Source organism: Cognatundibacterium squillarum (assembly GCF_014652435.1).
Classification (GTDB): Bacteria; Pseudomonadota; Gammaproteobacteria; order Burkholderiales; family Burkholderiaceae_D; genus Undibacterium; species Undibacterium squillarum.
On record NZ_BMYU01000008.1, the window covers coordinates 1 to 200,685 of the forward strand.

General features: G+C 50.2%; 190 protein-coding genes, 4 tRNA genes, 1 other RNA gene and 2 pseudogenes. 65 read left to right on the forward strand and 132 right to left on the reverse strand.

Features of this window, described 5'->3' with window-relative positions; all coding sequences use genetic code 11:
- Window positions 1–135: 135 nt before the first annotated feature.
- From IE092_RS14550 to IE092_RS14610, 13 genes are all read right to left on the reverse strand, one after another.
- Window positions 136–471: a hypothetical protein gene (locus IE092_RS14550; RefSeq protein ID WP_189357934.1), complete on the reverse strand. Its 336-nt coding sequence runs from the start codon at window positions 469–471 to the stop codon at window positions 136–138.
- Between the two features lie 60 nt (window positions 472–531).
- Complete coding sequence (gene zapE, locus IE092_RS14555) at window positions 532–1,629, reverse strand: cell division protein ZapE (protein WP_189358105.1); 1,098 nt, start codon at window positions 1,627–1,629, stop codon at window positions 532–534.
- Window positions 1,630–1,707: 78 nt separating this feature from the next.
- Entirely contained in the window at window positions 1,708–3,135 is a 1,428-nt protein-coding gene (gene lpdA / locus IE092_RS14560) for a dihydrolipoyl dehydrogenase (RefSeq protein ID WP_189357935.1), read from the reverse strand.
- Between the two features lie 12 nt (window positions 3,136–3,147).
- Entirely contained in the window at window positions 3,148–3,477 is a 330-nt protein-coding gene (locus tag IE092_RS14565) for a PspC domain-containing protein (RefSeq protein ID WP_189357936.1), read from the reverse strand.
- Between the two features lie 7 nt (window positions 3,478–3,484).
- Window positions 3,485–4,726: a 2-oxoglutarate dehydrogenase complex dihydrolipoyllysine-residue succinyltransferase gene (gene odhB, locus IE092_RS14570; RefSeq protein ID WP_189357937.1), complete on the reverse strand. Its 1,242-nt coding sequence runs from the start codon at window positions 4,724–4,726 to the stop codon at window positions 3,485–3,487.
- A gap of 61 nt (window positions 4,727–4,787) precedes the next feature.
- Window positions 4,788–7,643 (reverse strand): 2-oxoglutarate dehydrogenase E1 component, encoded by a 2,856-nt coding sequence (locus tag IE092_RS14575; protein WP_189357938.1) that lies wholly within the window; start codon window positions 7,641–7,643, stop codon window positions 4,788–4,790.
- Between the two features lie 289 nt (window positions 7,644–7,932).
- A complete protein-coding gene (gene gltA, locus IE092_RS14580; RefSeq protein ID WP_189357939.1) occupies window positions 7,933–9,237 on the reverse strand; it encodes a citrate synthase in 1,305 nt (434 codons plus the stop codon).
- Between the two features lie 68 nt (window positions 9,238–9,305).
- Entirely contained in the window at window positions 9,306–9,587 is a 282-nt protein-coding gene (locus IE092_RS14585) for an FAD assembly factor SdhE (RefSeq protein ID WP_189357940.1), read from the reverse strand.
- 93 nt (window positions 9,588–9,680) lie between these two features.
- Window positions 9,681–10,391, reverse strand: a complete 711-nt coding sequence (locus IE092_RS14590) for a succinate dehydrogenase iron-sulfur subunit (RefSeq protein WP_189357941.1) — start codon at window positions 10,389–10,391, stop codon at window positions 9,681–9,683.
- A gap of 12 nt (window positions 10,392–10,403) precedes the next feature.
- A complete protein-coding gene (gene sdhA / locus IE092_RS14595) occupies window positions 10,404–12,179 on the reverse strand; it encodes a succinate dehydrogenase flavoprotein subunit (protein WP_189357942.1) in 1,776 nt (591 codons plus the stop codon).
- A gap of 2 nt (window positions 12,180–12,181) precedes the next feature.
- Entirely contained in the window at window positions 12,182–12,550 is a 369-nt protein-coding gene (sdhD, locus tag IE092_RS14600) for a succinate dehydrogenase, hydrophobic membrane anchor protein (protein WP_189357943.1), read from the reverse strand.
- 1 nt (window position 12,551) lies between these two features.
- Window positions 12,552–12,959, reverse strand: a complete 408-nt coding sequence (gene sdhC, locus IE092_RS14605; protein ID WP_189357944.1) for a succinate dehydrogenase, cytochrome b556 subunit — start codon at window positions 12,957–12,959, stop codon at window positions 12,552–12,554.
- A 173-nt stretch (window positions 12,960–13,132) separates the two neighbouring features.
- Entirely contained in the window at window positions 13,133–13,933 is an 801-nt protein-coding gene (locus tag IE092_RS14610; RefSeq protein ID WP_189358106.1) for a GntR family transcriptional regulator, read from the reverse strand.
- Window positions 13,934–14,265: 332 nt separating this feature from the next.
- On the opposite strand from IE092_RS14610, the gene IE092_RS14615 reads away from it, so the two are divergent.
- The 5 genes from IE092_RS14615 (at window position 14,266) to IE092_RS14635 (ending at window position 20,205) form a co-directional block, all read left to right on the forward strand.
- Window positions 14,266–15,255, forward strand: a complete 990-nt coding sequence (locus IE092_RS14615; protein ID WP_189357945.1) for a malate dehydrogenase — start codon at window positions 14,266–14,268, stop codon at window positions 15,253–15,255.
- A gap of 60 nt (window positions 15,256–15,315) precedes the next feature.
- On the forward strand, window positions 15,316–16,278 hold the full coding sequence (locus IE092_RS14620) for an HpcH/HpaI aldolase/citrate lyase family protein (RefSeq protein WP_189357946.1): 963 nt from the start codon (window positions 15,316–15,318) through the stop codon (window positions 16,276–16,278).
- Between the two features lie 11 nt (window positions 16,279–16,289).
- Window positions 16,290–16,799, forward strand: coding sequence for a hypothetical protein (locus tag IE092_RS14625; protein ID WP_189357947.1), 510 nt, complete (start codon window positions 16,290–16,292; stop codon window positions 16,797–16,799).
- Between the two features lie 100 nt (window positions 16,800–16,899).
- On the forward strand, window positions 16,900–19,632 hold the full coding sequence (gene acnA / locus IE092_RS14630) for an aconitate hydratase AcnA (RefSeq protein WP_189357948.1): 2,733 nt from the start codon (window positions 16,900–16,902) through the stop codon (window positions 19,630–19,632).
- Window positions 19,633–19,995: 363 nt separating this feature from the next.
- Window positions 19,996–20,205, forward strand: coding sequence for a hypothetical protein (locus IE092_RS14635; protein ID WP_189357949.1), 210 nt, complete (start codon window positions 19,996–19,998; stop codon window positions 20,203–20,205).
- A 50-nt stretch (window positions 20,206–20,255) separates the two neighbouring features.
- On the opposite strand, the gene IE092_RS14640 is transcribed toward IE092_RS14635, so the two are convergent.
- Window positions 20,256–21,437, reverse strand: coding sequence for a cystathionine beta-lyase (locus tag IE092_RS14640; protein WP_189357950.1), 1,182 nt, complete (start codon window positions 21,435–21,437; stop codon window positions 20,256–20,258).
- A gap of 317 nt (window positions 21,438–21,754) precedes the next feature.
- Between IE092_RS14640 and IE092_RS14645 the strand changes: the two genes are divergently transcribed.
- On the forward strand, window positions 21,755–22,510 hold the full coding sequence (locus tag IE092_RS14645; RefSeq protein WP_189357951.1) for a type 2 periplasmic-binding domain-containing protein: 756 nt from the start codon (window positions 21,755–21,757) through the stop codon (window positions 22,508–22,510).
- 10 nt (window positions 22,511–22,520) lie between these two features.
- Here the strand turns inward: IE092_RS14645 and IE092_RS14650 are convergent, their stop codons facing one another.
- From IE092_RS14650 to phaC, 6 genes are all read right to left on the reverse strand, one after another.
- Window positions 22,521–23,603 carry a hypothetical protein gene (locus tag IE092_RS14650; RefSeq protein ID WP_189357952.1) on the reverse strand — a complete coding sequence of 361 codons (1,083 nt, stop codon included), beginning with the start codon at window positions 23,601–23,603 and terminating at the stop codon, window positions 22,521–22,523.
- Window positions 23,604–23,745: 142 nt separating this feature from the next.
- Complete coding sequence (locus IE092_RS14655) at window positions 23,746–24,183, reverse strand: hypothetical protein (RefSeq protein ID WP_189357953.1); 438 nt, start codon at window positions 24,181–24,183, stop codon at window positions 23,746–23,748.
- The gene (gene rimO, locus IE092_RS14660; protein WP_189357954.1) at window positions 24,183–25,565 is read right to left on the reverse strand and encodes a 30S ribosomal protein S12 methylthiotransferase RimO; all 1,383 of its coding nucleotides are present in this window, start codon (window positions 25,563–25,565) and stop codon (window positions 24,183–24,185) included. The genes IE092_RS14655 and rimO overlap by 1 nt, the downstream gene beginning before the upstream one ends.
- A gap of 137 nt (window positions 25,566–25,702) precedes the next feature.
- Window positions 25,703–26,260, reverse strand: a complete 558-nt coding sequence (gene phaR / locus IE092_RS14665; protein ID WP_189357955.1) for a polyhydroxyalkanoate synthesis repressor PhaR — start codon at window positions 26,258–26,260, stop codon at window positions 25,703–25,705.
- 253 nt (window positions 26,261–26,513) lie between these two features.
- Entirely contained in the window at window positions 26,514–27,254 is a 741-nt protein-coding gene (locus tag IE092_RS14670; protein ID WP_189357956.1) for a 3-ketoacyl-ACP reductase, read from the reverse strand.
- 51 nt (window positions 27,255–27,305) lie between these two features.
- On the reverse strand, window positions 27,306–29,024 hold the full coding sequence (gene phaC / locus IE092_RS14675) for a class I poly(R)-hydroxyalkanoic acid synthase (RefSeq protein ID WP_189357957.1): 1,719 nt from the start codon (window positions 29,022–29,024) through the stop codon (window positions 27,306–27,308).
- Window positions 29,025–29,089: 65 nt separating this feature from the next.
- On the opposite strand from phaC, the gene IE092_RS14680 reads away from it, so the two are divergent.
- Window positions 29,090–29,338 carry a hypothetical protein gene (locus IE092_RS14680; RefSeq protein WP_189357958.1) on the forward strand — a complete coding sequence of 83 codons (249 nt, stop codon included), beginning with the start codon at window positions 29,090–29,092 and terminating at the stop codon, window positions 29,336–29,338.
- On the opposite strand, the gene pgeF is transcribed toward IE092_RS14680, so the two are convergent.
- Window positions 29,313–30,095, reverse strand: coding sequence for a peptidoglycan editing factor PgeF (gene pgeF, locus IE092_RS14685; RefSeq protein ID WP_189357959.1), 783 nt, complete (start codon window positions 30,093–30,095; stop codon window positions 29,313–29,315). The genes IE092_RS14680 and pgeF overlap by 26 nt on opposite strands.
- On the reverse strand, window positions 30,095–31,135 hold the full coding sequence (locus tag IE092_RS14690; protein ID WP_189357960.1) for an RluA family pseudouridine synthase: 1,041 nt from the start codon (window positions 31,133–31,135) through the stop codon (window positions 30,095–30,097). The genes pgeF and IE092_RS14690 overlap by 1 nt, the downstream gene beginning before the upstream one ends.
- 43 nt (window positions 31,136–31,178) lie before the next feature.
- Between IE092_RS14690 and IE092_RS14695 the strand changes: the two genes are divergently transcribed.
- A complete protein-coding gene (locus IE092_RS14695; protein WP_189357961.1) occupies window positions 31,179–31,982 on the forward strand; it encodes an outer membrane protein assembly factor BamD in 804 nt (267 codons plus the stop codon).
- Between the two features lie 357 nt (window positions 31,983–32,339).
- Here the strand turns inward: IE092_RS14695 and yaaA are convergent, their stop codons facing one another.
- A complete protein-coding gene (gene yaaA / locus IE092_RS14700; RefSeq protein WP_189357962.1) occupies window positions 32,340–33,116 on the reverse strand; it encodes a peroxide stress protein YaaA in 777 nt (258 codons plus the stop codon).
- 21 nt (window positions 33,117–33,137) lie between these two features.
- Here yaaA and IE092_RS14705 point away from each other — a divergent pair, with 21 nt between their 5' ends.
- The 10 genes from IE092_RS14705 (at window position 33,138) to IE092_RS14750 (ending at window position 42,925) form a co-directional block, all read left to right on the forward strand.
- Window positions 33,138–33,596 carry a putative toxin-antitoxin system toxin component, PIN family gene (locus tag IE092_RS14705; RefSeq protein ID WP_229793196.1) on the forward strand — a complete coding sequence of 153 codons (459 nt, stop codon included), beginning with the start codon at window positions 33,138–33,140 and terminating at the stop codon, window positions 33,594–33,596.
- A 239-nt stretch (window positions 33,597–33,835) separates the two neighbouring features.
- Window positions 33,836–34,591 carry a protein phosphatase CheZ gene (locus tag IE092_RS14710; RefSeq protein WP_189357963.1) on the forward strand — a complete coding sequence of 252 codons (756 nt, stop codon included), beginning with the start codon at window positions 33,836–33,838 and terminating at the stop codon, window positions 34,589–34,591.
- Entirely contained in the window at window positions 34,591–36,477 is a 1,887-nt protein-coding gene (locus IE092_RS14715) for a chemotaxis protein CheA (RefSeq protein ID WP_189357964.1), read from the forward strand. Before IE092_RS14710 ends, IE092_RS14715 begins: the two co-directional genes overlap by 1 nt.
- Before the next feature lie 155 nt (window positions 36,478–36,632).
- On the forward strand, window positions 36,633–38,117 hold the full coding sequence (locus IE092_RS14720) for a protein adenylyltransferase SelO (RefSeq protein WP_189357965.1): 1,485 nt from the start codon (window positions 36,633–36,635) through the stop codon (window positions 38,115–38,117).
- Window positions 38,118–38,130: 13 nt separating this feature from the next.
- A complete protein-coding gene (gene msrB / locus IE092_RS14725) occupies window positions 38,131–38,523 on the forward strand; it encodes a peptide-methionine (R)-S-oxide reductase MsrB (protein WP_189357966.1) in 393 nt (130 codons plus the stop codon).
- Window positions 38,524–38,538: 15 nt separating this feature from the next.
- On the forward strand, window positions 38,539–39,171 hold the full coding sequence (locus IE092_RS14730) for a septation protein A (RefSeq protein WP_189357967.1): 633 nt from the start codon (window positions 38,539–38,541) through the stop codon (window positions 39,169–39,171).
- Window positions 39,158–39,430 carry a BolA family protein gene (locus tag IE092_RS14735; protein ID WP_229793197.1) on the forward strand — a complete coding sequence of 91 codons (273 nt, stop codon included), beginning with the start codon at window positions 39,158–39,160 and terminating at the stop codon, window positions 39,428–39,430. The genes IE092_RS14730 and IE092_RS14735 overlap by 14 nt, the downstream gene beginning before the upstream one ends.
- Before the next feature lie 41 nt (window positions 39,431–39,471).
- Window positions 39,472–40,254 (forward strand): peptidylprolyl isomerase, encoded by a 783-nt coding sequence (locus IE092_RS14740; RefSeq protein WP_189357969.1) that lies wholly within the window; start codon window positions 39,472–39,474, stop codon window positions 40,252–40,254.
- A 415-nt stretch (window positions 40,255–40,669) separates the two neighbouring features.
- A protein-coding gene (locus IE092_RS14745) for an IS3 family transposase (RefSeq protein ID WP_189357970.1) occupies window positions 40,670–41,763 on the forward strand; the annotation gives its coding sequence in 2 pieces (ribosomal slippage) (window positions 40,670–40,925 and window positions 40,925–41,763; 1,095 coding nt in all).
- Between the two features lie 50 nt (window positions 41,764–41,813).
- Window positions 41,814–42,925 (forward strand): IS3 family transposase gene (locus IE092_RS14750; protein ID WP_373295337.1). Its coding sequence is split into 2 segments (ribosomal slippage): window positions 41,814–42,075 and window positions 42,075–42,925, totalling 1,113 coding nucleotides; the frame shifts between segments, so codons are not numbered across the junction.
- A gap of 262 nt (window positions 42,926–43,187) precedes the next feature.
- Here IE092_RS14750 and purL read toward each other — a convergent pair.
- The 21 genes and pseudogenes from purL to IE092_RS14850 form a co-directional block, all read right to left on the reverse strand.
- Entirely contained in the window at window positions 43,188–47,177 is a 3,990-nt protein-coding gene (purL, locus tag IE092_RS14755; protein WP_189357972.1) for a phosphoribosylformylglycinamidine synthase, read from the reverse strand.
- Window positions 47,178–47,313: 136 nt separating this feature from the next.
- Window positions 47,314–48,336 carry a glycosyltransferase family protein gene (locus tag IE092_RS18880; RefSeq protein ID WP_229793198.1) on the reverse strand — a complete coding sequence of 341 codons (1,023 nt, stop codon included), beginning with the start codon at window positions 48,334–48,336 and terminating at the stop codon, window positions 47,314–47,316.
- 6 nt (window positions 48,337–48,342) lie between these two features.
- Window positions 48,343–48,837: pseudogene (locus tag IE092_RS19045) on the reverse strand (ArnT family glycosyltransferase); the annotation flags it as partial.
- Window positions 48,838–49,051: 214 nt separating this feature from the next.
- Window positions 49,052–50,326: an EAL and HDOD domain-containing protein gene (locus tag IE092_RS14765; protein WP_308427138.1), complete on the reverse strand. Its 1,275-nt coding sequence runs from the start codon at window positions 50,324–50,326 to the stop codon at window positions 49,052–49,054.
- A gap of 191 nt (window positions 50,327–50,517) precedes the next feature.
- Complete coding sequence (gene cheY, locus IE092_RS14770; RefSeq protein ID WP_189357974.1) at window positions 50,518–50,907, reverse strand: chemotaxis response regulator CheY; 390 nt, start codon at window positions 50,905–50,907, stop codon at window positions 50,518–50,520.
- Window positions 50,908–51,011: 104 nt separating this feature from the next.
- Entirely contained in the window at window positions 51,012–52,088 is a 1,077-nt protein-coding gene (locus IE092_RS14775) for a protein-glutamate methylesterase/protein-glutamine glutaminase (RefSeq protein WP_189357975.1), read from the reverse strand.
- A 26-nt stretch (window positions 52,089–52,114) separates the two neighbouring features.
- Window positions 52,115–52,723 carry a chemoreceptor glutamine deamidase CheD gene (gene cheD / locus IE092_RS14780; RefSeq protein ID WP_189357976.1) on the reverse strand — a complete coding sequence of 203 codons (609 nt, stop codon included), beginning with the start codon at window positions 52,721–52,723 and terminating at the stop codon, window positions 52,115–52,117.
- Window positions 52,720–53,607, reverse strand: coding sequence for a CheR family methyltransferase (locus tag IE092_RS14785; protein WP_189357977.1), 888 nt, complete (start codon window positions 53,605–53,607; stop codon window positions 52,720–52,722). Before IE092_RS14785 ends, cheD begins: the two co-directional genes overlap by 4 nt.
- Before the next feature lie 26 nt (window positions 53,608–53,633).
- Window positions 53,634–55,328 carry a methyl-accepting chemotaxis protein gene (locus IE092_RS14790; protein ID WP_189357978.1) on the reverse strand — a complete coding sequence of 565 codons (1,695 nt, stop codon included), beginning with the start codon at window positions 55,326–55,328 and terminating at the stop codon, window positions 53,634–53,636.
- A 31-nt stretch (window positions 55,329–55,359) separates the two neighbouring features.
- Window positions 55,360–55,836 carry a chemotaxis protein CheW gene (locus IE092_RS14795; protein WP_189358109.1) on the reverse strand — a complete coding sequence of 159 codons (477 nt, stop codon included), beginning with the start codon at window positions 55,834–55,836 and terminating at the stop codon, window positions 55,360–55,362.
- A gap of 44 nt (window positions 55,837–55,880) precedes the next feature.
- On the reverse strand, window positions 55,881–57,884 hold the full coding sequence (gene cheA, locus IE092_RS14800; protein ID WP_189357979.1) for a chemotaxis protein CheA: 2,004 nt from the start codon (window positions 57,882–57,884) through the stop codon (window positions 55,881–55,883).
- Window positions 57,885–57,927: 43 nt separating this feature from the next.
- Entirely contained in the window at window positions 57,928–58,293 is a 366-nt protein-coding gene (locus tag IE092_RS14805; protein WP_189357980.1) for a response regulator, read from the reverse strand.
- A gap of 44 nt (window positions 58,294–58,337) precedes the next feature.
- On the reverse strand, window positions 58,338–58,886 hold the full coding sequence (locus IE092_RS14810) for a chemotaxis protein (RefSeq protein ID WP_189357981.1): 549 nt from the start codon (window positions 58,884–58,886) through the stop codon (window positions 58,338–58,340).
- A 46-nt stretch (window positions 58,887–58,932) separates the two neighbouring features.
- Complete coding sequence (gene motB / locus IE092_RS14815) at window positions 58,933–59,862, reverse strand: flagellar motor protein MotB (RefSeq protein ID WP_189357982.1); 930 nt, start codon at window positions 59,860–59,862, stop codon at window positions 58,933–58,935.
- Window positions 59,863–59,885: 23 nt separating this feature from the next.
- A complete protein-coding gene (motA, locus tag IE092_RS14820) occupies window positions 59,886–60,746 on the reverse strand; it encodes a flagellar motor stator protein MotA (protein WP_189357983.1) in 861 nt (286 codons plus the stop codon).
- A 140-nt stretch (window positions 60,747–60,886) separates the two neighbouring features.
- Window positions 60,887–61,663: a class I SAM-dependent methyltransferase gene (locus IE092_RS14825; protein WP_189357984.1), complete on the reverse strand. Its 777-nt coding sequence runs from the start codon at window positions 61,661–61,663 to the stop codon at window positions 60,887–60,889.
- Between the two features lie 22 nt (window positions 61,664–61,685).
- The gene (gene flhC, locus IE092_RS14830; RefSeq protein WP_189357985.1) at window positions 61,686–62,234 is read right to left on the reverse strand and encodes a flagellar transcriptional regulator FlhC; all 549 of its coding nucleotides are present in this window, start codon (window positions 62,232–62,234) and stop codon (window positions 61,686–61,688) included.
- 44 nt (window positions 62,235–62,278) lie between these two features.
- Window positions 62,279–62,596 (reverse strand): flagellar transcriptional regulator FlhD, encoded by a 318-nt coding sequence (gene flhD, locus IE092_RS14835; protein ID WP_189357986.1) that lies wholly within the window; start codon window positions 62,594–62,596, stop codon window positions 62,279–62,281.
- 463 nt (window positions 62,597–63,059) lie between these two features.
- The gene (gene dnaQ / locus IE092_RS14840) at window positions 63,060–63,758 is read right to left on the reverse strand and encodes a DNA polymerase III subunit epsilon (protein ID WP_189358110.1); all 699 of its coding nucleotides are present in this window, start codon (window positions 63,756–63,758) and stop codon (window positions 63,060–63,062) included.
- 31 nt (window positions 63,759–63,789) lie between these two features.
- Window positions 63,790–65,193, reverse strand: a complete 1,404-nt coding sequence (gene tilS / locus IE092_RS14845; protein ID WP_189357987.1) for a tRNA lysidine(34) synthetase TilS — start codon at window positions 65,191–65,193, stop codon at window positions 63,790–63,792.
- On the reverse strand, window positions 65,190–66,164 hold the full coding sequence (locus IE092_RS14850; RefSeq protein WP_189357988.1) for an acetyl-CoA carboxylase carboxyltransferase subunit alpha: 975 nt from the start codon (window positions 66,162–66,164) through the stop codon (window positions 65,190–65,192). The genes tilS and IE092_RS14850 overlap by 4 nt, the downstream gene beginning before the upstream one ends.
- 462 nt (window positions 66,165–66,626) lie before the next feature.
- Between IE092_RS14850 and IE092_RS14855 the strand changes: the two genes are divergently transcribed.
- The 5 genes from IE092_RS14855 (at window position 66,627) to IE092_RS14875 (ending at window position 70,932) form a co-directional block, all read left to right on the forward strand.
- Window positions 66,627–67,625 (forward strand): nuclear transport factor 2 family protein, encoded by a 999-nt coding sequence (locus IE092_RS14855; protein WP_308427139.1) that lies wholly within the window; start codon window positions 66,627–66,629, stop codon window positions 67,623–67,625.
- A complete protein-coding gene (locus tag IE092_RS14860) occupies window positions 67,625–68,902 on the forward strand; it encodes a L,D-transpeptidase family protein (RefSeq protein WP_189357990.1) in 1,278 nt (425 codons plus the stop codon). The genes IE092_RS14855 and IE092_RS14860 overlap by 1 nt, the downstream gene beginning before the upstream one ends.
- 70 nt (window positions 68,903–68,972) lie before the next feature.
- Window positions 68,973–69,569: a peptidylprolyl isomerase gene (locus IE092_RS14865; RefSeq protein WP_229793208.1), complete on the forward strand. Its 597-nt coding sequence runs from the start codon at window positions 68,973–68,975 to the stop codon at window positions 69,567–69,569.
- Window positions 69,570–69,601: 32 nt separating this feature from the next.
- On the forward strand, window positions 69,602–70,090 hold the full coding sequence (locus IE092_RS14870; RefSeq protein ID WP_189357992.1) for a peptidylprolyl isomerase: 489 nt from the start codon (window positions 69,602–69,604) through the stop codon (window positions 70,088–70,090).
- Window positions 70,091–70,113: 23 nt separating this feature from the next.
- The gene (locus IE092_RS14875) at window positions 70,114–70,932 is read left to right on the forward strand and encodes a UDP-2,3-diacylglucosamine diphosphatase (protein ID WP_229793199.1); all 819 of its coding nucleotides are present in this window, start codon (window positions 70,114–70,116) and stop codon (window positions 70,930–70,932) included.
- Here the strand turns inward: IE092_RS14875 and IE092_RS14880 are convergent.
- Entirely contained in the window at window positions 70,929–71,624 is a 696-nt protein-coding gene (locus IE092_RS14880; RefSeq protein WP_189357993.1) for an ABC transporter ATP-binding protein, read from the reverse strand. The genes IE092_RS14875 and IE092_RS14880 overlap by 4 nt on opposite strands.
- Here IE092_RS14880 and IE092_RS14885 point away from each other — a divergent pair.
- Both IE092_RS14885 and mnmH read left to right on the forward strand, forming a co-directional pair.
- Window positions 71,623–72,276, forward strand: coding sequence for an arylesterase (locus IE092_RS14885; protein ID WP_189357994.1), 654 nt, complete (start codon window positions 71,623–71,625; stop codon window positions 72,274–72,276). The genes IE092_RS14880 and IE092_RS14885 overlap by 2 nt on opposite strands.
- Window positions 72,273–73,331 carry a tRNA 2-selenouridine(34) synthase MnmH gene (gene mnmH / locus IE092_RS14890; RefSeq protein WP_189357995.1) on the forward strand — a complete coding sequence of 353 codons (1,059 nt, stop codon included), beginning with the start codon at window positions 72,273–72,275 and terminating at the stop codon, window positions 73,329–73,331. The genes IE092_RS14885 and mnmH overlap by 4 nt, the downstream gene beginning before the upstream one ends.
- A 218-nt stretch (window positions 73,332–73,549) precedes the next feature.
- Here the strand turns inward: mnmH and ccoS are convergent, their stop codons facing one another.
- The 7 genes from ccoS to IE092_RS14925 form a co-directional block, all read right to left on the reverse strand.
- Window positions 73,550–73,693, reverse strand: coding sequence for a cbb3-type cytochrome oxidase assembly protein CcoS (gene ccoS / locus IE092_RS14895; RefSeq protein WP_189357996.1), 144 nt, complete (start codon window positions 73,691–73,693; stop codon window positions 73,550–73,552).
- A 3-nt stretch (window positions 73,694–73,696) separates the two neighbouring features.
- A complete protein-coding gene (locus tag IE092_RS14900; RefSeq protein WP_189357997.1) occupies window positions 73,697–75,958 on the reverse strand; it encodes a heavy metal translocating P-type ATPase in 2,262 nt (753 codons plus the stop codon).
- A gap of 8 nt (window positions 75,959–75,966) precedes the next feature.
- A complete protein-coding gene (locus IE092_RS14905) occupies window positions 75,967–76,203 on the reverse strand; it encodes a heavy metal translocating P-type ATPase metal-binding domain-containing protein (protein WP_229793200.1) in 237 nt (78 codons plus the stop codon).
- 541 nt (window positions 76,204–76,744) lie between these two features.
- Window positions 76,745–77,716: a S49 family peptidase gene (locus IE092_RS14910; RefSeq protein ID WP_189357999.1), complete on the reverse strand. Its 972-nt coding sequence runs from the start codon at window positions 77,714–77,716 to the stop codon at window positions 76,745–76,747.
- A 10-nt stretch (window positions 77,717–77,726) separates the two neighbouring features.
- On the reverse strand, window positions 77,727–78,092 hold the full coding sequence (locus tag IE092_RS14915) for a Rieske (2Fe-2S) protein (RefSeq protein ID WP_189358000.1): 366 nt from the start codon (window positions 78,090–78,092) through the stop codon (window positions 77,727–77,729).
- A gap of 33 nt (window positions 78,093–78,125) precedes the next feature.
- Window positions 78,126–78,785 (reverse strand): HAD-IIIA family hydrolase, encoded by a 660-nt coding sequence (locus IE092_RS14920; RefSeq protein ID WP_189358001.1) that lies wholly within the window; start codon window positions 78,783–78,785, stop codon window positions 78,126–78,128.
- Between the two features lie 92 nt (window positions 78,786–78,877).
- A complete protein-coding gene (locus tag IE092_RS14925; protein ID WP_189358002.1) occupies window positions 78,878–79,885 on the reverse strand; it encodes an RluA family pseudouridine synthase in 1,008 nt (335 codons plus the stop codon).
- Between the two features lie 630 nt (window positions 79,886–80,515).
- On the opposite strand from IE092_RS14925, the gene IE092_RS14930 reads away from it, so the two are divergent.
- A complete protein-coding gene (locus IE092_RS14930; protein WP_189358003.1) occupies window positions 80,516–83,356 on the forward strand; it encodes an Rne/Rng family ribonuclease in 2,841 nt (946 codons plus the stop codon).
- Window positions 83,357–83,544: 188 nt separating this feature from the next.
- Here IE092_RS14930 and IE092_RS14935 read toward each other — a convergent pair whose 3' ends face one another.
- Window positions 83,545–84,876, reverse strand: a complete 1,332-nt coding sequence (locus IE092_RS14935) for a DUF3422 family protein (protein ID WP_189358004.1) — start codon at window positions 84,874–84,876, stop codon at window positions 83,545–83,547.
- 6 nt (window positions 84,877–84,882) lie between these two features.
- Window positions 84,883–85,440 (reverse strand): transcription elongation factor GreB, encoded by a 558-nt coding sequence (gene greB / locus IE092_RS14940; protein WP_189358005.1) that lies wholly within the window; start codon window positions 85,438–85,440, stop codon window positions 84,883–84,885.
- A gap of 191 nt (window positions 85,441–85,631) precedes the next feature.
- Here greB and IE092_RS14945 point away from each other — a divergent pair, with 191 nt between their 5' ends.
- From IE092_RS14945 to IE092_RS14955, 3 genes are all read left to right on the forward strand, one after another.
- Entirely contained in the window at window positions 85,632–86,279 is a 648-nt protein-coding gene (locus IE092_RS14945; protein ID WP_189358006.1) for a response regulator, read from the forward strand.
- A gap of 103 nt (window positions 86,280–86,382) precedes the next feature.
- Window positions 86,383–88,011 carry a GGDEF domain-containing protein gene (locus IE092_RS14950; RefSeq protein WP_189358007.1) on the forward strand — a complete coding sequence of 543 codons (1,629 nt, stop codon included), beginning with the start codon at window positions 86,383–86,385 and terminating at the stop codon, window positions 88,009–88,011.
- A 440-nt stretch (window positions 88,012–88,451) separates the two neighbouring features.
- Window positions 88,452–88,904, forward strand: a complete 453-nt coding sequence (locus IE092_RS14955) for a nuclear transport factor 2 family protein (protein ID WP_189358008.1) — start codon at window positions 88,452–88,454, stop codon at window positions 88,902–88,904.
- Between the two features lie 233 nt (window positions 88,905–89,137).
- On the opposite strand, the gene IE092_RS14960 is transcribed toward IE092_RS14955, so the two are convergent.
- Genes IE092_RS14960 through IE092_RS15005 form a run of 10 tightly spaced genes read right to left on the reverse strand, consistent with a single transcriptional unit; the run spans window position 89,138 to window position 98,580 of the window.
- Entirely contained in the window at window positions 89,138–89,890 is a 753-nt protein-coding gene (locus IE092_RS14960) for a class I SAM-dependent methyltransferase (protein ID WP_189358009.1), read from the reverse strand.
- Window positions 89,880–90,677: a phytanoyl-CoA dioxygenase family protein gene (locus IE092_RS14965; RefSeq protein ID WP_189358010.1), complete on the reverse strand. Its 798-nt coding sequence runs from the start codon at window positions 90,675–90,677 to the stop codon at window positions 89,880–89,882. Before IE092_RS14965 ends, IE092_RS14960 begins: the two co-directional genes overlap by 11 nt.
- Before the next feature lie 11 nt (window positions 90,678–90,688).
- A complete protein-coding gene (locus IE092_RS14970) occupies window positions 90,689–91,438 on the reverse strand; it encodes a cephalosporin hydroxylase family protein (protein ID WP_189358011.1) in 750 nt (249 codons plus the stop codon).
- Complete coding sequence (locus IE092_RS14975; RefSeq protein ID WP_189358012.1) at window positions 91,435–92,241, reverse strand: NAD-dependent epimerase/dehydratase family protein; 807 nt, start codon at window positions 92,239–92,241, stop codon at window positions 91,435–91,437. The genes IE092_RS14970 and IE092_RS14975 overlap by 4 nt, the downstream gene beginning before the upstream one ends.
- Window positions 92,241–92,729, reverse strand: coding sequence for an acyltransferase (locus IE092_RS14980; RefSeq protein ID WP_189358013.1), 489 nt, complete (start codon window positions 92,727–92,729; stop codon window positions 92,241–92,243). Before IE092_RS14980 ends, IE092_RS14975 begins: the two co-directional genes overlap by 1 nt.
- A gap of 9 nt (window positions 92,730–92,738) precedes the next feature.
- On the reverse strand, window positions 92,739–93,965 hold the full coding sequence (locus IE092_RS14985) for a class I SAM-dependent methyltransferase (protein WP_189358014.1): 1,227 nt from the start codon (window positions 93,963–93,965) through the stop codon (window positions 92,739–92,741).
- Window positions 93,946–94,527 (reverse strand): dTDP-4-dehydrorhamnose 3,5-epimerase family protein, encoded by a 582-nt coding sequence (locus IE092_RS14990; RefSeq protein WP_189358015.1) that lies wholly within the window; start codon window positions 94,525–94,527, stop codon window positions 93,946–93,948. Before IE092_RS14990 ends, IE092_RS14985 begins: the two co-directional genes overlap by 20 nt.
- 2 nt (window positions 94,528–94,529) lie before the next feature.
- A complete protein-coding gene (rfbG, locus tag IE092_RS14995) occupies window positions 94,530–95,642 on the reverse strand; it encodes a CDP-glucose 4,6-dehydratase (protein ID WP_229793202.1) in 1,113 nt (370 codons plus the stop codon).
- Window positions 95,606–96,376, reverse strand: a complete 771-nt coding sequence (gene rfbF / locus IE092_RS15000; protein ID WP_189358016.1) for a glucose-1-phosphate cytidylyltransferase — start codon at window positions 96,374–96,376, stop codon at window positions 95,606–95,608. The genes rfbG and rfbF overlap by 37 nt, the downstream gene beginning before the upstream one ends.
- Complete coding sequence (locus tag IE092_RS15005) at window positions 96,373–98,580, reverse strand: O-linked N-acetylglucosamine transferase, SPINDLY family protein (protein WP_189358017.1); 2,208 nt, start codon at window positions 98,578–98,580, stop codon at window positions 96,373–96,375. Before IE092_RS15005 ends, rfbF begins: the two co-directional genes overlap by 4 nt.
- A 644-nt stretch (window positions 98,581–99,224) precedes the next feature.
- Between IE092_RS15005 and IE092_RS15010 the strand changes: the two are divergent.
- From IE092_RS15010 to IE092_RS15050, 9 genes and pseudogenes are all read left to right on the forward strand, one after another.
- A pseudogene (locus IE092_RS15010) lies at window positions 99,225–99,377 on the forward strand (flagellin N-terminal helical domain-containing protein); the annotation flags it as partial.
- 284 nt (window positions 99,378–99,661) lie between these two features.
- The gene (locus IE092_RS15015; RefSeq protein ID WP_189358018.1) at window positions 99,662–101,146 is read left to right on the forward strand and encodes a flagellin N-terminal helical domain-containing protein; all 1,485 of its coding nucleotides are present in this window, start codon (window positions 99,662–99,664) and stop codon (window positions 101,144–101,146) included.
- Between the two features lie 79 nt (window positions 101,147–101,225).
- The gene (locus tag IE092_RS15020; RefSeq protein WP_189358019.1) at window positions 101,226–101,603 is read left to right on the forward strand and encodes a flagellar protein FlaG; all 378 of its coding nucleotides are present in this window, start codon (window positions 101,226–101,228) and stop codon (window positions 101,601–101,603) included.
- Window positions 101,604–101,701: 98 nt separating this feature from the next.
- Complete coding sequence (fliD, locus tag IE092_RS15025; protein WP_189358020.1) at window positions 101,702–103,720, forward strand: flagellar filament capping protein FliD; 2,019 nt, start codon at window positions 101,702–101,704, stop codon at window positions 103,718–103,720.
- A 24-nt stretch (window positions 103,721–103,744) separates the two neighbouring features.
- Entirely contained in the window at window positions 103,745–104,194 is a 450-nt protein-coding gene (gene fliS / locus IE092_RS15030; RefSeq protein WP_189358021.1) for a flagellar export chaperone FliS, read from the forward strand.
- A gap of 2 nt (window positions 104,195–104,196) precedes the next feature.
- Window positions 104,197–104,523, forward strand: a complete 327-nt coding sequence (locus IE092_RS15035) for a flagellar protein FliT (RefSeq protein ID WP_189358022.1) — start codon at window positions 104,197–104,199, stop codon at window positions 104,521–104,523.
- Window position 104,524: 1 nt separating this feature from the next.
- Complete coding sequence (locus tag IE092_RS15040) at window positions 104,525–105,550, forward strand: flagellar hook-length control protein FliK (RefSeq protein ID WP_189358023.1); 1,026 nt, start codon at window positions 104,525–104,527, stop codon at window positions 105,548–105,550.
- Window positions 105,547–105,870 (forward strand): EscU/YscU/HrcU family type III secretion system export apparatus switch protein, encoded by a 324-nt coding sequence (locus IE092_RS15045; protein WP_189358024.1) that lies wholly within the window; start codon window positions 105,547–105,549, stop codon window positions 105,868–105,870. The genes IE092_RS15040 and IE092_RS15045 overlap by 4 nt, the downstream gene beginning before the upstream one ends.
- Window positions 105,871–105,887: 17 nt before the next feature.
- Entirely contained in the window at window positions 105,888–106,640 is a 753-nt protein-coding gene (locus tag IE092_RS15050; protein WP_229793203.1) for a flagellar brake protein, read from the forward strand.
- A 5-nt stretch (window positions 106,641–106,645) separates the two neighbouring features.
- Here IE092_RS15050 and fliE read toward each other — a convergent pair whose 3' ends face one another.
- A complete protein-coding gene (gene fliE, locus IE092_RS15055) occupies window positions 106,646–106,996 on the reverse strand; it encodes a flagellar hook-basal body complex protein FliE (RefSeq protein WP_189358113.1) in 351 nt (116 codons plus the stop codon).
- Between the two features lie 291 nt (window positions 106,997–107,287).
- Here fliE and fliF point away from each other — a divergent pair, with 291 nt between their 5' ends.
- The 14 genes from fliF to IE092_RS15125 all read left to right on the forward strand — a co-directional run bounded on the left by fliF (window position 107,288) and on the right by IE092_RS15125 (window position 120,379).
- A complete protein-coding gene (fliF, locus tag IE092_RS15060) occupies window positions 107,288–109,036 on the forward strand; it encodes a flagellar basal-body MS-ring/collar protein FliF (protein WP_373295338.1) in 1,749 nt (582 codons plus the stop codon).
- Window positions 109,029–110,024 (forward strand): flagellar motor switch protein FliG, encoded by a 996-nt coding sequence (fliG, locus tag IE092_RS15065; RefSeq protein WP_189358027.1) that lies wholly within the window; start codon window positions 109,029–109,031, stop codon window positions 110,022–110,024. The genes fliF and fliG overlap by 8 nt, the downstream gene beginning before the upstream one ends.
- The gene (locus IE092_RS15070) at window positions 110,017–110,751 is read left to right on the forward strand and encodes a FliH/SctL family protein (RefSeq protein ID WP_189358028.1); all 735 of its coding nucleotides are present in this window, start codon (window positions 110,017–110,019) and stop codon (window positions 110,749–110,751) included. The genes fliG and IE092_RS15070 overlap by 8 nt, the downstream gene beginning before the upstream one ends.
- Complete coding sequence (gene fliI / locus IE092_RS15075) at window positions 110,694–112,127, forward strand: flagellar protein export ATPase FliI (RefSeq protein WP_373295339.1); 1,434 nt, start codon at window positions 110,694–110,696, stop codon at window positions 112,125–112,127. The genes IE092_RS15070 and fliI overlap by 58 nt, the downstream gene beginning before the upstream one ends.
- Window positions 112,128–112,160: 33 nt before the next feature.
- Window positions 112,161–112,610, forward strand: coding sequence for a flagellar export protein FliJ (fliJ, locus tag IE092_RS15080; protein WP_189358030.1), 450 nt, complete (start codon window positions 112,161–112,163; stop codon window positions 112,608–112,610).
- A 4-nt stretch (window positions 112,611–112,614) separates the two neighbouring features.
- On the forward strand, window positions 112,615–114,393 hold the full coding sequence (locus IE092_RS15085; protein WP_189358031.1) for a flagellar hook-length control protein FliK: 1,779 nt from the start codon (window positions 112,615–112,617) through the stop codon (window positions 114,391–114,393).
- 199 nt (window positions 114,394–114,592) lie between these two features.
- Window positions 114,593–115,102 (forward strand): flagellar basal body-associated protein FliL, encoded by a 510-nt coding sequence (gene fliL / locus IE092_RS15090; RefSeq protein ID WP_189358032.1) that lies wholly within the window; start codon window positions 114,593–114,595, stop codon window positions 115,100–115,102.
- A gap of 3 nt (window positions 115,103–115,105) precedes the next feature.
- The gene (fliM, locus tag IE092_RS15095; RefSeq protein WP_189358033.1) at window positions 115,106–116,107 is read left to right on the forward strand and encodes a flagellar motor switch protein FliM; all 1,002 of its coding nucleotides are present in this window, start codon (window positions 115,106–115,108) and stop codon (window positions 116,105–116,107) included.
- Window positions 116,100–116,537: a flagellar motor switch protein FliN gene (fliN, locus tag IE092_RS15100; RefSeq protein WP_189358034.1), complete on the forward strand. Its 438-nt coding sequence runs from the start codon at window positions 116,100–116,102 to the stop codon at window positions 116,535–116,537. Before fliM ends, fliN begins: the two co-directional genes overlap by 8 nt.
- Entirely contained in the window at window positions 116,534–116,971 is a 438-nt protein-coding gene (fliO, locus tag IE092_RS15105) for a flagellar biosynthetic protein FliO (RefSeq protein ID WP_189358035.1), read from the forward strand. Before fliN ends, fliO begins: the two co-directional genes overlap by 4 nt.
- Before the next feature lie 56 nt (window positions 116,972–117,027).
- Complete coding sequence (gene fliP / locus IE092_RS15110; protein WP_229793210.1) at window positions 117,028–117,732, forward strand: flagellar type III secretion system pore protein FliP; 705 nt, start codon at window positions 117,028–117,030, stop codon at window positions 117,730–117,732.
- An 8-nt stretch (window positions 117,733–117,740) separates the two neighbouring features.
- The gene (gene fliQ, locus IE092_RS15115) at window positions 117,741–118,010 is read left to right on the forward strand and encodes a flagellar biosynthesis protein FliQ (protein ID WP_189358037.1); all 270 of its coding nucleotides are present in this window, start codon (window positions 117,741–117,743) and stop codon (window positions 118,008–118,010) included.
- Window positions 118,011–118,017: 7 nt separating this feature from the next.
- On the forward strand, window positions 118,018–118,830 hold the full coding sequence (gene fliR, locus IE092_RS15120) for a flagellar biosynthetic protein FliR (protein WP_189358038.1): 813 nt from the start codon (window positions 118,018–118,020) through the stop codon (window positions 118,828–118,830).
- Window positions 118,831–118,840: 10 nt separating this feature from the next.
- The gene (locus IE092_RS15125; protein WP_189358039.1) at window positions 118,841–120,379 is read left to right on the forward strand and encodes an NAD(P)H-hydrate dehydratase; all 1,539 of its coding nucleotides are present in this window, start codon (window positions 118,841–118,843) and stop codon (window positions 120,377–120,379) included.
- 239 nt (window positions 120,380–120,618) lie between these two features.
- Here IE092_RS15125 and cysE read toward each other — a convergent pair whose 3' ends face one another.
- The 3 genes from cysE to rnr form a co-directional block, all read right to left on the reverse strand.
- Window positions 120,619–121,365 carry a serine O-acetyltransferase gene (gene cysE / locus IE092_RS15130; RefSeq protein WP_189358114.1) on the reverse strand — a complete coding sequence of 249 codons (747 nt, stop codon included), beginning with the start codon at window positions 121,363–121,365 and terminating at the stop codon, window positions 120,619–120,621.
- An 82-nt stretch (window positions 121,366–121,447) separates the two neighbouring features.
- Window positions 121,448–122,179: a 23S rRNA (guanosine(2251)-2'-O)-methyltransferase RlmB gene (gene rlmB, locus IE092_RS15135; RefSeq protein WP_189358040.1), complete on the reverse strand. Its 732-nt coding sequence runs from the start codon at window positions 122,177–122,179 to the stop codon at window positions 121,448–121,450.
- Window positions 122,180–122,232: 53 nt separating this feature from the next.
- A complete protein-coding gene (gene rnr / locus IE092_RS15140; RefSeq protein ID WP_189358041.1) occupies window positions 122,233–124,704 on the reverse strand; it encodes a ribonuclease R in 2,472 nt (823 codons plus the stop codon).
- A gap of 290 nt (window positions 124,705–124,994) precedes the next feature.
- Between rnr and IE092_RS15145 the strand changes: the two genes are divergently transcribed.
- From IE092_RS15145 to IE092_RS15160, 4 genes are all read left to right on the forward strand, one after another.
- Window positions 124,995–125,079 (forward strand) — tRNA-Leu (locus tag IE092_RS15145).
- Window positions 125,080–125,274: 195 nt separating this feature from the next.
- Window positions 125,275–125,359: transfer RNA gene (locus IE092_RS15150), tRNA-Leu, on the forward strand.
- 187 nt (window positions 125,360–125,546) lie between these two features.
- Window positions 125,547–125,631 (forward strand) — tRNA-Leu (locus IE092_RS15155).
- 196 nt (window positions 125,632–125,827) lie between these two features.
- A tRNA-Leu gene (locus IE092_RS15160) sits at window positions 125,828–125,912 on the forward strand.
- Window positions 125,913–126,360: 448 nt separating this feature from the next.
- Here the strand turns inward: IE092_RS15160 and IE092_RS15165 are convergent.
- The 37 genes from IE092_RS15165 to IE092_RS15345 all read right to left on the reverse strand — a co-directional run bounded on the left by IE092_RS15165 (window position 126,361) and on the right by IE092_RS15345 (window position 163,454).
- Window positions 126,361–126,900, reverse strand: coding sequence for a phosphoribosyltransferase (locus IE092_RS15165; RefSeq protein ID WP_189358042.1), 540 nt, complete (start codon window positions 126,898–126,900; stop codon window positions 126,361–126,363).
- A 27-nt stretch (window positions 126,901–126,927) separates the two neighbouring features.
- Window positions 126,928–128,241 (reverse strand): adenylosuccinate synthase, encoded by a 1,314-nt coding sequence (locus IE092_RS15170; protein ID WP_189358043.1) that lies wholly within the window; start codon window positions 128,239–128,241, stop codon window positions 126,928–126,930.
- Window positions 128,242–128,244: 3 nt separating this feature from the next.
- Window positions 128,245–129,396 (reverse strand): ATP phosphoribosyltransferase regulatory subunit, encoded by a 1,152-nt coding sequence (locus IE092_RS15175; RefSeq protein ID WP_189358044.1) that lies wholly within the window; start codon window positions 129,394–129,396, stop codon window positions 128,245–128,247.
- Window positions 129,397–129,480: 84 nt separating this feature from the next.
- Complete coding sequence (gene hflC, locus IE092_RS15180) at window positions 129,481–130,371, reverse strand: protease modulator HflC (RefSeq protein ID WP_189358045.1); 891 nt, start codon at window positions 130,369–130,371, stop codon at window positions 129,481–129,483.
- Window positions 130,371–131,618, reverse strand: coding sequence for an FtsH protease activity modulator HflK (gene hflK, locus IE092_RS15185; protein WP_189358115.1), 1,248 nt, complete (start codon window positions 131,616–131,618; stop codon window positions 130,371–130,373). Before hflK ends, hflC begins: the two co-directional genes overlap by 1 nt.
- A gap of 22 nt (window positions 131,619–131,640) precedes the next feature.
- Entirely contained in the window at window positions 131,641–132,768 is a 1,128-nt protein-coding gene (hflX, locus tag IE092_RS15190) for a GTPase HflX (protein ID WP_189358046.1), read from the reverse strand.
- Window positions 132,769–132,804: 36 nt separating this feature from the next.
- On the reverse strand, window positions 132,805–133,041 hold the full coding sequence (hfq, locus tag IE092_RS15195; RefSeq protein WP_189358047.1) for an RNA chaperone Hfq: 237 nt from the start codon (window positions 133,039–133,041) through the stop codon (window positions 132,805–132,807).
- A gap of 99 nt (window positions 133,042–133,140) precedes the next feature.
- Window positions 133,141–134,490, reverse strand: coding sequence for a ribosome biogenesis GTPase Der (gene der / locus IE092_RS15200; protein WP_189358048.1), 1,350 nt, complete (start codon window positions 134,488–134,490; stop codon window positions 133,141–133,143).
- 18 nt (window positions 134,491–134,508) lie between these two features.
- Window positions 134,509–135,654 (reverse strand): outer membrane protein assembly factor BamB, encoded by a 1,146-nt coding sequence (bamB, locus tag IE092_RS15205; protein ID WP_189358049.1) that lies wholly within the window; start codon window positions 135,652–135,654, stop codon window positions 134,509–134,511.
- A gap of 13 nt (window positions 135,655–135,667) precedes the next feature.
- The gene (locus IE092_RS15210; RefSeq protein WP_189358050.1) at window positions 135,668–136,312 is read right to left on the reverse strand and encodes a YfgM family protein; all 645 of its coding nucleotides are present in this window, start codon (window positions 136,310–136,312) and stop codon (window positions 135,668–135,670) included.
- Window positions 136,313–136,323: 11 nt separating this feature from the next.
- Complete coding sequence (hisS, locus tag IE092_RS15215) at window positions 136,324–137,673, reverse strand: histidine--tRNA ligase (protein ID WP_189358051.1); 1,350 nt, start codon at window positions 137,671–137,673, stop codon at window positions 136,324–136,326.
- Between the two features lie 15 nt (window positions 137,674–137,688).
- Window positions 137,689–138,948, reverse strand: coding sequence for a flavodoxin-dependent (E)-4-hydroxy-3-methylbut-2-enyl-diphosphate synthase (gene ispG, locus IE092_RS15220; RefSeq protein WP_189358052.1), 1,260 nt, complete (start codon window positions 138,946–138,948; stop codon window positions 137,689–137,691).
- Complete coding sequence (locus IE092_RS15225) at window positions 138,945–139,868, reverse strand: helix-turn-helix domain-containing protein (protein WP_189358053.1); 924 nt, start codon at window positions 139,866–139,868, stop codon at window positions 138,945–138,947. The genes ispG and IE092_RS15225 overlap by 4 nt, the downstream gene beginning before the upstream one ends.
- Window positions 139,861–140,640 carry a type IV pilus biogenesis/stability protein PilW gene (gene pilW, locus IE092_RS15230; RefSeq protein WP_189358054.1) on the reverse strand — a complete coding sequence of 260 codons (780 nt, stop codon included), beginning with the start codon at window positions 140,638–140,640 and terminating at the stop codon, window positions 139,861–139,863. Before pilW ends, IE092_RS15225 begins: the two co-directional genes overlap by 8 nt.
- A 23-nt stretch (window positions 140,641–140,663) precedes the next feature.
- Window positions 140,664–141,821, reverse strand: a complete 1,158-nt coding sequence (gene rlmN, locus IE092_RS15235; protein WP_189358055.1) for a dual-specificity RNA methyltransferase RlmN — start codon at window positions 141,819–141,821, stop codon at window positions 140,664–140,666.
- A gap of 75 nt (window positions 141,822–141,896) precedes the next feature.
- Entirely contained in the window at window positions 141,897–142,322 is a 426-nt protein-coding gene (gene ndk, locus IE092_RS15240; protein WP_189358056.1) for a nucleoside-diphosphate kinase, read from the reverse strand.
- Between the two features lie 121 nt (window positions 142,323–142,443).
- Window positions 142,444–143,775 (reverse strand): 23S rRNA (uracil(1939)-C(5))-methyltransferase RlmD, encoded by a 1,332-nt coding sequence (rlmD, locus tag IE092_RS15245; protein ID WP_189358057.1) that lies wholly within the window; start codon window positions 143,773–143,775, stop codon window positions 142,444–142,446.
- Between the two features lie 94 nt (window positions 143,776–143,869).
- Entirely contained in the window at window positions 143,870–144,901 is a 1,032-nt protein-coding gene (rpoS, locus tag IE092_RS15250; RefSeq protein ID WP_189358058.1) for an RNA polymerase sigma factor RpoS, read from the reverse strand.
- A gap of 124 nt (window positions 144,902–145,025) precedes the next feature.
- Window positions 145,026–145,910: a peptidoglycan DD-metalloendopeptidase family protein gene (locus tag IE092_RS15255; protein WP_229793204.1), complete on the reverse strand. Its 885-nt coding sequence runs from the start codon at window positions 145,908–145,910 to the stop codon at window positions 145,026–145,028.
- A 141-nt stretch (window positions 145,911–146,051) separates the two neighbouring features.
- Window positions 146,052–146,870 carry a protein-L-isoaspartate(D-aspartate) O-methyltransferase gene (locus tag IE092_RS15260; protein WP_189358060.1) on the reverse strand — a complete coding sequence of 273 codons (819 nt, stop codon included), beginning with the start codon at window positions 146,868–146,870 and terminating at the stop codon, window positions 146,052–146,054.
- The gene (gene surE / locus IE092_RS15265) at window positions 146,867–147,604 is read right to left on the reverse strand and encodes a 5'/3'-nucleotidase SurE (protein ID WP_189358116.1); all 738 of its coding nucleotides are present in this window, start codon (window positions 147,602–147,604) and stop codon (window positions 146,867–146,869) included. Before surE ends, IE092_RS15260 begins: the two co-directional genes overlap by 4 nt.
- A 52-nt stretch (window positions 147,605–147,656) precedes the next feature.
- Window positions 147,657–148,889 carry an HD-GYP domain-containing protein gene (locus IE092_RS15270; RefSeq protein WP_189358061.1) on the reverse strand — a complete coding sequence of 411 codons (1,233 nt, stop codon included), beginning with the start codon at window positions 148,887–148,889 and terminating at the stop codon, window positions 147,657–147,659.
- 107 nt (window positions 148,890–148,996) lie between these two features.
- Window positions 148,997–149,785 (reverse strand): uracil-DNA glycosylase family protein, encoded by a 789-nt coding sequence (locus IE092_RS15275; RefSeq protein WP_189358062.1) that lies wholly within the window; start codon window positions 149,783–149,785, stop codon window positions 148,997–148,999.
- Window positions 149,786–150,364 (reverse strand): hypothetical protein, encoded by a 579-nt coding sequence (locus IE092_RS15280; RefSeq protein ID WP_189358063.1) that lies wholly within the window; start codon window positions 150,362–150,364, stop codon window positions 149,786–149,788.
- An 11-nt stretch (window positions 150,365–150,375) separates the two neighbouring features.
- Window positions 150,376–151,593, reverse strand: a complete 1,218-nt coding sequence (gspF, locus tag IE092_RS15285) for a type II secretion system inner membrane protein GspF (protein WP_189358064.1) — start codon at window positions 151,591–151,593, stop codon at window positions 150,376–150,378.
- A gap of 3 nt (window positions 151,594–151,596) precedes the next feature.
- Window positions 151,597–153,027, reverse strand: coding sequence for a type II secretion system ATPase GspE (gene gspE, locus IE092_RS15290; RefSeq protein ID WP_189358065.1), 1,431 nt, complete (start codon window positions 153,025–153,027; stop codon window positions 151,597–151,599).
- On the reverse strand, window positions 153,027–155,207 hold the full coding sequence (gspD, locus tag IE092_RS15295) for a type II secretion system secretin GspD (RefSeq protein ID WP_229793205.1): 2,181 nt from the start codon (window positions 155,205–155,207) through the stop codon (window positions 153,027–153,029). Before gspD ends, gspE begins: the two co-directional genes overlap by 1 nt.
- A 5-nt stretch (window positions 155,208–155,212) precedes the next feature.
- Window positions 155,213–155,995 carry a type II secretion system protein N gene (gspN, locus tag IE092_RS15300; protein ID WP_189358066.1) on the reverse strand — a complete coding sequence of 261 codons (783 nt, stop codon included), beginning with the start codon at window positions 155,993–155,995 and terminating at the stop codon, window positions 155,213–155,215.
- Window positions 155,995–156,498 carry a type II secretion system protein GspM gene (gene gspM, locus IE092_RS15305; RefSeq protein WP_189358067.1) on the reverse strand — a complete coding sequence of 168 codons (504 nt, stop codon included), beginning with the start codon at window positions 156,496–156,498 and terminating at the stop codon, window positions 155,995–155,997. The genes gspN and gspM overlap by 1 nt, the downstream gene beginning before the upstream one ends.
- Entirely contained in the window at window positions 156,495–157,754 is a 1,260-nt protein-coding gene (gene gspL / locus IE092_RS15310; protein WP_189358068.1) for a type II secretion system protein GspL, read from the reverse strand. The genes gspM and gspL overlap by 4 nt, the downstream gene beginning before the upstream one ends.
- Before the next feature lie 8 nt (window positions 157,755–157,762).
- Window positions 157,763–158,764, reverse strand: coding sequence for a type II secretion system minor pseudopilin GspK (gene gspK, locus IE092_RS15315; protein WP_189358069.1), 1,002 nt, complete (start codon window positions 158,762–158,764; stop codon window positions 157,763–157,765).
- Window positions 158,764–159,438 carry a PulJ/GspJ family protein gene (locus tag IE092_RS15320; protein ID WP_189358070.1) on the reverse strand — a complete coding sequence of 225 codons (675 nt, stop codon included), beginning with the start codon at window positions 159,436–159,438 and terminating at the stop codon, window positions 158,764–158,766. Before IE092_RS15320 ends, gspK begins: the two co-directional genes overlap by 1 nt.
- A complete protein-coding gene (gene gspI, locus IE092_RS15325) occupies window positions 159,428–159,820 on the reverse strand; it encodes a type II secretion system minor pseudopilin GspI (RefSeq protein WP_189358071.1) in 393 nt (130 codons plus the stop codon). The genes IE092_RS15320 and gspI overlap by 11 nt, the downstream gene beginning before the upstream one ends.
- Entirely contained in the window at window positions 159,807–160,274 is a 468-nt protein-coding gene (gene gspH / locus IE092_RS15330) for a type II secretion system minor pseudopilin GspH (RefSeq protein WP_308427141.1), read from the reverse strand. Before gspH ends, gspI begins: the two co-directional genes overlap by 14 nt.
- A gap of 22 nt (window positions 160,275–160,296) precedes the next feature.
- Window positions 160,297–160,746 carry a type II secretion system major pseudopilin GspG gene (gspG, locus tag IE092_RS15335; protein WP_189358072.1) on the reverse strand — a complete coding sequence of 150 codons (450 nt, stop codon included), beginning with the start codon at window positions 160,744–160,746 and terminating at the stop codon, window positions 160,297–160,299.
- Between the two features lie 178 nt (window positions 160,747–160,924).
- Window positions 160,925–163,189 (reverse strand): xanthine dehydrogenase family protein molybdopterin-binding subunit, encoded by a 2,265-nt coding sequence (locus IE092_RS15340; RefSeq protein WP_189358073.1) that lies wholly within the window; start codon window positions 163,187–163,189, stop codon window positions 160,925–160,927.
- Window positions 163,190–163,253: 64 nt separating this feature from the next.
- Window positions 163,254–163,454 (reverse strand): DUF1289 domain-containing protein, encoded by a 201-nt coding sequence (locus IE092_RS15345; protein WP_189358074.1) that lies wholly within the window; start codon window positions 163,452–163,454, stop codon window positions 163,254–163,256.
- Window positions 163,455–163,791: 337 nt separating this feature from the next.
- Between IE092_RS15345 and IE092_RS15350 the strand changes: the two genes are divergently transcribed.
- A complete protein-coding gene (locus IE092_RS15350) occupies window positions 163,792–164,394 on the forward strand; it encodes a MarC family protein (RefSeq protein WP_189358075.1) in 603 nt (200 codons plus the stop codon).
- 247 nt (window positions 164,395–164,641) lie between these two features.
- On the opposite strand, the gene IE092_RS15355 is transcribed toward IE092_RS15350, so the two are convergent.
- The 9 genes from IE092_RS15355 to ubiD form a co-directional block, all read right to left on the reverse strand.
- Complete coding sequence (locus IE092_RS15355) at window positions 164,642–165,868, reverse strand: CaiB/BaiF CoA transferase family protein (protein WP_189358076.1); 1,227 nt, start codon at window positions 165,866–165,868, stop codon at window positions 164,642–164,644.
- A gap of 6 nt (window positions 165,869–165,874) precedes the next feature.
- Complete coding sequence (locus tag IE092_RS15360; protein ID WP_189358077.1) at window positions 165,875–166,525, reverse strand: HD domain-containing protein; 651 nt, start codon at window positions 166,523–166,525, stop codon at window positions 165,875–165,877.
- 2 nt (window positions 166,526–166,527) lie between these two features.
- A complete protein-coding gene (gene recR, locus IE092_RS15365) occupies window positions 166,528–167,127 on the reverse strand; it encodes a recombination mediator RecR (protein WP_189358078.1) in 600 nt (199 codons plus the stop codon).
- Window positions 167,127–167,453, reverse strand: coding sequence for a YbaB/EbfC family nucleoid-associated protein (locus tag IE092_RS15370; protein WP_189358079.1), 327 nt, complete (start codon window positions 167,451–167,453; stop codon window positions 167,127–167,129). The genes recR and IE092_RS15370 overlap by 1 nt, the downstream gene beginning before the upstream one ends.
- Window positions 167,454–167,475: 22 nt before the next feature.
- Window positions 167,476–169,725 carry a DNA polymerase III subunit gamma/tau gene (locus IE092_RS15375; protein WP_189358080.1) on the reverse strand — a complete coding sequence of 750 codons (2,250 nt, stop codon included), beginning with the start codon at window positions 169,723–169,725 and terminating at the stop codon, window positions 167,476–167,478.
- 73 nt (window positions 169,726–169,798) lie between these two features.
- Window positions 169,799–170,644 carry a potassium channel family protein gene (locus IE092_RS18885; RefSeq protein ID WP_229793206.1) on the reverse strand — a complete coding sequence of 282 codons (846 nt, stop codon included), beginning with the start codon at window positions 170,642–170,644 and terminating at the stop codon, window positions 169,799–169,801.
- Between the two features lie 249 nt (window positions 170,645–170,893).
- Entirely contained in the window at window positions 170,894–171,355 is a 462-nt protein-coding gene (locus tag IE092_RS15385) for a cache domain-containing protein (protein ID WP_308427142.1), read from the reverse strand.
- A 187-nt stretch (window positions 171,356–171,542) separates the two neighbouring features.
- Window positions 171,543–171,641: signal recognition particle sRNA small type (gene ffs / locus IE092_RS15390), an RNA gene on the reverse strand.
- Window positions 171,642–171,693: 52 nt separating this feature from the next.
- Window positions 171,694–173,178 carry a 4-hydroxy-3-polyprenylbenzoate decarboxylase gene (gene ubiD, locus IE092_RS15395; protein WP_189358121.1) on the reverse strand — a complete coding sequence of 495 codons (1,485 nt, stop codon included), beginning with the start codon at window positions 173,176–173,178 and terminating at the stop codon, window positions 171,694–171,696.
- 482 nt (window positions 173,179–173,660) lie between these two features.
- Between ubiD and IE092_RS15400 the strand changes: the two genes are divergently transcribed.
- Window positions 173,661–174,596 (forward strand): transglycosylase SLT domain-containing protein, encoded by a 936-nt coding sequence (locus tag IE092_RS15400; RefSeq protein ID WP_229793207.1) that lies wholly within the window; start codon window positions 173,661–173,663, stop codon window positions 174,594–174,596.
- Window positions 174,597–174,690: 94 nt separating this feature from the next.
- Here IE092_RS15400 and IE092_RS15405 read toward each other — a convergent pair whose 3' ends face one another.
- From IE092_RS15405 to IE092_RS15440, 8 genes are all read right to left on the reverse strand, one after another.
- Complete coding sequence (locus tag IE092_RS15405) at window positions 174,691–175,521, reverse strand: substrate-binding periplasmic protein (RefSeq protein WP_189358081.1); 831 nt, start codon at window positions 175,519–175,521, stop codon at window positions 174,691–174,693.
- A 63-nt stretch (window positions 175,522–175,584) separates the two neighbouring features.
- The gene (locus IE092_RS15410; RefSeq protein ID WP_189358082.1) at window positions 175,585–176,346 is read right to left on the reverse strand and encodes a substrate-binding periplasmic protein; all 762 of its coding nucleotides are present in this window, start codon (window positions 176,344–176,346) and stop codon (window positions 175,585–175,587) included.
- Window positions 176,347–176,479: 133 nt separating this feature from the next.
- Window positions 176,480–177,646, reverse strand: a complete 1,167-nt coding sequence (locus IE092_RS15415; RefSeq protein WP_189358123.1) for a pyridoxal phosphate-dependent aminotransferase — start codon at window positions 177,644–177,646, stop codon at window positions 176,480–176,482.
- A 71-nt stretch (window positions 177,647–177,717) separates the two neighbouring features.
- Window positions 177,718–178,185 (reverse strand): transcription antitermination factor NusB, encoded by a 468-nt coding sequence (nusB, locus tag IE092_RS15420; protein ID WP_189358083.1) that lies wholly within the window; start codon window positions 178,183–178,185, stop codon window positions 177,718–177,720.
- Window positions 178,186–178,213: 28 nt separating this feature from the next.
- Entirely contained in the window at window positions 178,214–178,711 is a 498-nt protein-coding gene (gene ribH, locus IE092_RS15425; RefSeq protein ID WP_189358084.1) for a 6,7-dimethyl-8-ribityllumazine synthase, read from the reverse strand.
- Between the two features lie 87 nt (window positions 178,712–178,798).
- Window positions 178,799–179,914 (reverse strand): bifunctional 3,4-dihydroxy-2-butanone-4-phosphate synthase/GTP cyclohydrolase II, encoded by a 1,116-nt coding sequence (gene ribBA, locus IE092_RS15430; RefSeq protein ID WP_189358085.1) that lies wholly within the window; start codon window positions 179,912–179,914, stop codon window positions 178,799–178,801.
- Window positions 179,915–180,181: 267 nt separating this feature from the next.
- Window positions 180,182–181,003, reverse strand: a complete 822-nt coding sequence (locus IE092_RS15435; protein ID WP_189358086.1) for a PA3715 family protein — start codon at window positions 181,001–181,003, stop codon at window positions 180,182–180,184.
- Between the two features lie 339 nt (window positions 181,004–181,342).
- Window positions 181,343–182,191 carry a PhzF family phenazine biosynthesis protein gene (locus tag IE092_RS15440; protein ID WP_189358087.1) on the reverse strand — a complete coding sequence of 283 codons (849 nt, stop codon included), beginning with the start codon at window positions 182,189–182,191 and terminating at the stop codon, window positions 181,343–181,345.
- A 239-nt stretch (window positions 182,192–182,430) separates the two neighbouring features.
- Here IE092_RS15440 and IE092_RS15445 point away from each other — a divergent pair, with 239 nt between their 5' ends.
- Complete coding sequence (locus IE092_RS15445) at window positions 182,431–183,348, forward strand: EamA family transporter (RefSeq protein WP_189358088.1); 918 nt, start codon at window positions 182,431–182,433, stop codon at window positions 183,346–183,348.
- 189 nt (window positions 183,349–183,537) lie between these two features.
- Here the strand turns inward: IE092_RS15445 and IE092_RS15450 are convergent, their stop codons facing one another.
- The 8 genes from IE092_RS15450 to IE092_RS15485 form a co-directional block, all read right to left on the reverse strand.
- Window positions 183,538–183,939, reverse strand: a complete 402-nt coding sequence (locus IE092_RS15450; RefSeq protein ID WP_189358089.1) for a VOC family protein — start codon at window positions 183,937–183,939, stop codon at window positions 183,538–183,540.
- 379 nt (window positions 183,940–184,318) lie between these two features.
- Window positions 184,319–185,779, reverse strand: coding sequence for a threonine synthase (gene thrC, locus IE092_RS15455; RefSeq protein WP_189358090.1), 1,461 nt, complete (start codon window positions 185,777–185,779; stop codon window positions 184,319–184,321).
- A 189-nt stretch (window positions 185,780–185,968) separates the two neighbouring features.
- Window positions 185,969–186,652 (reverse strand): hypothetical protein, encoded by a 684-nt coding sequence (locus IE092_RS15460; protein ID WP_189358091.1) that lies wholly within the window; start codon window positions 186,650–186,652, stop codon window positions 185,969–185,971.
- A 191-nt stretch (window positions 186,653–186,843) separates the two neighbouring features.
- On the reverse strand, window positions 186,844–187,848 hold the full coding sequence (locus IE092_RS15465; protein ID WP_189358092.1) for a toll/interleukin-1 receptor domain-containing protein: 1,005 nt from the start codon (window positions 187,846–187,848) through the stop codon (window positions 186,844–186,846).
- Between the two features lie 272 nt (window positions 187,849–188,120).
- The gene (gene fdhD, locus IE092_RS15470; protein ID WP_189358093.1) at window positions 188,121–188,987 is read right to left on the reverse strand and encodes a formate dehydrogenase accessory sulfurtransferase FdhD; all 867 of its coding nucleotides are present in this window, start codon (window positions 188,985–188,987) and stop codon (window positions 188,121–188,123) included.
- The gene (locus IE092_RS15475) at window positions 188,984–189,262 is read right to left on the reverse strand and encodes a hypothetical protein (RefSeq protein ID WP_189358094.1); all 279 of its coding nucleotides are present in this window, start codon (window positions 189,260–189,262) and stop codon (window positions 188,984–188,986) included. The genes fdhD and IE092_RS15475 overlap by 4 nt, the downstream gene beginning before the upstream one ends.
- A gap of 4 nt (window positions 189,263–189,266) precedes the next feature.
- Window positions 189,267–191,573: an FdhF/YdeP family oxidoreductase gene (locus tag IE092_RS15480; protein ID WP_189358095.1), complete on the reverse strand. Its 2,307-nt coding sequence runs from the start codon at window positions 191,571–191,573 to the stop codon at window positions 189,267–189,269.
- Between the two features lie 25 nt (window positions 191,574–191,598).
- The gene (locus IE092_RS15485) at window positions 191,599–192,171 is read right to left on the reverse strand and encodes a helix-turn-helix domain-containing protein (RefSeq protein ID WP_189358096.1); all 573 of its coding nucleotides are present in this window, start codon (window positions 192,169–192,171) and stop codon (window positions 191,599–191,601) included.
- A 148-nt stretch (window positions 192,172–192,319) separates the two neighbouring features.
- Between IE092_RS15485 and kbl the strand changes: the two genes are divergently transcribed.
- From kbl to IE092_RS15500, 3 genes are read left to right on the forward strand one after another with little or no spacing between them, the layout of a single operon-like run.
- Window positions 192,320–193,525 carry a glycine C-acetyltransferase gene (kbl, locus tag IE092_RS15490; RefSeq protein WP_189358097.1) on the forward strand — a complete coding sequence of 402 codons (1,206 nt, stop codon included), beginning with the start codon at window positions 192,320–192,322 and terminating at the stop codon, window positions 193,523–193,525.
- Between the two features lie 42 nt (window positions 193,526–193,567).
- The gene (locus tag IE092_RS15495) at window positions 193,568–194,539 is read left to right on the forward strand and encodes an NAD-dependent epimerase/dehydratase family protein (protein ID WP_189358098.1); all 972 of its coding nucleotides are present in this window, start codon (window positions 193,568–193,570) and stop codon (window positions 194,537–194,539) included.
- Between the two features lie 44 nt (window positions 194,540–194,583).
- Window positions 194,584–195,963 carry an L-serine ammonia-lyase gene (locus IE092_RS15500; RefSeq protein ID WP_189358099.1) on the forward strand — a complete coding sequence of 460 codons (1,380 nt, stop codon included), beginning with the start codon at window positions 194,584–194,586 and terminating at the stop codon, window positions 195,961–195,963.
- Between the two features lie 23 nt (window positions 195,964–195,986).
- On the opposite strand, the gene IE092_RS15505 is transcribed toward IE092_RS15500, so the two are convergent.
- Window positions 195,987–197,774 carry a prolyl oligopeptidase family protein gene (locus IE092_RS15505; protein WP_189358100.1) on the reverse strand — a complete coding sequence of 596 codons (1,788 nt, stop codon included), beginning with the start codon at window positions 197,772–197,774 and terminating at the stop codon, window positions 195,987–195,989.
- A gap of 267 nt (window positions 197,775–198,041) precedes the next feature.
- Here IE092_RS15505 and IE092_RS15510 point away from each other — a divergent pair, with 267 nt between their 5' ends.
- Together IE092_RS15510 and IE092_RS15515 are read left to right on the forward strand one after the other, a co-directional pair.
- A complete protein-coding gene (locus tag IE092_RS15510) occupies window positions 198,042–198,326 on the forward strand; it encodes a hypothetical protein (RefSeq protein WP_189358101.1) in 285 nt (94 codons plus the stop codon).
- Window positions 198,327–198,526: 200 nt separating this feature from the next.
- Window positions 198,527–198,727, forward strand: coding sequence for a hypothetical protein (locus IE092_RS15515; RefSeq protein WP_189358102.1), 201 nt, complete (start codon window positions 198,527–198,529; stop codon window positions 198,725–198,727).
- A 39-nt stretch (window positions 198,728–198,766) separates the two neighbouring features.
- Here the strand turns inward: IE092_RS15515 and IE092_RS15520 are convergent, their stop codons facing one another.
- A complete protein-coding gene (locus tag IE092_RS15520; RefSeq protein WP_189358103.1) occupies window positions 198,767–199,213 on the reverse strand; it encodes an Lrp/AsnC family transcriptional regulator in 447 nt (148 codons plus the stop codon).
- A gap of 138 nt (window positions 199,214–199,351) precedes the next feature.
- On the opposite strand from IE092_RS15520, the gene IE092_RS15525 reads away from it, so the two are divergent.
- The gene (locus tag IE092_RS15525; protein WP_189358104.1) at window positions 199,352–200,443 is read left to right on the forward strand and encodes a saccharopine dehydrogenase family protein; all 1,092 of its coding nucleotides are present in this window, start codon (window positions 199,352–199,354) and stop codon (window positions 200,441–200,443) included.
- Window positions 200,444–200,685: the final 242 nt, after the last annotated feature.

Consider the following 200,685-nt stretch of genomic DNA (forward strand, 5'->3'; position numbering starts at 1 on the left):
CACATTTATTGGCTGTTGATTGTTAAAGAACTGTATTCTTTTCTGCTATCGCTGCGAAGCGTTGTGTTCGTCAGCAGCAGAGAAGCGAGATTATGAAGAAACGCGCGGATTTTGTCAACATCAACTGCAAACAATTTACTTCATTTGATCAAGCACAGATTTCTGATCACCAGAAAAAACTCTCGATTGTCGCTTAAAATCTTTTGCAGCAAATTCAATTTGCTTCAATTCTGGCAAAAGTTGTCTTCGCTTTGATTTTATGTCCTGTAAACACGAATTAACAAAAAACGCACCATAACAAGACGCCTCATTTTCAACAAACCATTGCGCCAATCTCCCCTGCAGTCTTACAGAATCATCTATCGCACCATCTGCGATTAGACTAGATACAAAAGATACTTCTGGATATTTCCGCTTAAGCTCTGATGTCGCCATCTTTAGGTCATCAAAAGAATCAGAAGACCATGCCACCGAGCAAGTCAGACACGCAATAAAAACTAAACTCCGAAAAAAAATCATGCCCACCTCCCGCTAACTCAATGAAGCCGCAATCCCCCTGCGTTCAGCCTCCATGTACTCCCGAGACTGCATTTCAACGATTCGAGACACCGTACGATGAAATTCACCAGAAAGAACACCATTTGTATAAAGCTCATCAGGCGACACTTCTGCAGAGATAATTAGTTTCACTTTATGATCATAAAAAACGTCAATTAACCAAGTGAACCTCCGAGCCTCAGATGACATTGCGGCCGACATTTTGGGGACGGATGAAAGAATCACAGAATGGAACTGGCTTGCGATTTCAAGGTAATCGTTTTGTGAGCGAGGTCCACCACAAAGTGTCCGGAAATCAAACCATATAACATCACCAGCACGCCTAAGGCAGGAAATCATTCGCCCCTCAATGCGCACGAAAGGCTCATCTTCGGACGCTCCTGCAAGCATCTGGAAAGCAGCGCGAAGCTTACTATCTGTTTCCGCACACAAGGGAGTGTGGTATGACCGAACCTGCTCCAAAGCCCGATGCCGATAATCGTTACCAGAGTCAACATTTAAGACATCTAGTCGTTCTTTTAACAACGCGATGGTGGGCAACATACGATCACGGTGCAAACCATCCGGATAAAGACTATCTGGATCATAGTTCGACGTCATCACAAAAGAGACTCCATTATCAAACAATGCTTTCAGCAAGTTGTATAGCAACATAGCATCAGCAACATCCGACACATGAAACTCATCAAAACAAATTAAGCGGTATTTTTTCGCAATCCGCCGAGCCACCTCTTTCAAGGGATCCTCCACCCCCTTCAGCTCATCAAGCTGACCATGAACATCGCGCATAAATTCGTGGAAATGAAGTCGGATTTTTCGAACAACTGGGACAACAGAAAAAAAACTGTCCATCAAGAACGATTTTCCACGCCCAACTCCGCCCCACATATAGACCCCTCTCGGAATCTCCGGTTTGGAGATTAAGCGGGTGAGACGATTTGCTCTCTTACCTTTATAAAACACCCACTCATCGTACGCTTGCTGCAACCTGGCAACAGCACGTTGCTGCGCGCCATCCAGTTTAAATCCGCGCCTATCGATTGCGTCTTGGTAGAACTCCTGAACATTCATTTCAAAACCGTATAAATAAAAAGAAATCCGCCACATGCCTAATCAGCAGCGGCGGACTCGTTTACGACAAAAACAGAATCAGAAATTCAGTGAGCGCTTATCTACCGCAAGTGCCGCTTCTTTTGTCGCTTCAGACAATGAAGGGTGAGCGTGGCAAATCCGAGCAATATCCTCAGCCGATGCGCGGAATTCCATTGCAACAACAGCCTCAGAAATCAGTTCAGAAGCCATTGGCCCAATAATGTGAACACCCAGAATCTCATCCGTTTTCGCATCCGCTAAAAATTTCACCATGCCGGATGTATCACCCAAAGCACGCGCACGTCCGTTTGCCATAAAAGGGAAAGTTCCCGCTTTGTACTCAACACCTTCAGCTTTGAGTTGCTGCTCTGTACGCCCAACCCATGCAATTTCAGGAGACGTGTAAATCACCCAAGGAATAGTTGAGAAGTTAACGTGACCATGTTGGCCGGCAATACGCTCAGCCACAGCAACACCCTCTTCTTCAGCCTTATGTGCGAGCATCGGACCACGGACAACATCGCCAACCGCCCAGACATTCGGCAAATTAGTTTTACAATCATCATCTACAACTACAAAACCACGTTCGTCCAGTGCCAATCCGACAGCTTCAGCATTTAAGCCGTTAGTGTTTGGCGTGCGCCCGATAGAAATAATCAATTTATCGAATTCAACTTCGTGCTCGCCGCCGTTAGCATCCGTGTACTTCACAGTAACTGATGTACCGTTATTAGCAATCTCACCAATCTTTACACCAAGGTTGATATTTAATCCCTGCTTGGTGAACAGCTTCAATGCCTCTTTCGCGATTTGCTCATCAACAGCAGCAAGGAAAGCTGGCATAGCTTCAAGAACTGTAACTTCCGCTCCAAGTCTGCGCCAGACGCTTCCCATCTCCAAGCCAATCACACCTGCACCAATAACGCCAAGCTTCTTAGGTGTATCAGCGATATTTAATGCACCTTCATTTGACAATACGACCTTTTCATCGAATGGCGTACCCGGCAATGCCCGCGCATTTGATCCTGTTGCAACAACAACATGTTTTGCCGTAAGAGTTTCCTCAGACTTACCGGAAACTTTGATTTGGTAAAGGCCTGCCTCCGCTTTCTCAAAGGCGCCAAGGCCGTGAAAAAAACTCACTTTGTTTTTCTTAAACAAATACAAAATACCATCATTATTTTGCTTCACAATCGTATTTTTGCGGCCAAGCATTTTAGAAACATCAATACTCAACCCCTCAACACCGATACCGTGGTCAGCAAACGCATGACCGGCATGCTCAAAATGTTCTGACGATTGCAACAAGGCTTTAGACGGAATACAACCGACATTTGTGCATGTACCACCGGGAGCTGGGCCACCTTTTTCATTTACCCAGGCATCGATACATGCTGTCGAAAAACCAAGCTGCGCTGCGCGGATTGCGGCAATATACCCGCCAGGACCACCACCAATAACAACTACATCAAATTGTTTGCTCATAAAAAACCTGTATTAATAAGAACCCTCTTCTGGAATAAATATCCAGGCAAGAAGATAAAAAATGAAACCTGTACCAAAAATACAAACAAAGCCGACAAATAGCAGGCGCCAAATCCAAGATTCTGAATTCGAATATCTGGCTAACCCACCACATACACCACCAAGCCACCGGTCACCTATTGAGCGACGTAATAATGGTTGACTTTGCGTGACCAATAAAGAAGAAGCTTCTGAACCCAAAGAGGACAGAAGCTTTTCTTTTGCGCGACTGAACTCTGCATCAGACAATTGCCCCGTCTGATGCAGATAACCCAACTTACTAAGTTCGTCAGCGAGGCTCACAATAACATTACAGATCCAGCAACAAGCGAGCCGGGTCTTCCAGAGCTTCCTTCATCGCTACCAGACCGAGCACTGCCTCACGGCCGTCAATAATACGATGATCATAAGACATTGCCAGATAATTCATCGGACGAACAACAATCTGCCCATTCTCGACAACTGCACGGTCTTTAGTGGCATGAACCCCCAGAATAGCGGATTGTGGTGGGTTAATGATTGGTGTCGACAGCATCGACCCGAAAGTACCACCATTGGAAATAGAGAAAGTACCACCGCTAAGATCATCCAGTGTCAACTTACCCTCTTTTGCTTTTACAGCAAATTCCGCAATCTTACGTTCAATATCAGCGATCGACATTTGATCAGCATTGCGCAGAATAGGGACAACCAGACCGCGAGGAGAGCCTACCGCAATACCGATATCGAAATAACCGTGATACACAATATCGTTGCCATCAACAGACGCGTTCAAAATCGGGTATTTTTTCAATGCAGCAACCGCCGCCTTTACAAAAAATGCCATGAAGCCGAGCTTGACGCCATGCTCTTTCTCAAATTTATCTTTGTACTTTGCACGCAACTCCATTACTGGCGCCATATTAACTTCGTTAAATGTCGTCAGAATAGCATTCGTAGATTGCGATTGAACCAGACGCTCTGCAATACGTGCACGCAAACGGCTCATCGGAACGCGCTCTTCAGGACGGTCACCCAGATTTACCGAAACTGGCGCAGCAACTGCCTGCAAAGCAGGTTTCGCTGCTGGAGCGGCAGCCACGACCGGGGCAGCTGGTTTTGCTGCCACTGCAGCGAGTGCATCACCTTTAGTAACACGCCCATCCTTGCCGGTGCCATCAACCTGCGCAGCGGACAAATTATTTTCAGCTAAAATTTTTGCTGCAGCTGGCATAGCCACGCCAGCAGAGGATTTTTGAGCAGCCGCTTCTACCGCAGCCACTGGAGCTGCTGCAGATGTTGTCGCTGCAACAGGAACCGCACCAGCGACCGCTGCAGTATCAATAATCGCGATAACCTCGCCAGCAACAACCGTACTGCCGTCACCTTTAATAACCTGTGTAATAACACCGTTGTCAGGTGCTGGCAGTTCCAGTACAACTTTATCTGTTTCAATATCGATCAGATTTTCATCGCGTGTAACTGCTTCACCAACTTTTTTATGCCAGCTCAGCAACGTTGCTTCAGCAACGGATTCAGATAACTGAGGAACTTTTACTTCGATAATAGCCATTATTTACTCTCCGTTTCGGGTAGCCAGATACCGGTTCAGCTTCTGAACCGGTATCGCGTCATTATTTAGTCAGAACAAAGCCCTTCAGCTTCGCGAATGCAGTGTCCAGCAACGCTTTTTGCTGCGCATAGTGCTTGTCGTAATAACCGACAGCTGGTGATGCGCTAGCCGGGCGACCGGCATACGCCAGTTTTTGCCCATCTTCCAGATTTTCAAAGATATTGTGCTGAATCTGGAACCAAGGTCCTTGATTCTGCGGTTCATCCTGCGCCCAAACCAATTCGACCATGTTCGGGAATTTTTTCAACTCTGCTGCAAATGCTTTATGCGGGAATGGATACAACTGCTCAACGCGAATGATTGCAACATCAGCAGCAGCGCGTTCTTTACGAGCATTAACCAAGTCGTAATAAACTTTACCGGAGCAAGCAATAACACGTTTTACTTTGGATGCATCAATTTTTTCATCCACTTCACCGATTACCGTATGGAAATGACCATGAGTCAAATCTTTCAATGGTGAGCCAGCATCTTTATTGCGCAGTAGAGATTTAGGCGTCATGATTACCAGCGGCTTGCGGAACTGACGAATCATCTGACGACGCAATAAGTGGAAAATCTGAGCACCAGTTGTCGGTTGAACAACTTGCATATTATTGTCAGCACACAGCTGCAAGAAACGCTCAAGACGAGCAGATGAATGCTCTGGCCCTTGTCCTTCATAGCCATGCGGAAGCATCATTACCAAACCATTAGCACGGCCCCATTTGACTTCGCCCGAGCTGATAAACTGATCAATAACTACCTGCGCACCATTCGCAAAATCACCGAATTGAGCCTCCCAAATTGTGAGAGTATTTGGCTCAGCAGAAGAATATCCATATTCAAAAGCCAGAACTGCTTCTTCAGAGAGAACGGAGTCAATTACGGTAAACGGCGCCTGTTTATCAGAAACATTTTGCAGCGGAATATACGTACCGGAATCCCAACGTTCGCGATTCTGATCGTGCAAAACAGCATGTCGATGTGTGAACGTACCACGCCCAGCATCCTGACCAGTAATACGAATGGCGTATCCAGCGGCAACCAAAGATGCAAACGCCAGATGCTCACCCATCCCCCAGTCAACATTCAACTCACCACGTCCCATTGCAGCACGGTCCCCGAGTACTTTTTCAACAAGACTATGCACTTTAAAGCCTTCTGGCACAACAGTAATACGCTCAGCCAGACGCTTGATTTCAGTAGCAGGAATCGCAGTATCAGCTGCATCCGTCCACTTGCGGTTCAGGAACGGAATCCAATCAACCGCATATTTATTTTTAAAGTTGGAAATCACCGGGTCACGGGAATGCTTTCCTGCATCCATAGCATCACGATAAGCTTTGACCATCTGATCGCCACCGTCTGCAGGAATAATTCCTTGAGCAGCCAGCTTGTCCGCGTAAAGCTTACGGGTGCCAGGGTGTGTACCGATTTTTTTGTACATCAATGGCTGCGTCAGTGCCGGTGTATCTTGTTCATTGTGCCCAAGCTTTCGGAAGCAAATGATGTCAACTACGATATCTTTCTTGAATTCTGTACGGTAATCGAGGGCGATTTGAGTCGCCAACACAACCGCTTCCGGATCGTCCGCGTTGACATGCAACACAGGAGCTTCGATCATTTTCACGACGTCAGAGCAATAGGTTGTCGAACGTGCATCACGAGGATCAGAAGTCGTAAAACCAATTTGATTATTAATGACAATATGAACAGTACCACCGGTACCATAACCGCGAGTCTGAGCCAGATTCAGCGTTTCCATAACAACGCCCTGACCGGCAAAGGCTGCATCGCCATGAACGAGAATTGGAAGAACCTGGGCGCCTTCTTTATCACCGCGGCGATCCATACGTGCCTTAACAGAGCCCTCAACAACCGGATTAACGATTTCCAGATGTGAAGGGTTAAAAGCGAGAGACAGATGCACTGGTCCGCCTGGCGTGGAAACATCAGACGAAAACCCCTGATGGTATTTCACATCACCGGCAGGCAGGTCGTCAGCATGCTTACCTTCAAATTCAGCAAACAGGTCCTGAGGCATTTTACCGAGCGTGTTCACCAGAACATTCAAACGCCCACGGTGCGCCATGCCAATAACAATTTCTTCAACACCACGTTCACCCGCACGCTGAATCGCCTCATCCATCGAAGCAATAAAACTTTCGCCACCTTCGAGAGAAAAACGCTTCTGACCAACGTAACGTGTATGTAAATAACGCTCCAAGCCTTCAGCAGCTGTCAATCGCTCGAGAATACTTTTCTTCTTCTCAGGCGTAAAATTCGGGGTTGAGCGAATCGATTCGAGACGTTGCTGCATCCAGCGCTTCTCCGCCGGATCGCTGATGTACATGTATTCAACGCCAACAGAACGGCAATATGTATCACGCAACGCATTCAGCAAATCGCGCAGCGAAGCGTTTTCAGTACCAAAATACGTGTTACTGATATTAAACTGCGTGTCCATATCAGCATCAGTAAATCCATAGAACGCAGGATCCAGCTCTGGAATCTGAGGACGCTCCTGGCGTTGCAGTGGATCAAGATTTGCCCAACGACTACCCAAAAAACGATATGCAGCGATTAACTGTTGTGCAGCGACACGCTTACGACCCATTTCAGCATCGGCAGCGGCATGAACTGTACGAATTGGGCCTTGTTTTGCACGCTCTGCAAACGATGCGATGACTGGAGCATGTGCCACGTCCGGACGACCGGAACCATCGACTGCCGGCACATTTTGCATTGCATCAAAGTATGCACGCCAGTTTTCCGGCACTGAACCTGGGTTGTTAAGATACGCTTCGTACAATTCTTCGACGTATGGCGCATTGCCACCGAATAAATACGAGCTAGCATTATATTGTTGCATCATCTTGCTCACCTTTCTTCGCGTTTCGCGAGATTAGCGGGTTAATCTAACCTTCCGCGACACGGCCTGACCGGTTAGCGGATCGCACATCAAGTTGTGGGGAAGGACTTTTTTCAATTTATTCTCGCACCGGGTTCAAAACACACGCAAAGAATACATACCTTTTGAATCTGAAACGAAAATCGTATAAACACATATATATGCGAGCCGAAGCATAGCACAAGTTATTCCGAAAAAAAAAGCGAGTCGTAGCGACTCGCTTTCTTTTTTAAATGCACACCATATCAGATAATTAACGCTTATCCATTGGTGGAACATCACGTTTTGGGGCGCCGATAAACAACTGACGCGGACGACCGATTTTTTGCTCAGGATCAGAAATCATTTCCTTCCATTGCGCAATCCAGCCGACAGTACGAGCCAGAGCAAAAATACCCGTAAACAGCGCTGTTGGGATACCCAGGGCACGTTGAACAATACCCGAATAGAAGTCTACGTTCGGATACAGTTTACGAGACACGAAATATTCGTCCGACAGAGCAATACGCTCCAGCTCCATTGCCAGCTTGAACAGAGGATCATCCTGCAAGCCCAGTTCATTCAGAACTTCGTAGCAAGTTTCACGCATCAACTTAGCGCGCGGATCGTAGTTTTTGTAAACACGATGACCAAAGCCCATCAGCTTAACGCCAGAGTTCTTATCTTTAACCTGCTCAATAAACGCAGGAATATTATCAACTGAGCCGATAGATTCCAACATATCCAGAGCCGCCTCATTGGCGCCACCGTGCGCCGGCCCCCACAAACATGCGATACCTGCAGCGATACATGCAAAAGGATTTGCGCCAGAAGAGCCCGCAAGACGCACTGTCGATGTAGAGGCATTCTGCTCGTGGTCAGCATGCAAGATCAAAATGCGATCCAGCGCACGAACCAAAACTTCATTTACTTTATACTCTTCGCACGGAGTCGAGAACATCATGTGCATAAAGTTTGCCGTGTAAGAGAGGTCATTACGCGGATAAACGAACGGCTGACCGATCGAATACTTATATGCCATTGCAACCAGGGTCGGCATTTTGGCGATCAAGCGAATCGCAGAAACTTCGCGATGATGCGGATCGTTGATGTCCAGCGAATCGTGGTAGAAGGACGACAAAGCACCGACAGTACCAACCAGTACGGACATTGGGTGCGCATCACGACGGAAGCCACGGAAGAAAAATTGCATTTGCTCATGAACCATGGTGTGACGCGTCACAGTATTCACAAACTTTGCCTTTTGCTCAGCATTTGGCAGTTCGCCGTTCAACAGCAGATAGCATGTTTCCAGGAAATCGCCGCCATTCACTGCCAATTGCTCAATCGGGTAACCACGATACAGCAACTCACCTTTATCGCCATCAATATAAGTGATGGAAGAGTTACAGGCAGCTGTGGACATAAAGCCCGGATCATAAGTAAATTTACCTGTCGCACCATAAAGCTTGCGAATATCAATGACATCCGGGCCGATAGTGCCTTTATAAACAGGCAATTCCAGTGCTGGAGAACCATCGGAGAACGAGAGGGTTGCTTTTGTATCAGAAGTTATCATGGCTCTTCCTTCAAAAAAGAGGTGAGTCTTTAGTTAATCAAAAAAACACAAAAAATCAGGTGACTCGCTCAGGCAATACGCAAACGATTCAGCAATTCATGCACATGAGGGAGATCTACCTCCCCTTCTGGCTCTTTTCGCGCCATTATCAGATCCATCAGCTCATTATCTGACAATTCCATCAAGCGACTAAAGGCATCCACTTCCCCATCCGTCAGTGTTTCCTCATGCGCATCCAGGAACCTTGTCAGAATCAGATCATTTTCCAGCAAACCACGACGCGCGCGCCAGCGCAGTCTTGCACGTTTAACCGGATCACTCTGATGAGAATTTGCAGCAGGCTCAGACATAGTCACTTTCTCTTTTGATGCTTTCTATTTCATGCTTATCTCAGAAGAAATAAGCATGAAATAGAAGCGGCACAAGCCGCTTCTATCAATCAGTTATACAGCACGACGAACCATCAGCTCTTTAATCTTACCAATAGCACGTGTCGGGTTCAGCCCTTTCGGACAGACATCAACGCAATTCATAATGGTATGGCAACGGAACAAACGGTACGGATCTTCCAGATTATCCAGACGCTCTCCGGTAGCCTGATCGCGCGAATCAGCGATAAAACGATACGCCTGCAGCAAACCAGCAGGGCCAACGAACTTGTCCGGATTCCACCAGAAAGACGGACAAGAAGTCGAACAGCATGCACAGAGAATACACTCGTACAAACCATCCAACTCTTCACGCTCTTCCGGCGACTGTAAACGCTCTTTTTCCGGAGGAATCGTGTCGTTAATCAAATATGGCTTGATCGAATGATATTGCTTGAAGAACTGAGTCATATCAACGATCAGATCGCGAATAACCGGCAGACCTGGCAACGGACGCAGCACGATGGGCTCTGTCAGCTCATTCAGATTTGTCGTGCAGGCGAGGCCGTTTTTACCGTTAATGTTCATTGCATCGGAACCGCATACACCTTCGCGGCAAGAGCGGCGCAACGCGAGAGAGTCATCAACATCGGACTTAATGCGCTGCAGAGCATCCAGCAACATTTTATCGGTATCCTGCAAGGTCACTGTCAGATCTTGCATATAAGGCTTCGCATCCTTGTCCGGATCGTAGCGGTAAATCTTAAATTTCAATGTACGTGCCATGGCAATTTCTCTTTAGAATGTACGAGCTTTTGGCTTGAAGGTTTCCACAGTCAGCGGCTTGGTTGTCACTGGTTTGTAATCCAGACGATTACCATCCGAATACCACATGGTATGCTTCATCCATACTTCATCATCGCGCTTCTCGTAATCGCGGTGCGCATGAGCACCACGCGACTCTTTACGAGCTGCTGCGGAGACAATAGTCGCTTTCGCTGTTTCAATCAGATTATCCAGCTCCAGTGCTTCAACACGGGCTGTATTGAATACCTTGGATTTATCTTTAAATGAAACATGCTTGCAACGCTCATTGAGTTCCATAATTTTCTGAACGCCTGTCTGCAGGAGTTCATCTGTACGGAATACGCCACAATATTGCTGCATTGCACTACGAATTGCATTTGCCACATCCTGAACACGTTCAGTACCGGTCGAGGTCTCAAGCTTAGCAAGGCGGGCCAGTGCACGATCTGCAGCATCAGCAGGTAATTGTTTGTGCTCTTTTTGCTTCAGACTCTGCGAAACGATGTGGTTACCAGCTGCGCGACCAAACACAACCAGATCCAGCAGAGAGTTCGTTCCAAGGCGGTTAGCACCGTGAACGGACACACAAGCACATTCACCGATTGCATACATACCATTAACGATTTTGCTTGAACCGTTGCTATAGTCCACAACCTGACCATTAATGTTAGTAGGAATACCACCCATCTGATAGTGAATTGTCGGAACAACAGGAATAGGCTCTTTTGTCGCATCGACGTTTGCAAATTTACGACCGATTTCGAGAATCGATGGCAGACGTTTGCGAATCGTATCAGCGCCAATGTGACGCAAATCCAGCAGAACGTGGTCTTTGTTTGGACCGCAGCCGCGACCTTCTTTGATCTCCTGATCCATAGAACGGGAAACAAAGTCACGCGGCGCCAGATCTTTCAGAGTCGGAGCATAGCGCTCCATGAAACGCTCACCCTGACTATTAATCAGAATACCACCTTCACCACGCACACCTTCGGTAATCAGCACACCGGCACCGGATACCCCGGTTGGGTGGAACTGCCAGAACTCCATATCTTGCAGCGGCAAGCCTGCGCGTGCAGCCATACCCATACCGTCACCGGTATTAATAAATGCGTTTGTAGAAGCAGCGAAAATGCGACCGGCGCCGCCTGTTGCGAAGACAGTGGTTTTTGCCTGCAACATCATCACTTCGCCGGTTTCCATTTCCAGCGCAACGACACCGAGGACATCGCCATCTTGATCACGAATCAGATCAATCGCCATCCATTCGACAAAGAAATGGGTACGTGCGCGAACGTTACGCTGATACAGCGTGTGCAACAACGCGTGTCCGGTACGATCCGCGGCAGCACAAGCTCGCTGCACAGGTTTTTCACCCATGTTTGCAGTATGACCACCAAACGGACGCTGATAAATAGTGCCATCAGGATTACGGTCAAATGGCATACCAAAATGCTCAAGCTCGTAAACAACTTTTGGCGCTTCACGACACATAAATTCAATTGCGTCCTGATCGCCCAGATAATCGCCACCTTTTACGGTGTCAAACATATGCCAGTACCAGTTATCTTCGGACATATTGCCAAGCGAAGCACCGATACCACCCTGCGCCGCAACAGTATGCGAACGGGTTGGGAATACTTTAGACAAGACAGCAACATTCAAACCAGCTTCGGCCAGTTGAAGAGATGCACGCATACCGGAGCCACCCGCTCCGACGATTACCGCGTCAAAACGACGGGTAGGAATTGTGGATTTAATTGCAGCCACGTTTAAACTCTCCACAGAATTTGTGCCGCATAGAAAGCACATGCAACCAGCCACAGAATGGTGGCAACCTGAAATACGATACGAACGAATACGTTTTTAGTGACGTAATCCATCCATACATCACGGATACCAACCCAAGCGTGGTAAAGCAGACTCAGGATGACAGCGAAAGTCGCTGCACGGAACCACTGGCAAGTGAATATCGCTTGCCAGCCTTCATAACTAAAATTACGGCCAGTCAGGAATAACACCAACAGAATTACGGTGTAAACCGCCATGACAACTGCAGTTGCACGCTGAGCAAGCCAATCGCGCAAGCCATAATGCGCACCAACCACAAGACGTTTCGGGCCAATATTTTTATTCGTCATTTCAGAACACTCCGAACAATTTCAAACCAACCAGAGCTGCCAGTGTCAGGCTGAATGCCAGAACAGAAGCTGCAGATTTACGCGCGGTGTGCTTATCCAGACCGTAATGCAAATCCATAATCAGATGGCGAATACCTGCGCAAAAATGGTGCAGATAAGCCCAGACCAACACCAGAATAACCAGCTTGGCAAAGACGCCGGATGTCAGATTACGAATTTTATAAAATCCCATATCTGATGCCAGACTGGTATCCAGCAGATACAGAATAAAAGGCAGCAGCACAAACATCAGCACGCCACTGATACGATGCAAAATGGACACCACACCTGCCAGCGGAAGCCGGTATCCGAGCGCATCGGTGAGCCCCATCACGCCGTGACGACGCCCATCTTTAACAACTTCAGACATAAATAATCTCCCCATTAACTAGTCTGTCATTTAAATCTTACAATTTTCGCCTATTTTGGTGCATTGCACCAAGCAAAATCTCATTTCAAGTGCGAAAACTTCATAATCTTAATCCGTTTTAACCCAAACCGTTCAGCAAACCCTCATCCGTTCAGATCTGAAATACTTTTCAATCAGTTCAGTTCGTTACGATAATGATGGTGACTAGTCAGATACAGGCCGCGACGCAACTCAACCGGTTTATCGCCAAAGGTAAATGAAACGCGCTCAACACTCAGCAAAGGTGTTCCGGCAGCAACCTGCAAAAGCTGCGCAACCTGCTCGTCTGCGCACACAGCGCGGATCTGCTCACTGGCACGAATCATGTGAGTTCCGAATTCAGTCTCAAACAAGCCGTACATTGGCCCCTTGTATTCATTGAGCCGCTCGGCAGTTAACCCTTTAAAGATCGCGCCAGGCAGCCAGAGATCATCGAGAATCGTTGGCACACCGGAAAAAGACTGCACGCGACGAATAAAAATCACAGAATCACCAGATTTAATATCGAGCATTCGCGCAACCTCGGCTGGCGCACGCAGGCGCTTCACCTCTACGATCTGATTCTCAGGGTAATGCGGCACACCCTCATCAGGAGCAAGCCGCAGAAAACGAAATTGGGAGCGCGCCTCATGGTGAGTCGCAACAAAAGTTCCCTTCCCCTGCCGGCGAACAACAAGATTCTCGGCAGCGAGTTCGTCGATGGCTTTGCGCACAGTTCCCTGGCTGACTTTAAAGCGTGATGCCAACTCAATTTCACTGGGAATCAACTCACCGGGCTTCCACTCACCCGACTGAAGACTCTGCGTGATCAGCGCTTTGATCTGCTGATACAGAGGACTAAATGTAGGTGACGCAACAGAAACAGCAGTGCCGGAGGATCCGCCTGAAGCGGCGCCGGACAAGGGGTTTTGCGTGTTAGAGGCGTTGGAATTCATAGTTCGTAATTTCATCACAAACACCCCCATAAGTCCAGTGCAACTTATAGGTGATATGTCTTATATAAGACATAAGATAGTGATTGACACAAAGGTACACAACACCTAAACTGCCGAACAACTCAGGCTGGCTTACCCTGAAACCGAATTTGCACTCCGAGCAATATAGTCTGATTACCAGCAATGTAAAGCCCGGATCTGTGATTTACCCTTTATGTTTACTGACTGTTTTCATTTTCAGCAGTATGATTCAGGGTTAGGCTTACCATTTATACAGAGCCACTTGGCTCGGTAAGCGTCTCAACGTTTTTTTATCACTTCGGAGAAGCATCATGGCGAAATCCCCAATGCGTGTGGCAGTGACTGGCGCAGCCGGTCAGATCGGTTATTCCCTCCTGTTCCGTATCGCTAACGGCGATATGCTGGGCAAAGACCAGCCGGTAATTCTGCAACTGCTGGAAATCCCTGACGAAAAAGCTCAAAAAGCGCTGAAAGGCGTAATGATGGAGATCGATGACTGCGCGTTCCCGCTGCTGGCTGGCATGACTGCACACAGCGATCCAATGACTGCATTCAAAGATGCTGACGTTGCTCTGCTGGTTGGCGCACGTCCACGTGGCCCGGGCATGGAACGTAAAGATCTGCTGGAAGCGAACGCACAGATTTTCACTGTTCAGGGCAAAGCACTGGACGCAGTTGCATCCCGCAACGTTAAAGTTCTGGTTGTTGGCAATCCGGCTAACACCAATGCTTACATCGCGATGAAATCCGCTCCAAGCCTGCCAGCGAAAAATTTCACTGCAATGCTGCGTCTGGATCACAACCGCGCTTTGTCTCAAATCGCTGCAAAAACTGGCAAACCGGTTTCCGCGATTGAAAAACTGTGCGTATGGGGTAACCACTCTCCAACAATGTATGCTGATTATCGCTTCGCGACAATCGACGGTCAGTCCGTAAAAGACATGATCAACGATCACGAATGGAACAAAGACGTGTTCCTGCCAACCGTTGGCAAACGTGGTGCAGCAATCATTGAAGCACGTGGCCTGTCTTCCGCAGCATCGGCAGCGAACGCAGCAATTGACCACGTTCGTGACTGGGTACTGGGTACAAACGGTAAATGGACAACCATGGGCATCCCTTCCGACGGTTCCTACGGCATTCCTGAAGGCACAATGTTCGGCTTCCCTGTGACAACTGAAAATGGTGAGTACACCATCGTTCAGGGTCTGGAAATTGATGAATTCTCTCAGGAACGTATCAACATCACGCTGAAAGAATTGCAAGAAGAGCGTGACGGTGTGAAACACCTGGTAGGCTGATAAGGCTACAGGCAGCGGACTTACGCAGTTCGCTGCCTTGCTCCATTACGCGAAGACTTGATGCACCCCTCCTCCGTATTATTTCAGGATCAGCCCGTTCCGGCATTGTTGCCGGTATGTGACCATTACGCCGGATCCGAAAAACTCATGCGCAAGTCGATGGCTTTACAAGCCGAACTTGGCGCCTGTTTTGATATTACCTTTGATTGCGAAGACGGCGCAGCAGCAGGCAGCGAAGCTGAGCATGCACGTCTGGTAGCGAGACTTATTCTGAGCGAAGAAAACCGTTTTCAGCGCATCGGCGTCCGCCTTCATGCGAGCGGGCACCCGTCATTTACTCAGGATCTGGCATTGATCGTCACGCCATGTGAAAGCAAACTGGCTTACGTGGTTTTGCCAAAAGTCAGGAATGCCGCAGAAGTATCACAGGCAATCCACCTAATCAGAGCTCATATCAAAGCAGAATTACCCCCGGTTCATGTTCTGATCGAAACCCATGAAGCACTGGCAGATGTGATGGCAATTGCCGCCATTCCTGAAGTGCAATGCCTGTCATTTGGCATTATGGATTTCGTTTCTTCGCATTTCGGTGCAATTCCGGCTGCCGCCATGCACAGTCCGCAACAGTTCCGGCATCCGCTGATCGTGCGGGCGAAGACAGAACTGGCCGCGGCATGTCATCGTTACGGCAAGATTGCCTCTCATAACGTCACCACCGACATCAGCAACCCTGATGCAGCTTATCAGGACGCATTGCTGGCTGGCAGCCAGTTTGGCTACCAGCGCATGTGGAGTATCCATCCCCAGCAGATCCGCGGAATCGTCGATGCATTTGCACCGGCAGACCACGAAATCACCACCGCAACCGCATTGCTTTTGCAAGCGCAGTCGGCTGACTGGGGACCGGTACGTTTTGAGGGGCGCTTACATGACCGTGCCAGTTACCGCTATTACTGGTTTGTATTACAACGTGCGAGGTTGTGCGCAAAGCCATTGCCACCCGAAGCACTTGAGTTACTCTGAAGGAGACACCCATGACTGAACTGTTGAAATCGTTTGCCGGACTGATGCTGGCTGGTAGTTTGCTGGCAGCACCTGCTGTGAATGCGGCAACGGCACCAGCGAAAAGTAAAGTCAGCAAGTCGCACAAAGCGGCCCCTGCCCCGGCAGCAACTGAATCTAAAGAAAAAGATGAAGACGATATCGTTCCGGATGTCACTGCGCATAAAAATCTGGAATACAAGTGCGAACTGGGCAACACACTGACTCTGTACACCAACACAGAAGATCCGCACCACGTGGCAATGCGCTGGAAAAAGCAACTGGTTCGTATGACCCGTGTTGATACCAGCACCGGGGCAAACCGCTTTGAAAACCGTAAGGCGGGCTTTGTATGGATTGGTATTCCTGCAAAGAGCATGCTGCTGGACTCCAAAAAAGGTCAGCAGTTAGCCAATGAATGCAAAACCACTGACCCTGTGATTGCGGAAACAACACCTGATGTCAGCGCAGCGCCAGCAGAAAACACCACACAGGTGAAATAAGTTTTAGCCCTGATCAATTGGAATATCAACGACAGGCTGCATCAGGGCGATTCACTAGTAAGCATGTTTGATCGTTGATTATCGTAAATAAGGAACAGCCATGAGCCAAAATGCGTACCAAGATGCATTCAAAACCCTGAAAGACTTTAAGATTTCAGAAACAAAAAAAGGCAAGTTCTTCTCTTTGCCTGCACTGGAAAAAAACCTGGGCGTGAAAATTTCCCGTCTGCCGGTTTCTATCCGTGTGGTTCTGGAATCTGTTCTGCGTAACTGCGACGGCAAAAAAGTTACAGAAGAACACGTTAAACAACTCGCGAACTGGGCACCAACTGCATCCCGCGTTGATGAAATCCCGTTCGTCGTTTCCCGTGTTGTTCTGCAAGACTTTACCGGTGTTCCGCTGCTGGCCGATCTGGCTGCAATGCGTAACGTCGCTTCTGCTCAGGGCAAAAATCCTAAGAAAATCGAACCACTGGTACCAGTAGATCTGGTTGTTGACCACTCCGTTCAGATCGATCACTTCCGTGAGAAAAAAGCGCTGGATCTGAACATGAAACTGGAATTCTCCCGTAACAATGAACGTTATCAGTTCATGAAATGGGGTATGCAGGCGTTTGACACCTTCGGCGTTGTGCCACCAGGCTTTGGTATCGTTCACCAGGTTAACCTGGAATACCTGGCGCGCGGCGTACATAAAGTCAAAGACGCTAAGAAAAACGAAGTTTACTATCCTGACACACTGGTCGGTACTGACTCCCACACCACCATGATCAATGGTATCGGTGTAGTTGGCTGGGGCGTTGGCGGTATCGAAGCGGAAGCTGGTATGCTGGGTCAGCCGGTTTACTTCCTGACACCGGACGTTGTTGGTGTGAACCTGACCGGCGTACTGCGTGACGGCGTCACCGCAACCGATCTGGTACTGACTATCACTGAAATGCTGCGTAAAGCCAAAGTTGTTGGCAAATTCGTTGAATTCTTCGGTGAAGGTACACGTTCCCTGTCCCTGACAGACCGCGCAACCATCGCTAACATGGCACCGGAATACGGCGCGACTATGGGCTTCTTCCCGGTTGACGAAGCAACCATCGATTACTTCAAAGGTACAGGTCGTACCAAAGCTGAAATCGACGCATTTGAAGCTTACTTCAAAGCGCAAAAAATGTTCGGCATCCCTAAACAAGGCGATATCGACTACACGACCGAACTGAGCCTGGATCTGAGCAGCGTTGCACCTTCTCTGGCTGGTCCTAAGCGTCCGCAAGACCGTATCGAAATCGGCAATGTGAAATCCACATTCTCCGACCTGTTCTCCAAACCTGTTGCAGAAAACGGCTTCAACAAAGCAGCTGAAGATCTGGAAAAAGAATTCACCACTTCCGATGGTATCAAGATCAAGAGCGGTGACGTTCTGATCGCTGCGATCACTTCCTGTACCAATACTTCTAACCCTAGCGTTCTGCTGGCAGCGGGTCTGGTAGCGAAGAAAGCGGTTGAAGCTGGTCTGAAAGTTGCTCCGCACATCAAAACATCGCTGGCGCCTGGCTCCCGCGTTGTGACTAAATACCTGGAAGCAGCCGGCCTGCTGCCATATCTGGAAAAACTGGGCTTCGGCGTAACTGCATACGGTTGTACAACCTGTATCGGTAATGCCGGTGACCTGACACCAAGCCTGAACGAAGCTATCACTTCCAACGACGTGGTTGCCGCTGCTGTTCTGTCTGGTAACCGTAACTTCGAAGCACGTATTCACCCGAATATCCGCGCTAACTTCCTGGCATCGCCACCACTGGTTGTTGCATACGCAATCGCCGGTAACGTGACACGTGACCTGATGACACAGCCAGTCGGCACCGTAAAAGGTAAAGACATCTATCTGGGCGACATCTGGCCAAGCACAGAAGAAGTAAACAAACTGATGAAGTTTGCGATGAACTCTAAACTGTTCAAAGACAACTACGCAGATGTCAAAGCAGCACCGGGCAAACTGTGGGAAAACATCAAAGGTGTGGCAACCGGCGAAGTATACAACTGGCCAGATTCCACTTACATCGCAGAACCACCGTTCTTCGCGAACTTTGAAATGGAACCACAAGCTGCATCCACATCCATCGTTGGCGCGCGCGCTCTGGGTCTGTTCGGTGACTCCATCACCACTGACCACATTTCTCCGGCTGGCTCGATCAAAGAATCCAGCCCTGCAGGTAAATGGCTGAAAGAAAACGGTGTTCTGAAAGCGGACTTCAACTCTTACGGTTCCCGTCGCGGTAACCACGAGATCATGATGCGCGGTACGTTTGCTAACGTCCGTATCAAAAACCTCATGATCCCTGCACGTGAAGACGGTTCCCGCGTTGAAGGCGGCGAAACCCTGTTCCAGCCAACCGGCGAACAAATGTCTATCTACGACGCAGCAATGAAATACGTCGCAGAAGGCACACCAACCATGATCTTCGGTGGTGAAGAGTACGGTACTGGTTCTTCCCGTGACTGGGCAGCAAAAGGTACGCAATTGCTGGGCGTGAAAGCGGTTGTAGCGAAATCTTTCGAACGTATCCACCGTTCCAACCTGGTTGGTATGGGCGTTCTGCCACTGCAATTCCTGAATGGCGATGGCATCGACTCTCTGGGTATCACAGGCAATGAAACATTCAGCCTGGAACTCGGCGACGATATCAAACCGCAACAGGAAGTCACTCTGGTGATAACCCGTGCAAACGGCGAACAGCAAAAAGTTCAGCTGTTGCTGCGTATTGATACTGCTATCGAAGTGGATTACTACAAACACGGCGGTATTCTGCCATTCGTTCTGCGTCAGCTGCTGTCTGCGTAATCGAAGTAGTCGTTCCGAAAAAGCCCTCCGCATTGCGGGGGGCTTTTTTATTTTCACAGCGCATTCTTCGCCTTACTGAAAAGACTGCACCGACAGACATCCGGTAAGGCATCAAATCCGGCCTTTTCAGACCCAAATGCGGTGTTCAGCACAGCGATCCGGCGGTCGTCGGCAGAAAGTCCGGGCCTCCGGAAATTCAAAATGACGATAGCTGCACAAATAACCTGAATATGACAGTAACAGCAGCCCGGAAATGCTCTGCCCTTTCACCGATGCAAGGCAGGCGTAAGGAAGTTCCGTTAGGCTGCAAAGCAACGAGGCAGGTTTGACGGCTTCGCGAATCTACAATTTAAGGAGATGACTATGTGGAAAATTCTGGTGGCGTTTATTGTGTTTGCCGGGGCGGCGCTGTTTTTGATTTTCAAAGCCGGCGATAAAGTGGATATGCAGGGTGAAGCCGGTGCGCATAACCCGACCGAAGTTCACGCAGCCCCTGCCAGCGAACCAGCAGCTGCGCCGGCACCGGTTGCTGCACCAGCGCCAGCCTCCGCACCGGACAGCGCCAGCAAGTAAGGTTTTCGGCGATGTGCGCCAGCATCGCCAAACCCCATCCATCGTCAGGCTTACAGTTGCTGTAATGCCTGACAAATATCCGTTTTCAGATCTTCTGTATTTTCCAGCCCGATATAAAAGCGCACCAATTGCCCTTTTTCAGTCCAGCTCTCACGCATTCCCTGCATGCGGTACGGCACACATAAACTATGCGATCCGCCCCAGCTGAAGCCGATACCAAACAGCGCCAGCGCATCGACAAAGTGATCGACCTGCTCTTCTGAATATTCTTCTTTAAAAATCACAGAAAACAGTCCGGCTGCACCAGTGAAATCACGCTGCCATATCGCGTGTCCGGGGCATTCCGGCAACGCAGGATGTAATACGGTTTGAATTTCCGCCTGTTCTGTCAGCCATGCTGCAATGTCACGGGCACTGCGATCATGTTCGGCAAAACGCAAAGCTAGCGTCGGCAAGCCGCGCAGCACCAGATACACATCATCCATACCAACACCCAGCCCAAGCCGCATATGGGTCAGCTGAAGGCGCTTATACAGTTCGGCATCATTCACCAGTACCGCTCCCATCAGCACATCCGATCCGCCACTCTGGAACTTGGTCAGCGCCTGCATAATGATGTCAGCCCCATGTTCAAAACCCGGGTACACAATCCCGGCAGACCATGTGTTATCCAGAGCTACCACGATTTGATGGCGGTGTGCGACTTCTGCAATCGCTGGCAGGTCCGGAATTTCCATTGACACTGATCCCGGTGCCTCTACCCAGATCAGACGGGTTTCCGGACGAATGTAATTTTCAATATCAGCCCCGCACATAGGCGGATAAATCGAAACAGCGATACCGAATTGGGTTTGCAGCCAGTGCGCCAGTTCTTTGTTCGGCGAATACGCATTATCCGGTATCAGCACATGATCACCGCTCTTCAGCAACGCCAGATCTACCAATGAAATGGCTGCCAGCCCACTCGGTGCCAGTATGCAGTGCTGCGCATTTTCAATTTCCGCCAGACGGCGCTCTAAGGTAAAACTGGTTGGTGTACCATGCAGGCCGTAAGTGTAAGACTGCTTATCCAGCCAGTTACGTGAGCGCATTGCAGCCACATTCTCAAACAACACCGTCGACGCATGATGTATTGCTGTCGGGTAGGCCGCAAATCCTGCGGGCGCCTGATATGCCGAATGATTCAGTCGGGTGGAAAGTTGTTTTTTCTCGTTTTGCGGTGAATTTTTCATCAGATTTTCATCATTAAATGTTATAACTGATTGCTGTCCGGTATACTGTTTTCACTTACAAGAAACCAGAACATCACCAGACGCCGCCTGCTTCGCTGGCAAGTGCCACAGCAGCATCATGACACAACACCAGATAAAACACTGCAGTGACCGGATTTTTCAGATTCAGATTCCCCACAAATCAGCGCCTTACCGCATGGCTGCGCTGTGTCACGCTGCCACTGTTACTTCTGTCTTCAACTGCAACTGCAAGTAATAAGGTCGTCTATCCTGCCGGCGAAATTGCCGGCGACACCCGTTACCGGGATGTCATTGAATTGCTGACGACGGCGCTGGAAAAAACCCGTCCGGCTTTCGGCGCATATACCTGCCAGCCAAGCCAGCGACAGGTGCCGAAAAAGCGGGTCATCGCTGAACTTGCAAGTGATGATCGCAGTATTAATGTACTGTGGAATCCGGGTTCTGCGAAACTCGAACAAGACTTTCTGACTATCAAAATACCGTTGCGTAAAGGCTTACTGGGTTACCGCGTCATGCTGATCAGAAAAGATAAGCAAGCGATGTTTGAGAATGTCCGCACCTTGCAGGACCTCAAAACCATACGCTTCGGTCAGGGCACGGGATGGATCGACAATACAATCTTTCAGCATCAGGATTTACCATTGGTCGAAGCGCCCTATCCGCAATTATTTGCGATGCTGGACGCTGACCGCTTCGATGCATTTCCGCGTGGCGTGGGCGAAATCCTGGATGAACTGGAAATGCAAAAAGAAAAATTCCCCAACCTGACCATAGAAAAGAATTTATTACTTTACTACCCGTTTCCGTACTATTTTTTCTTCAACAAGAAAGACGCTGCATTAAAACACCGCGTAGAAACCGGCCTGAAAATGATGCTGAAAGACGGCAGTTTTGACGCGATTTTTCTTAAATACCATCAACAAGCCATTCAGAAGCTGGATTTGCGCAACCGCCGCATGATCACGCTGACCAATCCGGATCTGGCGCCTGATACGCCACTGAACGACATTCGCCTTTGGTACAAACCACCAGGCATGAGCGTAACGCGCTGATCAGTGCCACTCAGACTTTTACATCGATATGCTGCAATGCTCTGGCAGTGCCGTTTTCACTGAGCCAGAATCCGCTGGCACCCAGCTTCGCAGCCTGCTTGCCATCCGGTGTACGCATATCCCAGGCAGTTGCGGCATTACCCAGAAATAATGCACCTACGCCGGCATCTTTCAGTGACACAAACTGATTGCCCTCCGCACCACCCGGCACCACGATACCAAGCTTACTAAAGACCGGATCATTCTCATCAATCCAGTGATTCGCATCGCTGTCATAACGTGCAAGTTCGGCGAAACCGTCTCCGCTCGCAGGTCCGAATAACTGACTGCCACGGTTAATCGCTTCACCCGTGTGGGATTGCAGCGCAAGATAGCCGCCATGCAGAATTGCCGGCAAAGCAACCTGATGACCGTTGTTATCCAGATCCAGCATCAGATGATCCTGACCGAGCTGCGCAGATCCTGCATCGAAATTCAACACCAGCGGATCGCGCATCGCCTGCGACTGGACGCGGACGCTGGTGCTTTGTCGCAATGTGATTTCCGACTGCATTTCAAATGAAAAAGCGACACTGATCTTCTGATTATCCGCCGTCGTAATTTCGCCCTGCGCCTCGAATTTCAGGGAATTCACCTGTTTAAAATACAGCGTGTCTGCCACCAGTGAGGTTTGAGCTGCACCGTATTGTGCGCTGGCAGCAGTCTGTTGCGCCTCCCCAGACTGACTGATTTCGCCAGGCAAAGACACCTCCATGCCGAACATTTCCCGCAGCAAATCCACCAGCGTCTGCAGATTTCCATCACTGATTCCACCACTGGCAAGCGCCCCGTCGCTTGCAGGTGAAGACGGAATACCCATACTGAGTTCGCCCCTGTTAGTTTCTGTCGGCGGAGAAGTGCGCTGCAAACGCTCAGCAAGATCACGGCTACTTTGCAGGCTGACTTTGTCCTGAGTCGGGGACGCCAGACTCGCCACTGAAGCTGCGGCAGTCTGCACGGATGATGAAACAGCCAGCGTTGTTTGCTGACGAAACTGTATTTGCTGTGAAGTCTGGCCAGATGCCAGGCCAACACTGGAACTCTGGATACGCATACGCCCCTCCCGTCAGAAGCATTAACAAGCGCCTAACCACGCTGGCTGGCATTCCTCCGGTAACGGCACTTCTTTTGAAATCTGCAATAAAAAAGCCCCGTTATTGATATCTAACGGGGCTTTTTTTTATTGATGAGCCGGATCAGCTTTTCCGCTTGCCGGTAACCGCTTGCTTTACCGGCTGAAGACGAAAATACAGTTTCAGTGTTTCATCTGCCGGCATCCAGTTTCCTGACAAACCTTCTTCCAGCCATTCCGCCTCCAGCGTACCCGAAACATCCGTACCATTTTCTGACTCTTCGAGACTGACTTGCGATCCCGACCATTCACCGGCAAGTAATACTTTTTTCTTCCAATCAGGGCCGATCAGATAATAGCCCTCCAGACTTTCCGGCTCTTCTTTTTTGGGCTGCAAATGCATTTCAATCAGCTTTCCACCCAACTGGCCTCTGAATACCTGTGGCTGAGAAAAGCTGCGCTGCTGCGCTACCGTTTTCGGTATTGAGGACGATTCTGCACCGGCAAACACCGATACAGGCATCAGTAATCCCAACAGAAAAAGCCCGGTAACGCGCAGCATTACAGCGCCTCGCCCCACATATCATGCGCATCTGCGGCTGTAATGCGAACATCGATGAATTCGCCCACCTTCAACTTACGATGCGGCTCAAACGGTGGTTTGACATACACAACGCCATCAATCTCTGGTGCATCAGCAGCGCTGCGGCCGATGCCACCACTGCGATCGAGTTCGTCGATCAGAACACGCACGGTTTTGCCGACTTTCGCCTGCAGACGCTCACGGGAAATTGATTCCTGCAATTCCATTACGCGACGACGACGGTCTTCACGTACTTCATCCGGCAACTGGTTCGCGATTTCATTGGCTGTCGCTCCCTCTACCGGTGAATATGCAAAACAACCGAGGCGATCGATTTTGGCTTCTTTCAGGAAATCCAGCAGGTATTGAAATTCTTCTTCTGTCTCACCGGGGAAACCGGCAATAAATGTGGAGCGAATGGTCAGATCAGGACACATCGCACGCCACGCTTTGATGCGCTCGATATTTTTCTCTCCGCTGGCCGGGCGTTTCATGCGCTTCAGCACATCCGGATGAGCATGCTGCAGCGGCACGTCCAGATACGGCAATACGTGCCCGTTATTCATCAGAGGAATGATTTCATCCACATGCGGATACGGGTAAACATAATGCAACCGTACCCAGGCATCGTATTGTTTTGCCAGTTCGCCCAGTGCCTCAGTCAGCTGCGTCATGTGGGTTTTTACAGGACGACCATTCCAGAATCCGGTACGGAACTTCACATCCACGCCATATGCACTGGTATCCTGAGAAATCACCAGCAACTCTTTCACGCCGGCTTTAAACAGGTTTTCCGCTTCCAGCATGACATCTGCAATCGGACGCGAGACCAGATCACCACGCATCGAAGGGATAATGCAGAAACTGCAACGATGGTTACAGCCCTCAGATATTTTCAGATAAGCATAGTGCTTCGGTGTCAGCTTTACTCCCTGAGCGGGGATCAGGTCGACAAACGGTTCATGTGGCTTCGGAAGATGCTTATGAACTGCGGCCATGACTTCACCAACCGCATGTGGCCCGGTGACTTCCAGCACTTTCGGATGCACACCCTGAATCAGATCATTCCCGTCAGCATCTTTTTTCGCACCCAGACAGCCGGTGACAATGACTTTCCCGTTTTCGGCCAGTGCTTCACCGATTGCATCCAGCGACTCCTGCACTGCGGCGTCAATAAATCCGCAGGTATTTACGATGACCAGATCGGCACCATCATACGATTTAGCAGTTTCATAACCTTCTGCGCGAAGCTGCGTCAGAATCTGCTCTGAATCGACCAGTGCTTTCGGGCAGCCGAGGGAAACAAATCCAACTTTCGGGGCATCGCCTGCAGGCTGGCGACGGATTTCAGAGATAGCCATAGTATAAATTCAACAAAAAAGGTACAAAAGCGAACCCGCTATTGTACCTTTTTTGGTGTCAGTATGATCTACCCGCTGCAAAAAACAGCGTCAGATCAAAGCCTTAGGCCTTACTACCCGAAAATTATGACAGTGGCTTATTTCTTTTCCTGACCATCAGGCGGGAATGGAAATACTGTGAACATGGACTTCGCCTGGCTTTGCATTTGTTCCTGCATTTGCATAAACAGGTTTTTACTTTGCTCTATGTAATTCCCCATCATGCCTTGCATCATTGGCCCCTGAACATTCATAAACTGGTTCCAGACTTCAGGACTGAACGGTTTACCGTCATACAATCCCTTGGAGCCTTCCGCCAGTTTGTTTTGAATCTCCATAAACGCCTGTACATTTTTCTCCAGATACGACCCCATCATGCCCTGCATTGCGTGGCCGTAAAACCGGATGATCTGAGAAAGCACTGCACTGGAAAACATCGGCGTACCGCCAGCTTCTTCTTCCAGAATGATTTGCAGCAGAATACTGCGGGTCAGGTCTTCGCCTGTTTTCGCATCAACAACAGCAAAGTCATCATTTTCCAGTACGAATTGCTTCACATCTGCCAGCGTAATGTAGCTACTGGTCTGCGTGTCGTACAAACGACGGTTTGGATACTTTTTAATCAGGTGTTGCGTTGTTTTTTTTGCGCTATTCATTGATGTCTCAATTGATAACTACGAACCCGGTGATGTCCGGGCATACTCAAGCAAACCGGCACCCAACTACTTGACTAAACGGTGCAGCAAGGTTTGTCCCCTCTTTTTTGTTTAACCTGCTTTTTTCTCAAAGCATATTAAAAAGCCCCCCAGTACATTTGCACTGGTGGGCTAATTCTACCGCATTGCGTCAAAAAACAGCACCGAAATCATGCACTGCAATACAAATGATGCGGCAGTGCAAAAAGCCGGTTTAACCCATATGCAGACCGCCATTCAGCGAGAAATCAGAACCTGTTGCATAAGCACCGTCATCAGACGCAATCCATGCAACGATAGAAGCGATTTCATCCGGCTCAGCAAGACGTTTTACAGGAATACCCGACACGATTTTCTCAAGTACATCCGGACGAATTGCACGCACCATATCTGTACCGACATAACCCGGAGAGACGGTATTGACGGTCACGCCTTTTGTCGCCACTTCCTGCGCCAGCGCCATGGTAAATCCATGAATACCAGCTTTTGCAGTGGAGTAATTTGTCTGTCCGAACTGACCTTTTTGTCCATTAACAGAAGAAATGTTAATGATACGTCCCCAGCCTCGATCGATCATGCCATCAATCACTTGCTTGGTGACATTGAACAGCGAATTCAGGTTAGTATCAATGACGGCATCCCAGTCCGCTTTTGTCATTTTGCGGAACTGACCATCGCGTGTAATACCTGCATTATTCACCAGTACATCGACTTCACCGATTTCAGCGCGCACTTTTTCAAACGCAGCCTTGGTGGACTCCCAGTCAGAAACATTACCTTCGGAAGCAAACACTTCAAAACCTTCTGCGCGCATGTCAGCCAGCCATTTGTCTTTACGGGCTGAATTCGGACCACAACCTGCAACGACTACATAACCTTCTTTGCACAGACGACGGCAAATCGAGGTCCCGATACCACCCATACCACCAGTTACATACGCAATACGTTTTGTCATTCCTGATCTCCTGTTTTGATCACTCACTGAAAACTACGCTATTAATGCAGATTAAGCTGCCCTTACCTTCACATACCGCCCTGGCCCCTGCTCGATTGGCGGAAAATCTTTACTTCCTGCGGATACCGGTGCTTTGGCTTTCTTTCCTGCGTGCTGCGCCAAAAACTCCGCCCAAACCGGCCACCAGCTACCTGTGTGCTCAGAAGCACCATCAAACCAGTCTTCCGCTTTTCTGACCTGATCTGTATTTATCCAGTAACTGCGCTTTTTCTTTGCCGGAGGGTTCACCACACCTGCAATATGACCAGATGCCCCCAGCACAAACACATTACGTTCCGGTTTGCCGGGGTTCAGCAAAGCCACCGAGGCAAAGGCTGCCTGCCATGGAACAATATGATCCTCACGCGAACCGTAGATGAACACCGGTGCGTCAATCAGACCAAGATCAACGGTTTCCCCGCAAACGGTTAAACCGTTAGGAATACACAACTTATTCTCAAGATAGGTATTGCGCAGATACCAGCAGAACATTGGCCCCGGCAAATTTGTACTGTCGGAATTCCAGTAAAGCAAATCGAATGGCGGTGGTGCTTCACCTTTCAGATAATTCGCCTGCACATAGTTCCAGACCAGATCGTTTGCACGTAGCGCTGAGAAGGTACTTGCCAGATCACGTCCGGGCAACAATCCTTTTTTGCCAATCGTTTTTTCGCGCAGCGTAACCTGCATCTCATCAACAAACACATCCAGTACACCCGTGTTTGAAAAATCGAGCAATGTCGTCAGCAATGTCACACTGGCCGCAGGATGCTCACCACGCGCAGCCAGCACAGCCAGCGCCGTCGATAAAATTGTCCCGCCGACACAGAATCCGAAGGTACTCAGTTGCTTCTGCCCCGAAATTGCCTTAACGGTATTGATTGCTGTAATGGCACCTTCTTCGATGTAATCATCCCAGGTAACCTGATCCATTGTCTGATCAGGATTCGCCCAGGAGACCAGGTAAACCGTATGTCCCTGCTCAACCAGATAGCGGACGACAGAATTTTCCGGCTGCAAATCTAAAATATAAAATTTATTTATGCATGGCGGAATCATCAGCAAAGGCCGCTGATGCACTGTTTCAGTCAATGGTTTGTATTGAATCAGCTGGAATAAGCGATTTTCAAATACCACCGTTCCTTCAGTGGTAGCCACATTCTGACCGACATGGAAAGCACTTTCATCGGTCTGCGAAATGCGGCCCTTCTGCATATCCGCCAGCATTTGCGTAATGCCTTTGGCGAGACTTTCGCCTTTTGTTTCAATCAGTTTTGCCTGCGCATCCGGATTAGTTGCCAGAAAATTCGCCGGCGACATCGCATCAATCATTTGCTGCACAGCAAAAATAATTTTCTGCCGAACTTTAGGACTGGCATCCACTGCTTCTGCCAGCGCCATCAAAAACCGCGCATTCAGCAAATAAGCCGCCGCACTGTAGGCAGACATCGGCTGATCTTTCCACGCACCGGAGGTAAACCGCCGGTCACTCAGGGCGGGAATTTTAGATGCAACAAAGTCTTGCCAGAGCTGCGCTGCTTCACGGGCGTAATCCTGCTGCAATGTCAGCAGGGTTTCCGGTGCAATTGTGCCGCCAGCTTCGCGCAGCACTTCCATCAATGGCGCGGCATTCAACTGCTGAGCGGACTTCATCCAGTCCTGCCATGCGTCCGGTTGATAAAATTTTCCCACCCATTCATTCATCATGGATTGCGGGTCAAAACTCTGCATGCGCGCCTCCTGAAAATCGCGTATCGTTGCGGGTCTGTTCGGAAAAAGCGGAAGGAAACGAAAGAATGCAATACATCGTTGCAATTGCGTGGATATATGTGACGCTGCTGATGTCGGCCACAGAGACTTCAGTTGTGGCCGGTGTAATGACGTTTACCATGTACTGTGTTTTTCCTTTAACAATTGTTTTATACCTGATGCGTTCAGGCAAGCGCAAGCGGGAAAAACGGCAGATTCAGGTTGCAATGCAGCAAAAACCACAACAAAACGCGGCGCAGTCCTTAAAAACTACAGCTCAGGACGGCGAAAAATGAAACTTGCCATGCGCCCGGTCTGATGATCGCGTCGGTAGGAGTAAAAATTTTGTGCATCACTGACGGTGCATAATCCGCCACCGGAAACCTGCCGGACACCACAAGCAGCAAGGCGGCGCTTCGCCAGTCCGAAGATATCAGCCAGATACTTGCCTTCTTTGCCATTTTGCATCTTAACAAAGCAATTCAGTGCAGCGTTATCGATATCCGTAAAGATCTGCACTACTTCTTGACCTACCTCAAAGCGATCCGGACCAATCGCGGGCCCCAACCATGCAACGATTTCACCCGCACCTTTCGCCCGCATCGCTTCTGCCGTTGCTTCGAGCACACCACCAGCCAGACCGCGCCAGCCCGCATGTGCTGCACCAACTACTTTGCCGTCTGCATCACTGAACAGCACAGGAAGACAATCTGCAGTCAGTACGGCGCAGACTTTACCCGGCTGATCAGAAATCACTGCATCTGCTTGCGTGTTGCCAATTAGCCTTGATGCATCAGCAACAAGTATGCCATGTACTTGTGATAAAAATATGACATCGTGGTGAATTGCAGCAAATAATTCGCGTCGATTCTGATCAACATGCGAGACATCATCCCCGACATGATCACCGAGATTGAGTCCGCCCCGACCGTTAGCAGCTGCAAACGGCCCCTGACTGTAGCCACCGGATCGTGTCGTAAATCCCGCGCAGACAGATGCCGGCTTAGCGTCCCAGTCTTCCGGGAACACGACCGGCGGCAGTGGCTGCGCCATTATTCAGCCCACTCCAGATTGGCCTGTTCGAGCAATTGCTGAAGGTCGTCGGCAAGATCAACTTCCCACAGGCATTCCTCGCCGGTATCAGGATGAATCAGACCCAGTCGTTTGGCGTGCAAAGCCTGACGCGGAAAGAAACGCGCCAGATGCGATTTACCGTATAAAGGGTCGCCAACCAGTGCGAATCCGTGATGCTGCATGTGTACGCGGATCTGATGAGTCCGTCCGGTTTCCAGCTTACACAGCACCAGACTGACAGGGAATTTCTCCAGCATACCGGTTGCAAGGCGGCGGAAGTGCGTCACAGCCGGTTTTGCAAACATACTGCGGGACACGCACATCTTCAGACGATCACGCGGATTGCGTGCAATTGGTGCATCAATCGTGCCACTCAGGTTCGGGGCGCCCCAAACCAGCGCATAGTATTCGCGGGAAACCGTGCGCTCCTGTAGCTGACGGACCAGATCGGTTTGCGCAGTCAGGGTTTTTGCCACTACCATCAGGCCGGATGTTTCTTTATCCAAACGATGCACAATACCGGCACGCGGTACGTTTTTCAGTGCAGGCCAGCGGTGCAGCAATCCGTTCAGCAATGTGCCGGTCCAGTTGCCGGCAGCAGGATGAACAACCATACCTGCCGGTTTATGAATCACAATCAGCGTGTCGTCTTCAAACACGACATTCAGCGGAATATATTCCGCTTCGAAAGCCAGATCCTGCACGCTGGTTTGAGGCTCGATGATCAGTACTTCATGCCCGAGTACCGCCTGCTTTCCCTTGCCCGGCTTACCATCGACAGTCACAAAACCATCATCAATCCATTGCTGAATGCGGCTGCGCGAATACTCAGGCATTAGGCGCGAGATCACTTTATCGAGGCGCTCGCCGCACATTTGCGGATTCAGTCTGAATTCAATACGCTCAGGCGCACTATCCTGCACTTCTGTAGTTTCATCCTCAAAAAACGCATCACTTTCCAGTTCGGCTTCAGTTTCTGCGAAAATCGGGGTTTTAGTTGGTTTCACATTGTTTGCCATCGGCTATAATCCGTAACTTATTTTTCTGCTCATGCACATATTTATGCACGGTAAATCTTTGAAATTGCTGGTTCTCGCTTGTGCCACTGTCGTTTCTTTAAGCGGCTGCGGTACGTTCGGTGAGAAAGGGGACGACACAAAAACCTGGTCAGCAGCGAGATTATACGCTGAAGCCAAGGACGAAATGGCAGCAGGCTCTTACGAAAAAGCGATCCAGTACTTTGAAAAACTGGAATCACGCTACCCGTTTGGCACCTATGCTCAGCAAGCTCAGATGGAAACCGCGTATTCTTATTACAAGCAGGGTGATCAGGCGCAGGCACTGGCCGCGGTTGAACGCTTCATCAAACTGCACCCGAATCACGATAATCTGGACTATATGTATTACCTGCGCGGTCTGATCACATTCAATGATCAGCTTGGCTTGCTGAACTTTATTGGCAATCAGGACATTACCGAACGCGACCCGAAAGCGTCACGCGATTCCTTCGATGCGTTCAAGCAACTGGCCACGCAATTTCCTAACAGCAAATACACACCGGATGCGATCTCACGCATGAAATATCTGGTGAATGCGCTGGCACAGTATGACGTTCACGTTGCCCGTTACTATTTCCGTCGCGGCGCTTATCTGGCAGCAGCAAATCGCGCAAAGACCGCCATCACTGAATATCCGGATGCCCCTGCAATTGAAGAAGCACTGTTTATCATGGTGAAGTCTTATGACGCCATGGGTATGACAGGATTACGTGACGACGCGCAGCGCGTATTCACCAAAACATTCCCGAACAGCGAGATTGCTTCAGGCAAGAAACAAGGCAAAAACTGGTGGCAGTTCTGGAAGTAATCAGCTTCTGCATCAGCATCTATTTCCGATGCTGAGTCATAAAAAAAACCGCATCCTGTAAGGCATGCGGTTTTTTTATACTTCGCCGGATTATCATTAACACGCCGACAATCTTCATCATCCGAGACAATTTCAAGCAATTTTAAGAATGGCGACGCAATCCCCTGTAGCACTCCAAAATGCCTGAAATGCGGTATTTCGCACAGCCGTATCGCTGTCGTCGGCAGAAAGTCCGGCTCTCCGAAAAGTGTCAGTGACGATATCTGCACAAATACACTTACTTACCGGTCACCGTCAGGCAAAATGACTGATCATCCGATATCGCAAAAAAGTGCCGGACGATCATGCTCTTTTCGCTTATTCAGCCAGTCTTCGCCTGAACACCCAGCGATCTGCATCGGAGGCATCCTGACAATACTGATAGCCGTCTGTATCAAACGCTTTCATTTGCTCAGGATCGGCAAGCCCTTGTTCAGCACAAAAACGTGCCATCAGGCCGCGCGCCCGTTTAGCGTAGAAAGAAATGATTTTGTACTGACCATTTTTCCAGTCATAGAATTGCGGTGTAATAACCCGCGCACCAAGCTCCCTGACTTTGACAGATTTAAAGTACTCATCAGAAGCCAGATTCACCAGCGTATCCGTGTTTAATGCTTCCATCTGGTTTCGCAACACATCCGTAATCTGCTGCCCCCAAAAGGTGTACAGATTTTTCCCGTGATCTGTAGCCAGTCGGGTCCCCATTTCCAGACGATATGCCTGCAACGCATCCAGCGGGCGCAACACGCCGTACAATCCAGACAAAATCCGCAGCCGTTTTTGAAGATAATTCAGCGCATCTGCAGACAACGAAGCCGCCGCCAGCCCTTCATACACATCACCATTAAACGCGAATATCGCCTGACGCACTGTTGCCGGATCCGGGTGGCGCTGCCAGGCACGGAAGCGCTGAACATTCAGTTGCCCCAGATCTTCAGAAATATCCATCAGTTCACGCACTTCCTGCACGGATTGATGTTTGAGAACATCAATCAGCAACTGCGCCTGATCCATCAGTAACGGCTCCGTCACCGCAGTATCAGGAACGGTACTTGTATAATCCAGGCTCTTTGCAGGCGAAACGACAATCAACATAACTAAACTCAAAAAACAAACATGGACGCCATCATACCGAAGCCTGTCGTTCTCGACACAAACGTCTGCCTGGATCTGTTTCTGTTCCGCAATCCTGCCGTCATGCCGATTCTGGACATACTGCGCAGCCAAAACCTGCAGGCAATTACCTCACGTCGCTGCCGCAATGAATGGCTGGCTGTTCTGAAATACCCGCATCTGAAGGCCTACCTCAGCGACACCGAGGCCGCAACCGCACAATTTGACGCGCTGATTCAGGTGGTTGAACCGGATGAAGCCACCGCAGATGCCATCCTGCCCCAGTGCAAAGACCGCGACGATCAGAAATTTGTCGTGGTCGCTGCAGGCACCAATGCCATAGCACTGGTTTCTAAAGACAAAGCTTTACTCAAGCTGAACAAACGCCTGCAAAAATCAGGACGATTCCCGGTTCTGACACCCGCCGATTTCATTAAACGCTTTAACGGCGCGGCTTCCTGACTGTGTCTATTGAGCAAAACATTGATAAATTTAATGCCTGACGGTTACTCTTCTACAAAGTCCTGCTACTATGACGTTGTCAGAGTCCGTCGCTGCAGCAGCGGGTTTGCTCAGCATCAGGTCTCCGCCTCAGATACGCGGTAAGATGGTCGTCGTACTTTTTTGCCGAAAAGAAACATAAACCATGGTACTTGTGGAACAATTGCACAAAAGTCACAGCGATATGGAGAACCAATAAGATGACCGATTCAGCAGATGATCTGGAAGCCCTGTTTGAAGAAATGGCCTCCCAGCGTCAGGATACACTGAGCGCTGCACCGTCAGCCAGCAACACCGAAAGTACCTCCGCATCAGAACCTGACGATTCTGATGAGGGAAAACTTGATCTTTCCGGCACAAGCGATGATGCCGGCCTCCCTATTTTTGACCGACTCGGCAATGTCGTCCGCATGCTCCACGATTCTATGCGCGCACTGGGTTATGACAGGTCTTTGTCAGATGTTGCCATTCAGGTTGCAGATGCGCAGGGGCGACTGGAATATGTCGCAACCCTGACCGAACAGGCTGCCAACAAGGTGCTGAATGCAACTGATCTCGGCATGCCTGAACAAGATAAGCTGGCACAGCAAGCAAAAGAAATCGATGTGCGATGGACAGATTTATTCGACGGAAAAATGTCGGTCGAAGAATTTAAAACGCTTGCCCGTGACTCAAAAGAATTTGCCAATACCGTAATGGCGGCAACAGAAGCTGAAAAAGCCCGTCTGCTGGACATCATGATGGCGCAAGATTTTCAGGATCTGACCGGGCAACTGATTAAGAAAGTTGTTGCTATCAACAAGCGCGTAGAACGGGAACTGGCACAAATCCTGATCGACAATGCTCCTGCCGATCTGCGTGATAAAGCAGTTGAACTGATGGAGGGCCCGTCTGTTCCGAAAGCTGCACTGGAACAGGACGATGTTGACAACCTTCTTGAGAGCTTAGGTTTCTAATGGATGAGATGCTGAGAGAGTTTGTTGTCGAGGCACTGGACCTTGCAACAAACGTAGAAGAGCACTTGTTATCCCTGGAACGCAATCCCGGGGATATGAATACACTGAACGCAGTGTTTCGCTCCTTCCACACCATCAAAGGCGGCGCAGGTTTTATGAACCTGACTGCGATGGTATCTGCCTGCCATCTGACCGAAAACTTGTTCGACGCACTGCGCACGGGCAAAGCAGCGGTCACTCCGGAAGCGATTGAGGCAGCACTTGAAGCTAGCGGATTCGTTGCAGATCAGCTGGCTGCGCTGAACAATGGCACGCCACCAGAGCAGTTATCGACTATGCCTGCCGCACTGGAACGCATGCTGACTGACGCTATCGAAGGTAGTTCTTCCTCCACGGCACCAGCATCTGCACCGGTTGCTGCCGTACCCGTGGCAGCCCCTGTTACTGCTACGGTAGCGCAAGTGGCGTCAGCCACAGCAACTACGGAAGCAAACAATAAAGACGGAGAAATCGACTGGACAGCATACTACCGTGCAGTGGTACCGCCTGGCACAATACCCGAACCTGTGGCCGATGTGCTTGCGACACCCATTGCTGATCTGCCTGCTGCGGCTCCTGCTCCAGCCAACATTCGTGAAGAAACCGAAGCTGTAAAAGCGACGCTGGCTACGCCGGACACTGCGATCAAACAAAATGCTCCTGCGAAAGAGGAAAGTATTCGTATTGATGCTGTCAAACTGAATACACTGCTGGAAGTTGCCGGTGAATCCGTGCAGGCAGCGAATCAGGCAGCTGTGCTACTGGAAAAACTCAGTCAGTTCAAATTCGACGGTCAGGCCGCGCCGATTATGTCTGCGCTGACAGAAACACTGACCCGCGCGTCGCGTTACTCAACTGAACTGCAACGTGCAACACTTGCAACACGTATGCAGCCGGTCGGCCGTTTGTTTCAGAAATTCCCGCGCCTGGTTCGTGAACTGGCGCGTGACCTAGGCAAAGACGTCGATCTGGTCATTTCCGGTGCGGAAACTGAAGTCGATCGTGTCGTTGTTGACAGTCTGTACGACCCGCTGGTTCACATGCTGCGCAATGCGCTTGATCACGGCATCGAATCTGCAGAAGACCGCGCTCAGGTCAACAAACCTGTTCGCGCTACGATTTCCCTGAAAGCCTGGCAGGAAGCCAGCAGCGTCATGATTGAAGTATCTGATGACGGCAAGGGAATGGATGCGCAGAAATTGCGTGACAAGGCTGTGTCGAAAGGCTTGATCAATCCGCACGATGCGCGCACAGATGATGAAGCATTCCAGCTCGTTTTCCTGCCGGGCTTCTCTACAAAAGAAGTGGCATCAAGTGTTTCCGGTCGCGGCGTCGGGATGGACGTTGTAAAAACAGCGGTTGAACGTCACCGCGGTGCAATTCGTATTGCTTCGGAGCTTGGCAAAGGCACGACTTTCCTGATTCGCCTGCCAATTGAATTATCCATCGTACCGACCATGGTTGTTCGTACCGATGGTGCATCGCTGGCATTGCCAATGGCAACAGTACAGCGCGTGGTTGAGCTCCCGGAAGAGTTCGAAAGTGTTGGCGGTCAGCCAGTACTGCGCGACCTCGGAAGACCGCTGCCAGTCAAATCACTTGGACGCATTCTTGGCTATTCTCCGGCGTCAGAACGGGTTGGTATCGTCATCGCCGCTCCCAGCCCTTATATTCTGTCCGTTGATTCCGTCGATGGCACTGCAGATCTGGTGATTAAGCCACTGACCTGTATCACCACACCGGGCGTTACAGGTACAGCCCGTTCCGCGGAAGGTGAACTGGTGCTGGTGATCAGCTTGTCGTTCCTGATTGATGGTTGTAAGGTCCGTGAAATGATGAGTGCCTGAGCGAATATCGTTTCATTGAGCATGAATGCATGTCCGTAAAAATAACCCGTCTTTGTACGGGTTATTTTCTTATCTGTTATCGCTATAAACGCTTCCGGCAGAAAACAATAAGCTCTGTCACAATACGCGGATTCTGAACATTCCGTCCGCTGACCATGACTGACATCCCAACGCACACACCTTCCCTGCCCCTGCAAAGCGCCCGCTTTCTGAAACTGGGAAAAACGTTTTACAGTGATGTCACACCGGTTGTGCTGACCAAACCTTACCGCATCGCACTGAACGAAGAGCTCGCACGATCATTGCATGTTCCGGACGCACTGATTTCATCATCCCACGCCATTCCGGAACTCACAGGAGAACAGATCAGTTCTGCACAAACGCCGGTCGCAACCGTATATTCCGGACATCAGTTTGGTGTATGGGCAGGACAACTGGGTGACGGGCGCGCGATGTTGCTCGGGGAAATGACAGACAGTGAACAACAACGCCAGGAAATACAATTAAAAGGTGCCGGAGAAACGCCGTATTCACGGCGTGCAGACGGACGCGCAGTATTACGCTCATCAGTCAGAGAATACCTGTGCTCTGAAGCGATGCACGGGCTAGGCATTCCGACTACGCGTGCACTGCACCTGTCCGGATCAAAGCAATATGCAATGCGCGAACAACCCGAAACCACAGCCATCGTGACGCGGGTTGCGCCAAGCTTTATCCGTTTCGGTCATTTTGAACATTTTTATTATCAGGGCCGGATCGATGAACTGAAACAACTGGCTGACTTTGTACTGCAACACTACTATCCGCAATGCCTGTCTGCAGAAAATCCTTACGCTGAGCTTTTAGGTGATGTAGCGATCCGGACAGCACGTCTGGTGGCGCAATGGCAGGCTTCCGGGTTTATGCATGGCGTTCTGAATACGGACAATATGTCGGTTCTTGGTCTGACGCTGGATTATGGTCCGTTTGGTTTTATGGAAGCATTTAACCACGATCACATCTGCAATCACAGTGATCATCAAGGACGCTACTCATACCGCAACCAGCCAGCCATCGGACAGTGGAATGTCTTCGCATTCGGGCAAACGCTGGTGCCGCTGATCAACAGCGTGGAAACGACAGAACAAGCGCTGGACAATTACAAATCCGCGTTTGAGCAGCACTGGCAGCAACTGTGCCAGGCCAAATTCGGTCTGGAAACCGTTCAGGAAAACGATGCGAACCTGTTCAACGAATTCTTCCAGCTGTTGCAGGACCATCGTGCTGACTTCACACTGAGTTTCCGTACCTTGTCGCACCTGAAAAACGAAACTACTACCTCCGACGACGAATTATTTGCCTTATTCGGCGGCGCGCAGGCGCTGCCTGACTGGCTGCAACGCTACCGCGAACGCTACCAGACTGAAAACCGGAACGATTCAGAACGCAACGCTGCCATGCTGGCTGCGAATCCTAAATATATACTGCGCAATTATCTGGCGCAGATAGCGATTGAAAAAGCCCAACAAGACGACTTTAGCGAAATTCAACGATTGCACCGTATTTTGCAAAACCCGTTTGCAGAACAGCCTGAAGCAGAAGCCTATGCAAGCTTACCTCCCGACTGGGCAGGCGATTTATGCGTCAGTTGCTCATCATAAACAGGAGAACAACATGGAAAAAGTAATCAAATCCGAGCAGGAATGGCAGGAACAACTGAGCACCCTAGCCTATCAGGTCACCCGCCATGCAGCGACCGAACGTGCATTTACCGGTGAATTCTGGGATCACCACGCAACAGGCATTTATCACTGCGTTTGCTGCGGAACCGCGCTGTTTGCTTCAGATGCAAAATTTGATTCAGGCTGTGGCTGGCCCAGCTATTTTCGTGCACTGAACCCAGCCAATGTGCGCGAACGTGCGGATTACACACATGGCATGACGCGCACTGAGATTTTGTGTAACATCTGCGACGCTCATTTAGGGCATGTATTTCCTGATGGTCCGCCACCGACTGGCCTGCGTTACTGCATCAATTCGGCGGCGATGACTTTTACTCCGATTTAATATTCAGACCACTGCATGAAAATTCTGTTTGACCTCTTCCCCGTTCTGCTCTTCTTTGCAGTTTTTAAATGGGGAGAGTCTCATCAAGACAGCGCCCAGCAATGGGTGACTGCTTTATTCGCCTCGGTTTCTGCTGCCGGTGCGATCACCGCCGAAGTTGCACCCGTGATGCTGGCGACCGGCGTTGCTGTGCTCGCATCCTGCCTGCAAATTCTGTACTTACTGGTGCGCCGGCAAAAAGTCGAGCCTGCACTGTGGGTATCGTTCATCATTATCCTGGTGTTCGGCGGCGCCACCATTTACTTTCATAGCGAAACTTTTATTAAGTGGAAACCGACGGTGCTGTACTGGACCTACGGTATTGGCTTGCTGGCAGGACAATGGCTGTTTAAAAAGAATCTGATCCGTTCCGCAATGGAAAGCCAGATTCAGCTGCCCGATCCGGTCTGGAATGCATTGCTTTACAGCTGGGTAGGTTTCTCTGTGGTAATGGGCATTGCCAATATTCTGGTCGCACAACATTTCAGCACCTCTGCATGGGCGAACTTCAAACTGATCTCCGTGATTGGTATCATGCCGGCGTTTCTGATCGCCCAGAGTTTTTACCTGTCGAAATACATAAAAGATGAACAACATGAACCGCACTGAAAAACTTCGTCACAAAATCGAAAGCACATTCGCGCCGGTTTCGTGTCAAATTGAGGATGAGTCAGCCCTGCACGCAGGTCATGCGGGGGCGGCCAGCGGTGGCGGGCATTACAAAATCCACATCGTTTCTGCGCAATTTGAGGGATTAAACCGTTTATCACGTCATCGTCTGGTGTATGATGCTGTCGGCGATATGATGCATGCGGAAATCCATGCACTGGCGATCACCGCAGTGGCTCCGTCAGAGATCCCACAATAATAATTTGATTAACCATCCGTTTTTGCCTTTAGGAACAGACAATGAATTTCAAACCTGCTCAATTGCTGGTAGTTCTTCTTGCAACAGCAGTACCTGCAATGGCTCAGAATGTCGCAACCGTCAACGGTAAAGCAATTCCTGCTGCCCGTATGGAAGCGATCGTTAAACAAGCAACTGCACAGGGCCAACAAGATTCGCCACAATTGCGTGAAATGATTAAACAAAATCTGATCGCTCAGGAAGTTGTGTTGCAGGAAGCCCTGAAGTCAGCACCAGCGCTGGAAAAACTCCCTGAAGTCAAATCCCAGCTGGAGCTGGCACGTCAGCAAGTCCTGATGGATGCGCTGATTTATGATTTCACAAAGAAAAATCCGGTCTCTGATGCAGAAATCAAGCAAGAATATGATCGTCTGAAGGCACAGGCGGGTGACAAAGAATATCATATCGCCCATATTCAAACCGACACTGAAGATGAAGCCAAAGCAATCATCGCAAAACTGAAAGCCGGTGCTAAGTTTGAAGAGCTGGCAAAACAATCCAAAGATACCGGTTCGGCAGCAAACGGCGGCGATCTGGACTGGGTCGTTCCGTCCGGTCTGCCACCTGCATTCGGCCAGGCATTCACTGCACTGCAAAAAGGTCAGTTCACAGAAACACCGGTGAAATCTGATCGCGGTTTCCACATCATCAAAGTAGATGATACCCGCCCAACTAAATTGCCAACACTGGAAGAAGCAAGAGACCAGCTGGGCCGTGGCTTGCAACAGCGTAAAGTAATGCAATACCAGGAAAGTCTGCGCAAAAAAGCGAAAATCGCTGGCTGATCGTAGTCTTCCTCAACAAAAACCCGGCTTGTGCCGGGTTTTTGCTTTTCAGTTATACGAACAATTCGCAACTGCATTGTGCTTGTTTCCGCATCGCCATTTTTTGAAAAGCCGGACTTTCTGCCGACGACAGACTGATTACTGTGCTGAACACCGCACTCAGCCTGTTTGCAGGCTCAGAATGCGCTGCAAATCGCTACATACTTACCCGCGCATTCTGTTTGGCTGAAAACTGCAGCGACAACGGAATACAGAAACTCGCTAAATCTGGCTGCTTAATCATTACCAATATTCGGAATAATTACCCAGCATTGCATCTGCCCCGGACAACAGTCGGTGTGTAACCCTCCCGTAAAATCGCACCATGCATAACCAGAGTTCTTGAGGCAAACTGAGATGCCAAAGGAGAGCACAAATGCGTAAGAGCCGATTTACCGAAACACAAATCATTGGAATTCTGAAGTCTGTCGAAGCGGGCCGTTTAGTGAAAGATGTTTGCCGTGAGCACAGCGTTTCCGAAGCTACGTACTATCAGTGGAAATCGAAATATGGTGGTATGGAGGCAGCAGATATCAAGCGCCTGAAAGACCTCGAAGAGGAAAACCGCAAACTCAAAATGATGGTTGCTGACCTGTCACTGGAGAATCATGCATTTAAAGAGGTGATCGGTTTAAAGCGCTGACCCCGGACCAGAAGCGGGACTACGTCAGGCAATTGCAGGAATCTGGTCTGAGTCAGCGCCAGGCGTGCAGAGCGATGGCACTCTCGCGCACAGTCCTGAATTACCAGCCAAAGCTGGCGACGGATGACGACATCATCGCTGCTTTACAAGAACTGGCCGAACGATTTCCGGAACGGGGATTCGGGAAGTACTTTCAGTTGCTAAGACGACGTGGTTATTGCTGGAATCATAAAAAGGTATATCGCGTGTATTGCCAGCTGAAAATGAATCTCCGGCGTATTGGGAAGAAACGATTACCCAGCCGGCACCCCCGGCCACTTGCCGTGCCAGTTGAAATAAATAAAAGCTGGTCGATTGATTTCATGAGCGATGCACTATGGTGCGGCAGACGCTTCCGTACGCTGAATGTGGTGGATAATTTTAATCGTGAAGTACTGGCGATTGAAATTGATCTGAATTTACCTGCATCGCGTGTGATTCGTGTGCTGGAGCGTATTGTGGCCTGGCGTGGATTTCCGGCGCAAATCCGAACGGATAACGGGCCGGAATTTATATCAGCAAGCCTTGCGGACTGGGCGCAAAAGCATGGGATTCATCTGGAATTTATTGAGCCGGGCAGGCCGATGCAAAATGGCTTCATTGAACGTTTTAACCGTAGTTACCGGCAAGGTGTGCTGGATATGTACGTGTTCAGGAGTTTACAGGAGGTGAAAGAGCGAACGGAACAATGGATGACCGATTACAACGAGCAATGCCCGCATGAATCACTCAACGGGATGACACCTGTTGAATACCGACTGTTCCATGGTAATCATCCCGGAAATTAACAGACGCTAAAAGTAGAATTTTCTCGTATGATCAACGCAGGAGATTCTTGATGAAAACATCAAAATTCAGTGACAGCCAGATACTGGCTATCTTAAAGCAGGCAGAAGCAGGAGCGCCTGTCCCCGAACTTTGCCGTGAACATGGCATGAGTTCAGCCACTTTTTACAAATGGCGCGCCAGATTTGGCGGAATGGATGCATCCATGATGGCCCGGCTGAAGGAGCTTGAATCAGAAAATGCCCGTCTGACAAAAATGTATGCCGAAGAGCGGCTCAAAGCGGACATTCTTAAAGAGGCCATTGAAAAAAAGTGGTGAAGCCGTCGCGCCGGCGGGAGCTGGCCCAAAAGGCGGTGCAGGAAAAATCCATTCCGGTCAGACTGGCCTGTACGATGTTTGGTATCAGCGAAACCTGCTACCGGTATCAACTCCGGCTGGCAGATGAAAACGCAGAAATTGCAGACTGGCTGCTGCAGTTGACCACAACCTACCGGAATTGGGGTTTTGGCATGTGCTTCTATTACCTGCGAAACGTCAAACGCTTTGACTGGAACCATAAGCGCGTGCGAAGGATTTATCGTGAACTGGAGCTGAATTTACGGATCAGGCCGAAGAAGCGGCTGAAACGCGAAAAGCCCGATGCACTGCTTGTGCCGGAATCCATTAATCATTGCTGGTCGATGGACTTCATGCATGATCAGCTAGAGGACGGCCGCAGCTTCAGATTGCTGAATATCATTGACGACTTTAACCGTGAAGGACTGGCGATAGAGGTAGACTTCTCGCTGCCGTCGGAACGGGTCATCCGCACGCTGAATCAGGTAATTGAGTGGCGTGGCAAGCCTAAACAGATCCGTAGTGATAATGGTCCGGAATACATCAGTGCTTTACTGGCTGAGTGGGCAGCGAGGCACGCGATTGAACTGAAGTTCATTCAGCCTGGCAATCCACAGCAGAATGCTTACGTCGAGCGGTATAACCGAACGGTTCGCGGAGAATGGTTGGATCAGTATCTATTCAGCAGTATTGAAGAAGTCCGGGAGCATGCGACAGAATGGCTATGGTTTTACAATAACGAACGTCCGAACAAAGCAGTTGGTGGCGTACCACCGAAATACAAAAAGACTTTAACAACCCCGTCTTCTACTTCTACCGTCCATTAAAAAGGGGATGATTACCGTGCTCACGTTTGCAGCAACGCCCTCAATCTTCCGAAAGCAAGCTCAGATGCGGAGTTGAGCATAGCAACCTGGCGGTCGTCGGCAGAAACGCTGGTTGTCTGAAAATACGAAATGCAGATATCTGCATAAGCGGATCAAAACCCGATCGGCCTTCACAGCCTTGCCCTGCGCTCAATCGGCCCCAAAGCAGCGCTACAGAAACGTAAAAAGGCGCCGAAGCGCCTTTTTACTGAGTGTAGCCGTATCAGCCAACCCACTTACGTGCGTTACGGAACATACGCATCCAAGGGGAATCTTCACCCCAGCCTTCCGGTGCCCATGAATGAATCACAGAGCGGAAAACGCGTTCCGGATGCGGCATCATCACGGTAAAGCGACCGTCATCATTGGTGATGGCGGTTATACCTGCCGGCGAACCGTTCGGATTGAACGGGTAAGCTTCGGTTGGCTGGCCATAGTTATCCACGAAACGGGCCGCCACCTGCACCGCACTTTGCTGACCAGTCAGAGAGAAGTCGGCAAAACCTTCGCCGTGCGCGACAGCGATCGCAGCGCGTGTGCCTTGCATGCCATCAAAGAATACCGAACGGGACTCCAGAATTTCCACCGTCGCAAAGCGGGCTTCAAACTGCTCCGATTTATTACGCGTGAATTTCGGCCATGCTTCTGCACCAGGGATGATGGATTTCAGATTACTCATCATCTGGCAACCGTTACAGATACCTAAACCGAAGGTGTCGTCACGGTGGAAGAAGCCGGAGAACTGTTCTGCCATCATCTGATTGAACAGAATCGTTTTCGCCCAGCCTTCGCCAGCGCCGAGTACGTCACCGTAAGAGAAACCACCGACCGCGATCAGGCCTTTGAAGTCTTCCAGACGGGCACGACCGGCAATCAGATCACTCATGTGAACGTCCACTGCTTCAAAACCGGACTTATGCATGACATATGCCGTTTCGATGTGGGAGTTCACACCCTGCTCACGCAGGATCGCAACACGCGGACGTGCGCCGGTTGCAATGAATGGTGCGGCGATATCTTCCTGCGGATCGAAGGTCAGATGCGGCGTGATACCCGGATCATTGACATCCAGAATACGCGCGTATTCAGCATCGGCACAGGCAGGATTATCACGCAGACGGGCGATTTGCCAGCTGGTGTTACTCCAGATGCGGTGCAGCGCAGAGCGCGCTTCACTGAAAATCACTTTCACGTCACGAGTGAACTCAATCTTGTCTGCTGCAACGACTTTACCAATGATATGGCTGCATGCGCCGAGGTTAAAGCTGCGCAGTACATCCATCACTTCAGAACGTTGTTCAGTGCGAACCTGCAGAACAGCTCCGAGCTCTTCATTGAACAGTGCGCGCAATGTCAGATCGTTACGGCGCTCAGCAACCTGCGTCGCCCAGTTTTTCGCATCACCCTGATCTGCCGCATGCTCGTTTTCCATTGTCAGGATATCGAGGTTAACCGACACACCTGCGCGGCCTGCAAATGCCATTTCGCACAGCGTGGTGAACAAGCCACCGTCAGAACGGTCATGGTAAGCCAGCAGTTTGCCATCCTGATTCAGTTGCTGAACAGCGGCGAAGAAGCCTTTCAGATCATCTGCAGAATCAACGTCCGGTGCAGTGTTACCAATGGTTTGCATTACCTGCGCAAATGCCGATGCGCCCATACGGTTTTTGCCGCGACCCAGATCAATCAGAATCAGGCTGGTATCGCCCTGATCCAGACGCAGTTGCGGCGTCAGGGAACGACGGATATCGGCCACCGGCGCAAATGCAGAAATGATCAGGGAAACAGGTGCGGTAACGGATTTATCGACGCCCTCTTCTTTCCATGTAGTGCGCATGGACAGAGAATCTTTGCCAACCGGAATGCTGATGCCCAGTGCAGGACATAATTCCATACCAACAGTCTTCACGGTATCAAACAATGCTGCATCCTGGCCAGGCTGACCGCAGGCAGCCATCCAGTTTGCGGACAATTTGATGTCGGAAATTTCTGAGATATTCGCTGCAACAATATTCGTAATTGCCTCACCGATCGCCATACGGCCGGATGCCGGTGCATTGATCACTGCCAGCGGCGTACGCTCACCCATGGACATGGCTTCGCCACGATAGCCTTCGAAGCTCATGGCGGTAACCGCGCAGTCTGCGACCGGCACCTGCCACGGACCAACCATCTGGTCACGCACTGTCGTACCACCAACGGTACGGTCACCAATGGTGATCAGGAAAGATTTATCTGCGACTGTCGGCAGGCTCAGCACGCGCTCTGCAGCTGTTTTCAGCTCAATGCCGGTCAGATCCATATCCGCCAGTTCCTGGCTTTCACGCTTCACATCGCGCAGCATTTTCGGCGGTTTGCCGAGCAGAACATCCATCGGCATATCTACAGGTGAATTGTCGTGCAGCGGGTCGATGACTTTCAGCTGACGTTCTTCCGTTGCTGTACCGACGACTGCAAACGGGCAGCGTTCGCGTTCACAGAACGACTGGAACAGTGGCAGACTTTCAGGAGCAATCGCCAGCACATAACGTTCCTGCGACTCATTACTCCAGATTTCTTTCGGTGCCAGACCGGATTCTTCCAGCGGAACTTTACGCAGATCGAAAATCGCTCCGCGTTTTGCGTCATTGGTGATTTCAGGGAATGCATTCGACAAACCACCTGCACCAACGTCATGAATAGACAGAACAGGATTGTCGTCACCCAGCTGCCAGCAGGAGTTAATCACTTCCTGCGCACGGCGTTCCATTTCCGGATTACCACGCTGCACGGAATCAAAATCCAGATCTGCTTTGTTAGTACCGGTTGCCATCGAAGACGCAGCACCGCCACCCATACCAATACGCATACCCGGACCGCCCAGCTGAATCAGCAGGGAACCGACAGGTAAATCATTTTTCTTGGTGTGCTTATCAGAAATATTGCCGACGCCACCGGCAATCATGATCGGCTTATGATAACCGTAGACTTTGCCGTTGACGTTTTGTTCGTAGGTACGGAAATAGCCAGTCAGATTGGGGCGACCAAATTCATTATTAAATGCCGCACCACCGATAGGACCATCAATCATGATCTGCAGCGCAGAGGCAATGCGGTCAGGCTTACCGTAGGTCGCTGTATTCTGCGCGCCGGTATTGGCATCACTGGCATTTTCCCAGGGCTGAACTGCACCCGGAATCTGCAGATTGGAAACGCTGAAACCTGACAAACCAGCTTTTGGCTTGGCACCGCGACCAGTAGCGCCCTCGTCGCGAATCTCGCCACCGTTACCGGTAGATGCACCGGGGAACGGAGAAATCGCCGTCGGATGGTTGTGGGTTTCCACTTTCATCAGGATGTGGGTCAGTTCCTGACTGCCCTGATACACCTGATTTTTCGGGTAGAAGCGTGTCACTTCCGCACCTTCGATAATCGAGGCGTTATCGGCATAAGCCACGATGGTGCCCTGCGGGTGCAACTGATGCGTGTTTTTGATCATCTGGAACAGGGATTTATCCTGCTGTTCGCCATCCACGATCCAGTCCGCATTAAAAATTTTGTGACGGCAATGCTCACTGTTTGCCTGTGCAAACATCATCAGCTCAACGTCGGTAGGATTACGGCCAGCTTTCGTAAACGCGTCGGTCAGATAATCGATTTCGTCATCCGACATTGCCAGACCAAGCGTAATATTCGCAGATACCAGTGCTTCGCGACCGCCGCCGAGGACATCAACGAATTCCAGTGGCTTTGCTTCCAGTTCGGCAAACAGCGCACCGGCTTCCTGCAAATCATTCAGTACCGTTTCAGTCATGCGGTCATGCAACAGTGCCGCAACCTGTACACGCACTGCCGCATCCAGTGGACGAGCTTTGCTGAACAGACCGGATTTCAGCTGCACAAAGAAACTGATACCACGCTCAACGCGGCGAATATGCTGCATACCACAGTTGTGAACGATATCCGTCGCTTTACTGGCCCACGGCGAAATCGTGCCGACACGTGGTGTGACAACGAATACTTCACCGCTGGATTCGCCGGAGAACGGCTCCCCATAAGTCAACAAAGCCCCGAGACGCGAAACGTCATCGGGGCTCAGTTCAGAAGCTGCATCAATAAAGTGCTGGTATCGCGCAGTTACGCCAACAATACTGGCATCAACCTGCTGGAGCCTGCTAAGGAGGCTGTTAGTACGAAAAGCGGATAAGGCATTAGAGCCAGGCAAAATCAACATGGCAGAGATGTCATAGAGGCGGTCACCCTCAACCTACAAAAGCGAGCCGCTGGTTGGATGGAAAAACGCCATTATACCGCGTTGAGCCCCCATCCCTCCAGAACCGAACTATGCAAATTACCTGAAATTTCCGAGTTTAGTTCGAAAATATGCTGGCCTTGCCAAGTCGCGCAATGCGTTTCATTTGCGTTGAATACGATTTTTGATCGAAATCTGCCTGGTCTTCTTCCAGTACAATCAATGCCAGTTTTTGACTTTTGAGCACATCAACAAACTTTTGATCATCAATAACAATGGCATTTTTGTGCAGCTTGTTTCCCCAGTACAAATCACTGCTGCGCGAGTCTACAACGCGCACCGGCCGCTTCAGATAAAACGGCAAAGACGATTGCTGTTCAAAAACACGATACAGTAACAGCTCACGATCGGCAAAGTGTTTTTTGCTGTACTCAACCAGATCCCGGGTTGATATTTCTGCACTTCTATTCTTTGCACCATCCACTAAAACCGGTGCTATCGCGATTGGCAAAATGATTAATGGCAGCATCGCCCATGCAGGTCTTCTGAACGCCATCCAGATAACTGTAATTGCAATCAAAACAAACACGGATGCAAAAAACTGCATCAGATTCGCTGTTGTTAATCCTAAGGCAAGCTGCCCCGGACTGTTCTGACGACCCGCACCGACAAATAGCAGCAATGCAAGTACGGCACATATTGCGCCGAGGATTAAGGCGCCGCTGCGCTTCACTCCTCCGGTCTCTTCCAGCCAGCACGCAATTTGCAGCGCTAGTAAAGGCATCACAGTAACCAAGTAGTAATTTGCTTTTGCGCTGGAAATCGAAAAAAACAATAATGGCATGATCCACCCGGCGGCCAAAAATGCATGCAATGCCGGAACAGTCGGCATCACACGCTTCAGTCGCAACAGCACAGGTAACATCAGCGTCCACGGAAACAAGAACAAAGCCATTCGCGGAAGGTAATACCACCAGGCCCCCGCATAATAGTCATGTGGTTCACGCTTTCCCATAAAGCGCAGAATGTGTTCATTAATGAAGTAAAACCAGGCAAAAATCGGTTCAGCAAACATAGCGGCGATATGCCAAGGCAACACAACGATCAAAAACAATAGCCACGGTTGCCAGCGAAACCACATACCCAGCGCCTTAAATGCATCTGACAGTGACCGTGTTTTGAACAGCAAATATCCGCCACCGATTGCGGTGAATAAAATTGTGGCAACGAATCCTTTTGCGAGTATTGCCAGCGCAAGGAATATCAGACTCCGGCAAGCGTAACGCAGTTCATGCCGCTCATGATAAAGCCAGGCATGCATCACACCACCGAGCAGACATGCTGTCAGCAACATATCGAACATTAGCGAGCGGCTCATCACCATGACACCGAGCCCGCTGATAAACATCAGTGAAGCTAATTTTGCCGCCGCTTCTCGATGAATCTGACGCCCGAACCACAACAACAATCCCACGCAAACCAATGCAGATGCTGCCGGCACCAGACGAATCACTGTTTCGGACTCTCCGAACAATGCCAAACATATTGCGGTCAGCCAGTACAGCAACGGAGGCTTTTCCATATATGCCAAACCGTTCAGATGCGGAATCACCCAACCCTGCCAATGACCGGATGCCAGCATCTCCCTGGGTATTTCGGCATATAAGCCTTCATTATTATTCAGCACCGGATATCCGCCCAACTGGAACGAGACGATCAGAATCGCACTTATCCAGACTACCCACTGCGGCAGGTCCGGCAAAAAACCGGGCTTGTCTTGCAAGATCACATCAACCTTCTATTCAAAAAAAACGGCAAGCACAAATGCTTGCCGTTCAGTTATTCAAAAATGGTACTTAGCCGGCAGTTACCACATTTTTCGACCAAACCAATGCAGATAAATGTGCTGCATTTAAGTCTTCAGCTGAGATTTTGAGTGTTTCAGCCAGCGAACCTACCAGCATACTATTGAGCTCACATGCCTCCGCAAGTGCAAGGAATGGGCCATAAACACCTGACCGGCTTAAAAGTGCTTCGGTCACAACATCGGGCAACTGAATTGAAGCAAGAATTTCATCCATTGGCAAGCCAATTAAACGGTCCAGCAAGGAAAACATTCCGGTAACAAACAAATTCTCTGCTTCCGCTTTGGACATTTTCATTTGACCAAGCAACTCAGCAAAGCGCCCCCGGATAATTGCCGTCTCCAGCAACACAGGCGAAAAACCGCTGGTACTCGCCGTCGCCAACAGTACCGTCAGCCAGCGATATAAAGGACTGTAACCAAGCATTTGTACGGCATGTTTAAGCGATTGCACCTCAGAGCGCAATCCGAAGCCCGCAGAATTAATGTAGCGCAGTAACTTATAAGCAAGCGTTGCATCCCGTTTCACAACCAGCTCCAACTGATTAACGTCCGCATTCTTCCGGACCATTTCCATCAGTTGCAGAATCGTCGTCTGCGCCGGATTAAGAGACTTAACGACACTGCCCGGACGCGGAGTCAAATGCAGCTTACCAACAAAGCTGTGCAGACCAAGTGCTGAACATGCTTCAAAGTCTTGCCAGGAACCGACCTGACGCGCCACCATACGTACCGGACTTTGCTTTAACGCGGCATATACTTTTGCCTGCGATGCAAAATTTGCTGCACTGAATTTGACTTCAATGTGAGATGCCAGTGAAAAAAATGTCCGCTCCAGCGTTGTAACTTCCGCTCCTCGAAGACAAATTCCGAAACCACGCGCACGCAACGCCTGTACTGCTTCGACAACGGCAGGATTTGCAAAATGCTTTTTATGCAAAATCAAAACAGTATTTTTTGCCGGAAATAAGTTCAGTGCATCAACCGATAGCAACTCCGGAACCGCTTCAAAAAATAACTGGCTTTCCCCCAAAAGAAAGCCTTTCTCATCATCATTCAGATGACCTGCAACGAATTGCAATAATGCGTCCAGCTCATCTTTGGTCGCATCTACTTGCTCATCAGCGCGTTGCCAAGAAAATTGAAAGCCTGAAACTTTCTGTTTAGGATCCAGTAAAGGTTCGCGTGTAATGAAATGAGTATCAATCATATTTAATCCGCCAGTATTCAGCGTGCCCCGTAAAACCAACCTTAGTAAAGCATCCACTATACCGCTACTGTTACGCCTTCAGTTCAGTTGTAACCGGGAAAACGTTATCCGTAACAAAAACGAAGACATTTCACATTTCGTGTGACTTTTATGCAAACCGCAGGAATAAAAAAATAGTGCCTGAGCTCAGTCTGAAGACCAACGCTTAGGCACTATCGTATACATCAGGATCACTGCGAAACCGCAGATTATTTTCCCATTTTCTCAAAAATTTTTGTCAGTTTCTCGTCCAGTGTTGCCGCGGTAAATGGCTTCACCACATATCCGTTTGCACCGGCCTGCGCTGCCGCAATGATGTTTTCTTTTTTTGCTTCCGCGGTCACCATCAGCACTGGTAATTTTGCCAATGCTGGATCAGCACGAATGTGTTGCAACATGGTTAAACCATCCATATTCGGCATATTCCAGTCAGAGATTACAAAATCAAAGTCACCGTTTTTCAGCTTGGCAAGGCCCATTGCCCCATCTTCCGCTTCATCAACGTTGGAATACCCTAATTCCTTGAGCAAATTCCTGACAATGCGACGCATAGTGGAAAAATCGTCGACAACGAGAAATTTCAGATTTTGATCGGCCATGAATTACTCCAATATTTCTTTAGGGATAGTTATTAGTATTATCGGACAAAAGCCCGAAGAAAGGTGTTCAATTTACGCTTAAGCATAGCATGGTTGCAAAAAAATCAGACCCTGAGTGCTCGCCCCCCTTGAGTGGCAAGATATTGCAACACTTTTGCTGGCAGTTCGTTCAACGAAGCAACTTCATGAGTCGCCCCAATCGCTATTGCTTCACGTGGCATGCCAAAAACAACGCAACTGGACTCGTCCTGAGCGAAATTATACGCGCCAGCACTTTTCATTTCGAGCATACCTTGTGCACCGTCTTTTCCCATCCCAGTTAAAATTACACCTACAGCATTTTTACCAGCGGAGAAAGCGGCGGATCTAAACAAAACATCAACAGATGGCCGATGCCGATTAACAGGTTCGCCATCATCCAGCTTTGTCACGTAGTTCGCCCCACTACGGGCTAACAATAAATGAGAATGTCCAGGCGCAATATACGCATGCCCCGGCAAAACACGCTCGCCCCCAACTGCCTCAGAGACCGCGATTTTGCAAAGCCCATTCAAGCGTTTTGCAAACGATCTGGTGAAACCCTCAGGCATATGCTGGGTAATGAGAATACCCGGACAATCGGACGGCATCTGCATCAGAAAACTCTTAATTGCTTCAGTTCCGCCAGTTGAAGCGCCGATAATAATCAGCTTTTCACTACTGGTGAGCGGATTGCGTAACATCGGAAGTACTGATTCGCTGCTTTGCTTTGCTTCCGCATGCTGAATAGTTCTTGGACGGATACGTACTTTCGATGCGATACGAATTTTGTCCGCAATCATCTCTGCATATTCACGCATTCCACTTTGAATCGAGAGTTTAGGCTTTGTCACAAAGTCAACAGCCCCCAACTCCAATGCGCGCATTGTGATTTCAGATCCTCGCTCCGTAAGCGAAGAAACCATAACAACCGGCATAGGCCGCAACCGCATCAGCTTTTCCAGAAAATCCAGCCCATCCATACGCGGCATTTCGACATCCAGTGTCAGCACGTCTGGATTAGTTTGCTTAATCAGTTCTCTTGCCACGATTGGATCTGGAGCAACCCCCACTACTTCCATATCTGGCTGACTACCGATGATTTCAGACATCACACTACGAATCAGTGCTGAATCATCAACAATTAAAACTTTAATTTTCATCGAAATTCTCTAAACCACAAAACAGATCAGAACAAGTCCACCTCACCGCCAACAGATGTCGTCTTCAGTCGACTCGCGTAATCCTGTTCGCGCTTGCGGAGAGTATCGTTGTGCTCAACCTTGAGCTTTTTAACCAGCACTTTACCATTTCGCGGGAAAAAATATACCTTACGCGGATAGATGTCATTCAAATCTTCAGCAACCACCCTCATACGCTCGGCTTTCAGATAATCCAACACAAATTTCGCGTTACGTTCACCGACATTAATAGCCGTAAATCCGCGCAGAACGTTACCTCCGCCAAAAACTTTCGCCTCGAGATTCTCCCTCTTTGCGCCGGCCTTTAACAATTCGTTGATAAGAACTTCCATCGCATACGTGCCATACCGCATGGAGGCAGAGACTGGGTTATCTGCATCCCCACCGGTATCCGGCAACATGAAATGATTCATGCCTCCAACTCCGCTAACGCGATCACGAATGCAAGCTGAGACACAAGATCCAAGCACAGTAACAATCAGCATGTCTTTATTTGTGAAATAAAACTCGCCAGGCAAAATTTTTGCCGCATCACAATCAAAGACCCTGTCATAGTAGACATTCGTGGCGAAATGCTCTTCGCTTAATTGGCTCATACGCTACCTCTGCGAAATTGACCTGACCCTGCTCTTCCACGTGAAGACGCATTTGCGAGCTCGTAGACTGTTTTTCCTTTTAATCGGAATTCGTCAGATACATATAAAAAATTCTCGGAATGCCCCGCGAATAACAGTGCATCGTGTTTCATCAAAGGGACAAACTTCTTGAGGATTTTCCCCTGCGTTGGCTTATCAAAATAAATCATCACATTGCGACAAAACACCGCATCAAATTCTCCAGAAATTGGCCAGCTGTCTGCAAGTAAATTCAACTGCTTAAACGTAATTAAGTCGCGCAACTCTTGCCTTACTTTGACATACCCATCCTGCGCGCCTTTACCTCGCAAGAAAAACTTCCGAACTCGGTCAGAAGATAATTTCTCAATACGATCAGCGCCATACACGCCTCGAGCGGCTGTATTCAGAACATTAGTATCGATGTCTGTTGCAATAATATGCGCCGGCGGACGCAGCGTTCCAAATGCTTCGCAAAGTGTCATTGCAATTGAATACGGCTCCTCACCTGTTGAGCTTGCTGAGCACCAAATATTCACTGGGTGTTCGCACTTCAAAACATGTTCTGCAAGAATTGGAAAGTGATGTTCTTCGCGGAAAAATGATGTCAGGTTGGTAGTCAACGCATTTGTAAACGACTCCCATTCCGTATTTTCAAGATCGCCTTCCAACCAGTCCAGATATTCAGAAAACGCACTGATTCCCGTCGCTCGCAGACGCCGGGCAAGGCGACTGTAAACCATCTCTTCTTTGCTATCAGCCAGAGAGATACCTGCACGCTTATAAATCAATCCGCGCACCCGCTCAAAATCCCTGTGACTAAACTGAAACTCCTTCGAAGTCTCAGATTTTGTAATATCTCTCATATGCAGCTATCCGCAAAGATTTTTAGTCAAAACTCTTCCCAAGAGCCATCATCGTTGTCTTTCACACCTGAAACAACGTTCCTTTGCTTAGCCTGATGCACAAGAGCAGGTTTAGGCGCACTTCGTTTTGTAGCATCTGGTCTCACCGGAGGCTTAGGCTCCGCTTTAAATTGATCATTCATCACTTTGAAAACACTGACGGCCTGAACCAACGTCTGAGCTTGCTCTTCAAGACTTTCTGCGGCGGCGGCGGCCTCCTCAACCAACGCAGCATTTTGCTGTGTCATTTCATCCATTTGAGCGATTGCAAGATTCACTTGCTCGATACCCGCGCTCTGCTCCTGACTTGCTGCCGAAATTTCGCTCATGATGTCAGCAACATGCTGAACACTGGTCACAATTTCATCCATTGTCTGTCCGGCTTCATCAACAAGCTTACTGCCCTCATCAACTTTTCCGACAGAATCGCTAATCAGTGACTTAATTTCCTTCGCAGCACTGGCACTACGTTGCGCAAGACTACGTACTTCAGCCGCAACCACCGCAAAACCACGCCCCTGCTCACCTGCGCGAGCGGCCTCAACTGCTGCGTTCAGTGCAAGAATATTTGTTTGAAAAGCAATTCCATCTATAACACCAATGATGTCGACTACTTTGCGTGAGCTTTCTTTTATCGAACCCATCGTTTTAACAACTTCATTGACAACTGCGCCTCCTTTTGTCGCCACGTTAGTTGCGGAAACGACAAGCTGGTTAGCTTGGCGAGCGTTATCTGCGTTTTGCCGGACGGTGCTTGTCAGTTCTTCCATCGAGCTGGCGGTCTCCTCCAGAGAGCTTGCCTGAGACTCTGTACGACCCGACAGGTCCGCATTACCTATTGATATCTCTTTTGCGGCAACCGTAATTAATTCCGTACCGATTCTGACTTGTCCGACAGTCTCCGCAAGTTTGTCATTCATGTCTTTCAGAGCTGACAGTAACCGAGCCACCTCATCATCTCCATTAACCACAACCTTACTTCGCAAATCACCGGAGGCTACGGTTTCTGCAAGCACAACGGCCTCGTGTAACGGATTAACAATACTTTTCGTAATAATCAGCGCGAACAGACCGCCGACGATAATCGCGACGACCAAAGAGATATACAAAACATAACCAAGCTTACTTCCTTTACGTTCAGCATCTTCGAAAATCGCCTTTGAAGCCTCTGTCTGCAAATCAACTAATTTATTAATTTCCTGAATAGATTTTTTACTTAACGGCTCAAGTACACTGGAAATTACTTTTACCGACCCTTCTGCGTTAAATGCCATTGCTTGCCCAATAGCATCCTTGAACGGCTGCGCCATTTCTTTATCAATTCTTGCAACTTCTGCCAGAATCTGATTTTCCTGATCACTAAGACCCAACGCTACCAGTTGTGCTTTCGCTTCTTCATAGATCCTGCGCTGACTTTTAACTTTTTCTTCTTCTTTTTGCATGTCCGACACGTCAGATTGAATTCCAATGTTACGCATCGCGATCCCCGACTCATAAAGAGAGGACTTCAACTGATTTGCCAGCATCTGCTTCTGACTACCAACACTTAGTGACTCACTGACCGCTTTCCTAGTCGAAGCATTCATAGCATTTATAAACAACATCAGGATTGAAATACCTACAAGAATTAACCCAAATGCCAGGGTCAGTCTTTTTCCAATTTTTAATGTACGCAAGTTCATTATCTCCTCCAGTTCCTTTTGAATAGTATTATCAGGAGTTTTCTATCAATCCCATTTCAGGGCTAAGCATCAATCGATCGATATCAACAAGAATCAGCATGCGCTCGTCAAACGTCCCCAATCCAATCAAAAAATCTGTACTGAACGTAGTACCCATCTCAGGAGCCGGACGAATCTGACCACTATTCAGTGTGGTCACGTCCGAAACACTGTCTACAACCATTCCAACAATGCGCCCCGAAATATTTAATATAATAACAACGGTAAATTGATCGTATACGACATCGCCTAAAGCAAACTTAATCCGCATATCCACAACCGGCACAATGATCCCGCGCAGATTAATCACTCCCTTCATAAAAGCAGGTGCATTTGCAATTCTGGTCACTGCTTCGTAGCCACGAATTTCCTGAACTTTAAGGATGTCGATGCCATACTCTTCACTCCCAAGAGTGAAGGCAAGATACTCATGTGTCGTGGCATCTTCAATGCCATGCATGCTTTGCATTTCAGAGCTTTCCGCTATTACTGTACTCATGATGAGATTGCCTGTTAATTTGCACTTGCCCGAGTGATCGCCGGAACGTCGAGAATCAGAGCAACACCCCCATCACCTAAAATCGTTGCTCCGGAAATACAGGGTACTTTTTTATAATTTGACTCAATATTTTTAACCACTACCTGTTGCTGCCCAACCAGATCATCGACAAACAGTGCTGCTTTTTTACCATCAACCTCGACGATAACAACAATCCCTTCAGACGGCAGACTGTGAATCGGAACCAAATCAAAAATTCGGTACAGAGGAATTAAGGGTAAATACTCATCACGGACTTTTACTACCTGACTCTTACCATTGATGTCTTTTACATCGTCCATTGACGGCTGAAGTGACTCAACCACATAATTCAGCGGTAAAATATAAATCTCTTCGCCAAGCTTAAGGGACATACCGTCAAGAATTGCTAACGTGAGAGGCAAAGAAATCGTAATAGTGGTCCCAAATCCTTTTGCAGATCGAATGTCAACAACCCCACCCATTGCGGTAATATTTCTTTTAACAACGTCCATGCCAACCCCACGTCCGGAGACGTCAGTAACCACTTCCGCGGTTGAAAATCCGGGTGCAAAAATCAACTGCCACACATCAGAATCGGACATTGAATCGTGTGCATTGAGTCCGTTTTCGCGAGCTTTAGTAAGAATCCTTTCCCTGTTCAATCCACCACCGTCATCAGAAACTTCTATGACAATATTCCCGCCCTGGTGAACCGCTGAAAGAGACAGGCGACCTGTTTCGCTCTTTCCTGAAGAACTACGTATCGCGGGAATTTCTATACCATGGTCAATGCTATTTCGAACAAGATGGGTCAGGGGATCAACAATTCGTTCGATTAACCCTTTGTCCAATTCCGTCGAAGCTCCATAGGTCACAAACTCAACTCGTTTGCCAAGCTTATTTGCCAAATCCCGAACCATTCGCGGAAATCTGGAAAATACGTAATCCATCGGCATCATACGAATTGACATAACGGCTTCCTGCAAATCTCTTGTATTTCGAGACAAATGTGCAATGCTGCTCAACAACCGTTCATTGACTATTGGATCAAGATGTTGTGTACGTTGTTCTATCATTGCCTGGGTAATTACAAGCTCACCAATCAAATTTATTAATTGATCTACTTTCTCAATACCAACGCGAATCGTAGAAGACTCAGAGCTTGCTTGCGGTTTTTCAAATTCTCTTTTCACCGCAGGCTTTTTCTCTTGAGCAACCTCTACCGAATTTTCCAATATGTCAGTAACACTCTCATCAAGCGGGGGAAACATTTGATCCAAAGGCTCAAAGAAACCATATCCGAGCTCATCTTCGGACAGTTCTTTAGAATTAACCAGTAAATCCCGCTCTTCTGAAATTTTTAATGCGTCCGGATTGAGAATAAATGAACAAATTGAAACAATATCGTCTACAGATTCATTGGTCTTAAGATGCAGAATTACTGAATCCTCCGTATCAGGCTCTCTTGATATCGCCCCCAACAAACCAAGTTCTGCAATCAAAGCCTCGGTATCCCCCTGATTTACTTTCGGCATTTCGATCCTGAATGCAGATTTAAAATCAGTATCAACATGCAAATCTTCTACCACCAGCGGTGGGGGCGGTGGTGGATCGAAAGAAAAAGACTGCAGTAACATCCTGACGTCACCAACCGCATCTTGGTCAACTGCACCGCCATTCCTGTGACCATCCAATTGCATCTTTAAAACATCTTTTGCTGCAAGGAAAGCATCGACGTGCTCAGAAGTCAACGCCATTTCACCCTTACGAATCTTATCCAGCAATGACTCTAGTACATGAGTGACATCTGTCATGTCATTCAGTCCAAAAGTCGATGAACCTCCTTTTATTGAATGCGCTGTTCTAAAAATCGCATTTAAATCTTCAGGATCAGGAGTGGAAACGTCAACTTCCAGCAACAATTTTTCCATCTCAGCCAGCAATTCTTCGGCTTCATCAAAAAAAACGAGGAAAAACTGACTCATGTCAATTGTCATTATCGAACTCCGCTTTCAGCAATTTCATCGGAAAAGGGCTAATTTAGCCAATTACCTTTTTTACCACTTCAGTTAACTTCTGCGGGTCAAATGGCTTTACCAACCAGCCATTAGCGCCTGCAGCCCGCCCTTTTGACTTCATCTCATCACTAGATTCCGTTGTCAGCATTAAGATTGGGACACGCTGATACGTTGATAGGCCACGCAATGATTTGATAAGGGTCAACCCATCCATCCGCGGCATATTCTGGTCAGTCAACACAAGATCTACAACTTGATTGCGGGCTTTTTCCAAACCATCTTGCCCATCCACGGCCTCAATAACCTGATAGCCTGCCGCTTTTAAACTGAATGCGACCATTTGTCTCAGGGAACCAGAATCGTCCACAGCTAAAATTGTCTTGGCCATATCTACTCCATCTACTTTATATAAGGCAAACGCCCGGAATTCCGTCAAAAAAGCTCAATATCACCGCTATCCAAATGCTTCTGGTGTACGGCTTTACGCAATACAGCCTGAAGATCGTTACTTTGCTTTTCCAGCCTTGCAATTGCATTTAGCAGAATTTGCTCAATATTTTCGTTAACATCCTCATTTGTGGACTGAATATTCTCAGCTCCAAGCAAATTCAACACCTCTCTTAACCCCTCGCATCGCTGAATTGTGCGGGAAATCAGCTGACTAGTTAGATCCTGAAACTGAAGACTAGTAACGGCCGCATTTACGTGCTGCCCAATCACTTTCTGAATCTCGCGGATTTTCTCTATGCTTTCAGGAGGTACATTACCTTCGTTAATTAGCACGTCAATTTCCTGCTGCTCATTAAGCACCGCTTCGTGCATCGCCATAAAACTAACGCCGAGCTTTTCAATTGCCTCACCGAGCAACAATGCGGTCTGAGCCAGATCTGTCTCCACCTCAAGCAAATGCGTACGCCCATGATCAGAAACTCCTGAAAGCAGCTGTTTTACCTGAGATCCAATTAATTTTTTTTCTGACATCTCTGAGCATCCTGTCCGAAATTAATAATATTACTGATCGACAGTGCTATTTCTCCGATTTTACGGAGACACCTGCGCCCGAATCTGCTTGACTGACTACTTCGACTGAACCACCATCTCTAATTACAGATTCTTCGGTTTTTTTATTCATCACAATTATGCTGATACGGCGATTAATTGGATTAAAAGGGTCATCTTTATCAAAAAGCACAGAAGAAGAAAGTCCAACGACACGCATGACCTTTAACTCATCCATTCCACCGTAAATTAACTCTCGTCTGGATGCGTTCGCTCTGTCCGCTGACAGCTCCCAGTTACTGTAGCCCTTTTCTCCAAGACCATATGGGGTCGCATCAGTATGCCCTGACAAGCTAATCTTATTCGAAACCTCATTTAATGCTTTGCCAATTTCATGCAAAATTTCACGGGTATATGGCTGCAACTCAGCACGCGCTAGCGCGAACATTGGCCGATTTTGCTCATCTACCATTTGAATCCGCAACCCCTCCGTTGTAATATCAAGCAGCAGCTGTTTTTTATACTGCTTTAGTGCAGGATTGGACTCAATCAGGTTTTCAATTTTCCCTTTTAATTTCTGCAATTTTTCAGACTCTTCTTTTGCAAGTGCCGCTTCCGCAGCTTGCAAACTATATGTCTTCTTGGGAGATTCAATGTCGCCTTTACGGTTTTGCCCCTCACGCATACTCAAATCTTTACCACCACCTTTTATAACGCTTGAACTATCACCACTTCCATCACCGCCGGACATTGCAACTTTAAGAGGCGTCTGAAAATACTCTGCTATACCCTGAAGATTTCCTTTCGCAGTCGAACCAAGTAACCACATCAGCAAGAAAAAAGCCATCATAGCGGTCACAAAATCCGCATACGCGATCTTCCATGCACCACCGTGATGACCGCCACCATGCTTTTTTATGCGCTTTACAATAATCGGTCTTACTTCTTCGTTAGCCATTTAAACTCTCACTTACCCAGGCGTTACTTCGATTTAGACTGTTTAATGTGCTCTTCCAACTCTCGGAATGATGGGCGCTCTGTTGAATAAAGTACTTTACGACCAAACTCGACTGCAAGTGCCGGAGCATATCCATTTAAACTTGCCAACAAGATAACTTTTGTGCACTGAAATGCTTTTGCAGATTCCTCATTTTGCTGCTCAATCAAACTCGCAAGCGGGCCAATAAAGCCATAAGCAAGCAAAATGCCGAGGAACGTACCAACAAGAGCATGAGCAATCAAAATACCAAGTTCTGCAGGCGGAATGCCGACGGACTCCATAGTATGAACTACCCCCATTACTGCAGCGACAATACCAAATGCAGGCAAACCATCGCCCAATTTCGCGATGAAATGTGCTGGCACGGCTGCTTCGTGGTGATGCGTTTCCAGCTCGTTGTCCATCAAATTTTCGATCTGAAATGCATCCATGTTGCCTGAAACCATTAATCGAAGGTAGTCACATACAAACTCCATTAAATGGTGATCATGTACAACAGATGCGTACTTACTGAATAATGGACTATCGTCTGGCTTTTCAATATCGCCCTCAATCGACATCAGGCCTTCTTTACGCACTTTAGTGAGGACGTCAAACATCATCGTCATCAACTCCATATAAAGTGCTTTTGTGTATTTTGACCCCTTAAAAATACTCGGCAATGCCTTCAAAGTAGCCTTCAGACTTTTAGCATTATTTCCCACCAAAGATGCGCCGACTGCAGCACCGCCAATCATGAGCAACTCAAGCGGCTGAAACAAAACGGCAAGGTGCCCGCCAGACATGACGAATCCACCGAACACCGACCCAACAACGACGAAATAGCCAACGATGACTAACACAGATATAACTCCCTCTGCAGAAACGCATTATTCATATCACTAGTTTCAATCATATCAGCCAGATCAATAGGAATCATGAAAAAATGCAACAAATTGATGCTAGCACAGAAAATATTTCCAATTCCCAACATGCGACGCATCTACATTTTCCACACATACAAGAATGTTCGCTCTCTCACACACTCTATTTCAAAATCTGCCTTTCTTCCATCAACATTAAACTCATAACTGATAAATAATGTTCCATGGCGCATTTCTGCCAACGCTTTCGTCCATACAGCATCCATCACCACAGGTGACAAATATGTGTAGACGATATCGAATTCAGAGAAATCCATATTCTGAAAATTACCGTGCACAAATTCAATATTCTGTCGCCCACATAAATTTGCACGAACGCGAGAAATAACAAGGGGTAGAAATGCCAGTTCCACGCCGCAGAAACTTGCAAAAGGTGCCCTGCGTGCCAACGGAAGCAGTACCTTACCGAACCCCGAACCCACGTCTAAAAATTTAAAAGGGGCACCGGGAAGAAGCGAAGCGAGCAGATCAGGAATGACGTCGGGTGAAGGGAAATAAGGAACCCGACTATGGAAAGTTGCCCCGTAAATTGCGAAAAACAGAGCGAAAATCACCAAATAATGCCAGTGATTCGTATTAACATGAAGAGATACAATGAATAGAAGTGGCGCAAAAAAACTTATCAGCACCCACCAGCGCTCAAGTTTCAGCAGGTAAGCGACAAACGCGCTCAGTAGAGCCTGAGCAAAAAGCAAATAAAGTGGCGCAAGAGAGTATTTACCACGAATATCAAAATACAAAGCCGGCAGAAAAATGACCAGCGCAATCAATACCTGCAAAAAGAGTGCGATTAACGCTGAACGGAATCTAAAGCCAACAGATTTCTTGTCAGGCAACGCAAAATCCTCCGGATATCAATTAAGCAACCATCGCCAACTCTCCCTCTTTTGACTTTTTGGTTTTACCAGCACGAGAAGGCACATGACACAAGCCGCACCTATACTCGTTATGCAAATCCAGCGAATGCGCAACGAAATGTCCCCCGCATTCCGAGCATTTTGCAAAAGTCAGCATTTTCCCTTCGAAGAACCTTACCAGAGTCCATGCACGGGTCAATGACAATACTGCATCATCCGGAGAAACACAACCAACCTGCTCAAGATAAAGTCTATAAGCTTTTATGATGGCATCTATACCCAAAACCCCAGCATGTTCGACAAGATACCGATGAATATTCATGAATAACGATGAATGAATATTCGGTTGCCAAGTCATAAACCAATCTGACGAGAAAGGCAGCATCCCCTTCGGAGGAGAAACCCCTTTCAACTCTTTATAAATTTTGAGTAAGCGCTCTCTTGAGAGATTTGTTTCGGACTCCAGCAACTGAAGGCGAGCACCAAGCTTCACCAATTCAATTGCGAGTTGAATTTCATTTGCCTCATTAACCACACTTTTGCCAGCCATCACATTCTCCTTCACCTAGCCAGTTTTACCAGCAGGTAATCAAATTATTGAATTTCTTCAACAGGTTGTGCTGCCATTAAAATAGCTGCATGAGAATGCGCAAGCGAACGTTCTTTGTTGTAGTTTGTCAGCATGCAAAGAATTGCACTATCGTCGAAGCGGAAGCGCGCAAGCATCATATTTGAACCTGCAAGCTTCAGAATCTGAGAGTTGTTAAGCCCCTCAATGAGATCCGCGATCTCTTTGCTGATACCAAGACGAAAAATCGCCGAAGCTTTATCAGCACGAATCATTTGTTGCGCAAGCATCAGGTAGCTGAGGTTTGCATCGCGAATTTCAGCCATCATGTCATTTTGTGTCATTTTTAAGCCCTCCTATCTGGATTCAAAGGGATTTCTTTGCCGTTGAGACACATTGTGCGCAAGCCAGAAGATTGAGAGTATCGGCGCTTTTCCGTATTTGACCCCAGAAAAACAAAAAGCCACACGTAGGATAAAATCCTACATGCAGCGCTTTTCAACTACCTAGTCTCCAGAGAACTAGATAATTACTTTAAATTCAAACACTTAGAGTCAACCACACGGCAAGCAGTTTAACTCCTTAAAACTTTAACGGCACCAAAATCCAGAACTTTAGGCCTAGAACCGAAAAAAATTTTTTTCTTGCATGTATTAACGGCGCCACTTTTGGAAACTTTAGGCTTACATGCAAATTTTTTTAAATTCTTTTCTCTACCTCTTGTTTAACGACCTAAATCATCAAAACTTTAGGGCGTAAAACAAAAAAATCCGCAAACTGCGGATTTTTTCCCACAGGCTGCAACTATCACTGCCGCCATAAGCACGGCTGCTTGTTTTGCTTATCAAGTCCACTTAACACACTGCTATGCTCATCCAATTCTTCTTTCGAAGCTGATAAGACAAGAATTTCCGGCAAAGGAGCGGAATCATCTTCAATGACTTGACGAACATCCTCTGCGACCTCCTCAACATCCATCATCAGACTATTCTGCCCTCGCGACATGGCCAAAAACACGTCAGCAAGCAGTTCAGCATCCAGTAACGCACCATGTAACTGACGGTGAGAATTTGAAATTCCGTAGCGATCACATAATGCGTCCAAAGAATTCCTTTTACCCGGATGCAACTCTTTAGCCTGTACGAGTGTATCAGTGACCCCCGAGATGTAATCATCAAAACACCCTAGGTTTAACCTGCTAAATTCGGCATTTAAAAATCCCAAATCAAAAGGTGCATTATGAATAACCACCTCAGCGCCGCGAATGTACTCGATAAACTCACTGGATATTTCCGAAAATTTAGGCTTATCAGACAAAAATTCCGATGTCAGACCATGCACCTGCAGCGCCCCCTCCTCTGAGTCCCGCTCTGGGTTGATGTACTGATGATAATTGTTACCGGTCAACTTACGGTCGATAAGTTCTACACATCCAATCTCGATGATCCGGTTTCCATCTCTTGGATTTATGCCCGTGGTTTCTGTGTCTAACACAACTTGTCGAATCTGTGGTTTCATTGATTTTTCGATCTGTATTCTAATTTTCAATCCAGGCAATTTTAATCATCCGTGTGCCTGAATCAGCAATGTGTCTGCAGCAATATTCCGCGTTCATCCCAATACCTGCGGCAAACAAAATGCGATCCTGAAATGATAGTAATGGCATTTGCAATCTCGCTTGCACAGGAATACCCGCATCCTGATACAAATGTTTAAGCGATCTGGATGGCCGATTAACTCCTATTCGCATCCTTTCACCACCATGTCTCCAGCGCAAAGTAAGTAAGTAATCTAGCAATTCACTCTCAGGTATTCCGTAATCCGAATGTTCAAAAACCAGTTTCCCGCCAAATTCCGGAAAACTGATCTCACGACCTGAATTCCAATAAAAACTACAACTAGCTGCTCTGTTTTCAGCCTTGATTTGCGGGTCACGCTGAAAATATACGGTATCCCGGTAGATAAAGATGAAACCGCTATCTATCGCAACCCTAACCGACTGATCATGACTAACTGAGACGACCTGACGTACGATCTCAGACAGTTTAACTTCAGATGGCATCTGCACTGAAATCGATTTGAGCCAGAAGCGAAAAACCTGCATGCGCTTTAATGGCGACAAACCCTTGAGCGCACTTCGGCTCAGGGCATCACCGACCTTACACGAATAAAATTCCGCTGCGACATATTCAGCGAGCAAATCTGATGCAGCATGTAGCAAGCTGCCGGATCGAGCGAATGCTTCCAGCGAACCCGGGCGGATTGATTCCAGCACTGGCATAATCTGGTGTCGCAATGCATTCCGAAAAAACTTCGGATCATCATTCGACTCATCAATGACAAATTCACATCCGCATTGAGATACATATGACTCCAGCAAACTGCGGCGCACATCAAGTAAGGGGCGAAATACACGCAGCCCGCTTCTGTCTGCCATGGGAAATTCCGCATCAGCACGCATCCCCCCCGCTCCGTCAATCCCAGCCCCCCGCAACATCCGGATAAATATAGTCTCAACCTGATCATCCAGATGGTGTGCAAAAAGGAGCGTTTTGACACCACATTCAGTAGCCATATCCGCAAGGGCCGTATAGCGCTGTTTGCGCGCAGCAGCCTCAAGGCCATCAGGAGATTCGCCGACGGTAATTCTTCTTGAACTGAATGGAATATTCAATAAAAGTGCCTGGCTTTGACAATGCGCTAGCCACGCATCCGCATTTGAACTGAGCCCGTGATGGACGTGAAACGCAAACAGTGGAATTTTTTTTTGCTGACAGAAGTGCGCCGCCAAATGCAAAAGGGCCGTTGAATCCAGCCCTCCGCTATATGCTATTGCTAATTTTAATTCACTGCCATCAGATGATACCTGACGCAACAAGTAATCATCCATATGCTGGCGAAATTGCTCCGCCAGCATTGCAGTCAACTCAACATCATTCATTCCGATGTATTAGTTTCCTTGAACTTTCCGTATGCCATCAGCTTTTCATGACGAGCATTCAGCAAATCACGCGTCTTCACACCCTGGAACTGTCTCAAGGTATCCGCTAAGGCACGCTTTACCAGCGCACACATTTGCTTAGGATCGCGATGCGCGCCTCCAAGCGGTTCGTTGATAATCTTATCAATCAGACCAAGCGCTTTTAAACGGTGCGCCGTCAAACCAAGCGCCTCAGCAGCGTCCGCTGCACGATCAGACGTTTTCCACAGGATAGACGCACAGCCTTCAGGAGAAATAACAGAATACGTAGCATATTGCAGCATCAAAACTGCGTCGCCAACCGCCAGCGCCAGCGCACCGCCAGAACCACCCTCACCGATAATTGTGGTGATCAGCGGCACCTTCAGCTCTGCCATCACATAAAGGTTGTGGCCGATAGCCTCAGACTGCCCACGTTCTTCCGCATCAATGCCGGGCCATGCGCCGGTGGTATCAACAAAAGTAAATACCGGAAGACCAAATTTTTCTGCCAGCTTCATCAGGCGCATTGCCTTACGATAGCCTTCTGGTTTCGGCATACCAAAATTACGCATTGCCCGTTCTTTGGTATCCCGGCCTTTCTGGTGACCAATCACCATACATGCCTGACCATTAAATCTGGCAAGACCGCCAACAATCGACTGATCATCGGAGAAAGTGCGGTCTCCGTGCAACTCATGAAAATCTGTGAAAATCTGATTCACATAATCCATTGTATACGGACGCTGAGGATGGCGGGAAATCTGGGAAACCTGCCAGGGGGTCAGCTTTGCATAAATATCTTTCGTCAGCATCTGACTTTTTTTCGACAGCCTCTCGATTTCTTCCGAGATATCTACCGCTGAATCGTCCTGCACAAAGCGCAGTTCTTCGATTTTAGTTTCAAGTTCAGCAATAGATTGCTCGAAGCTCAGAAAAGTCGTTTTAGTCATCGTGACTCCTTCACTCTACACGTGTTGTTGCTGCCATCATCGCATGCCATTCTGTTGGAACCGCGATGCAGATCAACAAATATTGTCGCTCATCCGGGCAGTAAATAGGTAAAAGACGGAATGGAATTCCATAAATCTTTTTTGACGGACGAGATTAGATATCAAAAACAGGGCATCTGTCCAGCCTAGAATACTTCCTCGAATCCTCAAACCTGTGCACATATGGTGCACTTTCAACAAATAAACCGCCGACACTGCACAAAATTGATGTATTACCAACTGATTCTGCCTAAATACGACCGACTGCAGAACTTATTTGATAAGATGCTGTGATTCGTAATCCGCACCTTTCCAACGCACAATTTATTCCTAAGTGAAGTAATAACCATATTAATGAAACGCCAGCCTACTACAAGCATGAAACTCAGGAATCTCATTTTACTTTCTGCCATAAGCAGCAGCTTGTTAGTTTCGGGACTCAGTTTTGCTGATGAAGCAACTGACATCAGTCGCCTGCTTCGTACAGGCCAGACAGCAGAAGCATTACAACGTGTCGAAGCCGGACTTGCTTCAAAGCCAAAAGACGCGCAGTTACGCTTTCTGAAAGGCCTTATTCTGACCGAGCAGAACAAAAACGGCGAAGCAATTGCTGTATTTACCAAGCTGACAGATGACTACCCAGAACTGCCTGAACCTTATAACAATCTGGCGGTGCTTTACGCTGCGGCGGGGCAGTATGATAAAGCCCGTGCTGCACTGGAAATGGCGATCCGTACCAATCCTACTTATGGTACGGCACACGAGAACCTCGGTGATGTATATGCCAAATTGGCAAGCCAATCGTATGACAAAGCTTTGCAGCTCGACTCTAACAATGCGACAGCCAAGCTGAAGCTGACTATGGTTCGCAACCTGGTGGGAAATACAACCGGTGGAACAAATCCGAAAGTCGCAGCTAACAGTGCGGCCTCTGTGGCAAGTGCTCCGAAACCGGCTCCGGTAAAACCAGAACCTGAGCCAGCCAAAGCATCCGATGCGGCAAAAGCTAAAGCGACACCTGAACCTGTCAAAGTCGCCGAACCGCAAAAGGCGAAACCTGCACCAGTTGTCGCAGCGGATAAAGATGAAGATGAGGTGATGCGTGCGGTTGAGAGCTGGGCAAAAGCCTGGAGTAATCAGGATACTTCATCCTATCTGAATCATTACGCCAAAGATTTTCAGACGCCAAAAGGCGAGTCCCGCAAATCGTGGGCAGACGAACGACGCAGTCGTATTGAAGGTAAAGGTCGCATCTCTGTCAAAATCGAAGCAGCGAAAGTATCTGTTGATGGCAGCAGTGCATCCGTCAGCTTCCGTCAGATTTACACTTCCGACAAACTGACCGCCAATTCCCGTAAAACACTGGTACTGACACGCCAGGATGGAAAATGGCTGATTAAGCAGGAAAAAGCAGGCGGCTGATGTTCTCGTATTTTTCCGGTCTGAAGGCGCTGGCTAAGCCAGCGCCGGTTTTTTTTCGTCGTTCCGCTATTGCGGCTGTACTGATTTCATCTGTTCTGTCGGGTTTTCACGGTAGTGCACACGCTGGACGGCGAAATGCCGACTATGCATCGTCATCTCAGACAAGTCCGCAAGTTAACCCTGATCAGTTGCTGATCGAGACATTTCAGGCGCTGTCCGCCAATCAGCTGAATCTTGCCGAACAAAAGATTGATGCGCTGCTTGCAGCCTACCCGAATTACCAGCTTGCACATCTAATTCGCGGCGATCTGCTGCTGATGCATACGCGCAAGGTGAGCGGGTTTGGCGCAATGTCGCATGTTCCTCCGGACAAGCTGAAAGAAATGCGCGACGAGGCTGCTGCACGCCTGAAAGCCCTTCAGTTCCGGCCCGGCCCGGATCAGGTACCAAGAGCAGTTATCCAGTTAAAAGACGATCAAAAGCAAGTCATTGTTATTGACGCAAAAAAATCCCGATTGTATTTGTATGATCATCTCGGCGGACAGCAATTACAGTTACGCAGTGATCACTACATCAGTCAGGGAAAATTCGGCGTCGATAAACTGAAAGAAGGCGACCAGAAAACGCCGCTCGGTGTGTACTACATCACCAGCCGGCTTTCCGGCAGTAAGTTACCCGATTTTTATGGTCCGGGCGCTTTGCCGCTGAACTATCCAAACGAGTGGGATAAGGCAAATGGTCGCAGCGGTTCAGGTATCTGGCTGCATGGCATGCCATCCAACAGTTTCAGCCGCCCTCCTCTGGCATCAGACGGATGTGTTGTGCTGACCAACCCGGACTTTTTAAGTATCGCGGCGCAGATTGAAATCGGGCGCACACCCGTGGTAATTGCTGAACAGCTGGAATTTATCAGTCGGGAGAAATTGCGACAGGAGCGCGCGCAACTGGCACAGGTTCAGGAAAGCTGGCGTCTGGATATGGAAAGCATGAATGCGAACAGGATTTTTGCGAATTATTCGCGCAATTTCCGCTCACCACAGGGCGAAGACCTGAACAGCTGGTTCGCGAAACAACGTCCGTCATGGGAAGGATGGACAAGTCCGGTAGTCAGGTTAAAAGATCTCACACAATTCCGTTACCCGTCCCGGGATGAAATGCTGGTGACCACATTTACGATGGAACTGAGCTCCGGTCGCTCGCATATGAGTACACGCAAACGCCAGTACTGGGTAAAAGAAGCAACCAAATGGCGCATAATTTATGAAACCAATGTCTGAGGAGAAAAGGATGAAATTATCCCGCAGAATCACTATTGCAACGCTGATGCTGGCCTGTGCTTTTCCGGCAATGGCAGCTGACCAGCCGCACCCGAAGGTGTCGCTGAAAACCAATATGGGTGAAATCGTGATTGAGCTGGTGCCGGAAGCAGCGCCGGTCACCGTCGAGAATTTTCTCAAATATGTGCGCTCCGGCCATTACAAAGGCACACTCTTTCATCGTGTCATTGATGGCTTCATGATTCAGGGTGGCGGATATACCAAAGGACTGAAGGAAAAACCGACTGGAAAACCGATTCCGCTGGAAGCGCGCCGTGCACTGGAAGCCGGACTGAAAAACGATATCGGCACCATTGCCATGGCGCGTACTCAGGATCCGAATTCTGCCTCTGCGCAATTCTTTATCAATGTGCGCGATAACGATTTTCTGAACCACCAGATTCTGCCTGACGGTGATCCGGTTGAATTTGTGTTCCGAGGCACACCAATCGTCAAGCCACGTGCTCAGGCGCTGATGGCGACTGCAGGTTACACGCCATTCGGTCGTGTCATCAAAGGCATGGACGTTGTTGAAAAAATTAAGCTTGTAGAAACAGGTAGCACCGGCGGCATGCAGGATGTGCCCAAAAAAGACGTCGTCATTGAATCGGCGACTGTAATAAAATAAGACTTTCGTTTGAAATTTTGTAAAGGACAATCATGGCCGTATTACTGACCACTAACCATGGCAACATGAAAATTGAACTGGATGCTGAAAAAGCACCGAAAACAGTTGCAAACTTCCTCGCATATGTCGAGTCCGGTCATTACGACAACACGATTTTCCACCGTGTTATCAATGGCTTTATGATTCAGGGCGGTGGCTTTGCGCCAGGCATGAAGCAAAAAGACACACAGGATCCGATCGAAAATGAAGCGAAGAACGGCCTGAAAAACGAAATGTACACGCTGGCAATGGCACGTACTTCTGCGCCGCATTCTGCTTCTTCCCAGTTCTTCATCAACGTTGCGAACAACAGTTTTCTCGACTATCCGGGCCAGGATGGCTGGGGCTACTGCGTATTCGGCAAAGTGACCGAAGGTACTGAAGTTGTTGACAAAATCAAAGGCGTAAAAACCACTCGCGCTGGCATGCATGCTGACGTACCGGTTGAAGATGTTGTCATTCTCAAAGCCGAAATCGTCTGATCTGACTGAAACAGGCTTTCATTGTGACTGAACACGTTTATTCCTGTTCAGACATCAGCGCAGCGCAACCCTCCGTGGTTGCGCTGTTCGTTTCTGATGTCCATTTATCAGCAGATATACCCGCTACCACTGAGGCTTTTCTGCAATTTCTGCAAGGACCTGCCCGCCAAACGAAGGCGCTCTACCTGATGGGTGATTTGTTTGAATACTGGGTGGGTGATGACGATATCGGCGATCCTTATCACCAGACAATTTGTGATGCATTGCTGGCGTGTTATCACGCGGGCATCCGCATTTACTGGATGCATGGCAATCGCGATTTTCTGGTGGGTTCAGCATTTGCAGACCGTTGCGGCTTGCAGTTGCTTCCGGATCACCAGATTCTGCAGACCGGAAAAAATTCACTGCTGCTGACGCACGGCGATGCCGAATGTACCGGTGATTTACCCTATATGGCATTCCGCCAGCAGGTGCGGCAGCCGCAATGGCAGCAGCAGTTTTTGTCGCAACCACTGGAAAAGCGTCGCGAAATCGCCCGCCAGATGCGGCAGCAAAGTCAGCAAAAACAGGCGAACGCCATGGCGCTGGGTGATGTCGATGATGCAGCAATTCGCACGCTGGTTGAGAAACACGGTGCGCAGATCATGATTCACGGTCATACCCATCGCCCTGCCATGCATCAGTACGCAGAATTCAGCCGTTATGTGTTACCCGACTGGGATTGCGATCATGCGGCCAGTCCACGGGGTGGCTGGCTCGCATTATTGTCGGATGGCAGTCTGCAAGCATATGACGTGCATGGTGCAGCGACACAGCTGCCGCTGCACCCGCATGCAGCTTAAGCCTCTGCCAGACGCCCGCCCTGAATCCGGATTTGTCGTACGCAGCGTGCGGCAATTGCCGGATCATGGGTCACCAGGACCAGTGTGGATCCGAATTCGCGATTCAGCGTAAACATCAGCTCCATCACTGCCTGCCCCGTTTGTGCATCCAGACTGCCGGTTGGTTCATCAGCAAACAGAATCGCCGGACGCGTCACAAATGCCCGTGCCAGTGCTACCCGTTGTTGTTCGCCACCCGATAAAAACTTTGGATAATGCTTCAGGCGCTGTCCAAGCCCAACTTGCTCCAGCATCGCCGCTGCTTTGCTGCGCGCATCCGGATCACCGCGCAATTCCAGCGGTAGCATCACGTTTTCCAGTGCAGTTAAATGCATCAGCAGTTGAAACGACTGAAACACAAATCCCACATGCTGTTTGCGAAATATTGCACGCTGATCTTCGGTCAGCGCAAAAATATCCTGTTGCTGCAGCATCACCTGACCACTGCTGGGCAGATCCAGTCCCGCCAGAATGCCGAGCAGCGTGGACTTGCCGGAGCCGGAAGCACCAACAATCGCCAGCGATTCTCCCTGCATCACGTTAAAATGAATATCCTTCAGAATCTCCAGCGATCCGCTGGAATCCTGCACGGTTTTGTGCAGGTGACTGACTTGAATTGCTAAACCGTTTGTTAACCCTGCGTTTTCTGTCATGCTGACTTTCCTGAAAAATTGCGTTCGCTGTTCACACTTTGCGCTTCTCTGGCTGGCACTGCTGGCCGTGCCGGTAAGCGCCCATTCTGCCGGAAAAACCCTGCTTGTGCTTGGTGACAGTTTATCTGCCGAATATGGTTTACCCCGTGGCAAAGGCTGGGTTGCTTTACTGGATGCAAGGCTGCAAACCCGGCATCCCGGCTGGCAAGTCAACAATGCCAGTATCAGCGGAGAAACCACTGCCGGCGGCAAGTCGCGTTTGCCTGCGCTGCTGAAACAACATCAGCCTGCTATCGTCATTATTGAACTGGGTGGCAATGATGCGTTGCGCGGACTGGCACTGCAACACTCTGAAAATAATCTGAGAGAGATGGTGCAGGCATCAAAACAAAGCGGCGCTGCCGTGCTGATTCTCGGGATGCGTATGCCACCGAATTATGGCAGCCAGTACACTGAAAAGTTCAGTGCATTATTCGCGCAAGTGGCGCAACAGGAAAAAACCGGTTTATTACCCTTCTTCCTTGACAAGATCGCCGACAAACCGGATTGGTTTCAGGCTGACCGGATTCACCCTAACACGCTGGCACAGGAGCAAATGCTGGACAACGTCTGGCCGCATCTGGAACCTTTGCTGAAAGCTAAAAAGAAATGAAGTTTCCCGAACTGCTGACGCTGGAACAAGCACTGGCACAACTTGATCAGTTTGACTGCATTATCGATGCCCGCTCTCCGGCGGAATACGCGGAAGATCATTTACCCGGTGCAATCAATTTACCGGTGCTGGATAACGAAGAGCGTATCCGCATCGGCACCCTGTATAAACAAACCGGTGCGTTTGAAGCCAAACGGCTGGGCGCCGCACTGGTTGCAGCGAACATCGCACGTCATCTGGAAAACAGCCTGCAGGATAAGCCACAAGCATGGCGACCACTGATTTACTGCTGGCGCGGTGGCAACCGCAGCGGATCGATGGCGCATATTTTTGCGCGCATCGGCTGGCCGGTTGCGCAACTGCAAGGCGGTTACCAGTCTTTCCGTCGCCATGTGCATGCAGAATTACCGCAACTGGCAGCGCAAGTCAGCTGGAAAGTACTTTGCGGTCCGACTGGCAGTGGCAAATCTGCACTGCTGGAAACGCTGGCAGCACAAGGTGCGCCGGTACTCGATCTGGAGCAACTTGCCAGCCATCGCGGCTCATTGCTTGGTGCATTACCGGGTACGGTGCAACCATCGCAAAAGCAGTTTGAAAGCCAGATATGGCTGCGTCTCAAACAGGCAGCCGGTCAAACCTTATATGTAGAATCGGAAAGTAAAAAAGTCGGCAATCTGCGCGTGCCGGATTGCGTGATGGAAGCGATCCGTGCGGCGGAATGCATATTGCTGGAAGCGCCGTTTGATGAACGGGTGCGCTTTTTGTGTGACAGCTATCCGCACTGGATGCAGCAGCCGGATGTACTATGCGAGCGCTTATCGCATCTGGCAGTACAACACGGGAATCAGCAGGTACAGGTATGGAAGGAGATGGTACAGCAGGCAGCCTTCCGCGAACTGACGGCCTCGCTGCTGGAGCGGCACTACGATCCGTCTTATCGCAAGTCGATGGCTAAGAATTTCGGCAAGCTGCAAACTGCGCAAACCATATCACTGACAGACTTGCATACAGACAGTCTCAAGGCAGCCGCGATGCGTTTGCTTGAACAAAACTGACGCCACTGTCAACGGCAGTTCTGACTTCACACGAAGGCGGGGCAGCGTCGGCAACATTGCTGGCGTTGCTGAGAAAATCAAAATTGCACCAAATTTGTGCAAAATGCGGTATTCAGCAGAGCAAAAAGTGGCTTTTTCATGGACGTCCGCATAAACGCTGGCTCTCCAAGGGGGTAGCAAAACAGGTAAATGCAGATTTCTGCACAATCAAGGATCGGTCAGCCCTCTTTATCATCCAAAATACGCTGGCCTTCATCTTCCAGATTTTCAAACTGCCGGCTGTTGATCGCCCACCAGAACACTGCTCCAATCGCGAAAACCAGCAATAAACTGACCGGCACCAGCAAATACAAAATATCCATGCATTACTCCGTAGCGTCATCGGTCAGCTGATATTCAGGCTGCGACAACAGATATAAACGCAGCGCATTCAGCACCACAATCAGCGAACTCAGCGACATCCCGAGCGCCGCATGCCAGGGTTCCAGCCAGCCGATGACTGCGGCCGGAATAGCAACCAGATTGTACAGAATCGCCCAGCCCAGATTTTCGCGAATCAACCGGAAACTGACGCCGGCCGCACGCACACCGTAACTCAGATCCGGCAAGCGATTCGACACCAGCAGCAAATCACTGCGGGTTTGCGAAATTGCCGCACCCTGCCCCATCGCCACCGCCACATCGGCAATCGCCAGCACCGGGCCGTCGTTCATACCGTCGCCTACCATGACCACTTTCGCCCCCTGCCGCTGCAGATTCTGCACCCACGCAAACTTGGCTTCCGGACTCATTTGCGCATGGGCTTCCATAATGCCAGTCTGAGCAGCAATCCGGGCAACCGGTTCGGGCTGATCACCCGATAACAGACAAATTTGCTTACCGGCTGCGCGTAATTGCTGCAAGGCTTCCACCGCATCATCGCGCAACTGATCCTGCAATAAAAATGCCGCCAGCACCCGCTCTGCATTCGCCAGCAAGCTGACGGTTTTACCCTGCCATTCCTCCGGTATGACCGGATCGCGCCCGAGCAATTCAGCCACAAAACTTGCCTGACCAAAGCGATACACCTGTCCGTCTATCGCCGCTTCGATGCCACCGCCTGCGATTTCATGGATTTGCTGCACCGACGCAGCCTGATGATTTTGTTGTGCAATCAGATAGTCAGCAACGGAACGCGCCACCGGATGATGTGAGGACGCCGCCATGCCCAGCGCCAGCGGCAGAATGGTGCTGGCATCGCCATCGATTGTGACAGCCTGTACCTGCAGTTTGCCGTTGGTCAGTGTGCCAGTTTTATCGAACACGATATGCGTAGCCTGCGCCAGACCTTGCAAGGCTTTACCAGACTTCACGAGCAAGCCGTTACGTGCCATCAAGCCTATCGCAGCTGCCATCACGCCCGGCGTTGCCAGCGATAAGGCACACGGACAAGTTACAACAATCACGCTGATGGCAATCCACAATGCCCGCTCAGGCTGAATCTGCCACCAGACCAGTCCGGAAATCAGCGCTACCAGCATGATGATCATCAGGAAGCGGCTGGCATGGCGATCCGCCAGCAGAACGATGCCAGGTTTTTCGCTGGCAGCATTTTCCATCATGCTGATCAGATGTCCGAGCCGCGTTGCATGTCCGGTCTGTTCAGCGCGCATAACCAGGCGTCCCTGAATATTGATGCTGCCCGCTGTCACCTGATCGCCGGACTGTTTGGCGACCGGATGCGATTCACCGGTCATCAGTGCTTCATCACAAGCACTGTCACCGTCAAGAATAATGCCGTCTGCAGGAATCTGATCGCCGGGCAGAACCAGTAACACGTCACCGGCGTTCAGTGCGCGCGCATCCTGCAATTCTTCCCGCGAACTGGCCGGATAGTCAGGCAGCTTACGTGCCTGCACAGGTTGTAACTGCGTCAGTATGCGTAAGGCGCGGGTCGCTTTGTGCTGCACCCGTTGTTCAATCCAGCGTGCACCGAGCAACAGAAATACGAACATAATCGCGGAATCGTAATACACCGCACCACCCCGAAACGTGGTCCAGACGCTGGCAAAGAAAGTCAGCAAAATCCCCAGCGATACCGGTACATCCATGCCGATATGCTTGTGTTTCAGATCCCGCCATGCCGATTTAAAAAATGGCATAGCACAGAAAAATACCACCGGTACCGAGATCGCCAGACTGGCCAGTTTCAGCAATAAATCCTGATCCGGCGTCAGTTCGCCGTCGGCGGTGGGGTTGGGAACAAGATACGAAGGCCACGCAAACATCATCACCTGCATCATGGCGAATCCGGCGATAAATATGCGCAGCAATGCCATTCTGTTTTGCTTGCGCACCTGCTCATCCGCTTCCTGTCCGGCCGGATAGGCGCCATAACCGAGGCTGACAATCGCGTTCAGAATGTCGCGTAAGTCCAGACGCTGACCGTCATAACGCACCGATGCGGTATGGGTTGCTGGCTGAATACGGAAAGATGCAATACCGGGCAATTGCTGCAAGCGGAATTCAATTAACTGAACACATGCGGCGCAATGCATTCCGGAAATCGCGAGTTTTTCAGTGATCGATGCAGGGGAAGTTTCTGACAGCGGCGCAGCAGGCCCTGTCGCTGAGATTGAATCGGACATGCTGTTGCTTATTTCCCGGACGATGCCTGACGCTCTGCCAGATAGGCGTCGGTCAGATGATTTTTTTCAACGGTTTTCAGAATAGTCAGGCAACCACGGCAACACACGGGTTGCTGTTGTCCATTGAAGGGCACATACAACATCTGACTTTCACGGGCCGTTTCACCGCAATGAAAACAAGAAATCCTGGCAGCGGAAGATTTTCCGAAACCAAACCAGTCAAACATGGAATTCAGTACACGCATGTCAGCCCACACAATAATGCCACCTTGTTACATGCTACCTGAACACAGCAGATCAGTGTTGATCTGACACAAACGCCGGCAATACACCGGACAAGTCGAAAATCCCGCTTATTCAGACTGAAGTAAAAATGAAACGCGCAAACAAAAAGGCGGTAGCATTGCACCACCGCCTTTCTGAGCACTGCACCATTCATGGGTGAGAAACTAAAGGCTTCTCAAACATCCGCATCAGCGGATCGTTAACACACAGATTGTCAGAACTTCAGGTACGACTTACAAATTTACTGCTTACAACTCGATATTACTGCGATACATCACAAACATCAGACAACAACACTATAACGACAGGCGCCACATCAACCACCACGCCTGTGTAACCGGTCAGCCTCCTTCGGGGATACGACAGCTGGTTGAGTTTGGAACCCTTGGAACTGCGCCGATCACGCTTCTAATATAGCTCTGTTGCTGCCAACGCCCAAGAAAAATATACCTATACACTCTGCATTGCGGATTGAAAAAATCAACCAAATAATTCAGCAGATTAGTGTAACTTGAAGGTTTTATCTTTCAGCATAGTACTTGCCATACCACTACCAACCGAAGCACCGAATTTCTTCAGCACCCGCTCCGGCAGCCCTTCCTGACGGGTATAGTCAACGATCTCTTCTGCCTTCACGACATCGCGTGCTACAGATTCAACCGTACCAAAACCATCTGCAAGCCCCATATCAACAGCCTTGCTGCCGACCCAGAATAAACCGGAGAATGTCTCCGGCGTTTCTTTCAGGCGCTGCCCACGACCTTTACGCACTGCATCAATAAACTGGCCGTGGATTTCGTTCAGCATATTCTGGGTGTAAGTCTTTTGTTTTTCTGTCTGCGGCAGAAACGGATCCATCATGCCTTTGTTTTCACCAGCGGTCATCAGCCTGCGCTCTACCCCCAGCTTGTTCATTAGCCCGGAAAACCCGAAGCCATCCATCAGCACACCAATGGAACCGACGACGCTGGCTTTATCCACGTAAATCGCATCCGCGGCCGCCGCAACATAGTAGCCACCGGAGGCACAGATTTCCTCAACCACGACATACAATTTTTTTGCAGGGTATTCAGCACGCAAACGTACAATTTCGTCATTGATCATACCGGCCTGCACAGGACTACCGCCCGGACTGTTAATCCGTAAAATGACTGCCTGCGCGGTGTCATCCGCAAATGCCCGGTCCAGTGCCGGAATAATCTCCGCCGCACTGGCAGTACTATCTTCTTCGATAGAGCCGCTCAGATCGACCAATGCAGTATGCGGGCCCGGCGGAGGCGTTGTTTCCGAGGAAATATTCTGAAACTTGTAAATCGCACCCAGCGCAACGGCAAGAAAAGCGAACCGGAAAAAAATATTCCAGCGACGACGGGCTTTTTGCTCTTTCAGCGTTTCCAGCGCCAGTTGCTCCAGCAAGCGACGCTCCCATCCGGTATCAGGATTTTCTGACTGCGGCTTTTCAAAATCACTCATCAATTAAACCTCAGGCGATCACTGCTGTCACATAATCATCCGGATACCAGCGCACCTGACCTTCAGTCTCTTCAACGATCAGCTTTCGTAAACGACTGCCCTTGCACGGGCCGCCAGCACAATAGCCGCTTTCGGGTTCGTAAACAGCACCATGAGTAGAACACATGATGTACAGGCCACTGGATTCAAGGAACTCGCCCGGCGCCCAGTCCAGTTCAATCGGGACATGCGCACAACGATTCAGGTAGCCGTGCACTTGTCCACCGAAACGGATCACAAATCCGGTCGCCTCATCGCTGCCAGCGGTCACAGGAAAGCGCACGCCCTTACCGCCTTCTTCCAGTGCATCGGACGCACAAATAAACACCGACTCCATCAATAGTCTCCTTCTCAGCCTTACTTTTCAGATTTACGCATACTCGTTCAGCCACGCATGAAGATCATGGATCGATTTCGCTGAATATAAAGGTGCCATTTCTGCCAGTTCATGTGCCGGATGTGCACCGAACTCAACAGCAATACCGCCCGCACCGGCATTTTTTGCCATTTGCAGATCATGGGTAGTGTCGCCAATCATGACTGTACGGCGCATATCCTGGCCAAGCTCACGGGTAATTTCCTGCAGCATTGCAGGATGCGGCTTGGAAAAAGTTTCATCTGCACAACGTGTCGCATCAAAAACCGATGTGAGATTGGCCGTATGCAGTGCGCGACTGAGACCTACACGGCTCTTACCTGTTGCCACTGCCAGAAAATATCCTTGCTGTGACAGATCGTTCAACATATCGCGCACACCAGTGAACAGCGTCAGTTCGTGATCACGTGTCAGATAGTGAAAACGATAGCGCTCCACCATTTTTGCATGCATACGCGGATCTGCATCAGGCAACACTGCCTGCATGGCTGCAGGGAGCGACAGGCCGATTACAAATGCGGCTGCAGAGTCTGCCGGCACCGGCAGCCCCAGGTCTTTTGCCGCAGACTGAATGCATTTGACGATAGTTGGCGTGCTGTCCATCAGGGTGCCATCCCAGTCAAACACCAGTAAATCAAATTGTTTTTTTGCCATTTCGCTATGCGGATTCAATCTCTGAATCCGTATTTATCTGTTAATCAGTGATGATACCACTGAACAGCAAATTGCTTTTTCCGCATGGAAATTCAGTGCAAAGATTGCAAAAATGCCTCGCATTCCGGTGGCAATACTGCCCTGACCGTGACCGGCTTTTCTGAAACAGGATGGATAAAAGTAATCTGATGTGCATGTAAAAACATACGTTTCAGTGCACCACGGTCCGCAGCAGCTTTTTGCAACGCCTTATTCAGCGTGAAATCTCCATACTTATCATCGCCGGCAATCGGAAACCCACTGGAGGCCAGATGAACACGAATCTGATGAGTACGCCCGGTCTTCAGCTCCGCCTCCAGCAAAGCAAATTGTTGCCACTTTTTCTTCAGGGAAAAAATCGTATGCGATGGCTGACCACCCTCCTGAACCCGCACGCGGCGCTCACCATCCGGCGTTGTGTATTTAAACAGCGGCAATTTCACATGCTGGCGCTGATTTTTCCAGTCACCTGTCACCAGCGCAAAATAGCGCTTATCTGTTACACCATCCCGCATTTGCTCGTGCAAATGGGTCAGTGCGCTGCGTTTTTTGGCAATCAGCAAAATGCCGGAGGTTTCACGATCCAGCCGGTGCACAAGTTCAAGAAACTTTGCGTCTGGTCGTGCAGCACGCAACTGTTCAATCACACCGTAACTGACGCCTGAACCACCATGCACCGCAACACCTGCAGGCTTATCAATTACCAGCAGTGCTTCATCCTCGAAAAGAATTGGAAATTCCAGCTTGGGCACAACGGCAGGCGTTGCACTCGTTGCAACACGCACAGGCGGCACGCGAACAACATCACCTTCAACAAGACGATAAAGCTGATCAACGCGCCCTTTGTTAACCCTGACTTCCCCTGACCGCAAAATCCGATAGACATGACTCTTAGGAACACCCTTACATATCCTGAGCAGAAAATTATCTATACGCTGCCCGGCTTCCTCTGAAGAAATCGTCATCAGCCTGACTTGCGGCTGAACTGAAGGCTCCGACATTGATGATGCCTGCTGCGTTTTTTTTTGGTTTTGCAGATTATTTGTCGCTAAGTCCTTCATTTTGAATATATAATCATTTTCGCCTGAGATACTTCAGGCTGTGTAATAGAAATAAACAGCTATTTTACACAGGGGCGGGCCAGACAGCCTCGTCCGTTTGAAAATTAAGCGAAAAGTAAGTACGCAGCATGCCTGTGGCCGCCGTGGTCTTGACCGGTTGTCACTTCCGGGTGAAGTCCTGGCATGCGGGCGACGAGTAGCGTAGTGAGAGGATTTTTCGGATCAGCCATTGCCTTTTGCAGGCTGGTACGAATTGATTAGTTAGCTAGTACAGTAGGCGATTTAGCCAGAAACAATACAAGAAGATTGCCTGGCATCAAGTTGCTCATCGCCTGGCGCACCGTGCTCAGATAAGGTAGCAGCGTGTTGCGCGGGGGACGTGTGCACTCGACCTCGAAGATGTTACTAATAGGTTAATCATTTGCGCCCCGCGCAAAAGAAGACCGGTTGCAATGCCGCTGACTCAGCTATGGCTGAAAGCGCACGCGCCTTTCTTTTTGCGGGCATGCTGCCCGACAGTCCCTCCGTTCTATACTCCGACCCCCGTGTACTTTGATAGTTAATGTTATCCGCCTCGGAACCTGAGGCCATAACAATAAGAGATGACCACCAGGTCACGGAGTCAAATACATGAAAAGAATGTTGTTTAACGCAACCCAGCAAGAAGAGCTGCGCGTTGCGATTGTCAATGGACAGAAACTCATTGACATCGATATCGAGACCGCCGGTCGCGAATTACGCAAATCCAACATCTACAAAGGGGTTATCACCCGCATCGAACCTTCCCTCGAAGCCTGTTTTGTCAACTACGGTGAAGAGCGTCATGGTTTTCTCCCATTCAAAGAAGTCGCCCGTTCCTATTTCCGTGAAGGCGTAGACGTCCGCAATACCAATATCAAAGAGGCATTGCGTGAAGGTCAGGAAATCATGGTGCAGGTGGAGAAAGAAGAGCGCGGCAATAAAGGCGCTGCCCTGACTTCTTTTATTTCCCTGGCAGGCCGCTATCTGGTTCTGATGCCGAACAACCCACGCGGAGGCGGTGTTTCCCGTCGTGTTGAGGGCGAAGACCGTCAGGAATTGCGCGAAACTATGGATAAACTGGATCTGCCTTCCGGCATGTCCGTGATTGCCCGTACTGCCGGTATTGGCCGCAATGTCGACGAACTGCAATGGGATCTGGATTACCTGCTGCAATTGTGGCGCGCGATCGAAGGCGCTGGCAAAGCCGCACCGGGCGCATTTCTGATTTATCAGGAATCCTCACTCGTCATCCGTGCAATCCGTGACTATTTCCAGCCGGATATCGGCGAAATTCTGATCGACACTGACGATATCTATGATCAGGCTCAGCAGTTCATGAGCCATGTGATGCCTGACATGGTGCACCGCGTGAAACGTTACAGTGACGATGTGCCACTGTTTTCACGCTTCCAGATCGAGCACCAGATCGAAACTGCTTACAGCCGCACAGTCCCACTGCCTAGCGGCGGCGCGATCGTGATTGACCATACCGAAGCTCTGGTTTCCGTGGACGTCAACTCGGCGCGCGCAACCCGTGGCGGCGACATCGAAACCACCGCACTGAACACCAATCTGGAAGCTGCCGAAGAGGTAGCCCGTCAGCTGCGCTTGCGCGATCTGGGTGGTTTGATCGTGATCGATTTTATCGACATGGAAAACCCGAAAAATCAGCGTGAAGTGGAACAACGCCTGAAAGATGCGCTGCGCTACGACCGCGCCCGTGTACAAATGGGCAAAATTTCCCGCTTTGGTCTGATGGAATTATCGCGTCAGCGCCTGCGCCCTTCCCTGTCTGAAGGCAGCCATGTGACCTGTCCGCGCTGCAATGGCACCGGCCATATTCGCGACACCGAATCCTCTGCATTGCAAGTCCTGCGCATTATTCAGGAAGAGGCAATGAAGGAAAATTCTGCGGCAATTCATGTTCAGGTCCCTGTTGATGTCGCAGCCTTCCTGCTGAATGAAAAACGCGGCGAAATTCTGAAAATTGAAACCCGTCATCGTGTCATCGTCATTCTGATTCCGAATAAGCATCTGGAAACACCGCATTACAAGCTGGATCGTCTGAAACATGACGATCCACGCCTAGAAGATCATCAGGCCAGCTATACAATGGCTGAGCAAGCTGATACGGATATTGGCTACGCCAAACGCCAGAAGGAAGAAGCAAAGCCACGTCAGGAAGCAGTTGTTAAGAGTATTACACCTGACACAGCACCGATTGTCGAACGCAAAGAAACACCTGCGCCAGCACCAGTGGCACCTGCCCCGGCACCAGCGCCAGTTGGCTTCTTCGGCAAACTGTTTGGCTTCCTGTTTGGTAAATCAGAATCAGCTCCTGCTGCTAATGCACCGGAAGTGACTGAAGAAAAAACTGCCGAACGCGATCGTAGCCGCAACACCCGTCAGTCTCAGCAACAACGCAACCGTAACCGCCGTGGTCGTGACCGCGACGAACGCGAAGAGCGCCCTGCCGGTCGCTCTGAGAAAGAGAAAACGGAGAAAGTCGAAAGCACTAAGCAGCAACCGGCTGACAACGTTCGCCAGCAGCAAAAACCGCAGAAACCTGCACGTGAAGAGCGTGAAAACCGCGAGCCGCGTGAACAACGTGAACCGAAAGAAGCCAGAGAGCCGCGCGAACAGCAGGAAACGCGTCGTGAACGGGCACAACGTCTGCGTGAAGAGAAGAAGGAAGCCCTGCTGACTTCAGACATCAAAGCGGACGAAACTGCACTGGCTCCAATTCAGACACACGAAGATCCGGTTCCTGTGGAAGTGATGCCAACAACACCGGGCACACAAAATGATGCGGGCGAGGAAGGCGGAGAAGAACGTCGCCGTCGCCGTCGTCGCGGAGGCCGCAACCGCAATCGCCGTGACCGTGAGAACGGTGATTCTGCTGAGCTGAATGACAACAATGACAGTGGCGAAGAACTGCCAGTGGCTGAAGTTATTGACCCAATCGCGACTACTGAACCTGTCGTCGCTACGATTGCGCCGGTAACTGATACTGCTGCGTTACCTGCTGCGCCTGTAGCTACGGCAACAGAAACTGTCGAAACTCAGACAGCATCTGCACCGGCGGCTGAAGCTGCAGTGACTTCCGCGGAAATCAGCGTACCAGTTGAAACCGCTGTCGTTCAGGAGCTTGCACCCGTTGTTATCGAAGAAGCTGTTATTACAGAAGTTGAAGTACCGGCAGCTCCGGTCGCTGACAAAGCAGTCGTAACACCTGCGCCAGCCGCGCTGACTTACGAAATGCCATTAGCTGCACTGGAATCCATGCTGGCAGCAGTTGGCCTGATCATGGTGTCAACGGATCCGGAAAAATGGCGTGTTGCACAGGAAGAAGCTGCGCGTCGTCCTGTACCGGTTCGCGTCCCGCGTGAGCGCAAACCAGCAGTCGTACTGGATGATGGCCCGCTGATTCAGGTGGAAACCCGTCGCTGATCTTTGATTCGTGCAGGCCTGATGCGTCATGCCTGCACGAATTGAACTGTAATGCAGTACGTAATAAAAAATCCGGGCCATTGACCCGGATTTTTTTATTGCTGTTTTTATGAAAATTGGAAAACTCTGCTCGCACAACCTCACTGAGCGCCCCCAGTCGTCCAGAGTATTTGCACAAAATTTTGAATTCAGTGCAACTTCTGGTGCAGTTTCTGTATTCCGCGCCAAACCAGAAAGCCAGTGACTGGCAGCGCGATTCCTGTCAGTAAGTCTGTATTCAATGGCAGGCCCGCTGCTTTTAAGCCTTTCGCGACGTATGAGATCAAACCAACAGCGTAATAGGTAATTGCAGCGACTGATAATCCTTCAACTGCTTGCTGCAAACGCAATTGCTGCGCGGCCCGCGCGTTCATACTTTGCAATATTTGGCGGTTTTGCTGTTCCTGCACGATGCCAACACGGGTGCGAAGCAAATCATTGGTTTGCGCAATCCGCGCCGCCAGCGCCTCTTGTCTGCGCACAATCGATTCACAGGTTTGCATCGCCGGTGCCAGCCGCCGCTCCATGAACTCTGCAATTGTGGGTAAGCCATCGATGCGCGATTCCCTCAACTCTGCAATACGTGCTTTGACCAGCTGAAAATAAGCTCGCGACGCCGCAAAGCGGTAACTGTTATCCACCGCCAGTTTTTCGGCTCTGGATGCCAGCGCCGTCAACTGATGCAGAATTTGCTGTTCCAGCTCCGTATTCTGTACCTGACTCTGATCCAGCGCCGGCATGGATGCCACCAGCATTGTCAGCTCATTTTCCATCTGGTTCAGTGCCGGTCCGGACTGCTGCGCCAGCGGTAAACCGAGCAAAGCCATCATCCGGTAAGTGTCAATTTCCAGAACACGCTGCACCATCCGACCTGCCTGCTGCGCAATAAACGCGTGGTCCCGCAGGATGAAACGGGTAAAACCGTCAGGATGTACCGCAAAATCCGTCAGAAAAGTCCCGCGGTCGAGCACCACACTGCCTGCCAGCATACGCCCAGCCCCCAGTGCTGCAGCATCCGAGCTATATTCATATTGTTCTGTCTGCGGCATTAACACCAGATGCGATGCCGCAAGCACCTTCGATTGCAGGGAATACAGCCAGGTCTGCGGCAAATGTTGCAGCACAGTCGCGCGAAACGCATCCTCACCCGCCACGTAAGCTGTCTCACTGGCACCGGTGACAAAGGTATAACTGGCAAACTCGGTATGACACTCCCACTTCAGGCGAAATGCCGGAAACGCGTGGTAAAAGTACTTTGCGTCTGTAACAGGTGGCGTGACCCCGAAATAATGACATAAGGCCTGTAATAAATAATGCTGACGCTGCAGGTTTGACGCCACATCCGACACACTGCTGCTGTCGCAAACCGCAATATGCGTCAGTACTTCCGGTGTTTTTAATTCAATAAACGGGCGGGAATGCAATTCCGCTGCCAGCGGAATGCGCAAAGGATGGCTGAGTATCGTCGTGTCAGGCGTCATATGGGTTCAGGTAAGGGGTTGCGGATAACTAACATCCAGAATCGTCAGCTCTTCAATACCGGAAGGTGTGCGTAAAACCACAGTATCACCAATACGTGATTTGGTCAGTGCGCGGGCAACAGGTGCAATCCAGCTGATTTTTCCCTGCAGAGGATCAAACTCATCAATCCCGACGATAGTAATCGTATTCTCGTCACCGTCCTGATTTTCATAGGTGATCGTGGCACCGAAAAACACCTGATCAGAGCCGTGATGAATACCGGGATCGACCACCTCTGCTTTATCCAGTCGTTTCGTCAGGAAGCGGATGCGCCTGTCGATTTCACGCAGGCGACGCTTGCCGTACAGATAGTCACCATTTTCAGAACGGTCACCATTCGACGCAGCCCAGGACACAATACTGACCACTTCCGGACGTTCAACATCCATCAGATGCAGGAATTCTTCGCGCATCCGGCGATGCCCTTCCGGGGTCATATAGTTTTTACTGCCCGCAGGAATTGCAGGTGCGCCGAAATCATCGTCGTCATCCTGATCACTTTCTTTCACAAATGCTTTGCTCATTTTTTTCAAACATCCGAACTAGATCAAATATCATCGCAATCGCTTACCAGAGCTTGCGCAAGCCTTATAAAATAAAGTACTGCTCGTCTGAGCGATTAAGTAACGCTGACGTTGGCGGCAACGCTTCTGCCGTGTATCTTACCGCCAACTTTAGCTTTGCTGTTATCTGACCGACAAAAATGGATTTCCGAATGACTGAAAACGCCCCCATCAAACTGATAATTGTTGATGATCACCCCATCGTCCGTGAAGGGATGAAGAGCCTGGTCGCCGGAACACCGGATATGACGATCGTTGCTGAAACGCCTTCCGGCATTGAAGCAATCCGTATGGCACGCCAGATGTCTTTCAGTGTCATGCTGCTGGATATCACGCTGAGTGACAAAAACGGGATTGAAGTCCTGAAACAAATTAAGACAGAAAAACCGGATGCCAATATTCTGATTTTTTCCATGCACCGTGAAGATCAGTATGCCATCCGCTCACTGAAAGCCGGCGCCTCCGGTTATCTGAGCAAACAATGCAGCACTGCAGATTTATTGCAAGCGATCCGTCAGGTAGCGACCGGCCTAAAATACATCACGCCGCAACTGGCGCAGGAGCTGGCGAACAATCTGAATCAGGAACATGAGGACGCACCGCATAAATCCTTATCAGACCGCGAGTTTCAGACACTGACCATGATTGCTTCCGGGAAATCTGTCAGCGATATCGCCAAAGATTTGTCCTTATCCGTCAAAACCATCAGTGAATACCGTTCACGCATTTTGCTGAAGATGAAGCTGCGTCATAACGCTGAACTGACGCATTACGCGATCAAAAATCAACTTGTCGAGTAAGCGACAGCTCGGGCAAAATGGGCTATCCTGAAACAGGCATGGTGTGCAACAATCGCATACCATGCCGTTTTCTTTGATCCGGCTCCCGACCTGAAGTCACTCTATGTTCAAAAAATTCACGTCGTCCCAGAAAACTCCTGCTGACATCGCCAAAGAAACGATACGTCAACTTGCTTCACAACGCATCGCCCCGACGCCGGAAGCCTATACCAGACTGTATAACGAGATTGCCGGCAATGAAGCGGATGCCGGTGCTGCAGCCAGTTCCGGTGGCAATTCTGCCGCTGAAAGTCTGCTGGCCAGTTTTGCCGACAGTATGCTGCGCAGCAAAGGCGAGTTATCGACCTTTGGTAACCGTCTGGTGCGCGCTGCTCAGGCAGGAAACTGGGAAGACTATCAAAAAACGCTGGACCGTCTCACCGAACATTTAACCACCGCACCTGCCCCCGCAGCGCCGGCGTTAAGTACGCCTGCCGTTGCCGCGCCTGCAGTAGTGACGCCTGCACCCGTTGCTGTGGTCACCGATGATAACCGTCAGCGGCTGCTGAAAGACTTGCTGTACCGTACGCTAACCCTTGCACTCAGCGCATTGCTGCGTCCGTTGCCAGATCTGGCCAGCGAATCCGAATCGCTGGGCATGGCTGTCAGAAACGCTGCCACGGAACCGGAACTCAACGATATCGGCAACCGGCTCAAACAATTGTGTTTTCAGATTGAACTGCAAAGCGGTGACGTTGCCGAGCAGCAGGAATTACTGCTGCGCCTGTTTGATTTGCTGCTCAGTAATATCCATGATTTGCTGGAAAGTGACAGCTGGATACGCGGCCAGATTGAAGTGGTGAAGGCGCTGATCGCCGGTCCGCTTGACCACCGTGCTTTACAGGAAGCCACGCGCAGCCTGAAAGATGTGATTTACAAACAGGGTACGCTGAAGTCCAGCATCGAAGAATCCAGAACCTCCGTCAAAAATATGATGACGGCGTTTCTGGACCGTCTGGATGCCATGGCGAAAAGCACCGGACAGTATCAGAACAAAATGGATGGCTATGCTGCGCAAATCACGCAGGTACGCAATCCGGCTGAACTGCAGCACCTGATTGGCGATATCGTGCAGGAAACCCGCACCGTTCATAACGAAACACTACGCTCGCGCGACATGATCGTTGCCGCACAAAAACAAGTGACGGAAGCCGAGGCCAAGATCAAAGATCTGGAACAAAAGCTGGAACAAATGAGTGAAATGGTGCGCGAAGATCAGCTGACCGGCAGTCTGAACCGTCGTGGCATGGATGATTTGTTCGAACGCGAGGCTGACCGTGCTGACCGTCGCCGCACGCCTTTATGCGTCGCGTTGCTGGATCTGGATAACTTTAAACGCCTGAATGATACCCACGGCCATGCGGCCGGCGATGAAGCCCTGATTCACCTGGTCCGCATCGTGAAGCAGACACTGCGTTCCATTGATGCCGTTGCCCGTTATGGCGGTGAAGAATTCGTAATTATCATGCCGGATACTTCGCCGGAAGAAGCGGCGCAGGCAATGACCAGAGTGCAGCGCGAACTGACCACGCATTTCTTCACTGCGAATGAGCAGCGCTTATTTATCACCTTCAGTTGCGGCGTCGCTTTACGCAAACCGCATGAAACGCAGGATGCGCTGATACGGCGTGCGGATCAGGCGATGTATGAAGCAAAACGCACCGGTAAGAATAAAGTCGTTCTGGCGAACTGACCGGCAGATTCAAACGCCTGTCACAGGCTGCAAGAAATCTTCCCGTCGGAATGATTCCCGCCCCCTCCCCAAACCGGTGCCTGTCACCGGTTTTTCTTTACTCGTAATTTGCCTTATTCACACAAACGATCTCACTTAAGGCAGTAAGTATTGCCCAGTTCTCTGCCCAGTCCTCTGTGCAGATATCTGCACCGGGCATTTCCGGACAGCCAGCTTTTCTGCCGACGACAAGCCGGTTGCCATGCTGAAATCCGCATTTGAGGCATTTTCGGGCAAAAAGCGCTGTTCAGAGCGACTTCAGCCGCGACACCTCTCCGGCGGCATATTGGCAGGAAGCAATGAACGAATTCACAGGCTCGTAATCAAATCCCCTGACCGGATACCGGCAAGGGCTTCAGCTGCCGCGTCACCCGCCCAAACTATCCTTGCGGAGAATAACGATGAACATCAAATCCTGTTCGCTGATCGCTGGTTTACTGTTCAGCCATGCAACCATTGCACAGACCGCTGAGATCGCACCCGCGACGCTTTCTGCGATTGAAGCGACCTGCTTTGATTACATTGATGGTCAGCTGGAAGGAAATCCTTCGCGGGTTGCGTCCTCGCTGCATCCGGATCTGGCAAAGCGCGCCATTCTCGGGGAAACACCCGATGAAAAGCTGGGATTGCGCCGGATGTCGAAGGAGGAGCTGGTCAGTCTGACCAGACAAGGTGCGTTAAAAACGCCAGCAGCAGAATGGCAGCGCAGTTGCAAAGTGCTGGATGTTACCGAGAAAACGGCCTCGGTCAGACTGGAAACCCCGTGGTTTATTGATTACTTCCACATGGGACGCTTCGGTGAACGCTGGGTCATCGTAAATGCGCTGTGGTACAGCAAACCGAAAAAGCTCTGAATCTTTCTTGCTTTGCTGGTTTGACTTTGCAATGAAAAAGACCGGCACTGTGCCGGTCTCGTCATTTGTGCTTTTTCTGCCCTGCCCGCTGCGCCAGCGTTTTCGCGGGCAACCATGAAAAATGCCCGGAATGCTGTGCTGAACACCGCATTCGGGCATTTTTCAGTGCAATTTGGCTCGGTCCGCTTGCCAGCCCGATTCACCGGCGAAGGATGGATAAACTCAGCGGGTCATCACTCCCACACGGCCCATGCACAGTAAGGCTGATGCGGATCGCGCTGCAGACGCAAACGGTTCAGGCCAAGCACCTCCATCACCGCCAGCGTCTCGCCGGGGAAACGCGGGCAATTCAGTTCGTCAAATACCAGCACGGAGCCTTTCACCAGCCGCGGCAGAATCGCTTGCAGCACGTCACGGGTTGGCTGATAAACATCCATATCGAAAATCGCCATGGAAATAATCGCATGCGGATTTTGCGCCAGCCAGGCCGGTGTCGTCTGCGAAGCATCGCCTTTTACCAGCTCGAACTTGCGGATATGCGGGATCGGTGCCAGCCCTTCATGCAAAGCCAGAATTTCCGCCAGTTGCTGCTCGTAACCCGGCATGCTCGCGTAATCGCCTTTCGCGACCGCATTGCCATCCTTCGCATGTACGTCGGCAAATCCTTCGAAGGTGTCGAAACCGATCAGCTTGCGTGAATAATTAAACGGTTCCATGATGGCGCGCAGATTCGACAGCAAGGCCAGCGATGCCCCCCACTGCACACCAAATTCACAAATCACACCCGGCACATCCAGTTGCAACTGATACAGGCGCTGAAAATACAATATCCGCGACAGCGTAATCCGTTTCACAAACAGATTGGAATGCAGATTCCAGTGCGGCCCCATGGCGGGCACAATCTGATCACGCAAGGCAAATAATTGCTGATCGATTTCCTGTTCGGTCTGGCTGCGGTTCAGTGATTCGCCCAGTTCAGTTTTCATGTTTTACGCTTTCAGGATGGACAAAGCCGGGGTAAGACTGGAAGAAGATATTGTGCTTGTCGCCGTTCGGGCAACCTGCTTCGAGATAGCCTGGCTCACACAAATCAGAAATGCGCACCTGCGCTGTCCAGCGCACTTTGTCCGATAAATTCGGCAGACTGCGGTGCAGCAGCATTTGTTTGAAAATGATGACATCGCCCGGCAGTGCTTCAACTGTCACCGGCGGCTCGCTGATCTCGCCGTCAAACGATAAGTCGCGTTGCAGGAACTGGCGGTGCGGCTCCACCGGTTTATCCGAAACTTTCCGGTACGGATGTATCCCCGCGCGGTGACTGCCGGGAATCACCTGAATCGTTCCGTGATGCGCATCCACCGGCCCGAACGGAATCCAGATTGTGACTGCATTCACCGAGCCCAGCAGGTAAATCGTATCCTGATGCCAGTCAAACAAATGACGCGCATCGTCCGGCCTGTCATAGCGCATATTGCAGCAACCCATCAGTACCGGCTGCGCAATGCCGAGATCACGGCAAGCCTGCAACAAATCCTGATTGCCACTGAGACGGCTGAGGCATGGCAGATAATGCAGCCGGTCATACAGTTGTGACTGCTTTTTCGGCGTCATGATTTCCGGCTGGTAAGTATCAAAGTCAAATCGCGGATCGACGATAAAGCGGCCGACCTGATTGATTTCATCTTTGATTTCCTGAAACAGCGCAGGTTTCAGAAACTGGCGCAGAATCACAAAGCCCTGCTCCTCATACTGTGCGCGCTGACTAGTGTTCACGATATTTCCCCTCAGGCAATACGGCGCAGGAAACCATCCGGCGCGACGGTAATCTGCAGTTTCTGATGCATCGCCGCGTCGATCACAAATTCCGGATGGTCTTTCAGATATGCATGCACGGCGGATTTAGGACTATTGCCGGGATACCACGGACGATCTTCAAAGACATCTGCCGGCACATCTTCAACAAAGGTATCAAACACGATGCAGTAACTGTCTTTGCTGACCAGCGGTGCGTAGTGCTGCAACTCCTGCAGCACGTGTTCATGGGTGTGATTGGAGTCCAGCATCACCAGCACTTTTTTCGCTTGCTGTGCCGCTGCGCAGACCTGCGCCACCACTTCCGGCGCAACACTGGAGCCTTGTATCATCGAAATACGTTTCGCCATCGGATGCTGTTCAATCGCTTCACGGTTATGCGCACGGATATCGATATCCACGCCCAGAACACGGGCATCCGCAGGGCCTCCGCAGGCTGCGTTCAGTTCCAGCATTGCCGCCGAAAAAATCAGCGAACCACCGTGGGCAATACCGGTTTCAATAATCAGGTCAGGCTGCACTGACCAGATAATCTCCTGTGTCGCAACCATGTCAATCGGATTCTGAATGATAGGACGCCCGAGCCAGGAAAAGTTGTAGACATACTGGCGACGCATACTTTGCTCCAGCCATTGCCGGGACTGCTCTTGAAATGCCTGGTCCTGCCCAAGCTTGGCAATACGCGCTTCTCTTTCTTGTTCAAATTGCTGTATCGGATTCATGGCATCTCACTGTAATAAGAAAATAATTCGCTTAAATCGTCCTGCAGGCGGTGCTGGGGCAACCCGAATGCCGCGTGCAGACGGCTGACATCCACCGGTGGAAACCGTTGCGCAGGCGCACCTGCCAGAAATTCGCAGGCAACCTGCTGTGTTGCCAGCCAGTCTGCCAGCGTGGAATGCTGTGTTTGCTGGCCGCTGGCAACGTTATAGACACGCTCGCAGCCTTCGCCGGCTATACACATCAGGTAACGGCAGGCGTCCTCCACATGTAAATAATCTTTTTCAGAAAATGGCGCTGTCTGAAAAACCAGATGGCGCTGACGGACTGCGGTACGCAGGATATCCGCCAGAAAATTGGCTGATGGCATGCCTTTACCGTAAATATTCGACAGCCTCGCAATCTGCACCGGACGACCACTGTGCAATGCCAGACTTTCCCCCATCAGCTTGGATAAATTGTATAAATCGCTGGCATCCTGACTCATCACACCCAGCAGGCTGTCTTCGCTGCCCGCGCTTGCCTTCTGATACACGCGGGTACTCGACAAATACACAAGGCGCTCAAACTGCACTTGCTGCAAAATCTGCTGCAAAAAATGGACATGGGCTTCGACAGTGGCAAACGGTTGTTTACGAAAATCTGCAGTCAGTCCCGCGCAATAAAACACAATGTCCTGCGGCGTTTGCATCCACTGTAAATTACCACGCGCCGGGCTGCTGACCTGCCACCCGTGCAATTCGAGTAAGCGGTGCAAATGCTGTCCGATAAACCCGCTGCCGCCAACAATCAGTGCGCGCCGCATCAGCTCCGCTCTCCTATCTGCCGCAAAGGATTGCCGACCACTACTGTGTACTCAGCAACCTCTCCGCGTACGACAGAACCTGCACCAACCACGCAGCCTTTGCGCAACACCGCACCGTCCAGCAATACGCAGTTTGCGCCAATCCAGACATCGTCTTCAATCACGATGCCGCCTTTACCGGGTAAAAAACCCTGCTGATTGATGGGCCTGCTTTTATCCTGATAAGCGTGGTTCACCGGTGCAAATGTACAGTTAGCGGCAATTGCGACGTCATTCCCTATCCGCAATCCTTGTCCGGTGTACAGCACACAGCCGGAATTAATGACTGTTCGCTCACCGATAACCAGATTACCGCTGCCGCCTGCGGGTTTAACTTTGACGAAACTGTCAATGACAGAGCACGCACCGATTTCTATCCGCGTACCACGCACAGAATCTTCGATATCGGCCATGGCAGAGACGCGTGCTTCAGGGTGTATCACGATCATGTGGTCTCCTTACCAGATTTTCCATTCTGGAATGGCAATAGCAAACCGCCCGCCCCAGTCGCGGATAACTGCCAGATCGCAGGTAATTTCAGTTTCCAGATTCCACGGCAGAATCAGGACAACATCCGGTTTATCTGCCAGCATTTGCGCCGGTGTCACGATAGGAATCCTGCTACCCGGCAAATACTTCCCCTGTTTTCCGGGGCTGAGGTCAGCTACACAAGTGATCAGATCCGGACGCACACCGGCAAAATTCAGCAGCGTATTGCCTTTTGCTGCAGCACCGTACGCGGCGACCTTCAGTCCTTGTTCACGCAGGCTGATCAGCGCTTTCAGCAAACCATTCTTTGCCGCCTCTGCGTGGCGCTGTGCGGCGGCATAAAAATCCGTTGTCAGCATACCTGCCGTTCTTTCTGTCGCCAGCATCGCTGCAACAGCGGTTTTCACTTGATGCAAGCCACCATCAGTATGTTGCGCCCAGACTCTCAGGCTGCCGCCGTGTGTCGGTAATTGCTCAACATTAAAAATCTGTAAGCCTTGTTTGAGCAGAATGCTCTGCACTGCGTGTAATGACAGATACGAAAAATGTTCGTGGTAGGCGGTATCAAACTGATTAAGCTGCACCATATTCAGTAAGTGCGGAAACTCAAAACTGACAACACCGGAGGGTCTCAGCAGTGTTGCAAAACCTGCGGCGAAGTCATTGATGTCCGGCACATGAGCCAGCACGTTATTCGCAACCATCAGATCAGCGGCCCAGCCCTCTGCCAGTAATTGCTTTGCTGTTTCACGTCCGAAGAAAACTTCGCGTACAGGAATCCCTTTCCCGCGCGCTGCGGCAGCTGTACTGGCGGTAGGCTCAACACCGAGGCAACGGATGCCAGCTTGCTGCACATACTGCAGCAAATATCCGTCGTTCGCAGCGATTTCAACCACACAGTGCTGAGAGCTCAGCCCCAGTGTCTGCACTGCGTTCTCAACAAAGCGCTCTGCATGTGCAAGCCAGCTGCTGGAGCAGGAACTGAAATACGCGTAGTCGGCATCAAATAACAATTCCCTGCCTGCAAAATCCTCCGTCTGTACCAGCCAGCAATGATCACAGACCAGCATGCGCAAGGGCAGCCAGCTTTCCGGACGAGACAACTGTTCATGCCGCAGATATGCATTGCTGGGCGGTGCGCTGCCGAGATCCAGATAAGTGTGCGTCAGGGGCGTATCACAATGACGGCATTTCATAATTAAACCCGGTAAATTCCTGAGGTAAATAAAGATAGTGGCGATCCTTGCGTGACGTTTCTGTCACCGGCATTGGCCACGGAATTTCAAGCTTTGGCTCACGATAATGCACGCCAAACTCAGCGTCCGCGACATACGGGTGGCTGTGGCAATACAATAGCTCTGCATCATCCGTCAGCGTCTGAAAGCCGTGCGCAAATCCGGGAGGAATCAGGTAGGAGCAGGCATTCTCAGCACTCAGGCGCACGCCATGCCATTGCAAAAAAGTTTCTGACCCTTCGCGCAAATCAACTGCAACATCCCAGACGGCCCCACGCAGACAAGTAACCAGTTTGGCTTCGGAGTGCGGCGGCATTTGCATGTGCAATCCCCGCACAGTACCGCGCTGCCTTGAATAGCTGTGATTTACTTGCGCAACCGGCCATTGCCAGCCAAAGACTGCCAGATCGTCCGGACAAAATAAGCGACTCAGTGAACCGCGCTGATCACCGAGCACCGTACGCTGGATCAGATGTAATCCGGCCATCGGTGTTTCTATCAGTTCAAAGCGCTCACCGTTCATGGTCAGACTCCTTTGGTCACGTCAGATCTTGCGCTCAGAAAAGCATTCAGATCACGTTCACATAAATCTGCGCCGGATTGTCCGGCGGCGAAATCACGATACCACTGCATCGTCCTTGCGATGGTTTCTTCCAGTGTCCAGCGTGGTGAGATACCAAGCGCTGCTGCAATCTTGCCGGCATCCAGCATCAGCAAGCCGGCCTCATGCGGACCAGATTCGGCCTGCCCGAACTGCACTTCACCACTGCCATATTCAGCGCGCGCCAGTGTAATCACATCCCGGACGGAATACGCCTTCTTCGGACCAATATTCCAAGCCTGTGCCAGGCTACCGTCGGCATACATGCGTTCCGCCAGCACGAGATAAGCATTTAAAGGCTCCAGCACATGCTGCCATGGCCTGACCGCATCCGGTCTGCGAATCTGCAATACAGCATCCGCCTGCCATGCGCGGACTGCATCCGGAATCAGCCGGTCCTCCGACCAGTCGCCGCCGCCAATCACATTGCCCGCCCGAACCGATGCGACTGTTACGCCTGCAGGTGCCAGAAAAGCATCACGATAGCTGCGAATCACCATCTCACAAGCTGCTTTACTGGCGCTGTAAGGGTCTTTGCCACCCAGCGCATCGGTCTCTTTGTAATACACGGCCTGCTCGAGATTCTCGTACACCTTGTCGGTAGTCACACAAACAACTGCTTTGACACTGTTGGTCTGGCGTACGGCTTCAAGTAAGTGGACAGTTCCGCTGACATTACTGGTGAAGGTATTTACCGGATCTCGGTAACCGGGTCGCACCAGCGCCTGCGCAGCCAGATGAAATACACATTCCGGCTGCGCCGCCTGCACAAAAGTGCAGACGCGTTCCACGTCCGCCAGATCTATCGTTGCGGAGTGGCAGCGCTTTTCGATCTCCAGTACATCGGACAATGCAGGTGTCTGCTCCGCCGGTAAAGCGAAGGCAGACACTTGCGCACCCAGCCTGTGCAGCCACCAGACCAGCCATGCACCCTTGAATCCCGTATGTCCGGTGACCAGTACACGCCGGCCTCGCCAGAATTGCGGATCCGGAAACGGCATCACCAGCTTTTCCACGGCGCACTCCCGCTTTGCCACAAATCTTCCAGCAGATTTTTCTCGCGCAGCGTATCCATTGGCTGCCAGAAACCGCTGTGCTCATAGGCCATCAGCTGGTCAGACTGCGCCAGCTGGTTCAATGGCGAAGCTTCCCAGCTGGTCTGATCATTTTCAATCAGGGAAAGAACTTTCGGCGAAAGAACAAAAAAGCCGCCATTAATCCAACCGCCGTCACCCCGTGGTTTTTCTGTAAAACCGGCAACACGGTCACCATCACGGTCAAGTGCACCATAACGGCCCGGCGGAAGCACCGCTGTGACAGTTGCCAGCTTGCCGTGCTGAGCATGAAAACGGATTGCTGCACTGATATCAACATCCGCCACGCCATCGCCATAGGTAAAACAAAATGCATCCTCATCCTGCAGGTAACGTGCAACCCGTTTGAGCCGTCCACCTGTCATCGTATCTTCACCGGTATCTACCAGCGTCACTTTCCATGGTTCTGCATGCCGCTCGTGCACTTCCATTTTGTTATTCTGCATATCAAATGTGACATCTGACATATGCAGGAAGTAGTTCGCAAAATACTCTTTGATGATGTAGCCCTTATAGCCACAGCAAATCACAAAATCATTCACACCATGAGAGGAATACATTTTCATGATGTGCCAGAGGATAGGATGCCCGCCGATTTCTATCATCGGTTTCGGACGCAAATGCGTCTCTTCGGAGATACGGGTACCCAGTCCGCCGGCAAGAATCACCGCCTTCATGTTTCCTCCTTTGCACAATACAGTTGCCACATCTGCCGATATGCTTTCTCCATTGAGCGTGCAAATGCGGGCTCATTCATTGCTGGCGACGCCTGCAATTCTTCCCGCAAGTGTTCACGCAAATAAACCAGTCGTTCGACATCGTGCGCCAGCATTACCGCTTTCTGTGCGTATTCCATTTCCGTCGTTGCTATCCATTCCGGATGATTTGCTGCGACCAGCACACTGGAACCGATACGCCCCACTGAAGGCCGGTCAAACATGGAGATAAACGGAATACCCATGTAAAGACTTTCAAGTAGTGTGGTACCTGAATTGTGAGGAAAGCAATCAAGTCCGATATCAATTTGCTTCAGTACACTCCACGACGGGGTGCTGAAACCAATCAGCAAGCGTTCCCGTTCAATGCCATACTGCATAAAGCGGCTCGCCATTTCTTCCTGAACCCCGGCATCTTCAAAATCACCACTATTGATCACCAGCCTTGAGTTCGGAATGGCATCAAGGATCGCTGCCCATACTTTTACTACTTTGTGATTAATACGAATCGAGCGGGATAAGCTGCCGAAAGTGATATAGCCATTACTAAGTGCAGGCAATGGCGTCAGGTCTGCTGTCCGGGTATCAGGACGGTAGACATATGCCGGGCCGTCAAGCACCCAGAGATTTTCTGAAAATACCTGTTGTGTCCCCTCGCCCGCTGCACACGCCTGATCTGTAATGTAGTAATCAATTGCAGATAAACCTGTGGTGTAACCGTATTCCAGCCAGTGCGCCGATACCGGTGCAGGCTTGCGCGCAAATACTGCGAGCTTGTTCTCATTGGTGTGACCTGCAACATCAATCAGGATATCAATCTGATCGTCACGAATTCGTTGCTCAAGCTGATCATCCGTCATCGCCCGGATATCAACCCAGTGCTCAAAACGGGTTTTATAGTAAGCTGTAGTTTCATCTTCACATGGTGGATTGGCGTAAGCAAATAGCTCAAACTGAGTGTGATCATGCCAGTCAAGTAAAGGAATCAGAAAGTATTTGCAAACCTGATTGTAAAAACTCGGCGTGACATATCCGATTCTCAGCCTGCGCCCGGGATCTTTCTGCTGCGAAAAGCTGCGCCAGTAACGTTTGCCCGGCTCACCAAACCGCTGATCAAACTCTTTGTATGTCTGATAAATCAGATCTGCACTAAGGTCTGCATGGTAGTTCATGCAAAACAGTAAGTTACTGTAAACCTTGCGATTAAATGACTGAATATCGCTGCGGTTAAATGAGAGTGCTTTGATGTATGCTTCGATCGCCTGATCAACATGAGCCGACTCCCGCAGTACATCACCGAACGCCGCCCAGTATTCGGGAATGGCTGCACAGCGCTCCATGACCTCCATCGCAAGGCTGATTGCCTCTTTGTTGCGTCTGGCCTGTCTCAGCGCATCAATATAGTTAGGATAAACCTGACTGAGGTCCGGCTGCAGTTCCAGCACTTTCTGATAAGAAGCAATTGCCTGGTCGTAGGCCCTGGTTGCGGTATAGGCAAGACCTAAATTGTTGTAAACATAGGGCTGTTCCGGCGCAATACGAATCGCCGCAAGATAAACGCTGATAGCCTCATCATACCGCCCCATCCAACGCAAGGCGTTACCGAGATTGTTATAAGCGACAAAAAGTGTCGGAGACAGTTCAATCGCCTTCCGCAGATACGGAACAGCCGCCTCACTTTTTTCCAGCGATACAAGAGCATAGCCATAGTTTGACAACACACTTGGGTTATCCGGCAGACGCTGAACCGCTTGTTCAAGCACCTCTCTTGCTTCAGTGAACTGACTTGTCTCAAGCAATGCAATGCCAAGGTAATTCAGCAATTGATCATCTTTCGGAAAACGTTCAATCAGCCAGCGCGAAGCCTGCTCCATTTCCGGAAAGTGTCTTATTGACAATAATTGTTCCAGCACGACATAAAATTCCCGGTTACCGGCAGCAAGGCGCACACCGGACTGCCGACGCTGGCAGATCCACTCTAAAGCACGGATCGCTTTTCCCGTCCGCAGACAACTCTCACTATGCTCAGTCATTGCGTCGGCATTGAGCGGATACGTACTTAGCAAGCGCTCGCCGAGCAAATACGCACGCTCGTAATCACCGACCGCTTTCGCAGCGCGAACATTCCTGAGCATCTCACCAACAGAATTTGCTTTTTTATTCATATTATCCAGTCAGAGCACTGATTAATTGATTGTTGCCTGAGACCAACTGGGCAAACTTTGACAATTTAACCTCTATGCAACTTAATTCTATGAGGAATAACAGGAAATTGATACTCAGAACAGAAAGGTAAAATCCGCTCAACTCAGAATACAACGTCTTAAATTCTAACCATTACAAGCCAGCCCACCCGAAGCGCCGGCTTCTGAAACATACAGTGCAAACAGCACCATACGTTAGTCACCTTCCACCTGCGTAAGACGTTTTTATGCGGCACAAAATCAGCCCAGCCAGATTGATCTGCCATATCGCTTTTGTACGCCAGCTGAATGCTGAGCTGATCTTTCAAGTTTCGCCATACTTTCAGGGTTCGGTAAAATTGCAAAAATGCAAATTGATAATCTGTGGCTACTTTTTTATGGCCGAAAAATGTCAAAAAAACGTCCTCAAGTTTTAAAAAAAGATGCCGATTAACGGACCCTCTTTAAAATCTTGAGCAAAAAAAGTTTTATTTATTTACGGCAATTCGCTAAAAGTTTTCGACAGCCTTCCGTTACCTGAAACAACGGCGTTGCTTTCCAATCAGTGGCAAACAACGGCGCCACTAATAAACACAGGCCAATTTACTCAGGTAAGGAGAAACAAAATGGCTTCCTATATCAATACCAATATTTCGTCCCTGAACGCACAGCGCAACCTCTCGATGTCGCAGTCTTCCCTGCAAACTTCGATGCAGCGTCTGTCTTCCGGTCTGCGTATCAACAGCGCTAAAGACGATTCCGCTGGCCTCGCAATCTCCCNGATTTTTCCGCTGCAACAATACCCTCTCCGTTTTTCGGAGAGGGTATTTTCATTTTCCTCCGCCTCTTTTTTATTCCCCCACCCCCTAAAGTTTTAAAAAAGTCTGTCGTTAGACGGAGTCTTTTTAAAATCTTGAGCAAAAAAAGTTTTATTTATTTACGGCAATTCGCTAAAAGTTTTGAAAATCCTTCCGTTACCTGAAACAACGGCGATGCAAATGTCTGAAATACCTCAGCAAACAGCGCCAGCAGATTCCCACAGATTTCGGTAAGGAGAAACAAAATGGCTTCCTATATCAATACCAATATTTCGTCCCTGAACGCACAGCGTAACCTCTCGATGTCGCAGTCTTCCCTGCAAACTTCGATGCAGCGTCTGTCTTCCGGTCTGCGTATCAACAGCGCTAAAGACGATTCCGCTGGCCTCGCAATCTCCCAGCGTATGACTTCCCAGATCGGCGGCCTCGATCAGGCTGCACGTAACGCCAACGACGGTATCTCTCTCGCGCAAACCGCTGAGGGCGCCCTGTCTCAGGTAACCGCCAACCTCCAGCGTATCCGTGATCTGGCAGTTCAGTCTTCCAATGCAAGTAACAGTGCAACTGACCGTGCCGCGCTGAATAACGAAGCAACCCAGCTGATCTCTGAGATCAACCGTGTTGCCAGCACAACTAACTTCAACGGCGTGAATCTGCTCGACGGCACATTCAGCGGACAAGCATTCCAGGTTGGTGCTAACAACACCTCGAACGATACGATTACAATCAGCAATATCGCCAGCGCAAAAGCAAATTCGCTGGGCGTCGGCTCCAACTCTTCCTACAGCACATCCGTTGCAGGTGGTGGTAACGTTACAACCAATGCCTTCTCTTCCGGCGACCTGGTGATCAACGGCTACTCTGTCGGTGCATCTTCTGCTGACGGCGTATCGTTCTCTAACTCTTCTGCTTCCGGTATCGCCAAAGCAGCAGCGATCAATGCCATTTCCGGTCAGACCGGTGTGACAGCAACCGTCGGTTCGACAACCGTGAGTGGTACTGCAGTCACAGCCACTGGCGCAATCGCTGCCGGCGACATCACCATCAATGGCGTAGCTCTGGGCGCAATCACATCTACCGTATCCGGCGCTCAGCGTGGCTCCGAAGTCGCTGCCGCTGTTAATGCAGTCACCAATCAAACCGGCGTTACTGCAACTTTCGACACAACAACCGGCGCTGTTTCCCTGAGCGCTGCAGATGGTCGCAACATCACCGTCACTCAGTCCACTAATGCTGGTGCAGCCGCCAACAATACCGGTATCGGCACTTCAGCAACAGGTACAACTAACGTCGCGACATCGAAAGTAACCCTGAACTCTACCAGCTCCGCCGGAATCACCCTGGGTGGCGCAAACGGTCTGACTGCTGCCAACCTGACCGGTGGTTACACTTCTGCCTCTGTCACTGTAGGTGCCGGTGTATCCTCCCTGAATCTGACTACTGCAGCTGGGGCGCAGGCCGCATTGTCAACGATTGACTCAGCGATCCAGCAAATCTCTACCTCCCGTGCAGCACTGGGTGCGTATCAGAACCGCTTCTCTTCCGCTGTTGTCAGCTTGCAGACTAACTCTGAAAACTTAAGCGCTTCCCGCAGCCGTATTCAGGATGCCGACTTCGCAGCTGAAACCGCTTCGATGACACGCTCTCAGGTTCTGCAACAGGCAGGTACTGCAATTCTGGCTCAGGCTAACCAGTCCCCTAACCAGGTTCTCTCCCTGCTCCGTGGCTAATAATTAGTCCGGTTAGGTATAAAATGAGAAAATCCCCCGGCAATTCACGGTCGGGGGTTCTTACTTTAAGGATATGATCATGGACATCCGGTCGATAGGCAGCGCCCCACAGTCAGGACCACAGATCAGCAGTAAGCAAGTCACGTCTGATGCTGCAAACATCAAAGTAAATTTTGCGTCCTCAGCAGCAGAAGTCAGTAAAGAAAAGGATGCCAGCGCGCAGAAATCTCCGGATCTGAAACAGGTAAATCAGGCGGTATCTGATATCAATAAGACGATCCAAGCCTTATCTCAGGATTTGCAATTCAGTGTCGATAAAGATTCTAACCGCGTCGTTGTTAAAATCATCGACCAGCAGACCAATAAAGTTCTGCGTCAGATCCCGAGTGAAGAAGCGCTTGAAATCTCGAAATCACTCGGTAAATTGCAGGGTTTACTGATCAAACAAGAAGCCTGAAAGACAATTCGCGCGAATAGACGGGATTTCCCCCCTTTTTACCGCGATTTGAATTCATGCCAGATTTGATACAGTAGTGACCAGTAAAGGAGAAATTCGTGGCAACTATTCAGTCAACTGGTGTCGGATCAGGATTAGACGTTTCAGGTATCATCAGCAAACTGATGGCTGCTGAAAGTGCTCCACTGATCAAACTGGCACAAAAACAAGCCAGCTATCAAGCCGACCTGACTGCATACGGAAGTCTGCAGGGCTCTCTTAGCAGTTTACAGTCCTCTCTCTCTGTTCTGAACAACCCCAGCACCTTCAAAACACTGACTGCGAATGTCGGCGACAACAGCATCTTCAATGCGACAACAAGTAGCACTGCATCAGCAGGTAGCTACAATATTTCCGTTTCACAACTTGCTCAGGCACAAACAATTTCCACCCCAGGTCAGGCAAGCACAACGGGAACGATTGGCGCCGGCACATCGACGACACTGACATTTCAGTTCGGCACCATTTCAGGCGGAACATCAACTGGCGGCGTGTATTCAGGAGCAAGCTTTACCCAAGATGCTGCGCAGGCTTCCGGTACCGTAACGATTGACAGCACCAATAATTCGCTTCAAGGTATTCGAGATGCAATTAATAATGCCAAAGTTGGTGTGCAGGCATCAATTGTTGGCGATGGCAGTGCCACTCCCTACCACCTGGTACTGACATCAGCGAAAACCGGACAAACTTCCAGCATGAAAATCTCTGTTACAGGAGATGCAGCACTCCAGAGTTTGTTGTCTTACGATCCAGCGGGAACACAAAATCTGACAGAACTCACAACCAGTCAGAATGCAAAACTGACTGTCAATGGCATTGCCGTCAGCAGTGCCAGCAACAGCGTCAACACCGCAATTCAGGGCGTAACACTGAACGCGTTTAAGGTTGGTTCAACAACATTAAATGTTAGCAATAACACCAGCAACATACAAAGTGCAGTGACAAGTTTCGTGTCTGCATATAACAGTCTTCAGTCAACAATGGGAACTGTGACTGCTTATAATCCGACCACAAAAGCAGCAGGCGCCTTGCTGGGTGATTCCACAACACAAACGATTCAAAATCAGATTCGCAGTACCTTGTCTTCGGCAGTAAACGGACTCGGTGGCAATCTGACATACCTTGCACAAGTTGGCATCAGCTTTCAGCGCGATGGCACACTCGCCGTTGACAACAGCAAACTCCAGACCGCTTTAACCAGCAACTTTTCTGAGCTGGCGGGTTTATTTACTGCCGCAGGTAAGAGTACCGACAGTCTGGTCAGTTTTGTAGGCTCAACCAATAATTCAACACCAGGCACTTACCCAATAAAAATCACTCAAATGGCGACGCAGGGTGTGCTGACAGGCGATCTTGATCTGAGTACAGGGCCAACGACCATCGCTTCAGGCACCAGCATTAAAGTAACCATTGACGGCATTTCTGCTGATGTGGGCTTGACCGCCGGTAGCTATACAGCCTCCAGCCTGGCATCAATGATACAAGCAGCAGTGAATGGAACCAGTGCATTCAGCTCAGCTGGCCTCTCGGTCAGTGCATCTATTACTGGCTCCGGCTTCCTGAGCATGACCTCCGCCAGCTATGGCAGTAATTCAAAAGTAACGCTTGCAGACAAAGCTGGAACTTCAGTTTCGCAACTATCCGGAACTGTCACAACAGGTAGTGCTGGAATGAATGTCGCGGGAACAATTAATGGAGTCGGGGCGACCGGTTCAGGGCAAATCCTTACCGGATCATCCGGCACCAGCGTAGAAGGGCTACAAGTCCTGGTTACAGGTGGCTCAACGGGTGACCGAGGCTCCATCAGTTTTTCAAAAGGCTATGCCCACAATCTGAACCAGACTCTGAGCGGCATACTGGGAACAAAAGGAACTCTCAGCAATGCGACTGAAGGAATTAACAGTTCAATCAAAGATCTTCAAAAACAAAGTGAAGTAATCAGCAAACGTCTGACACAAGTTCAAGCAAGATATCAGGCTCAATTTGCCGCACTGGATAAAGTGATTGCAAATTTAAATGCAACACAATCGTATTTGACGCAACAAATCAATGTACTGAATGGTTCGTCCACTAAGTAACGCATTAACAAAGAGGAACTCAACATGTTCGGATCCGCATCTTCGGGCGTGAGCGCATATTCAAAAATCGGCGTTGAAACCGGTGTACTGGCTGCGTCGCCACACAAACTGATCGTCATGTTATTTGACGGAGCGATCGTTGCTCTCGGAAATGCATTATCACAAATGCAATCCAGCGACATCCCCGCCAAAGGTAAGTCAATCTCGAAAGCGATTGCAATTATCGACAATGGATTGCGAGCCAGCTTAGATAAGAGAATTGGCGGCGAAATTGCATTAAACCTCGATTCCCTATATGAGTACATGAGTCGCCAGTTGCTGTTAGCAAATCTGAACAATGACGAAGCTAAAATTACTGAAGTACAAAATCTGCTGCGCGATTTGAAGAGTGCATGGGAAGCCATTTCTCCGGAAGGAGCAAAAAACACTGCCAGCACAACAGCGCCCACCCCAACACAAACCATTGAGGCCTGATAATGATCGAAGGTACTGAAATCGTTACGATGTATGAACATGTCGCGACCATTACCGCACAAATGCTGAATGCAGCAAAAGAACGTGACTGGGAAAAACTATCCTTACTAGAAGATGACTGTACGCGAGAAGTGGATAGAATACGGGCTTACGATTCTGTGACACCACTTACTCCGGAACTCAGACAAAGAAAAGTGCGTGTCATTCAGCAGATTCTGGCGGATGACAGGCAAATCAGAGATATCACAGAACCCTGGATGGCGGAATTACAGCAATTAATGCGCAGTTCATCAACCAGTCTGAAGCTCAATAAAACCTACGCCGTTTAGTATGCCCCGCCTCGACAGTCTATATACCCAGATCAGCGCTGTCGGGGCGCTTTCTGCAACGCCCAAAATTCAGGCGAATCTGCACGATACTACCCTGCTGTTTTCACAACTGCGTCAGGGGCAGGTATTCAGTGCTGAAGTCATCAGCAAAACTGAGCATTCCACTTATTCAATACGCATCGGACAGCAAATGATAGAGTTGCCGCTGCAAGAAGAATTGAACTCTGGGGATACTTTACAGATACGGCTGACAAGTCATACTCCAGAAGTGCAGATAACCGTTCTACCTTCAAAATCATCACACGCAGAACCTCATCTGTTTCAACTCGAACACCTGAACGGGAAGATTTTCTTCCGCGAATTAAATCTACCGTCCGGTTCACCACCCCCGACGGCAACAAATTCGAGTATTGCGGATCTCAGCCCCGCAGCATATCTGCTGGATCAACTGACAAATGAAGTACGCGCCTCAAAGGAAAGTGCTGTCACGCATTTAACTGACATACAGTTTAATCCCGGAGAGCGCGAATCGATACGTCGCCACCTTGAACTTGCACTCAGGCACAGTGGACTATTTTTCTTTTCACATGTGAAAAAATATGTTGAAGGGCAATTTCCGGAAACCAACCTTTCACTTGATATGTCAGCAATACGCCGGGAAGAATCTCCGCTACCAGAGACATTACTTAAACAACAAATTACTGTACTTGAAAATAATGTCGTTCATTTAAAGTTTGCCGCTCCGGAAACTGTCGAAATCCAGTGGAAAATACAACGCGATAACCATGCGGGGCAAAATGCGACGCCTGCCGAAAGAATTGAAACCTGGCAATCAGAAATGCAACTCTCATTCCCCGCACTGGGAACAGTTTTGGTTAAATTGATGCTTTTTGGCAACAATTTATCGATGCAATGCACTCTTCCGAAAGGTCCTTCGGATGCCCTGCAAAAGGAACTTCCAACATTACAATCCAGGTTGCGTAATGTCGGACTGAATGCACAAATTCATGTTGATGAGCTGCCATGAAAAATGCTGAAGAATTGAAAAGCGCCGTAGCACTAGCTTATCAGGAAGGAGAGTTTGCACCAAAAGTCGCAGCGAAAGGTAAGGGGCTTATTGCTGAGCAAATCATCGAATTAGCAAAGCAGCACGGTGTGCATGTGCATGAGTCAAAAGAACTTGTAGGATTACTCATGCAAGTTGACCTTGACGATCACATCCCTCCCGCGTTGTATACGGTTGTTGCAGAACTGTTAGCTTGGCTTTACCATATAGAAGCAGAGCAAGCTGCGGGCAAATCCCCAATTAGTCCCCGCGAAGGCCCGGGAAATCCAGATAAAACATAACAATAGCGAATATGCCTTTGTCACCAACTTTTGGCACCGAAAATCTGAGTCCGTTTCAGGTTGAGTCACGGCGCGAAATTATTTCATTGCTCAAAGGATTGCAAAACAGCAATCAATTAATCAGCATGCTGATTAATGGCGGATCTGAGGTATTTATCACTTCTATTCTCGAAGTTGATGAACAAAATGATACTGTGATTATCGACAGTGCACCGGACAATATGGCGAACGAGCGTATTGCCCAATCCGATCGCGTTTCTTTTGAAGGATTGCTCGATAAAATAGGCATTCAGTTTGCAGCCGGAAAAATTACCCGCGTCAGCTTTGAAAATCGCCCTGCACTGCAATTCAGTATTCCGGGTAGCCTGATCAGATTACAGCGCAGAGAATATTATCGTATCAACACACCACTCTCTACGCCAATCAAAGTCAGCATTCCCGCGGATATTGATGGTCGCATCGTTGTGCTGCATCTCACTCTGGTTGATATCAGTTGCGGCGGCATTGCCATTCTTGATGAAAAGAAAGTACTGGATTGTACAGTCGGAAAAACGTATGAACACTGCCACCTGGATTTACCAAGCACCGGACCCATCACTGTGACTTTGCAAATCAGAAATTCTCAGGAGCTAGTATTACTGAACGGAAAAACCAACCGTCGTATCGGCTGTCAGTTCATCAATCTTTCCAACTCGGTACTGAGTGGCGTACAGCGCTACATTATGAAACTTGAGCGCGAGCGGAACTCGCGCCTGAATGGCATTCGTTAAATACGTCAAATCTGCATATTCATAATGTCATGATATGCAGATACCAGCTTATTTCTCACCTGCACAGTAGTCTGAAACGAAATACTCGCTTTTTGCGCCGAGATCATAACATCTGACAAACTGACTTTGTCATCCCCCAGAGCAAACTGTTCGCCTAGCTTTTTCGATGCACTCTGAGCACTGTTAACTTGATCAAGTGAAGCTTTCAGGGCTTCAGCAAAATCAATTTTCGGTGCCTCAGCCGGCGTTACAGTATTTCGAACAGGCGGCTGTACGCCTTCCATCTTTGCAGCAGCTGCACGGATTTGCGCCATCATCGCCGTGATCTGACTGCGGTCTATACCATTTATCGACATTGTCGCTCCTGATTGTTCAGAACTGCCGCTACGTATCAAATTGCGGTTTTCTGAACGATAAGTTATCAGGTTCTTTTTTTCTTATTCAGAGGAATAAACAGGTAATTACCTCCTTTATCGCGGCATTCAAAAACCGCATTTGGTACAAAATGTGGGTAACGGGTAAGAGTCGGCATATAGCGCTGATAGCAGCACCGGCAACGAATTGACGAGCACGTAAAATAATGACAATACTCACGGTAAATGAGGTGAATAATGGCAACGGCTGATACAAGTATTTCTCCGGAGCAAATGCAAGAAACTCCTGACGAAACGCCGAAAATTTTCGGGATTCGCCAGACGCCAGGTATCCGGATGGCAATGCTATCCGGAGGAGCAGCACTGGTTGTTGCTCTGATGGCGGGTATCTGGCTGTGGAGCCAGCAGCCCGATTACAAAGTGTTATTTTCGAACTTCAACGACCGTGACGGAGGCGCAATTGTCGCCTCGTTACAGCAAATGAACGTCCCGTATAAATACTCAGAAACAGGTAACGCCATCCTTGTGCCCGCAGCACAAGTGCATGACGCTCGCCTTAAACTGGCATCGCAAGGCTTACCAAAAGGCGGCAATGTTGGTTTTGAACTAATGGAAAATCAGAAACTCGGCATTTCCCAGTTTCTGGAGCAAGTAAATTTCCAGCGCGCTCTTGAAGGCGAGCTTGCCCGTTCAATTCAGGCGCTGGCATCCGTACAAACAGCCCGGGTTCACCTTGCCATTCCGAAACAATCCGTCTTTATCCGAGATCAGCAAAAACCAACTGCATCTGTATTGCTGAATCTTTATCCAGGCCGCAATCTCGATATTCCGCAAGTCAGTGCAATTGTGCATTTGGTTGCCAGCAGTGTCCCGGATCTGCCAACCGCAAATGTGTCTATTGTTGACCAAAATGGAAATTTGTTATCCGACCCGGCACGACTTGCGGCGAATCAGGAAAAAAATAAACTGGATCCGGCTCAACTCAAATACATCAAAGACTATGAAGAAGGCATTGTAAAGCGGGTTGAATCGATTATTGCCCCGATAGTCGGTACGAATAATGTGCATGCACAAGCAACTGCAGATATTGACTTCTCACGCTCTGAACAAGCCGCTGAAAGCTATCGCCCCAATTCACCTCCTGAGGCATCTGCCATACGCAGCCAGCAGTCGAGTGAGGTTTACAACAAAAACGATGGCCCGTCCGGTGTACCGGGTGCGCTGACCAATCAGCCACCCGCCCCTGCGACCGCGCCATTGGTCACCGGGAATGCTACAACAGCCTCGGGGGCGGCGGCGAACGGTGTCGTACATAAAGATTCGACTGTGAATTACGAAGTCGATAAAACAGTGCGATATACCCAGCAAGCGATGGGTGGCGTAAAACGACTGACGGTTGCTGTTGTCGTCAATTACAAAAATGAAGTCGACAAAAACGGCAAAAGCACTCCGCGTCCTCTGACAGATCAGGAAAAAGAACAAATCACCGCTCTGGCAAGAGAGGCAATGGGTTACAACAAAGACCGTGGCGACTCTATAAGTGTTGCGAACAGCCTGTTTATCCCGGATGAAAAAGAGACGGTGGATACACCGCTGTGGAAACAGCCGGAGATGCTGACTATCGCAAAAGAGCTTGGTAAATATCTGCTGATGGCAATCGCTTTTGCCTACCTGTTCTTTGGATACCTGCGCCCTATCCTCTATAAAATGATGGGACGAGACCTTGCGAAAGAGAAGGCGGAAAAAGAAGCGAAGGCAAAAGCAGAAACCGAGGCTAAACTCGCAGCAGAAGCGGCAGCCAAGGCAGAGGAAGAAGAACGCAAAGCGGCGGCTGAAGAAGATGGCGCCGACATTGATGATGACGGATCAGTGGTCGAATTATCCGGTGACGGCATGGATGCACAAGAAGGCCACAAACCACAATCGATTTACGAGCAGAACCTTGCACTTGCCAGAGAACTGGCGATGAAAGATCCGAAAATTGTGGCGCAGGTTATTAAGAAATGGGTGAACAATGAGTGATGATGGCGTACAAAAAGCCGCAACATTTATGCTGGCTTTAGGCGAGGATGGCGCTGCGGAAGTCATGAAGTTTCTTGGCCCGCGTGAAGTTCAAAAAATCGGTGCCACCATGGCAACGATTGGTCCGATCCCGCATGAAAAAATTGCGAAAGTCCTCGAAGAATTCAAGTCTGAGGCCGATATGAGTTCATCTGTCGGCCTTGACTCAGATGACTATATTCGCAATGTTCTGACAAAAGCACTGGGTGACGACAAGGCTTCATCGCTGCTGAACAGGATTCTCGGTGGTAAGGATGCCAGCGGCATTGAAAGTCTGAAATGGATGGATGCACAGTCTGTTGCTGACCTGATCAAGAATGAACATCCGCAAATTATCGCCACTATTCTCGTTCACCTTGAAAGTGATCAGGCTTGTGAAATCCTGAATCATTTCTCTGAGCGTCTCAGGAATGATGTTGTATTGCGGATCGCAACACTGGACGGCATTCAGCCGACCGCTTTGCGGGAACTGAACGACGTCTTAACAAAACTGTTAACAGGCAATGAAAGTCTGAAGAAAAAATCGATTGGTGGCGTGCGCGCTGCTGCGGAAATTCTGAACTTTATGAGCGGAGAAAATGAAGCTTCCGTTATGGACAATCTGCGCAAGTACGACAATGACATGGCTGAGAAGATCATGGATGAAATGTTTGTCTTCGACAACATCATGGATATCGATGACAAAGGCATTCAGCTATTGCTGCGCGAAGTTCAGTCTGATTCTCTGATCGTTGCACTGAAAGGTGCAAGCCAGGAAATGCGTGAAAAGATTTTCCGCAATATGTCTGCCCGTGCAGCGGAAATGATGCGAGAAGACCTCGAGTCTAAAGGCCCTGTCAGACTTTCTGAAGTTGAAACGCAGCAGAAACAGATTCTGATTGTTGTACGCCGCCTCGCGGATGAGGGTCAGATCATGCTGGGTTCAAAAGGCGATGACGCTTATGTCTAATATTATCCGAGACCCATCGCCGGGTGTTTTCCGCAAATGGGAATTCACCGGCTTCGGTCAACCTGCAATATCAACAGCAACGCAGTCGGAAGTGCTGTCCTCGATCACCAGTGAGCCAGCCCAGCAGTTTGCGGAGCCGGAACCCGAACCTGCGCCGCCTGCTGTCACAGAAGAAGAGCTGAATGCAATTCGCGAACAAGCACGTCAGGCAGCATACGAAGATGCATATCGCAGCGCTTATGAGCAAGGCCTGATCGAAGGCCGTGACGCGGGATATAAAGAATTGCAGGAAACCATTGCAGCGGAACAGCAAGCCCTACAGGCACTTGCTGAAAATATGTCGCAACAGTTCAGTGCATTTACTTTGCAGGCAGAAAAAGACATTCTTGCACTCAGTCTGGATATCGCAGAAATGATTCTGAAAACCAGTCTTCAGCTGAATCCGGAATCTATTCTTCCGGTGGTGAGGGATGCAGTCGCGCAAATTCCGGTCACACAAAAAAATATCGAAATTCAGGTAAATCCTGATGATGCGACACAAGTCAGCGAAGCATTGCTGCATGGTATTCAGCAACTCGGATGGCGCGTGGTTGCAGACCCTAACCTGAGCAGAGGCGGATGCGTCATTGAAACTCCCAGTAATGTGATTGACGCCAGCATAGAAACCCGATGGCAGCAGGTACAGGCTGCTATTCACCACAGTATGAATGCTGCAGGCGCACCATGAATACTGTCAATGAACGCTGGAGCAATCTGATACAGTCGACAAGGCGGCAACTCGACGAGGTTGAAGGTGCCACGATTGCAGGACGGGTTACCAAAGTCACAGGACTGGTAATGGAAGCCGTCGGCTTGCGCCTGCCCGTTGGAAGTGCTTGCAGCGTACATCTTGCCGCAGATCAGTCGATTGATGCAGAGGTCGTCGGTTTTGACGGCGACAAATTATTCCTGATGCCGCATTCAGATCTGGGTGGGGTTACACCCGGTGCACCGGTCTTTCCTGAGCAACCGGTCACGAAATCCGGTGGATCCGGTGCAAAACAAATTGACCGTACACGAAAACTACCTGTCGGTTTTCAATTACTGGGGCGCGTTGTTGACGGTAACGGAAGACCGCTTGATCAGCACGGACCGCTCGATCAGTCAGTCAGCGCACCATTGGGTGCACGCATTTATAACCCACTGGAGCGCGCCCCAATCAAAGACACACTGGATGTCGGCGTACGTGCAATTAATGCCATGCTGACCGTCGGTCGTGGTCAGCGTCTTGGCCTGTTCGCCGGTTCCGGTGTTGGTAAGAGCGTATTGCTGGGCATGATGGCCCGTTACACTGAAGCAGATGTGATTGTTGTCGGACTCATCGGCGAACGGGGACGCGAGGTTAAAGAGTTTATCGAGCAGATTCTTGGCGAAGAAGGACTTGCGAGATCCGCCGTTGTTGCTGCACCTGCCGATGCCCCGCCACTGCTGCGACTTCAGGGTGCGGCGTATGCGACAACAATTGCGGAATTTTTCCGTGATCAGGGATTGAACGTTCTGCTGATTATGGATTCGCTGACCCGCTATGCCATGGCACAGAGGGAAATTGCACTGGCTATCGGTGAACCACCTGCAACGAAAGGCTATCCACCTTCCGTTTTTGCAAAATTGCCGGTTCTGGTTGAACGTGCTGGTAACGGAAAAGAAGGTGGTGGATCAATTACTGCTTTTTACACTGTCCTGACCGAGGGCGATGATCAGCAGGATCCGATTGCAGACTCTGCACGTGCGATTCTTGACGGTCACTTTGTTCTCAACAGACGCCTTGCTGAAAGTGGTCACTATCCGGCAATTGATATTGAACAATCGATCAGCCGGGCAATGCACAGCATTACCACACCCGATCATCAGCAACTTTCACGCAAGCTCAAGCAATTGTATTCGCGCTATGAACGCAGCCGCGACCTGATCAGCGTGGGTGCCTATGTACCGGGATCAGATCCGCAGGTTGACGAGGCGATACGGCTTTATCCGAGAATTACCGCTTTCCTGCAACAAGGCATTCATGAGCGATCCGGCATAACGCAGAGCTTGGGGGAACTTCAGGCTCTGTTCGAAGGATAGAAACAGCAGAAACCAGGCTAGACTGAAAAAACGATGGCACAACAATCTGCAATTGCGACGCTGATTGAGCTGGCGGAAAAAGATGCTGATGAGGCAGCAAAGGTGCTGGGTAAAGCAATCAGTGCCCATGAAGATACCATCAGCAAACTGAATCTGTTACTGCAGTACCGCAGTGATTATGAAGCAAAACTGCAAAACATGGCTGCCGATGGGTTAACGATTTCACAATTTTCGAATTTTAATGCTTTTATTGCGAAACTGGATGAAGCAGTCAACGGACAGCAGATGGTGGTCAGAGATGCAGAGCGACGCGTTGAGCTTGCGAAAAGCAACTGGCAGGCAATTGAAAAGCGACGACTGTCTTACCAGACCCTGAAAAACCGTGCAGACACCGCGCAGCAACAGAAAGAAGCCAAGCGAGACCAAAAACAGACTGATGACTTTGCATCCAGGTCTTATCTCAACAAATTAAGAAACGGTTAGCATCATGACACCGATCCTGACAGTAGCAAATATGATTGACGGCACAAATGCCCTCAAAAGCAAATCCGCTCAAAAGAGTGAATTAAACCAGGGATTCGGACAGCAGTTTGCCAGAGCATTGGCAAATACCAAATCACAAAAATCAACCATTGATGCGGTCGGAAACGACGATAAAACAATTTCCTCACTCAAAACGCAATCGTCAGATTCTAAGTCGGCGAACTTTGATGCTAAAAAGGATATTGTCGCGACGCAAAACCTGAATTACCGCAGCAATCAGGATGACATTAGCGCTCCTGCTGGCAAACTTCGCGACAAAAATGTACAGATTAATCCGCTGAAACCGAATACTGAAAATAGTGACAACATCGGTACCGGAAAAATTATGGCTGACACCACTGACACAAGCTTGCCTGTCAGGAAAAAGAATGACGACGAAGCTACTGCGTCCGGCGACGTCAGTACAATGTTACTGGCGTTGCAGTGGATGCACGCCGACCCGGTTAAGCCACCGTCCGGAGACGAAACAAAAAACAATATTGATCCGGGAACTGCGGTAACTGCAGATCCTTTACCACCGACCTCTCATTCAGAGATGAACATTGGCTCAGACCCGGGAGTTCAGGTGACCGCGGATCCATTGAAGCAATCTGCCGATCCGGCTGTCAGCTTTGGCACAGATCCCGGTACGCAGGTTACTGCAGACCCGAAATCAGATGCGCGTAACCGTCTGGACAACACAGTTGACCGACATCGTTCACAGCGTAATGATGATACTGAAACAACAAGCCAGGGCAGCCCTCTGAATAGCAGTAGTGTTCAGGTACAAAGCATTTCAGGACAAGCCTCTGTTCAACCTACACAGGCACAAAGCAGCTTTACGTTACCGGAACTGAACCAGCAACAAAATAAACTGGCAGAACAAGCTGCCCCGACAGCAATTACAAACATTCCGACACAAACAAACAGTAATTTGCAAGCTGAAGTTGTGCGGGCATTCACTAATGCATCCGGAACCGAAGCTTCTGCGCAGAAAAAAGCCGCTGACCGAAGCACAGCGCAATCTGCTGATATCGCACTGAAACGCCGGTCCGATACGGAAAAAACTGACGGCACTGAAGCACAGGCGGCTGTGAAAGCTGAAGCAGCACCAACGCCGCTGGAAAACAAGTTCCGTACGATGCTCGATGAGTTCAGAATACCGAAAACCGAGGTTAATTCACGATCCGGCGATGCGACGACTGAATCCGCAGCAAATACAATCCGTAGTTTTGGGGACGCAATACGTACGTCTGAGACTTTCCAAACTGCCAGCCAGCAAATTACGCAGCCCAACCGTATTCCGGTGAAAGTCGGTAACGATGGCTGGAATACTGCAATCGGTCAGCACATGCTGCGCATGAGCGCAGAACAAATGAAAACTGCTGAACTGGAACTGAATCCTCCGGAGCTTGGACCGCTGAAGGTCGTACTGGACTTGCAAAGCGATCAGTTAAGCACAACTTTCGTGACCGGCTCAGCGCAAGTACAACAGGCGCTGGAAGCATCTGTGCCACGCTTACAGGAAATGATGAGTCAGGCTGGTTACCAGTTGAATCAGGTAAATGTGCAAACTGCATTCAGTGACGGGCAACGAGAGCCTCAACAGCAAGCGCAGTTCACCGGCACCACGCGCCAAAATGGTTCCGCGTCAGTGAATAGCGAAAGCAACGGCGGTACACCCGACATCGCCGTACAGCGTGCGCAAAACCAGCGCCAAGGCGGCGTTGACATGTTTGTGTAACAGATCAGCTGGAAAAGCAGGAGGTGGTACGGGTAGAATAAGAGACAAGGAATAATAGCGGATAATGACAGTAAACACCGGTGGCAATTAAGGTAAAACAGGAATAAGCACCGGTTTCCTGCTGTTTTCTGCGGTCTGTAAGATCCGACAATCTACTACACTATCTGAACAGTCTCTGATGAGCTAAGAAAGGAAGATCATGGCAAAGGCACCTGCCAAAGCTGCGAAAGGCGCTGAAGAAGCACCTGCCGGCGCGGGAAAATCGAAAAAGAAACTAATCATCATCATTGCGGCAGCGCTGGTGGTGCTGGGTGCGGGCGGTGGTGGTGCAGCTTTTTTCCTGATGAAAAAAGGCGGCAAAAAAGAAGCTGAGCACAAAGAAGAAGTCGCGAAACCGAAGGTATTCGTCAATCTCGATCCGTTTACGGTCAATCTGCAATCTACGGACGGTGATAAATATCTGCAACTCACCATGAGCCTGGAAGTAGAAGGTGACGAAACTGCCGCGGCAATTAAAAATAATATGCCGCAGGTAAAGAGCCGCATTATTCTTTTGCTGTCCAGTAAGCAGGCTGACGAAGTTTTATCGCAGGAAGGTAAAGATAAGCTGGTAGAAGAAATTATTGAAAAAGTTTCTGATCCGTTTGTACCGAAAGGTGATCACCAGAAAGTCACCGGTGTGTATTTCACCTCTTTTGTAGTTCAATAAGCCATGTCTGACAATTTTCTCTCGCAGGAAGAAGTCGATGCCCTTCTGAAAGGTGTTACCGGTGATACCGATGACGCAATGTCTCAGGAGGATAACTCCGGCGTTCGTCCGTATAACCTTGCCACACAGGAGAGGATTGTCCGTGGCCGTATGCCAACGCTGGAAATCATCAACGAGCGTTTTGCCCGTCTGGTGCGCATTGGTTTATTCAATTTTTTACGTCGCAGTGCTGAAGTTTCCGTAGGCACCGTACGCGTTTCCAAATACAGCGAATTTATCCGTAACCTGGTCGTTCCGACCAATCTGAATCTGGTTCACATGAAGCCGCTGCGCGGCACAGCCCTGATCGTCATGGACCCGGGGCTGGTATTTTTGCTGGTCGATAATCTGTTTGGCGGCGATGGCCGCTTTCACACCCGTGTTGAGGGCCGTGATTTTACACAGACAGAACAGCGGATTATTCATCGTATTCTGGAAATTCTGTTTGAAACTTATTCCAAATCCTGGGAACCGGTATATCCGGTAGAGTTTGAATATATTCGTTCAGAAATGAATACCCAGTTTGCAAATATTGCAACACCAAACGAAGTCGTTGTTTCAACTACATTTACCATCGAATTAGGCCCGGTAAGCGGTGAAATGCATATCTGCATGCCCTACTCCATGATTGAACCCATTCGCGATTTGCTGACTAGTAGTCTGCAGGGTGAAACGCTGGAAGTGGATAAACGCTGGGTGCGTCTGATGACGCAGCAGATTCAGATTGCAGAAGTAGAGATGATTGCCGACTTCGGAACCGCACGGGTCACACTCGGCGATTTGCTGAACATGAAAGTCGGCGACATCATTCCCGTGCATGTGCCGGAAATCATTACCGCAAAAGTCGACGGTACGCCGGTAATCGAATGCCAGTACGGCGTCTCAAACGGACAATATGCGCTGAAAGTCGATAAATTACTGAGTTCCAGCGTACAGGAAGTTATACAAGGAGAGAATCATGGATGAAAGCGGAGATACAATCTCGGATGATGATTGGAGCGCCGCCATTGCGGAACAGGAGCGTGCCGAAGCCGCTGCTGCTGCCGCATCTGCACCATCATCTGCCCCGAAAGCAGAGCCGACTGCGGCACTGTTTCAGGACTTCAGCGCGAAGTCGGTTCATGCAGAAACGCAGAACGATATCGACTTCATTATGGATATTCCGGTTCAGCTGACCGTTGAACTGGGCCGCACCAAAATCGCGATTAAAAATCTGCTGCAACTGGCACAAGGGTCGGTGGTAGAGCTTGACGGTCTGGCGGGTGAACCGATGGATGTGCTCGTCAATGGCTGTCTGATTGCGCAGGGTGAGGTCGTGGTTGTGAATGACAAATTCGGTATCCGCCTGACGGATATCATTACACCGGCTGAACGGATACGTAAACTCAACCGATGAAATTACCTTCAATACTTACTTTCAGCGGACTGGCCCTCACCTGCCAGTCCGTTTTTGCTGCTGAAGCAGTCAGCACACCGGCAACCGGTTTTCTGCAAATCATGCTCGCGCTGTTATTCGTGATTGCCCTGATGCTGGCACTGGCATGGGTGATGAAACGCGTTTCCCCGCTGCAGGGTCAGCAGCAACTGGGCATGAAGGTGATCGGCGGCCTGCATCTTGGTCAGCGCGAAAAAATCATGGTCGTTGAAATCGGTGATCAGTGGCTGGTTCTCGGCGTCACGCCAACGCAGATTTCACGTCTGGAATCCTTGCCACGCCAGGAACACTTGCTGCAAAACGGAACACCGTCAAACGGCACCGCGTTTCAGAGCTGGTTACAGTCCAGAATCGCCAAACGCGCAGAGCAACAGGATACAAGGAGCAGCAAATGAAATCTGTCCTGAAATCCTGCGCAACGGGTATTGCAGGTTTTGCGGTAATTGCTGCAATGCTGGCATTGCCGGAAGCGGCATTCGCCCAGGCACTGCCGGCGATCACTTCCACGCCTGCCGGTGGCGGCGGACAAAATTACTCGCTCAGTATTCAGACCCTGCTGTTTCTGACTTCACTGAGTTTTATTCCGGCAGCGGTACTGATGATGACCGGATTTACCCGCATCATCATCGTGCTGTCGCTGCTGCGTCAGGCGCTTGGTACACAGTCAGCGCCACCGAATCAGGTTCTGGTTGGTCTGGCATTGTTTCTGACATTTTTTGTGATGGGGCCGGTGTTCGACAAAATCTATACTGATGCCTATCAGCCGTTCTCGGAAAACAAAATCACCATGACCGAGGCCATGGAAAAAGGCGCAATGCCGTTGAAAGAATTCATGATGCGGCAAACCCGTCAGAGCGATCTGGCGCTGTACGTCAAACTGTCCGGCACACCGGCATTGCAAGGCCCTGAACAAGTGCCGTTGCGTATTCTGGTACCGGCCTTCGTGACCAGTGAACTGAAAACCGCGTTTCAGATCAGTTTTGCGATTTTTATCCCGTTTCTGATTATTGATATGGTGGTCGCCAGTGTCCTGATGTCGATGGGTATGATGATGGTGTCGCCCTCCATTGTTTCTTTACCGTTCAAACTGATGCTGTTTGTTCTGGTGGATGGCTGGCAGTTGTTAATCGGCTCGCTGGCGCAAAGCTTTTACTGAGGAATGACATGACTCCTGATACCGTCATGAATATGGGACGCCAGGCCATGGAAGTCATGCTGATGGTGTCGGCGCCGCTGCTGCTGGTGGCGCTGGCGGTTGGTCTGATTATCAGTATTTTTCAGGCGGCAACGCAGATTAATGAAACCACGCTGTCGTTCATTCCGAAACTGGTCGCCATCTTTATTACGCTGATTATTGCCGGCCCGTGGATGCTGACCATCATGCTCGATTACATGCGGCAAATGATCACCGGCATCGCCACGATGGCGGGCTGATCCCGGTATGATCAGCATTTCCAGCCAGACACTGATCGAACTGGTCACCGGCTTTTTATGGCCGCTGACCCGCATCCTCGGTGTACTGGCGATTGCGCCGCCTTTCGGCAACAGCACCATCCCTATGCGCATCAAGCTGATGCTGGGTGTTTCTGTTGCGATGGTCGTCAGCCCCATGCTACCCAAAATGCCAGAGGTTGATCCGGTTTCGCTGTCAGGCATGGTCATCACTGCGCAGCAACTGGTGATTGGCCTAGCCATGGGCTTTGTGATGCGTGTCGTATTCGCCGGCATTGAAATGGCGGGCGAGATTGCCGGTATGACGATGGGTCTGGGGTTTGCCACCTTTTTCGACCCACAAACCCACGGCCGCTCATCGGCGATTGCGCAGTTTCTGGTACTGACCAGTACTCTGCTGTTCGTTGTGGCAGACGGGCATCTGGCGATCATTACCGCCATTGTTGAAAGTTTCCAGAAAATCCCGGTCACCACCGATGTGAGGCAAGGCTTCGCGTTTTACCGGCTTGCAGTCTGGGGAGAGCAGATTTTCATCGCTGGTGTGAAGCTGTCTTTGCCTATCGTCGCTGCCCTGCTGATCACCAATATCGCACTTGGTATTCTGACGCGCGCCGCACCGCAGCTGAATATTTTCGGTATCGGCTTTCCGATTACCATCAGCGTCGGCTTTTTAGTGCTGACGCTGCTGATGCCGTATCTGACCACGCCGATCCAGCAACTGATCGGCAGCGGCCTCAGCCATATGAGCGACGGCGGCAACCCGCGCATCGCCAATCAGCCGCCACCACCACCCAAACCCTGACGGAGCACCTATGCCCTACCCTTTGATTCCGGCTGCCCATTTGCGCCTTTATCCGGTTTCTGCGATACGGGCAATGGAGCAAGCCAGCGATAACCAGCAAGCACCGGTCAGCCTGATGGAACGTGCTGCCGCCGCAGCAATGCGTCTGGTCACAACGCTGATGCCGGAACCCGGCGCCGTGCTGATACTGGCCGGACCGGGAGACAACGGCGGCGACGCCGCGCTGCTGGCCGCCATGCTGGCCAGTGCCGGTTACAGCGTCGATATTTGCGCCTTGCTGTCCGGTGCCTTATCTGCCGACAGTCAGGCCAGCTGGCAACGCTGCAGCCACAGCAGCGCGCGCCGCATACAGGCAGAGCAACTAACCGCCGTACATGGCTATTTTCCATATCAGCTGATCATCGACGGCCTGTTCGGCATCGGTCTGAGTCGCCCGGTCAGCGGCCTTGCCGCAGATCTGATCCGCGCCGTCAACCGCGCCAGCGAATTGCAAAGAATTCCGGTGATAGCGCTGGATATACCGAGCGGGCTCAGCGCCGACACCGGTGCCGTGGTTGGCGGTACACAAGGCATTGCCATACGTGCCAGCCACACGCTGAGCTTTCTCGGCAACAAGCCCGGCCTGCACACCGCCGATGCCAAAGACTATGCAGGACACGTCATCATCGATTTTCTGGAAGCCAGTGTTTCTGCCGACGTCCGGGAAACCGGTGTGCTGAACTGCGCAAATACCCTGCCTGCGATGCCCAAACGGGCTGGTAACAGCCACAAAGGCAGTTTCGGTGATGTACTGATTGCCGGTGGCGCTGCCGGTATGAGCGGCGCCGTGCTGCTGGCCGCCCGCACTGCCCTGTTCAGCGGAGCCGGACGCGTGTATGCAGGCATGCTGGAAGCGATTGCAACAGACTATCTGCACCCCGAACTGATGTGCCGCCCGCTGCAACAGCACGTTTTGCAAAAAGAAATCATCGTCGCCGGACCCGGACTGGGCCAGTCTGACAGCGCGGCAACTGAACTGGCACGCCTGATTGCCGCAAACCACACCATGGTTCTGGACGCTGATGCGCTGAATCTGCTAGCACAGCAAACGCCGCTGCAATCGGCGCTGCAACAGCATACCGCTGAAAAAATCCTGACCCCGCACCCGCTGGAAGCTGCACGACTGCTGAACTGGACAGTCGCTGAAGTACAGGCAGACCGCATCGCCGCCGCCAGCGAACTGGCGCACCGCTATCAATCCGTGATTATTCTCAAAGGGGCAGGCAGCGTACTGTGCCAGCCGGGGAATGCCCAGTACCGCATCAACACCAGCGGCAATCCTGCGCTGGCCACCGGCGGCACCGGCGACGTATTAGCAGGCCTGTGCGGCGCATTGCTGGCGCAAGGCTTAACTGCGTGGGATGCAGCCTGCCTCGCCTGCTGGCTGCACGGCACCGCCGCGGATGACTTATGCCTGAACGGCACCGGCCCGGTCGGCCTGACTGCCAGCGAACTGATCCCCGCCATCCGCCGCGCCCTGAACCAGCACATCGCACTGGGCCAGCTGTAAGCCCGTCAGCGCAACCGTCATTGTGCAGCGATCGTCATCTGATCATTTGCAAGAGCCAGACTTTCTGCCGACGACCGCCGGATCGGTGTGCCGGAATCCGCATTTGGGGTGTTTTTAGGGGTTTTCTGGGGGAGGTACAGCAAAAGCCCAGACATCCGCCACAAAAACAAAAAAACGCCGTTCTCCCCAAGGAAAACGGCGTTCATTTTTTGATGCTAACTGGTTCAGCTGACCGGCGCTTAATCCACCAGACTGTTGATCTGATCAATATTCAGCTTTTCGCAGGCGGGCATTTCTTCGCAGCGGATACCGGCCTGTTCAATCAGCGCTGTCAGTTTTTCGATTTGCTCTTGCTGAGAAACCGCGTGGTCGATCAGTTTATGCAACACTTTAGCGACCGGATCATCAATGCTTTGGGTGACGCCATAAGCTGCAAACAATTGGGCGCTGCCGGAGTCTGCGGAGGCGGTTTCTTTGCGGATGATATGCGCCGGATTACCGACGGCGGTACAGCCTGCAGGCACGGGTTTTAACACGACGGAATTCGAGCCGATTTTCGCGCCCTGCCCGACTGTAAAGCCGCCCAGCACTTTGGCACCGGCACCGACAATCACGCCGGATTCCAGCGTCGGGTGGCGCTTTGCACCGCGTGTCAGCGACGTGCCGCCGAGCGTAACGCCCTGATAAATCGTGCAGTCATCGCCGACTTCCGCTGTTTCACCAATCACCACACCGAAACCGTGATCGATAAATACGCGGCGGCCGATGGTGGCGCCCGGATGGATTTCGATACCGGTCAGCACACGCGCCACATGCGAGATGAAACGTGCCAGCCATTTTAAGCCGCGTTTCCAGCACCAGTTTGCCCAGCGGTGCATCAGGATGGCCTGAAAGCCGGGGTAACACGTGATCACATCCCAGGCGTTACGGGCGGCGGGGTCACGTTGGATGATACTGGCGATATCTTCGCGCAATTGGCTGAACAACATAAACAGAGGGAATTCGATATTCGGAAAACGACAATAGTAATGCATTCCGGTTTTTGCTGCCGGAATGCACGGCAGGCGCTTACAGACGCTGGCGACGTGCCTCGTAAAGGCAAACGCCGGAAGCGACGGAAACGTTCAGGCTTTCTACCGATCCCATCATCGGAATGTTGACCAGATAATCGCAGGTTTCGCGCGTCAGGCGGCGCATACCTTCGCCTTCCGAACCCATCACCAGCGCAGTACCGATTTTCATATCCGCCTGATAGATAGTTTTTTCTGCGTCATCGGATGTACCGATGACATAGATATCGCGCTCTTTCAATTCGCGCAGTGTACGTGCCAGATTAGTGACGGTGATGTAAGGCATAGTTTCTGCTGCACCGCTGGCGACTTTGGCGGCGGTTGCGTTCAGGCCGACAGCACGGTCTTTCGGTGCGATCACCGCGTGTGCACCGGCGCCGTCTGCAACACGCAGGCAGGCACCCAGATTGTGCGGATCGGTAATACCATCCAGTACCAGCAGCAATGGCGGACCTTCTACTGCATCCAGCAATTCATCCAGCGTGCGTGCCAGCGATACCGGCGCAGCTTTGATCACAACGCCCTGATGGCGACGGGTACCCACCATGGCAGACAAACGCTGATCGTCAGCATGAATCACGCGCACACCAGCGGCTTTTGCCACCTGCAGCAAATCGCTCATGCGGCGGTCGTGGCGCTCGGCATCAATGTACAACTCATCCACAGACGACGCTTCAAAACGAATACGGGAAGTAACGGCGTGAAAGCCGAAGGTAAATTTACTTTTCATGACAATACTTTCTTAAGACTGGCGGTGGCATCCATGCCACCGCGCAAAGAGGATCAGCGGCGTTTGCGGCCACTTTTCGCAGAGGATGAACGTGCCACTGCTTTTTTCTTACTGACCGGTGAAGCCGGTGCTTTGCCCTTGGCAGGGCGGGACTTTTCTGCCGGCGCTGCGACTGCAGCTTTTTTCGGCGTCTGGGCTTTTTGTTTGTTCGGAACAAACCAGCCTTCATCTTCATCCGTACGTTTCTTTTCAGGACGGCGTTCGCCGCGACGACCGACGGCCGCTGCGCTGGCACCGGCCAGTGCCAGATCAATACGGCGCGAATCCAGATCGACACGGCTGATCTGGATCTGCACTTTATCCATCAACTGATAACGCTTACCTGTGCGTTCGCCGCGTAATTCGTGGCGGGCTTCATCGAACTGGAAGTAATCTGCACCCAGCTCAGTGATATGCACCATGCCTTCGACAAAGATTTCATCGAGCTGCACAAAAATACCGAACTGAGTAACACCGGTAATCGTGCCCTGAAATTCTTCACCAAGGCGATTGCGCATGTAATAGCACTTCAGCCAGTTTTCGACATCACGCGATGCTTCATCGGCACGACGCTCATTCGAAGAGCAATGCAGACCCAGCAACTCCCACATTTCCAGATCATCCGGCGGGCCTTTTTTCGGCTTTTTCTCCGGCTTCACCGGCGCTTTGGCATTGCGCGAATTCTTGGCAACCGGCACCGCGGTATTCAGCAGACTCAGATCAATCCCGGTCGGCTTATAGGTTTCACCGGCGATAATCGCTTTGATGGCGCGGTGCGTCAGCAAATCCGGATAACGGCGGATCGGCGATGTGAAGTGGGTGTATGCCTCGTACGCCAGACCAAAGTGACCCAGATTATCCGGGCTGTACATTGCCTGCTGCATAGAACGCAGCAACATGGTTTGCAGCAATTGCTCGTCCGGACGGCCTTTGATTTTGTTACGCAGCTCAGCATAATCCGAAGCCTTTGGACTGTCACCACCCGGCAGCGACAAACCAACCTGACGCAGATAATTGCGCAGAGTGGTCAGTTTTTCTTTAGTCGGGCCGGAGTGAACGCGATACACACCAAGATGCTTGTAGGTTTGCAGCAAATCGGCAGCGCAAACGTTCGCCGCCAGCATGCATTCTTCAATCAGACGATGCGCATCGTTGCGAACGCGCGGAATAATCTTCTCGATCTTGCCACCGCTGTTGCAAACGATGTAGGTTTCAGTCGTATCAAAGTCAATCGCACCGCGTGCCTGACGCGATTTCAGCAAGACCTGGAATACTTCATACAAGTGCTGCAAGTGCGGCACAATCGCTGAACGTTTAGCCGCTTCAGGGCCTTTGGTGTTCCCCAGAATCGCCGCAACTTCGGTGTATGTCAGACGTGCTGCAGAGTGAATCACCGCTGGATAGAACTGATATCCGTGCATTTCACCGTCTTTGGTGATCACCATGTCGCAGACCAGCGTTAAGCGTTCCACATCCGGATTCAGCGAGCACAAGCCGTTCGACAGTTTTTCCGGCAGCATAGGAATCACGCGGCGCGGGAAGTACACCGAAGTACTGCGCAGCAAAGCATCACGATCCAGCGGTTGCCCCGGCTTCACATAATGGCTGACATCGGCAATCGCCACCAGCAAACGGTAAGCCTTGTTACGGCCCAGTTTGACCGGTTCGCAATAGACAGCATCGTCAAAGTCACGTGCATCTTCGCCGTCGATCGTTACCAGCGGAATATCGCGCAGATCAACGCGGTCTTTTAAATCTTTCTTTTGTACGGTGCCCGGCAGTTTTGCGGCGGCATCCAGTGCTGCATCGGAAAACACATGCGGCACGCCGAATTTACGCACTGCAATTTCGATTTCCATACCGGGATCATCAATACCCCCCAGCACTTCGGCAATTTTGCCAACCGGTTGCGCATAGCGGCTCGGCTGCTCCAGCAATTCGACACTGACAATTTGTCCGGCCAGATTTTTTGCCGGCGTTTCTGCCAGCAGGATATCGTGCTGAAAGCGTTTATCTTCCGGCACCACCAGCCACACACCGTTTTCCTGCAGCAGACGGCCAACCACGTGGGTATTGGCGCGCTCAGTGACTTCAACGATAGAACCTTCGAGACGCCCTTTTTTATCCGCACCTGCAACGCGCGCCATCACGCGGTCGCCGTGCAATACCTTTTGCATTTCGCGTTCCGGCAGGAACAGATCGGCACTGCCGTCATCCGGCGTCAAAAATCCGTAGCCTTCGCGATGACTGCTGACCCGGCCAGAAATTAAGTGATCCTGAGAAGTCAGTTTGAACTGGCCACGACGGTCTTGTCGTACCTGGCCATCACGTTCCATCGCGCTTAGTCGTTTTGACATGCCATCTAACTCCTCGGGTTTGACGTTCAGAGCAAGCCCCAGATCTGCAAGGCTCAATGCTTGCTGCGTTTGGCGAAATACGCCGAGAATCTCTTCACGGCTTGGTATTTGATATGCGTATATTTTCAATGAATACTTTTCTGTAATTAATCAGGTTGTTTTATCCGGTTTTCATCAGGAAATCCGGCACTCGCGTTTGCATTTCTGTTGCAACAATGGCGACTGATCATCAGCCTGAACAAATCTCCTGGCTGAGCAATTTATAAAACTTCGTTAGTTTAACGGAGCATGCCCTGAAGTGCTAACACAATCGTTCGCCAATACCTTGATTTAGCAAGGAAAATTATCACTCACGGCAGCATTGCGCGCTTTTTACTTGCTTTTACGAATCTCAACCGCTATTATGTATGACTTCTGTCGCCCACGTGGCGGAATTGGTAGACGCGCATGGTTCAGGTCCATGTGCCGCGAGGTGTGGGGGTTCGAGTCCCTCCGTGGGCACCAAAATTCAAAACCCGGTTAATGCAAATTAACCGGGTTTTTCGCTTTCTTAGCCAGATATTTCCCGACAATTGCCGTTTTACACCAACCCGAACACCAGCCGCAAACACAGCAAGCGCATAAGCTGCCGCAAAATCGCACAGACTTAGCGTATCTTGCTTTTTACCCCAGCCTCCCCTATAATCTCGGTCTTCTGTCGCCCACGTGGCGGAATTGGTAGACGCGCATGGTTCAGGTCCATGTGCCGCGAGGTGTGGGGGTTCGAGTCCCTCCGTGGGCACCAAAATTCAAAACCCGGTTAATGCAAATTAACCGGGTTTTTCGCTTTCCGAGCCGGATATTTCCCGGCAATTGCCGCTTTGTGCCAAGCCGAACACCAGCCGCAAGCGCAGCAAACCCGCACAAAATCGCACAGGCTTAGCGCATCTTGCTTTTTACCCCATCCTCCCCTATAATCTCGGTCTTCTGTCGCCCACGTGGCGGAATTGGTAGACGCGCATGGTTCAGGTCCATGTGCCGCGAGGTGTGGGGGTTCGAGTCCCTCCGTGGGCACCAAAATTCAAAACCCGGTTAATGCAAATTAACCGGGTTTTTCGCTTTCCGAGTCGGATATTTCCCGGCAATTGCCGCTTTGTGCCAAGCCGAACACCAGCCCCAGGCACAGCAAGCGCATTTAACCGCCGCAAAGTCGCACACACCTCGCGCATCTTGCTTTTTACCTCATCCTCCCCTATAATCTCGGTCTTCTGTCGCCCACGTGGCGGAATTGGTAGACGCGCATGGTTCAGGTCCATGTGCCGCGAGGTGTGGGGGTTCGAGTCCCTCCGTGGGCACCAAAATTCAAAACCCGGTTAATGCAAATTAACCGGGTTTTTCGTTTTACGCCCCACGTTGTCGTTGCCTCATCACAAGCACAGAACACGCTGCACGCCACCGGAATCGCAGATCAGGCTAAGCCAAAAATTCCAGCCAATTGCAAACCTCCGCCAGACACATACTTACCCAACCCATTTACCACACAAAGAGCTAGCGCACGCGCACAGAACCTCGCCATCCATTCAGGACTATGCCGCAATCCGCATTCATTACTTTCGGAGAGCCAGACTTTCTGCCGACGACAGACAGATCGCTATGCAGAACTCCGCATTTAAGGCATTTTCAGCCTATCTTAGCCCTCTCCCCCACTCCTCCCAACACAGAAGAAGGCACATAAAAAAACGCCATTGCACATCAGTGCAATGGCGTTTGAACCCTTGTGTAACCGGTGATCAGTTACAGGTCAGATTATTGCTCACCTTTTTTAATCCAGGCAGCCAGCTGATTCGGACGAATACTGTCGTACTCTTCGAACGGCTGATGAATCCACGGATTGGTTGGCAGGTAGTCCAGATAGTATTCCGGCTCAACGGTTGAACAGGCTTTGTACCAGATCACCGCAGATTTCACTTCCGTAACACCCTGATAGTTTTCGCGCAAATGTTTCAGAACGCGCTCCAGCGTCACACCGGAATCCACCAGATCGTCGACCACCAGAATGCGACCTTGCAGGCTACCCTTGCTCATAGAGATGTGCTTACTGATATCCAAATCACCCTGCACGGTACCCGCTTCAGCGCGGTAAGAGCTGGTAGACAAAATAGCCAGTGGCACGTCAAAAATGCGGGAGAACACATCGCCCGGGCGCAAGCCGCCGCGCGCGAGGCACAATACCTGATCAAACTGCCAGCCCGACTCATGCACTTTGAGTGCAAGCTGCTCGATGGAGCGATTATACGACTCCCAGGATACCCATAAATGCTTGTCAGTCGAGTCTGGTAAGCTCATAACAATCTCATCTTTCCTTGTTTCTTATTAGTTAAATGGATGGCGAAGAACGATCGTTTCTTCGCGATCCGGGCCGGTGGATACCATATCAACAGGCACACCAACCAGTTCTTCAATACGCTTAATGTAATTACGCGCATTCAGTGGCAGATCTTCCATAGATTTCGCACCTACAGTTGTATCTGTCCAGCCTGGCATTTCTTCGTATACCGCAACACAGCGGGACGCTTCTTCTGCACCGACAGGGAAAATATCTACAGGCTGACCGTCCACGGTATAGCCAGTGCACAGTTTCAGTGTTTCTAGACCATCCAGTACGTCCAGTTTTGTCAGGCACATGCCGGTAACACCGTTGATTTGCACGGAACGGCGCAGCAACGCTGCATCAAACCAGCCACAACGACGCGCACGACCAGTAACAGTACCAAATTCGTGACCAACACTGGCCAGATGGTGACCAACACCCTGATCAGTTGGCAACTCAGACGGGAACGGACCAGAGCCAACACGTGTTGTATAAGCCTTGGTGATACCCATGATGTAGTGCAGCATGTTCGGACCGACACCTGCACCCGCAGCCGCGTTACCTGCGACGCAGTTACTGGAAGTCACAAACGGATAAGTACCGTGATCGACGTCGAGCAGACTACCCTGCGCACCTTCAAACAGCAGGTTAGAGCCGCCTTTGTGTGCTGCATACAAAGCGCTGGAAACATCAGTCACCATAGGACGCAGACGCGGAACCAGTGCCAGTGCATCATCCAGTGTTTTCTGGAAGTCGACCGCAGGTGCTTTCAGATAATTGGTCAGCACGAAGTTGTGATAATCCAGATTTTCTTTCAGTTTTTCAGCAAAGCGTTCTGCGTTGAGCAAATCCGCAACACGAATCGCACGGCGCGCTACTTTATCTTCGTAGGCAGGGCCGATACCTTTGCCGGTAGTACCGATTTTCGCTGCACCACGGGCAGCTTCACGGGCTGCATCCAGTGCAGTGTGGTAAGGCAAGATGATCGGACAGGCTTCAGAAACCTTCAGACGGGAAGCCACTTCCACGCCATTCGCTTCCAGCTTATCGATCTCACGCATCAGATCCGGAACAGACAACACCACACCGTTGCCGATGTAGCACGCCACGCCCGGACGCATAATGCCGGAAGGAATCAGTTGCAGTGCCGTTTTTTGCCCGCCAATCACCAGTGTGTGACCGGCATTGTGACCACCCTGAAAACGAACAACGCCTTCCGCGTGATCGGTCAGCCAGTCAACAATCTTACCTTTACCTTCATCGCCCCACTGGGTACCAATGACGACGACATTTTTTGCATTTTTCGAGTTTGACATTACTTAGTCCACATTTTGAAGAATCCATTGACCTTCGCTGCAAACAAGACTTTGCTTGCATTCGAATTCGTCCTGCTCATTTTCGTGCCCCGGCATCACCTGAATCACAATTTCACCCTGATCACGCAATTCCCGGATACGGGCGCGCAAAGCAGGGTCATTGCCCCAGGGAGCACGAATGGCGGGTTTTCTTTCAGCAACCGGCATCAGACGTGCCAGCTCACGCAAATCGAGCGAAAAGCCGGTTGCCGGACGCGCACGACCGAACGCCTCGCCAACATGATCATAACGACCACCCCTGGCGACAGCATTCGGCAAACCATCCACAAATACGCTAAACATTACACCACTATGGTAATGATACCCTCTTAGGTCCGAGAGATCGACAGTTACGTGCTCTTTTCCGGCAATTTCGCCCAGATATTGCAAGTCATTTAACGCATTCTGGATGCCTGTCGTACGCGGCAAAATCTGCGCCGCTTTCTCAATCACACTCAGATCGCCGTACAGGGAAGGCAATGCCAGCAATGCGTCACGAACCACCGGCTCATATGCCACAGAAATTGATTGCAAGCCCGGAACATCCTTTGATTCCAGCAAAGAAAACAAGATATCCTCATCCCGCTTAGCAACCGGATCCAGCTGGAGAATTGCCTTCAGCACACCGACGTGGCAAAGATCAATTCTGACGGCTTTCATACCAATTAACTCAAGACTGGACAACACCAGCTCCTGAATCTCAGCGTCTGCCTCCAGCCCGGCGTGGCCATATATTTCTGCGCCGATCTGAAACGGCTCACGGGTTGCATGCAAGCCTGAAGGCTCCGTTTGCAGCACGCTACCGGCGTAACAGAGCCGCGTAACGCTTGCACGGTTAAGCAAATGGGCATCAATTCGCGCAACCTGTGTAGTCATGTCAGCACGAATACCCATGCTGCGACCGGAAACCTGATCTACAAGTTTAAAGGTGCGCAAATCCATATCTTTGCCCGCACCCGTTAACAAGGACTCCAGATACTCCAGCATCGGGGGCACAACCATTTCGTAGCCATATACGCGGAATCTGTCCAGAAAACTGCGGCGCAGCTCTTCGATTTTTCGCGCCTCAGAAGGCAATACATCAGCAATTTTTTCAGGAAGCAGCCATGTTGGCATGACAAATACCTAATAATCAGAAAAAACAATCAAAAAGCGACCCATACAAAGTATGGGTCGCCGCATCAGAACAATCAGGAAAAATTACTTAGACTTCGCCGGTTGTGCAGCTGTACCACTACCTTTGAAATAGCGGAAAAAGTCAGATGCCGGATCGACGACCAGCAAGTCAGATTTATTTTTAAAGCTTGAACGGTAGGCTTCCAGGCTTTTATAAAATTTATAAAACTCCGGATTCTGACCAAATGCCTGCGCGTAAATCTGCGATGCTTCCGCATCACCTGCACCGCGAATCTCTTCAGACTGACGGTTAGCATCCGCGAGAATCACCATGCGCTGACGATCTGCATCCGCACGGATTTGCTCTGACTCCGCCGCACCGGTTGAACGCAACTCATTAGCAACACGGGTACGCTCAGCACGCATACGATCATAAACGGAGTTATTAATCTGCTCGACATAATCAACACGCTTCAGGCGAACATCAATAATCGACACACCAATCTGACGAGCATCTTCACTGACACGCGCCTTGATCGAGTCCATCACTTTCGCACGTTCACCCGAAATAACATCACGAATAGAATGCTTAGTGATGACTTCGTTCAGTGCTGCTTTTACGATTTGAGAAAGGCGCTCTTCCGCACGCTGGTTCTTATCACCAAAACTCACGAAATATACTTTCGGATCAGAAATGCGCCATTTCACGTACGAATCGACCAGGATATTTTTCTTTTCCGCAGTAATAAAACGATCAGCCTCAGATGAGTCGATTGTCAGAATGCGTTTATCGAAAAAAACAACGTTCTGAATAAGCGGCCACTTAGGGTGCAACCCCGGTTCACTGACGACAGATTTCACTTCACCAAATGAAAACACAATCGCATATGATTTCTGATCAACAACAAATACCGACGAAGACAAAGCAATCAGCGCCAGGAAAAATCCGGACAATACCACCATCACTCGATTCATTATCGTCCCTCCCTCTCACGAACATCACGCGCCCTAGCATCTTTCGGTGCTTTAATTTCAACGCCCTGTACTGGATCGTGTGATGCACCGGGCACCGCGGCGGCAGCCTTGCCGGAGTTAACAGCCTCCTGGCCGTTCATCATCTTATCAAGCGGAATGTAAACCATGTTATTTCCCGATTTACTATCCATCATCACCTTACTGGTGCTGGCAAAAATTTGCTGCATTGTTTCCAGATACATACGATCACGGGTAACGGCAGGCGCCTTCTGATACTCGGCAAGCACTTGTTTGAAACGGGATGCATTACCCTCAGCATTGGCAACCACTTTTGCACGGTAGCCCTCGGCCTCCTGAATAATACGGGAAGCCTCACCTTTTGCCTTAGGAATCACCTCATTCGCATAAGCCTGACCTTCGTTCTTCTGACGCTCTTTATCCTGGCCAGCCTTAACCGCATCATCGAACGCCGCCTGTACTTGCTCGGGCGGTTGCACGCCCTGCATAGTGACATTCGTCACTAAAATACCAGCCTGATAGCGCTCAAGAATCTGCTGCATTAATGAAGCCACATCGAGAGAAACTTTGTCACGTCCTTCGTACAATACGAAGTCCATTTTATTCTTCCCGACAACCTCACGGACGGCTGTTTCAGCCACCTGGCGAATCAGATCTTCGTCCTGATCACGATTATTGAACAAAAACTCAGAAGCGCTCTTCAATTTGTATTGCACAGCAAACTGCACGTCGACGATATTCTCATCATCCGTCAGCATTAATGCTTCTCTTGGTTGCTTCGACTTTGAGGATGAACGGTACCCTACTTCAATAGTACGCACTTTCGACAAATTAACGATTTCATGTTGCTGAACAGGATAAGGAATACGCCAGTTCATACCCGGACTTGCGGTACCTGTGAACTTTCCGAAGGTCGTAATCACCGCGGTCTGCCCTTCCTGCACGATGAATACACCACTTACCAGCCATACACCGGCAATTAAAGCAGCCACCAACCCGGCTCCGCGCATGCCGGAATCGGAACCACCTCCCTGCGGAGCAGATCCGTTTTTTCCGGAAAGCAATGCATTCCAGCGCTGTACCGCATCACGCCAGATCTGATCCAGATCCGGAGGAGAGTCTGCGCCCTTGTTTTCATTTTTCTTGTCACCGTTGCGGGAATCGTTACCCCATTTCGGATCGTTCAGTGACATGATCGCTTTGAGCTTGTTGCGAATCGAAGGTAACATGCTGAATCTTTTCAAAGTAAATTCAGTGGGATAAAAAACGGATATCAGCCTCATCTTCAGAAGTTTCATCTGACTGAGCTGCATATTTTTCCGCAGCAAACCCGGCAATGGCGGAACGCAATTCCGACAAACCATCACCTGTACGGGCGCTTACCGACACGCGCGCGATTCTACCACAGTCATCCAAAACAACTTCCGGCGAGCCGCCTGAGAGATCTATTTTGTTATAGACGAGAAGTTGCGGAACAGATTCTGCACCAATTTCCGCGAGAACGTGATTCACCTGCTCAATCTGATCTGTACGACTGGAGCTTGCTGCATCAATCACATGCAGTAACAAATCTGCATGTATCGTTTCTTCCAGCGTTGTACGAAATGCAGCGACAAGCTGATGCGGCAGCTCCCTGACGAATCCGACGGTGTCTGAGAGAACAACATTTCCGACATCCGGCAAATAAAGGCGTCGCGAAGTCGTATCGAGGGTGGCAAACAATTGATCTGCAGCGTAGGCGCCTGCCTTGGTCAATGCATTAAACAGTGTCGACTTACCCGCATTGGTATAGCCGACAAGTGAAACCGTAAAACCATTGTTTTTGTTTCGCGCTCTACGCTGAGTTTCCCGCTGCTTCTGCAACTTACCAAGCCGGGATTTCAGCATTTTCACGCGTTCACCCAGCAGTCGGCGGTCTGTTTCAAGCTGTGTCTCACCTGGACCGCGCAATCCAATACCACCTTTTTGCCGCTCAAGATGAGTCCATCCGCGAACGAGACGAGTAGCAAGATGCTGCAACTGAGCAAGCTCAACTTGCAGTTTACCCTCATGACTTTTTGCCCGCTGCGCGAAAATATCCAGAATCAGGCTTGTTCGGTCAACAACACGAACCTTCAGCACTTTTTCCAGATTTCTTTGCTGCGCCGGCGACAGTGCGTGATTGAAAATAGCAATTTCAGCCTGGCAAAGCACAATCAGATCAGATACTTCCTGTGCCTTACCTGAGCCGATGAAAAGTGCTGCATCAGGTCCGGATCGTTTGCAAGTTACCGCGTCATAGTCCCTGACACCTGCTGACTTTGCAAGTAACACAAGCTCTTCAAAACTTGCTGCAAAATCAACACCCCCAAAATCGACGCCTACTAAAACTGCGCGCATTTCGGGAAGCACTCAATAGATACAATACTCACAAATTCACTCTGCTTCGGAGTCGGAATTAATATTTACTGCGCGAGCAGGAACGACTGTAGAAATCGCGTGTTTGTAAACCATTTGCGTTACGGTGTTACGCAACAAGACGACATACTGATCGAATGATTCGATATGCCCCTGCAGCTTAATTCCGTTCACCAGATAAATCGAAACAGGAATATGCTCTTTACGCAATGCATTCAGGAATGGGTCTTGTAACAATTGCCCTTTGTTGCTCATATCAGCTCCATTTTTTAGTTGTGTTCAGGAGTTGGGGGTACATTTTAAAAAATCAAGTACCCACGCATTGACTCTTATTATAGATTTTTGCAAAAGAACTTAGTCACGCTCTTTATCAAAAGGATTTTTACCGTTCCGCATCTCAATACGAAGTGGCGTTCCGATTAACGAAAAGGTATCACGGAAATGCTTTTCGAGGTAGCGTTTATAGCTATCACTGATTGCCTCCAAAGAATTTCCGTGGATAACAATCACCGGAGGATTCTGACCACCTTGATGCGCATAACGCATTTTCGGACGTATAGACCCTTTTCGTTTAGGTTGCTGGTGTTCAACTGCCTCCTGCAACGCACGCGTCAGCTTCGGCGTCGGCAATTTTGCCATTGCTGCTGCATAGGCAGAGTCAACCGACTTCAGCAAAGGTCCGATACCAGTGGATTTCAGAGCCGAAATAAAGTGAAATTTAGCAAACGTCAGGAAATTGAGCTTTCGTTCAATATCGATTTTAATTTCGTCCCGCTTATCGCTGTCAAGCCCGTCCCATTTGTTGATGGCAACCACTAAAGCGCGACCAGACTCAAGGACAAACCCCGCGATATGCGCATCTTGTTCAGAAATATCCTGCTGCGCATCAAGCATCAACACAACAACATTCGCCTCCGAAATCGATTGCAATGTCTTTACAACAGAGAACTTCTCAATAGCCTCAAACACTTTGCCACGCCGCCGAATACCGGCGGTATCGATCAGCGAATATGGCTTACCATCTCGCTCAAAAGGAATCTCAATGGAATCTCGCGTCGTCCCCGGCATATCAAATGCAATAACCCGCTCTTCACCAAGCAAAGTGTTGACCAGAGTAGACTTACCGACATTCGGGCGACCTACCAGAGCGATTCTTACGCCACGTTGATTTTCGTCTTCCTCTGGGTCTTCTTCCAGCTCAGGGCGGCTCTTGAAAGCAAAATCGATTGCCTCACGAACCAGATCATTTACGCCATCGCCATGCGCAGCAGAAATGACGTAGGGATCTCCCATTCCCAATTCATAAAAATCTGCAGTAACTGACGTATACTTCATCCCTTCTGCTTTGTTAACTACCAGCATCACTGGACGATTACTTTTTCTCAGATAATCAGTAATTGTTTTATCATGCGGCGTCAGTCCCTGACGTCCATCTACAATAAAAACGACGACATCAGCTTCAGCAACTGCCTGTTTGGTTTGTTTCGCCATCTCATGAACAATACCTTCTTTCGCTACAGGCTCAAAGCCACCTGTATCGATCACAAGAAACGGACGATCACCCACCCTCCCCTCACCATAGTGACGATCACGGGTCAAGCCTGGTAAATCTGCAACGAGTGCATCTCGCGAACGGGTAAGCCGATTAAACAGCGTAGACTTTCCGACATTTGGTCGCCCAATAAGTGCAATAACCGGCTTCATAAATTTCTTATTAAATACTTATTCAATACCGACGGACACAACAGATCCGCCTTTTGTTTGTAAAATCAAGCGAGACCCTGCAACAACCGGATTGCCGAGAACAGCACTGCCATCCGTCGCTAACCTTGCTGCAAACGAGCCATCTTCTCTTGATAAAAAATGGATATAACCTGCAAAATCACCTAAAGCAACCACGTTGCCGAAGGAAACCGGCGAACTTAATCCCCTGTGAAGTAATTTATCGTTTTTCCATGCGCTTGCCCCACCTTCTCTGGAGTAAGCTGTCACAACACCATTTACATCGGCAGCGAAGACAAACCGCTCATCAGCGCTTGCACCAACTTCACTGGAAACTGGCTTTACCCATCGCTGGACTCCAGTCTGCGCATCAAAACAACCTACGCGTCCCTGATAAGTCACCGCACAAACGATTTTTCCTACAACGGATGGGATACCCATCACATCTGCGACACGCTCTAATTCAGTAGCGCCTTTTGGTTCCCCGACAACTGCATCCCATTTAATCGCGCCATTGGCAAGAGAAACGGCGGTCAGTTTTCCGCCAGGTAAAGCCGCAATCAGACTATCGTTAACCACCGTCATACCGGAAGCAGCACGGAGCGTAAGACTAGGCAAAGGCCGCTCTACCATCCACTTGCGCGTACCATTTGCAACATCAAGAGCAATAATCTTGTTCTCATTTGTCCTTACGATCACGGTGCCGGAATTTATCAATGGAATCGAAAGGATTTCGCTTGACTCAGAAACAGACCATTTCACAGCACCGTCAACCGAAGACAATCCTACAATCTTACCTTTTTCGCCAGCAACGACTAACAATCCATCGCCAGCGGCAATACCTGCTGTCAAACGGGAACCAGCATTCACCTTCCAGAATTGCCTGCCAGTGACCACATCAAACTTAACAACACTGCCATCGGCTGCAGCCGCATAACCCGTACCACCATCAATTGCAGGAACAAAAAAGTAATTTTCACTGCGACCAACGGACAACGACCACTGCTGTTTCACAGACATTGATTGCTTCACCTCGATCAGGTCAGCAGGTTTTTTCGATTCTGTTTTTGAGAACGGATTCCATGAAGAACAACCTGTTAAAGCCAAGCCAACAACTAACGGGATTATTTGTACGAGCAAACGCATAGAAAATTTCCGATTAAGATTTATCTGTAGTACCACCGATAGCATCCAGTTTAATCTGGACTAATGGTTTCCCTGCAGATTTATCTTTCATTTTTTCAAGTGCAGTCTGGTAAGCCTTACGGGCTTCCTCAACTTTCCCTTGTGCAACCAGAATATCCCCTCTGCGATCAGCCTGATCCGCGAGAAATTCTTCCGGGAAATCGGAATTTATCAGTTTAGCGGCATCATCAAAAGATTTCTCATCAAGCAAAATTCCGGATAACCTGATTTTTGCCAGAGCACGATATTCTTCATTCTTAGTTGTGCCGACTATCGAATTCAACAACTCTTTAGCATGCTTAATATCACCTGAATCATATGCAGACTTCGCAGCGATTAAAACAGTCATTTCAACATAATGACTGGAAGGAAAACGCTCCTTCAAGTCAGAAGTCACTCGCTGAACCTGCTTATCATCCTTACCAGCGACTGCTTTGTTGAGTTCCTCAAACAAAACAGAAGCTTCTGAGGATTTAGACTGTTGAAATGAGTTCCAGTAACTCCAGCCAGCGTATGAACCCAGTCCGGCAATCAGCACCCATGTTGCGATATTTCCATATTGCTTCCAGACAGCTTTAAGATTCGCCAGCTGTTCCTGTTCTTCTAAATCGTATGCCATATCTTTTTCTATTAATGTAAGTGAACGTGTTCAGGATCATCACAGCAGTCATCGCTGGAATCTGTGAGCTGTCCAATAAGATAATCGACGATTGTCTCCGCGCCGATCAAAACCTGATTAGTTTCAGAGTTTTCAGCCCTAAGGGCCTTAACCGTTAAGTTGCCAGAAGCAAGCTCATCTTCACCGATGATAACTGCGTATGCGGCACCACTTGCATCGGCCTTCTTCATCTGAGACTTAAAGCTGCCACGGCCATTTATCGTTGAGCAATGAACAATTGCGTTAATTCCTGCATCACGCATGCGCTCCGCAGCAATAATCGCCTGCAATTGCGCTGCATCGGATTGATGTACAAGGTAAACATCGCATTCAGCATTAACAGGCATGTCCGATGAAATTTTCAACAACTCCAGCAAGCGCTCAACCCCCATCGCAAAGCCGCATGCGGGCGTGAATTTTCCACCGAATGTCGAAAACAATGAATCATAGCGACCACCGGCACACACCGTACCCTGAGCACCTAATTCATCAGTCACCCATTCAAACACCGTACGGTTGTAGTAATCCATGCCGCGCACGAGGCGAGGATTGATTTTAAATGGCACGTTGTTCGCGTTCAAAATAGCCTGTACGCCGTTAAAGTGCGCCATAGACTCTTCACCAAGATATTCAATCAGTTTTGGCGCTGCATTTACCAAAGCCTGCATGGCAGGATTTTTAGTATCTAGAATCCGCAACGGATTAGAGTACAGACGTCGCTTTGCATCCTCATCAAGCAGCTCGGTGTGTTTTTCGAAATATTCGATCAGCGCTGCTCGGTGACGATTGCGCTCTTCCGCATCACCGATGGAATTAATTTCAAGGCGAATATTCTGAAGCCCCAGGTCATCCCATAAACGCTGACACATTAAGATCATTTCGGCATCAATATCCGGACCTGAGAAGCCCAGCGCCTCCGCTCCAAACTGATGAAACTGACGGTAGCGTCCACGTTGCGGCTTTTCGTGACGGAACATTGGTCCGACATACCATAAACGCTTCGGACCATCATAGACGAGGTTATGCTCAATAGCCGCACGAACCACGCCAGCGGTACCTTCAGGACGCAAGGTAAGAAGATCTCCGTTCAGAGAATCCTGAAAAGAGTACATTTCCTTTTCAACAATATCAGTAACTTCACCTAATCCGCGAGCAAATAATCCTGTCGGCTCGACAATTGGCGTGCGAATTTGCTGAAAACCATAGCCTTTCAGCACAGACTGAACAGTGTTTTCTAAAATTTCCCAAAGTGGCGCATCACTTGGGAGCATGTCATTCATTCCTTTGACACCAACAATTTTTTCTGCTTTTTTCTCTGACATTTGGACACTCAATTTCTACACTGAAGGCGACTTGGAATAGTTTTTCACAACATACTCCTGAACGATCTTCTGGAACTCACTTGCAATATTCTCACCACGCAGCGTTTTGAACTTTACACCATCAACAAACACTGGGGCAGCGGGCGACTCACCCGTTCCGGGAAGACTAATACCGATATTTGCGTGCTTAGACTCACCCGGCCCATTGACAATACAACCCATAACTGCAACGTTCATATTTTCCACGCCTGGGAATTGCACTTTCCAGACCGGCATCTGATCACGTAAATATGTCTGGATATTATCAGCAAGCTCCTGAAATACTGTAGACGTCGTTCTGCCACATCCCGGACACGCGATAACCATCGGCGAAAATTTTCGCAAGCCCATAGTCTGCAAAATCTCCTGTGCAACATAGACTTCTTTACAGCGGTCGCCACCTGGCTCAGGTGTCAACGAAATCCGAATTGTGTCACCGATACCTTGCTGCATGAGCACAGAAAGTGCCGCTGTTGAAGCAACGATACCCTTAGAGCCCATACCTGCCTCTGTCAATCCAAGATGTAACGGGTATTGGCATCGGCGGGCAAGTTCTGTGTACACCGCGATTAGATCCTGAACCGCAGACACTTTACATGAAAGCACAATCTTGTCTGATGCAAGCCCGATTTCTTCAGCTTTAATTGCGCTTTCAATTGCCGAGGTGATTAATGCTTCATACATTACGCCTTGCGCTGTCCACGGTTGCTCACGTCGAGCATTCTCATCCATGATACGAGCCAGCAAACTCTGATCTAAACTCCCCCAGTTCACACCGATTCGAATTGTTTTTTCGTATCGACATGCAATTTCTATCATCTTTGCAAATTGCAGATCTTTCTTTGCTCCCTGGCCAACATTTCCAGGATTAATTCTGTACTTTGAGAGTGCTTGGGCGCAGTCAGGAAAATCATTCAGCAGCAAATGTCCGTTGTAGTGAAAATCTCCTACCAGCGGAACATCAATTCCCATCTTATCCAACTGACTGCGAATTTCAGGTACTGCCTTAGCAGCCTCCGGAGTATTCACTGTTAGTCGAACCATTTCCGAACCAGCGCGGGCAAGCTCTTTAATTTGAATCGCTGTCCCGATAACATCCGTAGTATCGGTATTCGTCATCGACTGTACGACAACAGGAGCCCCACCACCGATGATCACTTCTTTTTTGCCGTAACTCACTTTGGCCGCGAGGCGGGGCAAACGTTGGAGCGGTCCCGAAAAAATCTCAGTACTCATTTATTAATTACCAAATTAGCGACATTCGTTTCCTTGGAAACAGGAAAACTATAGGGAGAACCTTTAACAAATACATCAACGCCTGCGGCATTGCCAATCTTCATATTCAAGCCATCGGCAATATCAAATTTTTCTTCACTACCGCTTTTCAGCAACTTGGAGTAAACCACTTGCCCGCTGAAGCCCTTGACCTGAAGCCAGGAATCTTCCCTTGCTCTTACAACAACCTGAGATTCGACATTAACTTTCAAGCCCTCTGCTGAACCAGATCCAGAAATTTCACCGAAATTAGCAACCGGACTTGCAACTTGATCACGACTCTCATGGGCACGGAACGTATCTACTACTGTATCAGCCACCTGACTGGATTTCTCTCTTGATACTTCTGAAATCTTTGATTCCGCCGAAACAGAAGACGAAGCATTAACATCATTTAAATTATGATGAAAATAGCCGTTTTTCTCCGCATATTGAAATAGCAAAAAAACAAATGCAATTACCGCGAGAATTGATGCACCCAATAGGTAACGCCAATTTCCAGAGCCAGATTTGTTTAAAAATCTTGCACTGGAATCAGAAAATGGTGTTGACAATGCTGGCTTTGCATCCCCGATTAAACTAACTGTCGTAAGCTCTGCAGGAAGCTTGTTGGCTATCTCATCCCAATCTATTCCGACAAACCGAGCATACGACCGGACAAAGCCACGCGCGATTGCTGGCGCGGGAAACTGAGACCACGAATCAGACTCAATCCAACCAACTTGCCTGATCGATATCTTCAACGCTTCGGCAACATGTTGAGCTGTTTTACTGGCATCTTCACGTCTACTGCGCAGATACGAACCTAAAGAACTCTCTTGGATTACCCCCGGCTTTTGCACCGTTTCGGAATGAATACCATTGAAACCAGGCTCACTCATCAAATGCCCCTTTTTGCATTGACAAAAGCTCTTTCGATGATGGATGACGCTTTCTTAGCTGAGCGGCAAGCGAAGAAACAGCAGAGTCATCACCCAACTTACGCTCAATCTTAATCGCGAGCCACAAAACATCAGCAGCATAAATTTCCTGCTTCAGCACGCGCTGGATATAAAACCTTGCTTGTGAAAACTCACCTCTATCGAAGTAAATTTTCGCCAGATTCGCATTTACGCCGGAATGAGAAGGATCAACCTTAAAACCTTGTGCAAAATATTTTTCCGCTAAAGCGGAGTCCTTCAATTTAAGGCTACACAAGCCAGCGTTATTCAACGCCAATCCAGGTGTTGGGTACGTAGAATCGGCGATAACACGATCCAATAATTGCAGCCCACGCCTCTCACGGCCGGATTGACATAAGAACCAACCATAATTATTGAGGGTTTCCGACCTTCCTGGCTCGAGCTTCAGTGCATATTCAAAATTATCTTCTGCCAGCTGCTTTTCGCCCATTTCCATAAAAACCAACGCCCTCACAACATAGGCATCCGTATTATCAGGTGCGACGATAAGAGCCTGACGGATTTCGTCCAACGCGACCTTGTACTGTCCCTGCTGGTAGTAACTTACAGCAAGCTGCAACCGGATTGCTGCGCGACGATGTAGCTCAGCCTTGTCAACGTTTTCCGACTGACTGTCCTTCTCAACATCCAGTCGCCCCTTTGTTGCGCAACCCGAAAATGAAAATGTTACAGACGCTAAGGTCAAAAACATCAGCATTCCAGCAAGTGTTCGTCTCAAGAGGATATCTCCACAATTTTCCCGAAATTAGCACCAAATTTAGTCTGGTACTCAGCCATTTTCTGCATTCGCTCCTGAACCCTCGTGCGGTCACGAACATCCCCCGCCAACTGACCACAGGCAGCATCGATATCATCTCCCCTGGTTTTGCGAATCGTCGTAACCAGGCCCGCATCCAGGAGGATTTGCGAAAATGCTTTGATACGCACGTTGTTTGAACGCTTGAGACCAGATTCAGGAAATGGATTAAAGGGGATCAAGTTAAATTTGCACGGGACATCTTTTACAAGTGCAATTAACTCCCTAGCATGCAAATCAGTATCATTTACCCCATCCAACATGCAATACTCAAATGTAATAAAGTCTCTTGGCGCGAATTCCAAATAGCGCTTACAAGCCGCCATCAGCTCTTTCAGTGGGTACTTTTTATTTAACGGAACCAACACATCTCGCAAAGCATCATTTGACGCATGCAGGGAAACAGCAAGAGCAACGGGACACTCCTGCGCAAGCTTATCAATCATGGGAACGACACCGCTGGTAGAAACGGTCACCCGACGCCGGGATAATCCGTACGCATTATCATCCAGCATCAATTTTAACGCTGCCACAGTAGGGTCAAAATTAAGCAGCGGCTCCCCCATTCCCATCATAACTACATTAGTAATTTGCCTATCGCCTTTTGGTCCTGGCTGAACACCCTTCGATCGCCGCAGTTCAAACTCTGCCATCCAAAGTTGACCAATAATTTCAGACACCGATAAATTACGACTAAATCCCTGTTTCCCAGTTGAGCAAAACCGACAATTGACAGCACAACCCGCCTGAGTGGATACACAAAGCGTACCACGAGTTTCCTCGGGGATATAAACCGTCTCCACAGCATTACCCTGACCAACATCGATCAACCACTTGCGGGTACCATCAGAAGAAACGTGATCACTTATAGCAGACGGAGCGCGAACTTCGGCACAGCGAGACATTTTCTCACGCAATGACTTTGCAAGATCTGTCATTCGTGCAAAGTCAGACTCACCGAACTGATGAATCCATCGTTGCAACTGTTTAGCCCGAAATGCTTTTTCCCCCAATTCATCGCAATAAGCTATGAATCCAGCCGGATCAAAATCGAGTAAATTAACAGGTGCAGTCATACAAAACCTCTCCGGCTCACCACCTATATCATTCGATGGTGAGCCAACAAATTACTACATTACATCCAACTCAAATTAACGAGAGTAGACGTTTAAAGCAGGAAAAAAATATGCAATCTCAACTGCTGCAGTTTCAGCAGCATCGGAACCATGAACAGCATTTGCATCGATACTGTCTGCGAAATCCGCACGAATAGTGCCTTTTTCAGCTTTCTTAGGGTCAGTCGCGCCCATGAGATCGCGATTTTTCAGAATCGCGCCTTCACCTTCCAATACCTGAATCATTACAGGACCGGAAACCATGAAGTCGACCAGATCTTTAAAGAATGGACGCTCACGGTGAACAGCATAGAAGCCTTCTGCTTCAGCACGAGATAACTGAACCATGCGAGCAGCCACTACTTTCAGGCCTGCACCTTCAAAACGGCTATAAATTTGACCGATAACATTTTTTGCAACTGCATCTGGTTTAATGATGGATAAAGTACGTTCGATAGCCATGAAAAACTCCAATAAAATGAATAAGTTAAGATAAATTCAAAAGAAATCATCCAACCTTAGATTTTAGCATGAATAGTGGCACAGATAAGATTGAGCGAGAAATTAAGCAATGAACAACCCATTAACGATCAAAAACTGCCATGGATTCGACATGCGATGTATGAGGGAACATGTTAACTACACCGGCTGCTTTCATTTTATACCCAGCCTCGGCGACCAGAATCCCTGCATCCCTCGCTAACGTTGACGGACTACAGGAGACGTAGACGATACGCTTAGGCAACCGGTCAGGCACTTCTCTAGAGATCGCCGCAAGCGCCTGACAAACAGCCTGCGCACCATCTCGAGGCGGATCAATCAACATCCTGTCGAAACTCCCCAATCCCAGCAAATCTTTTGCATCTACTTCAAATAAATTGCGAGTTCCAAATGAAACTTTCTCTGCCAATCCATTAGCAATAGCATTTTCCATTGCTCGCTCAGTTAAGGCCTGACTACCCTCAATACCAACAACCTCTCTGGCAAGCGTAGCTATAGGCAACGTAAAATTTCCGATCCCGCAAAACAAATCTGCAACACGATCACCAGCCTGAATATCGAGCATTCTTAATGCCCTGGCAACCAGCACACGATTAATCTGATGATTTACCTGAGTAAAATCGGTGGGTTTAAACGGCATTTTTACGCCAAATTCCGGCAATAAATAATGAAGCTCTGGATCATTTGGATAGTACGGCTCCGCGGAATCTGGTCCTTTTGTTTGCAACCACCAATAAATCTTATGCCGATCAGCAAACTCCTTCAGCAAAACCTCATCTCTCTCAGTCAATGGAGCCATAATCCTCAACACCATTACTGTCTTGCCCTCACCGATCGCGAGTTCAATTTGCGGCAACTGCTCAACAATAGACAAAGATGAAATTAAATTACGAAGTGGCATTAACATGCCAGATACATGCCGCGGCAAAATCTGACATGTCTCCATATTGGCCACATACCGAGATTTTTTCTCGTGAAATCCAACCAGCACCATCCCCTTTTTATGCACATTCCGCACAGACAGCCTGGCCCTGAAGCGATAACCCCAAGTTGGCCCCTGAATCGGACGCAGGATAGTATCAGGGCGAACCTTACCAATATGCTTAAGATTATCTTCAAGTACCCTTTGCTTTACAGACACCTGCGCTGACGGCTCAAGATGCTGCATGGAACACCCACCACATACCCCAAAAAATTCACACTTTGGCTTCACCCGCTGTGACGAGGCAACATGCAACTCCGTCAACTCAGCGACCTCAAAACTATTTTTTTTCTTAAATGTACTGAACGAAACTCGCTCACCTGGCAATGCACCCTCAACAAATACAACCTTTCCCTGACTTCCATCTTCGTTAACCATGTGCCCGACACCACGGGCATCCATATCAAGTGACGAGATATTAATTGCGCTCATAAAAACCAAAAGCGGACGACCTACCGTCCGCTACCTTTTGTTAAATAAAATCAGAATTATAGAGAATTAGAGATGGCGAACCAACCAGTGACACTCAAATAAATGCATCCCTACCAACCCCGCGTGACAAAAAAGTCCTCTTAAGTTTAATCAAAGCCTCTTGCTGAATCTGGCGGACACGTTCCCTGGTAATACCCATTTCATCAGCAAGAGTTTCGAGTGTCGCGGGATCATCATTATCGAGACCAAACCGACGAATCACGACAATTCGCTGCTTATCCGGCAATTTTGATAACCAATCACGCACTAGTAACGCCATCTCATGATGCTCAGCACGTGAATCAGGCCCATCATCCGCATCACCAGGCAACATATCCATCAAACTTGACTGAGGGTCGTTATCCAGTGGCGTATCGAGTGATGCAGCGTGCTCGGACAGTGCCAGAATATCTTGAACCTCATCCACCGGCCTATCGACAAGCAAAGCAATATCTTCAAGATTTGCATCGCGCCCATCACTTCGCTGAGATTCGAGATGATATTTAGCCCGCAATATCTGATTCAACTCCCGAACCATATGCACAGGAAGGCGAATTGTTCGCGCCTGATTCATGATGGCTCGTTCGATACTTTGCCGAATCCACCAGGTTGCGTAAGTTGAAAAGCGAAAACCTCGCTCCGGCTCAAATTTATCGATCGCATGCATTAAACCAAGGTTACCCTCCTCGATCATATCCAGCAGAGCAACCCCACGGTTAATGTAATGCTTCGCGATTGAGACAACCAGCCGCAGATTATGCTCTATCATTTTTTGCCGCGCCTGAAAATTCCCCTGTTTAGCCAGGGTTGCGAAGTGCAACTCTTCTGCCGCATCAAATAAAGGTCTGGTTCCTATTTGATTTAAGTAAAACTGTGTAGTATCCGTAGAAAGCTCTGCTGCCAAAACACTTTTCAATTCATCGATCGGTGCCACAACCGTTGCTGCGGGCTCTGCAGCCTCATCCGAAGAATCTTCGTCACCGTCTGATTGCTCGCCAGCTTGCTCTAACAACGCAGGATCGTCCAAAAGGGAGTTCTCAACTGAAAACTCCCCCGACTCTGAATCATGGTTTGCATTTTTTTGCATAATTATCACCACAGCAGTTCATCGGTTGGTCAAAGGGTGAACACCCCAGCTTTGTGATGCTTACTTGCAGATGAATCATTACTTCGCAATCAGGTACAAATGCCCCTGACAAAACCATACTTACTCAACGCGGCGGCAAGTATTTTGCCGGATCAACTGACTTCCCGTTCAATCTAATTTCAAAATGCAGTTTTATAGTATCACTATCGGAATTGCCCATTTCAGCAATTTTTTGCCCCTTAGTGACGTTCTGACCTTCTTTCACAACTATTGTCTTATTGTGAGCATACGCTGAGAGCAAATTGTTACTGTGACGCAATATAACCAAATTTCCATACCCTCGAATACCACTACCTACATACATTACTCGCCCAGTGCCTGCAGCATGAATGTCTTGCCCAAGCTTTCCTAAAAAATCGAGTCCTTTATTTTTTCCCTCATCAAATAATGCCGATGGCTTGGATTCCACTGGCCACATCCAGTCAACACTATCAGACTCGACTGGAGGAGAATTTTCGCTCGGCTTTTCAGGATTCTTTGGAGGCGGGGTTACAGCGGTAGAAGGCAAAGTCTGCGGCGATAAAGACTGCTGCGAATCAACCTTCTGAAGCTCCGCATACGCAACCTCAGAATATGCCCGTTTATCGCCTTTTGGCGCCACCTTATTTGCAGCCCCCCCACCAACTCCGGTAACACTAGAATTTACCTGTAGCGGCCTCACCTCAGAAACTACCGGACTTGCAACTGGCGCAGTCTGTGCAGCACTAAGAGATGCAACGGTTTCCGGAGGTGCAATTTTTAATACTTGATCTACTTTAATATCGTTTGGGTTCTTCAACCCATTCCACAAAACCAGATCTGTATAATTCCGTCCATGATCAAGTGCAATTTTATATAGCGTATCACCACGCTTTACAACGTAAGTACCGCGAATTGGCTCCGCAGATTTCGGCTGGCTAGTTTTAACAGTTGGCACAATCGGAATCACAACCGATTCTTGTGGAATCATGCTCCCACGCCTATCTTCAACAGGCGCCTGATGCGTCGTCGTTGAACATGCTGACAAAAAAAAGACGGTCACTACCGCCAATCCTGGAATATATGTATTAAATTTCAGCATCCTGAACTTTATATTAAATAACTAACAATTTCAGGTCACACCTGATCTCAACGGCACAAAATGACATTGTTCAATCTCAGTTGAACGCCATTCTGTCTGAGATATTCTCTCAATGAGCTGCAATATTTGTCTCTTTCCTCCGACAGGCGCGACCAAACGCCCACCGATCTTTAGCTGCTGCAATAATTCCTCTGGAATCTCAATCCCGGCAGCTGCCAAAATAATGCCATCAAATGGTGCTATTAATTTCAACCCACCGCACCCATCACCATAATGGAGCCTGATATTTGCTATTCTCAACGGCCGTAAATTACTCTTTGCAAGATCATGTAAAGCCCGGATTCTCTCTATTGAAAAAACTTCTTTCGATACAAGCGACAAAACTGCCGCCTGATAGCCGCAACCCGTTCCAACCTCGAGTACGCGGTCCAGATCCTTTCCAGCCCTCATCAACTCAATCATTCTTGCAACAATATATGGCTGAGAGATAGTCTGATGATGTCCGATCGGCAGAGATGCATCGATATATGCCTGCCCAACCATTCCAGGCTCAAGAAATGCATGACGAGGGATTGAAAGCATGGCATCCAGGACGATCCTATCCTTCACACCAAGCTGCGCAATCCTCTGCACCATCGCTTTGCGCAGCCCTTCGGGTACCGGCTCTCGCTCAACTGATGCGACAACAGGAATCGGCGCCATGTTTTTTTGATGCAAATCGCGAATCTGACGGGAATTTTGCATCGCCGTTTGCCCGGAATACAAGGTATTTGCAATCGCTGAGGGCTTCCCACCCGTCTGTACAACCGACGAAAGTGATAATGGAAAGCGCTTTTCCGGAGACGTCATAAACTATCCAATTCCAGATGCCGCAATTGTTCAAAGTGAGTCAAATCAATTTGCAACGGTGTTACTGAAACATATCGGTTTGCCACTATTGCAAAATCCGTATCGAAACTACCGTCGTCAACACCACCGGGCGGCCCAATCCAGTACATATCTCGGCCTTTGGGGTCACTCATGCGAATGACTGGCTCAGAGCTGTGGCGCTTCCCCAATCTAGCCTTACGCACACCCAGTATTTGGTTTATTGGTTGGTTTGGGATATTAACGTTTAACAGGTATCGTTTACCCAGTTCCGGAAATTGATGCTTAACAAGCTTAGCGGCGACTTGAGCCGCAGCATCCAGATGCATCCACCCTTTATCAACTTGTGAAAAAGCAATCGATGGAATTCCGAATAAGTAGCCTTCTGTAGCAGCCGCAACCGTACCGGAATAAAGTGTATCGTCTCCCAGATTTTGCCCCTGATTAATACCGGAAACAACAAGATCCGGCCTGACCTGCATAAGGCTGGTTAAAGCGATATGAACACAATCGGCAGGGGTACCATTCACAAAGTAAAAACCGTTAGAAGCTTGCTCAACAAAAAGAGGCCTATCTAACGTCAGCGCATTTGACGCGCCTGACCGGTTTGAGTCAGGTGCGACAACGGTAACATTCGCGAAACTCGAAAGTGCCTGAGATAATGCCAGCAATCCCGGCGCGAGATACCCGTCGTCATTACTAATCAAAATATTCATCATTTCAATTTTACATGACGAAAAGGTGGATATTCTAACGACTGAACAGAAATTACGTTGGCTGATGATCCCCTAACCAGTAACGGTTTATATCTTTCAACCCCCATTTCGCGGCATCCTCTCGATTTGCAATTTTGTCCTGAACACCCGGCCCTGAAAGATCGATTAATTCTGGCTGGAGATAACTCATCGACTTAATAGAATAAAAAACTCTAACTTTTGGTGTCAGCAATGATTTTCCCGCCAATTGTTCGACAACGACACCTAATCTTCCAGACTCCAGCCGAACCAGAGTACCAACAGGATAAATACCAATACTCTTCACAAAAGCCTGAAAAATTTTTTCATCAAAATGGCCTTTACTCCACTCCGCCATTTTACGCAGTGACTCTGCAGGACACCAACCCTGCTTATAAGGACGATTTGACGTAATTGCATCGTAAACGTCGCAGACCGCGCCCATTCTCGCAAACAGGCTGATCTCCTCTCCTTTTAATCCTTTCGGATAACCCGTGCCGTCAATCTTCTCATGATGATGCAAACATACATCTAAAGAAATCTCACTGACACCCTCAGAATCACGCAACATTTTATATCCCGCGGCAGGATGCTCTTTAACGGAAATAAACTCTTCGTCCGTCAACTTTCCTGGTTTATTGAGGATGTCGCCTGGCACCATCATCTTACCGATATCATGCAGCAACCCAGCAACACCTGCCTCACGCGTCTGGTGCTCATCAAGCCCCAGCTGCTTTGCCAACGCAACCATTAATGCACAAACCGCAACTGAATGCATGTAGGTGTAATCATCTTTAGTTTTCAGCCTGGCGAGACCAATCAGCGCTCCAGGATTACGCATAACGGAACTGGAAATTTCTTCAACCAGCTCTTTGGCATTATCGACATTTACCGCTTTGCCCATGCGAGCCTCAGCGAACATGGTATAAACAGCCTCCTTAGACTTATCGACAATCCGAGATGCTCTGCCAAGCTCCTCTTCCATGCTGGCTGGTACGATAATTCTTGGCGCCGGCACGGTTGCTACAACCTTTGCTTCCGGTGGAGGACTTGATGCTGGCTCTGACTGTTTGGGCTGATCGATATCAAGACCTTTATCAGTATCAATCCACGCTTCCCTGATACCTGATTTCAGAATCTGTCTGACCTCATCAAGATCGGAAATCAAAAAAGATTTTTTCCAGAATGGTGTGCTAATCCACGAACCACAAAGTTCATGGACATACATCCCGACACGCAACTTGGCTACCTGGATCTTTTTCAACATACTTCAATCACGATGATACTGACCGACGGCCAGATGTTTCACAAAAGAATCATTTTACAACGGCATTTCTGTTGCTGCCTGAAGGACAAACTATTTAATGTTTTGAGTCAATCGCATTGTCTCAGTAATACAAACTGCTTAAAAAAATTCTGCATAAGACTGTTCTGAATAAAACTCAGGTTATATGGATGCTCTGACACTAACCTTGGGATTTGCATTGCCTCAGGAATTTTATTTATTTCAGACGCGATTTTCCCCCATAGTACCAGCACCGGAGGTTCGGAAGAAATGCTCTGCAGATGACACAGAATTTCACGCAAAAATGGCAACCAGGATTTACCATCTTTCGCCGGAGGCACGTCATCCCGGAACACTAGGGAAGCATTCAGTAACAAAAAACCTTTTTCTATCAGATTATTCTGTAGTTCCGGCAAGGTTCTGATTAATTGGATTCCGGTACTATTTGCTTTCGGCAGTATGCTTGACATTACATCACCGGAAGTTTGATTTGCCTGCAACAATCCCTCCGTCACGCAAAGCATTTTAAGAAAATTTCTGAGTGACGTTGCCTTATTAACAGCTTTAGTAAAACCCGATTCATCCCGGAGCCATATCTCATCAACCGCACCATCCATGAATGCATAACCGGTTGCACTCTCTGCACGCGGATAAGGCCCTTCGCCAATTAAGGCGTAACGAATTTCCGCAGGTGAACGCGAAAAAGCAGCAAATATCCTATTCTGGGTGGGTAAATAACTGCTTTCGGCCAAATTACGCAGATAACCGGGAAATGAAGTTTCTACCGCCCGCAAACCACGCATAACAGGCATAAGCCATTCTGGATGAACTTTCGATAAAGCATCATCAAGCCCGCGAGGGATTTCAAACTCTGTCAATTAATTTGCTCCCATTACAGCTGGCATGGAAGCAACGGGTACTCCCGGCACGACCATTGGAACATTTTGGGGAGGTGGTGGTGGCGGAACTGCACCGGAAATGTTTCGTACAGGATAGTTTGTGACACTTGCACCCGAATTTTCAGCGACTGGAGCAACAATGCCATTAGCCGCAGTCAAATTACCTTGCGGCAACTCAATCCTTCGCAAAACCCCGCCTTCAGTAAACTGCACAGATCTCGCTGAAATTTCCCGCACCTGAACACCAGGAACGATATCCTCGCCAACCCGCACAGGCTTGGCAGGTTTTCCGTCTGCAACAACCAAGGCAACGCTTGGCAGACCAGCTCGTGACAAAATCACCCCTTTTAACAGGTAGCTGGAGGCTGCATTCTGCGCAGACTGACTCTCACCAAAAATACTGCCCCACATCCCTGCTGCAGGCTCAAAACTTTGCTGCACAACCGAAGAGGATACGCCACGCGCCTGTCCTTTAAACATTCGCATACCCCAAACTGCAACGCTTGCACAAAGCAATAAAAAACAACCAAAACTTAACAACACCGGAAGACGCTTCATCACTATTCCTATCAGCGCACAAGGGAATTAATTTCAATAATCGGCATCAGAACAGCCAACACAATAACAAGCACAACTACGCCCATCACAAGGATCAATAATGGCTCCAGCATACCTGCCATTGCCAGCGCTCTGCGCTCCAGATCCTGCTCCTGGGTGTTAGAAGCACGCTGCAACATCGAAGGCAATTCACCAGTTACTTCACCCGCACGTATCATATGAATTAAAACAGGCGGAAAATGCTTACTCGTAGAAAGTGCGCGTGCCAGACTAACACCCTCTCTGACACTATTTGTCGCCTCCTCCACCTGAGCCTTCATCGCAACATTCGATACAGTTTCACTGCTGGTTTGCAGCGCTTTTAAAATAGGAACACCGGATCCCGTAGTAATTGCCAGTGTTGACGCAAACCTGGCGGTATTCAGGCTACGCTCAAAACGACCATAAACTGGCGCATTCAGCAACCATTTATGCCACCGTAACCTTACTGTCGGATCACGCAAGGCCATTTTCCATCCGAATCCCGCAAGCGCAATTACAATCGCGACAATCCAGCCGCTGCTTCGGACAAAGTCCGAAATTGCCAGCATGGCAACCGTGAGGGCGGGCAACTTTTGCTTTGTATTTGCAAAAACTGACACAATCTGGGGGACAACATAGGTCAGGAGAAATATAACAATCGCAAACGCAACAACGGTCACAATTGCAGGATAGGTAAATGCAAGTTTTACTTTCTGCGCAAGTGCATTTCGCCGCTCGATATAGTCCGCCAAACGCGACAATACATTAGCAAGCTGACCAATATGCTCGCCGGACGCAACCAGAGCCCGGTAAATATCCGGAAAATCCTGTGGATGCTGTTTAAGCGCATCAGATAATGGGGATCCCGCCATTACTTCTGACCGAACCGCTGCAATTAAATCACGAATAAAGGTACGCTCGGCTTGCTCAACTAAGGCGGTCAGAGATTGCTCAAGCGGCAAGCCTGATTCCAGCAAACTGGCAAGTTGGCGGGTAAACATCGCCAGTTCGACAGTCGACAATTTTTCGGCAAACACGCTGATTCCGGATTTGCCCGACCTGGCATTTTGCTGAATTTGCTCGACATTTACCGGAACCAACCCTTGTGAGCGCAGATCGCTGCGCGCCGCGCGGGAACTGTCAGCGTTTAAGACGCCTTTGGATATCTGCCCCTGCGCATCTACTGCTTCATATCGGAACGCTGGCACAATTTAGTCCTTTGTTACACGCAACAATTCTTCCAGCGTAGTCACACCACCCGCCAGCCACCGGTCACCATCCTCACGCATCGTTTTCATGCCGTCACGCTGAGCTGCCTGCCTGATATCAGCCTCTGATGCCTGATGATGAATTTGCGATCGGATTTCATCTGTAGTTTGCAACAACTCATAAACACCAACACGTCCTGAATATCCAGTGTGCCCGCAATGCTCGCAGCCTGCAGCATGCCAGTGACCGTTTTCTTCATATTTGCAGTGACTACAAAGCTTTCTGACCAAACGCTGAGCGACAACCCCTAGCAACGAAGAAGACAACAGAAAAGGCTCGATCCCCATATCCATCAACCGGGTAACAGCTGATGCTGAATCGTTTGTATGCAGTGTAGCCAGAACCAGATGGCCTGTAAGCGATGCCTGCACTGCAATCTGTGCCGTTTCCAGATCACGAATTTCACCGATCATAATGACATCCGGGTCCTGGCGAAGAATGGCACGCAGCGCTTTTGCGAACGTCATATCGATTTTCGCATTGACCTGTGTTTGCCCCACCCCTGCCAGCTCATACTCAATCGGATCTTCAACTGTCAGTATGTTTGTAGTTCCAGCATTGACTCTGGACAATGCTGCATAAAGCGTCGTGGTCTTACCAGAACCGGTTGGCCCGGTAACCAGCACAATTCCGTGCGGCTGTGCAATCAGCTTATCGAATTGCCCAAGAACATCTGTGCTCATGCCAAGATGAGATAAATCGAGACGGCCCGCTTCCTTATCCAGCAAACGCAACACTGCGCGCTCTCCATGGCCTGTAGGCAATGTAGAAACACGCACATCCACAGGCTTACCGCCGATACGTAAGGTAATACGTCCATCCTGAGGCAAACGTTTCTCTGCGATATCAAGCTGCGCCATAATTTTGATACGGGAAATCAGTGACGCATGAATTGCCTTCCTTGGACGAACCACATCTCTTAATGTGCCATCGACGCGAAAACGTACTACCGAAATCTGTTCAAATGGTTCGATATGAATATCAGATGCGCCATCCCGCAATGCCTGCGTCAGGAGTGCATTAATCATGCGAATAATCGGCGCGTCGTCAGACGATTCCAGCAAGTCTTCCACTGCCGGCATATCCGACATCAACTTTGCAAGATCCAGATCAGACTCAACCTCTCCGACCACATCAGCGGCATCACCACCTGAACCGGCATAAGTACGTGCTATCAGAGCAGCAAGTTCTTCGTCAGATAACAACTCATAACGAACTTTCCCGAATCGTCTGCCAACTTCAGAAATTGCTGCGGGCGAAGTACCTCGTGCAATATTCAGCACCACAGGAAGTTCCGGCTGACTGCTATCCCGACCTGCGACAATCGCATGATCGCGGGCAAATGCAAACGGCAGCAAGCGATATTCCATCATTACTGTTTTTCCTTTGCGGAATTCGACGCAGGTTTTGCAGCGGATGGGATCACCAGCTTACCTTTATCCATTCTGAGTCCCTGATTAACGAATTCCGGACTCAGTGCCGGGGAAATTTGTGTACGCATGTAATCGTAGCGATCCAGCGACAACGCTGCTCCCTGCTCCGCTGAGCGGATCACTACCGGGCGCAAAAAGACCATCAGATTTGTCTTACCACGCTTATTCGTCTGATAGCGGAACAGGTTTCCAACTACCGGCAGATCACCCAGCAGTGGCACTTTCTCGGCAGCCTCACTGGCACTGTCTTCAATCAGACCACCAAGCGCGAGCACCTCACCATCTTCGATCAGTACATTCGTTGCGATTGTCCGCAGTTTTGTAATCAGACCTGTAGTGCCAGTAGATACTGAAGTATCAATACTGGAATTCTCCTGGTAAATCGCCAGCTTCACAGTCCCACCCTCAGAAATTTGAGGTTTCACAGTCAACTTCAGACCAATCTCTTTCCGCTCAATAGTCTGAAACGGATTCACGCCAGCAGAACCGGTAGACGCGGATGTCGTGAACTGGCCGGTAACAAACGGTACATTCTGGCCAACTGTAATTCTCGCTTCTTCGTTATCCAGCGTCAGCAGATTCGGCATCGACAAAATATTGGCATTACCCTTACTTTGCAAAGCGTGAGCAACCGCACCCAATCCTAGCTTGCCATTAATATTTTTAAATATACCCAGTGTAAGGCCACTTGTCGGCGTCGGCGATTTACTTGTCGCAAGACTTAATAAGTTATTTCCGGAGTCGGTAAAGCTGGTTACACCACCAACGCGAATGTTACTTGAGTCATCGCCTGTCAGTGCTGCCCACTGAACACCCAGCTCGTCCACTTTATCCGCAGAAATCTCAACAATCAGAGCCTCAACATAAACCTGCGCACGGCGGGCATCCAGCTGGTCGATGACAGCGCGCAAATTACGATAAACAGGCTCGCTAGCCGTGATAATCAACGTGTTGGTCGCAGCATCTGCCTGAATAAACCCTGCACCGCTGCCACCAGAAGATGACTGCTGCGAGGATGTCGAAGATTGTGGCAAGCCACCACCGGTTACACCCGTATTAGCGTTTGCCAGCCCCGAACCTGTTTGTGCAGCACCGGTGCCTGACTGTGTGTTGCCACCACCCAGCGAAGAACCGAGATTCTGCAATCCGCTGCTTAAGTTTGGTTGCGCACTAGTATCGCCTGTCACAATAGAACGCAAGGTTGCCGCAAGCTTCACAGCCTCCGCATTTTTCAGATACACAACATGTACGTTCCCAGGCATTTTCGTTGGCTGGTCCAATTTTTCGACCAGCGACTTCACCAGATTGGCGCGTGCTGCGGAGGGAGCCCGCACCAGAACCGCATTCGTACGCGGATCTGCCATAACAACCGTACGACCAGCTTCCGCACTCCCGTTGTTTTCAATCAGCTTCGCGACCATCGCTGCCATATCACTGGCAATTGCATGGCGGAGCGGAAGAATTTCAAGATCCGAACTCGGTGGCACATCCAGCGCAGCAATAATTTTTGCGATGCGTTTCAGATTATCTGCGTAATCAGTAATTACCAGCGTGTTGTTGCCGGGATTTGCAGCCACAGAATTATTCGGCGAGATCAGCGGCCGGATAACAGTCACAATATTATTGGCCGCTTCATAATTCATTCTGAAAACCTGAGTGACGACCTGATCGCCTTTATTTCCCTCAGATTTTTCGGTTGTATTCGCGGGGCCGGACTGAAGTTTTGCATCAGTCTCAGGCACAACTTTATAGTATCCGTCGGAATAAACAACTGAATAAGTCTGTAACCGCAAAGTAGAGGTCAGTAATTTGAACGCCTGATCTCTCGTCAATGGCTTTTCCGATTGCAGTGTAATTTGTCCTTTCACTCTGGGATCAATGATAAATGTCATCCCTGTGAAGTGTCCGACTGCTTTTATAACCGATTCAATATCCGCGTTAACAAAATTCAGATCGACAGTGTTCGGTGCTGCCTGCGCCGGACTTTGCGTCTGAGCAAAAGACGTTGCTGCGGTCATGCAACCAGCGGCCAGTGCCACTGCTGCTGCGATGGCCGATAATTTCAGCTGGTTTGAGCGAGCTTGCTGAGATTTCATAGTTGCTTTACTTGTCGATTTCATAATTTTCATTTGAATTCTAATGCGATTACGTCTTTTGCACCTTCTTTACGGCGCTGCCCGAGCAAATTCAGCAAGTTTGCCAATTTTGCTTCCGCATCGTCCTGTGCCCATGCTTTACCCGAAAACTGCAGTCTGCCTCCCTGAATACTGCCAGCTCCGGATAACATCATCGGACCTTGTTGGGTCTGCAATTGCAGGTTCATCGTCGTACCTTGCAAATCCAGCCTGACCTGATAGCTTCCCAAAGGCCTGACCGGAGATAATCTTGACGACATGTCACTCAGGGTAAATACCAGTTGTCCCTGACCATTAAACTGCGTACCCTCCCGGACAAAACTGAGGCTCTTCCAGTGCATATCTAATTTGCCGGAGGGACCTATAGTATTCAGCGGCGCACCCAGTCCCTGCAATCTCTCAGTCGGCAACAACAATACTGCTTCGCTGACAAACAATGTCGACACATTGCCTGTCATCAAGACTGGCTTAGAAAGCGCGTCAGGATTGGTAAGAAGCACTTCGATTTGTCCCAATACCAGCATGGGTGAAATCTTCCAGCTAAAACGTCCCGGAAACAGTGGCGTAACAGGTCCGTAATTATCGGCCGCAACACCAACAAACGCTGATCCCGACCAGAACGACCCCTGAACATCGCCAAGACTCAAGCGACCACCAGTCTGTTTTTCCAGCAGTGCAGATAACCACGCGGCAGGCAAAAAAACAATGATCGTCAGAAAAATGGTTATTAAAGCCGCAAACAACCACAACAGTTTGCGTTGCCATGACACCATCAATTAGCTCCCTGACGAATCTGACGCATTGTAAAACTCACACTGACCTGGCCGGTTTCGGCAAGCCCGGTCAGCTTGGCATCTTCAACCACAAGACGAAATGATTTTTGCATTTCCGCAACCCATTCCATCACATTTGCGTATGCGGCCGACTGAATTTGCAGCTTTACGGTTCCGTCACTAATTGAAAGTGTCTGCGCCTTTAAACCACGGGTTGAGAGCGCACTTTCAATCATTTCTTTTGTAACCGGTTCCACGCCCTGACTAAGCAGGGGTGCCAGCTGGTTATACTGCACGCTCAGTGCGTTTATTTCTGCCAGTTGTTGTCGCTGCACCGGAATACTTTTTTCCAAGGAAATACGGCCCGTATATGCCGGGTCGATCGCCAACAAATAGAACAAGGCAACTCCGGCGACAACTGCGCCTGTCGTCAGTGTTTTGCGTTCACGAGGTTCACGCTCAGACCAATATTGTTCAAACTGTGCCTTCAAGACCGCAATCATTTCTTTCTACCTCCTGCACTGACCTGCCATAATCCCTCATTCTTCTTTTCCAGGACTAAAGCTTGTTCAGCAAGTGCTGCACTCAGCGCATCCGCCGGAACAGTGATGCCCGCTTTCACTTTAAACTGGAGCGCTCTTTCTCTGTACTCAATTGTCTCAATCGCCATAGGCTGTGCGCTCATCACTTTGTCCCATGCCTGAGCAAAGCGGAAAGTCACTGACGCAAAATCCGTTGATGAAAACTGACCAGCCTGCTGTTGCGCAGACGCCAGCTTCCGTTGCATTTGCTCCAGAGGAAACTGCACCGGCTCATTCGGGAAAGTAGAACGGAATGTTTCAGTAATTGCTGTTTTCAGGGCTTTTTCTTCCCGTTTAAGACTCAGCCACTCAATATTTAACGCAACAACATTCACTACAATGGCAGCCCCGCCCAGTATCAGCGCCCATTTCCAGCGCTTCCAGTCAAAAGCTGGCTGCGCTGCGATTTCAAAGTCTTTCAATAAATCCGGCACGCCGGAATAAATACCTTGCACGCGCTGCATCCAGCTGCCAGCCTGCACATTCCAGGCACCCAATTCAGGCAATGCTGCCACATCCTGTTTCCAGCGCTCCAGCTCATTTGCCGGCACAACAAGGGTAACCGGCACGCCACTTTCCTGATGCAGCATGATCTGCGCAATCTGCAATACAGCGGTTGATTCAGTTTGATCAAGCAAGCTTGCAGATATACAACCGGGCCCTGCATTGATAGCCAGACCAATGACATCCTGCCCCGGCTCCAGCCAGATGATCGCCGGATCACTCTCGGCACGCCCCGCCAGATGAGCAGCAAACGCCGATAATTTATGCACTCCCCATGTACGGCACAAGCCAACGGTTTGTTGCAACCAGCTTCGGTCCGATACAGCCACAATCGCTTTGCCATCCTTGACCTGACCGGCAGCAAGAACAAGCTCTGCCGCATCCTGACTTAAATACTCTTCCATCAGATTTGGTAACGCGGCTTTAAAACGTGCCGCATTCATCGGCGGAACACTGATTTCAAAGACAGACACATCACTTGGCGCCAGCAGGAAACGGATTTCGCTTGCACCGTGGGCCAGTGCACGAATCTGATTCAGCGCCTGATTTCCCTGCTGCATTAACTGTCCGTCACCTGACATCAGCGCAAATCCAAGCTGAAGCGTTTCCGCCCATTCAGGGTCTTTAAGTGCCACACTGCGCGGAGGCAAAGAAATATAAAGTAAGTTCGCCATATAGGTTTTTAGTTTTCCCGCAACCAGAGCACCGTTGTCGATGCATCATCAGCCCGCTCAATCAATGCACTGATATCCAGTGCAGAACGACTCATTTTCACTTTGCCGTTCACAATAAAAAAGCTGGTCCAGACCTGCAGATCTTTTTCAGTGATTGCTTTCGCTTTATCCGGAAAACGGTTTTGAAAGTCAGCAAGCTGATTGAAATATGCGCGCTCGCGACTGGCGACGATAACGGCTGCGTCGCTCATGCTGACACCTTCGATGCGGGCGGACAAGACTTCGGCCGGTGCTGTATTAAGATTGACTGCGGTAATACCGCCTCTTCGTGGTAAAACAGTCACAAACGTACGAAGTTTGTACACCATTTCAGGCGTATAGCCCGGCACCGAAAGTAAGTCATCTACCTGAGTGAACCCGACAAATTCGATTTCGTTCTTGTCGCGCTGCACGGATTTTGCGGTCTGACTTGCAGAACTGTCAGGTGCGCCTTTAGGTACAACAGGTACAATCTGCGTCTGCGCAATCATGTTTGCAGTGCGTTTTGCCAGTTCAGAAGGCATGCGCAGATTGGAAAGCAACTTAGTATAAACAGCAATCTCGCGAGCATCAGGAATCCCGTCTGTTGCAAGATTATTCAGGTTGTACATCGATTGCGCATCAACAATCTGTCCTGACAAACTGGCTTCGCTGGCCTCCGTATCCTGTTTGCCGTTTTCAACATACTGATCGAGTCGCGTGTCTTCCAGTTTTACTGCCCAGGGTTCCCCCAGATAATCTACTTTACCCGACTGACGTGCATCCTCACGCAAAATCAGCCTGGCCCAGTCAATCGCTCCCCGGAATATCCACTTTTTCTGCAACTGTAATCGCTGATTTTCGATCGAGCGCACCTGCACCTGCTGCTGCCAGAACAGGCTCGCGACGATGGTAATCGCCAGAGTTGTCAGCAACAACGCGGTGACGACGGCAACCCCGTGCTGACGAACTGATTTGGTAATGATGTTCATCAGGCAGCCCCCAGCAGAAAGACTTTTACCATCGGTGCCGGACGACTGATCAGTTGCAGCGTCAGCTCCAGCCCCGCGAGTTTGGCTGATTTGGGGCCGGTTATTGCCGGAAAAGCAGGGTTTGTCAGCACTTGTGACGGATTCTGAATATCATCACCACCGCTGCGCCATCCTGTCTCGCCTGTTTTCCAGGTCCGCATTTGGATGGACTGTACATCTTTCTGTAACACAATCGGTGTCGTTCCGTCGCCATCGCTCATGGCAAGCTCCCAGTCAGCGCGTAAACGCCTGAGTTCGCGGGTCAGCGGCAGTTCGCGTCGGCTCAGCTGCGCATCCACGACACTGTAAACCACAACCTGATAACGAGTCGGCTGTGCATCATCACTGACGGCACGGATCAGCATCAGCTTATTACCACCGGCACTCAGCACACTCTGTCCGGGTAGCAGACTGGCATCCATCAGGTGTGCGCAATCATTTTCAATCTGTGCGAACGCCAGCTGAATGCCGCGACTTTGTTCCATTTCCTGATTCAGCGCTTGCCGCGAACGGATAATTCCGTCCAGACCGCGCCAGCCAAGTACGGCGATCATTGCCAGAATCGAAATGGCAATCAGCAATTCGATCAGGGTAAAACCTGAGGAAGAACGACGCAGGCGGTACTCAGAGCGCATTCGGCACCACCTGATTCAGTTTGATAATTCGACGGTCAGGACGATCCGCCATAAAGACTGACACTTCAACCCGACGGAATGAAGGATTTGGCGTGGGAATCACGCGTTCATGACACATCAGTTGCAACTCAGCCTGCGGGCACTCAAAGTCGCGCTCACCAAGCGACGGCCATTCACGTGCCAGCCGGATACTGGCCAGCCGGTTTTCCGCCGACCATGTTGCCATCATCGATGTACGCAGGTCCGTGCTGTTCTGCGTAAGACTGCCAACAGCTCGCAAGCTGGCACCCAGTGCGGTACCAACAATAAATAAAGCGACCAGAACTTCCAATAATGTGAAGCCGGTTTGGGTTTGGAGCGATAAACGCTTACTGATCAACATAAAAATGTCCTATGCCATCAGCACGAATACTGACTTTTTCCGCATCAGACTGCAGTGTCAGTACAAAAGGTTTATCAACCGGCTCGCGGCCAAACACAATACGGAACTGGCCCGGTTGTACCGGCGCAGGTTCCAGTGTCAGCGTAAGCGGGGAAATATCGTACTGGCGTTCCCGCAATAAATCATCTTTGAGCGGTATCCAGCGTTGTTCAGAACGTATCAGAAAACGGTAGGCAAACTGGTCCAGTTCAATCGCCACCGGCAGATTGCGCAGAATGGCCTCATCCCGCGCCAGTTCCAGTAGCGAAGAGATGCGCTTAGCTTCGCGTTCCAGATGCTGTTTTTTACCGGGCACTGCGGTGACACTGATCATGCCAAGAATTAACCCGGCAATCACCATGACCACCATCAGCTCAAGCAGCGTGAAACCGCGCTGCTTTGCATTGCGCATCATTTGTTAACCGTCGCTGCCGGAATTACAGATCCCAGTTGCCGATATCGGCGTTATAGCCGTCACCGCCGGGCTGACCATCAGCGCCGTAAGAAAACACGTCGAATTCACCTTTCAGACCCGGATTCAGATACTGATAAGGATTACCCCACGGATCTTTTGGCAGTTTTTCAATATAGCCTTTCCAGCCGGCTGCTGCCGGACCGGATGTAGGACGGGTAACGAGCGCTTGCAAACCCTGTTCGGTCGTCGGATAACGCTGGTTGTCCAGCTTGTATAATTTCAGTGCCTGCGTAATTGAGGCGATATCCTGTTTGGCGGCGGTTACTTTGGCATCGTCGGCACGGCCCAGTACTTTCGGCGCAACCAGCGCTGCCAGAATACCGAGAATCACCACGACCACCATAATTTCCATCAGGGTAAAACCTGCGGCACGACGACGCTGACGAACTGCTGCTAAACCAGAATTCAACATATATTCAACCTCTAATAAACAAATGACCCGCTGCATGCAAATCACATACAGCAAAGCGCCCGCAAGTATAAAACGACAATTCCCGTGCAGTGCGTTTTTTCAGGACAAATCATGAAAAAATTTTATCGCTCCGTCGCGGGTGTCTGAATTTGCCACAAAACTGCAGCGCAGCGCAATATCAGCGCACCGAGTGGAGCCTCAGTGGCAAATTGCGCAACCGCTGCCCTGTCAGTACGGCAAGTGCATTGGCAACTGCCGGTGCAACTGGCGGAACAGCAATTTCTCCGACACCCTGCGGCACATCACCGCCCGGCATCAGCACTGTTTCAATCTGCGGCAAGTCCGTGATACGCAAGACCGGATAATCGTGAAAATTTGATTGCCGGACTTTACCGCCTTCAATCGTAATCTCACCGAACAATGCCGCACTCAGACCAAACACCACGCCAGACTCCAGTTGCTGTTGCACCAGATTCGGATTGACCACCAGTCCGCAATCTGCAACAACACGGATGCGATGCACACGAATCTGGCCAGCTTGCACAGATACCAGTGCCGCCATCGCCACAACCGATCCAAAACAGGCATGCAATGCAATGCCCCATGCCTGCGACGCCGGCGCAGGCTCCCGGGTTTCTGCCAGCCGCTTCAGCACTGCCTCGTGGCGACTCCCCGGTTTCAGATGCCGCAAACGAAATTCCAGCGGGGCAACGCCTGCGGCCGCAGCCAGCTCGTCAATAAAGCACTCTTTAAAAAATGCGTTATGTGAATGCCCCACTGAACGCCAGTAACCTACAGGCACATCCGAATGCACGATGGCATGTGAAATTTGCTGATTCCTGATCTGGTAGCACAGATCATATTCACCTTCTGCCGTCGACTTATCCGGTCCCATTCCGGGCAAGCCAAGCAAACGCTGCGTGAACTGATGCGCGATGGATGCGGATGCTGACAGGTTTTCCCATGCAGCGATAGTGCCATCCTCATTCAGCGCCGCATGAAAACGGGCTATCGCTGCCGGACGGTACATGTCGTGTTGCATATCATCGCTGCGGTTCCAGATTAACTGCACAGGCCTGCCTTTAACCGCCTTTGCAATCGCAATGACTTGCCGCACCATATCTGCCTCCAGTCTGCGTCCGAATGCGCCGCCGGCAGGTAATTCATGCAGAACAATATTCTTAGCGGGCAAACCGGTCAGATGCTGCGCCAACTTATACACCACCGTTGGCACCTGGGTTGCGCCCCACAGCTCCAGTTTGTCATCATGCAGATGCGCGGTAAAACTGACCGGTTCCATCGCCGCATGGGCGAGAAACGGTGCACTGTATTCAGCCTTCAGAATGCGTCGCCCCTCAGGATTCACCAGAACGCCGCGTGCATCGCCTTTGTAGTGATACACGTGTGCAGCTGCCGGTGTCAGTGCCTGCTCCAGTTGTGCACGGATTTTTTCTGAACTGAGATCCGGGTCCCCGCCGCGCCAAACGACAGGCAAGGCATCTGCGGCTTGCCGGGCCTGCCAGTAACTATCGGCGACCACCGCAACGCCCGGATACCCACCCTGACCAACATCTGCAGACACATCCACCACGGCCTGCACACCGGGACGCTGACGGACTGCCGCTGCATCCATACTTGCCAGTTGCTGACCAAAACGCTCCGGCATACGAATCGCGGCAAACAACATGCCCGGCAAGCGCACATCGATGCCAAATGTGGTTTGCGCATGACTCTTGGCATGCGCATCCAGCCTTTGCTGCGGTTTACCAATCAAACGAAATGCGCTGGCAGGCTTCAGTTGCACAGAACTGATCTGTTGTTTTGCTGCATCCGCAGCCAGCTCTGCATAGGAAAAGGATTGCTGCTGATACCAGACCCGCCCGTCGCGAGCCGCACAAGCATCCACTGCAACCTTCCAGCGTGCAGCAGCAGCCTGCACCAGCAAACTGCGTGCAAATGCACCTGCCTCGCGCAAGCCCTGCCACGCGTCGCGGATACCGGATGATCCGCCGGTCAGTTGCAAACCGATTTCGCGTGCGGTTTTCAGCATCAGCCAGTCTGTCAGACGACGTGACAGACTGTCGTCATCCGGATGAAACGGCAGCATATCCACGACTGCGGTCAGATTGGCGTAGATCGGGTCCGGCGGCGCATGTTGTACGCGCACTTGTGACAGACTGACTTCCAGTTCCTCGGCAACCAGCATCGCCAGACCCGTATGGATACCCTGCCCCATTTCGGTTCTGTGTACCATCACAATAATCTGCCCGTCGGGCGCAATCTGCACCCAGCCATTCAGAGCAACCGATTGCGCAGCAGGATCGGAAAAAGCCGCATGTAAACGCTGACGCGGTGGCAATGCGGCCCAGCCGCATGCAAGTGCGCCACCGGCACCGAGCAAACCCAGTACCAGACGGCGGCGTGGACTAAAGCCTTGTTTCATCTGTGGTCTCCGTTATTGTTGTTTTGCACTGCCTGTTGCGGCCGGATGCTGCCGCTGATTTTTCTTATGACTGACGACGCGGATAACCTTCGGCCAGAATGCGGGTCCATACCGCATCTTTTTCAGCCTGATTCATAAACACCCACTGCGCCACCTCGCCGACAGTACGGCCGCAACCACGGCAAATATCATCGAACAAAGTGGAGCACACCGCGACACAAGGTGTATCGGGGCGTTGCTGAGGGTCATTCCAGGGGTGAGACATACTTTTTCCTTCACTACTGCCAGCCGGAGTTGATGTTTCCGGTTGGCATTTATCATTCTGAATGAATATAGTACTTGAAGTTACTGCGGATTGCGGCAAGGCATGTTCGGTTTAGAGCGTTCCGGCAACAGTCATACCGCATCGGCTAAAGCCGTGAAAACGGTACGCGGATTGACACAGCCTAGTCAGTCTTGGGACAATTCTGTCTTGATGGAAACGCATTCTATGGTTGACACCCACTGTCACACCGCCGTATTCAGCATATTTTCCTGTCTGCAATCTGCCAGACAGCCCTCCGGCTCCACCCCTTGCAATACAAAAATTCAAAGGCTTTACCATGGCAAAAGATTTTATCCAGACCCTGATCCTGCTGATCCTGGTCACTGATCCGTTCGGCAACGTGCCGATTTTTGTTTCTGCGCTGGCCCATGTGCCGCCGCAGCGCCGCTGGCGTGTGATCGTGCGTGAATGCGCGATTGCATTCGGTCTGCTGCTGTTATTCATGTTCTTCGGCAAAGCATTTCTGAATCTGATGCAGTTATCCGAAGTATCGATTCGTATCGGCGGCGGTGTGATTCTGTTCCTGATTGCGCTGCGTATGGTGTTCCCGCAGGAAGGCGGCGTGTTCGGTGATGCAGAAAATAATTCCGAGCCTTTCATCGTACCGCTTGCGATTCCGGCGCTGGCTGGCCCGTCTTCGCTGGCAACGGTCATGCTGTTCTCCTCTGACAGCACACAGGAAATGACCATCCATCTGGCAGCACTGATTGCAGTGGCGATTGTCTGGCTGGTAGTGTTGCTGGGTGCAGAGCGTATGCAGCGCATTCTGGGCGCCAAAGTGATGACCGCGTTCGAACGTCTGATGGGTCTGATTCTGGCAGCGATGTCGATCGAAATGCTGCTGGCAGGTATCCGCGAATATCTGAAAACACTGAGCTGATACGCTTGCGCAAATCGCTAAAACAAACGCCACCTGCGGGTGGCGTTTTTGTTGCTGCAGACGTTCTGCAATGTGTCATTCTTCAGGCAAACGGGTGCTGCCATTGTGCAGAACACCGCATTTGACGATTTTCAGACCTGCCCGCTCGCCCAGTGTTTCTGCGGACGTCCGCAAAAAATGCCTGTTTTTCTGTGCTCAACTCCGCATTTTGGCCATTTTCGGACTGTGACAGCTATTTTCAGCCGATCTAGCCGGTAACGCCCTGCTCACGCAATGCCTGAATCTCGGCGTCGCTGTAACCAAGCGATTGCAGAATCGCATGATTATGCTCACCAAGCTGCGGCCCCATCCAGCGCGTACCGCCGGGCGTTGCCGACATTTTTGGTGTCACTGCAGGTAATTTGACCGGCGTGCCGTCGGCAAACTGATGTTGCTCGAACATATTCCGCGCCAGAAACTGCGGGTCTTGCAGCATATCCCGCACCGAAAAAATTTTACTGACCGGCACATCGGCAGCCCGCAAAGTGACGAGCGCAGCATCCACGGTCTGCGTACTGCACCAGTCCTGAATCGCCTGATCAATTTCTGCCGTGCGCGGCACGCGGCCATCGTTACGTGCCAGTTGAGTATCATGCGCCAGATCCTCCCGACCGATTGCCAGCATCAGGCGATGAAAAATCGCATCACCGTTACCGGCGATAACCAGATTGTCACCTTCCTGCGTGGTGTAAGTATTCGACGGTACGATGCCCGGCAAGGCGCCGCCGGTACGCTCGCGCACCACACCGGCCACATCGTATTCCGGCACCAGCGATTCCATCAGATTGAATACCGATTCGTACAAGGCCACATCCACCATCTGCCCTTGCCCCGCTTGCAATTCAGTACCGGCTTTCCCGTTCCAGCGACCTCCGGTCACATCACGGTGACGCAAGGCCATCATCGCGCCGATTACCCCGTGCAGTGCAGCTACGGAATCACCGATCGAAATACCAACCCGCACCGGTGGCCGGTCGGCATGACCTGAAACATAGCGAAGGCCGCCCATCGATTCGCCAACCGCACCGAAGCCCGGCATATCACGCATCGGGCCGTTCTGACCGTAACCGGACAGCCGCACCATGATCAGGGCCGGATTAATCGCGCGCAACGCTTCATAACCCAGCCCCCATTTTTCCAGCACACCGGGGCGGTAGTTTTCGATGATGATATCGGCTTGCAATGCCAGTTCACGGGCAATCTGCCGTCCCTGTTCAGTCTTCATATTCAGCGTCAGGCTTTGCTTATTGCGCGCCTGCACGCTCCACCACAGCGAAGTGCCATCTTTCAGCACACGCCACTGGCGCAAAGGATCGCCGCCGTCGTTAATCACATCTGCACCAAATTCCGCCAGCATACGCGCGCAGAACGGTCCGGCGATCAGCGTACCGAGTTCCAGTACGCGGATACCTGACAAAGCTCCTGTTGTCTTCATAATTCGTCAGAAAAAGAAAAGTAAGCGACGGCGTTCGCGCTGCAGATTGTGTCTGGCCTGCGCTTCCAGCCGCTGGCGGAAATACGGGGTGAAGTAAAGTTCGCTGCGTGCCAGAAATTTTTGTAAAACACCGGCACGGCCTAAACGGTAGGGAATGGCAGCAACCCATGCATATTCTTGGCGGATTGCTGCCGCATATAGCCGGTACTGCGCCGGAGGCAAACCCAGTACCGATAAATCGAGATCCAGAAACAAGGCCGCCTCCGGCACATGGGCCGCAAGCGACAACTGATGACTGCTAGTGGCCAGAATGCAGGCATTCACCGCATCGCAACGTTCCGCGCTGAAACCAGCTTGCTGCATCCACTGCACTGCCAGCGCTGCGCTGCGTGCTTCATTGTCTTTGGCTTCCGGATCGTAAATCAGGTCATGAAACCAGATCGCCAGTTTCAGCACCGCTTCGTCATGCACAGTAAGCGGCGATTGCGCCAGATGGCGCAGCATCGCGGCGATATGCGAGAAATTGTGATAAGCACGGTGCGGTTCCGTGTAATGCTGCTGCAACTGTTGCCAGCCTTGCTGCGCATGATCAGGCGACACCGCCAGTTGCTGCATCAGCGCAAACCATGCATCTGATAAAGCACTGTTGTCATGCATTGTCAGGCGGGACGACGGTCCAGTAAGGCGCGGGCAATGGTACCCGGATCCACGTACTCCAGCTCGCCACCGGCAGGTACACCGCGTGCAATACGTGTGACTGCAATATCGCGGGCTTTCAGGGTTTCGCTGATGTAATGCGCGGTGGCTTCACCTTCACTGGTGAAATTGGTTGCCAGCACCACTTCGCGCACTTTGCCGTCACTGGCGCGCTGCATCAGCTTATCGAAAAAAATATCACGCGGCCCGATACCATCGAGCGGCGACAAGCGCCCCATCAGCACGAAGTACAAGCCTTTGTACATCAGGGTTTGCTCAATCATCATCTGATCTGCCGGGGTTTCCACCACGCACAGCAGAGAGGCATCGCGTTCCGGATCAGAGCAGGTTTCGCACAATCCGGTTTCGGTATAGGTGTTACAGGAAGAACAGTGATGGATTTGTTGCAGGGCATGCAGAATCGCATGCCCCAGGGTATCCGCCCCTTCCCGGTCATGCTGCAGCAAATGATAGGCCATACGCTGCGCTGATTTCGGCCCGACACCGGGCAGACAGCGCAACGCATCCATCAGAGCTTCCAGACTGCCGGGACGTTTTTTCATCAGAATGGCATTTTGAAGCCGGGTGGCAGTGGCAGACCAGCGGTCAGCGATGCCATTTTTTCCTGAGAAGTCGCTTCTGCTTTACGTACCGCATCGTTGAATGCTGCAGCAACCAGATCTTCCAGCATATCTTTGTCATCTGCCAGCAGGGACGGATCGATAGAAACACGTTTCACATCGTTTTTGCAGGTCATGACCACTTTCACCAGACCGGCACCGGACTGGCCTTCGACTTCGACCAGCGCCAGTTGATCCTGCGCTTTTTTCATATTGTCCTGCATTGCCTGCGCTTGTTTCATCAAACCGGCCAGTTGATTTTTCATCATGTTAAATACTCCAGCTAAAAAATTAGTGTGTGCGGTCGACCGGCTTTACGCTGCCAACCACCAGTGTTGCGCCGAATTCGCGCATCAGACGCTGTACAAATGCGTCATCCCGAATCGCTTGTTCTGCCTGTTGCTGACGTGCTTCCCGCGCTGCAATCGCTGCAGCATTCGCCGTCAGCGCCACAGCGCCGGTTTCATGTTCGACTCTGACCGGACGCTGGAAACGCTCACTGAGCGCCGCTGCCAGTTTTTCATCGCTGCCGGCAGACAACAAAGTGGCGACCGGCACACGGATTTTAAAGACAAACATTTGCCCGTCGGCACGGCAATGCACCAGTTCACTCTGATGCGCCAGTTGCTGCGCGATACCACGCACCGGCAAGGCTGCGGAAAGCGCAGGCCAGTCACCATCCCAGCCCAGCTCAGGTACCGGGGCGCGCCATAATACACGATCCGCTGCAGCCGCCTCAACCGGCGCACGCACAGCAGGCGCTGCGGCAGGCTGACTGATTTCATCTTCCGGAAATGCCGGCGGCATATCGCTGGTATCCGGCATTTCTGCGTAATCTTCCCACGGCGGTGGCAAATCATCCATACCGACCGGCATTCCCTGCCCTGCCGCCGGTGGCGGCACAGGACGGGCTGGCGGAACGGGTGAAGCCGGTGCTGAAGCCTCTGGCTGCGGCGCTGGTTCAGCTGGCGGCATGAGCGCAGGTGCGCGAACAGGTTCAGGAACCACAGGCGCAGGCGCAATCACGGGGACTGGCTGAACTATGGGTGCGGCATTAACAGGCGTTGCCGGTGCAGGAACGGGAGCCGGTGCTTTCGGCGGCATTGCCGGCATCTCAGGCACCGGTTTTCCCTCGGCTTTCGCTTTGCTGGCCGCCTGCGCGGCACGCAATGCTGCCATCGCAGGACTCAGTGGCTTACCATCTGCTTTCACTGCCTGCGCAGCCGCAACCGGTGCGGCAACGACAGGTGCTGCGGCCGGAGCTGCGGAAGCTGCCGGCACGGCTGCCTGCGCCGCCTGCCGGACTGGCGATACAGCAGCAGGTGATTCGTTGCGGGGTGCCCGTATCGCTGCCTGATCCGGACTACCCGCGGGCTTTCCCGGCGGTAGCGGTCCTGCGCCACGCACAGGGTTGGAATCGGGGCTGGATGCGGCATTCTGCGTATAGATCTGGCTGTCGACCGGACGGAAAGCGAGCATCCGTAACAGCGTCATGCTGAAACCTGCATACTCGTCCGGCGCCAGACCCAGTTCGTTGCGTCCATGGACTGCGATCTGATAAAACAATTGCACATCTTCGCGACTGAACATGCCTGCCAGTCGCAGCAAATGTTCGCGCTCCGGCAAGTCTTCCGCCACAGCTGCCGGAACCACCTGCGCAATCGCAATCTGGTTCAGCATACTGCCGAGATCCTGCAAGGCATTTTTGTACGACAGACTGCGCACCGCCATTTCATCGGCCACCGCCAGCAGTGCCTGTCCATCCTGTGCCGCCAATGCGTCCAGCAAACGGATCAGATACGACTGATCCAGCGCACCGAGCATGCCCTGTACCGATTCCAGACTGACTTTTCCGGCGGAATACGCAATCGCCTGATCGGTCAGCGAGAGTGCATCACGCATAGAACCATGCGCACCCTGCGCCAGCAGACGCAAAGCAGGCGGATCGAATTCGATGTTTTCCTGACCGAGAATATTTTCCAGGTGCCCGACTATGTGGCCCGGCGGCATCTGCTTCAGATTGAACTGCAGACAGCGCGACAATACCGTGACCGGAATTTTCTGCGGATCGGTCGTCGCGAGAATGAATTTCACATGCTCCGGCGGTTCTTCCAGCGTTTTCAGCATCGCATTAAACGCATGGTTGGTCAGCATGTGCACCTCGTCGATCATGTAGACCTTGAAACGCGCATTGGACGGTGCGTAAATCGCCTGTTCCAGCAGTGCCGCCATTTCATCGACGCCACGGTTAGAAGCCGCGTCCATTTCGATGTAATCGACAAAACGTCCGGCATCGATCGCGACGCAGGCTTCGCATTGTCCGCACGGACTGGCGGTGACGCCTTTTTCACAGTTGAGCGATTTAGCCAGAATCCGCGACAGCGTGGTTTTTCCCACACCCCGGGTTCCGGTAAACAGATAAGCGTGGTGCAGACGCTGCTGTTCTAAAGCATGCGTCAGGGCACGTACGACGTGTTCCTGTCCGACCAGCGTTTCAAAACTTTTCGGACGGTATTTTCGGGCGAGTACTTGATATGACATCCTGCGATTTTAACCTATTCAACCCGCATCAAAGTGAATAATGATGCATCAGCCACAGGACTAAAATTGATGCTTACGCGACATTGCGTTCTTTTGATACACGAATCGCATCTTCATTTTCCGCAGAAACGACCGGCGCTTGCTCAAGGTAGGTCTCCAGACGCGCCAGCAACTCATCCCGCTGACGCAATTCCTGACGCAGCGCATGTAATTCACGGCTCAGCGCGCGGATGTCTGCATGCAATTCCTGCTCCAGCTCTTCCTCTTCCTCTTCAACAAATAAAGCAGCAATATTTGCCGTCACAATCGAGAACATCGCGTAACCGAGCAGCACAATGAATACCGCGAAAATTTTGGAGGCTGCCGTCGAAGGCACGATATCGCCGTAACCTACTGTCGCGATGGTGGTAAACGCCAGCCAGACACCGTTAGCATAGCTGTGCACATTCGGTTCCAGCCAGTAAAAACCGGCACCGGCAGAACACAGCATTACAATCGCCAGACCTACGACCTGCACAAGATGGCTGGGGCGCATGTGTTGCAGAATCAGCATCGCAAAGCGCAGCACAATCGCGGCACACAGACCAAGCCGCATAATCCATTCTGCAGTACTCCAGCTTTGCGCCGGCGCCAGCAAACTGATGACACAGCCAGCAGCGATTCCCATATCCAACATCAGCTTGCCATGCCGACGTGAAGACCAGCGACTACGACGCCATTGCAGCATTGCATCGGTCACAATCAGCGTTGCAGCAATACCATAACAAGCTCTTCCGGCAGTCCGAAACAAATCGGTGTCGCCGGCAAGCTCCAGATAAAAACCCGGAATCGTGATCATTAACCCCAGCAGCAATAAAGGACGACTGAGCCACGCAACAAAGCGCTGGGTCACAGGCAGCATATTCTGCTTGTCATTCATTCGGGATTTTCGTTTTTTTGCGACCACGCTTTACCTGCCGGAATAAAAAGTTCTAAAAACAGACGGGCTGACGATCTGCCCGCATTTATTCATCATAGCAAGTCGCTTTAGCTGCCATCAAAAAACACGCAGCTTTGTTATTTCATCGCAACAAAACAAGGCAGAAAACAAAACAGCGCAGACATTCCGGTCTGCGCTGTTTTGTTTCAGGCTTCAGATTTCAGTGACCTGTCATCAGAAATCCTGCAGTTATTTATAGGCTCCGCAACCAACCAGATAGTTTTCATGTTTTTCAACATACGAAGACTTTGGCTCCAGTGCTTTCGTCACCGGATTCGGCCACGGATAATCCACCCAGCCACTACCCTTCTTATTCACGGTATCAATCATTTCGCGAATGATGAATTTGTCGCCGGCCTTCATATCCAGCAATACTTTGCCCTGCATCTTCGGGTTAGTACCATGTGCCAGATTCACTCCGTTCAGGTCGTACACGAACAGATATAAGTCCTTGTCGTGAAACTCTTTGTTCGCGGGATTTGAAAATTCTGCAAACGCTTTTTCTTTGCCAACTTGTTTAATATAGGCAATGCCTTTTTTCACCATGGCCTGCGCCTGTTCTGTCGTACCGCGCTCCTGCGCCGAAGCGGAACCTGTCGCCATCACAGCCAGTACTGCCATCACAAACATTCTGCGGAATAACTTCATCATCTCCTCCTGTCAGTTGTTTTAACAATGAGACTAAGCATATCCAGCCAGCAACATCGCAGCAAGGAAAAAGCATGTGCAAATACACAAGTGAAAACATTGCTTGAGAAATATCAGAAAGCCAAGTCCTGACCAGATAGCTGAGAAATAACAGGAAGTGTTGCGAAGAAGATCGCTGAGAAAATGAAGAGGTGGCGAGCCTGATCTGCGGCACTTGCGGGATGCGGCTATGGCTGCTTCGTTCCCGACCTGACCAGGTTAACCACGCCACAATGCGCAGGGGCCCGCCAGTCGAGCATTATAGCGGATAACCGCCCCCGCGTGAAGTCAATCATTACGAATTACAAACCAAGCTCCTGCCAGATCTGATCAACCCGTTTTTTCACCGCATCATCCATGGTAATAGTCGTACCCCATTCGCGGCTGGTTTCTCCCGGCCATTTATTGGTGGCATCAATTCCCATCTTGCTGCCAAGGCCACTGACAGGCGATGCAAAATCCAGGTAATCAATCGGTGTGTTATCGACCATGGTGGTATCACGCACAGGATCAACACGCGTCGTAATTGCCCAGATCACTTCTTTCCAGTCACGAATATTCACGTCTTCATCCACCACCACGATAAACTTGGTGTACATAAACTGACGCAGAAAACTCCAGACGCCGAACATGACACGTTTTGCGTGACCAGCATAAGACTTCTTCATTTGCACAATCGCCATCCGGTAACTGCAACCTTCGGGTGGCAAATAAAAATCCGTGATTTCCGTGAACTGCTTTTGCAGCAAAGGAATGAATACTTCATTCAGTGCCACGCCCAGCACCGCAGGTTCATCCGGCGGTTTGCCGGTATAGGTAGAGTGATATACAGGATCGCGGCGCATGGTAATGCGGTCAATCGTAAAGACCGGGAACCAGTCCTGCTCATTGTAATAACCAGTATGATCGCCGTATGGTCCTTCCAGCGCATGCTCAAAGCCAGTCGGATGATTTTCATCCGGATAAATATGGCCTTCCAGCACAATTTCCGCCGAAGCCGGAACACGCAACTCACTGCCAATGGCTTTGGTTAATTCGGTACGGCTACCACGCAGCAAACCTGCAAACTGATATTCAGATAAGGTATCCGGCACAGGAGTAACTGCCCCGAGTATTGTCGCCGGATCGGCGCCCAGCGCGACAGCGATCGGATATGGTTTTCCGGGGTTTTGCAGGCAATGCTCACGAAAATCCAGCGCGCCGCCACGATGTGCCAGCCAGCGCATAATCACTTTATTCCGGGCTATGACCTGCTGGCGATAAATACCAAGATTCTGACGTTTCTTGTTCGGGCCTTTGGTAATCACCAGCCCCCAGGTGATCAGCGGCGCAGCATCTCCCGGCCAGCAATGCTGAATCGGCAAGCGCGCGAGATCAACGTCACTCCCTTCCCAGACAATTTCATGACAGGAAGCGCCGCGCACTTCTTTCGGTGCCATATCCCATACTGCTTTCACCAGCTTGCCCATACCCAGAACATCTTTCAGTCCTTTTGGCGGCTCTGGTTCTTTCAGCGCTGATAGTACGTGTCCGATCTGGCGCAAGTCGCCCAGATCTTCTGCTCCCATACCCAGTGCCACGCGGCGCGGCGTACCGAATAAATTGCCCAGCACCGGGATGCTGTGCCCTGCAGGACGCTCAAACAAAATTGCCGGGCCCTCTGCCCTCAACGTACGGTCACAAATTTCTGTCATTTCGAGGTGCGTGGAAACCTCTGTTCTGACTCTTTTCAGCTCGCCCAGTGTTTCCAGCTGGGCCATAAAATCTCTCAGATCCGCGTATTTCATCATTTTTTAACGTTCTTTTTTGGTTTTCGTCCGGCTTACCAGCAAATTTTCATAAGTTATTGATTTTATTGCTTTTTGCTGTTTTCATGAAGTTTTCATTATACCTAAAAGTTATAGAAAATATTTTTGATAGTATTGACGATGCATAAAACCGCTCCTACAATGCGCCCAACTTGATGAAGAAATGAGCAGTTCCGGCAAAGCTATCTCTGGGCGACGCCGCCATAACGGTAACATCAAACATGGGAATTCGGGTCCCGCCTCACATTGTAAGGAGAGTTTCAAAAGGCGTCTGCCTTCACCCGAAACAGTGAAAGATCACTGGTAGCGACCAGTGTGCAACCTGACAAGTTGACGAGATCTTTCGCTCCGGCGTCTTGCTGTTGCGCCCGCAACCAGGACGGTGTTTCTGATACGCGAATTTTGCAGTACTGCAGTTCTGCCTTTGCCGGTAGCTGCCTCGCGGATTTTCAGGAGGTAATATGATTCAACGTTTGATCGCTGCACGACAGAACAGTGGACAGACTGAAGCGAATGCTTCCGGTCAGGGCTCTGTGTTTTCCGTCAGCAACCTGATGATGTTTGCACGCAATTGCGTAACCGTCATCGGTGTATTTGCACTCACCACTCTGGCAATGATGTTTTTCCGTCCGGAGCTGGCTGATAAGTTTAAAACCATGTCGCCGTTTACCGAGCCGGAAGTGGCTGAAGTGGACGATGCACCCGCACCGCCAAGTCTGGCAATGCTGATGGCAGTACCTGCCAAAAGCGGAGAAGAAGCCCACGCACAACCTGCGAGCTTCTCTGAAGAAGACGCAAAAATGCTGGGCAGCACCAAGCAACAGCAATGGGTCACAAGCTGGCTGGCAAAACGCTACCGCGTCGCCAGTGATGCAACCAATATGCTGGTTTCTGCGGCTTATCTGACCGCGAAAGAAATCAAAATCGATCCGCTGCTGATTTTATCGGTGATGGCAATCGAATCCGGTCTGAACCCGTTTGCAGAAAGTCCGGTTGGCGCACAAGGTCTGATGCAGGTCATGTCTAAAGTGCATCATGCCAAATTTGAAGAAATGGGCGGCGTGAAAGCAGCACTGAATCCGGTTGCCAATATCAAAGTCGGCGCTATGATTCTGAAAGACTACGTTAACCGCGCAGGTTCTGTGGAAGGTGGTCTGAAACTGTACGTAGGTGCTGGCGCAGCGGAAACCGATTCCGGTTACGGCTCCCGCGTTCTGACGGAATACCGCAAGCTGAAAGAAGTTTCCAGCGGCAAATCTGTTCCTACCAACTTCAGCGCACCGGCTCCGGCAGTTGTTCCTGTGATTCGCAACACAGATTCCGGCACTGTCAATAAACCGGAAGCCACTGAAGCCAAGTCCAAACCGGACAACAAAGAACAAGTCGCTGCACTGTAACGACTGTTCAGACTCTCCTTACAGAAAAGCCGCTGCAAATGCAGCGGCTTTTTCGCGTCTGCGCCGTCCCTTACATTTACCTGGCGTGCTTTGCTCAGGGGCGCTGATAGCGCAACAATATTTCTGCAATCTCTCCGCGCTCCCGCATCCCGCGAAGGACACGGTTAAATTGCAGCACAAAATCTTCTTTAAACGGAAACTGAGCAGGATTCAGATTAGTAAAGCCAAGATAAGCATTTTCACGCCTTATCGTACCCATTTCAGCAATCGCCACAGTTTTCTGTAACCTTGGAAACTCAGCGTAGATACGGTCCATTTCCCAAAGCACAGATAACCGGTCATTAATATAGCAATCCACCCTCCGGTGCAGCAACTTCAGAATATTTGAGCGATTCCCCGGCCCTTCATCTTTGAGCAGCAAGTGATGACTAACCATTTCCTCAAATTTTCCGCCACCAGTCGCGAAGCCAAAATTCGTTGCTATTCTGAGGCCTGCAAAATCATCCGGCCACTGCCCCCGCTTACGAAAAGCAGCAACTTCGCTCAGACAAAACACGGCTGTTTCCTCGGTCAGGACCGGATCTGAATAAGACATATAAGGACGTTCTTCCTGACGCATATACGGTGGGAAAAGGGCAAACCCCCGCCCCTGCTCAAGCAAAAGCAAGCCCCGCTTCCACGCAACTGGTACCATTCTGACGCTGTACGCTGGCATCTGGCTGAAAATTTTTTGAAAAATCTCCGGATACACCCCTTTTAACTGCCCATATTCAACATACGAATAAGGCGGATAGGACTCATCTGCATACACCAGTACTTCTAACGCCGGCACCGATGCAAATACAGTTGCGGAGCAAAGCAGGGGCAGCCACGGCACCCCACTCCGCAATGCCTTACTCAAGCTACGGAAACAAAAAAAAGTCATAGCCCTCTCAGTGTCAGAAAAAGGCAGGCAAAATCTGCTATCGGTCAGCGTATGAGACAGCCTTTATTTAATGTCTTTAATTGCATCCTGATATTCTTTACTCACCTTGATCTTGCCAACTGCATCCCAGAATGCGTTCACCATCTCTTTATTATCTGAGTAATATTTTTTGGAGACCGGCGCATAATAATCTGCTGTCATAAATTTCTGCGGCACCAGTTCAACCTTTTCCTGAATTTCTTTGCGTCCCTGTACCAGAGCCTGCATTTCATCGGCAAATCCCAGTACCGCATCCCCTTGCCCCGCAATCATTTTATAGAGGTTGCGCAAAGGCTCTTTCGTGGTCTCATCAAAATCCACCTTCAGATCTTTCAGCCTGTCTGAAATAGTGGCAAAGCCGGATGGCATCAGCACTGGTTTGCTGAGATTCGAAAAGGATTGCCCATCCCAACCTACTTTTGAGCCTTTCATGCGGTAAACCATCACATCCATTTTCGCCAGCGCCTGGGCGGGATTGGGCTGACCATTCGGCTTCATCGGGAATGCGGCATACGATGCATGAAACGGTGTATAACCTGCATTTACCAGACCACTCAGCGCGTCGCTCTGCACATCACTGATGCAGCGCTTCCATGCCTGCACTTTAAATGTCAGGTTTACGCCGGACTGTTTTGCTGCCATTTTCAGCAGCACCTGCATGGTGCCGTCTTTATTCGGATAGGTAAAAGGCGAAGCTGCCTGATCCTCTATGCACAACACCATTGCATTTTGTGCCTGCGCGGTCAGCGGCAAGGCCAAAGCACAAACAATTAACCACGTCCTCATCACTCCCTCCCGTAAAAAAACAACCACCCGTCGAAGAATCAGTGTAGGAAGGGATTTGAGAAATACAATTCACCGCTGCAACTATTCAGGCTGCAGCGGCGATGAAAACGAATTGACTGTCAGGTTGTCCGGTTCAGCGCTTCAGATAAACGCGCAAACGCCTTACCGCTTCTTTCAGATTCTCCAGACTGTTTGCATACGAAAAACGGACATGGTCTTTTGCGGTAAAAGACCCGAAGTCCTGCCCGGGCGTAATCACCACACCGGCTTGCTGCAAAATATCTTTAGCAAAACAATCGGCGTCGACGGTGAACGCTGAGCAATTGGCATAGACATAAAACGCGCCATCCGGCGTGACCGGAATGGAAAATCCCAGTTCGCGCAAGGCGGGAACAAGATAATCGCGGCGCGCCTGCATTTCTGCTTTACGCGCTTCAAAGATCGCAATTTGCTGTGACTCAAAACAAGCCACTGCTGCATATTGCGCAATCGACGACGGACAGATAAACCAGTTTTGCGCCAGCTTTTCCACCGCCGCAACCATGTGCTCAGGCACCACCATCCAGCCGAGCCGCCAGCCTGTCATGCTGAAATACTTACTGAAACTATTAATCACGATCGCATCCTGATCGATCGTCAGAACAGTCGATGGTGCATGGTCGTAGGTTAAACCCTGATAAATTTCATCCACAATCGCAAAACCACCACGGGCACGGACTTCCTGCAGAATCGCTTTCAGCTCATCCTGCTGTATGGTGGTGCCGGTCGGGTTAGACGGCGTTGCCAGTAACACACCGGCGGTTTGCGCTGTCCAGTGTTCCCGCACCGCTGCCGCTGATAACTGATAGCGCTGTTCTGCACCGCTATTCACCAGCTTTGCCCTACCTTCAAACGCCGCAACAAAATGACGGTTACACGGATAACTCGGGTCCGGCATCAGCACTTCCGCTCCGGGTTGCACCAAGGCGCCGCAAGCCAGCAACAACGCAGCGCTGGCACCGGCAGTCACAATAATACGGTGCTCCGGCACTTCCACGTTAAACGCATCACGGTAATGCTTTGCGATGGCGGTGCGTAACTCCGGAATACCCAGCGCAGTGGTGTACTGCAAACGACCATCGCGCATGGCGCTGGCAGCTGCATCGACAACAGCAGGCGGCGCAGTGAAATCCGGTTCACCAATGCCCATGTGAATTAAGTGACGGCCTTGCTGTTCCAGTGCCTTAGCCATTTTCAGGATTTCCATCACATGAAACGGGGCGATCTGGTCTAAACGAGAAGCGAGCGGGTGCGACATGATTCAAAACTCCGGCGAAAAAAAACCGCCTGCTCCTTGCGGACAACAGGCGGCTGATTTGATTCAGAACGACATCATTGTTTGCTGGCAGCAAACTCTTCAGGACGCAGACGGGCTGCGAGTTTATCGAGTACGCCGTTCACATAGCGGTGACCATCAACGCCACCGAAGGATTTAGCCAGTTCAACGGCTTCATTGATGACCACGCGGTAAGGGATTTCAACGTGATTTTTCAGTTCATACGCGCCGATCAGCAATACTGCATGCTCGATTGGCGACAGCTCAGCGATGCCGCGGTCGGTCAGACCGGATAAATCTTCGCGCAGTTGCACAGACTGATTTATCGTTCCGTGCAGTACGGCATTGAAATGCTCACGATCGGATTTTTCAAAGCCGTGCGCTTCACGGATATGTGCATCAATCACACCGGCCGCCTCATTGTTTAACAGCCACTCATAAACGCCCTGCAATGCGAATTCACGCGCACGGTGACGTGGTGTGCGGTTTTTATTCGGATTGGCGTGCTGGATAGTATTACTCATTATGTTTTACCTTCTGTCTGTTGCCGGATTACGCGTCGTAATCCATTCCTTCGCCGGCTTCGGCGAGTTCTTCCAGCGCCAGCGCGAGATTTGCCATCTCAATCGCTACACGCGCTGCATCCGCACCCTTTTCAGCCATGCGGACTTCGGCCTGTTCATCATTTTCTGTGGTCAGGATCGCGTTGGCAATAGGAATGCCCGCATCCAGACCAACGCGTGTGATACCTGCGCCGGATTCGTTCGATACCAGTTCGAAGTGATAAGTCTCACCGCGAATCACCGCACCCAGCGCAATCAGTGCATCAAACTGATTGGTATCTGCCATTTTTTTCAGCGCCAGCGGCACTTCCAGCGCACCCGGCACAGTCACGTGCAGGATATCTTCATCTTCCACACCCAGACGGCGCAATTCTGCGACGCAGGCTTCCAGCAAACCCTGGCATACTTTTTCATTGAAACGGGCTTGCACGATACCAACGCGTACACCTGCACCGTCCAGATCTGATTCGTAATGTCCGATAGTCATAATATTCCTTCCATGCGCTGTTGCGCTTTATTTCCGGTACCCGGCGGCACCAGCTGTATTCTTCAATCTGTTACTGCAGGTAACTGATCAGGCCTGCGCCGGTTTATCGAGATAACCGGTGACTTCCAGATCGAAACCTGCCATCGACGGCATTTTGCGCGGATTCGCCAGCAGCTTCATTTTGCGCACACCCACGTCACGCAGAATTTGTGCGCCGATACCGTAGTTGCGCAGATCCATCCGTGCTGCACGTGCCTGCGGACGGCTTTCCGGTGCGTTCAGTGCCTTGAACTGGTCAAACATTTGCTCTGCAGTTTCTTCGCAATTCAGCAGAACGATCACGCCGGAGGGTGCTGCCTGCACCGCCTGCATTGCCGCTGCCACATTCCAGGAGTGCGTTGTGGAATGCGCATCCAGCAAGTCCAGAATAGATACCGGCTGATGCACGCGCACCAGTGTTTCGGTTTCCGGTGTCACGCTGCCGTGTATCAGTGCCAGATGGGCAGAGCCGCTAGGTTTATCGCGATACAGTACCGCATCGAATTCACCGAACGCGGTATGCATACGGCGCTGACCGACGCGATCCACGATACATTCGTTCTGACTGCGGTAGTGAATCAGATCCGCAATCGTACCGATTTTCAGATTGTGTTCTTTCGCGAATTCCATCAGGTCCGGCAAACGCGCCATGGTGCCGTCGTCTTTCATGATTTCGCAAATCACGGAAGCCGGTGTCAGGCCAGCCAGATCCGCCAGATCGCAACCTGCTTCGGTATGACCGGCGCGCATCAGTACGCCGCCTTTCTGGGCGCGCAGCGGGAAAATGTGACCCGGCTGCACGATATCCGCAACCGTAGAACGCTTATCCACCGCAACGCGCACTGTATGCGCACGGTCAGCAGCAGAAATACCGGTCGTCACACCTTCTGCCGCTTCAATCGACACGGTGAAATTCGTACCGAATGATGTGCCGTTACGGCTGGTCATCATCGGCAATTGCAATTGCTCGCAGCGCTCTTCCGTCAGGGTCAGGCAGATCAGACCACGGCCGAATTTCGCCATGAAGTTGATCGCTTCCGGCGTGACGAATTCCGCTGCCATCACCAGATCACCTTCATTTTCACGGTCTTCTTCATCCACCAGAATCACCATGCGGCCCGCACGGATTTCAGCGATGATTTCCTGGATACTCGAGATACTCATAGGGGGAAAATTCCTGAACCGGCTGCCTGAGTCTGACCGGCAACCGTCTGTTTTGAACGAATCCCGCTATTTTAATGGATTTCGGGGCTTCCTTCCCGTGATTTCTGCATGCACTGAAGAAAGCTTCACAGCGAAATACGGGACTGATGATGTCAGCCCGCGCAGATTTGCACCGCTTGGCTTATGCACGCAGATCGCCATGAGAAAAAACAGGAGCAGGCGCGGTTTGTGGTTTGTCACGATCAGGTCGCAGACATGACGGCAGATTCACCCCAAAGGCAGTTCCGGCCGAACTCCGCGATATTGACCACCATCGAAATTCCAGTGCAACTGCCGTTTCCTGATTCGCTGTTTTTGCGGAGGACATTCCGGACCAGCGTATGTTCGTAAACCCGGTACCGCACGAATTTTCTGATGCAGTTGCAGGTCGCGCAAACCCGCATGACGACGATGATCAATGCGCAGGCTGAGTGTCGACTGTATGCCCGCATACACACAATTACGCGAGTCTGCCGCCATCCGTGTCTGCATCTCCGCTGTTCTTAAATGCCGCAAAACCCAGTCAGACTTCTTAGCTTTCAATAAAAACAAATCCAGCTCGTCGTAATTCCACATGCCCTCACAAGCACGACATGTTTCATTGCTGTAGTGAATACGCAAACCCACAGCATGTGATCCGCTGGCAAGAGGATAGGTTTCCGCATCAAAAGTGATGTGCCTGGGGCCCATTGCATCGTAGCCCGTGAACGCGGGAAAATAAGCCTGACTTACCAGCCCCTGATCCGGATTCACACGATATAAGTACAAATCCAGCGTACTTTCGTTTTCCCCCTTGCCCTGCATCAGCCGCGCGATAATCAGATCCTGACCAAATATCGCAAATTGCCTGCAGGCGAAAAACACCGTTGCGTCAGACTTCTTTTCAGCATCTTCCTGCTGCAGCCATGTCAGCGCCGAAGCTTGCGAGCAAGCATCGTTACCCTCCGTTTCGCTTTGCGCATAAACCGGCATACTGCAATACAGCAATAACAAGCAGCCCAGTCGCACCATTGCCCGGTGTGTAAAGTACTTTTGCAGCATGTTCCACATAGCATGTTTATTTAGAACTCATTTCATAAATAGCCACGAGTGCGAACGCGAGGTGCCGGGAGGCAGTGCGCGGCGCCGTTGCGCAGCACAGGCTGGTGCCTGTGCAAGCGACGCAACAAAGCAATGCGCCCGGCACCTCCGTTCCCGGAGGGTTTGCCTCATAGCGCACGCTGGACAGCGTTGGACGCGTTGTGAATAGCACCGCTATTCACTGCCTCGCCCGCCTTGCCAGCCCGCGCTATGAGACAAACGCATCTCGCGGATATTTATGAAATGAGTTCGAATTAGCGATGGCATGCATCGTAGCAAATTTACCGGGCTGTACCGCAGCATTCAGCTTCACAGCGTAAAACTGCCGCTGGCAAAGAAGACCACTTTGCCGCCGACGCGGATCTGCCCTTGCGGTGACACCTGCAGATACAGACAGGACGGACGGCCTGCCTGTGCGCCCTGCCAGACTTTCCACTGACGCTCACTGTCTGCAGGACGGAAATGCTGCAGCCACGCGCCCAGATTAGCGCAGGCGGAACCGGTGGCCGGATCTTCGCCGGTGCCGCCGTTCGGCCTTTCAAAGAAATAGCGTGCAGTGATCTCGGCTTCATCCGGCACAAACAAAAACACGGTGCGGCGACCAACGCTGCTGCGCGGCCAGCAAGCCAGCTTTGCCGCATCTAACCATGCACGTTGTAAGGCATCTGTCGATTTCAGTGCAACCAGCACCTGATCTGAACCGGTATTCACCCAGACCGGCACTGCTGCCAGATCTTCTTCCTGCAAGCCCAGCGCGGCCGCCATTTCTGCGGCAGGCACGCTGACCGGCGTGATCTCTGCGGCTTTGGGCGGCGAAAAATACCAGATACCGTCCTGCTGATCCAGCGGCACCAGTCCGGCGCGGCAAGCCAGCGTCAGTCGCTGCAGATCGCCCTGCAAACGACTGACCGCCGCCGCACTGCCTATGCTCGGATGTCCGGCAAACGCCATTTCTGCGCCCGGCGTAAAAATCCGCATGTGTGCATTCGCCTGTTCCGACGACAACAGAAACACGGTTTCGGACAAATTAAACTGCAGCGCCAGCGCCTGCATTTGCGCGTCCGACAAACCTTCGGCCTGTTCCACAACGCACAAAGGATTGCCGCCGAGCGGACTTTCGGCAAATACATTCAGCAATTGATAATTCCAGATGCCCACGGCAACACTCCTTCAATGATCAGAAATATGCAGACTTTGCTGCCATGCAACAGTTCCCGTCTGCGCAAACGGCAATATCCTAAAAGCATGTTATCGTTCTGACCATGCACAGGCGCGGGGCGATCTGCCCTTGCTCTGTATCTGTCGGCTACCCGCTGGCACAGGCAAGATGCATACAGGAAATCTCCCTTGATTCGTTCACACCGGTCGCCCGCTGGCGACTTTGTTCCGGAGTCCGCATGACCACTGCCCTGCCCCGCTTTACCCTGAAACATGCCCTGACTGCCTTACTGGTGGTGACTTTGTGGGGCCTGAATTTTGTCGTGATCAAATTCGGTCTGCGCGGTGTACCGCCTTTGCTGATGGGTGCGCTGCGCTTTTGTCTGGTGGCGTTTCCGGCGATTTTATTTTTGCCGCGCCCGAAAATTCCGCTGAAACTGCTGCTCGGTTACGCTGCCACCATCAGCCTTGGTCAGTTCGCTTTTTTATTTACTGCGATGGCCGTCGGCATGCCGGCTGGTCTGGCTTCGCTGGTGCTGCAATCGCAAGCTTTCTTTACCGTGATGCTGTCTGCGCTGATTTTGAAAGATAAACTGTATATTCAGAATTTACTCGGCATGGCGGTGGCAGGCATCGGTCTTGTTGTGCTGGGTAGTGCCAGTCTGCATGCATCGGCACATCCGGTACCGATGGCTGGTCTGGCGCTGACTTTGTGCGCCGCGCTGTCATGGGCCAGCGGCAATGTATTCAACAAAAAAATCGGCCCGACCAATGTGCTGAGTCTGGTGGCATGGAGCGCACTGGTGCCGATTCTGCCTTTCTTTGCGCTGTCTTATCTGTTTGAAGGCGGCGATGCGATTGTCTACAGCCTGCAGCATTTCAATCTGACATCGGCGCTGGCGATTGTGTATCTGGCAGTGGCCGCCACGCTGATCGGTTACACGCTGTGGGGCAAATTACTCGGCAGTCTGCCGACGCATATGGTGGCGCCGCTGACGCTGATGGTGCCGGTTGTGGGACTCAGCAGCGCATGGCTGATTCTGGGCGAAGCGCTGTCGCAGCAGCAAATGACCGGCGCGGTGATCGTGATGTCCGGCCTGCTGATCAATGTCTTCGGCGGACGCATACTGGGCGCGATGATTCCCGGTTTGCGCTGAGACTTTTTCCCATTTATTGTGACTTACCGTTTCAGGTGCTGCGACAAACGCCCCGCAGCACCTGAAATCAGCTCAAAACAGCCCAAATGCGGAGTCCGGCACAGCGATCCCGCTGTCGTCGGCAGAAAGTCCGGCTCTGCGCAAATCACAGATGCGGACTTCTGCACAATTCTGTGAGTTCAGCCGGCATCAGCAGTCTGCCGGTGTGCTCCATGCGCAGCAATTCCAGCCATGACCGTCAGGGTCATAGAACCCTTGCGCATACATAAAACCATGATCCTCTGCCTCATCCGGCACCACGGCGCCCGCCGCTCTGGCTTTGGCGATCAGCGCATCCACATGCTCACGGCTGTCAAACGATAAAGCGTGCAGCACTTCCAGCGCCTGACTGGTATCGCACACCGCTTTATGACTGAAATGCATGAAGGTTTCTTCGTTCGCCAGCATCAGCCGGATATGTTCACCAAGAATCACACTGACCGCGTTATCGCCGGAAAATTTCGGGTCCAGTCCGTAACCCAGCGCCTGCCAGAAAGCTTTTGTGCGCGCCAGATCTTTCGCTGGCAAAGTGATAAAAATCTGCTGATGCATGCTGCGTCCTTTCAGTGGGGTTCACATCACACCGGCTGAATCCTTACGCCGGAACAACAAGCATACTGCCACGGCTGGCGCATGCTCCGTACGGCTTGTTGCGCAGGTCTGACAGCGGGTTAGTATCCGCTAAGCATCCGGCGCGCCTGAACAATGCCCGAAAACCGCAAAAAATGCCCCAAATGCGGTGTTTAGCACAGCAACCCCGTTGTCGTCGGCAGAAAGTCTGGCGCTCCGGAAAACGAAAATGACGATTTCTGCAAAATACCCTGATCGTAGCGGGTAAAAAAATAGCCCGCCGTATCCGGGCGGGCCATGCTTAATCCATGCTGATAAAACGCTTACGCAGACCTTGCTGCGCAGGCGGTGCAGCCTGTGATCACAAACCGGTATGCTGACGGATGTAATCCTTCATCGCCTGCACATCGGCTGGCATTACCACAAAGCGTTGCGGCAAGGCTTCGATGTTTTCAAAACCGGCCGGACGTTCGGCATCGCGTCCCAGTGCTTCGCGGATGGTTTCATTGAATTTTGCTGGCAACGCGGTTTCCAGCACGATCATCGGCACGCCGGGTTTTGCATGTTCCAGCGCGACTTTGATGCCGTCGGCGGTATGGGTATCCACCGTAATGCCGTAATTCGCCTGCACCTGACGGATGGTGTTGATACGGTCGGCATGCACCGATTTGCCGGACACAAAACCGAAGGCTGCCACTTTACCGAATTCATCGCCATCGCTGCCTTCGCCGCCGGACAAATCAAAGCCGCCACGGCTTTCCACTTGCGCAAACAGCTTGCGCACGCGCTCTGCATCTCGGTCTAACAAATCAAAAATGAAACGTTCGAAATTCGAGGCTTTGGAAATATCCATCGACGGACTGGTGGTATGCCAGGTTTCTGCCGATGCGCGCACACGGTAAATGCCGGTACGGAAAAATTCATCCAGCACATCGTTTTCATTGGTCGCCACTACCAGCTGATCAATCGGTAAACCCATCATGCGGGCAATATGACCGGCGCAGATATTGCCGAAATTACCGGAAGGCACGGTGAACGACACTTTCTGCGTATTGTCCGTTGTGGCACTCAGATAACCACGGAAGTAATACACAACCTGCGCCACCACACGTGCCCAGTTGATCGAATTAACGGTACCGATTTTCTGCTGCTGCTTGAATTCCAGATCGTTGGACACGGCTTTCACCAGATCCTGACAATCATCAAACACGCCCTGTACTGCAATATTCAGGATATTCGGGTCTTGCAGGCTGAACATTTGCGCGGTCTGGAAGGCACTCATTTTCTGGTGCGGCGACAGCATAAATACACGGATACCGCGTTTACCGCGCATTGCGTATTCCGCCGCGCTGCCGGTATCACCGGAGGTTGCGCCGAAAATATTCAGCTCTGCCTGCTCTTTCGCCAGCGCATATTCAAACAGATTACCGAGCAATTGCATCGCCATATCTTTGAATGCCAGCGTCGGGCCGTTCGACAAGGCCTGTAATACCAGATGGCGCTCTGCATTGTTTTCCAGCGTGCGCAGCGGTGTAATTTGCGCCGCATCTTCACCGGCACGCGCGTTTTTGTAGACGTCGGCGGTATAAGTTTTGCGCGTAATCTCACGCAAATCAGCTTCCGGAATATCGGTCGCAAATTTCTTCAGAATTTCAAATGCCAGATCGGCATACGACAAACCGCGCCATGCATTCAGTTCTTCACCGCTGACTTGCGGGTAAGTTGTTGGCAAAAATAAGCCGCCATCGGATGCGAGGCCGCCTAACAGGATCTGAGAAAAAGTTTGCTGCGGGGCATGCCCGCGTGTGGAAGCGTATTGCATAAGTGAGCAGAAACAGGAGGTTAGCGAGAGGAATTGCGCCTCATTATATCGCCCAAACCCGCCTTGCCAAGCCACTTATTCACGCAATATCAGATATATCCGCGATTCATTCAATGCATCAATTAATCGCGAATGTGTGGTGTATGAGAGTGGGCGGTGTACATTTTCGTAAGAGGAGGTATAACTTGCTTATGGATTTGATTGCGCTCCAGGAAGTCTAATGTGATGCTCGATTCCGTTGCTAGATATTTGTACTATCTGACTTTTTAATTCCGGGTATTGACTGAAAAAAAATTCTGTGATCGCGCCAATTGTTTCAAATCTAAAATCTACAATCGCGACCATGTCGTTCGCAAAAATTCCATTCTTGTAATCAGATTTTCTAAAATTAATATAAAACCAGAGTTCGCCTGCGCCTTGCGGAGGGGCTCTGAAATTTGCTTTTTCATTGGCGAATACTATGTCAAATCCTTGACCTGATTTGTAGATTTTTTCGCTTGTGTCGCGAGCCAATCGAATAGCCGCTGACTTTATAGCGACATCAGCATGATAGCTCCCACTATTCTTGATAGTGCAATGAACTCGCCATGTCCAAGGATCAACATTTAAGCCAGAACAATTAGCACTTAGACTTGGGGTTAGCGCTAAAACTTGCTTTTGGGCTTCGATGGAAGCTTTTTTTAATTCTAATTCAGTTTTGCTACTTTCAATTGAGAGTCTTTTTTTCTCGATTTCAATTTTTGGGCTCTCTATCCCTTTGTAAGTAATCCAGTATTGCGTTCCGATAGTGCATGCAGTACCTACGACAATACCCAGCATAGATGAAATGAAAGTAGGGTTCCATATTGATTTTAATCGACTTGGCGTGCTCAATTTATTTATCCGCTCATTTGTAGGGAAGTGTCTTTAGGCATAGCAAACGTCTTGATCAGTAACTGCTGCGACTCAAAAAAGGAACTCACCAGCTTTCTATCATAATAAAATCACCACACCCATGGCGAGTCATAATTTCTATTTCCACAACTCCAAAGCAAATCAGTTTCAAATTAAGAAATCTCCGAAAATTACACTATGAAGTGTTCCAGACTGCGGAGAATTACTCTTGGTAACTCCATAAAAATCACAAACTCTTCCTTATCATCAATAAGGAATTCTTCTACGAATGGATTTCTTGTGCTTCGCATCAATAACTCTTCGAAATCATGGAGCAGCCGTTTGGTGTTGGATGGCGTCTTCGAAGCATCTAGCTTGCCAAGAAGTTGAATTCCCTCGTCATAAATCCAAGGCATTTTTTCCCGATATAGGCTTAACGCCATCTTTACACCAATTTTCGGATCTTTCGAAAAGAGAATCATCTCTTCAAACATACCCGGATGAACTCTGCGTCGCCGTCTTCTCCCCTCCAGCGGGGACGCCCGCTCTATTCTAGACGGCAGATCCTGAAACATTATTTTTATCTCTTCAAAGAGCTTTGCTGATGAGTTTTCAATTTCCTTTACATTAGCAGAAGACTTTCTTCCGCCTTCGGGTGGTGCACCCTCAAGCTTCTTCATTATTTCAGAAATAGATTGGCGAAATTTCCCCACCTGAAATTTGATCGTGTCTTTATCAGGTTCGGAGTTTGGTATCCGATTAACAAGCTGAAAAACGAGCTTTGTTAACGAGTCTTCATCGTCACTACAATTTTGGAACTGGGCAAATGGACCAGACGATGCATCTTTTAGTTCTATACCAAGAGCAACACCTAAAATAGGCGTATCCAGCTTCCCCTTAGCCATCCCTGCTTCAAACAATATCCACGGCCTATCAACGCTGCGCTTCGTCAGAAGGCATACAACATCAGAAGCTCCCTGAATATTTTTGATTATTTCAGGATACCATTCGACACCATATTCGATGCCTTGATTTCCTCGACGATCAGAGGTTCTAAAAGACTTCAATACGCCGGCACTTACACTCTTCAAGAGATTGCTGAATGCCTCAGCGAGCTCTGCGTCTCTTGTATCATGACTGATAAACACAAGCGGATTTGCAGACTTTGCCACCTGTTCCAATTGATCTTCAGCCACATTAACTCCTCAAATGCAATTTTCTTTAAATTAAACAAACAAAATAACACATTTTAATAGAACAAAAGAAATTATTTCTCACTTTTACAACATTGCTCAGCAAATACATTTTGGCAAAATGAACCCGGAATGAGCCCGAGAAGGTATCTCAATTATTGAATCAGTTATAGAAAGTTTCTTAATACCCAAAAGCTACATGTTTGCTGGATACGTTTCTTATCCATTATTCAAACTTAAAACATCCTATGGACTCGATTCACGAAAGAAGTCAGCTAGTCACGAATACGCTCTGCATGCGCATAGACAACACAAGCCTGCCCACGGGCAAATCCGGCCAGACAAAGGCCGCTTTGCTGCGCCAGTTGCACGGCAAGCGTGGTGGGTGCGGAAACACAGGCCAGTGTCGGGATTCCGGCGCGGCAGGTTTTGACGATCAGTTCGTAGCTGGCACGTGAGGTCATCAGCACCATGCCCTGACTGCGTATTTCCACAGGCAGGCTTTGCAGTGCGCCGATCAGTTTATCGAGTGCGTTGTGGCGCCCGACGTCTTCGCGTACCAGCAGCAGGTTTCCGGCGGCATCAGCAAATGCGGCGGCGTGTAAACCACCGGTCAGCTGATTGATAGTTTGTTGCGCAGGTAAGGCTTGCAGCGCCTGCAGCAATGCTTGCAGAGAAACTTGCGCTCCCTGCACTGGCGGCGGGACCTGCTGCGCCAGCATGGCCAGACTTTCAGTGCCGCACACGCCGCAACCGGTGCGTCCGGTCAGACTGCGGCGCTTTTGTTTTAAACGGTCAAAGGCTGCACCAGCGATATCCATATGCAGCGCAATGCCTTCTTCGGTATGTTGTATGTCCAGATCGTAGATTTGTCCGGCATGATCGACAATGCCTTCCGCCAGCGAAAACCCGCGCCCGAAATCTTCCAGATCGGATGGACTCGCCATCATCACCGCGTGTGAAATACCGTTGTACACCATCGCCACCGGCACTTCCTGCGCCAGCCAGTCATGCTCGCTGTGCGCTGGCTGACCTAAGCGGTAGCGGGTAACGGTTTGTTGTGCTGCGGGTTGGGCAATGCGTTGAACCGCTGAATGAAATGCAGTATCAGGCGCGGCTTGCGGCTTCTGATCCGTACTCATGTCAGTTGCTCCAGTGCTGCCAGTCCCGCCGGTGTCAGACTCAGCATCAGCCTTTCACCGTCATGCACTTGCGCAACCCAGCCCAGCGCGTCCGCTGCCGCGAACGGCGGTTCACCGATCAGATTCAGGCAGCGCAGCAGACTACTCTGCCCTGTTCCCAGCCGCTTGGCTAAACGAATGGCGGATACCGGCTCTGCAGCTTCTGCCAGCGCGCTTAAGATTTGTCCGGCCAGTTCCCACTGGCCTTGCTCTGCATGATTCACGTTATTAGTCACGCGCTCAGCCTGCCTTCATAGCAAGATGTTTGCGCAGGCGAACCGGAATCGCTTTGGATGTCGGTGTACGCGCACGTTCCGCGAAACTACCTAGCGGCACCAGCCCGTTGGTTTCCGGAAAATACGCTGCCAGACAGCCGCGCGGAATCGCATATTCCACCAGCAAAAAGCGCTGCGCTTCCCGCGTAACACCATCTTCACCGACGCTCTGAATATCCACCCATTCTCCGGCCTGCATATTCAGCATTTTCAAATCGTCTGCACAGATGAACAGTACGCGGCGCTCACCAAATACACCACGGTAGCGGTCATTCATGCCATAGATGGTGGTGTTGTACTGGTCATGCGAACGCACCGTTGCCAGCGTGAACAGGTTTTCTGCATACTGCTCCGATAACTTCTGCGTCATTGAGCGCGGAATCGCAAACGGCATGAAACGCGCTTTGCCAGTAGCGGTTCGCCATTCACGCAAACGCGCACTGTTACGCAAATGGAAGCCACCCGGCACCCGCACCCGCTGATTAAAGTCGGCAAAGTCTTCAAACACTTTGGCAATCGCGTCGCGGATACGGTCGTAATCCGCCACCATATGCAGCCAGTTGATTTTGCTGCGTTCCCCCAGTGTGGCCACGGCTAAACGGGCGATGATCATGGGTTCGGACAATAACTGCTCTGAAGCCGGTGCATTCATCCCGGTGGATAAATGCACCATGCTCATGGAATCTTCCACCGTGACTGCCTGTGGGCCACTTTCCTGCACATCAATTTCTGTACGTCCCAGACAAGGCAGAATGTAAGCCGATTTTCCGTGTATCAGATGGCTGCGGTTCAGCTTGGTAGTGACATGTACAGTCAGGGCGCAGTTTTCCAGAGCGCGGTAAGTCTCTGCGGTATCCGGCGTGGCGGCGGCAAAATTGCCTCCCATCGCAAAAAATACTTTACCGGGCTGATCGCGCATCGCTTCGATAGCACCGACGGTGTCGTATCCGTTGTGGCGCGGTACGGGGAAACCAAATACCTGCTCAATTTTTTCCAGTAATGCTGGTGCCGGTTTTTCATGGATGCCCATGGTGCGGTCACCCTGCACATTACTGTGCCCCCGCACCGGACACAATCCTGCACCGGGACGGCCAATATGCCCGCGCAATAACAGCAAATTCGTGATCATCTGTATCGTCGCCACCGAATACTGGTGCTGGGTAATGCCCATGCCCCAGCAAGCGATCACGCGGTCCGCTTTCAGATAACTGGCAGCGGCGGCACGGATCTGCGCTTCCGATAAACCGGACTGCGCACTCAGCGTTTCCCAGGATTCCCGCGCCACATCCTGCTGCAAGGCCTCGAAGCCGCTGGTATGTTCCGCAATAAATGCCTGATCGAGCAGACTGGCCTGCCCCTGCGCTACCGCCAGCGCATCCTGCTCCAGTACATGCTTGATCATGCCTTTGACTGCCGCCAGATCACCGCCGATGGTCAGCTGATAATACGAGGTGGAAATATCGGTCGCCTCGCCCGCCAGCATTTCGCGGATATCCTGCGGATTCTGAAATTTTTCCAGCCCACGTTCGCGCAGCGGATTGAAACTGATAATTGCCGCACCGCGTTTGGCGGCGGCACGCAATTCACCCAGCATGCGCGGATGATTAGTGCCCGGATTTTGTCCGAAGATAAAAATCGCATCCGCCTGTTCAAAATCCTGCAGGGTCACGGTGCCTTTGCCGATGCCAACAGATTCGCGCATCGCGGTACCGGATGGCTCGTGGCACATATTTGAGCAATCCGGAAAATTATTAGTCCCGAATTCACGGACAAACAACTGATACAGAAAAGCAGCTTCGTTACTGGTGCGGCCGGACGTATAAAAAATGGCATCATCCGGCGATGGCAATGCGCGTAACTGCGCACCGATATCGGCAAATGCGGTATCCCAGCTGACCGGCAGATAGCGGTCGCTGGCAGCGTCGTAACGCATCGGTTCCGTCAGCCTGCCCTGATCTTCTAACCAGTAATCGGTTTGGGCATTCAGTTCCGACACGGTATAGCGCTCAAACAGATTATTGGTCACGCGGCGCGATGTGGATTCAGCAGCAACGGCTTTCGCACCGTTTTCACAAAACTCAAACGTGGAGCGGTGATTCGCATCCGGCCAGGCGCAACCGGGACAGTCAAAACCGTCCGGCTGATTGGCAGACAATAAAGTCATGACACCTTTAGCCGGATTGCCCTGCCCCATAATTTGCGAAGCCACGCTTTTCAGCGCACCCCAGCCACCGGCAGGACGTTTATATACTTTGACCACAGATTTGCTCATCACAACTTCCCGTTCTTTATGCAACTCAGCGATGGATCACAACCAGTAAGGCTTTCGCCTCGCTCTTCCCGATATTGCGGATCGCATGGTTTTTATCCGCGTCGTAACGGGCGGTGGCACCGACTTTGACTTTCTTCTTCACGCCATCCACTTCTACTTCCACGCTGCCGTTCAGTACGGTCAGATGTTCATGCGCTCCCGGATCGTGAGAGTTCGACACCAGTGCGCCACCCGGCGCCAGCGTTAGTTCATACCATTCATAAGAACCGGCAAGTTCCATCGGACCGAGTATCCTGAGTACATAACCGGCGTGTTCACCCGGCAGCGTCGGTGTTTCATGGGATTCCAGTAAACGAATCGGATCCGGTGCCGGAGCTTCGGAAGACAGGAGTTCTGCCATACTGACGCCAAGTGCATTTGCCAGTCGCCAAGCCACGGCAATCGTCGGATTGGCTTTTTCACGCTCGATCTGAGACAGCATGGATTTGGATACACCGGCGGTGCGGGATAAGTCTTCCAGTGTCAGTCCGCGCTCCAGTCGCATCTTCTGCAGCGTGGCGCCGACTTCCGGCGGCGTGTTAGGCAGAATTTTTTTCATAAGGATATTGCACCACTAAAAAAGGCAGTTTAACATTCGATATATCGAACTTTTGTTCCACATATCGAATTTTTCTGAATTTTGAACAATTGCTAAACCCACAGTTTAGCAGCACAACCCGCAAACAGCAGACCCGACGGAGACAAACATGAGCACACAAGCATCCAGAAAACAATTTTTCAGCAAACTGAACGTGAATCTCGACCAGTTGCGCGAACAAGGCTTGTTCAAGCCGGAACGTGTGATTGCTTCCCGTCAGGGTGCGGTTGTACGCGCACCTGATGGTCGTGAGCTGATCAATATGTGTGCAAACAACTATCTGGGTTTGTCCGGCGAAGAAGAAACTGTACAGGCTGCGATCAAAGCAACGGAAGAATTCGGCTACGGCTTGTCTTCCGTGCGCTTCATCTGCGGCACACAAACCGTGCATAAAGAACTGGAAAAAGCTATTGCCGAATTTCTGGGCGTGGAAGACTGTATTTTGTACGCAGCAGCCTTTGATGCAAACGGCGGCGTGTTTGAACCACTGTTCGACGAAAACGATGCCATCATTTCTGACGCACTGAACCACGCATCCATCATCGACGGTATCCGCCTGTGTAAAGCAGCCCGCTTCCGTTACGCCCACAACGATATGGCAGATCTGGAAACACAATTGCAGGCTGCACAAGACAAACGTCACCGCATCATCGTGACTGACGGTTGCTTCTCCATGGACGGCACGATTGCCCAGTTGGATAAAATCGTCGCACTGGCTGATAAATATGATGCATTGATCATGATCGATGAATGCCATGCTTCCGGCTTTATGGGCAAAACCGGCCGCGGCACACACGAACACCACAATGTGATGGGCCGTATCGACATCATCACCGGCACACTGGGTAAAGCACTGGGCGGCGCAATGGGTGGTTTCACCGCAGGTCGTAAAGAAGTGATCGAAACTCTGCGTCAGAAATCCCGCCCTTACCTGTTCTCCAACAGCCTGGCACCTTCTATTGCCGGTGCATCGCTGGCTGTTCTGAAACGTCTGTCCGGCTCAACTGAACTGCGTGACCGCTTGCAGGAAAACACTGACTACTTCCGCCGCGAAATCGAAGCCCTGGGCTTCACCATCAAACCTGGTACGCATCCGGTTGTTCCTGTGATGCTGTTTGATGCGCCGCTGGCACAACGCTTTGCTGCCCGCCTGAATGAGCTGGGCGTACTGGTGACCGGCTTCTTCTATCCGGTTGTACCGATGGGTCAGGCACGTGTGCGCACCCAATTGTCTGCTGCACATACCAAAGAACAACTCGACAAAGTACTGGCTGCCTTTGCACAGGCCGGCCGCGAACTGGGTCTGATTAAATAATTTAAATATTTAAAAATACAATATTCAGGTGAAAGGTTTCTCATGGAAAAAATTCTGGTAATCGGCGCAAACGGCCAGATCGGCAGTGAGCTGGTGGAAACACTGGCTGCGCGTCACGGCGCGGAGAACGTGATCGCTGCAGACATCAGCGCAAACAATGTATACGGCGCAGCAATCTACGAAGTCGTTGACGTACTGAATGCAGAACGTCTGAATGCAGTCATCGATCAGTATCAGGTAACGCAGGTATACCAGCTGGCAGCACTGCTGTCCGCAACCGGCGAAAAAGCCCCGCTGAAAGCGTGGGAACTGAACATGGACGGTTTGCTGAATATTCTGGAAATCGCCCGTGTACGCAAAGAAGCAGGCAAACCACTGAAAGTATTCTGGCCTTCTTCCATCGCTGCGTTCGGCCCGAACACACCGCAAGTCAACACGCCGCAATACACCGTGATGGATCCGAACACGATGTACGGCATCAGCAAACTGGCCGGTGAACGTCTGTGCGAATACTACTTCGAGAAATACGGCGTTGATGTGCGCTCTATCCGCTATCCGGGCATCATCAGTTTCAAATCGCCTCCGGGTGGTGGCACAACGGATTACGCGATTGCGATTTTCCATTCTGCCCTGCGCGGTGAGGCCTACAGCTGTTTCCTGGAAGCAGAAACAACTTTGCCAATGATTTATATGCCTGACGCCATCCGTGCAACCGTTAGTCTGATGGATGCTCCAGCGGACCAACTGACCGTACGTTCTTCGTACAATGTTGCCGGTTTGAGCTTTAATCCACGCGAACTGGCTGCAGCAATCAAACAAAATTTACCGGAATTTCAAATACACTACGCTCCCGACAGCCGTCAGGCAATCGCCGCATCCTGGCCTCAGAGTCTGGATGACAGTCAGGCAGGCAAAGACTGGGGCTGGAAAGCGGAAATCGGTCTGGACGCACTGGTAACAAGCATGTTGCAAAACATTCGTGTTACACCGGAGGATCAGACCAAAGCTGCATAAGCAGCGTAAACAACCAAACCATAACAACAGAGAGGTGACAAACGATGGACATGCGTGTGTTTGATTTATTTAAGATAGGCGTGGGTCCATCCAGTTCCCATACTGTCGGCCCTATGGTGGCAGCGCGCCGGTTTCTGGTCGAAGCCGGTAATTTGCAGAATGTCACCAAAGTGCAGGCAGCATTGTATGGTTCGCTCGCGCTGACCGGTTCCGGTCACGCGACCGACAAAGCGGTATTGCTCGGTCTGATGGGTGAAACACCTCAGGACGTCGCACCCGATACCGTCGAAGACAAGCTTACACGTTTGTCCGACACTCACCAGATGCGCCTGCTCGGTGAATACACAATCAGTTTCAACCCTGCGACCGATATTATCTGGCACATGCAGGAAGTGCTGCCGGGACACCCGAACGGCATGAAACTGACGCTGACCCGTCAGGACGGTTCAGTGCATGAACAAGTGTTTTACTCTACCGGCGGTGGCTTTATTTACACCGAAGCAGAACTGTCCAGCAACGACAAAGTCAGCACTGACAGCAAACCGGTTCCTTATCCGTTCGCCACCATGGCAGATCTGCTGGCCCACGGCAAACGTACAGGTTTGTCACTGACAGCTATGCTGCGTGCAAATGAACTGGTGCATTGCTCTGAAGAAGAACTGGATGCCGGTCTCGACAGAATCTGGGCTGTGATGAAGGGTTGTATCGCACGCGGTTTGCAAATGACAGGCGAACTGCCTGGTGGTTTGAAAGTACAACGCCGCGCTGCAAAACTCTGGCAGGCAGCAAATGAATCCACCGACGTTTTACCACATGACGGTATGCATCGTGTGAGCCTGTATGCGATGGCGGTTAACGAAGAAAATGCAGCCGGCGGACGTGTCGTTACCGCGCCGACTAACGGCGCTGCAGGCATTATTCCTGCCGTACTGCGCTACTATGCAGAAGACTGCAAACCAAGCAACCCGCAACAAGGTGTCCGCAATTTCCTGCTGGCAGCATCGGCGATCGGTATGCTGTGTAAAAAGAATGCGTCGATTTCCGGCGCGGAAATCGGATGCCAGGGTGAAGTCGGCGTCGCCTGCGCTATGGCAGCAGCGGGTCTGGCGGCAGCTTTAGGCGGAACCAATGATCAGATCGAAGCAGCCGCTGAGATCGGCATTGAACATCATCTGGGTATGACCTGCGACCCGATTGGTGGCCTGGTACAAATTCCTTGTATCGAGCGTAACGGTATGGGCGCTGTAAAAGCGATTACCGCTGCTTCACTTGCTTTGCGCGGCGATGGCAACCACAAAGTTTCTCTGGACGAAGTGATTGAAACCATGCGTCAGACTGGCGCTGACATGCAGGCCAAATACAAAGAAACTTCGCTGGGCGGACTTGCTGTGCATGTGGTGACAGTCAACTACGCTGCCTGCTGACATCACACCGCCAATCAGCAAATTCACTTCGTCGCGGGTGGCACTGACTTCAGGCTCAGTCCACCCGTTTGCCATAATAAAAACGCCAGAATTCCAGCTTGGCCGTTTTCCGATGACTTCTCTGCCAATGTTCCCTGAGTCCAGAATTGCGGCCGAACACCCTTAGTCAGCAATTGCATCGCGCCAACCAGCTTCAGGTGCTCAGATGCGTCGACTGCTCCCGCGCTGTCCAGCCACAATCCGGGGTAAGCAGTTTCCCTGCGAAGCAAGTCATATAAATCGCCTCTGGCAGTTTCACGCGACTTACCAGCTCCGACCACTTTACCGGTCTGCAATCTCGTATCCGGCAATCCACTAACATAAGCGGCGGTAATTTTACCGGGCATACGCAACAGATATTCCATTACCAGTTGCTGATCGCTGACAGCATAGATAACGACACCGGAAGCGCCAAATCCCTCATGTTTCAGCCATTCCACCGCCTCATCCATCACGGAAAGCGTGGCACCGCTGCTGACTTTTCTGAGATCAAGTTGTGCAATAACGCCCCCCTTTTTAAGCCAGCCTCGCCATACCGGCGGCATGCCTGCATCAGCAATCATCTGAGTCGTCAGCAATACCGGCTGCTTACCGTCAAGCTCCAGATCCGACGCTGTCAGAATGCGCATTCCTGCTGTTTTATGCTTTTGCCATACTTGCCGTCCGCGCCATTCAGACATAAACACGTCAGTGGAAACCGACGGTAACTGCAACCACTCCGCGGATCTGCCATCCTGCAAAAACACCCAGCCCTCCGCCCCGTCTTTGTTATGCGCGAATACAGCAACACGATCGTTCACCGGAAGCGCGAGGTCCGGCCGATAAGCGTCCGGTAATGACAATTTTTGCGTTTTCTTGCCTTCTGCAGAGATGCGCACCATGTCGCCGCCTGCGTCATTTATCCAGAAATTCTTTCCATCAACAGCGTAAACAAGAGGCGTTTTGGTGAGTTCATCCTGCCAGACTTTTCGCGGTGTTCCGGAAACTTCCCAAACCTGACGCTGACCATTTTCCAACACCAGGAAAGTACTCTGATCCGCCTGCAACCGCAGGATTTTTCCGGCAGGTGCCTTTTGCCGACTCCAGACTGGCGTATTCTTTTCAAGCGCACCAATACTGGCTGAATGTATATTCAAAATCCGGCCATCTGCATCTGACTCAACCCAGGTCAGCGCACTTTTCGAACTCTGTGAGGCAACAACCGTCACCTTCGAATCCTGATGATAATCCCAGCGCTTAATGACCTTCGGTACCCGATCATTTTTCTCAAGCTGAATAAAATGCAATTCCTGCGAAAGCCGTGAATCGCGGCGCGGCTGATAAACAAATGACGAACCGCCATTCACCCACAGCATTGCAGTGCGTACATCAGCATCTTTCAGCGTTAATGGCTCTGCATCAGATTCAGTCACAGTAATCAGTAAAACATCAGCATTTATCCCGGACAACAGAATTGCAGCACGCTTTTTGTCGGAGGACAGGCTAATTTTTACGGGCCAGCGCTGATCACGAGCCACCCAGACAACGGACTCTTTACCAGTTTCAAACTCGCGCCGCACAATCCGCGCCCGGTTGTCAGTACCACGCTCAGAAAAATATGCAGCATCGGCATTCATCGCCACTACAGACTGAAAGCCCTGCTCCGGCGCCCTGCTACGAATGGCGTCAAGGGCATGCTCTGCCGGTAACCGCGCCAGTATCGCCATTCCGTATGCCTGTTGCTCACGCCAGTATTTCGACACTTCTGGCAGGTTCTTTTGTACGATTTTCACAAACGGGTCGCTTCCGGGTGGCAAACCGGCAGAGGTCAACGGAGCCGGTACCTGCAATGAGGCTATTGTCTGCGCTCCGGCTGACATTAAAACGACAGTCAGCGAAGCAATAAGAAAGCAGCACTTATGCAATTTAATCTTTCGTTTCATCTTTGAATTTCGCGCTTCGAACATCTGTTCCTGCGTTTTATCGCAAGTTCATCGCATCCAACATAGGAGATTGCTAACATTTCTGCCCAATTTTGGTTACTAGGGAAAGTAACAATTATGCAAACTGTACCGAAAACTGTGAATGCGGTGTTAACCAATACATTAATTGCTGCTACTATTGCGGTTGGTGTTGCCTTTCGGCTCTGGAATAGTCTGATACCATTCAATATTCCTGAATTTGCGCAATCTGCAAATATCGATGCCGGTAAGAATGCGGGGAAATCCGGGGTTCCGGTCAGCGACGGAAAAAAGTCCAAATCTGATAAAACCGACAACATTCCCACACCCCAGTCCACCAAACCGGATGCTGTCCGCACGTTGCGCAAAGGCATTCTTGTTTAGCAGTATCCATTTGGCGCGATAAACTTTTATCGTTTCCGTTGCAGTCTAACCAGTTTGTCTCTTTTTGTTTGCAGGCAATCATGTTTACACCTTTCAGAACAATTTGTTTAAGCGGCGTAATGGCTTTTGGCATAGTTTGCAGCACTGATGCATTCGCCATCACATCTGCATCCATGCAACAAGGGCAGCCCGACAAAGTTATGAGTGATACGACTCAGGACAATGCAAGTGCCAGTGCCACAGCGCAATCACAATCCACACTGGACCGTTCGGGACTGGACCGCGCTTCAGTTCACCTGCAAATTCTTCAGCAATCGAATGTGCATTTTGGCGACAGCGGCGCCAAAAAATCCCTGCCTTTCGACAAAAAAGCACAAATCAAGAGCACTCCGAACTCCTGAAGCAAATCAAAAGCCGGCAAATTCGCCGGCTTTATTGTTTCACAACGATCCCCGATCTATTCGCTTACTCAGAATGATCGATGTTGAAGTTTGCCTCACACCATCCATAGCGCCAATCTGATCTAACAACCGGTCCAAAGTCTCGGTTGTATCGCAACGCAGAGTCAGCATGTAATCGATCGCACCACTTACCGCACAAAGGGTTTCTGCTTCCGGTAACTGCTGTAAAAAGCGGATCAGCGATGCTGCGTATCTCGCCTCTACAGAAAGCCCGACATAGGCCCGAACCGCAGGCTGTACCATTTTCTGATTCAGACGAACCCCGTACCCAGCAATTATTCCGCGCTTTTCCAATGCAGCAATCCGCGCGATTACTGTGGTACGTGCGATACCAACCTGCCTCGCAATACTAGTGACCGGCAGGCGCGCATTATCCATCAGCAACGCCATTACTTTGTTATCAATCTCATCAAGCTCGGGCTTCATTTTGACAATATGTAGTGAAGATCAGTCGTTTTGTCTTATTGACTTCCAATATGACGATAATATGCGCTCTATTATCTGACAAAACTTCGCCATAGACTGTCAACTGAGCAGCAAAACAACAATCAAAGGAGACAAATCATGGCAACAAAACTGATACTGCTGGGTGCAGGCAAAATTGGCGATGCAATTCTGAATCTGCTGTCCCATACCGGCGATTACGAAATTACCGTTGCTGACCGTGACGAAGAACGTCTGAGTTATGTACAAAAAGCAGGCTTTCCGAATGTGCGTACAGTAAAAGCGGATCTCGGAGATCAGGAAGCAGTCACAGAATTAATTAAGGGCCACAAAGTTACATTGTCTGCATGCCCATATTTCCTGACACCTGTTATTGCAGGCGCCGCAAAACGTGCGAACTCGCATTATTTTGACCTGACAGAGGATGTCGAGAGTACACGCGTTGTAAAGCAACTCGCTGAAGACGCAGATTGTGCCTTTGTCCCGCAGTGCGGACTGGCACCTGGTTTTATTTCTATCGTTGCCAACGATGTTGCAAAACGCTTTGATACGCTGCGCGACGTCAGCATGCGTGTTGGCGCGCTGCCAACCTTCCCGAACAATGCCCTCAAATACAATCTGACATGGAGCACCGATGGTCTGATTAATGAGTACTGCAATCCATGCGAAGCGATTGTCGACGGTGAGTTACGTGAAACTGCAGCGCTGGAAGAAATCGAACATTTCTCGCTGGACGGTATCGATTACGAAGCATTCAATACCTCTGGTGGCCTGGGAACTCTGTGCGAAAGCCTGGAAGGAAAAGTCCAGAACCTGAATTACAAAACTGTTCGCTACCCTGGTCATCGCGATATCGTCAAAATGCTGATTCGCGATCTGCAACTGGGTAAACTCGAGCGCCGTCCAATCCTGAAGGAAGTCATGGAAACTGCAATTCCGATGACGAAACAGGACGTTGTTCTGGTATTTGTCAGCGTAGTCGGTATGCGTGACGGTCGTCTGGAGCAAGAATCCTACGCGAAGAAAATCTACGCTCAGGAAGTCAATGGTCAGCTGCTTTCAGCCATTCAACTGACTACTGCGTCCGGAATCTGCGCTATGGTTGATCTGGTGGTCACCGGCAAACTCCCGCAACACGGGCTGGTACGTCAGGAACAAACCGATCTGAAAGATTTCCTGTCTAACCGCTTCGGTCAGTACTACGCAAATTAATCTTCAGATAATGCTATTCTGATTGTTTGCCGGCGGGAGAACTTCCCGCCGTTTTTTGATTTAGCGGAATAAAACATCATGGATAAATCCACGCTTTCAAACATTGCTGAAAAACTCGGCATGGATCTCAGCAAGTACCTCGGTAACGACATCCACAGCATTTCCCCGATTTCCGGCAGCACCATGGCCAGCCTGCGTGCTGACACACCAGCGCAAGTGACTGAACGCATCAGCCGCGCACA

Coding starts and splice junctions, on each gene's coding strand:
- gspM (WP_189358067.1), bottom strand. CDS start 156,498: ATGATTGCGGTCTTGAAGGCACAGTTTGAACAATATTGGTCTGAGCGT.
- IE092_RS14960 (WP_189358009.1), bottom strand. CDS start 89,890: ATGAAAACTGAACTGGGCGAATCACTGAACCGCAGCCAGACCGAACAG.
- IE092_RS15255 (WP_229793204.1), bottom strand. CDS start 145,910: ATGATTCCACAAGAATCGGTTGTGATTCCGATTGTGCCAACTGTTAAA.
- IE092_RS14635 (WP_189357949.1), top strand. CDS start 19,996: ATGTGGAAAATTCTGGTGGCGTTTATTGTGTTTGCCGGGGCGGCGCTG.
- IE092_RS14735 (WP_229793197.1), top strand. CDS start 39,158: ATGAACCGCACTGAAAAACTTCGTCACAAAATCGAAAGCACATTCGCG.
- IE092_RS14790 (WP_189357978.1), bottom strand. CDS start 55,328: ATGAACTTGCGTACATTAAAAATTGGAAAAAGACTGACCCTGGCATTT.
- IE092_RS14935 (WP_189358004.1), bottom strand. CDS start 84,876: ATGACGCCTGACACGACGATACTCAGCCATCCTTTGCGCATTCCGCTG.
- IE092_RS15070 (WP_189358028.1), top strand. CDS start 110,017: ATGTCTAATATTATCCGAGACCCATCGCCGGGTGTTTTCCGCAAATGG.
- IE092_RS15355 (WP_189358076.1), bottom strand. CDS start 165,868: ATGAAGACAACAGGAGCTTTGTCAGGTATCCGCGTACTGGAACTCGGT.
- IE092_RS14865 (WP_229793208.1), top strand. CDS start 68,973: ATGGCAGCTGACCAGCCGCACCCGAAGGTGTCGCTGAAAACCAATATG.
- IE092_RS14950 (WP_189358007.1), top strand. CDS start 86,383: ATGTTCAAAAAATTCACGTCGTCCCAGAAAACTCCTGCTGACATCGCC.
- tilS (WP_189357987.1), bottom strand. CDS start 65,193: ATGAATGATGTTGAGTTGACTGCAATGCTGGCGGAGCAATTTCGCCAG.
- cheA (WP_189357979.1), bottom strand. CDS start 57,884: ATGACAATTGACATGAGTCAGTTTTTCCTCGTTTTTTTTGATGAAGCC.
- IE092_RS15175 (WP_189358044.1), bottom strand. CDS start 129,396: ATGCCAACATGGCTGCTTCCTGAAAAAATTGCTGATGTATTGCCTTCT.
- pilW (WP_189358054.1), bottom strand. CDS start 140,640: ATGTTTTTGACCTTAGCGTCTGTAACATTTTCATTTTCGGGTTGCGCA.
- gspL (WP_189358068.1), bottom strand. CDS start 157,754: ATGGCGAACTTACTTTATATTTCTTTGCCTCCGCGCAGTGTGGCACTT.
- ccoS (WP_189357996.1), bottom strand. CDS start 73,693: ATGGATATTTTGTATTTGCTGGTGCCGGTCAGTTTATTGCTGGTTTTC.
- IE092_RS15360 (WP_189358077.1), bottom strand. CDS start 166,525: ATGCATGACAACAGTGCTTTATCAGATGCATGGTTTGCGCTGATGCAG.
- ndk (WP_189358056.1), bottom strand. CDS start 142,322: ATGGCTATCGAACGTACTTTATCCATCATTAAACCAGATGCAGTTGCA.
- IE092_RS14920 (WP_189358001.1), bottom strand. CDS start 78,785: ATGGCAAAAAAACAATTTGATTTACTGGTGTTTGACTGGGATGGCACC.
- mnmH (WP_189357995.1), top strand. CDS start 72,273: ATGAAGTTTCCCGAACTGCTGACGCTGGAACAAGCACTGGCACAACTT.
- sdhC (WP_189357944.1), bottom strand. CDS start 12,959: ATGTCTGAAGTTGTTAAAGATGGGCGTCGTCACGGCGTGATGGGGCTC.
- IE092_RS15495 (WP_189358098.1), top strand. CDS start 193,568: ATGGAAAAAATTCTGGTAATCGGCGCAAACGGCCAGATCGGCAGTGAG.
- hflX (WP_189358046.1), bottom strand. CDS start 132,768: ATGCGCGCAGTTTTAGTAGGCGTCGATTTTGGGGGTGTTGATTTTGCA.
- IE092_RS15340 (WP_189358073.1), bottom strand. CDS start 163,189: ATGAAACAAGGCTTTAGTCCACGCCGCCGTCTGGTACTGGGTTTGCTC.
- fliJ (WP_189358030.1), top strand. CDS start 112,161: ATGGCACAACAATCTGCAATTGCGACGCTGATTGAGCTGGCGGAAAAA.
- hisS (WP_189358051.1), bottom strand. CDS start 137,673: ATGTCAGAGAAAAAAGCAGAAAAAATTGTTGGTGTCAAAGGAATGAAT.
- IE092_RS14720 (WP_189357965.1), top strand. CDS start 36,633: ATGACTGACATCCCAACGCACACACCTTCCCTGCCCCTGCAAAGCGCC.
- IE092_RS15225 (WP_189358053.1), bottom strand. CDS start 139,868: ATGAGTGAGCCTGGTTTCAATGGTATTCATTCCGAAACGGTGCAAAAG.
- IE092_RS14705 (WP_229793196.1), top strand. CDS start 33,138: ATGGACGCCATCATACCGAAGCCTGTCGTTCTCGACACAAACGTCTGC.
- IE092_RS15045 (WP_189358024.1), top strand. CDS start 105,547: ATGAAAAATGCTGAAGAATTGAAAAGCGCCGTAGCACTAGCTTATCAG.
- IE092_RS14775 (WP_189357975.1), bottom strand. CDS start 52,088: ATGAAAATTAAAGTTTTAATTGTTGATGATTCAGCACTGATTCGTAGT.
- IE092_RS15375 (WP_189358080.1), bottom strand. CDS start 169,725: ATGTCATATCAAGTACTCGCCCGAAAATACCGTCCGAAAAGTTTTGAA.
- IE092_RS15410 (WP_189358082.1), bottom strand. CDS start 176,346: ATGAGGACGTGGTTAATTGTTTGTGCTTTGGCCTTGCCGCTGACCGCG.
- IE092_RS14740 (WP_189357969.1), top strand. CDS start 39,472: ATGAATTTCAAACCTGCTCAATTGCTGGTAGTTCTTCTTGCAACAGCA.
- IE092_RS14900 (WP_189357997.1), bottom strand. CDS start 75,958: ATGTCCGATTCAATCTCAGCGACAGGGCCTGCTGCGCCGCTGTCAGAA.
- IE092_RS15405 (WP_189358081.1), bottom strand. CDS start 175,521: ATGACTTTTTTTTGTTTCCGTAGCTTGAGTAAGGCATTGCGGAGTGGG.
- IE092_RS14860 (WP_189357990.1), top strand. CDS start 67,625: ATGTTCTCGTATTTTTCCGGTCTGAAGGCGCTGGCTAAGCCAGCGCCG.
- IE092_RS14680 (WP_189357958.1), top strand. CDS start 29,090: ATGCAATACATCGTTGCAATTGCGTGGATATATGTGACGCTGCTGATG.
- IE092_RS15435 (WP_189358086.1), bottom strand. CDS start 181,003: ATGTGGAACATGCTGCAAAAGTACTTTACACACCGGGCAATGGTGCGA.
- IE092_RS15085 (WP_189358031.1), top strand. CDS start 112,615: ATGACACCGATCCTGACAGTAGCAAATATGATTGACGGCACAAATGCC.
- IE092_RS15510 (WP_189358101.1), top strand. CDS start 198,042: ATGCAAACTGTACCGAAAACTGTGAATGCGGTGTTAACCAATACATTA.
- fliF (WP_373295338.1), top strand. CDS start 107,288: ATGCAAGAAACTCCTGACGAAACGCCGAAAATTTTCGGGATTCGCCAG.
- IE092_RS14990 (WP_189358015.1), bottom strand. CDS start 94,527: ATGAACGGTGAGCGCTTTGAACTGATAGAAACACCGATGGCCGGATTA.
- IE092_RS14655 (WP_189357953.1), bottom strand. CDS start 24,183: ATGCTGCGCGTTACCGGGCTTTTTCTGTTGGGATTACTGATGCCTGTA.
- hflC (WP_189358045.1), bottom strand. CDS start 130,371: ATGAATCGAGTGATGGTGGTATTGTCCGGATTTTTCCTGGCGCTGATT.
- flhD (WP_189357986.1), bottom strand. CDS start 62,596: ATGACACAAAATGACATGATGGCTGAAATTCGCGATGCAAACCTCAGC.
- fliM (WP_189358033.1), top strand. CDS start 115,106: ATGTCTGACAATTTTCTCTCGCAGGAAGAAGTCGATGCCCTTCTGAAA.
- sdhD (WP_189357943.1), bottom strand. CDS start 12,550: ATGACGAATAAAAATATTGGCCCGAAACGTCTTGTGGTTGGTGCGCAT.
- ispG (WP_189358052.1), bottom strand. CDS start 138,948: ATGAGTACTGAGATTTTTTCGGGACCGCTCCAACGTTTGCCCCGCCTC.
- fliR (WP_189358038.1), top strand. CDS start 118,018: ATGATCAGCATTTCCAGCCAGACACTGATCGAACTGGTCACCGGCTTT.
- IE092_RS14785 (WP_189357977.1), bottom strand. CDS start 53,607: ATGAGAGATATTACAAAATCTGAGACTTCGAAGGAGTTTCAGTTTAGT.
- acnA (WP_189357948.1), top strand. CDS start 16,900: ATGAGCCAAAATGCGTACCAAGATGCATTCAAAACCCTGAAAGACTTT.
- fliI (WP_373295339.1), top strand. CDS start 110,694: ATGGCAGCAGGTACAGGCTGCTATTCACCACAGTATGAATGCTGCAGG.
- nusB (WP_189358083.1), bottom strand. CDS start 178,185: ATGAGTAATACTATCCAGCACGCCAATCCGAATAAAAACCGCACACCA.
- IE092_RS15005 (WP_189358017.1), bottom strand. CDS start 98,580: ATGAATAAAAAAGCAAATTCTGTTGGTGAGATGCTCAGGAATGTTCGC.
- gltA (WP_189357939.1), bottom strand. CDS start 9,237: ATGATAACTTCTGATACAAAAGCAACCCTCTCGTTCTCCGATGGTTCT.
- fdhD (WP_189358093.1), bottom strand. CDS start 188,987: ATGAGTACGGATCAGAAGCCGCAAGCCGCGCCTGATACTGCATTTCAT.
- phaR (WP_189357955.1), bottom strand. CDS start 26,260: ATGAATAGCGCAAAAAAAACAACGCAACACCTGATTAAAAAGTATCCA.
- msrB (WP_189357966.1), top strand. CDS start 38,131: ATGGAAAAAGTAATCAAATCCGAGCAGGAATGGCAGGAACAACTGAGC.
- recR (WP_189358078.1), bottom strand. CDS start 167,127: ATGAAAAAACGTCCCGGCAGTCTGGAAGCTCTGATGGATGCGTTGCGC.
- rpoS (WP_189358058.1), bottom strand. CDS start 144,901: ATGCAAAAAAATGCAAACCATGATTCAGAGTCGGGGGAGTTTTCAGTT.
- IE092_RS15015 (WP_189358018.1), top strand. CDS start 99,662: ATGGCTTCCTATATCAATACCAATATTTCGTCCCTGAACGCACAGCGT.
- ribH (WP_189358084.1), bottom strand. CDS start 178,711: ATGACTATCGGACATTACGAATCAGATCTGGACGGTGCAGGTGTACGC.
- IE092_RS15515 (WP_189358102.1), top strand. CDS start 198,527: ATGAGTGATACGACTCAGGACAATGCAAGTGCCAGTGCCACAGCGCAA.
- IE092_RS14905 (WP_229793200.1), bottom strand. CDS start 76,203: ATGCGTGTACTGAATTCCATGTTTGACTGGTTTGGTTTCGGAAAATCT.
- IE092_RS15020 (WP_189358019.1), top strand. CDS start 101,226: ATGGACATCCGGTCGATAGGCAGCGCCCCACAGTCAGGACCACAGATC.
- IE092_RS15270 (WP_189358061.1), bottom strand. CDS start 148,889: ATGTTGAAAAAGATCCAGGTAGCCAAGTTGCGTGTCGGGATGTATGTC.
- IE092_RS14985 (WP_189358014.1), bottom strand. CDS start 93,965: ATGAAATGCCGTCATTGTGATACGCCCCTGACGCACACTTATCTGGAT.
- greB (WP_189358005.1), bottom strand. CDS start 85,440: ATGAGCAAAGCATTTGTGAAAGAAAGTGATCAGGATGACGACGATGAT.
- IE092_RS15350 (WP_189358075.1), top strand. CDS start 163,792: ATGGCAAAAGATTTTATCCAGACCCTGATCCTGCTGATCCTGGTCACT.
- gspG (WP_189358072.1), bottom strand. CDS start 160,746: ATGTTGAATTCTGGTTTAGCAGCAGTTCGTCAGCGTCGTCGTGCCGCA.
- IE092_RS14810 (WP_189357981.1), bottom strand. CDS start 58,886: ATGTCAGAAAAAAAATTAATTGGATCTCAGGTAAAACAGCTGCTTTCA.
- IE092_RS14730 (WP_189357967.1), top strand. CDS start 38,539: ATGAAAATTCTGTTTGACCTCTTCCCCGTTCTGCTCTTCTTTGCAGTT.
- rfbF (WP_189358016.1), bottom strand. CDS start 96,376: ATGAAGGCGGTGATTCTTGCCGGCGGACTGGGTACCCGTATCTCCGAA.
- IE092_RS14945 (WP_189358006.1), top strand. CDS start 85,632: ATGACTGAAAACGCCCCCATCAAACTGATAATTGTTGATGATCACCCC.
- rlmB (WP_189358040.1), bottom strand. CDS start 122,179: ATGAAAAGTAAATTTACCTTCGGCTTTCACGCCGTTACTTCCCGTATT.
- cheD (WP_189357976.1), bottom strand. CDS start 52,723: ATGAGCCAATTAAGCGAAGAGCATTTCGCCACGAATGTCTACTATGAC.
- fliG (WP_189358027.1), top strand. CDS start 109,029: ATGAGTGATGATGGCGTACAAAAAGCCGCAACATTTATGCTGGCTTTA.
- IE092_RS15035 (WP_189358022.1), top strand. CDS start 104,197: ATGATCGAAGGTACTGAAATCGTTACGATGTATGAACATGTCGCGACC.
- IE092_RS14575 (WP_189357938.1), bottom strand. CDS start 7,643: ATGATGCAACAATATAATGCTAGCTCGTATTTATTCGGTGGCAATGCG.
- pgeF (WP_189357959.1), bottom strand. CDS start 30,095: ATGGCGCAGCCACTGCCGCCGGTCGTGTTCCCGGAAGACTGGGACGCT.
- rlmN (WP_189358055.1), bottom strand. CDS start 141,821: ATGACTGCACCTGTTAATTTACTCGATTTTGATCCGGCTGGATTCATA.
- IE092_RS15165 (WP_189358042.1), bottom strand. CDS start 126,900: ATGAGCTTACCAGACTCGACTGACAAGCATTTATGGGTATCCTGGGAG.
- IE092_RS15125 (WP_189358039.1), top strand. CDS start 118,841: ATGCCCTACCCTTTGATTCCGGCTGCCCATTTGCGCCTTTATCCGGTT.
- IE092_RS14870 (WP_189357992.1), top strand. CDS start 69,602: ATGGCCGTATTACTGACCACTAACCATGGCAACATGAAAATTGAACTG.
- IE092_RS14670 (WP_189357956.1), bottom strand. CDS start 27,254: ATGACAAAACGTATTGCGTATGTAACTGGTGGTATGGGTGGTATCGGG.
- IE092_RS14975 (WP_189358012.1), bottom strand. CDS start 92,241: ATGCGGCGCGCACTGATTGTTGGCGGCAGCGGGTTTATCGGACAGCAT.
- IE092_RS14980 (WP_189358013.1), bottom strand. CDS start 92,729: ATGATCGTGATACACCCTGAAGCACGCGTCTCTGCCATGGCCGATATC.
- IE092_RS15210 (WP_189358050.1), bottom strand. CDS start 136,312: ATGGCATACGATTTAGAAGAACAGGAACAGCTGGCGAATCTTAAAGCT.
- fliE (WP_189358113.1), bottom strand. CDS start 106,996: ATGTCGATAAATGGTATAGACCGCAGTCAGATCACGGCGATGATGGCG.
- IE092_RS15370 (WP_189358079.1), bottom strand. CDS start 167,453: ATGATGAAAAATCAACTGGCCGGTTTGATGAAACAAGCGCAGGCAATG.
- IE092_RS14925 (WP_189358002.1), bottom strand. CDS start 79,885: ATGAAGGACTTAGCGACAAATAATCTGCAAAACCAAAAAAAAACGCAG.
- IE092_RS15040 (WP_189358023.1), top strand. CDS start 104,525: ATGCCCCGCCTCGACAGTCTATATACCCAGATCAGCGCTGTCGGGGCG.
- der (WP_189358048.1), bottom strand. CDS start 134,490: ATGAAGCCGGTTATTGCACTTATTGGGCGACCAAATGTCGGAAAGTCT.
- gspN (WP_189358066.1), bottom strand. CDS start 155,995: ATGGTGTCATGGCAACGCAAACTGTTGTGGTTGTTTGCGGCTTTAATA.
- yaaA (WP_189357962.1), bottom strand. CDS start 33,116: ATGTTGATTGTCGTTTCGCCTGCAAAGAGCCTGGATTATACAAGTACC.
- motB (WP_189357982.1), bottom strand. CDS start 59,862: ATGGCTAACGAAGAAGTAAGACCGATTATTGTAAAGCGCATAAAAAAG.
- IE092_RS14590 (WP_189357941.1), bottom strand. CDS start 10,391: ATGGCACGTACATTGAAATTTAAGATTTACCGCTACGATCCGGACAAG.
- gspI (WP_189358071.1), bottom strand. CDS start 159,820: ATGTTGATCAGTAAGCGTTTATCGCTCCAAACCCAAACCGGCTTCACA.
- IE092_RS14880 (WP_189357993.1), bottom strand. CDS start 71,624: ATGACAGAAAACGCAGGGTTAACAAACGGTTTAGCAATTCAAGTCAGT.
- IE092_RS15480 (WP_189358095.1), bottom strand. CDS start 191,573: ATGAGCAAATCTGTGGTCAAAGTATATAAACGTCCTGCCGGTGGCTGG.
- IE092_RS15260 (WP_189358060.1), bottom strand. CDS start 146,870: ATGACGTCTCCGGAAAAGCGCTTTCCATTATCACTTTCGTCGGTTGTA.
- kbl (WP_189358097.1), top strand. CDS start 192,320: ATGAGCACACAAGCATCCAGAAAACAATTTTTCAGCAAACTGAACGTG.
- IE092_RS14955 (WP_189358008.1), top strand. CDS start 88,452: ATGAACATCAAATCCTGTTCGCTGATCGCTGGTTTACTGTTCAGCCAT.
- phaC (WP_189357957.1), bottom strand. CDS start 29,024: ATGCAGAGTTTTGACCCGCAATCCATGATGAATGAATGGGTGGGAAAA.
- fliL (WP_189358032.1), top strand. CDS start 114,593: ATGGCAAAGGCACCTGCCAAAGCTGCGAAAGGCGCTGAAGAAGCACCT.
- gspD (WP_229793205.1), bottom strand. CDS start 155,207: ATGAAATCGACAAGTAAAGCAACTATGAAATCTCAGCAAGCTCGCTCA.
- gspH (WP_308427141.1), bottom strand. CDS start 160,274: ATGATGCGCAATGCAAAGCAGCGCGGTTTCACGCTGCTTGAGCTGATG.
- hfq (WP_189358047.1), bottom strand. CDS start 133,041: ATGAGCAACAAAGGGCAATTGTTACAAGACCCATTCCTGAATGCATTG.
- IE092_RS15280 (WP_189358063.1), bottom strand. CDS start 150,364: ATGAAGCGTCTTCCGGTGTTGTTAAGTTTTGGTTGTTTTTTATTGCTT.
- IE092_RS15345 (WP_189358074.1), bottom strand. CDS start 163,454: ATGTCTCACCCCTGGAATGACCCTCAGCAACGCCCCGATACACCTTGT.
- IE092_RS14930 (WP_189358003.1), top strand. CDS start 80,516: ATGAAAAGAATGTTGTTTAACGCAACCCAGCAAGAAGAGCTGCGCGTT.
- purL (WP_189357972.1), bottom strand. CDS start 47,177: ATGTTGATTTTGCCTGGCTCTAATGCCTTATCCGCTTTTCGTACTAAC.
- fliP (WP_229793210.1), top strand. CDS start 117,028: ATGCTGGCATTGCCGGAAGCGGCATTCGCCCAGGCACTGCCGGCGATC.
- fliS (WP_189358021.1), top strand. CDS start 103,745: ATGTTCGGATCCGCATCTTCGGGCGTGAGCGCATATTCAAAAATCGGC.
- flhC (WP_189357985.1), bottom strand. CDS start 62,234: ATGGCTGGCAAAAGTGTGGTTAATGAGGCAAATGAAATTCAACTCGCA.
- surE (WP_189358116.1), bottom strand. CDS start 147,604: ATGAATATTTTGATTAGTAATGACGACGGGTATCTCGCGCCGGGATTG.
- IE092_RS15385 (WP_308427142.1), bottom strand. CDS start 171,355: ATGATGAAGTTATTCCGCAGAATGTTTGTGATGGCAGTACTGGCTGTG.
- hflK (WP_189358115.1), bottom strand. CDS start 131,618: ATGTTACCTTCGATTCGCAACAAGCTCAAAGCGATCATGTCACTGAAC.
- rimO (WP_189357954.1), bottom strand. CDS start 25,565: ATGGCTATCTCTGAAATCCGTCGCCAGCCTGCAGGCGATGCCCCGAAA.
- odhB (WP_189357937.1), bottom strand. CDS start 4,726: ATGGCTATTATCGAAGTAAAAGTTCCTCAGTTATCTGAATCCGTTGCT.
- IE092_RS14850 (WP_189357988.1), bottom strand. CDS start 66,164: ATGACTAAAACGACTTTTCTGAGCTTCGAGCAATCTATTGCTGAACTT.
- IE092_RS14805 (WP_189357980.1), bottom strand. CDS start 58,293: ATGGCCAAGACAATTTTAGCTGTGGACGATTCTGGTTCCCTGAGACAA.
- IE092_RS14610 (WP_189358106.1), bottom strand. CDS start 13,933: ATGAATTCCAACGCCTCTAACACGCAAAACCCCTTGTCCGGCGCCGCT.
- thrC (WP_189358090.1), bottom strand. CDS start 185,779: ATGCAATACGCTTCCACACGCGGGCATGCCCCGCAGCAAACTTTTTCT.
- IE092_RS15450 (WP_189358089.1), bottom strand. CDS start 183,939: ATGCATCAGCAGATTTTTATCACTTTGCCAGCGAAAGATCTGGCGCGC.
- bamB (WP_189358049.1), bottom strand. CDS start 135,654: ATGCGTTTGCTCGTACAAATAATCCCGTTAGTTGTTGGCTTGGCTTTA.
- IE092_RS15485 (WP_189358096.1), bottom strand. CDS start 192,171: ATGAAAAAAATTCTGCCTAACACGCCGCCGGAAGTCGGCGCCACGCTG.
- IE092_RS14625 (WP_189357947.1), top strand. CDS start 16,290: ATGACTGAACTGTTGAAATCGTTTGCCGGACTGATGCTGGCTGGTAGT.
- IE092_RS18885 (WP_229793206.1), bottom strand. CDS start 170,644: ATGAATGACAAGCAGAATATGCTGCCTGTGACCCAGCGCTTTGTTGCG.
- IE092_RS14910 (WP_189357999.1), bottom strand. CDS start 77,716: ATGAGTGATTTTGAAAAGCCGCAGTCAGAAAATCCTGATACCGGATGG.
- IE092_RS14650 (WP_189357952.1), bottom strand. CDS start 23,603: ATGCGTATCCAGAGTTCCAGTGTTGGCCTGGCATCTGGCCAGACTTCA.
- IE092_RS15520 (WP_189358103.1), bottom strand. CDS start 199,213: ATGAAGCCCGAGCTTGATGAGATTGATAACAAAGTAATGGCGTTGCTG.
- fliO (WP_189358035.1), top strand. CDS start 116,534: ATGAAATTACCTTCAATACTTACTTTCAGCGGACTGGCCCTCACCTGC.
- IE092_RS18880 (WP_229793198.1), bottom strand. CDS start 48,336: ATGTGGTTTCGCTGGCAACCGTGGCTATTGTTTTTGATCGTTGTGTTG.
- ribBA (WP_189358085.1), bottom strand. CDS start 179,914: ATGAGTATCTCGAGTATCCAGGAAATCATCGCTGAAATCCGTGCGGGC.
- IE092_RS15525 (WP_189358104.1), top strand. CDS start 199,352: ATGGCAACAAAACTGATACTGCTGGGTGCAGGCAAAATTGGCGATGCA.
- IE092_RS15400 (WP_229793207.1), top strand. CDS start 173,661: ATGATTCAACGTTTGATCGCTGCACGACAGAACAGTGGACAGACTGAA.
- IE092_RS14715 (WP_189357964.1), top strand. CDS start 34,591: ATGGATGAGATGCTGAGAGAGTTTGTTGTCGAGGCACTGGACCTTGCA.
- zapE (WP_189358105.1), bottom strand. CDS start 1,629: ATGAATGTTCAGGAGTTCTACCAAGACGCAATCGATAGGCGCGGATTT.
- IE092_RS14620 (WP_189357946.1), top strand. CDS start 15,316: ATGCACCCCTCCTCCGTATTATTTCAGGATCAGCCCGTTCCGGCATTG.
- IE092_RS15170 (WP_189358043.1), bottom strand. CDS start 128,241: ATGTCAAACTCGAAAAATGCAAAAAATGTCGTCGTCATTGGTACCCAG.
- IE092_RS14690 (WP_189357960.1), bottom strand. CDS start 31,135: ATGGCAAACAATGTGAAACCAACTAAAACCCCGATTTTCGCAGAAACT.
- lpdA (WP_189357935.1), bottom strand. CDS start 3,135: ATGAGCAAACAATTTGATGTAGTTGTTATTGGTGGTGGTCCTGGCGGG.
- IE092_RS15320 (WP_189358070.1), bottom strand. CDS start 159,438: ATGCGCTCTGAGTACCGCCTGCGTCGTTCTTCCTCAGGTTTTACCCTG.
- gspK (WP_189358069.1), bottom strand. CDS start 158,764: ATGAACATCATTACCAAATCAGTTCGTCAGCACGGGGTTGCCGTCGTC.
- fliN (WP_189358034.1), top strand. CDS start 116,100: ATGGATGAAAGCGGAGATACAATCTCGGATGATGATTGGAGCGCCGCC.
- IE092_RS14970 (WP_189358011.1), bottom strand. CDS start 91,438: ATGAATCCGATACAGCAATTTGAACAAGAAAGAGAAGCGCGTATTGCC.
- IE092_RS15500 (WP_189358099.1), top strand. CDS start 194,584: ATGGACATGCGTGTGTTTGATTTATTTAAGATAGGCGTGGGTCCATCC.
- IE092_RS14585 (WP_189357940.1), bottom strand. CDS start 9,587: ATGTCTGAGCCTGCTGCAAATTCTCATCAGAGTGATCCGGTTAAACGT.
- IE092_RS14795 (WP_189358109.1), bottom strand. CDS start 55,836: ATGCAAAGCATGCATGGCATTGAAGATGCCACGACACATGAGTATCTT.
- fliQ (WP_189358037.1), top strand. CDS start 117,741: ATGACTCCTGATACCGTCATGAATATGGGACGCCAGGCCATGGAAGTC.
- IE092_RS14885 (WP_189357994.1), top strand. CDS start 71,623: ATGCTGACTTTCCTGAAAAATTGCGTTCGCTGTTCACACTTTGCGCTT.
- IE092_RS14710 (WP_189357963.1), top strand. CDS start 33,836: ATGACCGATTCAGCAGATGATCTGGAAGCCCTGTTTGAAGAAATGGCC.
- IE092_RS14640 (WP_189357950.1), bottom strand. CDS start 21,437: ATGAAAAATTCACCGCAAAACGAGAAAAAACAACTTTCCACCCGACTG.
- IE092_RS14915 (WP_189358000.1), bottom strand. CDS start 78,092: ATGGAGTCGGTGTTTATTTGTGCGTCCGATGCACTGGAAGAAGGCGGT.
- cheY (WP_189357974.1), bottom strand. CDS start 50,907: ATGGCCGATCAAAATCTGAAATTTCTCGTTGTCGACGATTTTTCCACT.
- rlmD (WP_189358057.1), bottom strand. CDS start 143,775: ATGAGCGCAATTAATATCTCGTCACTTGATATGGATGCCCGTGGTGTC.
- ubiD (WP_189358121.1), bottom strand. CDS start 173,178: ATGAAATACGCGGATCTGAGAGATTTTATGGCCCAGCTGGAAACACTG.
- IE092_RS15445 (WP_189358088.1), top strand. CDS start 182,431: ATGACCACTGCCCTGCCCCGCTTTACCCTGAAACATGCCCTGACTGCC.
- IE092_RS14695 (WP_189357961.1), top strand. CDS start 31,179: ATGCACGGTAAATCTTTGAAATTGCTGGTTCTCGCTTGTGCCACTGTC.
- gspE (WP_189358065.1), bottom strand. CDS start 153,027: ATGATGGAATATCGCTTGCTGCCGTTTGCATTTGCCCGCGATCATGCG.
- IE092_RS14615 (WP_189357945.1), top strand. CDS start 14,266: ATGGCGAAATCCCCAATGCGTGTGGCAGTGACTGGCGCAGCCGGTCAG.